The 218,941-nt window shown below is 65.5% G+C and carries 229 protein-coding genes, 2 tRNA genes and 7 pseudogenes (2 of these 238 only partly in view); 116 read left to right on the forward strand and 122 right to left on the reverse strand.

Annotated features, from left to right (window positions below; all coding sequences use genetic code 11):
• Together AC5FRZ_RS00910 and AC5FRZ_RS00915 are read left to right on the forward strand one after the other, a co-directional pair.
• On the forward strand, positions 1-30 hold the 3' end of the coding sequence (locus AC5FRZ_RS00910) for a 2Fe-2S iron-sulfur cluster-binding protein (RefSeq protein WP_153552046.1). It extends 282 nt beyond the left edge of the window; 30 of the gene's 312 nt are visible here — the last part of the coding sequence; the start codon falls outside the window, past its left edge; the stop codon is at positions 28-30.
• Between the two features lie 49 nt (positions 31-79).
• A complete protein-coding gene (locus tag AC5FRZ_RS00915) occupies positions 80-691 on the forward strand; it encodes an IMPACT family protein (protein ID WP_493563625.1) in 612 nt (203 codons plus the stop codon).
• Positions 692-842: 151 nt separating this feature from the next.
• Here AC5FRZ_RS00915 and upp read toward each other — a convergent pair whose 3' ends face one another.
• The 5 genes from upp to AC5FRZ_RS00940 form a co-directional block, all read right to left on the reverse strand.
• The gene (upp, locus tag AC5FRZ_RS00920) at positions 843-1,520 is read right to left on the reverse strand and encodes a uracil phosphoribosyltransferase (protein WP_493563626.1); all 678 of its coding nucleotides are present in this window, start codon (positions 1,518-1,520) and stop codon (positions 843-845) included.
• A 60-nt stretch (positions 1,521-1,580) separates the two neighbouring features.
• Positions 1,581-1,811 carry a copper-binding protein gene (locus AC5FRZ_RS00925; RefSeq protein WP_170092991.1) on the reverse strand — a complete coding sequence of 77 codons (231 nt, stop codon included), beginning with the start codon at positions 1,809-1,811 and terminating at the stop codon, positions 1,581-1,583.
• A 203-nt stretch (positions 1,812-2,014) separates the two neighbouring features.
• Positions 2,015-4,702, reverse strand: coding sequence for a TRAP transporter permease (locus AC5FRZ_RS00930; protein ID WP_493563627.1), 2,688 nt, complete (start codon positions 4,700-4,702; stop codon positions 2,015-2,017).
• Complete coding sequence (locus AC5FRZ_RS00935; protein ID WP_493563628.1) at positions 4,699-5,184, reverse strand: DUF1850 domain-containing protein; 486 nt, start codon at positions 5,182-5,184, stop codon at positions 4,699-4,701. Before AC5FRZ_RS00935 ends, AC5FRZ_RS00930 begins: the two co-directional genes overlap by 4 nt.
• Positions 5,185-5,188: 4 nt before the next feature.
• Positions 5,189-6,253: a TAXI family TRAP transporter solute-binding subunit gene (locus AC5FRZ_RS00940; RefSeq protein ID WP_493563629.1), complete on the reverse strand. Its 1,065-nt coding sequence runs from the start codon at positions 6,251-6,253 to the stop codon at positions 5,189-5,191.
• Positions 6,254-6,468: 215 nt separating this feature from the next.
• Here AC5FRZ_RS00940 and AC5FRZ_RS00945 point away from each other — a divergent pair, with 215 nt between their 5' ends.
• The 3 genes from AC5FRZ_RS00945 to AC5FRZ_RS00955 all read left to right on the forward strand — a co-directional run bounded on the left by AC5FRZ_RS00945 (position 6,469) and on the right by AC5FRZ_RS00955 (position 10,448).
• Positions 6,469-7,188, forward strand: coding sequence for a DUF5828 family protein (locus AC5FRZ_RS00945; protein WP_153552053.1), 720 nt, complete (start codon positions 6,469-6,471; stop codon positions 7,186-7,188).
• 554 nt (positions 7,189-7,742) lie between these two features.
• On the forward strand, positions 7,743-9,125 hold the full coding sequence (locus AC5FRZ_RS00950; RefSeq protein ID WP_493563630.1) for a PKD domain-containing protein: 1,383 nt from the start codon (positions 7,743-7,745) through the stop codon (positions 9,123-9,125).
• Positions 9,126-9,263: 138 nt separating this feature from the next.
• Entirely contained in the window at positions 9,264-10,448 is a 1,185-nt protein-coding gene (locus AC5FRZ_RS00955; RefSeq protein WP_170092996.1) for an inorganic phosphate transporter, read from the forward strand.
• 382 nt (positions 10,449-10,830) lie between these two features.
• Here AC5FRZ_RS00955 and AC5FRZ_RS00960 read toward each other — a convergent pair whose 3' ends face one another.
• Positions 10,831-12,243, reverse strand: coding sequence for a hemolysin family protein (locus AC5FRZ_RS00960; RefSeq protein ID WP_170092997.1), 1,413 nt, complete (start codon positions 12,241-12,243; stop codon positions 10,831-10,833).
• Between the two features lie 118 nt (positions 12,244-12,361).
• Between AC5FRZ_RS00960 and AC5FRZ_RS00965 the strand changes: the two genes are divergently transcribed.
• The 3 genes from AC5FRZ_RS00965 to AC5FRZ_RS00975 are packed head-to-tail and all read left to right on the forward strand — an operon-like array spanning position 12,362 to position 13,765.
• Positions 12,362-12,625 (forward strand): glutathione S-transferase N-terminal domain-containing protein, encoded by a 264-nt coding sequence (locus AC5FRZ_RS00965; protein WP_015761863.1) that lies wholly within the window; start codon positions 12,362-12,364, stop codon positions 12,623-12,625.
• Entirely contained in the window at positions 12,625-13,140 is a 516-nt protein-coding gene (locus AC5FRZ_RS00970) for a redoxin domain-containing protein (RefSeq protein ID WP_493563631.1), read from the forward strand. Before AC5FRZ_RS00965 ends, AC5FRZ_RS00970 begins: the two co-directional genes overlap by 1 nt.
• 43 nt (positions 13,141-13,183) lie before the next feature.
• Positions 13,184-13,765: an L-threonylcarbamoyladenylate synthase gene (locus AC5FRZ_RS00975; RefSeq protein ID WP_493563632.1), complete on the forward strand. Its 582-nt coding sequence runs from the start codon at positions 13,184-13,186 to the stop codon at positions 13,763-13,765.
• Positions 13,766-13,823: 58 nt separating this feature from the next.
• Here the strand turns inward: AC5FRZ_RS00975 and AC5FRZ_RS00980 are convergent, their stop codons facing one another.
• Positions 13,824-14,474 carry a hypothetical protein gene (locus tag AC5FRZ_RS00980; RefSeq protein WP_170093000.1) on the reverse strand — a complete coding sequence of 217 codons (651 nt, stop codon included), beginning with the start codon at positions 14,472-14,474 and terminating at the stop codon, positions 13,824-13,826.
• An 89-nt stretch (positions 14,475-14,563) separates the two neighbouring features.
• Here AC5FRZ_RS00980 and AC5FRZ_RS00985 point away from each other — a divergent pair, with 89 nt between their 5' ends.
• Complete coding sequence (locus tag AC5FRZ_RS00985; protein WP_493563633.1) at positions 14,564-15,421, forward strand: polysaccharide deacetylase family protein; 858 nt, start codon at positions 14,564-14,566, stop codon at positions 15,419-15,421.
• On the opposite strand, the gene hjc is transcribed toward AC5FRZ_RS00985, so the two are convergent.
• Positions 15,418-15,936 carry a Holliday junction resolvase Hjc gene (gene hjc, locus AC5FRZ_RS00990; RefSeq protein ID WP_153552089.1) on the reverse strand — a complete coding sequence of 173 codons (519 nt, stop codon included), beginning with the start codon at positions 15,934-15,936 and terminating at the stop codon, positions 15,418-15,420. The two genes, AC5FRZ_RS00985 and hjc, sit on opposite strands and share 4 nt — an antisense overlap.
• A 114-nt stretch (positions 15,937-16,050) precedes the next feature.
• Here hjc and AC5FRZ_RS00995 point away from each other — a divergent pair, with 114 nt between their 5' ends.
• Positions 16,051-16,671, forward strand: coding sequence for a TetR/AcrR family transcriptional regulator (locus tag AC5FRZ_RS00995; RefSeq protein WP_170093003.1), 621 nt, complete (start codon positions 16,051-16,053; stop codon positions 16,669-16,671).
• An 81-nt stretch (positions 16,672-16,752) separates the two neighbouring features.
• Here AC5FRZ_RS00995 and AC5FRZ_RS01000 read toward each other — a convergent pair whose 3' ends face one another.
• Complete coding sequence (locus AC5FRZ_RS01000; RefSeq protein WP_208627461.1) at positions 16,753-17,142, reverse strand: DUF2237 family protein; 390 nt, start codon at positions 17,140-17,142, stop codon at positions 16,753-16,755.
• A 24-nt stretch (positions 17,143-17,166) separates the two neighbouring features.
• Complete coding sequence (locus AC5FRZ_RS01005) at positions 17,167-17,592, reverse strand: class I SAM-dependent methyltransferase (RefSeq protein ID WP_493563634.1); 426 nt, start codon at positions 17,590-17,592, stop codon at positions 17,167-17,169.
• Positions 17,593-17,679: 87 nt separating this feature from the next.
• On the opposite strand from AC5FRZ_RS01005, the gene AC5FRZ_RS01010 reads away from it, so the two are divergent.
• Together AC5FRZ_RS01010 and AC5FRZ_RS01015 are read left to right on the forward strand one after the other, a co-directional pair.
• The gene (locus AC5FRZ_RS01010; RefSeq protein WP_153552085.1) at positions 17,680-17,973 is read left to right on the forward strand and encodes a WNWW family protein; all 294 of its coding nucleotides are present in this window, start codon (positions 17,680-17,682) and stop codon (positions 17,971-17,973) included.
• Positions 17,970-18,401 carry a GIY-YIG nuclease family protein gene (locus tag AC5FRZ_RS01015; RefSeq protein WP_493563635.1) on the forward strand — a complete coding sequence of 144 codons (432 nt, stop codon included), beginning with the start codon at positions 17,970-17,972 and terminating at the stop codon, positions 18,399-18,401. Before AC5FRZ_RS01010 ends, AC5FRZ_RS01015 begins: the two co-directional genes overlap by 4 nt.
• A 93-nt stretch (positions 18,402-18,494) precedes the next feature.
• Here AC5FRZ_RS01015 and AC5FRZ_RS01020 read toward each other — a convergent pair whose 3' ends face one another.
• The 3 genes from AC5FRZ_RS01020 to leuS form a co-directional block, all read right to left on the reverse strand.
• A complete protein-coding gene (locus AC5FRZ_RS01020) occupies positions 18,495-18,947 on the reverse strand; it encodes an acyl-CoA thioesterase (protein WP_153552083.1) in 453 nt (150 codons plus the stop codon).
• Between the two features lie 123 nt (positions 18,948-19,070).
• Positions 19,071-19,349 (reverse strand): hypothetical protein, encoded by a 279-nt coding sequence (locus tag AC5FRZ_RS01025; protein WP_493563636.1) that lies wholly within the window; start codon positions 19,347-19,349, stop codon positions 19,071-19,073.
• Positions 19,350-19,415: 66 nt separating this feature from the next.
• Positions 19,416-22,175 (reverse strand): leucine--tRNA ligase, encoded by a 2,760-nt coding sequence (gene leuS, locus AC5FRZ_RS01030; RefSeq protein ID WP_493563637.1) that lies wholly within the window; start codon positions 22,173-22,175, stop codon positions 19,416-19,418.
• Positions 22,176-22,378: 203 nt separating this feature from the next.
• Here leuS and AC5FRZ_RS01035 point away from each other — a divergent pair, with 203 nt between their 5' ends.
• Complete coding sequence (locus AC5FRZ_RS01035) at positions 22,379-23,434, forward strand: phytoene/squalene synthase family protein (protein ID WP_493563638.1); 1,056 nt, start codon at positions 22,379-22,381, stop codon at positions 23,432-23,434.
• A gap of 67 nt (positions 23,435-23,501) precedes the next feature.
• Positions 23,502-24,710, forward strand: coding sequence for an inorganic phosphate transporter (locus AC5FRZ_RS01040; protein WP_372479964.1), 1,209 nt, complete (start codon positions 23,502-23,504; stop codon positions 24,708-24,710).
• A 206-nt stretch (positions 24,711-24,916) separates the two neighbouring features.
• Here AC5FRZ_RS01040 and AC5FRZ_RS01045 read toward each other — a convergent pair whose 3' ends face one another.
• The 3 genes from AC5FRZ_RS01045 to AC5FRZ_RS01055 all read right to left on the reverse strand — a co-directional run bounded on the left by AC5FRZ_RS01045 (position 24,917) and on the right by AC5FRZ_RS01055 (position 26,386).
• Entirely contained in the window at positions 24,917-25,345 is a 429-nt protein-coding gene (locus tag AC5FRZ_RS01045) for a universal stress protein (RefSeq protein WP_493563639.1), read from the reverse strand.
• A 157-nt stretch (positions 25,346-25,502) separates the two neighbouring features.
• Positions 25,503-25,575, reverse strand: a tRNA-Gln gene (locus AC5FRZ_RS01050).
• A gap of 91 nt (positions 25,576-25,666) precedes the next feature.
• On the reverse strand, positions 25,667-26,386 hold the full coding sequence (locus tag AC5FRZ_RS01055) for a profilin-fold protein (RefSeq protein ID WP_208627470.1): 720 nt from the start codon (positions 26,384-26,386) through the stop codon (positions 25,667-25,669).
• A gap of 145 nt (positions 26,387-26,531) precedes the next feature.
• Here AC5FRZ_RS01055 and AC5FRZ_RS01060 point away from each other — a divergent pair, with 145 nt between their 5' ends.
• The 4 genes from AC5FRZ_RS01060 (at position 26,532) to AC5FRZ_RS01075 (ending at position 29,359) form a co-directional block, all read left to right on the forward strand.
• Complete coding sequence (locus AC5FRZ_RS01060) at positions 26,532-26,987, forward strand: hypothetical protein (protein ID WP_170093014.1); 456 nt, start codon at positions 26,532-26,534, stop codon at positions 26,985-26,987.
• 46 nt (positions 26,988-27,033) lie between these two features.
• Complete coding sequence (locus AC5FRZ_RS01065) at positions 27,034-27,636, forward strand: IMP cyclohydrolase (protein WP_208627472.1); 603 nt, start codon at positions 27,034-27,036, stop codon at positions 27,634-27,636.
• Positions 27,637-27,729: 93 nt separating this feature from the next.
• Positions 27,730-28,092, forward strand: coding sequence for a NifU family protein (locus tag AC5FRZ_RS01070; protein ID WP_493563640.1), 363 nt, complete (start codon positions 27,730-27,732; stop codon positions 28,090-28,092).
• Positions 28,093-28,552: 460 nt separating this feature from the next.
• The gene (locus tag AC5FRZ_RS01075) at positions 28,553-29,359 is read left to right on the forward strand and encodes a hypothetical protein (RefSeq protein ID WP_170093017.1); all 807 of its coding nucleotides are present in this window, start codon (positions 28,553-28,555) and stop codon (positions 29,357-29,359) included.
• A gap of 85 nt (positions 29,360-29,444) precedes the next feature.
• On the opposite strand, the gene prs is transcribed toward AC5FRZ_RS01075, so the two are convergent.
• Positions 29,445-30,293, reverse strand: coding sequence for a ribose-phosphate diphosphokinase (gene prs, locus AC5FRZ_RS01080; RefSeq protein WP_493563641.1), 849 nt, complete (start codon positions 30,291-30,293; stop codon positions 29,445-29,447).
• A gap of 63 nt (positions 30,294-30,356) precedes the next feature.
• A complete protein-coding gene (locus AC5FRZ_RS01085; RefSeq protein ID WP_493563642.1) occupies positions 30,357-31,163 on the reverse strand; it encodes an HVO_0234 family beta-propeller protein in 807 nt (268 codons plus the stop codon).
• Between the two features lie 191 nt (positions 31,164-31,354).
• On the opposite strand from AC5FRZ_RS01085, the gene AC5FRZ_RS01090 reads away from it, so the two are divergent.
• Entirely contained in the window at positions 31,355-32,344 is a 990-nt protein-coding gene (locus AC5FRZ_RS01090) for a DUF4349 domain-containing protein (protein ID WP_493563643.1), read from the forward strand.
• Here AC5FRZ_RS01090 and hemL read toward each other — a convergent pair whose 3' ends face one another.
• The 4 genes from hemL to moaC all read right to left on the reverse strand — a co-directional run bounded on the left by hemL (position 32,345) and on the right by moaC (position 35,507).
• Positions 32,345-33,685: a glutamate-1-semialdehyde 2,1-aminomutase gene (gene hemL / locus AC5FRZ_RS01095; RefSeq protein ID WP_372479954.1), complete on the reverse strand. Its 1,341-nt coding sequence runs from the start codon at positions 33,683-33,685 to the stop codon at positions 32,345-32,347. It abuts the gene before it with no gap.
• Between the two features lie 71 nt (positions 33,686-33,756).
• Positions 33,757-34,389: a DUF8130 domain-containing protein gene (locus tag AC5FRZ_RS01100; protein WP_493563644.1), complete on the reverse strand. Its 633-nt coding sequence runs from the start codon at positions 34,387-34,389 to the stop codon at positions 33,757-33,759.
• Positions 34,390-34,455: 66 nt separating this feature from the next.
• Positions 34,456-35,037, reverse strand: a complete 582-nt coding sequence (locus AC5FRZ_RS01105) for a MogA/MoaB family molybdenum cofactor biosynthesis protein (RefSeq protein WP_493563645.1) — start codon at positions 35,035-35,037, stop codon at positions 34,456-34,458.
• The gene (moaC, locus tag AC5FRZ_RS01110; RefSeq protein WP_170093023.1) at positions 35,034-35,507 is read right to left on the reverse strand and encodes a cyclic pyranopterin monophosphate synthase MoaC; all 474 of its coding nucleotides are present in this window, start codon (positions 35,505-35,507) and stop codon (positions 35,034-35,036) included. The genes AC5FRZ_RS01105 and moaC overlap by 4 nt, the downstream gene beginning before the upstream one ends.
• A 495-nt stretch (positions 35,508-36,002) precedes the next feature.
• On the opposite strand from moaC, the gene AC5FRZ_RS01115 reads away from it, so the two are divergent.
• On the forward strand, positions 36,003-36,827 hold the full coding sequence (locus tag AC5FRZ_RS01115; RefSeq protein ID WP_493563646.1) for a molybdopterin synthase: 825 nt from the start codon (positions 36,003-36,005) through the stop codon (positions 36,825-36,827).
• Between the two features lie 2 nt (positions 36,828-36,829).
• On the opposite strand, the gene AC5FRZ_RS01120 is transcribed toward AC5FRZ_RS01115, so the two are convergent.
• From AC5FRZ_RS01120 to hemB, 6 genes are all read right to left on the reverse strand, one after another.
• On the reverse strand, positions 36,830-37,465 hold the full coding sequence (locus tag AC5FRZ_RS01120) for a chemotaxis protein CheC (protein WP_153552064.1): 636 nt from the start codon (positions 37,463-37,465) through the stop codon (positions 36,830-36,832).
• Positions 37,466-37,592: 127 nt separating this feature from the next.
• Positions 37,593-38,048, reverse strand: coding sequence for a winged helix-turn-helix transcriptional regulator (locus AC5FRZ_RS01125; protein WP_493565068.1), 456 nt, complete (start codon positions 38,046-38,048; stop codon positions 37,593-37,595).
• 7 nt (positions 38,049-38,055) lie between these two features.
• Positions 38,056-38,406 (reverse strand): nitrogen regulatory protein GlnK1, encoded by a 351-nt coding sequence (gene glnK1 / locus AC5FRZ_RS01130; RefSeq protein ID WP_015761898.1) that lies wholly within the window; start codon positions 38,404-38,406, stop codon positions 38,056-38,058.
• Entirely contained in the window at positions 38,399-39,724 is a 1,326-nt protein-coding gene (locus tag AC5FRZ_RS01135) for an ammonium transporter (protein ID WP_170093026.1), read from the reverse strand. The genes glnK1 and AC5FRZ_RS01135 overlap by 8 nt, the downstream gene beginning before the upstream one ends.
• A 367-nt stretch (positions 39,725-40,091) precedes the next feature.
• Positions 40,092-41,366, reverse strand: coding sequence for a DUF6498-containing protein (locus tag AC5FRZ_RS01140; RefSeq protein WP_493563647.1), 1,275 nt, complete (start codon positions 41,364-41,366; stop codon positions 40,092-40,094).
• A gap of 123 nt (positions 41,367-41,489) precedes the next feature.
• A complete protein-coding gene (gene hemB, locus AC5FRZ_RS01145; RefSeq protein ID WP_493563648.1) occupies positions 41,490-42,470 on the reverse strand; it encodes a porphobilinogen synthase in 981 nt (326 codons plus the stop codon).
• Between the two features lie 112 nt (positions 42,471-42,582).
• Between hemB and AC5FRZ_RS01150 the strand changes: the two genes are divergently transcribed.
• The 3 genes and pseudogenes from AC5FRZ_RS01150 to AC5FRZ_RS01160 all read left to right on the forward strand — a co-directional run bounded on the left by AC5FRZ_RS01150 (position 42,583) and on the right by AC5FRZ_RS01160 (position 44,111).
• Entirely contained in the window at positions 42,583-42,885 is a 303-nt protein-coding gene (locus tag AC5FRZ_RS01150; protein WP_170093029.1) for a DUF3784 domain-containing protein, read from the forward strand.
• A gap of 39 nt (positions 42,886-42,924) precedes the next feature.
• Positions 42,925-43,572: a DedA family protein gene (locus AC5FRZ_RS01155; RefSeq protein WP_208627486.1), complete on the forward strand. Its 648-nt coding sequence runs from the start codon at positions 42,925-42,927 to the stop codon at positions 43,570-43,572.
• Positions 43,573-43,638: 66 nt separating this feature from the next.
• Positions 43,639-44,111 (forward strand): annotated as a pseudogene (locus AC5FRZ_RS01160) (Lrp/AsnC family transcriptional regulator).
• Here the strand turns inward: AC5FRZ_RS01160 and AC5FRZ_RS01165 are convergent.
• Positions 44,108-45,124 (reverse strand): amidohydrolase family protein, encoded by a 1,017-nt coding sequence (locus AC5FRZ_RS01165; protein ID WP_208627487.1) that lies wholly within the window; start codon positions 45,122-45,124, stop codon positions 44,108-44,110. The pseudogene AC5FRZ_RS01160 and the gene AC5FRZ_RS01165 sit on opposite strands and share 4 nt — an antisense overlap.
• Before the next feature lie 437 nt (positions 45,125-45,561).
• On the opposite strand from AC5FRZ_RS01165, the gene AC5FRZ_RS01170 reads away from it, so the two are divergent.
• Positions 45,562-47,049, forward strand: a complete 1,488-nt coding sequence (locus AC5FRZ_RS01170; protein WP_493563649.1) for a proton-conducting transporter transmembrane domain-containing protein — start codon at positions 45,562-45,564, stop codon at positions 47,047-47,049.
• The gene (locus AC5FRZ_RS01175; RefSeq protein WP_493563650.1) at positions 47,039-49,462 is read left to right on the forward strand and encodes a DUF2309 domain-containing protein; all 2,424 of its coding nucleotides are present in this window, start codon (positions 47,039-47,041) and stop codon (positions 49,460-49,462) included. Before AC5FRZ_RS01170 ends, AC5FRZ_RS01175 begins: the two co-directional genes overlap by 11 nt.
• Positions 49,463-49,478: 16 nt before the next feature.
• Here the strand turns inward: AC5FRZ_RS01175 and AC5FRZ_RS01180 are convergent, their stop codons facing one another.
• Both AC5FRZ_RS01180 and AC5FRZ_RS01185 read right to left on the reverse strand, forming a co-directional pair.
• On the reverse strand, positions 49,479-50,210 hold the full coding sequence (locus tag AC5FRZ_RS01180) for a competence/damage-inducible protein A (protein ID WP_493563651.1): 732 nt from the start codon (positions 50,208-50,210) through the stop codon (positions 49,479-49,481).
• 43 nt (positions 50,211-50,253) lie between these two features.
• Positions 50,254-52,338: pseudogene (locus AC5FRZ_RS01185) on the reverse strand ((Fe-S)-binding protein).
• 158 nt (positions 52,339-52,496) lie between these two features.
• Here AC5FRZ_RS01185 and AC5FRZ_RS01190 point away from each other — a divergent pair.
• Positions 52,497-53,099, forward strand: coding sequence for a conditioned medium-induced protein 4 (locus tag AC5FRZ_RS01190; protein ID WP_493563652.1), 603 nt, complete (start codon positions 52,497-52,499; stop codon positions 53,097-53,099).
• A gap of 51 nt (positions 53,100-53,150) precedes the next feature.
• Here the strand turns inward: AC5FRZ_RS01190 and ddfA are convergent, their stop codons facing one another.
• The 3 genes from ddfA to AC5FRZ_RS01205 all read right to left on the reverse strand — a co-directional run bounded on the left by ddfA (position 53,151) and on the right by AC5FRZ_RS01205 (position 54,796).
• On the reverse strand, positions 53,151-53,408 hold the full coding sequence (ddfA, locus tag AC5FRZ_RS01195; RefSeq protein WP_493563653.1) for a DdfA family disk-determining factor: 258 nt from the start codon (positions 53,406-53,408) through the stop codon (positions 53,151-53,153).
• A 119-nt stretch (positions 53,409-53,527) separates the two neighbouring features.
• The gene (locus AC5FRZ_RS01200; RefSeq protein WP_493565096.1) at positions 53,528-53,668 is read right to left on the reverse strand and encodes a hypothetical protein; all 141 of its coding nucleotides are present in this window, start codon (positions 53,666-53,668) and stop codon (positions 53,528-53,530) included.
• 96 nt (positions 53,669-53,764) lie between these two features.
• Positions 53,765-54,796 carry a radical SAM protein gene (locus tag AC5FRZ_RS01205; RefSeq protein WP_493563654.1) on the reverse strand — a complete coding sequence of 344 codons (1,032 nt, stop codon included), beginning with the start codon at positions 54,794-54,796 and terminating at the stop codon, positions 53,765-53,767.
• Between the two features lie 485 nt (positions 54,797-55,281).
• Here AC5FRZ_RS01205 and AC5FRZ_RS01210 point away from each other — a divergent pair, with 485 nt between their 5' ends.
• Positions 55,282-56,601: an MFS transporter gene (locus AC5FRZ_RS01210; RefSeq protein WP_493563655.1), complete on the forward strand. Its 1,320-nt coding sequence runs from the start codon at positions 55,282-55,284 to the stop codon at positions 56,599-56,601.
• Positions 56,602-56,880: 279 nt separating this feature from the next.
• Here the strand turns inward: AC5FRZ_RS01210 and AC5FRZ_RS01215 are convergent, their stop codons facing one another.
• The 8 genes and pseudogenes from AC5FRZ_RS01215 to AC5FRZ_RS01250 all read right to left on the reverse strand — a co-directional run bounded on the left by AC5FRZ_RS01215 (position 56,881) and on the right by AC5FRZ_RS01250 (position 64,598).
• On the reverse strand, positions 56,881-57,258 hold the full coding sequence (locus tag AC5FRZ_RS01215) for a Rid family detoxifying hydrolase (RefSeq protein WP_153552028.1): 378 nt from the start codon (positions 57,256-57,258) through the stop codon (positions 56,881-56,883).
• 31 nt (positions 57,259-57,289) lie between these two features.
• Positions 57,290-58,138: an SDR family NAD(P)-dependent oxidoreductase gene (locus AC5FRZ_RS01220; RefSeq protein WP_153552027.1), complete on the reverse strand. Its 849-nt coding sequence runs from the start codon at positions 58,136-58,138 to the stop codon at positions 57,290-57,292.
• A gap of 96 nt (positions 58,139-58,234) precedes the next feature.
• Positions 58,235-59,405: pseudogene (locus AC5FRZ_RS01225) on the reverse strand (mandelate racemase/muconate lactonizing enzyme family protein).
• A gap of 68 nt (positions 59,406-59,473) precedes the next feature.
• On the reverse strand, positions 59,474-60,316 hold the full coding sequence (locus AC5FRZ_RS01230) for a carbohydrate ABC transporter permease (protein ID WP_372479940.1): 843 nt from the start codon (positions 60,314-60,316) through the stop codon (positions 59,474-59,476).
• Positions 60,313-61,251, reverse strand: a complete 939-nt coding sequence (locus AC5FRZ_RS01235; protein WP_493563656.1) for a carbohydrate ABC transporter permease — start codon at positions 61,249-61,251, stop codon at positions 60,313-60,315. The genes AC5FRZ_RS01230 and AC5FRZ_RS01235 overlap by 4 nt, the downstream gene beginning before the upstream one ends.
• Positions 61,252-61,254: 3 nt before the next feature.
• A complete protein-coding gene (locus tag AC5FRZ_RS01240; RefSeq protein WP_493563657.1) occupies positions 61,255-62,556 on the reverse strand; it encodes an ABC transporter substrate-binding protein in 1,302 nt (433 codons plus the stop codon).
• A 135-nt stretch (positions 62,557-62,691) separates the two neighbouring features.
• Complete coding sequence (locus AC5FRZ_RS01245; RefSeq protein WP_170093044.1) at positions 62,692-63,495, reverse strand: creatininase family protein; 804 nt, start codon at positions 63,493-63,495, stop codon at positions 62,692-62,694.
• 2 nt (positions 63,496-63,497) lie between these two features.
• A complete protein-coding gene (locus AC5FRZ_RS01250) occupies positions 63,498-64,598 on the reverse strand; it encodes an ABC transporter ATP-binding protein (protein ID WP_493563658.1) in 1,101 nt (366 codons plus the stop codon).
• Between the two features lie 185 nt (positions 64,599-64,783).
• On the opposite strand from AC5FRZ_RS01250, the gene AC5FRZ_RS01255 reads away from it, so the two are divergent.
• The 4 genes from AC5FRZ_RS01255 (at position 64,784) to AC5FRZ_RS01270 (ending at position 67,793) form a co-directional block, all read left to right on the forward strand.
• Positions 64,784-65,560, forward strand: a complete 777-nt coding sequence (locus tag AC5FRZ_RS01255; RefSeq protein ID WP_170093046.1) for an IclR family transcriptional regulator — start codon at positions 64,784-64,786, stop codon at positions 65,558-65,560.
• A gap of 638 nt (positions 65,561-66,198) precedes the next feature.
• Positions 66,199-67,266, forward strand: coding sequence for a DUF373 family protein (locus tag AC5FRZ_RS01260; RefSeq protein ID WP_372479935.1), 1,068 nt, complete (start codon positions 66,199-66,201; stop codon positions 67,264-67,266).
• A gap of 29 nt (positions 67,267-67,295) precedes the next feature.
• Complete coding sequence (locus AC5FRZ_RS01265) at positions 67,296-67,589, forward strand: hypothetical protein (RefSeq protein ID WP_170093048.1); 294 nt, start codon at positions 67,296-67,298, stop codon at positions 67,587-67,589.
• Positions 67,590-67,689: 100 nt separating this feature from the next.
• A tRNA-Arg gene (locus AC5FRZ_RS01270) sits at positions 67,690-67,793 on the forward strand.
• A 537-nt stretch (positions 67,794-68,330) separates the two neighbouring features.
• Here the strand turns inward: AC5FRZ_RS01270 and AC5FRZ_RS01275 are convergent.
• Both AC5FRZ_RS01275 and AC5FRZ_RS01280 read right to left on the reverse strand, forming a co-directional pair.
• Positions 68,331-69,353 carry a DUF7961 domain-containing protein gene (locus tag AC5FRZ_RS01275; RefSeq protein WP_170093051.1) on the reverse strand — a complete coding sequence of 341 codons (1,023 nt, stop codon included), beginning with the start codon at positions 69,351-69,353 and terminating at the stop codon, positions 68,331-68,333.
• Between the two features lie 88 nt (positions 69,354-69,441).
• Positions 69,442-69,846: pseudogene (locus tag AC5FRZ_RS01280) on the reverse strand (ATP-binding cassette domain-containing protein); the annotation flags it as partial.
• Positions 69,847-70,053: 207 nt separating this feature from the next.
• Here AC5FRZ_RS01280 and AC5FRZ_RS01285 point away from each other — a divergent pair.
• Together AC5FRZ_RS01285 and sppA are read left to right on the forward strand one after the other, a co-directional pair.
• Entirely contained in the window at positions 70,054-70,242 is a 189-nt protein-coding gene (locus AC5FRZ_RS01285) for a hypothetical protein (protein WP_170093052.1), read from the forward strand.
• A gap of 52 nt (positions 70,243-70,294) precedes the next feature.
• On the forward strand, positions 70,295-71,287 hold the full coding sequence (sppA, locus tag AC5FRZ_RS01290) for a signal peptide peptidase SppA (protein WP_493563659.1): 993 nt from the start codon (positions 70,295-70,297) through the stop codon (positions 71,285-71,287).
• A gap of 185 nt (positions 71,288-71,472) precedes the next feature.
• On the opposite strand, the gene AC5FRZ_RS01295 is transcribed toward sppA, so the two are convergent.
• Together AC5FRZ_RS01295 and AC5FRZ_RS01300 are read right to left on the reverse strand one after the other, a co-directional pair.
• The gene (locus tag AC5FRZ_RS01295) at positions 71,473-72,567 is read right to left on the reverse strand and encodes an aminopeptidase (protein WP_493563660.1); all 1,095 of its coding nucleotides are present in this window, start codon (positions 72,565-72,567) and stop codon (positions 71,473-71,475) included.
• A gap of 38 nt (positions 72,568-72,605) precedes the next feature.
• The gene (locus tag AC5FRZ_RS01300; protein WP_015761806.1) at positions 72,606-72,731 is read right to left on the reverse strand and encodes a DUF7859 family protein; all 126 of its coding nucleotides are present in this window, start codon (positions 72,729-72,731) and stop codon (positions 72,606-72,608) included.
• Between the two features lie 139 nt (positions 72,732-72,870).
• Here AC5FRZ_RS01300 and AC5FRZ_RS01305 point away from each other — a divergent pair, with 139 nt between their 5' ends.
• On the forward strand, positions 72,871-73,545 hold the full coding sequence (locus AC5FRZ_RS01305; RefSeq protein WP_372479933.1) for an ArsR/SmtB family transcription factor: 675 nt from the start codon (positions 72,871-72,873) through the stop codon (positions 73,543-73,545).
• A gap of 152 nt (positions 73,546-73,697) precedes the next feature.
• Here AC5FRZ_RS01305 and AC5FRZ_RS01310 read toward each other — a convergent pair whose 3' ends face one another.
• The gene (locus AC5FRZ_RS01310; protein WP_170093056.1) at positions 73,698-74,201 is read right to left on the reverse strand and encodes a metallophosphoesterase; all 504 of its coding nucleotides are present in this window, start codon (positions 74,199-74,201) and stop codon (positions 73,698-73,700) included.
• 52 nt (positions 74,202-74,253) lie between these two features.
• On the opposite strand from AC5FRZ_RS01310, the gene AC5FRZ_RS01315 reads away from it, so the two are divergent.
• From AC5FRZ_RS01315 to AC5FRZ_RS01350, 8 genes are all read left to right on the forward strand, one after another.
• The gene (locus tag AC5FRZ_RS01315; RefSeq protein ID WP_493563661.1) at positions 74,254-75,225 is read left to right on the forward strand and encodes a cation diffusion facilitator family transporter; all 972 of its coding nucleotides are present in this window, start codon (positions 74,254-74,256) and stop codon (positions 75,223-75,225) included.
• Between the two features lie 198 nt (positions 75,226-75,423).
• Positions 75,424-75,759 (forward strand): hypothetical protein, encoded by a 336-nt coding sequence (locus AC5FRZ_RS01320; RefSeq protein ID WP_493563662.1) that lies wholly within the window; start codon positions 75,424-75,426, stop codon positions 75,757-75,759.
• Positions 75,760-75,908: 149 nt separating this feature from the next.
• Entirely contained in the window at positions 75,909-78,107 is a 2,199-nt protein-coding gene (locus AC5FRZ_RS01325) for an ATP-dependent DNA helicase (RefSeq protein ID WP_372479930.1), read from the forward strand.
• Between the two features lie 28 nt (positions 78,108-78,135).
• On the forward strand, positions 78,136-78,408 hold the full coding sequence (locus AC5FRZ_RS01330) for a DUF7557 family protein (protein WP_493563663.1): 273 nt from the start codon (positions 78,136-78,138) through the stop codon (positions 78,406-78,408).
• A gap of 143 nt (positions 78,409-78,551) precedes the next feature.
• On the forward strand, positions 78,552-79,184 hold the full coding sequence (locus AC5FRZ_RS01335) for an HD domain-containing protein (RefSeq protein ID WP_170093061.1): 633 nt from the start codon (positions 78,552-78,554) through the stop codon (positions 79,182-79,184).
• Positions 79,185-79,347: 163 nt separating this feature from the next.
• Positions 79,348-79,980, forward strand: coding sequence for a phosphoserine phosphatase SerB (gene serB / locus AC5FRZ_RS01340; protein WP_493563664.1), 633 nt, complete (start codon positions 79,348-79,350; stop codon positions 79,978-79,980).
• Between the two features lie 49 nt (positions 79,981-80,029).
• Entirely contained in the window at positions 80,030-80,452 is a 423-nt protein-coding gene (locus AC5FRZ_RS01345) for a hypothetical protein (protein WP_493563665.1), read from the forward strand.
• Positions 80,453-80,822: 370 nt separating this feature from the next.
• Positions 80,823-81,008: a hypothetical protein gene (locus AC5FRZ_RS01350; protein WP_493563666.1), complete on the forward strand. Its 186-nt coding sequence runs from the start codon at positions 80,823-80,825 to the stop codon at positions 81,006-81,008.
• A 238-nt stretch (positions 81,009-81,246) separates the two neighbouring features.
• On the opposite strand, the gene AC5FRZ_RS01355 is transcribed toward AC5FRZ_RS01350, so the two are convergent.
• Positions 81,247-82,542 carry an O-acetylhomoserine aminocarboxypropyltransferase/cysteine synthase family protein gene (locus AC5FRZ_RS01355; RefSeq protein WP_493563667.1) on the reverse strand — a complete coding sequence of 432 codons (1,296 nt, stop codon included), beginning with the start codon at positions 82,540-82,542 and terminating at the stop codon, positions 81,247-81,249.
• A gap of 306 nt (positions 82,543-82,848) precedes the next feature.
• On the opposite strand from AC5FRZ_RS01355, the gene AC5FRZ_RS01360 reads away from it, so the two are divergent.
• Entirely contained in the window at positions 82,849-83,820 is a 972-nt protein-coding gene (locus tag AC5FRZ_RS01360) for an ABC transporter ATP-binding protein (RefSeq protein WP_372479924.1), read from the forward strand.
• Entirely contained in the window at positions 83,817-84,620 is an 804-nt protein-coding gene (locus AC5FRZ_RS01365; RefSeq protein ID WP_493563668.1) for an ABC transporter permease subunit, read from the forward strand. Before AC5FRZ_RS01360 ends, AC5FRZ_RS01365 begins: the two co-directional genes overlap by 4 nt.
• 55 nt (positions 84,621-84,675) lie before the next feature.
• Here the strand turns inward: AC5FRZ_RS01365 and AC5FRZ_RS01370 are convergent, their stop codons facing one another.
• Entirely contained in the window at positions 84,676-86,250 is a 1,575-nt protein-coding gene (locus AC5FRZ_RS01370) for a DNA-directed DNA polymerase II small subunit (protein WP_493563669.1), read from the reverse strand.
• A gap of 84 nt (positions 86,251-86,334) precedes the next feature.
• Between AC5FRZ_RS01370 and AC5FRZ_RS01375 the strand changes: the two genes are divergently transcribed.
• Complete coding sequence (locus tag AC5FRZ_RS01375; protein WP_493563670.1) at positions 86,335-86,982, forward strand: S26 family signal peptidase; 648 nt, start codon at positions 86,335-86,337, stop codon at positions 86,980-86,982.
• Positions 86,983-87,097: 115 nt separating this feature from the next.
• Here AC5FRZ_RS01375 and AC5FRZ_RS01380 read toward each other — a convergent pair whose 3' ends face one another.
• A complete protein-coding gene (locus tag AC5FRZ_RS01380) occupies positions 87,098-88,648 on the reverse strand; it encodes a Cdc6/Cdc18 family protein (RefSeq protein ID WP_372479922.1) in 1,551 nt (516 codons plus the stop codon).
• A 1,059-nt stretch (positions 88,649-89,707) separates the two neighbouring features.
• Here AC5FRZ_RS01380 and AC5FRZ_RS01385 point away from each other — a divergent pair.
• The 9 genes from AC5FRZ_RS01385 (at position 89,708) to AC5FRZ_RS01425 (ending at position 95,161) form a co-directional block, all read left to right on the forward strand.
• Positions 89,708-90,349: an Era-like GTP-binding protein gene (locus AC5FRZ_RS01385; RefSeq protein ID WP_015761793.1), complete on the forward strand. Its 642-nt coding sequence runs from the start codon at positions 89,708-89,710 to the stop codon at positions 90,347-90,349.
• 6 nt (positions 90,350-90,355) lie between these two features.
• Positions 90,356-90,736 (forward strand): DUF2073 domain-containing protein, encoded by a 381-nt coding sequence (locus tag AC5FRZ_RS01390; protein ID WP_015761792.1) that lies wholly within the window; start codon positions 90,356-90,358, stop codon positions 90,734-90,736.
• Positions 90,736-91,455: an OapC/ArvC family zinc-ribbon domain-containing protein gene (locus AC5FRZ_RS01395; RefSeq protein WP_170093071.1), complete on the forward strand. Its 720-nt coding sequence runs from the start codon at positions 90,736-90,738 to the stop codon at positions 91,453-91,455. Before AC5FRZ_RS01390 ends, AC5FRZ_RS01395 begins: the two co-directional genes overlap by 1 nt.
• Positions 91,456-91,539: 84 nt before the next feature.
• Positions 91,540-91,941: a hypothetical protein gene (locus tag AC5FRZ_RS01400; RefSeq protein WP_372479920.1), complete on the forward strand. Its 402-nt coding sequence runs from the start codon at positions 91,540-91,542 to the stop codon at positions 91,939-91,941.
• 257 nt (positions 91,942-92,198) lie between these two features.
• Entirely contained in the window at positions 92,199-93,191 is a 993-nt protein-coding gene (locus AC5FRZ_RS01405; RefSeq protein WP_372479919.1) for a hypothetical protein, read from the forward strand.
• A 116-nt stretch (positions 93,192-93,307) separates the two neighbouring features.
• Positions 93,308-93,706, forward strand: a complete 399-nt coding sequence (locus tag AC5FRZ_RS01410; RefSeq protein ID WP_372479918.1) for a hypothetical protein — start codon at positions 93,308-93,310, stop codon at positions 93,704-93,706.
• A 16-nt stretch (positions 93,707-93,722) separates the two neighbouring features.
• Positions 93,723-94,130: a hypothetical protein gene (locus AC5FRZ_RS01415; protein ID WP_170093076.1), complete on the forward strand. Its 408-nt coding sequence runs from the start codon at positions 93,723-93,725 to the stop codon at positions 94,128-94,130.
• A 26-nt stretch (positions 94,131-94,156) separates the two neighbouring features.
• Positions 94,157-94,432, forward strand: a complete 276-nt coding sequence (locus AC5FRZ_RS01420) for a hypothetical protein (RefSeq protein ID WP_493563671.1) — start codon at positions 94,157-94,159, stop codon at positions 94,430-94,432.
• Between the two features lie 312 nt (positions 94,433-94,744).
• On the forward strand, positions 94,745-95,161 hold the full coding sequence (locus AC5FRZ_RS01425; RefSeq protein WP_493563672.1) for a hypothetical protein: 417 nt from the start codon (positions 94,745-94,747) through the stop codon (positions 95,159-95,161).
• Positions 95,162-95,258: 97 nt separating this feature from the next.
• Here AC5FRZ_RS01425 and mdh read toward each other — a convergent pair whose 3' ends face one another.
• Positions 95,259-96,173, reverse strand: a complete 915-nt coding sequence (gene mdh / locus AC5FRZ_RS01430) for a malate dehydrogenase (protein ID WP_208627532.1) — start codon at positions 96,171-96,173, stop codon at positions 95,259-95,261.
• A gap of 131 nt (positions 96,174-96,304) precedes the next feature.
• On the opposite strand from mdh, the gene AC5FRZ_RS01435 reads away from it, so the two are divergent.
• Positions 96,305-97,096, forward strand: a complete 792-nt coding sequence (locus AC5FRZ_RS01435) for an Sjogren's syndrome/scleroderma autoantigen 1 family protein (RefSeq protein WP_493563673.1) — start codon at positions 96,305-96,307, stop codon at positions 97,094-97,096.
• Positions 97,097-97,144: 48 nt separating this feature from the next.
• On the opposite strand, the gene AC5FRZ_RS01440 is transcribed toward AC5FRZ_RS01435, so the two are convergent.
• Positions 97,145-97,720: a redoxin domain-containing protein gene (locus AC5FRZ_RS01440; protein ID WP_493563674.1), complete on the reverse strand. Its 576-nt coding sequence runs from the start codon at positions 97,718-97,720 to the stop codon at positions 97,145-97,147.
• Positions 97,721-98,024: 304 nt separating this feature from the next.
• The gene (locus AC5FRZ_RS01445) at positions 98,025-100,580 is read right to left on the reverse strand and encodes a DEAD/DEAH box helicase (RefSeq protein WP_493563675.1); all 2,556 of its coding nucleotides are present in this window, start codon (positions 100,578-100,580) and stop codon (positions 98,025-98,027) included.
• Between the two features lie 303 nt (positions 100,581-100,883).
• Here AC5FRZ_RS01445 and AC5FRZ_RS01450 point away from each other — a divergent pair.
• The 4 genes and pseudogenes from AC5FRZ_RS01450 to AC5FRZ_RS01465 all read left to right on the forward strand — a co-directional run bounded on the left by AC5FRZ_RS01450 (position 100,884) and on the right by AC5FRZ_RS01465 (position 105,486).
• Positions 100,884-101,303: pseudogene (locus tag AC5FRZ_RS01450) on the forward strand (transposase).
• A gap of 141 nt (positions 101,304-101,444) precedes the next feature.
• On the forward strand, positions 101,445-102,590 hold the full coding sequence (locus AC5FRZ_RS01455; RefSeq protein WP_493563676.1) for a trypsin-like serine peptidase: 1,146 nt from the start codon (positions 101,445-101,447) through the stop codon (positions 102,588-102,590).
• Between the two features lie 1,204 nt (positions 102,591-103,794).
• Entirely contained in the window at positions 103,795-104,274 is a 480-nt protein-coding gene (locus AC5FRZ_RS01460; RefSeq protein ID WP_493563677.1) for a cation:proton antiporter regulatory subunit, read from the forward strand.
• Positions 104,275-105,486, forward strand: a complete 1,212-nt coding sequence (locus AC5FRZ_RS01465; protein WP_493563678.1) for a cation:proton antiporter — start codon at positions 104,275-104,277, stop codon at positions 105,484-105,486. It abuts the gene before it with no gap.
• 5 nt (positions 105,487-105,491) lie between these two features.
• Here the strand turns inward: AC5FRZ_RS01465 and AC5FRZ_RS01470 are convergent, their stop codons facing one another.
• From AC5FRZ_RS01470 to AC5FRZ_RS01480, 3 genes are read right to left on the reverse strand one after another with little or no spacing between them, the layout of a single operon-like run.
• Positions 105,492-106,064, reverse strand: coding sequence for a dolichol kinase (locus tag AC5FRZ_RS01470; protein ID WP_153554856.1), 573 nt, complete (start codon positions 106,062-106,064; stop codon positions 105,492-105,494).
• Positions 106,065-107,834, reverse strand: a complete 1,770-nt coding sequence (glyS, locus tag AC5FRZ_RS01475; RefSeq protein ID WP_493563679.1) for a glycine--tRNA ligase — start codon at positions 107,832-107,834, stop codon at positions 106,065-106,067.
• A complete protein-coding gene (locus AC5FRZ_RS01480) occupies positions 107,831-108,676 on the reverse strand; it encodes a CBS domain-containing protein (RefSeq protein ID WP_170093083.1) in 846 nt (281 codons plus the stop codon). Before AC5FRZ_RS01480 ends, glyS begins: the two co-directional genes overlap by 4 nt.
• 245 nt (positions 108,677-108,921) lie before the next feature.
• Here AC5FRZ_RS01480 and AC5FRZ_RS01485 point away from each other — a divergent pair, with 245 nt between their 5' ends.
• Positions 108,922-109,089, forward strand: coding sequence for a DUF7556 family protein (locus AC5FRZ_RS01485; RefSeq protein WP_015761773.1), 168 nt, complete (start codon positions 108,922-108,924; stop codon positions 109,087-109,089).
• A gap of 184 nt (positions 109,090-109,273) precedes the next feature.
• Positions 109,274-110,863, forward strand: a complete 1,590-nt coding sequence (gene serA / locus AC5FRZ_RS01490) for a phosphoglycerate dehydrogenase (RefSeq protein WP_493563680.1) — start codon at positions 109,274-109,276, stop codon at positions 110,861-110,863.
• Here serA and AC5FRZ_RS01495 read toward each other — a convergent pair.
• The 5 genes from AC5FRZ_RS01495 to AC5FRZ_RS01515 form a co-directional block, all read right to left on the reverse strand.
• Positions 110,860-111,099: a hypothetical protein gene (locus AC5FRZ_RS01495; protein ID WP_493563681.1), complete on the reverse strand. Its 240-nt coding sequence runs from the start codon at positions 111,097-111,099 to the stop codon at positions 110,860-110,862. The two genes, serA and AC5FRZ_RS01495, sit on opposite strands and share 4 nt — an antisense overlap.
• 102 nt (positions 111,100-111,201) lie before the next feature.
• The gene (gene thrC / locus AC5FRZ_RS01500) at positions 111,202-112,581 is read right to left on the reverse strand and encodes a threonine synthase (protein ID WP_493563682.1); all 1,380 of its coding nucleotides are present in this window, start codon (positions 112,579-112,581) and stop codon (positions 111,202-111,204) included.
• Positions 112,582-113,048: 467 nt separating this feature from the next.
• Positions 113,049-113,420: a helix-turn-helix domain-containing protein gene (locus AC5FRZ_RS01505; RefSeq protein WP_153554850.1), complete on the reverse strand. Its 372-nt coding sequence runs from the start codon at positions 113,418-113,420 to the stop codon at positions 113,049-113,051.
• A 48-nt stretch (positions 113,421-113,468) separates the two neighbouring features.
• Positions 113,469-113,705, reverse strand: coding sequence for a DUF8001 family protein (locus AC5FRZ_RS01510; protein ID WP_372479905.1), 237 nt, complete (start codon positions 113,703-113,705; stop codon positions 113,469-113,471).
• Between the two features lie 108 nt (positions 113,706-113,813).
• A complete protein-coding gene (locus AC5FRZ_RS01515) occupies positions 113,814-114,665 on the reverse strand; it encodes a fructosamine kinase family protein (protein ID WP_493563683.1) in 852 nt (283 codons plus the stop codon).
• Positions 114,666-114,911: 246 nt separating this feature from the next.
• On the opposite strand from AC5FRZ_RS01515, the gene AC5FRZ_RS01520 reads away from it, so the two are divergent.
• Entirely contained in the window at positions 114,912-115,088 is a 177-nt protein-coding gene (locus AC5FRZ_RS01520) for a hypothetical protein (RefSeq protein ID WP_493563684.1), read from the forward strand.
• 46 nt (positions 115,089-115,134) lie between these two features.
• Here AC5FRZ_RS01520 and argF read toward each other — a convergent pair whose 3' ends face one another.
• From argF to AC5FRZ_RS01580, 12 genes are all read right to left on the reverse strand, one after another.
• Entirely contained in the window at positions 115,135-116,025 is an 891-nt protein-coding gene (gene argF, locus AC5FRZ_RS01525; RefSeq protein WP_153554847.1) for an ornithine carbamoyltransferase, read from the reverse strand.
• A gap of 2 nt (positions 116,026-116,027) precedes the next feature.
• Positions 116,028-117,083: a [LysW]-lysine hydrolase gene (locus AC5FRZ_RS01530; RefSeq protein WP_493563685.1), complete on the reverse strand. Its 1,056-nt coding sequence runs from the start codon at positions 117,081-117,083 to the stop codon at positions 116,028-116,030.
• Positions 117,084-117,168: 85 nt separating this feature from the next.
• Positions 117,169-118,299, reverse strand: a complete 1,131-nt coding sequence (locus tag AC5FRZ_RS01535; RefSeq protein WP_493563686.1) for an aspartate aminotransferase family protein — start codon at positions 118,297-118,299, stop codon at positions 117,169-117,171.
• The gene (locus tag AC5FRZ_RS01540) at positions 118,296-119,216 is read right to left on the reverse strand and encodes an acetylglutamate/acetylaminoadipate kinase (protein WP_493563687.1); all 921 of its coding nucleotides are present in this window, start codon (positions 119,214-119,216) and stop codon (positions 118,296-118,298) included. The genes AC5FRZ_RS01535 and AC5FRZ_RS01540 overlap by 4 nt, the downstream gene beginning before the upstream one ends.
• A 15-nt stretch (positions 119,217-119,231) precedes the next feature.
• Entirely contained in the window at positions 119,232-120,269 is a 1,038-nt protein-coding gene (gene argC / locus AC5FRZ_RS01545; protein ID WP_170093093.1) for an N-acetyl-gamma-glutamyl-phosphate reductase, read from the reverse strand.
• On the reverse strand, positions 120,266-121,150 hold the full coding sequence (gene lysX / locus AC5FRZ_RS01550) for a lysine biosynthesis protein LysX (protein ID WP_170093094.1): 885 nt from the start codon (positions 121,148-121,150) through the stop codon (positions 120,266-120,268). The genes argC and lysX overlap by 4 nt, the downstream gene beginning before the upstream one ends.
• 33 nt (positions 121,151-121,183) lie before the next feature.
• The gene (gene lysW, locus AC5FRZ_RS01555) at positions 121,184-121,348 is read right to left on the reverse strand and encodes a lysine biosynthesis protein LysW (protein ID WP_015761750.1); all 165 of its coding nucleotides are present in this window, start codon (positions 121,346-121,348) and stop codon (positions 121,184-121,186) included.
• A gap of 259 nt (positions 121,349-121,607) precedes the next feature.
• Positions 121,608-123,101, reverse strand: a complete 1,494-nt coding sequence (gene argH, locus AC5FRZ_RS01560; RefSeq protein ID WP_493563688.1) for an argininosuccinate lyase — start codon at positions 123,099-123,101, stop codon at positions 121,608-121,610.
• A gap of 3 nt (positions 123,102-123,104) precedes the next feature.
• Positions 123,105-124,379, reverse strand: coding sequence for an argininosuccinate synthase (locus AC5FRZ_RS01565; RefSeq protein WP_170093096.1), 1,275 nt, complete (start codon positions 124,377-124,379; stop codon positions 123,105-123,107).
• Between the two features lie 364 nt (positions 124,380-124,743).
• The gene (locus tag AC5FRZ_RS01570; protein WP_493563689.1) at positions 124,744-125,436 is read right to left on the reverse strand and encodes a DUF7345 domain-containing protein; all 693 of its coding nucleotides are present in this window, start codon (positions 125,434-125,436) and stop codon (positions 124,744-124,746) included.
• Positions 125,437-125,439: 3 nt separating this feature from the next.
• On the reverse strand, positions 125,440-126,372 hold the full coding sequence (locus AC5FRZ_RS01575; protein ID WP_493563690.1) for a hypothetical protein: 933 nt from the start codon (positions 126,370-126,372) through the stop codon (positions 125,440-125,442).
• 167 nt (positions 126,373-126,539) lie between these two features.
• Positions 126,540-127,628: a helix-turn-helix transcriptional regulator gene (locus AC5FRZ_RS01580; protein ID WP_493563691.1), complete on the reverse strand. Its 1,089-nt coding sequence runs from the start codon at positions 127,626-127,628 to the stop codon at positions 126,540-126,542.
• 100 nt (positions 127,629-127,728) lie between these two features.
• On the opposite strand from AC5FRZ_RS01580, the gene AC5FRZ_RS01585 reads away from it, so the two are divergent.
• From AC5FRZ_RS01585 to AC5FRZ_RS01595, 3 genes are read left to right on the forward strand one after another with little or no spacing between them, the layout of a single operon-like run.
• Positions 127,729-128,232 carry a 2'-5' RNA ligase family protein gene (locus tag AC5FRZ_RS01585; RefSeq protein ID WP_372479890.1) on the forward strand — a complete coding sequence of 168 codons (504 nt, stop codon included), beginning with the start codon at positions 127,729-127,731 and terminating at the stop codon, positions 128,230-128,232.
• Positions 128,233-128,268: 36 nt separating this feature from the next.
• Positions 128,269-128,691, forward strand: coding sequence for a PPC domain-containing DNA-binding protein (locus AC5FRZ_RS01590; RefSeq protein WP_170093103.1), 423 nt, complete (start codon positions 128,269-128,271; stop codon positions 128,689-128,691).
• Complete coding sequence (locus AC5FRZ_RS01595; RefSeq protein WP_493563692.1) at positions 128,692-132,264, forward strand: DNA polymerase II large subunit; 3,573 nt, start codon at positions 128,692-128,694, stop codon at positions 132,262-132,264.
• Positions 132,265-132,284: 20 nt separating this feature from the next.
• Here AC5FRZ_RS01595 and AC5FRZ_RS01600 read toward each other — a convergent pair.
• A pseudogene (locus AC5FRZ_RS01600) lies at positions 132,285-132,356 on the reverse strand (IS6 family transposase); the annotation flags it as partial.
• A 439-nt stretch (positions 132,357-132,795) separates the two neighbouring features.
• On the opposite strand from AC5FRZ_RS01600, the gene AC5FRZ_RS01605 reads away from it, so the two are divergent.
• The 3 genes from AC5FRZ_RS01605 (at position 132,796) to AC5FRZ_RS01615 (ending at position 135,055) form a co-directional block, all read left to right on the forward strand.
• A complete protein-coding gene (locus AC5FRZ_RS01605; protein WP_170093105.1) occupies positions 132,796-132,996 on the forward strand; it encodes a hypothetical protein in 201 nt (66 codons plus the stop codon).
• Between the two features lie 152 nt (positions 132,997-133,148).
• The gene (locus AC5FRZ_RS01610) at positions 133,149-133,370 is read left to right on the forward strand and encodes a hypothetical protein (protein ID WP_372479887.1); all 222 of its coding nucleotides are present in this window, start codon (positions 133,149-133,151) and stop codon (positions 133,368-133,370) included.
• A gap of 368 nt (positions 133,371-133,738) precedes the next feature.
• Complete coding sequence (locus AC5FRZ_RS01615) at positions 133,739-135,055, forward strand: hemolysin family protein (protein WP_170093107.1); 1,317 nt, start codon at positions 133,739-133,741, stop codon at positions 135,053-135,055.
• A 26-nt stretch (positions 135,056-135,081) separates the two neighbouring features.
• Here the strand turns inward: AC5FRZ_RS01615 and AC5FRZ_RS01620 are convergent, their stop codons facing one another.
• Positions 135,082-135,498, reverse strand: coding sequence for a hypothetical protein (locus AC5FRZ_RS01620; RefSeq protein WP_153554830.1), 417 nt, complete (start codon positions 135,496-135,498; stop codon positions 135,082-135,084).
• Between the two features lie 118 nt (positions 135,499-135,616).
• Here AC5FRZ_RS01620 and AC5FRZ_RS01625 point away from each other — a divergent pair, with 118 nt between their 5' ends.
• Positions 135,617-136,795 (forward strand): aspartate kinase, encoded by a 1,179-nt coding sequence (locus AC5FRZ_RS01625; RefSeq protein WP_170093109.1) that lies wholly within the window; start codon positions 135,617-135,619, stop codon positions 136,793-136,795.
• A 28-nt stretch (positions 136,796-136,823) separates the two neighbouring features.
• Here the strand turns inward: AC5FRZ_RS01625 and AC5FRZ_RS01630 are convergent, their stop codons facing one another.
• The 4 genes from AC5FRZ_RS01630 to AC5FRZ_RS01645 all read right to left on the reverse strand — a co-directional run bounded on the left by AC5FRZ_RS01630 (position 136,824) and on the right by AC5FRZ_RS01645 (position 141,250).
• Positions 136,824-137,528 (reverse strand): metallophosphoesterase family protein, encoded by a 705-nt coding sequence (locus AC5FRZ_RS01630; RefSeq protein WP_208627560.1) that lies wholly within the window; start codon positions 137,526-137,528, stop codon positions 136,824-136,826.
• A 119-nt stretch (positions 137,529-137,647) separates the two neighbouring features.
• Complete coding sequence (locus AC5FRZ_RS01635) at positions 137,648-138,925, reverse strand: adenosylhomocysteinase (RefSeq protein WP_493563693.1); 1,278 nt, start codon at positions 138,923-138,925, stop codon at positions 137,648-137,650.
• Between the two features lie 45 nt (positions 138,926-138,970).
• Complete coding sequence (locus AC5FRZ_RS01640; protein WP_170093112.1) at positions 138,971-139,813, reverse strand: hypothetical protein; 843 nt, start codon at positions 139,811-139,813, stop codon at positions 138,971-138,973.
• A 138-nt stretch (positions 139,814-139,951) separates the two neighbouring features.
• Positions 139,952-141,250: an amidohydrolase gene (locus AC5FRZ_RS01645; protein WP_493563694.1), complete on the reverse strand. Its 1,299-nt coding sequence runs from the start codon at positions 141,248-141,250 to the stop codon at positions 139,952-139,954.
• A 162-nt stretch (positions 141,251-141,412) separates the two neighbouring features.
• On the opposite strand from AC5FRZ_RS01645, the gene hisG reads away from it, so the two are divergent.
• Complete coding sequence (gene hisG, locus AC5FRZ_RS01650; protein WP_493563695.1) at positions 141,413-142,261, forward strand: ATP phosphoribosyltransferase; 849 nt, start codon at positions 141,413-141,415, stop codon at positions 142,259-142,261.
• 147 nt (positions 142,262-142,408) lie between these two features.
• On the opposite strand, the gene AC5FRZ_RS01655 is transcribed toward hisG, so the two are convergent.
• The 4 genes from AC5FRZ_RS01655 to AC5FRZ_RS01670 all read right to left on the reverse strand — a co-directional run bounded on the left by AC5FRZ_RS01655 (position 142,409) and on the right by AC5FRZ_RS01670 (position 144,263).
• The gene (locus AC5FRZ_RS01655; RefSeq protein WP_493563696.1) at positions 142,409-142,723 is read right to left on the reverse strand and encodes a hypothetical protein; all 315 of its coding nucleotides are present in this window, start codon (positions 142,721-142,723) and stop codon (positions 142,409-142,411) included.
• Positions 142,696-143,577, reverse strand: a complete 882-nt coding sequence (locus AC5FRZ_RS01660; RefSeq protein ID WP_493563697.1) for a matrixin family metalloprotease — start codon at positions 143,575-143,577, stop codon at positions 142,696-142,698. The genes AC5FRZ_RS01655 and AC5FRZ_RS01660 overlap by 28 nt, the downstream gene beginning before the upstream one ends.
• Positions 143,578-143,694: 117 nt before the next feature.
• Positions 143,695-143,937, reverse strand: a complete 243-nt coding sequence (locus tag AC5FRZ_RS01665) for a hypothetical protein (RefSeq protein WP_372479880.1) — start codon at positions 143,935-143,937, stop codon at positions 143,695-143,697.
• Positions 143,938-143,939: 2 nt separating this feature from the next.
• A complete protein-coding gene (locus tag AC5FRZ_RS01670; protein ID WP_493563698.1) occupies positions 143,940-144,263 on the reverse strand; it encodes a hypothetical protein in 324 nt (107 codons plus the stop codon).
• A gap of 1,037 nt (positions 144,264-145,300) precedes the next feature.
• Between AC5FRZ_RS01670 and AC5FRZ_RS01675 the strand changes: the two genes are divergently transcribed.
• Positions 145,301-146,344, forward strand: a complete 1,044-nt coding sequence (locus tag AC5FRZ_RS01675) for an enolase-like domain-containing protein (protein WP_493563699.1) — start codon at positions 145,301-145,303, stop codon at positions 146,342-146,344.
• Positions 146,345-146,484: 140 nt separating this feature from the next.
• Here AC5FRZ_RS01675 and AC5FRZ_RS01680 read toward each other — a convergent pair whose 3' ends face one another.
• Positions 146,485-146,682 carry a hypothetical protein gene (locus AC5FRZ_RS01680; RefSeq protein WP_493563700.1) on the reverse strand — a complete coding sequence of 66 codons (198 nt, stop codon included), beginning with the start codon at positions 146,680-146,682 and terminating at the stop codon, positions 146,485-146,487.
• Between the two features lie 880 nt (positions 146,683-147,562).
• Between AC5FRZ_RS01680 and AC5FRZ_RS01685 the strand changes: the two genes are divergently transcribed.
• On the forward strand, positions 147,563-148,840 hold the full coding sequence (locus AC5FRZ_RS01685; protein WP_493563701.1) for an MFS transporter: 1,278 nt from the start codon (positions 147,563-147,565) through the stop codon (positions 148,838-148,840).
• Between the two features lie 79 nt (positions 148,841-148,919).
• Here the strand turns inward: AC5FRZ_RS01685 and AC5FRZ_RS01690 are convergent, their stop codons facing one another.
• The 4 genes and pseudogenes from AC5FRZ_RS01690 to AC5FRZ_RS01705 all read right to left on the reverse strand — a co-directional run bounded on the left by AC5FRZ_RS01690 (position 148,920) and on the right by AC5FRZ_RS01705 (position 153,573).
• Entirely contained in the window at positions 148,920-149,780 is an 861-nt protein-coding gene (locus AC5FRZ_RS01690) for an SAM-dependent methyltransferase (protein ID WP_372479875.1), read from the reverse strand.
• Positions 149,781-150,569: 789 nt separating this feature from the next.
• Positions 150,570-151,502 carry a polyprenyl synthetase family protein gene (locus tag AC5FRZ_RS01695; protein ID WP_493563702.1) on the reverse strand — a complete coding sequence of 311 codons (933 nt, stop codon included), beginning with the start codon at positions 151,500-151,502 and terminating at the stop codon, positions 150,570-150,572.
• Positions 151,503-151,609: 107 nt separating this feature from the next.
• Positions 151,610-152,187, reverse strand: a pseudogene (locus tag AC5FRZ_RS01700) (transposase domain-containing protein).
• 876 nt (positions 152,188-153,063) lie between these two features.
• The gene (locus tag AC5FRZ_RS01705; RefSeq protein WP_153554820.1) at positions 153,064-153,573 is read right to left on the reverse strand and encodes a DUF367 family protein; all 510 of its coding nucleotides are present in this window, start codon (positions 153,571-153,573) and stop codon (positions 153,064-153,066) included.
• Positions 153,574-153,662: 89 nt separating this feature from the next.
• Here AC5FRZ_RS01705 and AC5FRZ_RS01710 point away from each other — a divergent pair, with 89 nt between their 5' ends.
• Positions 153,663-155,207, forward strand: a complete 1,545-nt coding sequence (locus AC5FRZ_RS01710) for a redoxin domain-containing protein (RefSeq protein WP_493563703.1) — start codon at positions 153,663-153,665, stop codon at positions 155,205-155,207.
• Between the two features lie 128 nt (positions 155,208-155,335).
• Positions 155,336-155,668, forward strand: a complete 333-nt coding sequence (locus tag AC5FRZ_RS01715) for a nuclear transport factor 2 family protein (protein ID WP_493563704.1) — start codon at positions 155,336-155,338, stop codon at positions 155,666-155,668.
• A 3-nt stretch (positions 155,669-155,671) separates the two neighbouring features.
• Here the strand turns inward: AC5FRZ_RS01715 and AC5FRZ_RS01720 are convergent, their stop codons facing one another.
• The 3 genes from AC5FRZ_RS01720 to serS form a co-directional block, all read right to left on the reverse strand.
• On the reverse strand, positions 155,672-157,822 hold the full coding sequence (locus AC5FRZ_RS01720; RefSeq protein ID WP_493563705.1) for an amino acid permease: 2,151 nt from the start codon (positions 157,820-157,822) through the stop codon (positions 155,672-155,674).
• 298 nt (positions 157,823-158,120) lie between these two features.
• Entirely contained in the window at positions 158,121-158,597 is a 477-nt protein-coding gene (locus AC5FRZ_RS01725; RefSeq protein ID WP_170093122.1) for an Lrp/AsnC family transcriptional regulator, read from the reverse strand.
• 141 nt (positions 158,598-158,738) lie between these two features.
• Positions 158,739-160,124, reverse strand: coding sequence for a serine--tRNA ligase (gene serS / locus AC5FRZ_RS01730; RefSeq protein ID WP_493563706.1), 1,386 nt, complete (start codon positions 160,122-160,124; stop codon positions 158,739-158,741).
• A gap of 689 nt (positions 160,125-160,813) precedes the next feature.
• On the opposite strand from serS, the gene AC5FRZ_RS01735 reads away from it, so the two are divergent.
• Positions 160,814-161,662, forward strand: coding sequence for an alpha/beta fold hydrolase (locus AC5FRZ_RS01735; protein WP_493563707.1), 849 nt, complete (start codon positions 160,814-160,816; stop codon positions 161,660-161,662).
• Between the two features lie 25 nt (positions 161,663-161,687).
• Here the strand turns inward: AC5FRZ_RS01735 and AC5FRZ_RS01740 are convergent, their stop codons facing one another.
• From AC5FRZ_RS01740 to katG, 4 genes are all read right to left on the reverse strand, one after another.
• On the reverse strand, positions 161,688-161,828 hold the full coding sequence (locus tag AC5FRZ_RS01740) for a hypothetical protein (protein ID WP_170093125.1): 141 nt from the start codon (positions 161,826-161,828) through the stop codon (positions 161,688-161,690).
• Positions 161,829-161,853: 25 nt separating this feature from the next.
• The gene (locus AC5FRZ_RS01745) at positions 161,854-162,246 is read right to left on the reverse strand and encodes a type II toxin-antitoxin system death-on-curing family toxin (RefSeq protein ID WP_493563708.1); all 393 of its coding nucleotides are present in this window, start codon (positions 162,244-162,246) and stop codon (positions 161,854-161,856) included.
• Positions 162,247-162,458: 212 nt separating this feature from the next.
• Positions 162,459-162,734: a DUF7571 family protein gene (locus tag AC5FRZ_RS01750; RefSeq protein WP_015761721.1), complete on the reverse strand. Its 276-nt coding sequence runs from the start codon at positions 162,732-162,734 to the stop codon at positions 162,459-162,461.
• A 205-nt stretch (positions 162,735-162,939) separates the two neighbouring features.
• Positions 162,940-165,141 (reverse strand): catalase/peroxidase HPI, encoded by a 2,202-nt coding sequence (gene katG / locus AC5FRZ_RS01755; protein WP_493563709.1) that lies wholly within the window; start codon positions 165,139-165,141, stop codon positions 162,940-162,942.
• 95 nt (positions 165,142-165,236) lie between these two features.
• On the opposite strand from katG, the gene AC5FRZ_RS01760 reads away from it, so the two are divergent.
• The 3 genes from AC5FRZ_RS01760 (at position 165,237) to AC5FRZ_RS01770 (ending at position 169,459) form a co-directional block, all read left to right on the forward strand.
• Positions 165,237-166,187, forward strand: coding sequence for an MBL fold metallo-hydrolase (locus AC5FRZ_RS01760; protein WP_493563710.1), 951 nt, complete (start codon positions 165,237-165,239; stop codon positions 166,185-166,187).
• Positions 166,188-166,224: 37 nt separating this feature from the next.
• A complete protein-coding gene (locus AC5FRZ_RS01765) occupies positions 166,225-168,117 on the forward strand; it encodes a cation:proton antiporter domain-containing protein (RefSeq protein ID WP_170093129.1) in 1,893 nt (630 codons plus the stop codon).
• 91 nt (positions 168,118-168,208) lie between these two features.
• Positions 168,209-169,459 carry an ArsR/SmtB family transcription factor gene (locus AC5FRZ_RS01770; RefSeq protein ID WP_493563711.1) on the forward strand — a complete coding sequence of 417 codons (1,251 nt, stop codon included), beginning with the start codon at positions 168,209-168,211 and terminating at the stop codon, positions 169,457-169,459.
• Between the two features lie 53 nt (positions 169,460-169,512).
• Here AC5FRZ_RS01770 and AC5FRZ_RS01775 read toward each other — a convergent pair whose 3' ends face one another.
• Both AC5FRZ_RS01775 and AC5FRZ_RS01780 read right to left on the reverse strand, forming a co-directional pair.
• Complete coding sequence (locus tag AC5FRZ_RS01775; RefSeq protein WP_493563712.1) at positions 169,513-169,977, reverse strand: PaaI family thioesterase; 465 nt, start codon at positions 169,975-169,977, stop codon at positions 169,513-169,515.
• 361 nt (positions 169,978-170,338) lie between these two features.
• Positions 170,339-171,478 (reverse strand): thiolase family protein, encoded by a 1,140-nt coding sequence (locus tag AC5FRZ_RS01780; RefSeq protein WP_493563713.1) that lies wholly within the window; start codon positions 171,476-171,478, stop codon positions 170,339-170,341.
• 136 nt (positions 171,479-171,614) lie between these two features.
• Between AC5FRZ_RS01780 and AC5FRZ_RS01785 the strand changes: the two genes are divergently transcribed.
• The 3 genes from AC5FRZ_RS01785 to AC5FRZ_RS01795 are packed head-to-tail and all read left to right on the forward strand — an operon-like array spanning position 171,615 to position 175,057.
• On the forward strand, positions 171,615-172,982 hold the full coding sequence (locus AC5FRZ_RS01785) for an ATP-binding protein (protein WP_170093133.1): 1,368 nt from the start codon (positions 171,615-171,617) through the stop codon (positions 172,980-172,982).
• Between the two features lie 39 nt (positions 172,983-173,021).
• On the forward strand, positions 173,022-173,858 hold the full coding sequence (locus AC5FRZ_RS01790) for an MBL fold metallo-hydrolase (RefSeq protein ID WP_372479863.1): 837 nt from the start codon (positions 173,022-173,024) through the stop codon (positions 173,856-173,858).
• Positions 173,855-175,057, forward strand: a complete 1,203-nt coding sequence (locus AC5FRZ_RS01795; protein ID WP_493563714.1) for a DUF418 domain-containing protein — start codon at positions 173,855-173,857, stop codon at positions 175,055-175,057. Before AC5FRZ_RS01790 ends, AC5FRZ_RS01795 begins: the two co-directional genes overlap by 4 nt.
• Before the next feature lie 15 nt (positions 175,058-175,072).
• Here AC5FRZ_RS01795 and AC5FRZ_RS01800 read toward each other — a convergent pair whose 3' ends face one another.
• Positions 175,073-176,020, reverse strand: a complete 948-nt coding sequence (locus AC5FRZ_RS01800) for a DUF5787 family protein (protein WP_493563715.1) — start codon at positions 176,018-176,020, stop codon at positions 175,073-175,075.
• 94 nt (positions 176,021-176,114) lie between these two features.
• Here AC5FRZ_RS01800 and AC5FRZ_RS01805 point away from each other — a divergent pair, with 94 nt between their 5' ends.
• From AC5FRZ_RS01805 to AC5FRZ_RS01830, 6 genes are all read left to right on the forward strand, one after another.
• Complete coding sequence (locus AC5FRZ_RS01805) at positions 176,115-176,528, forward strand: response regulator (RefSeq protein WP_170093137.1); 414 nt, start codon at positions 176,115-176,117, stop codon at positions 176,526-176,528.
• 110 nt (positions 176,529-176,638) lie between these two features.
• Positions 176,639-177,871, forward strand: a complete 1,233-nt coding sequence (locus AC5FRZ_RS01810) for a translation initiation factor IF-2 subunit gamma (RefSeq protein ID WP_153554804.1) — start codon at positions 176,639-176,641, stop codon at positions 177,869-177,871.
• Positions 177,868-178,245 carry a PIN domain-containing protein gene (locus tag AC5FRZ_RS01815; RefSeq protein WP_153554803.1) on the forward strand — a complete coding sequence of 126 codons (378 nt, stop codon included), beginning with the start codon at positions 177,868-177,870 and terminating at the stop codon, positions 178,243-178,245. The genes AC5FRZ_RS01810 and AC5FRZ_RS01815 overlap by 4 nt, the downstream gene beginning before the upstream one ends.
• A 1-nt stretch (position 178,246) precedes the next feature.
• Positions 178,247-178,825, forward strand: coding sequence for a DNA-directed RNA polymerase (locus AC5FRZ_RS01820; protein ID WP_153554802.1), 579 nt, complete (start codon positions 178,247-178,249; stop codon positions 178,823-178,825).
• Positions 178,825-179,022, forward strand: a complete 198-nt coding sequence (spt4, locus tag AC5FRZ_RS01825) for a transcription elongation factor subunit Spt4 (RefSeq protein ID WP_206039116.1) — start codon at positions 178,825-178,827, stop codon at positions 179,020-179,022. Before AC5FRZ_RS01820 ends, spt4 begins: the two co-directional genes overlap by 1 nt.
• Position 179,023: 1 nt before the next feature.
• Positions 179,024-179,560 (forward strand): GTP-dependent dephospho-CoA kinase family protein, encoded by a 537-nt coding sequence (locus tag AC5FRZ_RS01830; RefSeq protein WP_493563716.1) that lies wholly within the window; start codon positions 179,024-179,026, stop codon positions 179,558-179,560.
• A 9-nt stretch (positions 179,561-179,569) separates the two neighbouring features.
• Here the strand turns inward: AC5FRZ_RS01830 and AC5FRZ_RS01835 are convergent, their stop codons facing one another.
• Together AC5FRZ_RS01835 and AC5FRZ_RS01840 are read right to left on the reverse strand one after the other, a co-directional pair.
• Positions 179,570-179,719, reverse strand: coding sequence for a rubrerythrin-like domain-containing protein (locus AC5FRZ_RS01835; RefSeq protein ID WP_153554800.1), 150 nt, complete (start codon positions 179,717-179,719; stop codon positions 179,570-179,572).
• A gap of 73 nt (positions 179,720-179,792) precedes the next feature.
• A complete protein-coding gene (locus tag AC5FRZ_RS01840; RefSeq protein ID WP_493565069.1) occupies positions 179,793-180,797 on the reverse strand; it encodes a methyltransferase domain-containing protein in 1,005 nt (334 codons plus the stop codon).
• Positions 180,798-180,948: 151 nt separating this feature from the next.
• Between AC5FRZ_RS01840 and AC5FRZ_RS01845 the strand changes: the two genes are divergently transcribed.
• From AC5FRZ_RS01845 to hisH, 6 genes are all read left to right on the forward strand, one after another.
• A complete protein-coding gene (locus tag AC5FRZ_RS01845) occupies positions 180,949-181,509 on the forward strand; it encodes a TATA-box-binding protein (protein WP_015761700.1) in 561 nt (186 codons plus the stop codon).
• 78 nt (positions 181,510-181,587) lie between these two features.
• The gene (locus AC5FRZ_RS01850) at positions 181,588-181,959 is read left to right on the forward strand and encodes a DUF7473 family protein (RefSeq protein WP_372479860.1); all 372 of its coding nucleotides are present in this window, start codon (positions 181,588-181,590) and stop codon (positions 181,957-181,959) included.
• 75 nt (positions 181,960-182,034) lie between these two features.
• Positions 182,035-182,184, forward strand: coding sequence for a 50S ribosomal protein L40e (locus tag AC5FRZ_RS01855; protein WP_015761698.1), 150 nt, complete (start codon positions 182,035-182,037; stop codon positions 182,182-182,184).
• A 63-nt stretch (positions 182,185-182,247) separates the two neighbouring features.
• Complete coding sequence (locus tag AC5FRZ_RS01860; protein ID WP_493563717.1) at positions 182,248-182,691, forward strand: DUF3592 domain-containing protein; 444 nt, start codon at positions 182,248-182,250, stop codon at positions 182,689-182,691.
• 120 nt (positions 182,692-182,811) lie between these two features.
• A complete protein-coding gene (locus AC5FRZ_RS01865; RefSeq protein ID WP_372479858.1) occupies positions 182,812-183,399 on the forward strand; it encodes a uracil-DNA glycosylase in 588 nt (195 codons plus the stop codon).
• Between the two features lie 484 nt (positions 183,400-183,883).
• On the forward strand, positions 183,884-184,528 hold the full coding sequence (gene hisH / locus AC5FRZ_RS01870) for an imidazole glycerol phosphate synthase subunit HisH (RefSeq protein WP_493563718.1): 645 nt from the start codon (positions 183,884-183,886) through the stop codon (positions 184,526-184,528).
• 47 nt (positions 184,529-184,575) lie between these two features.
• Here hisH and AC5FRZ_RS01875 read toward each other — a convergent pair whose 3' ends face one another.
• Together AC5FRZ_RS01875 and AC5FRZ_RS01880 are read right to left on the reverse strand one after the other, a co-directional pair.
• Complete coding sequence (locus AC5FRZ_RS01875; RefSeq protein ID WP_493563719.1) at positions 184,576-184,833, reverse strand: HalOD1 output domain-containing protein; 258 nt, start codon at positions 184,831-184,833, stop codon at positions 184,576-184,578.
• Positions 184,830-185,018, reverse strand: coding sequence for a hypothetical protein (locus tag AC5FRZ_RS01880; RefSeq protein WP_372479855.1), 189 nt, complete (start codon positions 185,016-185,018; stop codon positions 184,830-184,832). Before AC5FRZ_RS01880 ends, AC5FRZ_RS01875 begins: the two co-directional genes overlap by 4 nt.
• Positions 185,019-185,221: 203 nt before the next feature.
• Between AC5FRZ_RS01880 and AC5FRZ_RS01885 the strand changes: the two genes are divergently transcribed.
• Positions 185,222-185,878, forward strand: coding sequence for a helix-turn-helix domain-containing protein (locus AC5FRZ_RS01885; RefSeq protein ID WP_493563720.1), 657 nt, complete (start codon positions 185,222-185,224; stop codon positions 185,876-185,878).
• A gap of 13 nt (positions 185,879-185,891) precedes the next feature.
• Here AC5FRZ_RS01885 and AC5FRZ_RS01890 read toward each other — a convergent pair whose 3' ends face one another.
• From AC5FRZ_RS01890 to AC5FRZ_RS01900, 3 genes are all read right to left on the reverse strand, one after another.
• The gene (locus tag AC5FRZ_RS01890; protein WP_493563721.1) at positions 185,892-186,209 is read right to left on the reverse strand and encodes an ArsR family transcriptional regulator; all 318 of its coding nucleotides are present in this window, start codon (positions 186,207-186,209) and stop codon (positions 185,892-185,894) included.
• A gap of 98 nt (positions 186,210-186,307) precedes the next feature.
• Complete coding sequence (locus AC5FRZ_RS01895) at positions 186,308-188,095, reverse strand: histidine kinase N-terminal 7TM domain-containing protein (protein ID WP_493563722.1); 1,788 nt, start codon at positions 188,093-188,095, stop codon at positions 186,308-186,310.
• Between the two features lie 137 nt (positions 188,096-188,232).
• Positions 188,233-188,580, reverse strand: coding sequence for a hypothetical protein (locus AC5FRZ_RS01900; RefSeq protein ID WP_493563723.1), 348 nt, complete (start codon positions 188,578-188,580; stop codon positions 188,233-188,235).
• Positions 188,581-188,667: 87 nt separating this feature from the next.
• Between AC5FRZ_RS01900 and AC5FRZ_RS01905 the strand changes: the two genes are divergently transcribed.
• Positions 188,668-189,777 carry a tRNA (guanine(26)-N(2))-dimethyltransferase gene (locus AC5FRZ_RS01905; protein WP_372479851.1) on the forward strand — a complete coding sequence of 370 codons (1,110 nt, stop codon included), beginning with the start codon at positions 188,668-188,670 and terminating at the stop codon, positions 189,775-189,777.
• Here the strand turns inward: AC5FRZ_RS01905 and AC5FRZ_RS01910 are convergent.
• Positions 189,774-190,169 (reverse strand): hypothetical protein, encoded by a 396-nt coding sequence (locus tag AC5FRZ_RS01910; RefSeq protein ID WP_493563724.1) that lies wholly within the window; start codon positions 190,167-190,169, stop codon positions 189,774-189,776. The two genes, AC5FRZ_RS01905 and AC5FRZ_RS01910, sit on opposite strands and share 4 nt — an antisense overlap.
• Before the next feature lie 27 nt (positions 190,170-190,196).
• Here AC5FRZ_RS01910 and AC5FRZ_RS01915 point away from each other — a divergent pair, with 27 nt between their 5' ends.
• A complete protein-coding gene (locus AC5FRZ_RS01915) occupies positions 190,197-190,772 on the forward strand; it encodes a ribonuclease BN (RefSeq protein ID WP_170093146.1) in 576 nt (191 codons plus the stop codon).
• Positions 190,773-190,774: 2 nt separating this feature from the next.
• A complete protein-coding gene (locus AC5FRZ_RS01920; protein ID WP_493563725.1) occupies positions 190,775-191,674 on the forward strand; it encodes a phosphatase PAP2 family protein in 900 nt (299 codons plus the stop codon).
• Positions 191,675-191,836: 162 nt separating this feature from the next.
• On the opposite strand, the gene glnA is transcribed toward AC5FRZ_RS01920, so the two are convergent.
• On the reverse strand, positions 191,837-193,186 hold the full coding sequence (gene glnA, locus AC5FRZ_RS01925) for a type I glutamate--ammonia ligase (protein WP_153554785.1): 1,350 nt from the start codon (positions 193,184-193,186) through the stop codon (positions 191,837-191,839).
• A gap of 126 nt (positions 193,187-193,312) precedes the next feature.
• Between glnA and lrp the strand changes: the two genes are divergently transcribed.
• From lrp to AC5FRZ_RS01940, 3 genes are all read left to right on the forward strand, one after another.
• Positions 193,313-193,771, forward strand: coding sequence for an HTH-type transcriptional regulator Lrp (gene lrp / locus AC5FRZ_RS01930; protein ID WP_170093149.1), 459 nt, complete (start codon positions 193,313-193,315; stop codon positions 193,769-193,771).
• 154 nt (positions 193,772-193,925) lie between these two features.
• Positions 193,926-195,482, forward strand: coding sequence for an MATE family efflux transporter (locus AC5FRZ_RS01935; protein WP_493563726.1), 1,557 nt, complete (start codon positions 193,926-193,928; stop codon positions 195,480-195,482).
• A 109-nt stretch (positions 195,483-195,591) separates the two neighbouring features.
• Positions 195,592-197,568, forward strand: a complete 1,977-nt coding sequence (locus tag AC5FRZ_RS01940) for a DUF460 domain-containing protein (protein WP_372479847.1) — start codon at positions 195,592-195,594, stop codon at positions 197,566-197,568.
• Here the strand turns inward: AC5FRZ_RS01940 and AC5FRZ_RS01945 are convergent.
• The gene (locus AC5FRZ_RS01945) at positions 197,565-197,759 is read right to left on the reverse strand and encodes a DUF7470 family protein (protein ID WP_153554781.1); all 195 of its coding nucleotides are present in this window, start codon (positions 197,757-197,759) and stop codon (positions 197,565-197,567) included. The two genes, AC5FRZ_RS01940 and AC5FRZ_RS01945, sit on opposite strands and share 4 nt — an antisense overlap.
• 132 nt (positions 197,760-197,891) lie before the next feature.
• Complete coding sequence (locus tag AC5FRZ_RS01950) at positions 197,892-198,302, reverse strand: SCP2 sterol-binding domain-containing protein (protein WP_153554780.1); 411 nt, start codon at positions 198,300-198,302, stop codon at positions 197,892-197,894.
• 107 nt (positions 198,303-198,409) lie between these two features.
• Between AC5FRZ_RS01950 and eif1A the strand changes: the two genes are divergently transcribed.
• The 7 genes from eif1A (at position 198,410) to AC5FRZ_RS01985 (ending at position 203,510) form a co-directional block, all read left to right on the forward strand.
• On the forward strand, positions 198,410-198,697 hold the full coding sequence (gene eif1A / locus AC5FRZ_RS01955; RefSeq protein WP_015761681.1) for a translation initiation factor eIF-1A: 288 nt from the start codon (positions 198,410-198,412) through the stop codon (positions 198,695-198,697).
• A 45-nt stretch (positions 198,698-198,742) separates the two neighbouring features.
• Positions 198,743-199,663 (forward strand): serine/threonine-protein kinase Rio1, encoded by a 921-nt coding sequence (gene rio1 / locus AC5FRZ_RS01960; protein ID WP_153554779.1) that lies wholly within the window; start codon positions 198,743-198,745, stop codon positions 199,661-199,663.
• A gap of 55 nt (positions 199,664-199,718) precedes the next feature.
• Entirely contained in the window at positions 199,719-200,267 is a 549-nt protein-coding gene (locus tag AC5FRZ_RS01965; protein ID WP_153554778.1) for a KH domain-containing protein, read from the forward strand.
• 210 nt (positions 200,268-200,477) lie between these two features.
• Positions 200,478-202,154 carry a thermosome subunit alpha gene (gene thsA, locus AC5FRZ_RS01970; protein WP_170095316.1) on the forward strand — a complete coding sequence of 559 codons (1,677 nt, stop codon included), beginning with the start codon at positions 200,478-200,480 and terminating at the stop codon, positions 202,152-202,154.
• 267 nt (positions 202,155-202,421) lie between these two features.
• A complete protein-coding gene (locus AC5FRZ_RS01975) occupies positions 202,422-202,964 on the forward strand; it encodes a putative phosphothreonine lyase domain-containing protein (RefSeq protein WP_493563727.1) in 543 nt (180 codons plus the stop codon).
• Positions 202,965-202,974: 10 nt separating this feature from the next.
• A complete protein-coding gene (locus AC5FRZ_RS01980) occupies positions 202,975-203,100 on the forward strand; it encodes a hypothetical protein (protein ID WP_277347266.1) in 126 nt (41 codons plus the stop codon).
• Between the two features lie 200 nt (positions 203,101-203,300).
• A complete protein-coding gene (locus AC5FRZ_RS01985) occupies positions 203,301-203,510 on the forward strand; it encodes a DUF2061 domain-containing protein (RefSeq protein ID WP_170093154.1) in 210 nt (69 codons plus the stop codon).
• Between the two features lie 129 nt (positions 203,511-203,639).
• On the opposite strand, the gene AC5FRZ_RS01990 is transcribed toward AC5FRZ_RS01985, so the two are convergent.
• Both AC5FRZ_RS01990 and AC5FRZ_RS01995 read right to left on the reverse strand, forming a co-directional pair.
• Positions 203,640-204,134 carry a DUF8162 family protein gene (locus AC5FRZ_RS01990; protein ID WP_493563728.1) on the reverse strand — a complete coding sequence of 165 codons (495 nt, stop codon included), beginning with the start codon at positions 204,132-204,134 and terminating at the stop codon, positions 203,640-203,642.
• 131 nt (positions 204,135-204,265) lie between these two features.
• Entirely contained in the window at positions 204,266-204,787 is a 522-nt protein-coding gene (locus AC5FRZ_RS01995; protein WP_493563729.1) for a universal stress protein, read from the reverse strand.
• Positions 204,788-204,893: 106 nt separating this feature from the next.
• Between AC5FRZ_RS01995 and AC5FRZ_RS02000 the strand changes: the two genes are divergently transcribed.
• Positions 204,894-205,886, forward strand: coding sequence for an ornithine cyclodeaminase family protein (locus AC5FRZ_RS02000; protein WP_170093157.1), 993 nt, complete (start codon positions 204,894-204,896; stop codon positions 205,884-205,886).
• Here AC5FRZ_RS02000 and AC5FRZ_RS02005 read toward each other — a convergent pair.
• Positions 205,876-206,055 carry a DUF7535 family protein gene (locus AC5FRZ_RS02005; RefSeq protein WP_170093158.1) on the reverse strand — a complete coding sequence of 60 codons (180 nt, stop codon included), beginning with the start codon at positions 206,053-206,055 and terminating at the stop codon, positions 205,876-205,878. The two genes, AC5FRZ_RS02000 and AC5FRZ_RS02005, sit on opposite strands and share 11 nt — an antisense overlap.
• Before the next feature lie 115 nt (positions 206,056-206,170).
• Here AC5FRZ_RS02005 and AC5FRZ_RS02010 point away from each other — a divergent pair, with 115 nt between their 5' ends.
• Complete coding sequence (locus AC5FRZ_RS02010) at positions 206,171-206,746, forward strand: signal peptidase I (protein ID WP_493563730.1); 576 nt, start codon at positions 206,171-206,173, stop codon at positions 206,744-206,746.
• 3 nt (positions 206,747-206,749) lie between these two features.
• Here AC5FRZ_RS02010 and AC5FRZ_RS02015 read toward each other — a convergent pair whose 3' ends face one another.
• The 5 genes from AC5FRZ_RS02015 to lpdA form a co-directional block, all read right to left on the reverse strand.
• Positions 206,750-207,205: a peroxiredoxin gene (locus AC5FRZ_RS02015; protein WP_170093159.1), complete on the reverse strand. Its 456-nt coding sequence runs from the start codon at positions 207,203-207,205 to the stop codon at positions 206,750-206,752.
• 2 nt (positions 207,206-207,207) lie between these two features.
• Positions 207,208-207,609 carry an Hsp20/alpha crystallin family protein gene (locus AC5FRZ_RS02020; protein WP_170093160.1) on the reverse strand — a complete coding sequence of 134 codons (402 nt, stop codon included), beginning with the start codon at positions 207,607-207,609 and terminating at the stop codon, positions 207,208-207,210.
• A gap of 198 nt (positions 207,610-207,807) precedes the next feature.
• Positions 207,808-208,626 (reverse strand): prephenate dehydratase, encoded by an 819-nt coding sequence (gene pheA, locus AC5FRZ_RS02025; protein ID WP_170093161.1) that lies wholly within the window; start codon positions 208,624-208,626, stop codon positions 207,808-207,810.
• Positions 208,627-208,672: 46 nt separating this feature from the next.
• On the reverse strand, positions 208,673-209,287 hold the full coding sequence (locus AC5FRZ_RS02030) for a hypothetical protein (protein WP_493563731.1): 615 nt from the start codon (positions 209,285-209,287) through the stop codon (positions 208,673-208,675).
• A gap of 111 nt (positions 209,288-209,398) precedes the next feature.
• A complete protein-coding gene (lpdA, locus tag AC5FRZ_RS02035; protein WP_170093163.1) occupies positions 209,399-210,817 on the reverse strand; it encodes a dihydrolipoyl dehydrogenase in 1,419 nt (472 codons plus the stop codon).
• A gap of 141 nt (positions 210,818-210,958) precedes the next feature.
• Here lpdA and AC5FRZ_RS02040 point away from each other — a divergent pair, with 141 nt between their 5' ends.
• Complete coding sequence (locus AC5FRZ_RS02040; RefSeq protein ID WP_493563732.1) at positions 210,959-211,810, forward strand: alpha/beta fold hydrolase; 852 nt, start codon at positions 210,959-210,961, stop codon at positions 211,808-211,810.
• A gap of 66 nt (positions 211,811-211,876) precedes the next feature.
• Here AC5FRZ_RS02040 and AC5FRZ_RS02045 read toward each other — a convergent pair whose 3' ends face one another.
• On the reverse strand, positions 211,877-212,434 hold the full coding sequence (locus tag AC5FRZ_RS02045) for a MaoC family dehydratase (RefSeq protein ID WP_174259131.1): 558 nt from the start codon (positions 212,432-212,434) through the stop codon (positions 211,877-211,879).
• Positions 212,435-212,704: 270 nt separating this feature from the next.
• Here AC5FRZ_RS02045 and AC5FRZ_RS02050 point away from each other — a divergent pair, with 270 nt between their 5' ends.
• The 6 genes from AC5FRZ_RS02050 (at position 212,705) to priL (ending at position 217,501) form a co-directional block, all read left to right on the forward strand.
• Positions 212,705-213,007 (forward strand): AbrB/MazE/SpoVT family DNA-binding domain-containing protein, encoded by a 303-nt coding sequence (locus AC5FRZ_RS02050; RefSeq protein WP_153552203.1) that lies wholly within the window; start codon positions 212,705-212,707, stop codon positions 213,005-213,007.
• Between the two features lie 3 nt (positions 213,008-213,010).
• Positions 213,011-213,562, forward strand: a complete 552-nt coding sequence (locus AC5FRZ_RS02055) for a hypothetical protein (RefSeq protein ID WP_015761964.1) — start codon at positions 213,011-213,013, stop codon at positions 213,560-213,562.
• A gap of 39 nt (positions 213,563-213,601) precedes the next feature.
• Positions 213,602-214,147: a poly(R)-hydroxyalkanoic acid synthase subunit PhaE gene (locus AC5FRZ_RS02060; protein ID WP_170093168.1), complete on the forward strand. Its 546-nt coding sequence runs from the start codon at positions 213,602-213,604 to the stop codon at positions 214,145-214,147.
• A gap of 3 nt (positions 214,148-214,150) precedes the next feature.
• Positions 214,151-215,542: a class III poly(R)-hydroxyalkanoic acid synthase subunit PhaC gene (phaC, locus tag AC5FRZ_RS02065; RefSeq protein ID WP_493563733.1), complete on the forward strand. Its 1,392-nt coding sequence runs from the start codon at positions 214,151-214,153 to the stop codon at positions 215,540-215,542.
• 84 nt (positions 215,543-215,626) lie between these two features.
• Positions 215,627-216,367: a beta-ketoacyl-ACP reductase gene (locus AC5FRZ_RS02070; RefSeq protein WP_208627608.1), complete on the forward strand. Its 741-nt coding sequence runs from the start codon at positions 215,627-215,629 to the stop codon at positions 216,365-216,367.
• 54 nt (positions 216,368-216,421) lie between these two features.
• Complete coding sequence (gene priL, locus AC5FRZ_RS02075; RefSeq protein ID WP_493563734.1) at positions 216,422-217,501, forward strand: DNA primase regulatory subunit PriL; 1,080 nt, start codon at positions 216,422-216,424, stop codon at positions 217,499-217,501.
• Between the two features lie 25 nt (positions 217,502-217,526).
• On the opposite strand, the gene AC5FRZ_RS02080 is transcribed toward priL, so the two are convergent.
• From AC5FRZ_RS02080 to AC5FRZ_RS02095, 4 genes are all read right to left on the reverse strand, one after another.
• Positions 217,527-217,736, reverse strand: coding sequence for a DUF7472 family protein (locus tag AC5FRZ_RS02080; RefSeq protein ID WP_153552197.1), 210 nt, complete (start codon positions 217,734-217,736; stop codon positions 217,527-217,529).
• 55 nt (positions 217,737-217,791) lie between these two features.
• Positions 217,792-218,343 (reverse strand): maltose acetyltransferase domain-containing protein, encoded by a 552-nt coding sequence (locus AC5FRZ_RS02085; RefSeq protein WP_170093172.1) that lies wholly within the window; start codon positions 218,341-218,343, stop codon positions 217,792-217,794.
• Positions 218,343-218,519 (reverse strand): ribbon-helix-helix domain-containing protein, encoded by a 177-nt coding sequence (locus AC5FRZ_RS02090; protein WP_015761970.1) that lies wholly within the window; start codon positions 218,517-218,519, stop codon positions 218,343-218,345. Before AC5FRZ_RS02090 ends, AC5FRZ_RS02085 begins: the two co-directional genes overlap by 1 nt.
• A gap of 180 nt (positions 218,520-218,699) precedes the next feature.
• Positions 218,700-218,941: the end of a twin-arginine translocase subunit TatC gene (locus tag AC5FRZ_RS02095; protein WP_170093173.1), read on the reverse strand. Its footprint extends 1,921 nt past the window's final position; the window shows 242 of its 2,163 coding nt (coding positions 1,922-2,163); its start codon lies off the right edge, out of view; its stop codon occupies positions 218,700-218,702.

The following is a 218,941-nucleotide window of genomic DNA, read 5'->3' on the forward strand; positions in this document are numbered from 1 at the left end:
GAGAAGCGAGTGTGGGGCCGGCGAGAGTGAGCCTGCCCGGAAGGACAAACCGTATGCCCACACCGCCACAACGGCCGCTGTGACCGACGAGGCGTACGACACCGTCGCGGGCCGGGGAGAGGCGGCCTTCGAGGTGCAGGGCTCGGAGTTCGTCGGCCGGGTGCGCCCGGCCCGCACCGTCGACGAGGCGGAGGCGTTCGTCGACGCCGTGAGCCGAGAGTACGCCGACGCGACCCACAACGTCCCGGCCTACCGGGTGCGGGCCGACCCCCTGCGCGAGTATTCGAGCGACGACGGCGAGCCATCCGGCAGCGCCGGCAAGCCCGCGCTCAACGTCCTCCAGCAACGCGAGATCGAGAACGTCGCCGTCGTCGTCACCCGCTACTACGGCGGGACCAACCTCGGCGTGGGCGGCCTCGCCAGAGCGTACTCGCGGGCGGTCAAAGACGCGATCGACGACGCCGGCATCGCGACCGAGCGACCCCACGAGCGGCTGACGATCACGGTCGACTACGACGACTCGGGCACGGTGCGTGGCATCGTCGAGAGCACCGGCGTCGAGTTCGACGCGCGCTACGAGGCGACGGTGACGTTCGACCTGCGGGTGCCGGTCGCGGAGGTCGACACCCTCCGTGAGCGCATCGCCAGCGCGACCAGCGGTCGGGCACGAATCGGTTCGTCAGACGACTAGATTTCCGGGGCCGAGAACGGGTGCGATCGTTCGCTCGAAGTTCCACTGGAACTCGAATTGGGCCACTGTCTTGCGAATTTCCACCCGAAGAGAAGGGGTTCGTGGATCGTCGAACGGACCTGCGGTGTCCACCCGTCGACCGTCCGGGACCTTAATCAGTTCGGAAGGCCCTGTCACCGGCGTCGCCCAGGCCGGGGACGATGTAGCCGTCGTCGTCGAGTTCGTCGTCGATCGCGACCGTCAGCAGTTCCGCGCCGGGATCGGCCTCGTTCAGGCGGACCAGCCCCGGGGGCGCGGCCACCGCAGAGAGCACGAGGAGTTGCTCGGGATCGGGGCCCTGCGAGCGGATCTCCTCGAGAACCGCGGCCATCGTCGAGCCCGTCGCGAGCATCGGGTCGGCGACGATGACGGTGTCGGTCGCGCGGATCTCCGGCAGCTTCACGTAGTCGATCGAGATGGGGAACGAGCCGTCGTCTGCCATCCCGGCGCTCTCGTCTCGGCTGGCCGAGATGACGCCCTGCCGGGCCCGCGGGAACGCCTTGAGCAGTCCCTCGACGAACGGCGTGGCCGCCCGCAGAACGTTGACGATCACCACGTCGTCGAGCCCCTTGACGCGCTCGCCCATCGTATCCGTCAGAGGGGTCTGGATGGAGACGTACTCGGTCTCCATGCGACCGTCGATGATCTCGTAGCCACAGATCCGACCGAGACGGACCAGTCCCTTCCGGAACTCGACCTGTTCGGTCTCGACGTCACGGAGCCGCGACAGTTCGTCTCGTGCCAGTGCGTGGGTGATCACTTTCGCCTCGCCACGGTCCTCGATAGCCATGCGCGGAGGCACGGGCGGACGGCGCTTAACTGTTGATCGATCGCTCCGGAGCGGCGACCGCTACGCGTCGCCGGCCCGCGGCGAGAACGACATGTCGGCCTCCGTCTCCTCCTGTCCGCCCTCGGGCGTCTCCGTCTCGGCTTCGCCGTCGTCCGCGCCGTCGTCGTCCGCGCCGTCGTCCTCGTCGGTCCCGACGGCACCGCCACCGCCGCCGTCGCTACAGCCGGCCAGCAGGCCGATGCTCGTGAGTGCTGTCGCCCTGACGAAGTGTCGTCGAGTGCTGTCGTCCATGCACCCGGTGCTGGGCGTGGGACCCATTTCGTTATGCGATTCGAATCCGGAACAGTTCACACTTATCCGACGGTAAGGACGGGTGGCGGGCCGAGAGACGGTTCTACGCTGGACTTATACTGCCGGCTGTCCCTTCGTGACGAGCTTCGCCACCCGGGGTGGCGAAATTGGTCACAGATGTACAGCCGATAGTATTACCCCGGCTACGCGGCGTCGGCGGCCGCTCCGGAATCGCCGCGGGGGGCCGCCCGCCGGTTCTTCGCCAGCAGCGCGACCAGCATCGCGAGTCCGACGGCCCGGAGCAACAGGTCGGCGGTCAGCGAGACCGAACCGCCGCCGAGCCCCAGCAGCGCCGTCACGTCGTAGCCGGCCGACACCGGGAGTCCGGGGGCCATCAGCAGGAGAGAGCTGACCGCCAGTCCGGCCCGTTCCCAGCGGTCGAGGGGCGCGTAGACGAAGCCGATGACGGTGCCGGCCAGCGCGACGACGCCGAGGAAGACGCCGACGACGGGGACGAACACCTCCGGGAGCGACCAGCCAAGCTCTGCCAGGTCGGCCAGCGTGGCGACGCGAAACTTCTCGCCCAGCGGCAGCTCCGCCGCGTCGTCTTTCTCGCGCAGCAGGACGATGCCGGGGACCAGCACGAACGCGAAGGGAACGATCGCCTTGTTGAGCGACAGCGAGAACGCCTCGATGCCCGTCTGGAAGGGGTCCGACTTCGCGATGCCCGAGGCCGCGTAGGCGGCGACGGCCACCGGCGGCGTGATGTCGGCGATGACGCCGAAATAGAGGATGAACAGGTGCGCGGCGAGTTCGGGGATGCCGAAGGTCACGAGCGCGGGCCCCAGCATCGACACGAGGATGATGTAGGTGACCGTCGTCGGCATCCCCATCCCGAGGATGATCGACGCGATGGCGGTGATGACCAGCAGGAGGACCAGCGAGCCGCCGGCCAGCGAACGGATGAGCGCGACCAGGTTCGGCCCCAGCCCGGAGACGCTGATCACGCCGGGGATGATGCCGGCGGCCGCGACCGCGACGACGACCGGGACCGCCGTTCTGGCACCGCTGTCCATCGACTTGAGCACGAAGGTGCCGAGGCGGACGAGCCCGTTGTCACCCGCCGCCGGGCGACCGACGGCCGTCGAGATCTCGTCGGCAGCCTCGTCGACCGCTGGGTCGAGCGCGAGCCACGACGCGGTCAGGCGCGGCTTCGAGAGCAGTGTCAGCGCGCCCGCCGCGATCGACAGCCAGCCGACGGTGCCAAGCGTCGCCGAGACGGCCCCGCCGATCGACTGTCCGCCCGGACCGCCGCCACTCAGTGCGGCGACGAGCGACGCGCCGGTCAGCCACTGTGCGAGGAACTGCCCCGTACCGAGCACGAGGAGGATGGCGACGAGACGACCGCGCGTCTCGTCGCTGTAGGCCGCGACGAGCGTGATCAGGGCGACGATGGCCACGAGCGTGAACCACGCCGAGCGCGCGACCGAGAGCCGAGCGCCGATGAGGTAGTACAGCAGGAGGAAGATGGGAACGAGGTAGAACCACCCGGTCCGCAGGTGAGCGCGGATGTCGACGACGGAGTCGGGATCGAGCCCGCCGATACCCAGCCGCGAGGCCTCGAAGTGGACCATCACCCAGACGCCGAAGAAGAAGACGACGGCCGGGATCGCGGCGGCGACGATCACGTCTGCGAAGGGCGTCGCGGTGTACTGGACGATCAGGAAGGCCGCGGCACCCATCACCGGCGGGAGGATCTGGCCGCCAGAGGAGGCCGAAGACTCCACGCCACCGGCGAACTCCGGGGAGTAGCCAGACCGTTTCATCAGCGGGATGGTGAACGCGCCGGTCGTGACCGTGTTGGCGATCGACGAGCCGGAGATCGTCCCCATGAAACCACTTGCGAGGATCGACGCCTTCGCGGGCCCGCCCTTGCGCGTGCCCGTCGCCGCGTACGCGAGATCGATGAACCACTGGCCTGCACCGGACATCTCCAGGAACGCGCCAAAGAGGATGAAGATGTAGATGAACTGCACCGACACCGTCACCGGGATACCGAAGACGCCGTTCTCCGTGTTGTACCAGAGGTTCTGGACGATCGAGGGCCACGTCAGCTCCGGGATCGAGAGGACGCCGACGTAGGCCGCGTCCTGTGGGATCAACACGCCAAAGCGGGCGTAGACGATGAACGCGCCCACGATGACGACGAGATAGAGGCTGATCGCTCGCCGGGTCGCCTCCAGGACGAGCAGCACGCCGACGACCCCCAGGACGAACGCGTAGGACACGTCCGTCAGCGGGCCGAGCAGGCCGGCCACCGGATCGAGGAACGAGAACACCTCCTGGATCGGGCGGCCGGCGGGCAGCCCCAGCGCGCGCATGCGCTGGATCTCCTGGAAGTCGGTGACGAAGTACGCACTCGACAGCACCGTGACGGCGATCAGGAGGAGATCCGACGGCGTCACGCGGTCGAGGTCGGGATCGACGAGCAGCCAGGCCAGTCCGTCGCCGACCGCGTCCATCGCCGAGACCAGCGGGCTGTCGGGACCGAGCCGGGAGGCCGTCCGCGCTCGGAGCTGGCGACAGGCCCGCGATACTCGCCCGTCGCCCGTGGTGCCGGGGTACAACAGGAACGTCAGGACGAGCGCGAACCCGACGTGGACGGCGTTGATCTGCAACAGCTGCAGGGAGGCGAGTTCGACCTCGCCGAGGACGGGCACCTCGACGGCGAAGACGAACCCGCGGGCGGCGAACCACATCTGGTAGGCCGAAAAGAGGACGCCGACGATCGAGACGACGACGCTCGCCACCCGCCGCAGCGATCGCTTGCGTTCGATCTCCTGGAGGAGGTCGTCGGCCGCGACGTCGGTATCGGTGATGCGAGGAGTCATGCTGTGACGTGCTCGACTGCCGCCCAAACCACCGACCGGCGTTCGACGGTGATGCGAACGGCGCGTGCGTTCGAACGGTTCACCAGGTCGTAGCGCCGGTCACCGACGTGGAGGCGGTGGCCGGCGATGCGCCCCGGCTTGACCGTGATCGTCTCGAACGTCCCCGGCGGGTCGTAGACGAACGAGCCGTTCACCCGCGTGACGTTGGCGTCGGCCGGCAGCCCCCAGCCGTACGAGTCGAAGGCCATCCGGGTCATCTCTAAGTGGCCGTCGCGGACCCGGTACGTGTCGACGACGCGCGTGCGCTCGACGCTGTGGGTGTACGCCAGCGCGACGCGCGTGTCCTCCTCGACCGGCGTCTGGAGGAGTACGTCACCAGAGTCGACCGACGAGACGACCAGCGTCTGCTGGGCCGGCAGCGAGACGCCGACGGCCGCCGTCACGAGGACCGCAGCGACCAGTCCGGGACGGAGCCACCCCATCGGATCAGGCGTCGAAGTAGGCCGCCGCGCCGGGGTGGAGCTCGATCGACATCCCGTCCTGTGCCGAGTCGACGCCGATGAACTCCGTCTTGATCGTCAGCGCGTCGACGTTGTCGAAGATCGCCGCGGTCACCGTCTCGACCGTCGCTTCGGGCACGTCGGCGTTGGTCGCGATCATCGCCTGGACGGCGACGGTCTCTACGTCTTCGGAGACGCCCGAGTACGTTCCGCCCGGAATGGTGTCGTCGGCGAACCACGACGCCGCGTCCTTGACCGCCGTACGGTTGTCGCCGTCGATGGGGACGATCGCGATGTCGTTGGTCGTCGCCAGATCCTCGATCGCGCCGACCGGCCAGCCCCCGACGACGAAGGCGGCGTCGATGTCGCCGTTCCGGAGCTGGTCGGCCGCCTGCGAGAACGAGGCGTTTTGCTCCTCGAAGTCGGTGATGCCGACGGCTTCGAGGATCTGGTTGGCGTTGACCTGCGTGCCGCTGCCCAGATCGCCCGTGTTGATCGTCGCCCCCGAGAGGTCAGACAGCTGCGAGATGCCGGTGTCGGCGAGGGTCACGATGGTGATCGTCTCCGGATACAGCGTCGCGACGCCGCGCAGATTCTCGATGGCGTTGTCCTGGAACGCGTCGATACCGGTGCCGTTCTTCGCGAAGTACGCGATGTCGTTCTGGATCAGTGCGAAGTCGGCGTTCCCGTTGGCGAGGCTGCCGACGTTCTCGACGCTGGCCCCCGTCGACTGGACGTTCAGCGTGAAGTCGGTGTTGTCCTCGACGACTGTCTTGAACTCGTTCGAGAGCGGGAAGTAGGTGCCGCCGGTCCCACCGGCGTGCCACGAGAGGCGGGTGTCGACCTGGCCGTCGCCGCCGTCAGACGATTCGGTGTCGGTGGCCGTCTCGTCCATGTCACCCTCCGTCTCGTCGCCACCCTCGTCCATCCCCGTCTCGGTCGGCGAGTCTTCCGCACCGCCGCCGCCGTCGTCGCCGGCACAGCCGGCGAGTGCGGTGACGCCCACGAGTCCAGTCGCGCGAATGAATCGTCGTCTGGTGTGATCGCCCATAGACCAGTCGTACCGCCGACGGCATTTCGTTATGAGATCCGAAACGGCCGGTAAGCAGGTCCTACACTGGAACGAGAGAGTTCTGCGATCGTCGCGCGCGCGGCTGTCCGTGCCGATCGGTACCACGCGTCCGACGAAAGCTTATGGTGGTGTAGCGACAAAACTCGCCAGCACCAACGGATGGGCACCACGTCCACCAGCTGTTCTAACCGACCATGGAAAACATAGAAGAGAGCGTCTCAGGCTTCAAGCGCCGCGGTGGCTGGGTCGACGTCGTCGAACACGGCGAGCGGATCGTCCAGGCGCTGCGAGAGCTGGCGACCGACGAGCGCGTCGACCGGCCAGTCGACGGCGACGCCCTCGAAGAGTTCGACGAGTGGCGACCGAAGAGCCACGAGCGGCTCGACGAGGACGTCAACGAGAAGACCGCCGAACAGGCTCGCGTCGACGAGGGCAAGGGCGAACAGGCCGGGAAAGATCCGGACGACGACCTCCGGACGGCCGGCGAGAAGCTCGCGGACTCCTACGAGAACCTCGACGAGCCCGACGAGGCCGTCGAGTCGTGGGGCGAGAGCTTAGACTACGTCGCCCGCGCCGCCGACTCGGCCAGCCGCAAGGCCCTGCGGACGGTCGAAGACACCGTCTACAAGAACGTGATGACCCAGATCGCACCGTACTACTTCGACAACGCGCTCGTGAGTGCGAACCTCCAGCGGGTCAACGGCGACGACCGCCCAGAGTACATCTTCGAGATCAACGTCAACGACGACGACCTCAAGGAACGGGTCTCGAACCGCCTGGCGGACTTCGACAGCGACGTCGACCGGTGGCACGTCAACACCGAGAAAGAAATCGAGGCCGCCGCCACGGCGGAGGGCGTAGAGGTGAGCGAGGAAGAGACGGGCGACGAGGAGACGGATGCGAAGACGAACTAAACGCTGCTCTGTCAGCGTTTGATTTCGGGTTCGTATCCGGGAGACGCCAAACCGAACTGAGCGAGGGAAGCCGAGCGAAATTTCGGTTTGGCGTCGGGAAGACAGACGGACAGACGGACGAACTGACGCCGTGAGAAACGGGACCAAGCGGCGGAGAATTTTCGGAGAGAGAGCGACTGCGGATCCAGATTACGGCCACTATTTCTGGAAGAATCACGGTACCGAATCGCACACGCCAGAATTACTCACGGAGTTGTTTCCCTATAATGAAAATCCGGGTGCCCTGAGTGTCTCCTGTAAGTCGTTTTGTATCAGTAGATAAAATTCGTTAATTCGAAGCCGGACTCTGCGGTAACAGTTCCGTACTTCCCGAATAACTGTGTAAAATTATGAAGGACTTATGTGGGATTCTCACAACGTCTTCGACGGAGGTTCGGCCCTTCCCGGTTCGCGGCGGCGACCGTCGGGCTGTCGAGCGCCCGAGGTCGTCCGACACACCACTGGCATGGGACGCGTGGGGTTGGGGCCAACGACTGCCTCCGAGAGTGACAACTATGGACAATTCACGCAGAGAGTTCATTCGTGCGGTATCGAGTACGTTCGTCCTCGCGGCTGGCGCTGGCACAACCGTGGCCGCGACGGACTGTAGCAACGTCGCCGAGTGGGACCCAGACGCGACCTACAACGGCGGCGATCAGGTGACCTACGAGGGGTCCCTCTGGACCGCCGAGTGGTGGACGCGGGGCACCGCCCCCGCCGAAAGCGAGGCCGTCTGGACGCTCGAAGGGTCCTGTGACGGCGACGGTGGAACGGGCAACGAGGGGCCGACGGCGTCGGTCAGCGCGTCCTCGACGACCGTCGAACCCGGAACGACCGTCGACCTCGACGGGTCGGGATCGTCCGACGCCGACGGGTCGATCGCCAGCTACGAGTGGGAGCTGGGCGACGGGACGACGGCGACCGGAGCGACGACGAGTCACAGCTACGACGCGACCGGGGACTACACCGTCACACTCACCGTCACCGACGACGACGGGGCCACCGACAGTGCGACGACGGGAATCTCCGTCAGCTCCTCGTCGGGCAGCAGCGACGCGATCTTCACGCCGTACCTCGGAACGTGGGGCGACATTCTCGGAGACACACGGAACGCGAGCACCGACCGCGTCGTCCTCTCGTTCGTCGGCGACGGCACCGACGACGGGACGGTCACCCCCGCGTGGCTCACCGCGGACGGCGACCGGCCGCTCTCGGACCACGCCGACAAGATCAGCACGCTCCAGGACGAGGGCTACGACGTGTGGGTCGCGATGGGCGGCTGGGACGGCCGGATCGTCGCCCGCGACGCGAGCAGCGTCTCGGAGGTCAAAAGCGCCTACGAGACGGTCCTCGACACGCTCGGCGTGACGCACATCGACATCGACGACGAGAACTACGACGAGCCGGGCCGTGACGGCACCTACTACGAGATGCGAAACGAGGCGCTGGCACAGATCCAGTCCGAGCGGCCGGACGTGAAAGTCACGTACACGGTCGCCGCCAGACCGTCCGGGATCGTCAACGCCGATCACTGTCCCGGGAAAGACATGATCACCGACGCGCTGGACAAGGGCGTCGAACTGGAGTACATCAACATCATGACGATGGACTGGACGGACGTGGACACGACTCCCGAACGGGTCAAATCGGCCGTCGAAGGCACGGTCGACTGGATGAGCAACGTCTATCCAGACAAGAGCGAGGCACAGCGGCGTGCGAAGCTCGGGTTCCTCCCCAACGTGAACGAGTCCGAGTGGTCGGTCAGCGACTCCCAGAACGTCGCCGACTTCGCGAAACAGCAGGGGATCGGGAACGTCAGCATGTGGGCACTGCACCGAGACACCAGCGACTACGGCCACTCCGACGCCTTCTACCCAGTCGAGAGCGGGAGCAACTGATACTGCCGGCTGTACATCTGTGACCGATTTCGCCACCCCCGGGGTGGCGAAGATTTTCGCGAAGTTACAGCCGGTAGTATGAGGCTGTTTCCCACCAGTCGACAGCCTAATACGCTGGCCGGCGAAAACCGGTGACAGATGGTTGCTGGGAGCACGCTCGGAACGCTCGTGATCGCCGCCGCAGCGAGTCTGTTCATGGCCTGGGCGATCGGTGCGGGATCGTCCGGCTCGACGCCGTTCGCACCGGCGGTCGGGGCCAACGCCATTTCGGTGATGCGGGCAGGCTTTTTCGTCGGTATTCTGGGTCTGCTCGGAGCGGTGTTACAGGGGGCCAACGTCACAGAGACGGTCGGGAGCGGCCTCATACTCTTCCCCGACGGTGGGGGCCTCTCGGCGATCGCGGCGACGATCGCGCTGCTGACTGCGGCGGTGCTGGTCGCAATCGGCGTCTTCGCCGGCTACCCGATCGCGACGGCCTTTACCGTCACCGGCGCGGTCGTCGGCGTCGGGCTGGCGATGGGCGGCCAGCCAGCCTGGCCAAAGTACCAGCAGATCGCCTTGCTGTGGGTATTGACGCCGTTCGCCGGGAGCTTCGTCGGCTTCCTGACGGCGAAACTGCTGCGCGCAGACCGGATCGCGGAGCGGTTCTCGATCGCCGGGCTCGCGGGCCTGGTCGGCGTGTTACTGGCGAACGTCGAGTTCACGGGGCTCGGACCCGACGGCGGCCCGGGTGCCCTCTCGGTCGCCCTCGCGCGCACCTTCGAGGGCGGAACCGGCGGCCGGGCGCTGGTCTCGCTCGTGCTCGGGCTCCTGATCGCGGCGGCGGTGTGGTACGACATCCACGAACACGGCGAGCGAGCACAGCGGCGGTTCCTGCTGGTGATGGGCGGGCTCGTCGCCTTCTCGGCCGGCGGCAGTCAGGTCGGGCTGGCGATCGGGCCACTACTCCCGCTGCTCGATACGTTCACGGTGCCGATCACGGCCGTGTTGCTCGGCGGCGGGATCGGCCTGCTCGCTGGCTCCTGGACCGGCGCACCACGGATGATCAAGGCGCTCTCGCAGGACTACTCGTCGCTGGGACCACGCCGCTCGATCGCGGCGCTGATCCCCTCGTTTATGATCGCACAGACGGCCGTCTACGTCGGGCTCCCAGTGTCGTTCAACGAGATCATCGTCTTCTCGATCATCGGAAGCGGCGCGGCCGCTGGCGGCGGATCGGTCAGCGGCGAGAAGATGGGCAAGACGGTGCTGGCGTGGGTCGCCTCGCTGGCGCTGGCGCTCGGGCTCGGCTACGGCGTCTTCACGGCCGTGTCCATCCTGTAGTCGACGACGAAACGGCAGACTCGGCGCTGATCCGCCGACTATCTTGGCACCCGGGTGTGGGGAACGATCGGCGTCGCATCGCGCTCCGTCGCGCCAGCCGAGTCGTCCGAAGCACGGTCAGTGTCGCTCACACCGTCGTCTACCGCTCGCGTTCGCGTGCCGATCGGGACAGTATCGTCGTGCCGATCTGGGGAGTGAACCATCGTAACCGAACGTTCGTAAACCCAGTACATGATACTTCGGCCATACAGCAACATATTCCTTATTTCTACTAGAACAGGTCCAAATACGAGCCGCGGGACCGAAGATGTGGAAACTTTTCTGTCGACAGAGTGTGTCGGTGTCGTGTGACCGATCTGGTGAATGTCGACACCGTCGCGTATCACTCGGTCGCCGTTTGTGTGGACGTGTCGCCGTCACTCTCGGCCTCGCCGTCCTCGCCGTCCTCGGGATCGATCCGTAACAGCCGCGCCTTCATGATGCGGGTGTTCTCGACTCGCTCGACGACGATCGCGACGCTGTCGAACTCGATGCGCTCGCCCTCTTCGACGAGGCGGCCCGCGCGGTTGAAGATGAAGCCGGCGATCGTCTCGAACTCCTCGCCCTCGGGCAGTTCGAGGTCCATCGCCTCGTTGACCTCCTCGATGTTGACCTCGCCTTTGACGACGACTTCGCCGTCGCCGACGAACTCGATGGGTTCCTCCTCCTCGCCTTCGAGGATCTCGCCGACGATCTCTTCGGTGAGGTCTTCCATCGTCACCAGTCCCTCGGTGGTCCCGAACTCGTCGATGACGATGACCATGTGGAGTCGTTCGCGGCGCATCTCCGTCAGGAGGTCGTCGACGTTCTTGGACTCGGGGACGTGCAGCGTCGGTTCGATGAGGTCCGCGAGCTCGGTCTCGGCGTCGCTGTAGTCGCGGTCCCGAACCAGATCTCGTAGGTGTGCGATGCCGATGACGTTGTCGAGACTCCCCTCGTACACCGGCACGCGGGCGTGGCCGCTCTGGACACACTGCTGGATCGCCTCCTCGACGGTGGCGTCCTTCGAGATGGCTTCCATGTCCAGTCGCGGCGTCATCACTTCCTTGGCGATCGTGTTGTTGAACCGTAGCGTCCGCTGGAGCATCTCGCGTTCCTCCTCGTCGAGGACACCCTCGCGCTCGCCGGTCTCGATGATGTCCTGGATCTCCTCGCGGGTGACGTAGGACGTCTCGATGGCCGAGCGGCCGCCAGTGACCTTGTTGACGATCCGGGTGAGGTAGTCGAACAGGACGATCAGGGGCAAGAGGACACGCTCGGAGAACTTCAGTGGCTTGGCGATCCGCAGCGCCCACGACTCCGTGTTCTCGACGGCGTAGCTCTTGGGCGCGCTCTCGCCGAACAGCAGGACGATCGCGGTGATCCCGAACGTCGAGAGCGCGACCGCGAGTCCCTGCTGGCCGCTCCCGAGGACGTAGGTCAACAGCCCCGTCGCGATCGAAGACATCGCGATGTTGACGAGGTTGTTCCCCACCAGAATCGTCACCAGCAGCCGGTGTGGATCCTCTTTGAGGCCTTTGAGCGTCTTCGAGCCGGGGACGGCGTCCTCGACGAGGGCCTCGACGCGGTGGCTCGGTAGCGAGAACATGGCGATCTCCGACGAGGAGAAGAACGCCGAGAGCCCGATCAAGAGGAGAATGATCCCCGCACCGATCCCGAGAAACACGTTCTCGGGCAGCTGGACGGGACCGTAGATGTCGACCTGTAGTGGCAAGGCTACCAGTGAATCGACTCCGACAGGGGGGTCAAGAGCCATCAACGTCTGAGTTTGCAGAGGGTGTGAATTAAACGTTGCCATGGGGCACCCGTCTAACGCGACACGGAACGGACACACCCGACAGAATTACCGGTCGCTCGCTCCTACGGGGAGGTGTATGAGCGACACCGCCATCACACTCTACCGGCTCCAGGCCTGCCCGTTCTGTGAGCGGGTCGTCCGTCGGCTCCAGGAGTACGGCCTCGACTACGAATCCCGGTTCGTCGAACCGCTCCACTCGGAGCGCGACGCCGTCAAGCGCCTGTGTGGGAAGCGAACCGTTCCGGCGATCGTCGACGAGCAGACGGGCGTGACGATGGCAGAGAGTGCGAACATCGTCGACTACCTCGACCGAACCTACGGCGAGGGAGGGGACGACTGATGGAGCTCGATTTCGACGTGGTCGATCTCGGTCCCGCAGACCACCCCGAGGTCGGCGAGCGAGCGCCGGATTTCACCCGCCCGCTGGTCACCGACGAGTACTGGGCCGACGTGGCGCTGTCAGAGTTGGTCGCCGAGGACGACGACCCGACGGTGCTGGTCTTTCACTCCATGGACGGGGCCTTCCCGGCGACGTACGCCTGGAACGAGATCCGCGACCGCGAGTGGCACACCGACGCCACCGTCGTCGGCCTGTCGATCTCGACGCCGTACGCCCACAAACGCCTGCTCGACGAGCGAGCGCTGGGCGAGGCGTATCGGCTCTACTCCGACCCTGCCAACGGCGTCGCCGAGGCGTACGGCATCGTCAACGATCTCGACGGGATGAGCGGCGTGGCCGAGCCCCGGCCGGCCGTGTTCGTCCTCGATAGCGACCGGACGATCGAGTACGCCTGGGTCGCCACGGAGTGGCCCGACTTCCCGGACTACGACGCCGTCGAGGCGGTCATCCGATAGCGGTTCCAGCACGCTTTTTCGCGGCCCGGCCCACGCTCGGGTAATGAGTGATCTCGACCGCGCGGCCGACGCGATCGGCGAGGGCGACCTGGTGATCTACCCCACCGAGACAGTGTACGGACTGGCCGGCGACGCGCTCGACCCCGACGCCGTCCAGCGCGTGTTCGACGTGAAGGGGCGAGACCGTTCGAAACCCGTCTCGCTCGCGGTGCCAAGCGTCGACGCAGCGACCGACTACACCGAACCCAGCGAGCGCGAGCGGGCGTTCATGCGGGCCTTCCTCCCCGGCCCGGTGACGGTACTGGCCCAACGGCGGTCGTCGGTGCCCGACGTGCTGACCGCCGGGCGTGACCGCGTGGGCATTCGCGTGCCCGACCACGAGCTGGCGCTGGCGCTGCTGGAGCGAGTCGCGCCGATCACGTCGACCAGCGCCAACGTCAGCGGGGAACCGAGCGCCCGGACCGTCGAGGAGATCGGGGAGTCCGTCAGGGCGGATGCGGCAGTGGTCCTCGACGGCGGTCGGACGCCCGGCACGGAGTCGACGGTGGTCGACGTGGCCGCCGACGAGATCGTCCGGGAGGGGGCAGACTGCGAGGCGATCCGGGCGTGGCTGGCCGATCATTAAGTGCCACGCCGTCGTCGCTTTCCGCTCGACCGTCGTCGCGTCTGCCGACGCCCGACTCCTACGAGAGCATGCTCGCCAGCGAGCGGGTCGTCGTGCCACACGTCTCGCGGTACTCGCAGGGGGCACACTTCGCATCGCTGTCGACACGCGAGGGCGGGCCGTCGATCGTCTCCGCCGTCCTGACGGCCTTCCGGTAGGCCGCTTTCCGCCTGACCGTCAGGTCGATCTCGCGGACGACGCCGTAGGCCGGATACTCGGCGACGGCCCGTTCGACCGTCGTCTCGTGCTCCCAGGCGAGGGCCTTGGCCGCGGCCACGAGCCGGACGGTCTGGGGCTCCCAGACCCCCTCGTCGGGCGGCTCACCGGCGAAGACCAGCGACGGGACGAGCGGCGCTTCGAGCACCTTGTGGGCGATCCCACGACACTCTCGGCCGGTCAGGAGAGCGTCCCGTCGCGGCGGATCGACGAGGCCGTCCCAGTAGTCGAGCCGCCGCGCGAGCCGCCCGAGCCGCTCGCGGTAGGTGCCGGGCGAGACCTCGATGGGGGCGGCGAGCAGCGCCGCGTCGACCGACCGGAGTGTGTCGTAGTCGAAGGCCAGCTGTCGCACGTCCTCGACGCCGTCGGGGATCGTCGGCTCGCCGTCGCGCCGTCGGTAGTAGAGCTTTCGCGGACAGTACGCCGCCGTCGCCAGGTCACGGAAGGTGTGCACGGACGCCCCTGGCCCCGTCACGGGTCATAAACGTGTGGCGCTCTCGCTCGCGAGCAACACTTATCCCCGGTAGTTCGAAACGAAAGGGCATGCCAGACGGCCAGCTCGTTCTCGTCTTCGACGACGGCTACGCGACGGACTACGAACAGCTCTTGCCCGTGTTGCGCGCTCACGACGCGCCCGCGGCGGTGGCGGTCGTGCCCGAGTGGCTGGGCGACGACGACCACCTCACCACCGAACAGCTCGCCGCGCTGGCCGAGGCCGGCTGTGAGATCTGCTCGCACGGGAGCCGTCACCGCTACCTGCAGGCCCACCACCTCACGGCCGACGTGACCAGCGGCGACGAACGGCTCACCGTCGCCGCCGGGCACGTGTTCCCCGGCGAGGAACACGGCGTTCTCGCGGGCGATCGCTACGAGCTGACCGACGGCAACCGGACGACGACGGTGACGCTGGGAGAGTCACTCGCTGTCGGCGAGGCGGCGGTCACCCTCGGCGTCGAGGGCGAGATCGACGCCGCGTTCGACGGGGACGAGGCGGTGGTGCGCCCGACCGAAGCGACGCTCAGAGACGAGATCGTCGGCGTTCGCTCGGCGTTCGACCGGCTGGGGTACGATCCCGACGGCTTCGTGTTCCCCTACGACGCGGCCGACCCGCGAGCGTGGGCGCTGGCCGCCGAGACGTACGACGTGCTCCCCAACGCCGCCGTGCGGTCACTGCCGAACCGGCCGGGCACCCCGCCGACGAGCTACCAGCGGTGCTACCTCGAACGGAGTCACCTCCGGCGGGCCGAGATCGAGACGTACCTCGACAGCGTCGCGGCTCGGGGCGGGCTGGGCATCCTGGCGGGCCACACCGCCTGGGAGACGGTCCCGCCCGAGCGGGTCGCGTTCGTCATCGAGGCCGCACGCGAACGCGGGGTCGAGTTGACGACGTTCTCCAGTTAAAGCATCTCCGCCGCGTCTTCGACGCTTAGATCGCCCCGGTCGAGTGCCGCCAGAACGTCCAGCGTCGCCTGATCCGGGCCGTCGTCGTCGCCGATCTCGGCCAGCGTGACCTTCTCGCTGTGGCCCACGAACTCGTCGAAGTCGGTGCCCTCGGCCAGCGCCGTCTCCTTCTTGACGCGGTAGTTCCCGCCGTCGGTGACGTAGAGGTCGCCGGGGTGGAAGAAAAACCAGTCCTCGCGGTCGAATCGCACGCCGATCCGTGGCTTCGCGCCGAAGTTCCGGGCGAAAAAGAGCAGCGCCTCGACCTCCTCGCCGTCGAGGTAGATCGGGTCACCCGCGCTCGACTTCGCCTCGACGGCGTAGAACTGCTCGCCGTCGCCGGCCAGCACGTCCGGCAGTTCCCGTTCGGTCGCCGAGCCACTGGCCGGCGCGCGCATCACCGCGAAACCAGCCTCGTCCAAGGCGTTGACGAGTTCGCGCTCGCGGCGGTCCCCTTTGGCGTTCGAGCCTACCATTACTCGGTCGGTCGGTCTCGACGTATTTAAGCGCACGCCGACGGAGCAGCGGTTAATTTCACGCGGCTTCGGGAGCGACAGTTTCTTGCCCCCTGACTGGATAGTCAGTCAACAATGACCACCGACGACGACATCATGGAGGCCACGTTTGCGGCTCTCTGCAAGCACGGCTATGCGGATCTGACGATGCAGTCGATCGCCGACGAGTTCGAGAAGAGCAAGTCACTGCTGCACTACCACTACGACTCGAAGGAGGACCTGATCGTCTCGTTCATGGAGCACCTGCTGGAGAACTTCCTGCAGGAGTTCGACGAGGACAGCGAGGCCGACCCGATGGAACAGCTGTTGCGGATGACCGAGATCGTCGTCGAGGGAGACGACAGCGAGGGGCCCGACGACGTACACATGGCGCTGCTGGGGCTGCGCGCACAGGCCCCCTACGACGAGGCGCTGCGTGCCCAGCAGGTCCACAACGACCGACACATCCGCGATCTGATCGCCGACATCGTCCGGGAGGGCATCGAGCAGGGCCAGTTCCGCGACGACGTGGACCCCGAGCGGTTCGCCGCGGTGTTCCGGTCGGCCATCGAGGGAGCCCAGTCCCACGACGTGATCCTCGGCGAGGACGCGCCGACCGAGATCGCACTCGCGGGCATCGAAGAGTACCTCCTCGAACGGCTCCTGGTCGAGGGCGAGAGCCTCGTCGACGACGAGATGGCCGCGAGTGACGACTGAGGCTGCCGCCTGCGACTCTTTTCTCGCCGATAGGACTCTGTGTCACAGTCGGACGGCGGTGCGACGGGGCCACCACAGCGCTCACCGATCGTACGCGTGGGCTTCCAGCGTCTCCAGGTCGACCGTGTCCAGGACGGCCTCGTTGGTCGCGTCGAGCACCACCGGCGGCACCGTCGTCTCGGGCAGTTGCTCGCGGCGCGTCGCCTGGAGGGCCTCGACCCACCGGCCCAGACAGAGACACCAGCGGTCGCCCGGCTCCAGCCCGGGAAAGTTCAGTTGCGGGCGCGGCGTCACGAGGTCGTTGCCCTGCCGTTTGCTGAACTGTAGGAACTCGTCGGTCATCACCGCACACAGTTCGTGGCGGCCGCGGTCCTGCGGGTGCTCGCCACAGCAGCCGTCTCGCTCGAAGCCAGTCTCCGGGTCGGTGCTGCACGGTTCGAGTGGCTCGCCCAGCACGTTCGTCTCGCTCATACCGACAGATGGGCGAGCGACGGGTTAGGTCTGGCGAGAGGCGGACTCGTCTCGCACCGCGACGAAACGGCCGCCGGGAGCGAGCGCCGCGGCGACGCGTTCGGCGACGGCGTCCTGGTCGTCGATCCAGTGCAGCGCCGCGTTGGAGAACACTGCGTCGAACGCCCCATCTGCCTGGAAGGCCGTCGCGTCGACGCAGTCGAACCGCAGGTCGGGGTGGGCCGCGCGTGCCTCCGCGATCATCTCGCTCGACGCGTCGATCCCCAGTGTGTCGCCCTCGCTGCCGACCGCGTCGGCGACGGTCGCCGTGAGGTGGCCGGTCCCACAGCCCAGATCGAGGATGCGCTCGCCGGGTCGCGGGTCGAGCAGGTCGACGACGCTGTCGCCGTGGTCGGTCACGAAGTCGGCCGCGTCGTCGTATCGCGCCCCGTCCCACTCGTTGTCTGTCATGGATCCGATTCGATCGTCCCCGTACAAAAGTTGTCGGTGCGGGCCAGAAGCAGAACGCATACGGGGCCAGGCGGCCACCGTTCGGACATGAGCGAGTTTGCCGACGACGTGCAGGCAGTGTTCGAAGCGGCAGGAGCAGACGAAGCGACCGCGGCGACCGCCGCCGAGAAGCTCGCGGCCTTCCGCGAGGACTACGACGAGGAACTGACCGCCGACGCCGTCGAGCAGCAGTTCGCCGACGCGCCCGACGAGGCGTTCGTCCACGCCTACGACTGGCTGGTGGGCCACCTCGCGGCGGAGAACGACGACTGCACCGACTCCCGAGAGTACCGCCTCGAAGGGTTCGACAGCTTCGCGGCGGACCCAGCGATCGGGGCGTGACCGGCGAGCAAGAGACCGACGCGGGCGGCACCTACACTCTCCTGATCGAGCGGACCGAGGGCGGCCCCCTCGAAGTGGGCGCGCTCGGGTCGCTGTCGTTCCCGTCGGGGTGGTACGCCTACACCGGGAGCGCACTGGGCAGCGGCGGCTTCAGCCGCGTCGACCGTCACGAGCGCGTCGCGGCGGGCGAACACGACGTGCGTCACTGGCACGTCGACTACCTGCTGGGCGCGCCCGGGACCCAGCTCGATCACGTCGTCCGCTCGGCGGGCGTCGACATCGAGTGTGCGGTCGCCGACGCCGTCGCCGGCAGCCGCGTCCGCGAGTTCGGGAGTTCCGACTGCGACTGTGAGTCACACCTCGCCTTCCACCCCGACCGGACGACGCTTCTGGACGCAGTCGATCGAGCACACCGGGCGAACCGGTAACGCGGGGACCGGTCATACTGCCGGCTGTACGTCTGTAACGAACGTTGCGACCCCGTGGTCGCGAATATCTCGAAACAGTGACAGCCGGCAGTATCAGGAACCGTTCCCGTCGGTCTCGGCGTCGGCGAGCGCCGCGTCCCGCAGTTCGCGTTCGGCGTCGGTCTCGACCGTGAGTTCGGGGACGCCGGTCGGCTCGCCGTCGTCGAGCGCGACGAAGACGAAGTGACCTTCGGTCGTGACCTCCGTCTCGCCGGTCGTCGGATTCTCCCGTTCGGCGCGCACGCGGACGCGAACGCTCGTCCGCCCGGAGTCGTAGACGTACGCCTCCGTGAGCGCGGTGTCGCCGACGGGGATCGGGCGACGGAAGTTCAGGCCGTCCATCCTGGCGGTCACGCAGGGGTGGCCGGCAAAGCGCATCGCCGACATCGCGCCGATCTCGTCGAGCCACTTCATCACGATCCCACCGTGGGCGGTGTCGTAGTTGTTGGCGTGGTTGGGCTGGACGCGGTAGCGGTTCGTCAGATGGGTCGAAGCCAGCGTCGGCATGCGAGGCGCTTCGAGAGAAGCGGGGAAAAAGGCGCGGCTGTTCTCGGGCTGTCGGCTGTGTATCGACCGACAGTTCCGCCGCCCGTAGCGGCGAAGCACTCCGAGAGGTGACGGCCGGCAGTGTCAGACCGCGACGCGCTCGACGCCGGGCTCGATCTCCTCGGTCTCGTAGTCGGACTCGGCCTCGCTCCGGCGCTGGCGGAGCCAGCGGACCGCCAGCCCGACCGTCGCGACAGCGGCGACGAGCCCGAGAACGCGCAGCCAGAGATTGCCGCCCGTGTCCGCCGTCGCCGAGTCGGCGACCGGTTCGTCCGGCTCGCTCGCGGGTTCGGTGTCGGTCGGCTCGTCTCCCAGGGGGTCCGCGACGTTGATCTCGAACAGCGTGACGTTGTCGAAGGCCATACGAGAACCGTGGGGTGCCAGCGTCTTATAGCTACACCAACAGAAACGAGACCCACTGCGGACCGATCACGTGATGTGGATCGCGGGCTTGTTCGGCCGGGCTCTGTGGGCCTGCTCGCCGTCGGGGTCGGCCCGCCTGACGACCACGTCCGCGTCGAACTCCTCGGCGAACAGCCACGACGCCTGTTCCAGCACCGTCAGTTCCCGGTCTGGAGCCAGCACCGGCTCGAACCCGCCAGAACGGTCGGCCAGCTCGGCCGCGTAGTCGGCTGCCGCTTCGGTGCCGGGCACGGCGTCGGCGTCCATGATACGACCGACGACTGCCCCGTCTGCCGGCTGTCCCGCGGGTGTACTGCCGTCCCGAGAGCTGGGACCACCCTCGCTCGCGGTCGACTCTGGCTCCTGGCTCACCTCGCGAGCGATCTCGTAGGCGCGATAGCTCCAGTCGGGCGCGACGACGAGTTCGATCTCGTCGGGATCGGTGATCTCGACCACGTCGGTGATCTCGCGCACGTCCGCGAGCGTCGTCCGGACGAGTTCGCGCTCGGTGCGATAGTCGGGACTGTCGTGCAGCGGCGTGGGCCAGTCGGCACCGGCGATCAGCCCCTCGCCGTCCAGCGCGGACCACAGCTCCTCTGCCAGATAGGGAGCGAGCGGCGCGAGCAGTTTCGCCAGCACGCGCAGCCCCCGGCTGTACGCGAAGCGGTACGGCGTCTCGTACTCGCGATAGCGTCGCAGCAACTGGGCGAACTGCTGGAGTTCGGTGACGACCCGGTGGAAGCGAAAGCGGTCGTACTCGTCGGTGACGGCGGCGATTGTTCGGTCGATCTCCCGTTCGAGGTAGGCGTCGTGCGGTCTGCTCTCGGTCCGACCGCCGGCACCGTCGGTGAACGACAGCACCATCCGGTACACGTCCTGCTGGAACTCGTAGGCGTTGCTCACGTCCGTCGCCGTCCACTCGAAGTCCTGGCCGGGGTGTGCCGCCGAGAGGACGAACAGCCGCGTCGTCTCTGCGCCGTACTCGTGGGGGGCTACGTCGTTGCCCTTCGACTTGGACATCTTCTCGCCGCCGTGCAACACCGTCCCCTGGTTGACCAGCCGGTCGACGGGTTCGCGCCGATCGAGCAGGCCCAGATCCGCCAGCGCGCGGGTGAAAAAGCGAATGTACAGCAGGTGGAGCACCGCGTGCTCGTCGCCGCCGACGTACACGTCGACCGGGAGCCAGTCGTCGGCGACCTCGTTCTCGAAGGGGGCCGTCGAGAGGTCGGGGTTCAGGTACCGCAGGAAGTACCAGGAGGAGTCGACGAAGGTGTCCATGGTGTCGGTCTCGCGTTGGGCGGGGCCGCCACAGTCGGGACAGGTCGTCTGGACGAACTCGTCGCTCGCGGCCAGTGGGTTCCCCGTGGTCTGGACGAACTCGGGGAGTTCGACGGGGAGGTCTTCGTCGGGCACCGGCACCGCGCCACAGTCCTCGCAGTGGACCATCGGGATCGGCGTCCCCCAGTAGCGCTGCCGAGAGATGAGCCAGTCCCGGAGCCGGTAGGTCGTCGCCGCCGTCACGGCGTCGTGATCGAGCAATCGCTCGCGGGCGGCCGCACTCGCCAGCCCCTCGTAGGCCCCGTCGGCGACGATCATCCCCTCGTCGGTGTACGGGAGGTCGTCGCCGTTGCGCGCTCCGCGTTCGGCGTCGTTGGGCGCGACGACTCGCTCGACCGGGAGGTCGTGTGCCGTGGCGAAGGCGTGGTCGCGATCGTTGTGGGCCGGCACGCCCATCACCGCACCCGTCCCCACGTCAGAGAGGACGTAGCTGGCGACGTAGACGGGAATCGCCTCGCCGGTGACCGGGTTCGTCGCGGTGAGCCCGGTGTCGACGCCGGCCGTTCCCTCGGCCCGGCCGTCTGCGGCCCGGTCGTGGAAGTCGGCGACCGCATCGCTCGCTCCCGAGGACGCGTGCTGGGCGAGTTCGCGGGCGACCTCGTGGCCCGGCGCGAGCGCCAGATACGTCGCTCCGAAGACGGTGTCGGGCCGGGTCGTGAACACGTCGATCGGCTCGCCGTCGATCTCGAAGGTGATCTCGGCACCCTCGCGGCGGCCGATCCAGTTGCGCTGGATCTCGCGGACGCTGTCGGGCCACCCGTCGAGGTCGTCCAGGCCGTCCGCGAGTTCGTCCGCGTAGTCGGTGATCGTGAAGAACCACTGGTCGAGTTCGCGTGTCTCGACCGCGGTGCCACAGCGCCAGCAGACCCCCTCGCCGTCGGCGTGTCCCGGCGTGTCGTCGCGCACGTCGGCCGGACCGTCGCCCTCGTCGACCTGTGCGTCGGCCAGGACGGTCTCGCAGTCCGGGCACCAGTTGACCGCTGCGCCGGTGTACTCGACGAGGTCGTTCTCGTAGAAGCGGGTAAAGAGCCACTGGTTCCACCGGTAGTACTCCGGATCGCAGGTGGTGATCTCGCGAGACCAGTCGTAGCCAAACCCCATCCGTTCGAGTTCGTCGCGCATCTGCTCGATGCACGTTCGCGTCCACGACTCCGGGTCGGTGTCGCGCTCGTAGGCGGCGTTCTCCGCCGGGAGCCCGAAGGCGTCCCACCCCATCGGGTGGAGCACGTCCGCACCGTTCATCCGCCGGTAGCGGGCGACGGCGTCGGTGATCGCGTAGTTGCGGATGTGGCCCATGTGCAGCGAGCCCGACGTGTAGGGGAACATCCCCAGCACGTAGGTCCCCTCGCCGCGGTCGATCGCCGCGTCGTCGAGTTCGTACACGCCCTCGCGGTCCCAGACGTGTTGCCAGTACTCCTGGACGCGGGCGTGGTTGTAGCGGTTCGCCATCCTTGCCCGGAAGGTGGGAGGGTGGCACCATCACTGTTCTGCCAGCGAGGGCGTGACATCGAGGGGTGGGAATCGACGAACGATAACCCAGACTATCTTTCGTGATGAATAGGACAGCACAACGCCGTCGGTGACGGCGAACGCGAGGTTGGCTCCATCTGTTGGGCGGCCTTTTTTGTACACCGAGCCGGAGTATACTCACAATGACCGGAGTGCCGCAGCAGGCGACGCTGGCTGACGATCGGACCTGGGCGTTCGAGGCCGTCCAGTCGGTCTCCCGGACGTTCGCGCTGAGTGTCGAGTTGCTGGACGAGCCGATGACGGAGTGGGTCTGTACCGGCTATCTCCTCTGCCGGACCGCGGACACGATCGAGGACGAACCGACGATTCCGATGCAGCGCCGCGCCGAGCTCTTAGAGACCTTCGACGCGATGCTGGCCGAAGACGACGAGACGACCGTCGAGGACTTTTTGGCGGCCGTCGAGCCGGAGACGCCGGCCGACGGAGGCGACGACTGGGCCGTCCTCGGCCAGACCGACCGCATCGTCCGCCTCTGGCGGTCGTTTCCCGACCCGGTCCAGGACGGGATGCGCTCGATCACCCGCGAGATGGCAACCGGGATGGCGGACATCCTGCGCCGCCACGAAGACAGCGGCGGCCTCCGTCTGGAGACGCTGGACGAACTCGAAGAGTACTGCTGGTACGTCGCCGGCACCGTCGGCCAGCTGTTCATGAACCTCCAGGCCGCCCGAGCCGATCCCGACGACCCCACGCCAGACCCCGAAGACGCCCGCGCGTTCGCACTCCTGCTCCAGCTGGTCAACATCGCCAAGGACGTTCGCGCCGACTGGGACGAGGAGAACAACGTCTACCTCCCCGGCGAGTGGCTCGCCGAGGAAGACCTCGACCACGAGGCCGTCGCCGAACCCGAGCACTCGACCGCGGTCGCCCGCGTCGTCGGCCGCGTCGTCGACCAGGCCGCCGACTACGCACACGGTGCCCAACGATACCTCTCGACGGTCCCGGAAGGAGACAACGGCGGTCTCCTGGAAGCGACGGCGCTGCCCTACCTGCTGGCACTCGGGACGATCCGCGAACTCCGCGAACGGACCGTCGACGCCGTCGAACAGCCCGACGCGGTCAAGCTCGAACGCGAGGAGGTCGAGGCGCTGTTCGCCGAGGCCGAGGACGGCTTCACCCGCGACCAGGTCCGTGATCTCGCAGCCACGGTGCGAGCCGGTCCGTACCACGAGCAGTAGCGAGCGACGATCCCGGCGCGAACGCTTTTGAGAGTGCCCGTCGAACGGCCGGCATGGACCGGAATCGATGACCGGGATCGCGTTCTGGTCGCTGGTCGGACTCGCCTCGCTGACGAGCCTCGTGACCGCGTGGGCTCTCGGTGCGAACAGCAACTCGCCGCCGTTCGCGCCCGCGATCGGTGCGAACGCCATCTCGACGATGCGAGCGGCCTTCCTCATCGGCATCCTCGCCGCCCTCGGAGCGTTGACACAGGGTGGCGCGATCTCAGAGACCGTCGGTTCGGGGCTCATCGACGGCGTCGAGATCTCCTCGCTTGCGGCGACGGCGGGGCTACTCACTGCGAGTGCGTTCATGGCCTTCGGCGTCTACTCGGGCTATCCCGTCCCCGCCGCCTTCGCGACGACCGGCGCGATGGTCGGCGTCGGCCTCTCGCTTGAGGGTGACCCCGCGATGGCCACCTACCGACGGATCGGGACGTTCTGGCTCCTCGTACCGCCCGTCTCGGGCGGCCTGGCGTATCTCACGGCGACGATCCTGCGCCGTGACGACATCCCCGAGACGGTCGGGGTCCCGCTGCTCGCGGCCATCGTCGGCGGGATCGTCGCGAACGTCCAGCTCAGTATCGTCCCGACACCGCCCGGCGTCCAGCAGGGTTCCGTCGCCGGATTTCTGGCGCGACAGGTGCCCACGCCGATCGTCGGCGGTCTCGATCTCGGCGTCGTCGCGTTCACGCTGGTGGTGGCGGCGGCGAGCTTCCAGTGGATCCGCCGCCGCACCCAGGCCTCGGTCGACCGCGGGATCAAGACCTTCCTCGTCGTGCTTGGCAGCGTCGTCGCCTTCTCCAGTGGCGGCAGTCAGGTCGGACTGGCGACCGGGCCACTGGAGAACCTCTACGGCGTCGAACTCGGACTGCCGGGGATCCTCCTGCTGGGACTCGGAGCCGCCGGTATCCTCGGCGGGGCGTGGATGGGCGCGCCGCGGCTGCTACAGGCGACTTCGCGCGAGTACGCCCAGCTCGGTGTCCGCCGGTCGATCGCCGCGCTCGTCCCCGGTTTCATCATCGCACAGGCCGCCATCGCACTCGGCATTCCGATTTCCTTCAACAACATCATCATCTCCGGCGTGATCGGCGGGGGGCTGGCCGGCGGCTCGGCGGGCGTTTCCAGGCGAAAGATCGGCGTCACGCTGGCGTTCTGGGTGATCACGCTCGTCACGAGCATCGCCATCGGTTTCGGCCTCTATCGACTGCTCTCGACGGTGCTCGGGATCAGGTGAGGGAGTCCGCAGAGATGCGACCGACGGTATCAAGCCGAAGACGGTGAAATGGCGAGCGTCGTTCGATCCGTCCCGGGCGACGTAAGCACCAGGCCGAAGGCCAGGGCGCGAAGCGAGCCCCAGACGGTCGAACGATGCGAGGGCTTTCGATGATTCGCCTCTGTGTCTGAAGAAGCGTTACAGACTCACAAAGAGCCGACACCAGATCACCGAACGACAGTCACCGTCACCGGCGCTTCTCGAACGACCGCCGTGGCGACCGTCCCGAGCAGGCGCTGGGTCAGGTCGCTGGCGTCGCCGCCGTGACCGCCCATCACGACCTGGTCCACGTCGTGCTCGTCGGCGTAGTCGACGATGGTCTCGGCGGGGTCGCCCTCCTCGACGACGGTTTCGATGGGCTGGTCGTACTCGGTCGCGCGCTGCTGGGCTTCGTCAATTACCTCGTCGGCGTACTCGCGGGCCTCGGCCTCGCGGTCGTCTCGCTCGATGACGCCGCTCTCGCTCATCGACGCGTCGATCGGTGTCACCACGTTCAGGACCGTGATCGGACAGTCGAAGACGGAAAGCGCGTGGGCCAGCGCCGCCTCCGAGAGGGGCGACCCGTCGAGTGGCACGAGGACGTGGGTCGGTTGCATACGCGCAGCGTCGTCGGCCGGTGCCAAAGAGATGGGTGCTCGAAGCGACCAAGAGCCCGAAGCGGTGGCCGTGATCGCCGGCGCTGCGCGCGACTGACAGGGTTCGAATCCACTCCGTCGACGATTGCGCGGCTCGCGAATGTGCTCGCCGCAGGAATAGTCCATCCTGGATTCGAACCAGGGTCGAAGCCCCCAGAAGGCTTCAGGATTGGCCACTACCCCAATGGACTGTGTACCCCATCGTATCCGGCAGTCGCATATCAGTGTTACGGACGAGACGGCTCTGTGTGACCGTCTGCCATCCGATCGCGAGGGGTGCGACTACAGCGACACCGTTTCCAGTGACTCCGAGATTTCGCGGACGTGGTCGTTGAACGCCTCGACGAACCCCGGTACGTCGTCGGCGTGGGCTCGCAGGTCGCGAGCGTCAGGCGGCTGGTACTGCGAGAGGAGGTAGACGCCGCCCTCGCCGCCGACCCGGAGGTAGTCCGCCCGGCCTTCCTCCCAGTTGAGTTCCCAGCGCGAGCCGTCGATCCGGGTCGTGAAGGTGCCGTAGCTGTCGCCGCTGTAGCGGTAGAGCTGTTGAGCCATGGCGTCGGCGACCTCCCGGAGCTCCGAGAGGATCGCCTGGCGTGTGGCGACCACGTCGTCGACGGTGGCGACCTCGGGGAACTCGGTCGTCACGTCGTCGAGGACGCCGTCGAGCGATCGAACGTGCTCGTTGAACGCCGCGACGAACGCGTCGTAGTCCGACAGCGCCGTCGCCAGCGCGCCCGGAGCGGGCGGTTGCTGGGTCGAGACGACGTAGATCTCGCGACCACCTCGTTCGTAGCGGAGATACTGCACGTCGCCGGCCTCGTATTTCAGGGTCCAGGAGGCGGCGTCGGTCTCGAAGGTCGCCTGTCCGTAGTCGCCGCCCTGGAGGCGTGCGAGTTCGCGGGCGATCTCACTCGCGTGGTCGGTGACAGCGGCGACGATCTCGTCCCGTCGTGTCGCGGCCGCGTCGGTCCCGACCACGTCGGCGTCAAGCCCCTCGATCATCGTCCACAGCGAGGGGTTCGAACGGCATAACGGCGGTGACTCCGGACGGAGAAGGACGAGCGTACCGCCGTGGCGGAGCGAATACGCCCGGGTTATCGCGTGAACGATCGAGCCGTATAGGGGTGGCCACGGTCTGGTGACAGCCATGGCATCGGAGAGACCCAACCCGAGCGCCGCCCGCACCCGGACGCCGACCGTCTCGCCGACCTGGCTTCGCGGGCTGGCAGCCGGGCTGATCGGCGGTCTCGGCGCGGGCGTGTTTCTGACACTCACCGCGCCGACCGTGCTCTCCGAGACGTTCTCCGCGCTGCTCTGGGCCAGCGGGACGGCCGTGGGCTGGCTCGTGCTCGGAGCTGCCAGCGCCGCGGCCGGCATCCTCTTTAGCACGGCGGCCGGGCGACAGGCCCTCTCGACGACGGTCGTCCTCGGGATCGGATACAGCGTCGCGCTGTGGCTCGTCGCCGCGGTGGCGCTCCCGGCCTGGCTCGGAGCGGTCGGAGCCACGGCCCCGCCGTTCCCGTGGCTCGATCCGACGCTGCTGGCCGGACTGGCCCTCTACGGTATCGTCCTCGGAGTCGGCCACTGGCTGTTCGGCCGGTGACGGGCAAAATCGACACCTCCTTACTTCGACCGCCGAACTGACGCGTATGTACGTTGGACGGTTCGTCGTCGTCGGCCCGCAGGTCGGCGCGTACCGCGTCTCGTCGCGATCGTTCCCGAACAGGAGAGCACTCGACCGTGACGGCACGATCACGGTCGGCCCCACGGAGGACGCTCCCGAGACCGACAACCCCTACATCTCGTACAACGCCGTACGGGAGACCGACCGGGGTGTCGTCGTCGGCAACGGCTCTCACGTCGATCCGATCGCGGAGAAGCTGGCACTTGGCTACCCCGCGCGGGACGCCGTCGCCGAGTCGCTGCTGGCGCTTGACTTCGAGAAAGACGACTACGACACCCCGCGCATCGCCGGCATCGTCGGCGTCGATCCCGACGACCCCACGACGCGGGCCGAGGGCCACGGCGGCGTCATCGGGACGGTCCGCCGGGACGCGCTACTGGTCGAAGAGGTCACCGAGCCGACGCTGGTCGCGACCTACGAGAAGGACAGCCCGGAGGCGTTCGACCTGGCAGCGACCGACCCGGCGGGCATCGCCCGCGAGCTGTACGACCACGAGTTCGAACACGCCGTCTGTGCGGCCGGCGTCGCGGTCGACGACGGCGTCGAGACCGCGATCTACAACGGCTAGGGCGCTCCAGTCCGCTTTTGTAGGGCTCTCTGCCCGAGTCCGAACGGGTCAGTCCAAAGGTCTAAGCAGGCGGGGCACCCACGTGTAGACACTATGAGCACGGAGACCGAAAGCGGCGACGACCTCGAGGAGCGCATCACGAACTTCCTGCGCCGGAACTTCCCGCAGATCCAGATGCACGGCGGCTCGGCGGCGATCCAGAACATCGACCGCGAGGAAGGGACTGTCACGATCCAGCTCGGCGGTGCCTGTTCGGGCTGTGGGATCTCGCCGATGACGATCCAGGCGATCAAGACCCGCATGACGAAGGAGATCCCCGAGATCGACACGGTCCACGCCAACACGGGCATGGAAGGCAGTGAGGGCATGGCCGGCGGAGCCAGCCCGTCGATGCCCGGCGACTCGCGGGGCGGCGAGATCGGGGACGACGACGAAGGTCCCGAAGCGCCGTTCTAAGCTCCAAACTTCTCCGTTTTTTCTCGTCGGTGAGCGACGGCTCCGCCTCGTGGAGGCGGCGGTGTTCAGATAAGCGAGCCAAACTGGAGCGAACACACCGAAAGCCCTCGGCACGCTAAGCGGATCTGTGCCGGATATTCTCCCGCCGGTCGAATAGTGCCGGCGCAGATCCGCTTACCGCGCCTCGCCCTTTCATCCACCAGGCTCGTGGACAGTGCCACCAGCTACGTCCTGGCGGATGAAAGGGCGAGTGCTGCGTGACGGCTCCGCCGTCACGTTATAGCCGGCCGGCCTTTTCGGGAACCCCGACGACGCAAGCACGCGGAGCGCAACGAGTCGCGGGACCGCAACTGCGCGAGAGGGCTTTCGGTACCTGAACGCCACCACGCCGCGTCTCTTATCTGAACACGATCGTGGAGTCGGGCGGTGTGATTATGGACCTCGCTACCTAACTGTGGGTATGCGTCTGGGGCTGCTCGCGGTCGTCGCCGTCGCCTTCCTGGCCGGCTGTGGGGGGCTGGTCGGCACGTCCACGGAGACGACGGTGACGCCGGCACCGGTCCCCGAACCGCCCGCTACCGAGTCGACCGGCAGCGCGATCGCACCGGGAGTTGGGGGAGCCCGGATCGTCGACGCCGACCGGCTCGCCCGAGCCCACAGGGCGGCGATCCGGGAGCGCTCGTACGTCTGGCAGGAACACCAGCGCGCGAGTCCCGCCGGGACGAACGAATCCGAGCGCGTCGACACGCGGTTGTGGGTCGAACACGAACGTCGCTATCGGTACGAGCTGTCGACCTCGTGGCGGCCGGTCAACACCTCGGGGTACACCGAGGGCGAGACGCGCTACCGTCGGGACGTGAGTCGCGCCGGCTTCACCTACTCGACGGCGGTGGCGACGAACGCCACGGCACGCTACGGCCACCAGCCCGAAGTGGCGATCAGCCGCTATCTCGCGATCGGGTCGGCCACCGTCGCGGCGACCACGGTCGACGGGAAGCGGTACTACCGGATCACTGGGACGACCGACTCGCTCCCCGTGACCGGTGATATCAGCAACTACAGCGTCGAGGCGCTGGTGGCCCCCTCGGGGTTCGTCCGCTCGCTGTCGGTCAGCTACGAGGACGTGATCGGCAGCAACCGCGAGCGGATCGACTATCGCTACCGGTACAGCGCCGTCGGCGAGACGACGGTCCAGCCACCGGAGTGGGTCCGAGCCCGCTGGCCGGAGAACGTGACGACGGCGACAGCGACGCCGACGGCCGGTTGAGGCTGCCGGCTGTTCGAGGAGCGAAGAGCACACGGAGACGATCACGACGGCACGAGCGCCAGCCGACGAGGCGGCGTGGTGAGGACTACAGCCGCTCGGCGACGGCGCTCGCGGCGCTGACGTCGCTGACGGCCCGCTCGATCGTGTCGGTGCCGTACACTCGTTCGACGCCGGCACTCGCCAGCTTCGTCTGAGCGTTGGCCGCCAGCATGGGGTGGACACAGGAGACGAAGACCCGGCCGGCACCCCGGTCGTTCAACACGCCGACGGCCTCGCTCATCGTCGAGCCGGTGGCGATGATGTCGTCGGCAACGACCACGTCCCGGTCGGCGACCGCGGCGTCGCTGGGCGAGACGTCGACCGCGCCGGTGTCGTAGTTCCGATCCTTCTGGAAGTAGTCGACGGTCCCGCGCCCGTAGGCGTCTCGGACGGTCGTCGCGATGTCGACGGCTCCCTCGTCGGGCGAGAGAAAGAGCGGCTCGTCGAGGTCCGCGGGCAGCGGGTCGGCCAGGACGCCGGCAGCGTCGACCGGTTCGGCGGGCACGTCGAAGAACTCACAGACGGTGTCCTCGTGGGGGTTGACCGTCAGCACGCGGTCGGTGCCAGACGAGATGGCGCGCGCCATCGCACGCGAGGAGACGGGTTCGCCGGTCCGGAACGCCTCGTCCTGGCGGGCGTATCCCATGTACGGCAGGACGGTGAGGACCTCGTCGGCACCGGCTTCGCGGGCGGCGTCTTGCAGCTGGAGCAGTTCGACGTGTGCGTGATCGGAGACCGTCGAGGCGACGACGACCGCCCGGTCGATCTCGTCGGGGACGCGCACGACAGACTCGCCGTCTGCGAAGTCCTCGTACTCGACGCGCCCGAGTGACTCGCCGCTCGCGTCGGCCAGCGCCGCCGCGAACGCCTGCGATTCCGAACCGGGGATGATCATGTTCGCCCATCTACCGGCCGCGCTAAACCCCTTTTCGGTTCCCAGAGAGGCCGGTCCGGCGAGCTACGGCACGGCGACGCCGGTGACGCCGGCCAGCCCGAGCGCACGCGAGCGCCACTCCGGTGCGCCGTCTTTCGCGGTCACCGGGTCGATCGCGACGGTGCCGTCGTCGGTGACGGTCACCGTCGCAGCGGCGTAGGCGACGTCGACGATCCCGGACACGGTCGGGTCGACGGCCGTCCACTCGCCGCTGGCGCGTGCGAAGAAGTCGCCGTCGACGACTGCGTGTGCGCGGTCGCCGTCGCGCTCGGCCGAGACGACGGTCGCGTCGCCGGCCAGCTCGGTCGTCCAGCCGTCGGCGAGGCGGTCGACGCCGTCGGCGGTCCCGGCGTAGGGGCCAGCGGCGGCCACGTCTCGGACGGCGTCCCCGCCCAGCGCGACGAGGTCGTCGCCGTCGATCCGGAAGCAGCCGTCCGTGGCCGCCACGAGGTCGCCGTCGACGGCGTGAACCTCCTCGACAGCGCCCAGTGTCACCCACTCGTCCCCGTCGAGTCGGGCGAGCGTCCCATCCTCGCTGGCGGCGACGACGCGCTCGCCGACGCCGACCGCCGTCGCCGGGCCGAACTCCGTGCTCTCGAACCCCTCGTCGCTGCCGACCAGCACGTCCTCCGCGGTCGCGACCGCGAGACGGCCCCGATCGGCGGCGATGTCGCGGGCCGTACACTGGTGTTCGAGCCCGAACCGGCCGATCTGGTCGTCCGAGAGCGCCACCGTCGCCACGCCCATCTCGCAGGCGACGTAGGCGTGGGTCTCCTCGCGGCGCTCCTCGTAGATCCGCTTCTCGTCGAGGGCGATGTCGTCGTCGCTCATGAGCGGGGGTTGGTCGGGTCGGCTGGAAAGGCTACCGCCTCACCGATTCGGGACCGGCGGTGTGACGGACGGGCCTCGGACTCTCGAAGTACGCGGGCGTCGGTCGCGGGGAGACGCCGCGACGTGACTCAAAGCGGCCTTTCACCGTTCAGGGCCTTGATGCGACCGTCCGTCGTACGATCTGACGAACCATGCCAACAATACCCGTGACCAGACGACAGATCGCGCTGCTGGCCGTCGTCGTCCTCGTCGCCGTCGCCGGCTGTTCGGGTGCCCAAAACACCGCCGACGGCGGCGGCTCCGAGCTGGGGATGCAGTCGGCCGACGACGCCAGCGGCGGTGGCGGCGGTGGCGGCGTCGGCAGCTACTACGACGCCGACGGCGATCGCGTGATCGTCCGCGAGTCCCGGATGGACCTGCGGGTCGACAACTTCACGCGGGCGTTTCGCTCGACGCGCGAGATCGCCGCGGCCCACGGCGGCTACGTCGGCGACCGCTCGCAGAACTCCCGTGGCGACTGGGACGAGGGCCAGATCACGGTCCGGGTGCCCCCCGAGAACTTCTCCGAGGCCCGTGACGACCTCGCGGCGCTTGGCCACGTCGAGGACGAGTCGGTCTCGGTCCAGGACTTCACCGACCAGTACAACGACCGCGCGGCCCGCATCGATGATCTCCAGCAGGAAGAGCAGGCTCTCGAAAGCCTGCTGACCCGGGCCAACGACAGCGAGGAGGCCAGCGAGATCAGAACCGACCTCCGAGACGTGCGCGACGAGCTGCGAACCCTCCGCCAGCAACAGGCCTCCCTCGAGCGCCAGGAGGCCATGTCGACGATCCGGATCGACGCCCACGAGCCGGTGGGCGAGCAGCCACCCGAGAACTACCGGTCCTCGTTTGGCTTCGACGACGCGTTCATGGAGGCGTTCTACGGCGGCCTGACGGCGGTGAAGTACGTCGTCGTCTTCTTCGGCTACGCGATCCCGATCGGGCTCTCGCTGTTGCCCCTGGCGGCCTTCGGCCTCGTGCTCGTCGGCGGCGTCCGTCGGACTCGGCGGTTCGTCTCGGGAGCGATGAGTGCCGAGCCAGAGCGTCCAGACGACTCGCCAGCAGTCGTCGAGACGAGCGCTGACGAGAGCGGGACGACCGACGACGGCGAGCCCGGCAGCGGAGAGAGCGAGGAGTAGCTACAGAGCTTCCTTGTACGCTTCCAGCGCTTCGTCGATGTCCGCCTCCGTGTGGGCGTCACAGACGAACTGCGATTCGAACTGGTTGGCCGTGAGGAAGACGCCCCGCTCTTTCATCGCCGGCCAGAACAGGCGCTGCCAGCGCTCGGTCTCGGCGCGCTTGATGTCCGCCCCGGTCTTCGGGCAGGTGTCGAAGCGCTCACAGTCGGGATCCTGCCTACAGCCGGCGTCACAGGGGCCGCCGGCCTGCGTGCCGTCGGCGTCGCGGGTGAACACCACCTTGAACATCGAGTCGGTGCCGACGACGGTGTACTCGGGTGCCTGATCGGCGAGGATGTCCGTCAGGCCGGCGCGCAGCCGTTCGCCCAGGCCGTTCACGTGGTCGTACACGTCGTTCTCGGCGGCGTATCGTAGCGTCTCCAGGCCCGCGGCCATCGTCACGGGGTGACCCGAGAAGGTGCCCGACTGGAACACGTCGCCGGCAGGCGTGAACTGCTCGACGATCTCCGAGCGGCCGCCGATCGCGCCGACCGGGAACCCGCCCCCGACGATCTTGCCGAAGGTCGTCAGGTCGGGCGTGACGCCGAACTTCCCCTGGGCACACTGGAGGCCGCCGACCCGGAAGCCGGTGATGACCTCGTCGAAGATCAGGAGCGAGCCGTGGTCGTCACACAGCTCGCGCAGCGTCTCGTGGTAGCCCTCGACCGGGTGGACGATCCCGTAGTTGCCCAGGATCGGCTCGGTCAGGACCGCGGCGATGTCGTCGCCGTGCTCGGCGAACAGCTCCCGTGCGGCCTCGGCGTCGTTGAACGGCAGCGTCAGGGTGTGCTCGGCGAACTCCGGGGGGATGCCGGGACTGGAGGGGGCCGTGTGGTCGCCCTCGCCCTCGACCAGCGTCGACTCCTGTGCGCCGTGGTAGCCACCCTGCATGACGACGATCTTGTCCCGGCCGGTGTAGGCTCGCGCGAGCCGGACCGCCGACACCGTCGCCTCGGTGCCGCTGTTGACGAAGCGCGTCATCTCGACGCTGGGGACGTGCCGGCGGACGAACTCCGCCAGTTCGACCTCGACCTCCGTGGGCGCGCCGTACATCGGTCCCTCGGCGGCGCGTTGCTGGACGGCCGACTGGACCGGCTCGGGCAGGTCGTGGCCCAGCAAGAGCGGGCCGTAACCCAGCACGAAGTCGAGATAGCGGTTCCCGTCGGCGTCGATCACGTGGCCGCCGTCCCCGCGCTCGACGAAGAACGGGTAGGGCTGGGTCGCCCGCACGGAGGAGTTGACGCCGCCCGGCATCACCGACAGCGCCCGATCGTACAGCGCTCGCGACTGCTCGTGGTTCATGGCCGGAGCTTTGGACCGGGCCAGAAAGATACTGTCGGTCAGATGCTGTCGAGTGTGAGTGGTCGAACAGTTTACGGCGGCGAGACGCCGCCGGAGCGGAACCGGATCTGCTGGTCGTCGGTGACGCTCAACACGACCGAGAGAACGATCGGTCGATCTTCGGTCTCCAGATAGATCTGGTCCTCGAACCGATACTGACCCGATGGCAGGCACGTCCCGGAGACGCCCGGAGTGTACACCTCGTACGTTTCAGTTACGGGCTCGTCCGAGCCGAGCGGGACCGCATCGAGAGATGACTGGACGACCGGCACAGCCGTGTCTGGCACGCGCCAGCACTCACCTTCTCGGACCGGATCGGCGCTGAGTTCAGCGCCCCGCCCAGCCGGTTCGATCGCAATTGCGTCGGCCCATTCGAGCTGGGCAGAACTGTTGTCCGTAAACAGGAGTGTCGGACCCATGTGGACCGTGACAGCGCTGTCGCCTCGATTGGCAAGCGAGAGTGAGATTCGTGCAGGATGGTCGGTCGTCGATTGCGTCTCGACCGCCCCCGTCAACGACAGCGAAGAGAGCGACGGTGTCTCCGTTGCGGTCGTCGTCGGCGATTCCGACGTGTTCGACGCGTCGGGACGACCGAGACAACCAGAGACACCAATCAGGGCGCTCCCGGCGAGTGAGTGGAGCAGGCGACGGCGTTCGACGTTCACAGACTCGTTTCGACGCACAGCTGCTAAATATTTTTGCCGGTCAATTGCATCGAGCGTGGACGAAACTCATCGCCGTGCCAGCCCGACGACGTGGCCGACCTCGGGCAACAGAACGGACTCGACGCCCAGTGCGATCGCGTCGGGGCTCCCGGGGAACGCGTAGACGGCGGTCTCGCCGACGATCCCGGCCGTCGCGCGGGTCAGCATGGCGGCGGTTCCGACCTGCTCGTGGCTCAGCCGCCGGAAGTACTCGCCGACGCCGGGGATCTCGGGGTCCAACAGCGGGCGGATCGCCTCGATGGTCACGTCGTCGGGCGTCAACCCCGTCCCGCCGGTGGTGACGATCACGTCGACGGTCTCTCCGTCGGCACGCTCGCCCGCCAGCGTCTCGACGCGCTCGCGGATGGCCACCTCGTCGTCCGCGACCACGTCGGTGACGGCGACGCGGTGGCCGGCGTCCTCGATCGCCCTGCTCGCGACCGGGCCGCTCTCGTCCTCGTCGCTCGACCGAGAGGAAGAGATCGTCAGCACCGCGACGTCAAGGGTCTCGTCGGTACCGTGGTGATGGTGGTCGTGGTCGTCGTGGCTGTGATCGTGGTGGCCGTGCTCGCCGTGGCCGCCCGCAGCGTGCTCGCGGTGATCGCTCACGACTCCGCCCCCTTGACTTTCGCTTCCACGCGCACGTCCGAGATGCGCGTGTCGGGATACTGCCCGTCGTCGTCTTTCTCGGCCGACTTCACCATGTCCCAGACCGTCAACAGTGCGCGGGTGACGCCGTTGAGCGCCTCCATCTCGACGCCGGTCTGGCCGGTCGAGGACACCTCGACGCTGCTCTCGACGCCGTCCTCGCGGACCTCGAAGTCGACGGTGACGCCGTCGATCGACAGCGGGTGACACATCGGGATGTCGTCCCAGGTGCGCTTGACGGCCTGGATCGCGGCGACGCGGGCCGTCGCCAGCACGTTGCCCTTCACGACCGCACCGGTCTCGATCGACGCGGCCGTCGACGGTTCGAGGTCGATCCGGCCGCTCGCGACCGCCCGGCGGTCGACGACGGCCTTGTCGCCGACGTCGACCATCTGTGCCGCGTCGTCTTCGACGTGACTGAACTCGTCCATACCGCCCGCAACGCCCGGCCCGTACAAACCGCTTTGTGCTTCTGGGGCCCTGGTATGCAGGTGAGCTTGGACGCTTGCAGTGCGGAGACCGAAAGCCCTCGGCCGCTAGCCGGATCTGTGCCGGATATTCTCCCTGCGGTCGAATAGTGCCGTCGCAGATCCGGCTACCGTGCCTCGCCCTTTCATCCACCAGGACGTAGCTCGTGTCACTGTCCACGTGCCTGGCGGATGAAAGGGCGAGCGTCGTTCCGGGAACCCGGACCCAACAAGCACGCGAACACAGTGGGCGCGCGCAGTTCGGGTCCTGGGACTGGAACGACGCGAGGGCTTTCAGTGGTCGTCCGATCCAGCAATCGCACTGGCTCCGCCTGCTAGCGAGCGGGCCGGAGGCTTTCCGTGGTCGGTGGTCGTTCACGGGGTCACGTCTGCTAGCGATCGATCCCGAGCAGTGAGAGACTGGGCAACGTATAGGTAGCTCGGGCAGTCAGTTCCGGTATGCACGTTCTGGGAGTCGCCGGCCCGTCGGACGTGGGGAAGACGACCCTCGTCGAGCGGGTCTGCGAGCGGTTGGCCGAGCGGGGCCGCGTCGCGACGATCAAGCACTGCACGCACGCCCCCGACGTGGACACCGAGGGCAAGGACACCGCCCGCCACCGGGCGGCCGGCGCGGCGGTGAGCTACGGTCTCGCCGACGACGCGTGGTTCGCGACGGGCGAGGACCGGGGGCTCGACGAGACGCTCGACGAACTCGCGCGGTCGTACGACTACGCCGTCGTCGAGGGGTACTCCGGGGCGCGGATTCCGACGGTGGCGCTTGGCGGGCGCGACCACGCCGGGCGACGGCTCGCGGCGGGCGAGACCGCGAGCGACGTGGACGTGGCGGCGCTGGTTGAGGCGCTCCACGACTGCGAGCCCTACGAGACGCTTGGCTCGCTCGTGACACGGATCAAAGCGGCGAACGACAGCGACCGTGCCGGCGCGATCGCGACGTTTACCGGACGAGTCCGCGAGCGTGACGACCCCGACGACACGCCGACGGAGTACCTGGAGTTCGAGAAGTACGAGGACGTCGCCGACGAGAAGTTAGCGACCATCCGCGACGACCTCTGTGCGCGCGATGGCGTCTTCGAGGTCGCGCTGTACCACCGCACGGGCGTCGTCGAAGCCGGCGAGGACATCGTCTTCGTCGTCGTTCTTGCGGGCCACCGCCGCGAGGCGTTCCGAGCGGTGGAGGACGGGATCGACCGGCTCAAAGACGAGGTCCCGCTGTTCAAGAAAGAGGTCACCGTCGAAGACGCCGTCTGGGCGCACGAGCGGTAATACTACAGCAGATCGCTGGCCGTCGTATCTTCTGCCACGTCGGTGTCGAGGTCGATGTCCTGGATCATCGCTACGAGGTCTTCGAGCTGGGGGAAAGTGTACACCGTCATGTCGATGTCCGCCCCCTCGGCGACGATGTGTGAGTCGACGACGAAGACGAGGTCGGAGTCGGGCCACCCACCCATCGAGTCGATGATCGTCGCCGTGTCGTCGACCAGCAGGGTCGGCGTCGTCATGTCGATGGTCGCGTCGAGGACGTTCGCCCACCCGTCGATGAAGCCGCTGGTCATGATGTTGCCGATCTCCTGGAGCGCCGACTCCTCCATCTGGGAGAACCCCTCGTCGGCCCCCTGGATACCACCCATCATCTGTCCCGCCAGGCGCTTGCCGTGGTCGGGATCGAGGACGAACAGCACGTAGCCGCCGGGAGCCTCGGTCAACTCGACGTAGATGCCGATCCGCTCGTCGTTTCCGAGGTGGGTCTTGACGTCGCCGATGTCGAGAAAGTTGATCTGAGACGTTCGCACCGAGGCGTCGACACCGGTCAGTTGCGAGAGGTGATCGGCGACGGTGCCCGATCCCTCCTTGGCCATCTTGTTGAAGAGGTCGAGTTTCCGCACGTCGACTTGCAGGCTCATACGCTCGAATCGGGAGCCACTCGCTTAATCGCACCGCCGGGATTTCAGCGTCTGATACTCGGAGGCGGCCGTCGTCGCGATGACGGCTCGCCCGTCGACCGGCGCGAATTCGACTCGCCGACCGACGTTACTCGCTCTCGACGCGAAACTGCCCGTACTCCGTGACCGTGTTGAGCACGACCGACGTTTCGACGGCGGTGATGTCGTCGTCGGTCATCAGTTCCTTGATTCGTGCGTTCATCGCCGCGGTGTCCGTGAACTTCCCGATCGCGACCACGTCGTGGCTCCCAGTCACCTCGTAGACGCCGATCATCTGCTCGGCGTCGCCGAGTCGCTCCGGGACGCCGGGCAGTCCGTCGCCGTCGATCGTCAGCTGGAAGACGGCCGTCACGTCGTAGCCAAGCGACTCGTAGTCGATGCGGGGCTCGTACCCCTCGATGACGCCGTGGGTTTCGAGCTGGTCGATCCGTTGGGAGACGGTCGGTTCCGCGATCCCAGTCGCCCCGGAGATGTCGCGGGGACTGGCGCGGCCGTCCTCCAGGAGGGCGTTGACGATCCGGCGCTCGGTGTCGTCGACGTTCATCGAGCGATCAGACGGCGTCCGGTCCGCGTTCACCCGTCCGGACTTGCACTGCATCCTCCACGTCGATCACGAAGATCTTCCCGTCGCCGGGCTCGCCGGTGTGTGCCCCCTCCTGGATCGCATCGACCACGTCGTCGGCCGGGATGTCGGCGACGACACACTCGATTTTGACTTTCTGGTGGAGATCGACGACGTACTCCTCGCCGCGCCACTGGCCTTTCTTGGCCGGCTGTGAACCGCGGCCGGAGACGTTCGTCACCGTCAGCGACGGTGCGCCGACTTCCGCCAGCGACTCCTTGACGTCGCCGAGCTTGTCCGGCCGCACCATCGCGACGACCATCTTGATCTCGTCAGTCATCGTTGGTCACCTCCGTGAAGTTCGTCGTCCCACCGTCGGCGACGACGCCCTCGCCGCTGCCGAACTCGGGGTAGGTCTCGACGCCGTGCTCCGAAACGTCCAGGCCTTCCTGTTCGTGCTCGGGCGTGACGCGTGCCTGTCCGACCGCCTTGAGAGCGCCCCAGATGAGGCCGGTCGCGGCGACCGTCCAGACCGTGATGATCGCGACGCCGATCAGCTGCGTGACGAAGCCATCGATCATGAAGCCGACGTTGGCACCGCCGGCCCAGGCGTCGACCGCGACGAAGGAGTACAGCAGGGTCCCGAGGACGCCTGCGCTCCCGTGGACCGGGAAGACTGCACACACGTCGTCGATCTGGAGGCGTTTCTCGACGAACTCGAAGACGATCGGCAGCTGTGCACCGGCGAGCCCGCCGACCAGGAAGGCACCCCACCAGGTCGTCGTGTTGGGGATCGCGGTGATGCCGACCAGACCGGCGAGGAGACCGTTGGCGACGTACAGCGTATCGACTTTGCTGGTCTTGACCCAGGAGATCAGACCGGCACCGATGGCCCCGCTGGCCATGGCGATCGTCGTCGTCATCGCGACACGCCCGACGTACGAGAAGTCACCGAGCGCGATTGCGCCCTCTTCGATGCTGAAGACGGTGGCGGCGGTGCCGACGTTGAAGCCGTACCAGCCGAAAGCGAGGATCAGCGTCCCCAGCACGGCGAAGGTCATCGAGTGGCCGGGGATGACGTTGGCGCTGCCGTCCTCGTTGTACCGTCCCATGCGCGGCCCCAGCACGTAGGCCGCCGTCAGACCGGCGATACCGCCCATGCCGTGGACGACCATGCCGCCAGCGAAGTCGGCGAAGCCAAGGCCCGCGAGGAGCCCGCCGTCGTACCACGACATCCCGCTGACCACCGGGTAGATCACTGCGGCGATGAGGACCGTGTACGTGATGTACGCGCGGAGCTTCGCGCGACCGGCGACGGCCCCGGAGACGATCGTCGCCGCCGTCATCGCGAAGACGGCCCCGAACAGCCACGTCACCCAGCCCGACGAGCTACCGTTCATCTGCCAGGAGAGTCCGGCACCGCCGACCAGTCCCTCGACGGTCGCCCCGACGAGGAAGAACAGTGCGACGCCGACACTCCAGGTCAGGAGGTTCTTCGTCAGCTGGTTCGCGACGTTCTTCGAGCGCACCTGGCCCGCCTCCAGCATGGCGAAGCCCGCGTGCATGAAGAAGATCAGGAACGTTACCACCAGTACCCACAGGAGGTTGACTCCCTCGACAATCGTTTCTGGGCTCGACTGTAGTAGTTCGTACGTCATTGTTTTGGATCGTGTTTGAATTGCGTTTGAATGTCCAGCTTTATCTCCACAGCACCCGTCATCGTCAACTTGCTCACGGAAGTGGTCTTGCCGTAGCCCTACATAAGGATTTGCTTTACAATAACAGAGATAGGAGGGTGTTGCGTAGACGAGCGTCCAGATTAAGGTATGATATTATCGATATAAGGTTGTATTCCGTCCAGAAAACCGCCGCCTGTCCGCCCAGATTTCGAACGTTCGTCAACCGGGAGAACGGCCGATTCCGCTGCTTCGAGGGAATTTCGCTCGCGCGCACCCACCGACAGCAGTGTCGCCACGTCGGTCCCCGAGAGTCGTGACGTGGCGCGTCGGCGCTGCTCGTCCGGGCTCACGACTGGGGTCGATCGGGCTCGCGGTCGAAGACCGACAGGATCGGCGTCGTCGCGGGGAGATGCGGGAGCAGGTACTCGTCGTCGGGCAACTCGACGACGACCGTCTCGGTGCCGAGCAACCGATCGAGGAGCGTCCGTTCGATCCGAACGGCCGTCTCGTCCCAGGGCTCGACGCGCCACAGCGAGACGCCGAACAGCCGGTCGTACGCGACGAGGGCACGCTCGTCCTGGGCAACGCGGTACTCGAGTGCGCCGTATCGCAACAGGTGATCGACGGAGACGAGTGTCAGTGGAACCGCGACGGCCAGCGCGACCAGGAGTCCGACGACGGACCAGGCGCTGCCGAAGGCAAACAGCGCCGCGACGGCCAGCAGAAAGACACCGAGAAACGCGACCCCCGGGTGCTGTGGGAGGCGCAGCACGCCCCCGAGGACGCGACCCGCGAGCGTCGGTCGAACCCGGTCGGCCGCGTCGGCGGGCACACCCGCGACCGACTGGGGTTCCGACGGGGGCTGAGACCACCCGTACGTCTCGTCGTACGAGACGAAGTAGACGGCGAGTCGGTCGCTGTACACGCTCAGGAAGTCAGAGGCGAACTTCAGACCGATAATCGCGAGCAGCAGCGCCGGACCGACGGCAGTGGGGTCGAGCGATCCCAGCGTCGTGTCGGGTCCAGCGGTGACGAGACCGACCATCGTGAGCGTGAATATACCGGCAAAGAACACGGTAAAGATGCGAAAGACGACACCGCTGATGGCGGTCTGAGAGTTGTGGTTCCGGTACTCGCCACGCAGGAAGTAGGTCCGTATCGTCGACACACCGGTCGTACAGAGGATCGCGAGCGTGGCCAGGGTCACGCTGGCGATCGTGTCGTCGTCGAGCGCCGACGTGCCCAGTGGGCCGACGAGGAAGGCACCGGCGAACAGCCAGACCCCGGCGACGACCAGCACCGCGATCGGGAGGGTCAGCAGCGTCACGACGTGGATCTGGAGGGCGGTCCACGGAACGTCGAGCGTCGGCCGGCGCTGTGCCACCGCTCCGATCAACAGCCCGTCGGTGTCGATCTCGGGCGGGCGGGCGGCAAACAGCGCACGCACGAACGCCCACACCGCGTCGACGGCGAGTTCGAACCAGTAGAGCACGAGGAGGGCGGCGACGTTCCACTCGAAGGCGACGACGCCGACGACCGGCACGGCGTTGGTGAGGGTAATCTCTGCGAGTTCGAGCCGACGGCTGTCCGTCGACGGGACGATCCGGCGGAGGGCGACCATCTACGCGTCGGTAGCGACGCTCGGTAAATGAATGGCCCGGTAGCCCGCCGTCCGATCTGGACCCACGGCCGTGTCACGGAAAGGGAGAGCTGGCGAGTGCGGCGACCACACCGCCCGGCGACCTCAGAGCTGCTGGGCGATGTCCTCGGCGAAGTAGGTGAGGATGAGGTCCGCGCCGGCCCGCTTGATCGAGAGCAGCGACTCGTGGGCGACCGCGTCGAGGTCGAGCCACCCCTTCTCGCTGGCGGCGTGCAACATCGCGTACTCGCCGCTGACGTTGTAGGCGGCGACGGGGTGGTCGTAGGACTCGCGGATCTCCCGGACCACGTCGAGGTAGGGCAGCGCGGGCTTGACCATCAGCACGTCCGCGCCCTGCTCGACGTCGAGGGCGACCTCCCGCATGGCCTCGCGGCCGTTCGCGGGGTCCATCTGGTAGTGTCGCCGGTCGCCGAAGGCAGGTGCGCCGTCGGCGGCGTCGCGGAAGGGACCGTAGAACGCCGACTCATACTTGGCCGCGTAGCTCATGATCGGCACGTCCGAGAAGCCGTCGTCGTCGAGCGCCTCGCGGATCGCCCCGACCATCCCGTCGGTCATGCTGGAAGGCGCGACCATGTCTGCTCCCGCGCGAGCGTGCGAGACCGCCGTCTTCGAGAGCAGTTCCAGGGTCGGGTCGTTGCGGACCGTCAGCGTCGGGTCGTCGGCCGCGCCCGCCTCGACGATCCCGCAGTGGCCGTGACTGGTGTACTCACAGAGACACACGTCAGTGATGACGTAGGCGTCGGTCTCGTCGGTGATCGACCGGACCGCGCGCTGGACGACGCCGTCGGTCGCCCAGGCTCGCGAGCCGCGTTCGTCCTTTGTCTCGGGAACGCCGAAGACGATCACCGCCTCGACGCCGGTCGCCAGCACCTCCTCGACGCGGTCGACGGCCGCCTCGACCGGGACGCGTTCGTGCCCCGGCATCGTCTCGATGGGCACCCGCTCGTCGGCGGTGGCGTCGACGAAGATCGGCGCGATCAGGTCCGCTGGCGAGAGAGCGGTCTCGCTGACCAGCCCGCGGACGCCGTCGGTCCGGAGCCGGCGAGGTCGGCATGTCGGTTGCATACGAGGGTCTCGGTGGCTCGGCCCAATGAAGTCACCGCTCCGGGTGGCCGGCGGCGCTGGTCTGTCGATCCCGGGGCGAACGTTTTCGGTCGCGTCGCCCGAACGGCGAACTATGACCGCTGGCACCGTGACCGTCGCGGGCAGCGCGCTCCTGGTGGTTGCCCTCGGCGTCCTGATCAGGTTCGGTCGCGTGACGACTCTCATCGCGGGCGTCGGCCCCGACGACAGCCCAGAGCCGTCGGTGGTCGACGCCGTCGGCACGTACACGATCCTCGTCGGTCTCGGGACGGGCGCGATGGCCGTCCTGACCCACACCGGCGGCGCGACCGATCGGCTCTGGGCCGCCTACACCGCCGTGATCGTCGCGAGTGTCGTCGCACTGATCGTCTGGGTGAACCGCGCGGACGACGGGTAACAGAAAGCATTTGCACCGCAGGATCGTTGCCCCTGTCGAATGGCCTCTCTGGCGTTCCCCGCACGCTCGCGGCTCCGGACGTGGGCCGAGGAGTACGGCCTGCTCGCGATCGCGCTCTCGTTCGTCGTCCTGGCGGGAGCCGGTGTGGCGCTGTTCGTCGTCGGCGACGAGCAACTGGCCCGCGAGCTGATCCAGCGGTACGGGCTCGCGGCGCTGCTCGTGATCTTCGTCCTCGAAGGCGCGATGTTGCTGTACTTCGCCCCCAGCGAGGTGCTCGTCCCCGCCGCCATCGGCGCGCTGGCGACGACCGACGCAGGCTACGACTGGGGTGCGATCGTCGCCATCTTCGTGGTGGCCGTCGTCGGGGCGACGGCGGGCCAGACGGCCCTGTTCGTGCTCGCTCAGCGGGGCGGCCGCGAGTGGCTCCTGCAGAAGCCGTGGTTCCGCGTCAGCGAGTCGAAGCTCGACCGCTTCGACGGCTGGTTCGATCGCTGGGGTCACGCCGCCGTCCCCGTCAGCAACGCGCTCCTGTTCACCCGCGGCATGCTGACGGTGCCGGCGGGCGTCGCCGAGATGCGCGTCCGACGGTTCGCCGCGCTGTCGGCCGCCGGGACGCTGGTCTTCGAGACGTGGCTCGCGGTCTCGTTTTACTACCTCAACGAGGCCGGCTTCCTGTGGTTCCTGTGATAGACCGGGCGACGACGAACTGGTCGGCTAACAAAGGTAAAGTGTCTCTGCGCTGGAGGTACGGGTATGAGCAACACGGACCTCGACGACGTGGACAGGGCGATCCTGTACGCGCTGCAGGAAGACGCCCGCGACATGTCGTCGGGGGACATCGCAGAACGAACCGGCACCTCGGACAGCACGGTCCGCAAGCGCATCCAGCGCCTCGAAGGCGACGAGATCATCAAAGGGTACAGCGCCGAGGTGGACTACCAGGAGTCGGGCTATCCGCTCCGCATGCTGCTTTTCTGTACCGCGTCGATCCCGGAGCGGGGCGAGATCGTCCCGGAGATCCTGTCGATCGACGGCGTCGTCTCCGTCCAGGAGCTCGGTCACCGGCGAGGAGAACCTCCCTCGTGACGGTCGTCGGCGAGTCCGACAGCGACATCACGCCGGTCGCACAGGAGCTGCTCGACATGGGCGTGACGGTCGCCGACGAGGTGCTCGTTCGGAGCCACGAGACGACGCCCTTCGGCGAGTTCGACCCGGAAGACAGTTAACAGATCACGCGCTCGACGTCCAGCGCGGTCGCGCGCCGGACGACGCTCTCGACGGGATGGCGTGAGCCGGCCAGATTGTCCGAGTCGCCGTCGAGGACGGTCAGGGCCGCCCGCTTGCCGGGCGCGACGACGCCACAGTCGAGGCCCGCGATCTCGGCCCCGGCCGTCGTCGCCATCCGCAGTACCTCGCGGGCGCTCACGTCGAACTGCCTGACCGTGTACGCCATCTCTCGGAACATCGACGGCGGATTCAGCATGACGTTGTCCGTCCCGAGCGCGACGGTCGTGTGATCGAGCAGGTCTCGAATCGGCGGTCGGCCGACGCCGAGGACCGTGTTGGCGCGCGGACACACCGCCACCGGAACGGACTGCTCGGCGACGCGTTCGAGGTGCTCCCCTGCGGCGTGGACCATGTGGACGAGCAGGTCCGGCTCCAGATCGAGCGCGGGGTGGATGTCCGTCTGATCCGGTTCTCCGGCGTGAATGGCGAAGGGGACGCCCCGGTCGGCCGCTGCATCGCGCTGTGGCCCGAAGTCGTCGTCGTTGGCACCGCTGGCTCCGAAGCCGTCGGCCACGTCGAGGACCGATGCGTCCCCGCTCCCGAAGACGAACGGATCGATCGACAGCGGCTCGGCGGCCTCACGGAGCGTCCGCGCGCCCTCGATGCCGAACTCCCGGAAGTCCAGCGTCGAGACGGTCCCGGTCCGCTGCATGAATCGAAGCGTCCGGCGCATCGCGGTGACGAGCTCGGTCCGGTCGGCTTCGGCCAGTCGACGGTGTTTCAGGCTGTCGGGCGGTGCGACCGCCGCTTCGAGCGAGAGCCCGACGGCGGCGTCTTTCGCGACCGCGTCCCCGAGGTGGGTGTGCGCGTTGACGAACGCCGGCAGGATGATGTCCGTCGACGCGGTGTCGGTCTCTTCGATCGCCTCGATCCGGCCGTCTTCGACGACGACACGACCGGTGACGGGTTCGAACGACTCACCGACGAGAACGGTTCCCTCTAACGCAGGCATACCCGTGGTGATGGACAGAGAACGATATGGTTTTCTATACGCGATATTCGAACGATCCGGTAGCGTTATGGGCCGGCGTGGGCAAGCCGACGGCAACGCGGCGGAAAACGAGAGCGGTCTCCGCGACGGTGACAGTGTGTGAGAAAACCGTCGGTACCGTGCTCGAAGCGCTCGAAGAACGGCGATTTGGGGCCGATCCGGGCGAGGGATCTGGCGGGCGACTGGCCCTCGTCGTCTCGTGTTCGATGGCCCGCGGTGGCGTTCAGGTGACTCTCAGAGGGGGAGACCATCACGTTCTATAATCTACTTCTTCCAGAACGATCTGGTAGTATAGATAGTTTTAATAGACAGTCTGTTCGTACATCTGGGTGAAGATGACCGATCGCTGTGATCGCGTGTGCCACGCGGGGGGTGATCGGTCGGAGACGGACCAAACGATGACCGGACAAACGCAGACGACGACCGTAGGACAGCTACCGACGCCAGACGGCGAGGACTCGCGCGTCGCGGCGACACTGACGCGACTCGTGTGGGTCCTCTGTGTCGCGAGTATCGGCGTGTTGGCGCTTCGGCTCCGGGGCGGCGGACCCTGGGAACTCGACGGTCTCGTCGCGGTCGACGGCCTGACCGCCGTGATGTGGGTGACGGTCACCTTCGTCAGCGGGATCGTCCACAGCTACTCGCGCCGCTACATGGCCGGCAACCGGACGATCGATCGCTTCTTCGGGCGCGTGTTCGCGTTCACGCTGATCGTGATGGTCCTGGTTGCCGCCGACGCCCTCGCGCTGTTCGTGGCCGCGTGGCTGGCGATGGGGCTGGTGATGGCCGACCTGATCGGCCACGTCGACGAGTGGCCACAGGCACGGGCCGCCGCCGCGCTCTCGCGCCGGTACTTCCTGGCCAGCACCGCCGCGCTCGCGGTCGCGCTCGGAACGCTGTGGTGGCACACCGGCGCGACGACGGTCTCCGGCGTCGCGTCGGCGCTGGGCGAGGCCTCTGGGACGGTCGTGCTGTTTGTGGCGACCGCGCTCGTGCTGGCGGCGATGATCCAGTCCGCGCTCGTCCCGTTCCACACCTGGCTCGTCTCGTCGATGACCGCACCGACGCCAGCCTCCGCACTGATGCACGCCGGCTTCGTCAACGCCGGTGGCGTCCTGCTGGTTCGCTTCGCGCCGGTGATCACCGTCGACAGCGCGTTCATGCTGGCCGTCGCCGTCGTCGGTGCGACCAGCGCGCTGTCGGGAAAGCTCCTGAAGACCGTCCGCACGGACGTGAAAGGGAAGCTCGGCTGTTCGACGGTCGGCCAGATGGGGTTCATGATCATGCAGGCCGGCTTCGGGTTCTTCGGGGCCGCCGTCACGCACCTCATCCTGCACGGGTTCTACAAGGGCTACCAGTTCCTGAGCTCGGGGAGTCAGGTGGCCCACGAGAGCCCGAAGTCGACGACGGCGACCAGTTCGGCGGGACCCCTCGGCGCGGTCGTGGTCGCCGCCACCGCACTGGCCGGCGGCGTCCTGTTCGCCGCGCTCACCGGGAAAGGGACGAAGCTGGACAGCGGGCTGGTGCTCACGCTGCTGGTCGTGCTGACGGTGCTTCACGCCGCGCGCGATCTCGTCACGCGGTCGGCGCTGCCCGCGTCGGTCCGGTACGGAGCCGTCCCGCTGGTAGCGTTGCCGGCGATCGGGATCTACGCCGCCGTCTACGGGACGATCGAGGGACTGCTCGGCGGACTTCCGGGGGTCGGAGCGACCGCGGAGCTGACGGTGGCCCACGGACTCATCGCCGCCGCGTTCGTCGCCACCTACCTCGCGATCGAGCGCGGTGCCTACAAGCACAGCCAGCGCCTCTACGTGGTGCTTTTGAACGCCACACAGCCACCGTCCGAGACGCAACTGACCGCGACGGAGGAGTACAATGAGTACTGACGACGCGATCCACGAGAGTATCGAGACGGCAGCACAGACGGTCGGCTCCCGCTGGCCGTTGCACTCGTTCGTGACGGCCAACCCCCTCTCTGGCTTCGAGGACCAGCCCTTCCACGAGGCCGTCGCGGCCGCAGCAGACACGCTGGGGAGCGACGGCTACCCCGACGCCGACGTGTTCCGCCGCGCCTGGGAGGACGGACGGATCGACCCCGACGTTCTCCGTGATACGTTGCGCGAACACGGGTACGAGAGCGAGCCCGAGGCGACGCTCGACCGCATGGCAACGGCGGAGCGGGCCGAGGCGACCGAGACGGCGACCGCAACCGACCGGGTCGACGCGGTGCTGACCAAGTGGCTGTCGGCGTTCCTCGATCAGGGACAGGCCAAGTGGCCGATGCCGGAACGCGAGGACGGCTTCTACGACGCGTTCCGCGCCGTCGCTCGCCACGACGGGGAAATCCCAGACGCCGAAGCGATCGCCGAGCTTCCGGACCGTCCGCTGGACGCCATCCGAGAGCAGCTCGTGAACGATCCCGTCGGAGAGTGGCCGGAGATCTTCGAGTTCCACCTGGCCGCGCTGCCGGGCTGGACCGGCCTGCTCAAGCAGCGGGCCGACGACGGGGACGCCTGGCAGTCCGCGTACCCGATCACGCTGGCCGGCTACCTGGCGGTTCGCCTGACGCTGGTCGACCTGTTCGACGCCCCGCGCACGCCCGAAGAGGCAGACGGAGACGACGCCACGGCCGACGGAGCCGTCCCGCTCCCCGAGGTCTGGCTGACCGCCTGGGAAGCGACCTACCGCTCGGCGCTCGTCGCGGAGCTCACCGACGCCAGCGAGTCGGTCGCAGCGACCGACGAGGGGGACAGACCGGACGCACAGCTCGTCTTCTGTATCGACACGCGCTCGGAGATCATCCGCCGCCACGTCGAGGCCGCTGGCGACTACGAGACCCACGGCTACGCCGGCTTCTTCGGCGTCCCGATGCGCTACGAGGGCCACGACGCAGCGGTGACCGTCGACGCCTGCCCGCCGATCCTCGACCCACAGCACCGCATCGCGGATCGCCCCACGGACGGCGAGGGGTCGCGCCACGCCGAACACGACCGCTGGACGGCGATGCGCGAAGCCGCCGAGAGCGTGATCGGGCGGCTCCGCTCCAACGCCGCGACGGCGTTCAGCTACGTCGAGAGCACCGGCGCGGGGTACGGAGCCGCACTCGCGGCCCGGACGCTGGTCCCCGGACGCGTCCACGACCTGGTTGACGCCGTCGACGATCGCACGCCCGACGACCACGCTGTCTGGGAGCCGGCCGTCGATCACGATCCCGACCACGCCCACGAACTCCCGGCGGGGCTGACAGTCGAGGAGAAGACCGAGTACGCCGCGACGGCCTTCGAGTTGATGGGGTGGGAGCAGTTCGCCCGTCTCGTCGTGTTCACCGGCCACGCGAGCCAGACGGCGAACAACCCCTTCGACGCCAGCCTCGACTGCGGTGCCTGCGCCGGCAATCCCGGCGGCCCCAGCGCCCGCGTCCTCGCCGCTCTCTGCAACGACGAGGCCGTCAGGGAACGCCTGCGTGACCGTGGCATCGACGTGCCCGAGGACACCTACTTCCTGGCGGGCGAGCACAACACGACCACCGACGAGATCGAGCTGTACGCGGACGCCGTCCCCGAGACACACGCCGAGGACGTACGACAGCTCCGTGCGGACCTCGAAACCGCGCGGGCCGGCGCGGCCGCCGAGCGCGCCGACGACATGGGTGCAGACGGCGACGCAGGCCGTGAGACGCACCGCCGCGCGGCCGACTGGGCAGAGACGCGCCCGGAGTGGGGTCTGGCGGGCAACGCTGGCTTCGTCGTCGGCCCGCGGGAACTCACCGACGGGCTCGATCTGGACGCCCGCGCGTTCCTCCACTCCTACGACTGGACGACCGACGACGAGGGCGACGCGCTCGAAGGCATTCTGACCGGGCCGATGGTCGTCACCCAGTGGATCAACGCCCAGTACTACTTCTCGACGGTCGACAACGCCGTCTTCGGCAGCGGCTCGAAGGTGACCCACAACCCCGTCGGCAACGTCGGCGTCTACCAGGGCAACGGCGGCGACCTGCTGACCGGCCTCCCGCTGCAATCGCTGATGGCTGCCGACGACGAACCGTACCACCAGCCGCTCCGCCTCTCGACGGTCGTCCACGCGCCCGTCGAGCGCGTCACCGACGTGCTCGCCGACAACCCGGCGGTGACGGAGCTACTGGACAACGACTGGCTCCACCTCACCGTCGTCGACCCCGAGCAAGAGCACAGCCCGTTCCACTACACCGAGGACCTGGAGTGGACGCCAGTCGACGAGCAGGCACCGACGACCCCGGAACAGACAGCCACGGCAACGCCCTCGACGGCCGACGACTGATCTCCCGTCCGAGCAGCTACTCGGGGCTGTCGACTCGCTCGGCGACCCACTCGGCGGCGGCCTCGACCGCTTCCGGGTCGGTCCCCGACACCTTCACCCGCCCGTCTGCCTCCCCGTGTGCCGGATAGCTGCCGACCGCCACGTCGAACCGCTCGCGAACGCCCGCGAGCACGTCCTTCAGCGCGCCCTCGGGCGTGGCCGTCGGGACGGACTCGGCGACCGCGTCGCCGCCGAAGTCGTCGGCGACGCTGTCGAACATCGTTCGTAGCTCCTCGGGGAAGCCGGGGAAGACGTAGACGTTCTCGACCACGCAGCCGGGGTTGAAGCTGGCCGCCGTCTGGAGCGGGCGGGCGTCTGCGGGAAGCGCGGCCGTCTCCGCGAAGTCCAGATCGAAGTCGTGTTCCTCGTAGCGTTCTGGGTTCTGCTCGCGGTACTGACGAGCCTTCTCCTCGACGCGCTCGCGCACGTCGGGCTGGACGGTCATCTCGCGGTCGAAGGCGTCGGCGACCGCTTCGAGAGTCACGTCGTCGGGCGTGTCGCCCAGGCCGCCCGTGACGATCACGGCGTCGAAGGCGTCGGCCCACTCCCGGACGTGGCGGGCGATCAGCGCCCGGTCGTCGGGGATCGTGAGCATCCGCGTGACCGTGGCCCCGCGCTCGGTCAGCTGGCGGGCCAGCCACCCGGCGTTCGTGTTCTCCGTGTCCCCCGAGAGGATCTCGTCGCCGACGGTGATGAGCGCGACCTGCATCGGGCCGTCGTAAGATCCTCGGGGAGGTAAGTGTTGGCGACGGTTACGCCGCGCTCTCGGCGGCGATGGCTTCGGCCAGCAACTCGGTGAGGCCGACGATCTCGATGTCGTCCTCGTAGTCGCCGGTCTTGCGGCCGTCCTCGTACATCGTCATGCACATCGGGCAGGCGACGACGAAGCGGTCCACGGCCGAACCCGCTTCGGTGTCCTCCAGGGCCTCGCGCAGGCGCTCCTCGCTGGGTTTCTCCTCTTCTTCGAGGTCCATCCAGAGGCCGCCACCGCCCCCGCCACAGCAGAAGGAGTCGTCGCGGTTGCGGGGCATCTCCACGCGGTCGACGCCGGTGGCGTCGATCAGCTCCCGCGGGGCCTCGAACTCGCCGTTGTACCGCCCGAGGTGGCAGGGGTCGTGGTAGGTGACGGTGTCTGTGAGCGTCGCGGGCACGGCCAGTCGCCCGGTCTCGACGAGGTCGGCGACGACCTGCGTGTAGTGGGCCACGTCCGCGCCGTCCCACTCGCAGGCCTCGAACTCGGGGTACTCGTGTTTGAACGTGTTGAACGAGTGTGGGTCCGTACAGACGATCCGGTCGAACTCGCAGTCCTGGATGGCGGCGGCGTTGTCCTCGACGAGCATCTCGTAGAGCCCCTCCTCGCCGACGCGGCGCACGTCGTTGCCGTCGGTCTGCTCGTCCTCGTAGAGGATGCCGTAGGAGGCGTCGCTGGCTTCGAACACGCGGGCCAGCGCCGTCGCGATCTCCTGGTTGCGGTCGTCGTAGCTGGGGTAGTCCCCGACGTACCAGAGGTAGTCGACGGGCTCGTCGCGGGCGTCGGGCACGTCGAACTCGAGGTCGTCGGTCCAGTCGGGCCGCTTGCGCTCGGGTTCGCCGAAGGTGTTGCCCTGCTGGAAGACGTTCATCATCGCGTCCTGGACGTGTTCGTCCATCTGACCCGACTCCGTCAGCCGGCGGTTCATCTCGGTGAAGTGGGTGAGGTGTTCGATCTCGACCGGACAGGCGTCCATGCAGGCCATACAGGCCATACAGGACTCCATCGTCGCGCTGTCGATGACTGACGTGCCTCCATCAGCGATAATGTCGACGGCCTCGCCGCCGTCGTCCCGATCCTCGCGGTACTGTTTCAGGTCGAGGATCACGTCGCGGGGATCGAGCGGGCGGCCCGACTCCTTGGCCGGACACGCCGACGAGCAGCGGCCACACTTCGTGCAGGCGTCCTGGTCGAGCAGCTGTTTCCAGGAGAAGTCGTCGATCTCGCTGGGGCCGATCTCCTCGGGGCTGGCGTCGGCGGGGACGCCGGGGAGTCGCTTGCCGGCCTTCTCGTCGCGAGTGACGACGTTGGCGAACGACGACAGCATGTGGAAGGGCTTGGCGTAGGGGACCCAGGCGACGAACGCGAGCGCCAGCAGCGAGTGGCTCCACCAGATCACGGGGTAGGCAGCGGTCGCCATCTCGGGGGTGACACCGGCGGCGGCGAGCCACTCCTTGCCCGCCCAGCCGACGAAACTCCACGTCTCGAAGCTCACGTCACGGACCGCACTCGTCCCGAGGATGCGGACGGCCTCGGTGACGTACCCGCCGACGCCGAGCAGGAAGAGGACGCCGAGGAAGTAGTCGTCTTCCCGAGAGGTGTGGCGGCCGTGGAGTCGGTCCGTCCGGCGGCCGTACCGCCGCCACATCGCGACGCCGACGCCGACGACGAACAACAGCCCCATCGCGTCCATCACGAAGGAGTACGAGAGATAGAAGTCGCCGACGAAAAGGACTCGCCGGTCAGGGGCCGGTAGAGGTCCATGTCGATGCCAAGGATAGTCGTCCCGATCAACAGCGTCAGAAAGCCCCAGAAGACAAGCGTGTGCATCACGCCCGCGACGAGGTCGCGGTCGAACTGCTGGCGTTTGTCAGCGCGAGGCGCGCGCCCGAGAGATCCGCGAGGGGAGCGCGTCCAGACGCGGGAACGGCTCGTCGCTCCCGCGCGTGTAGCGGGTGATACGCTCGTACACGCCGAAGGCGAACACGAGCAACGCCAGCGCCGCGAGGTAGTAGAACACCGCCTTTCCGACCGGTCCGATCTGCCAGAAGGTCGGTCTGGTGGTGGTCTGGAGTGGAACTGTCATGTGCTACCACGAACCGGGAGCCGCTTAAATTTTGCTCCGAACCCGCGCCGTCTTGCGGGAATGATACAACTGTTTTGAGTTGTCTGCCTCGTCGGCGATCGCGGTCTTGCCACGTCGTCGACAGGTATAAACGGTAGAAGGCACAGACGTACGGTCCGATGGACGAGAAAACCGAGGAACTCCGTGACATCTTCGTCGACGTAGCGGGCGAGGACACCGTCACCGAGCGCCAGGAGGACGGCCACGGCTCGCTACTCTCCGACGAGGGGGGCGTCGAAGAGCGCCTGCTGACAGTGATCGACCGCCTGCGCGAGCGCTTCGAGGTGGACACGCCGCTGTCGGACGAGGCACTCGTCACGGTCGTCCGTCGCTACTACGAGGGCGACGACGACGCGGCCATCGCCGACGCCGTCGACGCCGACACCGACGTGGTCACCCGTGCCCGGATCGACCTCCACCTGCTCCGAGACGAGGACACCGACGCACCGTTCGACCTGGCGCGACTGCGCGAGGGCGACACCGCCGAGACCGTCCGCGAGGCGTTCGATCTCACGGAAGCCGAACTGGCACGCTACCGGCGCGTCGTCACCGCCCAGACCCGCGCCCGGCAAGTCAGCGGCCGCTTCCAGAGCGAGTACGAAGACGTGCTCCACGACGCCGGGATCGGGACGGTCCTGACCGACGGCGTCCGTGACGACGGCCTCGGCGAAGCGACCGAAGACATCGGCTCGCTGGAGGAAGACGCCGACGTGGACTTCTAGTGCCGTCTGTGACGATCCCCACCGATCGCGAGCGACGTGTCGCCAGCCGAATCAGCCGTGAGCGACCACGTCGACCGTCTGATCGGTACGAACCGTCACGTCGTAGCCGGCGTACGCGAACGTGAGCACGCCGAGCGTCTGGCGACCGCTGAACAGCGCGTCCAGCGCGTCCGGGTCGACGGCTTCGTACAGCGGTGGGAGTTCCATCACCGGCTGTCCAGTGTGTGAACTGACCGCGCGGACGATCGCGGTGCTTGGCTCCCACTCGTCGTCGATTTCGACGCCGTTCCCACGTTCGGTCGCTGCCATGTTTCATAAAAGTCAACACTAATTAATAAAAGTTCGTCAGACATTTCAACAGATTGTACAGACGGGTCGGTGTCCAGACACCCGGGCAGAAGTGTCAGGCTGAGAGTCAATCGGCAGTATCAGTCGCTCGCTGCGGACTGACCGCTGTCGGCGTCGGTCCCCGACGACAGCGGCGTCCGTTCGACGACGGTGCCGTCGTAGGTCGGGTGTTGCCGCGAGTACCTTTTTCCGCCTCGGGTTTCCTCGTTCGCTTCGCTCACTGCGGTGAACCGCTCGGCGCAAAAATCTACGCTAAAAAGGCTGCAGCCTCGTTACACTCGGCTGCAAGGAACCGGCGACTCCGTCGCCGGACAGACTCAGTCTCCAGCCGCCGACTGCCCGCTTCCCGACTGCCCCGACGACAGCGGCGTCCGTTCGACGACGGTGCCGTCGTAGGTCGGGTGCTGTTCGACGATCTCGCCGTTGGGCACGTCGCCGTCCTCGACCATCTCCTCGAGGAGCCACCAGGCGAGTTCGACGTGCTCCGATTTCACGGCGTAGAACTCCTTGGGCACGCCCAGTTCCTGCAGGCGGTCCTCGCCGACCCAGGTCTTGCCGTAGACGAGCGTGCCGTCGTCGGTGATCTCGTCGAACTCGCGGCCGATGTTGCGGGCCATGCGCTTCATCCGAGAGCGGTGCTGGGCGGCGTCTTTGAACACGGAGGTACAGAAGTAGACCTTCTCGTGGTCGCCCATCGTCTCCAGGATCTCGTGGCTGCCTTCGACGGCGCTCATGTGGCCTTCCTTGCGCTCGAAGCCCTCCTCTTGCATCCGGCGGAAGTTTCCGTCGGACATCTCGAACTCGTTGATGTTGCAGAACTCCGCCGCACCCTCGTCGAGAAAGTCGAGGAACTCCGTTTCGGCGCGGATGCCGGGGATCTCGAAGGCCGGCGTGAGACCCTCCTCGCGTGCGATGTAGAGGATCTCCTCCCACTCGGTGCCATGCAAATCGCCCCACTGTTCGAGGGGCGGGTGAAAGCGGATCTCGTCGAGGCCGGCCTCGCTGAGGCGGCGCATGTTCTCGCGCCCGCCCGTGATCCCCGTGTAGAGGTGCGTGTGGTGGTCCTCGCCGAACTCGTCTTTCAGCAGTTCGAGGTAGTGACAGGTTCGGTCCAGCGCCTCCTGGGGCTCGCCACCCGTGATGGAGGTCCCCAGCGCGTCCATCAGTTTCGCCTCGGCGATCACGTCCTCGTCGGACTCGACGGGGCGCTCGTTTGCGTACACCTGGTCGACGTTCTTGCGGTTCTCGCCCAGCGGACAGTAGAAGCAATCGCGCTGGTCACAGTAGCCGTAGACGAACATGACCATCTTCCCGCCCTCGGCACACTGTTCACAGCCCTTGGAGATCATTCAGTGTCCGGTCTTGTTCGTCCAGCGGCAAAAAGCGTCCGAAACGCGATCGCAGCGCCTCGGTCCCGCAGTGTTCAGATAAGCAACCTCAGTCTCAGACTTACAGACACCGAAAGCCCTCGCGTCGTTGCGGTCCCGCGACTCGCTGCGCGCGCTTCGCGTGCTTGCGTCGTCGGGGTTCCCGCAAAGGCCGGCCGGTTGCACCGGCCGGCTATAACGTGACGGCGGAGCCGTCACGCAGCGCTCGCCCTTTCATCCACCAGGGTATAGACGGCTGAACAGCCGACTCCTGGCGGATGAAAGGGCGAGGCGCGGTAGGCGGATCTGCGGCGGCACTATTCGACCGCAGAGAGAATATCCGCCGCAGATCCGCCTAGCGTGCCGAGGGCTTTCGGTGGCTTGTTGCGACCACTCCTGGTCTCTTATCTGAACACTACCCTCGGTCCCGTGCCCACTCGTAAGTACCAGCCGTCCGTACGGAGCGTATGGCCACCCGCTCGCGGCGTGGGCTCGCGATCGTCTTCGCCGTCGTCTTTCTCGACCTGCTGGGATTCGGGATCATCATCCCGATCCTGCCCTACTACACGCGAACGTTCCCCGGCGGCACGGAGTTCGTCATCGGACTGCTGGCGGCCTCGTACTCGCTCATGCAATTCGTCTTCGCCCCACTGCTGGGCTCGCTCTCGGACCGGATCGGCCGCCGCCCCGTCATCGTGGTGTCGCTCGGCGGATCGGTGATCGCCTGGACCGTCTTCGGGCTGGCCGACGCGCTGTGGCTGTTGTTCGTCTCGCGCATGCTCGCAGGTGCGATGGGCGGGAACCTCTCGACGGCACAGGCCTACGTCGCAGACGTGACCCCGCGGGAGGAGCGAGCGAAGTCACTGGGCCTGCTCGGGGCCGCGTTCGGACTGGGCTTTATCTTCGGTCCCGGAATCGGCGCAGTGTTGAGCTTCGACGGCGTCGTCGCCGCCGTCGACAGCCTCGTCCCGATCGTGGCTATCACCCGCTTCTCGCTGCCGAGTTTCGCCGCCGCCGCGGCGAGTCTCTGCGGCGTCGTCGTCACGGTGTTTTTCCTGCCGGAGTCGCTGCCGGCCCCCGCCCGCGGCGACGAGACCACACGGCGGCCGTCCCAGATCGCACAGTTGCTGACGGCCGTACAGACGACCGGGTTGCGAGAACTGCTCGCCGCGTTCTTCCTCGTCTCTTTTGCCTTCTCGGGGGTACAGATCATGTTCATCCCGTTCGTGGCCGACGTGTACGGCTACACCGCGAGTCAGAGCGCGCTCTTGCTCACGTACATCGGAGTGCTGTCGGTCGTCGTCCAGGGCGTGTTGATCGGGCGGTTGACGGCGCGATACGCCGCGGTGTCGCTGACAGTCGGTGGGACCGCGGTACTCGCAGTGGGCGTCGGGCTCTTGCCGTTCACGAACTGGCTGGGAGCCGGCGTCTTCGATCTGACCGGCGTCGCACCGTTTCTCACCGGGGAGCTGCTGGCACTGCTGGCGGTGCTGACGCTGCTGCCCCTTGGCAACGGCGTGTTGTCGGTGACGCTGACGACGATCGTCTCCCAGCGGGCCTCCGCCGCGACCCAGGGGAGCGCGTTCGGGCTGACACAGGGAGCCGGCAGCCTCGCGCGGACGGTCGGGCCGATCGTGATGGGCGGACTCTACACCGTGGTGGGCTACTGGTCGCCGTTCGTCGTCGGCGCAGTCTTGCTCGTCCCCGTCGGAGTGTTGGTCCTCCGTCTCGGGAACGCTCCGGAGCCGCCCGAGCCGCGGCCGGTCGATCCGGGACACGTCCGCTGAGACCGCCGGCTGTCACCGCTGTCTGACAGAGCCACGGTCGAAAACGCAGCACAGTACCGTTCGATAGATCGATACCTGGGCGTATACCCCAGACATGTCCAGATATCGACTTATTTGTAGCCGAACTTTGGTAGTTTGATGACAGAATGATTGTTTACACGTAGAAGAAATTACTTCCAAATGCAGAAGGGCAGATACGACAACATCGAGAGAATTTTCAGGTTCCTCTACCGCGAGTGTCGCAGAGAACGGTCGAGTGTGGCGGCGTCGCGGGCCGCGTTACTCGCTACGAGCGACGAGTTCGATCTCGACGCCGATGTCGATTGGGAGGCGGGACACTTCCATGGCCGCGCGGGCCGGGTACGGCTCGGACATGTACTCGGCGTACACTTCGTTGACCGCGTCGTAGTTGTCCATGTTGGTGACGTAGACGTTCGTCTTCAGCACGTCGTCGAGCGACGCGTCGGCGGCCTCCAGGATCGTCTCCAGATTTTCGAGGGTCTGTGCGGTCTGCTCTTTGATGTCCTCGGAGACGACCTCGCCGCTCTCGGGATCGACCGGCCCCTGGCCGGAGACGTAGATGCGGTCGCCGTCCTGCATCGCCTGGGAGAACGGTCCGATCGCGCTCGGTGCGTCGTCCGTATGGATTTCTCGCATACCAGAAGCCAGTCACAACGCGACATTGAATCTATCGATCTCGTCCGGTCGGGGGCTCGTCGGCCTGGTATATCTCGTTCTCGAAGGACATCGGCAGGCCGCTCGTGAGCCCGCCGTCGACGACGATGTTCTCGCCGGTGATGAAGCCGGACCGCTCCGAGGCCAGGAAGAGCGCGGTGTCGGCGACCTCGTCGGGACGACCGAACCGACCCAGCGGGTACTGGTCGAGCCAGCGATCTCGGGCGCTCGTCTCCGCGGCCCGCTCGTCGGTGTTTTCCATCTCCTTCTCGCGGCTCTCGGTCTCGATCGTGCCCGCCGAGAGGACGTTCGATCGGACGCCGTACTGGCCGTAGTGGGTCGCGATGTTGCGCGAGAGCGCCAACAGTCCGCTCTTGGCCTCGGAGTAGCCCGAGAGCCCGATGCCGAACAGCCCGTTGACCGAGCCGACGTGGACCATCGAGCCGCCGCCGGCCGCAGTCATCGCCGGCAGCGCCTCCCGAGCCAGCAGATAGGGGCCCTTCAGGTTGAGTTCGAGCATCCACTCGAAGGTCTCCTCGTCACAGCGGTGGAGCAGATCCGCCGACTCGGCGGCACCCCCGGCGTTGTTGACGAGCACGCGCAGATCGCCGAACTCCTCGATCGCGACGTCGACGAGATCCCGCACCGCGTCGGGGTCGGTAACGTCACACTCGACGGGGACGACCCGACCGTCGTGGTCTGCCGTGAGCTGTTCGGCGACCGGAGCCACGTCTTCGTAGGATCGCGAGCAGATCGCGACGTCGCCGCCGGCCTCGGCGAAGGTCGCGGCGATCTGTCGCCCGATGCCTCGTGACGCGCCGGTCACTATCGCTGGTCGGTCCGCGAGGGACAACTCGATCATATCGATCCGATACACGGTCGCGGGTCCCAAGAAGGTTCCCCCCGGCGGCGGGCCCCGACGGGAGCAGAGCGAACGACGATCTGTCGACGACGACAGCTATCGGACGCGGTACTCCTCGACGGTGTCGAGATCGACGTCGATCCCGAGGCCGGGGTCGTCCGGCACGGTCATCCGGCCCTCCCTCGACGGTGAAGGGGTCCGCGATGACGTCGTCTTCCCAGCCGTAGTAGGTCGTGTCCGGCGGGAGGGAGAATCCGGGGATCCCGTGGACCGCGTGCAAGATCGCGGCCGTCCGGATCCCGAGGTCGAACGCGCAGTGGTGCGTGTAGGGGACACCGGCGTCCTCGACGATGGCCGCCTGCTGGCGCAGTCCCGCGATGCCGCCCGCCGGAGTCAGATCGAGGACCGCCACGTCCATCGCGCCGGCCTCGACGAGCGAGCGGAGATTGTTGGGGATGTACGTGTCCTCGTTGGGAGCGATCGGCTGGCGCAGACGCTGGCGCAGCGCCGCCAGCGAGTCGTGGGCGTTGACGCGGATGGGCTGTTCCATGTACTGCAGGAAGATGCCGGACTCTTCGAGTGCGGCCCCGACGCGGACCGCCTGATCGAGCGACCAGCCCTGATTGGGGTCGAGACGGAACTCCAGTTGCCCGTCGACCTCGTCGTGCATCGCCTGGATGCGGGCCACGTCCTGTTGCCAGTCACGGCCGGCCTTGGTCTTGAGGACGGAGAAGCCGGCGTCGAGGGCCTCCTGGGCCTTCACGCGGGACTCTTCGGGCGAGAGGATACCCAGACAGAAGGCGAACTCGACGGCGCGGTCGTCGGCGGCGTCGGCACCACCAGCGGCGGCGTTCATCGCGGTCGTCTGGTACGGTGCGGTCGCCCCGCCGAGCAGTTCGAAGACCGGCTTGTCGAGTGCCTTGCCGGCGATGTCCCAGCAGGCCGTCTCGACGGCGGCGAAGAACAGTTCGATGTTGGTGTACTCGATGAACACCTGTCGGCGGAGCCGTTCGACCTCGAACGGCGACTGGCCTTCGATCAGCGGACCGATTCCGTCTTCGATGATCGACTCCGTGGCCGCCGGTGAGAGGAAGGTCCGCATCTCGCCCCAGCCGGCGATGCCCTCGTCGGTGTCCACGCGGACGAGGACACGTTCCATCGATTCGACGCGGCCGTGGTTGGTCACGTACGGACCGATCCCGAGACGTTCCTCGAGGTCCACCAGCGGTACGTCGACAGTCGTCGCTGTCACGTCGGTGATCTCCATGCTCACGTGTGCCAGCGGAGCCACAATGAACGTATCGGCTCTGGCCGAGGAGAGAAAGGGTGGGGACGTTACTCCTTGACCGCGCCCGCAGTCATGCCCGCGACGATGTACTCCTCGAGGAAGGCAAACAGGACCAACAGCGGCAGGATGCCGATCACGGAGACCGTCAGCATCATCCGCCAGTCGGTCTGGAGTGCCCCGACCATCGAGAACACCCCGCGTGGGATGTTGTACTTCCCCGCGTCGGTGAGGAAGGTGAGCACGAACAGCAGTCGGTTCCACGCGTAGAGGAACGTGTAGGTGATGCTCGCGACCAGCGCGGGCTTGGTCAGCGGGAGCACGATCTTGGTGAGGATCTGTCGCTGGCTGGCCCCGTCGATCCGGGCCGACTCCTCCAGTGACTCCGGTATCGTCTGGAAGTACCCGTACAGCATCCAGACGTTGAACGGCAGCGTGAACGCGGCCGCCGGGATGATCACCGCGAGGTACGTGTTGTAGATCCCGAACTGGGTGATGACGTCGAACAGGCCGACGATCAGCACCACCGGCGCGAACATCTGCACGACGAGGACCGCCAGCAGGAACGATCGCTTGCCGACGAAGTCGTTGCGCGCACAGGAGTACGCCGCCGGGATCGCCAGCAACAGCGTCAGCGCGACGGTCCCCAGCGAGATGAGGAAGCTGTTACCGACCCACAGCAACACGTCGGTCTGGCCCCAGACGGCCAGATACGACTGGAAAGACGGGTCCGCGGGGAACAGCGTCGCCGGACTGGAGAAGATCTCCGACTCCTGTTTGAGCGTACTGGAGAACATCGCGTAGAAGGGGAACATCATGATCCCCAGCAGCGCGATCAACACGCCGTAGAGGCGGACTTTGCGGAGCTGGCTGCGCTCCTGGCCGGCCATCATAGTTCGTCACCTCCGCTGGTGTAGATCCGCAGGTAGATCACGGCAAACACCAGCAGGAACAGGAACCCGACGACGCTGTAGGCCGCGCCACGGCCGAGGTTCCCGTTTTGCAGCCCGACCTGGTAGATCCAGATCACGAGCGTGGACGTGGTGTTGATCGGCCCGCCGCCGGTCATCGTCCAGATGGTGTCGAAGCTGACGAACGTCCAGATCGTCGACAGCAGCGTCGCGATCAGGATGACGCTCTTGAGCTGTGGGATCGTGATGTAGCGGAACTGCTCCCACTTCTCCGCGCCGTCGATGGCTGCGGCTTCGTACAGCTCCTCGGGGATCGACTGGAGCCCCGCGAGGAAGATGATCGCCATGAACGGCGTCCCGATCCAGATGTCGGCCACGACGACGCCGAGCCAGGCGATCTCCGGGTTCCCGAGGATACCGATCCCCTGATCGATCACGCCCAGCTTGATCAGGATCGCGTTGAGGTAGCCGTACTGGGGGTGCTCGATCCAGCGGAAGACGACCGCCGAGATCGCGTAGGGAATCCCCCACGGGATGAGAAACGCCGTCCGGAAGAACTTCCGGCCCTTGATGTCACCCTTGAGGTGAACTGCGATCAGCAGGCCCAGCAGCGCCTTGCCGGCGACGCCGACCAGCACCCAGCGGCCGGTCTGCCAGAGCAACTGATAGAAGATGTCGCTCTGGAAGATCTCCACGTAGTGCTGGAAGCCGACGTACGTCTCGATCGTCGAGTCGGCCGGTGACTCGTAAAAAGACAGCCGGAACGTCTCCAGGATCGGCCACCCGACGACGCTCAGCAGGAAGATCGCGGCCGGCGCGATCAGGAGATACGCCTGTCTGTGTTTCCACAGGTACTGCAGTCCCCGTTCGAAACGGGAGTCGGCCGGCGACTCCGTGTACTCTTCTGCGACGCCCATCTGTTATTGCATCATCTCTTCGAGGTCCGCCTGTGCGTCGTCCAGGGCCTGCTGGGGGGACTTCTGGTCGCCCAGCGCTTCCTGGATCGCCTGGACCATGCGGTTGTTGAACTCGTTGAAGTTCGAGAGCTTCGGCCGAGCACGAGCGTACTGACCGGCCTCGATGAACGGTGCCCAGTTCTCCGAGTCCTGGAAGTAGTCACGCTCGCCGACCGCCTCGACCGTCGGCATGAACCCCTTGCTGCTTGCGTACTCGAAGTGGCGGTCCTCGTCGAAGTAGAACCGCAGCAGATCTCGCGCGAGGTCCTCGACTTCCGTCTGGGCGAAGATCGAGATGCCGTCGATGGTGTTCAGGCTGTAGCGGCCAGCGGGTCCCTCGGGCACCTGTGCGATGCCGTAGTCGAAGTCGGCGTCGCTGTCGTCGATGTTGATTCCCGTATAGACGTGAGCAATGACCATGCCCAGCGAGCCCGACTCGAACAGCTGGCGGATGTCCTGGCGCGTCGAAGACAGCGGCGAGGACTGGGTGACGCCGTGTTCGAGGTGCAGGTCCGAGTAGAAGCTCAGCGCCTCGACGCCCTCGTCGGAGTTGACGACCGGCTGGCCCTCGTCGTCGATCAGGTCCGCGCCGTGAGACCAGTGGTAGTGGTAGTACTGCGAGCCGGTCTCGATGGCGTCGGCACCGGCCAGTCCCAGTGCGGGGGTGTCGGTCTCCTCGGTGATCGTCTGGGCCGCCGAGAGCATGTCGTCCCAGGTGTCGAGCTGGGGGTCCTCCGGGTCGAGGCCCGCCGCCTCGAACACGTCCTTGTTGTAGTAGAAGCACTTGTTCGAGGCAGCCCACGGAGCGGCGTAGTACTCGCCCTGGTACGTACAGCCGTCTGCCATGCCCTGGTAGAACTGGTCGCCGAACTCGCCTTCCATCATGTCGGTGATGGGGACGAGCGCTTCCTTGCCGACGAGCTGGGGGATCCAGCGGGCCGGCCAGCGAGCCACGTCGGGTGCCTCGCCGCCGTCGACGCGGTTGTTGACCGTCTGCTGAGCGTTGTCCCAGGTGACGCTCGTGAAGTCCATCGTGACGCCGTACTCCTCTTCGAAGGCCGCGTTGTTCTTCTCGAAGAACTCGGCGATGTTGTCGCCGACCCCCATCGTCAGGAACTGGATGGTCTGCTGGTCGCCGCCGTCTCCGCCGTCGCTTCCACCGTCGCCGCCGTCTCCGCCGTCGCCGCCATCGCCGCCGTCACCGCCGCCGTCGCCCATACAGCCGGAGATGGCGATGAGGCCGCCGGCACCGATGGCTTCGAGCATTCGTCGTCGGTCGATACGTCCGTCGGAAAGTGAGTCTGGTTGTTCGCTCGGCATCTGACAGCATTGTTCACTCGATAGTATATAAATCCGCCGATTTATCAGGGTCGATTATTAAAAACAACGGCCAACAATCGGTCACGCGTTGTGTTCGTGGATCGCGACCAGCAAGGCGGCGAGTTCGCTCGTGACGGCGTCGTAGATTCGAGCCCCCTTCTCGGCGCTGGCGAGTTCCGGCGCGCCGATGGCACCCGACTCGGAGTACTCGTCGAAGGACCGATACACCGAGACTGGACCGCCATCCAGGAGGTCGCCGCCGCTCCACTCGTAGTGTTCGTCCCAGAGAGTGCCCTCGCGCTTCGCGGCGTCGGCGACGAGGTCGGGCCGCAAGTGGAGCATCAACGAAGTCTCGTACTCGCCGCCGTGGGCCATCCCGCCGTCCTCGCTGTCTCGCAGCGCTCCCACCTCGTCGGTGGCCAGCGTGAAGTACGTCGTCCCGAGGACCTCGGCGTCGGTCTCGGTGCCGACGGTGCTGACGACGGCGTCGACGAGCGCCGCGTTGCCGCCGTGGCCGTTGACGAAACAGACGGCGTCGAAGCCGTTCTGGATGCCAGTCAGCGCTACGTCTTCGAGCACCGCACGGAGGTGGTCGAGTTCAAGCGACAGCGTCCCACCGAACGAGAGGTGGTGGGGCGAGAAACCCGTCCAGACCGTCGGGGTCACGAGGACGGGAACGTCAGCGCCCGTCTGTTCGGTGCCACCGTGGACGACCGCGTCGACGAGGATGGTGTCCGTCGCGACCGGGAGGTGGTGGCCGTGCTGTTCGATGCTCCCCACCGGGACGACGAGGACCGAGCCGTCGCTGTCGGCGACCTCGCGAATCTCGGCGTACGGCTTGCCGGCCCACTCGCTGTCGGTCGCGCCGATTGAATCGTAGAGCATGCTCAGGCTGTCGGGATCGCTTCGGGTTCGTCGTCGATCGGGACGCGATCACCCGTCTCGTCGAAGAAGTGGATGTCTTCGATGTCGAAGCCCAGCGAAACCGTCTCACCGGGATCGGGGTGGTACTCGCTGTCGACGCGGGCGATGATCTCGCCGTCGCCCTCGGGCGGGTGCAGATAGAGGAAGTTGTCCGAGCCCATCGGCTCGACGACGTCGACGACGGCTTCGAGGTGGCCCTCGTCGGTGCCGACGGTCAGGTCCTCGGGGCGGACGCCGAGAGTGTAGGCACCGGCGTCGAGAGACACCCCGAGCGTCGTCTCGAACCCGTTGCCCGAGAGGTGGACGCCGTCGCCGCTTTCGGTCACGTCGACCTCGAAGAAGTTCATGCTCGGCGAGCCGATGAAGCCCGCGACGAACTTGTTGTTCGGGCGGTCGTAACACACCTCCGGCTCGGCGATCTGCTGGAGTTCGCCGTCGTTGAGGATGGCGATGCGGTCGCCCATCGTCATCGCTTCGGTCTGGTCGTGGGTGACGTAGATCGTCGTCACGCCAAGTTCCTCCTGGATGCGCTGGAGTTCGGTGCGCATCTGGGTCCGGAGCTTGGCGTCGAGATTCGAGAGCGGCTCGTCCATCAGGAACACGTCGGGGTCTCGGACGATGGAGCGTCCCAGCGCCACGCGCTGCTGCTGGCCGCCAGAGAGTTGCTTGGGGAGCTCGATCGAGCAGCCCGGAATTTCGAGGAGATCGGCGGCGTCGTTCACCCGCTCGTCGATCTCGGCGTCCTCGTACTCATCGGAGAGACGCAGCCCGAAGGACATGTTTTCCCGAACGCTCATGTGGGGATACAGCGCGTAGTTCTGGAACACCATCGCGATGTTGCGGTCCTGTGGCCGGACATCGTTGACGACCTGGTTGCCGATCTCGATCTCGCCCGAGGTGATCGTTTCGAGCCCCGCGATCATCCGGAGCGTCGTGGACTTCCCACAGCCGGACGGACCGACCATCACGAGGAATTCCCCGTCCCGGACGGTGAAATCGATCTCCTTGACCGCTAGAAGATCGTCGTACACCTTTGTGACATCAGAGAGACGTACCTTGCTCATGGCGACGTACACCACCCTGCGTTACTATGGTTAAAAAATCTATCGGCGGGTTCCGGTGAGCGGCCGCGTACGTGCCAGCACGCGGCGAAACGGGAGGAAAGCCGCCTGTCGCCGCATGAGATCTACCGACAAACACATATTTGACAATGACAAACTTTACAACCGGTGAAGTGGTACAGAGTGACATGACGAACGACCGGACGCCACGACGAATCCAGTCGGTGGAACTGGCGTTCGACATCCTCGAAGTGTTACGCGATTCGGGAGGCGCGACGGTGACGGAAGTCGCCGACCGGATCGGTCGCTCACCGGGCACGACCCACACCTACCTCGCGACGATGGCAGACCGGGGATACATCCAAAGCAGGGACGGAGAGTATCACGTCGGACTGTTCGCAGTGCCACTCGGTGAGTACGTCAGAAGCCAGTCCCGGCTCTACCGGGTCGGCAAGTCGGAGGTCGACGAATTGGCGCAGGAGACCGGTGAGGCCAGCCACCTCGTGGTCGAGAGCCACGGCCGCGAAATCCCGCTGTACGAGCGGTTCGGTTCAGATGCCGTCGGGGAGACGCTGTACGAAGAAAACAAGGGCCACCCCCGGAGGAACCTCCACTGCTCTGCCGCCGGCAAAGCGATCCTGGCCCACACACCGCCAGAGCGGCGCGACGAGATTCTCACGAACTACGAGTTCGCCGAGCGGACGCCACAGACGACGACCGACGAGGCGTCACTGCGCGAAGAGTTCGAAGCCGTCCGACAGCAGGGATTCGCACAGAACGACGAAGAGCAGATGTCGGGGTTGCGCGCCGTCGGTGCGCCGATCCGATACGAGGGTCAGATTCGCGGAGCGATCAGTCTCTCGGCACCGACGAGCAGGCTGCAGGGCCAACAGTTCGAGGCCGAGATTCCGGAGCGCGTCGTGCAGGCCGCAAACGTCGTCGAGATTAACCTCCAGTCCGCATGAGTGACCACTATCCACCAATGGTAAACGGCCGTGTTGACAATGAGATATAATTAACAGTAGTACCGTCGTTAGATGAATTATTTATCGTCGTATTCATTTCGGAGAGCGATATCGAACTGTATTTGGTGTGAAATAAACACGGCACTTTTTTGACGATGTCAAAGGAGAGGCCACGGAACGACGACACCATCTTGCGTTGGCGAGCAAACAGCCACATGTCGCCACAGTGCCCTGAGAGCGGTCCTGGTTCCGCCGAGGAGTCAGTTCAGCGTTACACTGTCGGCCCAGCCACGCCTGCCACTATACCACCGGAATCGTGTTCATAATTTACGCATCTCTAATCGGATTGGCCCTATTTTGCTTTTTGCTCTCATATCTTCATTTATGCCCCCAGATTCTGGTTTTTCATCAGCCGATAGTCGTTCTTTCGCTACAAGCCTGGTCGCTCTTTCGTGTGATAGCCACACCAGCCACTGTTTGGCGCTTGTACCGACGAAACCGACACCCATGCTTGCAGAATCAGCCTCGCAACAGAGTCCGGGACAGTGTATGCGTCCGTCACCGGAGACGATAACGGCGGGGTGACTGTCGACGGCCGACAAAAGTGATTATACGGATCCCCCTCGTACTCCCGCTCGATGCTGCTGATACTGTGTGTCGACCTCGACGACGACCTCGGCCGCAAGACGGATTGTGAGACGCCCGTCGTCGGCCGCGACGCCGTCGAGTCGGCCGCAGTCGAACTGGCGACTGCCGACCCCGAAGACTCCGACGTGAACGTGCTGTTCGAGGGCGTCCACCTCTACGACTCCATCGACGACGAGGCCGTCGAGGTGGCAGCCGTCACCGGCGTCGACGGGAGCGACGTGGCAGCCAACCGCGCCGTCGGCGAGGAGGTCGACACGGTACTCGCATCGCTGACCGCCAGCGAAGACGTGCGCGCACTGCTCGTGACCGACGGTGCCCAGGACGAGTCGGTGGTGCCCGTGATCCGCTCGCGAATCCACATCGACGGCGTCCACCGCGTGGTCGTCCGCCAGGCACAGGACCTCGAATCGATGTACTACACGATCAAGCAGGTGCTCGACGACCCGGAGACCCGCGGGACGATCCTCGTGCCGCTGGGCATCTTGCTCTTGATCTATCCGCTGGCGATCCTCGCGAACTTCCTCGAACTGCCGGGATCGGCCATCGGGATCATCTCCGGTCTGCTTGGCCTGTACGTCCTCGCGCGCGGTCTCGGTGCCGAGGAGACGCTGGATCGGACCGTCGACCGCATCCGCTCGGGACTGTACACCGGGCGCGTGACGGTGATCACCTACGTCGTCGCGGCGGCACTGATGATCATCGGCGGCGTCAGAGGCGTCCAGACCATCGAGTCGATGGCCATCGAATCGGTCGCCGAAGCCATCGCCGGCCTCGTCTTCGGCTCCGTCCGGTGGTTCGCCGCCGCCGGCATCACCAGTAGCTTCGGCCGCGTCACCGACAAGTACCTCTCGGACAGCTTCGAGTGGCGCTACCTCAACGCCCCCTTCTACGTGCTGTCGATCGCGGCCGTCCTCTACGGCGTCAGCGCCTACTTCCTCGGCAAGGCCACGATCGAGGAACTGGCCGTGGCACTGACCGCCGGCACGCTGCTCGGCCTGGGCAGCACGCTCGCGTTCGCCATCGCCGAGACCCGCTGGCAAGGAGCCGATCCGGTGTAGTCAAGCGCCTGGCGTGCCAGGCTGCCGGCATGTACGTCTCCAGAGCCGTCCGGTCGATCCGGGACGACCCCATCGACGGGGAATCCGTCGGGCTGGTCCTCGAACCCGACGACGAGACCGATCCCGACGCCGTCGCCGCGGCCGCCCGGGCCGCCGACGCGACCGTCGAGCGCCGCCTCCAGTTCGGCGAACTCGAAGTGCGCGTCCCACACCAGCAGGTCGACGACGTCTGTGCCATCGACGGACTGGCCGCCGTCGAGACCACCAACGCGATCGGGATCCACCCCGACGAAGCCGAAGAAGACATCGACCAAGAGGAGTGAGACGCCCGACTGCCCGTCGCTGGGCACCGCCCCGGACGACGCGACGACCGCCAGTCCGAGTCGTACCGCTTTTGACCGCCCGGGGAGTACGCGGCGACGAGGGCACGTAGCTCAGTCCGGATAGAGCGTCGGACTTCTAACGCCGTCACGCCCGTGACGGTGGAAGCGATCCGACGGTCGTGGGTTCGAATCCCACCGTGCCCGTCGACGTTTTTCTGCGTCGGGTGCGCTCCGCGCACCACTCCTTGAAAAACGTCGATGAAAAAGACTCTCCGAGTCGCGCCTGCGGCGCGCTCGGAGCGAACCGCCTCGCTTCGCTCGGCGGATACTCACACTACGTCGGGATTCGAGAACTGGAGACGACAGAATTGTGCCGACCATCGTGTGAAGGAATAGTGCCGTATTACTCGAAGCGTGGTCAACCGAAACAATTCTGATCAACAAGAGTTCGACACTCGGACGAGCCGGCGCGAAGTAGCCTTTCACCCATCCATATCCGATGTCCCTGAACGAATGGCTACGTTGCCCCGCTGGGTGTGATGCGACGATCGAGGTGGTCACCCTTCCCGGGAGTCGGACCGGACGCCGGGAGACGGACATCGCCGTCTCCCGAGCACGACCTCACTCCGTTCGGTCGAACTCCAGTGTGTGGCGTGTGGTCGCAAAATCGAAGAACCAGTCGAGCAGGTCGAAGAGAACTATCGGACCCTACAGCGCTGAGCCATTCTGCTGTCCGCCGATCTATCGGTCGAGGTGCTGATCGAGCGTCGTAAACTCCAGTTCGTCGGGAGCGTACTGGTACTGTTTCAGGTCTTCGTCGTCACAGTGCTGCGAAAGGTTCGCCGGAGAAACGTCCTCTCCGATGGGTCCCTCGAAAACGACGCTGACTTCATCGTCGTCGACGCTCACCACGACGGCGTAGTTCGGATCGTCGTGGGAGGACTTGACGACGTAATCCCCGACGGTGAACGGACGCTCGGCGAAGGCCAGGTTCTCGTGCTTGTACGTGTAGAGGCTGATGTCCTGATCGTCGCAGTACGACGACAGCAGCGCCGGGTCGATATCCCGCCAGTCTCCCGGTCCCTCGTCGAGCGAGCTGGGGAAGGCGACTCGGACACCTTCGCCGTCGAGTTCCTGCCCGTACAGCTCGATTTGCGTCTCCGGCGGCAGTACCTCGACGACGACCCCGACCGACGAGTCTTCGTCCGCTCGCTTTTCGACGCGATCGCCCGGCTGGAATGGGTTCTCCGGCGTCTGGTTCATGTTCGCCGTGTTCGGCCCGAGGTCCTGGAGGTCGTTCATCGGGCGAGCAGCGAGGTGTTCGAGCTTCGCTGGCGAATCACCGGAGAACCGCCGTTCCGTCTCGACTTTCGATTTGAGGGTGTCGACGTGCTCCCACCCCAGCATGATCAAACTATCCTCGTTGTCCCGGTGCCAGACCATTACGATAATGTCGTCGTCTGCGTCGTTTTCGATCAGGTTCTCCGGGTGGAAGGCCGACACGTCGCGGGAGGTCTTCACGTCAATCTCGTATCCAAACACCTCGAAATCGTGGCCTGCGAAGCTCTCGGGATTACATCGCCTGAGCGCGTCTTCGTTCATCCACTCCCACATTTCCGCCGGGAGGAACTCTCGACAGAACTGCTCGAACGCGATCTCCCCGAGGTTCCCGATTCGCTTCGCGTCGATATCCTCTGCGTCCTGTATTACCGCTTGGTGATTGGCCCGACTGCTGTCGATGTCGTCAGGGCTGAACTCGTACACGCTATGTCCAGTTCGTCGTGACAATATGAGTGTTTGTATTCCAGAAACAATATTCGAACCTGAATCAATCCACCACCTACCGGTGGGTGTCTGGCACGATGTGCGTCGACAGGATGACGACTCGATCGGCAGCGAGTTCCGAGAGGACGTTCCGGAATCGAACCCGTTCTTCGGGATCGAGACCTCGAATCGCGGCCATGTACTCGAGAAATTCTTCTAGCGTCAAGTTCGGATACACGCCGGGATTCTGCGGAAGATACCCGAGAACCGACCGGACAGTCCCCGGCGACTCGACGATATCGGTGTCGTTCCAGTAAACCGTCCCCTCTGTCGGTTTCATCACGGTCGTCAACACCTGCATCAACGTCGACTTACCGGCACCGTTCGGGCCGAGAAGCCCGTGAACGCCGGTGCCGACTTCGAGATCCACGTTTTTTACACCCCACTTATCCGAACCGTATTGTTTTCCTACGCCGTCTATTACAAGGTTCATTCTGTTCACAGTTAGCTACGACCCCCGCGTTTAAATTCATTCGGTTTGTCAGGAAATATTAGGTGGCCGGACACCGCAGCGGACTGCCACCGGTGGTCAGTGCCGAGTGGTGTCACGGCACGGAACAGAAAGCGACGACAGGCGAGTAAATTATTTAGTTATTTATGGAGATAGTTTTATATGATATCGCAGACAACATTTCTTCCAATGGCAGACATCGTGAACCTGAAGACGGGACTGATCGCCGCAATAATCTCGGTGGTCGGGTTGGTAGCGAATCCTACCCGTAACCAGCTGTCGGGAAGCAAACTGTATCTGTGGATCGTAGCGACTATCGCGTTTTCTATCGTTCTTGCCGGTGGAATTCAGTACTTCTGGACGCAGACACGTCGGTAGACGACTATCTTCCAGGAAAGATTTTTGCACAGTAATGGCATAGATGTAACTGATGAATGTAATACAATCAGTCAAAAGAAGGATGGTATTTTTGACTGGACTGGCCATCATTCTGGGTGGAAGCTACTTCCTGTTCGTGTATTATCCCACGACTTCACTGGAGTTGATGGGCACTGTTCTCCTGCTCGTCTCGGTGGCCGTCGGAGGAGTGGGAATGAAGAAACTGGCGTCGTCGGTCGTCCCCGAGTACAACGTTGGGCAGATAACGATCGACGGAACCATCGCCCAAACGGAGAGTTCGGACCTCTCCCCGGTCGGCGGTAATACGACCGGGGCAGAGAGCATCGTCGAGCAAGTGAACGCCGCCGATGAAAACTCGAACGTGAAGGCGCTACTGGTCAAAATAAACACCGGCGGCGGCGGCATCGTACCGAGCGAGGACATCCGCCGTGCGCTCGAAGAGTTCGATGGACCGACGGTCGCGTACGCTACCGAGGTCTGTGCGAGCGGTGGATACTGGGTTGCCAGTGGTTGTGACGAGATATGGGCTCACAAAGGGAGTATGGTCGGAAGTATCGGTGTCAAGTTCTCACAGGTCCGCTTTGCCGATCTCGCCGAGAAGGTCGGCGTCTCTTACGAGAGTATCACATCAGGAGAGTACAAGGAGATAATGACGAAGTTCAAGGAACTCGAACCTCACGAACGCGAACAACTCCAGGGGATCACTGATTCGTTCTATGACATCTTCGTCGAGCAACTGGACGAGAGCCTGGAACTGGAACGAGAGACCATCGAAGCGACGGAGGCGAAAGTCTACGTCGGGCCAGAAGCGCGTGAAAACGGCATGGTCGACAACATTGGATACGAATCGGAAGTCAAAGACCGTCTGGCAAACAGACTGGGCGAGGAAGTCGTCGTAACCGAGTTCGGAGACAGCGGTGTCGTGTCCCAGCTAGCTGGCGGCGCACATTCACTCGCGTACTCGTTTGGGGCCGGACTCGGGACCGGTATCGGGAGCATGGGTGGCTCCAAATTCGAGTTCTGAGGGACCCGAGACAGGATCACCAGCAACCACTGTTCTCACGGCAAGGTTTCCGCTCGACGGCAGCAAGATCACGACTCTGTGGCGGCGGTCGTTGATGAATCGTAGCGCGGTTTCGAGGACGCTACGCGACTCGCCCCGAGTCGTCTGTACGGAGCGTTCGCTATCCGATCCCGGAGACCGCTGGGTTACGCCTCGAAGCCGTCCTCGAAGACGAACGTCCCATCCTCCTGGACGCGCTCACCGTCCACCTCGATGTACGAGTCTTCCGACATATCCACGATCATGTCGACGTGGACGGCGCTCTGGTTCTGTTCGTTGTCTTCGCCGACGGTGTCGTCGTAGGCGCGGCCGACGGCCATGTGTACGGTATCGCCCATCTTCTCGTCGAACAGCATGTTGTAGGTGAACTGGTCGATGTCGCGGTTCATCCCGATACCGAGTTCGCCCAGTCGGCGTGCGCCCTCGTCGGTGTCGAGGACCTCGGTCAGCACGCTCTCGTTTTTCGACGCGCTGTGGTCGACGACGCGGCCGTCCTCGAATTCGAGGAAGGCGTCCGTCACTTCCCGGCCCTGGTGGTACAGGGGCTTGTCGAACAGGACTTCGCCCTCGACGCTGTCGGCGACGGGGGCGGTAAAGACCTCGCCGCCGGGGAGGTTTCGCTCGCCGTAGTCGTTGATCGTCGGGTTGCCGGCGACGCTCATCGTCACGTCGGTGGTGTCGCCCGAGACGATCCGGACCTCGTCGGCGGGGTCGAGGATCTCGACCATCTGGGACTGGTGTTCGCGGACGGCGTCCCAGTCTTTGTTGACTGCGTCCCAGACGAAGTTCTCGTAGCCCGCCGTGCTGAGCTGGGCCAGCTGGGCGTTGGTCTGGGCGGGGTACTGGGTGAGACACCAGCGCTTCGAGAGGCGTTCGTCGAGCAGCGGTTGCTGGGCCTGCTGGTAGGCGGCGGTCGTCTCGGGGTCGACGTCGCTGGTCTCGGTGGCGTTGCCGCCGCCGCGGATGGCGATGTACACGTCCATCTCGTCGTACAGCGCCTGGACGTGTGCCGGCGTCTCGAAGTCGCCGTCGTGGTTGCGGAGGTACGCGCGTCGGAAGCGGGCACCGAGGCGGTCCTGGACGGTGAGTGGGTTCGCGCCGCGGTCGGCGATCACCTCGTGGAGCGCCGTCACGAGGTCCGCCGCGTCGGGGTGGGCGTCGATGACGACGTCGTCACCGGCCTGCAGCTCGACGGAGTGGTCTGCGACGATCTCTGCGTGTTCGCGGACACGTGGGTCCATGTCGACAGCCACCGAGTGCGTGAACTAACAACTTTCGTCTACTTGCGCTGGCTCTCTTTGATCCCCTCTTTGAACCCCGTCACCGTTCGACGAACCATCAGGTAGAGGAAAAAGACCAACAGGAGCAGGACCGCCAGTATCGCGTACACTTCCCAACCGGGCATGGCCGGCCGTTGTAGCCGGCCGACCAAAGTCGTTTCGGCACGTCCGGAAATCGGGCCGCTCGACCGGTTTTCGCGTCTGTAAAATAGCTCTTTGATGTATGGTAAAGACTCATACGGTCGTAGTACGTACCCAGAATGCATGTCACTGCTCCCCTCGAAAGACCCCGCAGTCACCGACGCGGACCCTCGGGTGATCTCGGTCGACAGTGATGACGCCGACGACGTGCTCTCGGCGTTGTCGGCGGCGACCGCCCGGAAGTTGCTCGCGGAGCTACACCAGGAGCCGGCCCCGCCTGGCGAACTCGCCGACCGCGTCGACACCTCCCTCCAGAACGCCCAGTACCACCTGGAGAAGCTCGAAACGGCCGGTGCAGTGGAGGTCGCCGACACGGCCTACTCCGAGAAGGGACGAGAGATGGACGTGTACGCGCCCGCAGACCAGCCGCTGGTCATCTGTGCGGGCGACGAACAGGAGACCTCGGGACTGCGCAGCGCCGTGACGAGTCTGCTCGGCGGGGTCGCCGTCGTGGGGGTCCTCAGCCTGTTCGTCCAGGAGCTGCTGGGTCGATCGCTGCTGGGAAGCGGTGTCCAGGAGGGGAGTGCCGGCACGGGACAGCCGGGGAGCAGCTATCTGCCGTCTGGTTCTGCCGGGAGCGTGACAGAGAGCGCGGGACAGGTCGCAGCCGACGGCGGCACCGTCGCACAGAGTGGTGCGCAGGCGGCTGTGAACGCCGTTCCACCCGGGGCAGCGTTTTTCGCGGGCGGCTGTGTCGTCCTCGCCGCAGTGTTCGCAGTCTGGTACGTTGATCGGTAAAACGATCGCTTGACCCACCTGCGTGGATCTGTCAAACGGCTCTTTGTCTTACCGTCGTCTCTTTTTACCCCTGGTGTGTACTAACGTGTGCGTCGACCCATCGGACGGACCACGACCAGACTGGCACACGATTCCGTCGACGCTGGCCCCCGTCACTGGCACACCTCCGTTATCACTGTTCCGTCGGGCTCGTACAACGTCGCTCGCAACGCTCCACCAGTGTCCACGAGTTCGGCGTGTGCGGGCCGATACCGGCGGGGATCGGCGTAGCTTCCCGGATTGACGAGCAGCCATTCAGACGTATCCGACAGTTCTGGCCGGTGTGAGTGGCCGACCACTACCACGTCGGCAGCCTCCTGCCGAGCGAGCAGCGACAGCGCAGTCGCCGAGTGTTCGTGCCCGTGGACGACGACGAAGCGAAGCCCGTGCCACTCGACGGTCGCGGTACTGGGGAGTCGGTCCCGAAGCGCTGGCTCCTCGTTGTTGCCCGCGACGGCGACCAGTTCGGTCGCCTGGGCTGTGATGGCGTCGTACACCGCTTCGGTCGTGAAATCGCCCGCGTGGATTACGGTGTCGGCCTCGCGGACGGCCGTAAGCGTCCGGCCGCCGAGTCGGTGGTCGTCGGTGCCGTGCGTGTCCGAGATGATCGCGAGCATACCGCAGTTCCGTTCCAGAAACACTTAGTTGGGGCCAGATGAGTCCCAAGCAATGGCTGGAAGCAAGTCGGTCGTCCTTGCCGCGTTGATCGCGAACGGTGCGATCGCGATTCTGAAATTCTTCGGGTTCCTCCTGACTGGGAGCGCGGCGATGCTGTCGGAAACGTACCACAGTATCTCCGATACCGGGAACCAGGTGTTTCTACTGATCGGGATCCGCTTTAGCGAGCGCAGTCGGGATCGACAGCACCCGTTCGGCTACGGCAAGTCACAGTTCTTCTACAGCTTCCTCGTCTCGGTGTTGCTCTTCGGGATCGCCGGCTGGGAGAGTGCAAAGCACGGCTGGAAGCAGCTCACGGGCGGCAGCCACGGTGGTGGCGGCCACGCCGGTGAGGCAGTCGACCTGCTCTTTTTCACCTACACGCCGCCGGCGTGGCTCGAACCGGTCTGGGTCAACTACACGGTCCTGATCGGGGCATTCGTCTTCGAGACGTGGGCGCTGTACAAAGCCCGTGCGGAGATGCAGCGCCAGATGCAGGCCAACGACTGGACGAGTTACAGAGAAGCGTTCCGCAAGACCAGTGACGTGACGACGCTGACGGCCCTGACCGAAGACACCATCGCACTGGCTGGCATCGTCATCGCACTGGTCGGGATCACGCTCGAACAGGCGACCGGCAACGCCGTGTTCGACCAGATTTCCGCACTCCTGATCGGGATCATGCTGATGGGCTTCGCGCTGGCGCTGGCCTGGGAGAACAAGCGGCTCCTGCTGGGCGAGAGCCTCCAGCCCGACGAGGAAGCGGCGTTGCGCTCGGTCATCACCGACCACGCAAGCGTCGAAGAGATCAGGGACTTCCGGACCGTCTACTTCGGTCCCCGGAACGTGCTGCTGACCGCTGACGTGGCGTTCGAGGACGGCCTATCGACCGACGAGATCCACGAGCATATCACCACGCTACAGGAAGATCTCAGAGCGGTCGACGAGGGGATCCAGCGGATCTACATCGAACCGGAGAGTTGATACTACCGGCTGTAAATCTGTGAATGATTTCGCCACCCCGGGGTGGCGGAGATATTCACGAAGTAACAGCCGGCAGTATGAGATAAGAGTGTACTGTTTGGAGGCGCGACTTCATGCCTCGGTGAGAAGGCCTCGAAAGTGGATTGCTCGGTCGCTTATCTGAACAGCACTTTGTCTATTGCCGCAAGATTGAGGTACGTGAGCATTCATGTAAACAATATGGATATTCGAGAAACAGAACCGCTAGACGTGATTGGAGCAGGAGTAGCTGCAGTCGTCTTTGGATACCTTCTAATCATTGAGGGGAACCTCGTACGGGGCTTCGTACTTGCAGCCTGGATCCTCTCAATGTCGGTTTCGCTTCGGAACAGTAACTACGAGCATACTGTTGTTTTGTTGGTACTCGGCTCACTCATTACCGGTGCAATGATCAGTGGACAGTTCACCTACCTGCTCCTTTCCGTTGTTGTTGCGGGATTTGGCTATACTCTGTGGACAATCAAACGATCATCCAGAGACACTGCTGCATTGTAGCGACTAGCGAAGATGAGCGAGCGGTAAATACTTTCAACCACCAACTGCTGATCTGTCACGGCCTTCGCCAGCGAGCACACTGCGTCAAACGAAGCACGATCCGTTACTAGGGCCGAACCCTTTTGCCCGATAGCGGCCAAGAGTGTGACGTGGCGACGACCGACGACGACTACCTGCGATTTTTCCCCTACGACGAGCCCTACGACCACCAGCACGAGGCGATGGGCGGCATCTACGACGCGCTGACCGATGGTCGTGACGTGCTCTTCGAGGGGGCCTGCGGGACCGGCAAGACGCTGGCCTCGCTGGTGCCGGCACTGGAGTACGCCCGGCAGGCAGACAAGACCGTCGTCATCACGACCAACGTCCACCAGCAGATGCGTCAGTTCGTCGCAGACGCCCGCGCGATCACCGCCCAGGAGTCGATCCGCGCGGTCGTCTTCCGGGGCAAGGGGTCGATGTGTCACATCGACGTCGACTACGAGGAGTGTCAGGCGCTGCGGGACACCACACGAGACCTGGTCGACAAAGAACAGGAGCGAGCCGAGCTGGAACGCCAGGAGAGCGAGCTACTCGACCAGGCTACTGCCGACGGCGACGCTCTGGGCGACGACAGTCAGGAGAACGCGCTGGAGGCCCGCAACGCCGTCATGGACGAGCTCCAGGCGGTCGAGGACGAACTCGAAGAGCTACAGACCGACGCGACGATCTGCGATCACTACTACCGGAACCTCACCGTCGACACGACCGAGTTCTACGCCTGGCTGTACGAGGACGTTCGCACGCCCGACGACGTGTACGAGTACGCCCACGACCGCGGGCTCTGTGGCTACGAACTGCTCAAGGAGGGCATCGAAGGCGTCGATCTGGTCGTCTGTAACTACCACCACCTGCTCGATCCGATGATCCGCGAGCAGTTCTTTCGGTGGCTCGGTCGGGACCCGGAAGACGTGGTCGCCGTCTTCGACGAGGCCCACAACGTCGAGAACGCCGCCCGCGACCACGCTCGTCGGACCCTCACCGAGACGACCGTCGAGAGCGCGATCGACGAACTGGCCGAGAGCGACGATAGCCGGAGCGAGAACGCCCACAACGTGCTCTCGACGTTCCTGCGGGCGCTGCGGACGACCTACGACGACGCCTTCGGCTTCGGCGAGCGCGAGCAGGTCGAGGACCACTGGTACGACCTCTCGATCGCCAACGACGACCGTCGGGACGACCTCACGCTGGCCTTCCTCCAGGAGTACAGCGGTCCGGGGTTCCACGAGGAACTGGATCAGGCGCTCGATCTTGGGCGCGAACTCGACCAGCAGTACGAGGAGGCGTTCAAGCAGGGCGACCTCGATACGCGCAAGGAGTGCCAGACCCTGCAGGCGGCCCAGTTCCTCTCGGCGTGGCTCGAAGAGAGCGACGACCTCGGACAGTACCCCGTGGTGAGTGTCCGACGCCGGGAAGAGAGCGGCGACATCTACGGCCGGGCAGAGCTGTACACCTGCATCCCCTCGAACGTGACCGGGGACCTCTTCTCGGATCTGCACGCGTCGGTGCTGATGAGCGCGACGTTGCGACCCTTCGACGTGACCCAGGACGTGCTCGGGCTGACCGACCCGGAGACGATGGCTTACGGCGAGCAGTTCCCCGAGGAGCGCCGACGGACCTACGCCGTCGACGGCCCCGCGCTGTTCGCCAGCGAGCGCGACGACCCCGCGACCCAGGACGCCGTCGCGGGCGTGCTGGAAGACGCCGCCCAGATGACGCCCGGGAACACGCTGGCCTTCTTCCCGAGCTACGCCGAGGCCGAACGGTACCACGAGCGAGTCGACGTCGACGGGCAGCAGTACCTCGACGAACCGGGGACACAGGCACGAGACCTCCGAGAGTCGTTCGTCGACCGCGACGACGCGCTCCTGTGTACGTCGCTGTGGGGAACGCTGGGCGAGGGCGTGAGCTACGACGGCGACGACGCCCGCACCGTCGTCGTGGTCGGCGTCCCCTACCCCCACCTCGACGACCGGATGGACGCCGTCCAGAACGCCTACGCGACGAGTTTCGGCGGCGACGAGGAGGCCGGGTGGCGCTACGCCGTCGAGATCCCGACGATCCGCAAGACCCGACAGGCGCTTGGCCGCGTCGTTCGCTCGCCCGACGACTTCGGCGTCCGAATCTTGCTCGATCGACGCTACACGGAGGCCGCCGAGATGGAGATGCACGACTACGCGGTGCGGGGGACCTTCCCGCCCGAGGAACGGGCCGAGATGATCGACATCGACCCCGAGAAGCTCAAGTTCGCGATGCTGAACTTCTACCAGGACGTAGACGGCTACGACGGCCCACCGCCGACGCCCTGAGCGACTATCGAGGGGGCTGAATGACCGAGTGTCCGAACAGAGCGACAGCGTTTTTGTATACATATACGCATACATAGGCGGGACGACAATTCGTCTCTCCGAGGAGGCCAAAGAACGGCTCGCACTCCTGAAACGAGAGGACGAGAGCTTCGAGGACGTGATCATGCGACTGACGGAAGACGACAAGTGGGCCGGGTTCGGGGCGCTGTCTGATTCACCCTCCGACACGAGAGACGGCATGAAGCGCCTCCGCTCACAGATGCGAGACGGCATCGACGACGATATCGGCGAGGATTCGTGATGCTCGTCCTCGACAACAACCTCTGAGCTGATCCCCGCGCTGGCGCGTGAGGCGGACTGATTCTCACTGGTGCGTTGCTCCGTGTGAAACAACCACGTGGTCGAGACGGTGTACTTTTGCAGTGAGGTCCGGTAGCGGAGACGATGGCAGACGACTCCCTCCGTACCGTCGCGCGGTCGTACTTCGAGGACTCGATGAGCCCCGCACACGACTGGCATCACGTCCAGCGCGTCGAGGCGCTCGCGAATCGCCTCGTCGCCGAGTACGCCGTCGACGAGCGTGCCGTCGAACTCGCGGTACTGTTGCACGATATCGGTCGCGCGATGGAGGACGCCGGTGAGATCGAGGACCACGCGGTCTGGGGTGCCCGAAAAGCCCGCCAGATCCTGAGGGATCGAAACGTCCCCGCCCAACGCGTCGAGACGGTGAGCCAGGCCATCCGCGCACACCGGTATTCGAACGACATCGAACCGGCGACCCGCGAGGCCGAGGTGCTCTGTGACGCCGACAACCTTGACGCACTGGGTGCCGTCGGCCTCGCCCGGTGTTTCACCTACGGCGGCGAGTTGGGTGAGGCGATCCACGATCCCGACGTGCCGCCCAGCGAGGATTCGACGGCCGTCGGACGGACCCAGTACAACCACCTGCACAAGAAGATCCTCTCGCTCCCCGAGCGAATGTACACCGACGCCGGAACGGCACTCGCCGAGGATCGGGCGGCCTTCGTCGAGCGGTTCGTCGACCGGTTCGACGCCGAGGTGGCCGGCGAGCGGTGACTCCCGCCGAAATCCGGGGACGGCACTCGACGTGAAACAGTGGGCGAGCGGGCCCCGATCCGCCCGCTTAACCAACACTGGCGTTCTCCGACCGATCCTGTTGGTTAACCCCTGCGACCGGAAACCAGACCCTTTGAAACCCCTCGCACAGAACAACGGAGCAATGCTAGTCGCCTTCGACTTCGACGGCACACTCTCCGATTCGGAGATGACGGTCCTGCTTGGCAACCAGAACGACACGGCCGAGGACATGGCCGAGATCACCGAGCGGGCGATGAACAACGAGATCGAGTACGCCGAAAGCCTCTACCAGCGGTGTGCGCTGCTGGAGGGGCTCAGCGAGCGACAGGCCGACGACGCCTTCGGGCAGGTGCAACTCCGTCCGGGCGCGGCCGACGTGATCGAGGCCCTGCGGGAGGCCGGCGTCTACGTCTGCATCCTCACGGGCGGATTCGAGCGCGGCGTCGAAGCTGCACTCGAAGCCGAGGGGGTCGAGGTCGACGCCATCGTCGCCAACCGCCTGCCGATCGTCGACGGCGAACTCACCGGCGCGGTCGAGGGGCCACTCATCGAGGGGACCAAGGACGACGCCCTAGACATCGTGACGACCATCGTCGGCGAGGATCGAGCAGACACCATCGCCGTCGGCGACGGAGCAAACGACCTCCCGATGCTGGAAGTGGCGGGACTGGCCGTCGGCTTCGACCCGAAACCGGCCGTCGCGCCCTCGTGTGATACGATCGTCGAGACGATGGACGAACTGGCCGATCTGCTGGAAGGCGAAGGCGTGCTGTAAGGCCTCGTTTGGTATCGGTTCAAAGGCGCTGGCGGCCCCGAGGAGAGATATGACGACCATTTCGTCGGTGTCGCTGGGTGTCCCGCTGTTGATCGCGTTCGGTGTCGTCGCCGGGATCGTCGCCACCCGCGTCATGGACGTGGTGATGGCGCGCCTGCCGGAGGGCGAGACGCCGCCCCTCGTCGCGTCCGGGGTCCTGACCGAGCGAGACCCCGACGCCGCGCCGAAACGGCTCGCCGCCGTGGTCCACCACGCCGCCGGGTGGCTCACCGGGGCGCTGTACGTGACGCTGTTGTTGCTCGCCGGGAGTGTTTTGGGCAATAGTGTGATGACCTACGTCCTGACCGCAGTCGTTCTGCTTCTTCTGATGGTTGGCTTTTTCGCGGTCGTCGTCCTGCCGCGGCCCGAAATAGCCCACCAGCGCGTGCGGACGATAACCCGGGACTGGGCCGTCTCGGCGGCGGCGGTGTAGCTGCTCGTGCTCGTGCCGCTGGTGGCGGGCGCGGCGAGCGTGCTGGGCGGGCTCTAGATGGTTGATTAGACAATTGATTCAGCTTCACGAAACGAACACTCCTGACTGATGACCATCCGGAAAATTGTTCTGGAAGCCGGCCAGCGCATACTGCAGCGTGACTTATTCAACATCCATTGTAGCGTGATTACGTTTCTAAATAATCCAAAGCCACCTCAGCAGAGATTGATTCGATGCGCACCACAATAAATAAACACCCCGTCTAGTATTTTTATAATATGGCAGCAACAATAGGCATCCCACCGATAGCAATCTTCATGATGATAGTGATTATCGTAATAGTTTGGATTTTTATATATTTAATCAGTGAATGAGTATTTACGAGCTTGAATTCACAGAAGAATTTTGTAGAGATGGTGTGGAGATAACGGAGGGTTCTATAAGTAATGCCGAGCAAAATGCATATGCAAGAAACATCTCTGGAATGGTCTCATATAGCCCTGCAGTTCTGCTGACGGGGATCTGGATATCAGCGGAGGGAATCATGAATACTTAGAGGCCAGGTACCAAGATCAATTCGACACAGAACCGGTATTTGGTGTTCCGTTAGCTAACTCAAACCCATGGGTAGAGACTCAGTTATTATGCTGGACAAGGGGGTCCTTGCATTCGGTCTAATTTAGGAGATCGGGGAATCTGTTAAGTATAGAAGGCTATCAGAAATTATCGTTATATAATATTATTTAAGTTCTTATAGAGGGTGTTTTTAGGTTCGGCCCACAAGCTTCTAATGTCTATGGAGTCGCCTGCTCGATGGCCTGATCGAGGTCGGCGACGATGTCCTCGGTCGACTCCAGCCCGACCGAGAGGCGAACGAGGTCGTTGGTGACGCCCGCGGCCTGCTTTTCCTCGTCGGTGAGTTGCTGGTGGGTCGTGCTGGCGGGGTGGATGATCAGCGTCTTCGCGTCGCCGACGTTGGCCAGCAGCGAGGCGATCTCCGTCGACTCGACCGTGCCGCGTGCGGCGTCGTAGCCACCTTCCAGTCCGAAGGTGATCATCCCGCCGTAGCCGCCATCGAGGTACTCGCTGGCGTTGTCGTGGGTCTCGTGATCGTCGAGTCCGGGGTAGGTGACCCACGAGACTTCCGGGTGGTCCTGGAGGTGTTCGGCGACGGCCATCGCGTTCTCGCAGTGGCGTTCCATCCGAACCGGGAGGGTTTCGAGGCCCTGGATGGTGTTCCAGGCGTCGAAGGGGGACTGCTGGTTGCCCATGTCCCGGAGCCCGCGAGCGATGGCGGCGTAGGTGAGCCCCGCCGGGCCGAACGTCTCGTCGAAGTTGATCCCGTGGTAGGCGGGGTTGTCCTGGGCGATCTCGGGATACTTCTGGGCGTGCTCGCTCCACGGGAAGCTCCCGCCGTCGACGAGGACGCCGCCGACGGTGGTGCCGTGGCCGTGGATCCACTTCGTCGTGGAGTTCCAGACGATGTCGGCCCCGTGCTCGATCGGGTTCGAGAGGTACGGCGTCGCGAAGGTGTTGTCGACGAACAGCGGGACGCCGTTGTCGTGAGCGATCTCGGCCAGTCGCTCGAAGTCCGGGGTCACGAGCGCGGGGTTGCCGATGGTCTCGCAGTGGACGTAGGCCGTGTCCTCGTCGATGGCCTCCTCGTAGGCCTCGTAGTCAAGCGTGTCGACGAAGCGGGCCTCGACGCCGTTGCGCGGTGCGGTGTGAGTGAAGTAGGTGTACGTGCCGCCGTACAGCGAGGACGCCGTGACGATGTTGTCACCGGCGTCGGCAAGCAGGAACGTCGCGAGGTTCAGCGCCGCCATCCCGGAGGAGGTCGCGACCGCACCGACCCCGCCTTCGAGTGCAGCGATGCGTTCCTGCAACATGCCCGTGGTCGGGTTCATCAGCCGCGAGTAGATGTGGCCGGGCTTTTCGAGGGCGAACTGGGCCGCCGCGTCCTCGGCGTCGTCGAAGACGTAGCTGGTCGTCTGGTAGATCGGGGGTGCGCGAGCGTTCGCGTGAGATTCTGGCGTCTCCTGTCCCACGTGCAGTGCGTCGGTCTCGAATCCGCGGTCGTCGTCGCTCATACCTACTCGTCTTTGTTTCGGGGGGATTGTATAACCACTCCCAGCCGTGTGTATTCGCCGAGATGCGCGACGGTCGGCAACACTATCCGCATATCGTGCGGTCGACAACGAGCTTCACCGCTGAACGTCGACACCTCGACATCGTTCGAGAGAGGGACGAGTCGTCGCCCGACTGGAGTCTGATTCGGAGACAATGGAGGAGAAAACCGTCGAACGGGTACGACTCGACGGGCATCACGGGGAGAGTTTCCGACCCAGAAGCTCTGCTGACTATTTTATGCAGGTACCGTGGGACGGTGCTCACGTATGCCCGCAATCGAGGTCTCCGCATTGACGAAACGCTTCGGTGAGGTTCGAGCCGTCGAAGACCTCTCCTTCACTGTGGAAGAAGGAGAGGTCTTTGGCTTTCTCGGCCCGAACGGTGCCGGCAAGTCGACGGCGATCAACGTCCTCCTTGGCTACATGTCCCCGACGAGTGGAGGAGCGAAAGTCCTCGGCCACGACGTGGTCGAGGCGTCTCGCGCTATCCGAGAACGGACCGGCGTGCTTCCGGAGAACGTCTCCGTCTACGACCGTCTGACTGGTCGCGAGCACGTCGAGTCCGCTATACGCATGAAAGGCGTCGACGACGACCCACAAGCGCTGCTAGAGCGGGTCGGAATCGCCGACGCCGCCGACCGACGGGCTGGAGGGTACTCCACGGGGATGGCCCAGCGACTGGCGCTGGCGACCGCCCTCGTCGGGGAGCCTGACCTCCTGGTACTCGACGAGCCACAGAGCGGGCTCGACCCGACCGGAATGCAAGACGTGCGCGAGATCGTCCGCGAGGAAGTCCGGAACGACACGACGGTGTTTTTCTCCTCACACATCCTCCCGGAAGTCGAGGCCGTCTCCGACCGCGTCGGGATGATGCGGCGCGGAGAGATGGCCGCCGTCGACACCGTCGGCAGCCTTCGCGACCGACTGAGTGCCGGAACGGTGCTGACGGCGACGATGGCCGATCCACTTCCCGATACACGAACGATTGACGCCATCGACGGCGTCAGAGCCGTCTCGACCGACGGGGCCACCGTCACAGTCACCTGCCGGACGGACCGCTCGAAAGTCGATGTCATCAACGCCCTCGAACGCGTGGGACGGATTACCGACTTCACGATCGAGGAGACGTCACTCGAAGAGCTGTTCAATATCGTCACCGGTGAGCAGACGGAGGAAACTGCGGATGCGACCGACGAGACAGTCCAGCCCGCCACAGCTGACGGGGGTGTGGCTCGATGAACCTCTCGCGCGTGCGTGCAGTCGCCGCACAAGACTTTCTCGACGTTCGCCGAGCCCGGCTCGTACAGGGCGTCGCGTCGATGTACGTGCTGTTCGTGACCGCTGTGTTCGCGGGGCTCACACTCACGTCAGAGCCCAGTGTCCCCACCGGAGTCGAGATAGCGCGGGCGATCGCAATCCTGTTTGTGCCACTGGTTGCCCTGATCGCGGGCTACCTCGCCGTCGCCGGTGAGCGAGAATCCGGCACGATCCGCTTCCTGCTTGGTTATCCCGTCACCCGGAGTGAGGTCGTCGTCGGGAAGATTCTCTCGCGGATGGGGATCGTCCTCCTCTCGATACTTGTCGGGTTCGTCCTCGCAACTGTCGCGGTGCTTGTCGAGTATCCGGAGCCGAACCTCGGGATGCTGTGGGGCTTTGCCGCACTGACTTGCCTGTTCGCGCTGTCCTACGTCGGTGTCGCCATCGGTATCTCGGCGGCCACCGCTACGCGGTCACGGGCGATGACCGCCGTCATCTCGGTGTATTTCGTCTTCACCGTTATGTGGAACGCAGTTCCGCCGCTCGTCCAGTTCGTCGCCAACTACCTCTTTGACGTGACGCTCGACGGGACACTGTGGATGCTGTTTTCCAGTCTCGCACCACCCCGGGCGTTCGGCCTCTCACTGTCGGCACTACCGGGTGACGCCGTCCAGGCCCCGCCAGTACTCGGCTGGGAGACGGGTGTCATTTTGCTGGTGCTGTGGGCCGTTGGCCCTATTGTGCTCGGCTACTGGTGGTTCTCCCGGAGCGACGTAGAATAGCTGTGGCCGTCGCGTACTCGCGACCGTCGTTACGAGCGATCTGCGCGGTGAGTCGTTAGACGAACTTCCGCACCGTCATATCGAGCGTGTCCAGGTCCAGAATCGGCGCGAACCCGGCGTCTGGGTCGATGTTGACGCTCTTCTGGAAGTCCGTCTGTGCCTGCCAGCACCCGGAGTTGATCGCCAGCACGTTGTGGTACTTCCCCCACCCGAGCTTGTGGACGTGGCCGGTGTGGAACACGTCGGGGACCTCCTCCATGACGAGGTAGTCCCGGTCTTCCGGTGCGAGGCGAGTGTGGCCGCCGTACTGGGGGGCGACGTGGCGCTTCTTCAGGAGCTGGTACATCGCCTTGTGGGGTTCGTCGTAGCTGGCCTTCTCGTCGGGCAACTCCGCGATCACTTCGTCCAGCGAGACGCCGTGGTACATCAGGACCGTGACGCCCTCGACCGTGACGAGCGAGGGGTTCGAGTGGACCTGCGCGTCGTGGGCAGTCATGATCGATCGCAGTTCCTCGTCGAAAGCCGGCTGGGGCTCGGCGAGGCGGACGGCGTCGTGGTTGCCGGGGATCATCCGGATCTCGATGTCGCCGGGGATCTCCTTGAGGTACTCGCTGAAGCGTTCGTACTGCTCGTAGATGTCGACCACGTCGAGTTCCTCGTCCTGGTCGGGGTAGACGCCGACGCCCTCGACCATGTCGCCGGCCAGCAGCAGGTACTCGACCTTGGCGGCTTCTTCGGTGTGGAGCCAGTCGGCAAAGCGGTGCCAGGCGTCGGCCATGAACTCCTGGCTGCCGACGTGGACGTCCGAGATCAGCGCCGCCTGAACCGGCCGGTCGGCCGTCGAGGGATCGTGAGTCCGTGGGATGTCGGGGAAGTGCAGCGAGTCGACGAAGAGGATTCCACCGTCGTCGGCCAGCGTCCCGTCGACGGCGATCACCTCGTCGTACAGCAGTTCCTGCACGAGGTCGGCGATGGCGCGGTCTTTCATCACCAGACACGGGAACGTGCCGTTGGTGTCTTCGAGTTCGATCAGCCAGTGACCGCTGGCCGTCGAGCGGATGTCCGAGACCATCCCGACGATGGCCGCCTCCTCGCCGCCGCTCATCCGTTCGAGCGCGTTCGTCGGACGGTGGTTCACGCGCCCGCGCAGTTGCTTCGAGAGCTTCTCGTAGCGGTCCCGGAAGACGGAGACGAAATCCGAGTACTCGCCGGTCCCGGTCGACTGACCGGTCATGTCGTTGTGGACCTCGATCGATCGCTGGTCGGGATCGGACGAGCGGACCGTCGAAGACCCCTCCGTTTCGACTGGAGTCGACCCGCCGGAATCGGACGACGAGGTGGGGTCCGTTCCAGTCGAAACGGAGGGGTCCGTATCTGGCGAGTTCGTCGTGTCGGCCCTGCTCGTCTCGTTCCCGGATCGGCCACCGTCAGCGTCGTGCTCGCTCTCCAGGGCCGTTCGAACGTGATCGGCCGAGAGAACGAGCGTGTCCTCGGGAATCGTTTCCAGTGCACGGTCGAGCGCCACGTCCGGATCGGCGGCGTCGGCAAGTAGCGTCACCGCCTCGCGTTCGGCGTTGTAGCCACGGCTGGCGAGTTCGCTCACGAGTCGGGCCGGCGTCTCCAGGGGCACACAGACAGCTAGGCACCAGTCGAGAAAAGGCTAGCGAACTCCGAGACAGAAGGTTGATACGTCGTTTCCACGCACTCTACGACGATGAGCGAGCCACGCGGTCCGAACCCGCCCGAAGACGACCAACCGGGCGGGCTCGTCTACCTGTTCGATCTCGTCAGCAGTGCCGGCGCAGTCGTCGCGGTCGGCCTGTTGCTGTTCGCGATCAGCGGCGTGTGGCCGCCGCTGGTCGCGATCGAGTCCGGTAGCATGGAACCACACATCGACACCGGCGACCTCGTCTTCGTCATGGACGAAGACCGCTTCGCCGGTGAGGGAGCCTACGCCGATACCGGCGTCGTGCCCGCGAACCGCGGCGCTGACACCGGCTACACCTCGTTCCAGAACGACGGCGACGTGATCGTCTTCCAGCCCGACGGCGACGGAGCGACCACACCAGTGATCCACCGAGCGATGTTCTGGGTCAACGAGAGCGAGAACTGGTACGACAAGGCAGATCCCGCCTACATCAACGCCGACAGCTGTGAGGAACTGCGCAACTGCCCGGCTGACTCGGCCGGCTTCGTGACGAAAGGCGACAACAACAGCGGCTACGACCAGGTCAACGGGCTGCCCAGCTGTGGCCCCGGTGCCTGCGATCCGGTCCGAAAGTCCTGGGTCGTCGGGACCGCCGAGACGAGAGTGCCACTCCTGGGTAACATCCGGCTCCAGCTCCAGCGAGCGCTGGCCTGATCGTCGGCGGACGGGCGAGTCGGCGGCGTTCTCGCGTCTGTGGCGAGAGGAGTGAACGAGCGTGTCGAGCGGGGCGATACCCCTTCGTTTCGGGTCGAGCGAGCCTGCCGATCGGTCAGTTGTCGAACCGGGCCTGGACGAACGGTTGCACGTCCTCGATGTCGCCCAGCCGGGAATCGGACAGCAACACGGCCTCGGTCTCGTCGATGGGGACCGAGAGGCTGATCTCTTTGGTCCGGCCGTAGCGCCCTTTCGAAACGACGACGGCGTTGACGATCCCGAGCATGTCGAGCTCGCTGATGAGATCGGTGACCCGTCGCTGGGTCAACACGTCGGCGTCGATCTCCTCGCAGAGACGCTTGTAGATGTTGTACACCTCGCCGGTGTTGATGTTGTGGACGCCGTTTTTCTCCAGGAGGATGATCGCGAAGAGGACGATCTTGCTCTGGGTCGGCAGCGTCCGCACCACCTCGACGACCCGGTCGAGTTCGATCTTCTCCTGGGCCTGTCGGACGTGGTCTTCCTCGACGCAGTCGGTCTGGTCCCGTTCCGCGAGTTCGCCGGCCGTCCGGAGCAGGTCCAGCGCCCGCCGAGCGTCGCCGTGTTCCTGGGCCGCGAAGGCGGCACAGAGCGGAATCACGTCGTCGGTCAGTGCGTCGGCTTTGAACGCCACGTCGGAGCGGTGATCGAGGATATCCCGGAGCTGCGTGGCGTCGTAGGGCGGGAAGACGATCTCTTCCTCGCCGAGGCTGGACTTGACGCGTGGATCGAGGAAGTCGGTGAACTTCAGGTCGTTCGAGATGCCCATGATCGACACCCGCGAGCGTTCGAGCTCGGAGTTCATCCGGGAGAGGTTGTACAGCGTGTCGTCGCCCGACTTCTCGACGAGCTTGTCGATCTCGTCGAGCATGATGACGACGACGCGTTCGTGGTAGTCGACGGCGTCGAAAAACGAGCTGTACACCCGATCGGTCGGCCACCCGGTCATCGGCACTTCCTCGAACTCCGCGCGATCGGATTCGAGTCGTTCGACTTCGGCGTCGATCTCGTCGACGGTCGCGAAGTCGGTCTCGGCGAGTGGGTCCCCGTCCGGGTTCGAGGTCACGCGTTCGCGGAGCGTCTCGAGTTCCTCGATGCGATCGCCGATGTACGTCCGGTTCTGCTCGATGAACTTGTTCGCGAGCTGTGCGAGGACGCGGTACTGCGTGTCGGTCACCTCGCAGTTGATGTACTCGACCATACAGGGGACCTCGTACTTCTGTGAGGTCGTCTCCAACTCCTCGCTGACGAACTTGGCGCTGGCAGTCTTTCCGGTCCCCGTCTTCCCGTAGATGAGGATGTTCGAGGGCGTGTCTCCACGGAGAGCGGAGACGAGGATCGTCGCGATGTTGTTGATCTGTTCCTCCCGGTGTGGGAGCTTGTGTGGCGTGTACGAGGGACGGAGCACTTCCTTGTTCTCGAAGATCGGCTCGCCGCTGAGGAGGTCGTCGAAGAGACCACGGGATGCCTCGTCGGTGGCCTCGTCCTCGCCCGTGTCGATGTCGTCAAGCACCACGTCGTCGAGATCCGTCCCGAAGTTGTCCCGGTCGGGCTGGTCGTCGTCAGTCTCCTCGGAGGACTCTCGATTCGGCGTGTTCGGGTCGGCGTCGTTTCCTGTCTCGTCCATAGTCGTGGTGACAACCCCCTCGTTTCAGGTGGAAAGACCGGTGCGCAGTGTGGAATCGCGACCGAGACCGCTCGGAAAGACGTTGTACGCGGATTTCGCCGAGCGACGCGAGTCCAGTTGAACCACAAGAACCCGTGGGTGACTCGATATTAAACATTTCGGTCGGAACGGATACTCGCGTCAATCCAGCTCTCCGTCGTCTCTCCGATTCGTGTCTCTGCCGGTACTGACCGTAGCTTCACCGTACCTTCGTACCGTACCCTCCTGATGTTGATGGCTGTCCCGTTCCGAGAGATTGTCGTCCGAGGCGGCGACGTTCGTGACGAATTCACACTCGACAGTGAGTCGACAGTGAGCGGGGCGTCGACAGTGAGAACGGTCGGTGAGTGAGGGCGGCCGGACCAGAAACGGGCGGGGGTCTGTGCTGTCAGGTGTGTTCGAGAGTCTGCGTGAGAGAGTCTCCCGCAAGGAATGAACGGCTTCGAGTGGAATTTCGGGAGTGAGTACGGGAACCCCCCCACCCCTTCGTTTCGGGTGGAACGTGTTGAAGAGGGTGGTGGGGGGTACGGCGGTCTGTCGAAGACTCACTAGATGAGGGAAGACTTATGTACGATACGAGTAAACCAAAGCCGCACTAGAAACAGAGAGCAGTTATCAGTCGTATCTAGTATTCTAGACGGTGTTATACACGTTCTCGCGTCTCTCTAGTCGCGTTCCAGACGAAACCTCCCGCGCGAACCACTCGTGTCTTTCCCGCGCGAGTCCCGTCTCTCCCGCTCGTCCCCACGGGGGGTCGTGGTGTTCCACTCGAAACGAAGGGGTGGGGGTGTTGTATCGCTCTCTCGAATTGGTACCATTCGACACATCCACGCCAGCACTGACCCAACTCCTCACGTCTCAGCTGTTCCGTCCCCGTCGCGTTTTCTCGACAGGTTTCTTCGCTGTATCTTTCGACGTACTATCAATTCGGGTATGGTTGTCTGACGTAGCCTTAAGTGAATTCGACTTTCTACTACGCTCAAGCCCCCGAATACGGACGTTCGGGCGGGAGGAACGAGGATGGGACTGCTCACAGATCTCAAAGACAGTATTTCACGCGCGGCATCGACGCTGTTCTCGGAAGAGAACCCCAAGCGTATCGGTATCTACGGCCCGCCGAACGCTGGGAAGACGACCCTGGCCAACCGAATCGCCCGTGACTGGACCGGTGACGCCGTCGGCCCGGAGAGTCACATTCCGCACGAAACGAGGCGCGCGCGCCGGAAAGAGGACATCGAGATCGAGCGCAACGGCGCGACGGTCAACATCGACATCGTCGACACGCCGGGTGTGACGACGAAAGTCGACTACGAGGAGTTCCTCGATCACGACATGGAGAAAGACGACGCCGTGCGCCGCTCACGCGAGGCGACCGAGGGGGTCGCGGAGGCGATGCACTGGCTCCGCGAGGACGTCGACGGCGTCATCTACGTGCTCGACTCCTCGACGGATCCGTTCACGCAGGTCAACACCATGCTGATCGGGATCATCGAGAGTCAGGACCTGCCGGTCCTGATTCTGGCGAACAAGACGGACCTCGAAGAGTCGTCGGTCCAGCGGATCCGCAACGCGTTCCCACAACACGAGACGATTCCGCTGTCGGCTCTGGAAGGAGACAACATGGACGAAGTGTACGACAAGATCGCGGAGTACTTCGGGTGATCGTGGATGGCTGAAGCAAAACCACAGGACGGCGTGCAGATCGACCTGATCAGCGGCGAACAGATGGACGGACTGACCTCCATGGAGAAGATCAGGAACATCCTCGACGGCGTCCGCGACGGCAAGATCGTCGTTCTCGAAGAGGGGCTGTCCCCCGACGAGGAATCGCGGCTGATCGAAGTGACGATGACCGAGATCAGCCCCGACGAGTTCAACGGCATCGAGATCGAGACCTACCCGCGCTCGGAGACGTCCGACACGAGCTTCCTCGACCGACTCATGGGCACCCAGTCGACGAAGAAACTCACCGTGATCGGGCCGGCCAACCAGATCGAGACGCTTCACAAGGACGAAAACGTCATCAGTGCCCTCGTCACCCGGAAATAATGCCACACCAGTGTACGAACTGCGACCGCACGTTCGACGACGGCTCCAAGGAGATGCTGTCGGGCTGTCCGAACTGTGGGGGCAACAAGTTCCAGTTCAAACCCGCCGGTGAGGAGTCGGTCGACACCGCGGCGGAACCGCCCGATCCACCGGAACCGTCCGGCGGATCCTCGGTGGCACAGACCGTCGGCAAGACTGCCGCGACGGTCAAAGACCTGATGGGCAGCGCCACCTCCGAGCCAGAAGCACAGTCGACTCCCAGCGGGAGGACCGACGCAGACCGGTTCGACGATCCCGACGCCACTGCCCGGCCCGCGCCCGAGGACACCGCCCAGGCCAGCGCCAGAACCGATGTCGTCTCCGTCGACGAACTCCCGTCCGAACCCTCCGGCGACGGTGACCACCACTTCCAGCCCGTCCAGACGGACGAAGGGTCGTCCGTTACTCCGGACACGGCGGACGGTGCCGACCCGGCCTCGACCGATCGTGTCTCGGCCGACGACAGCGAGACCGAGCAGGCAGCCGACGCCCGTGCTGATCGTCCGGGACTCGAAGAACTGCGCGAGGAACTCAACGATCAGTTCGAGAGCATCAAAGTGCTCGAACCCGGCCAGTACGAACTCAACCTGATGGAGCTGTACGACCGCGAGGAGTACATCGTCGCGTTGCAGGAAGACGGCCGCTACAGCATCCAGGTCCCCGAGAACTTCCGGGACTAGTCTCCACGCGAGCGCGGCGACGACGGACTTTCGGATACACGTACTTTCAAATGTTTTAAAATCACTCAATCAGTTGAATGTTTTGTGAAAGGGTGGGTGAACAAATACACCCTCCCGAGCGCCGTACTGGGCATCGTCAACGTCGCCGTTCTCCTCTTGGCACACTGGAACATCGACTCGCAGATGTTCTCGGACGGCGGAATAGTACTCGTCCTCACGGCACCGATCGTTTTTCTCGGCCCGTTTCTTCTGGGGGCAGTCCCCGGATATCTGCTGGTCCGCTATCGAATCGTGTCACCGCTACCGATCAGCGGATTCCTGACGTGGTTCGCGTTCGTCGACCGCGGAAGCATGGAGCCGTTCATCGCACTGTACTCGAACCCCATCGTCCACGCGTACATCCTCGGCGCGCTCGTCGTCGTCGGCTTCGGTGAATTCCTCGTCCGCGACGTGGCTCCGTACGTCTCTCACGACCCGCTCCTGTAGGACGAACCGGCCGTGCGACGGCGGTGTGTCGTCGTGCTCCAACCCGGCCAGTACGAACTCTCCCTGATAGAGCTGTACGGCCGCGAGGAATACAGAAACGCCTTTCGGATACTCGTTTCCGTATCTCTACACCTCGTTCCAGACGTTCTCTGAGCTGTGCTAGGACACCCTGTATTATTGATTAAATAACCTTACTAAAAATCAAATAGAAACAAAACTTTTTTTTTGAGATACTATTGAAGAACAACCTGCCTACAATGACGAAACGAAGAAAATTCCTCAAAGGAATTGCCTCCACATCGCTATTCGGTGCGGTACAGGGTGTAACTGCTGAAAGCTCGTCAGACAACACAGTGCAACCGCTTGGCACTGGCGGAGCAGGTAACGACGAAAAATTACCTGTCTATGCCGACGGGAGACTTGTCTCTCACTATCGGCCTGACACGAGTCACGAAGATCGATACATTCTGGAACGGAAATTCGAGAGCGCGGATCTCGCAGAGCGCTACGGAGATCCGATCTTCAGGTACAAGGATCAGATCCTCCCGAAGGAGCGTGTTCCCGAGGCAGTACAAGAGCGACGGAAAACGACCTACACATTCCAGACCAAGAAGATAATCGGAACTGAGGTGGAAAACCGGAACGCAGAGGAACACATCAGACAGCAACAGAGTGGAGAGTTTGAGCTGCAGGATCAGGCTGACATTGATGGAAACGTCCCGCTGTACCATTACGATCCCGACGCTGATAACGAGGCACAAAGCCGTAGCTCCCCGCTAAGTCTCGCGTGGGAAGCACAGGATTCGGAAAACATCAAACAGAACATGGAAAATGATGATATCGGCAGTGCCTGGCAGCCTCATGCACTTACAAGACTTGATGAGGCACGTGTTGACAAGGTAGTTAACCTCCCAAACGGTGGAACGAAAGAAACTGACGCACACGTAATGAAGTGGATTGCTGATCCCATCTGTGCTATTCACACGAAACAGTGGCACATCAGACTTTACGATGTGCCCACGGACGGTATTACCGCTGTCGGACAACCCCACCGAGATCCCTGTGACCATGGTAAACTAAGTGATAACGAAAACATCGACTGGAAGATAGCCGAAGCGAGAGATCAGGTAGCTGATTTCTGGTCGGATGTGTCTGGAATCTCGGTTGAAAGTGTCAGTGTCGGCAACACTGAAACATCCACAGAATTCGAATCTCATGATGGCGAGTGGACCTACTTTGACGATGATTAAATAAATATAATATTCATCATAATATCAATCATCAAAAACACTCATGATCTGAGCCATACACCCTGACAATTCATACCCGAAATTAATACACAAACAAAATCCACAGTTCCAGACGGATGGCAAAAATAAAACTGAAAGTAAATACACAACGTATTGTAGCTGCGGCGGTGGGCATCGCCAATGTCATTATTCTCCTCCTGGCTCGGTGGGCAATCGATCCACTCGAGTACGCTGATCTGAGCCTGTTTACGCCGATTGTGAGGCTTGGACACTTCACGTTAGGTGCCGTTCCTGCATATCTGCTGGTTCGCTATCGGATTGTGTCACCGCTGGTGATCAGTGGGTTTCTGACTTGGGCCGCGTACGTCGATCGTGGGAGTATGGAGCCATTTATCGGTCTGTACTCCATTCCGATCCTCCACGGCTACGTTCTCGCTGTACTCGGCGTCTTCGGTTTGGGTGAGTTCCTCGTCCGTGATAATCTCTCGTTCCTCTCCAACGACCCATTAGTGTAGAGTGAACAATTCGACCATGAGACAGAGAATACGTATCGATCGGTACGCCGTCCTGAGCGCCGTACTGGGCATCGCAAACGTCGCCGTTCTCCTCTTTGCCAGATGGGAGATCGATCCCCTGGAGTACTCAGACGGAGGAATGTTACTCATTCTCACGACTCCGCTGGTGTTGCTCGGACACTTCCTGTTGGGCGCTTTTCCCGCGTACCTGCTTGTCCGCTACCGAGTCCTCTCCCCGCTGGTGATCAGTGGTTTCCTGTCTTGGGCTGCGTTCGTCGACCGTGGGAGCATGGAACCGTTTATCGGCTTGTACTTCAGTCCGGTTCTACATCTATTCGTCCTCGCCACACTGGCAGTCGTCGGCTTCGGTGAGTTCCTCGTCCGCGACGTGGCTCCGTACGTCTCTCACGATCCGCTCCTGTAGGACGAACCGGCCGTGCGACGGGGGGTGTGTCGTCGCCCTTCGAAGAGGCCGCCGCCGACGCACGTCACAGGGGACCGTCGGAGGTCACTGCGCCGACGCTTTCCCAGTTCTCGACGACCGGCACAATCATTATATATTCCGACAGAGTTGTACCCGCTGAGACCATGCTCCAGCCTGATCGCTCACACCTCGAGGAGTGGGCGTCACTCCTCGGCGAGGACGTTTCGGAAGAACTGCTCGATGACGAATCGGGCACGTGGCTCCCGTCGGAGTCGAAGTACCGCGGTGATCACGCGGAGTGATCTTCACTGCCGTTCAGGACGGCCCTCGTCTCGCTGGCGACGACTACGAACGACGACTGCTTCCGAGTGGTGTTGTCTTACCGAAGGCTGTTCGTAGGGACGCATATTTTCGACGCAACGTACGGCCATGGCTCCGATAGCGACTGACTCGTACCGATAGTGAGAGCGTCGGCGTCGTTGCACTGGCGTTTTCCGTGTGGTCCCGCTCTCTGTTGCTCGGTGCCAACATTCGAACGGACGACCAACACTGCCAGCCTCGATTCTTCACGTCTAGAGATATATTTTTGTCCTACAGGGTGAAATACACCAGCCGTGACCATCTCTCTCTCCAGGCTGGATTCCAGTCAGACGAGATCGGCGCTCCGTTTCGGTCTCCCGTACGGGATCGTCGGGGGCATCGTGATGACGGCCCAGGCGACACGAGACCCGGTTGCGGCGTTCGTTGCATCACCACTCGGAATGAGTGTACTGTCTCTGCTACATATCATCTTCCTCATCGAAATTGCGACTCTCGTCGGCTATCTGTGGACGAAGTATTCTCTCGTGGCACCTGTCGTCGTCATCGCGCTTCTCTCGTTCAGCATCGTCCAACCCGACCGGCTGTCTCTCGGCGTCTCGTACGTGCGGAATCTATTCAGTCTGTTGTACGCACTCGGATTGATGACCGCTCTCGGTGTCGCCGAATACGTCGTCCGGTCTGTGACGGGGTCACCGATGGCTGGCCAGTGACCTATCACCACCGCGTTCGATCACTCGGCCGACGGCGACGACTCGGCGACTGTTCACAGAACGGGATACCGACCGCCGAGACGACCGGGCGACGCCGTTATCCGATCTTGTCGTACTGCTCGGCCAGTTTCTCGCTCGCCTCGTCCATCAGTTCCCGCTCGTAGTCGTCCAGGTCCCACTCGACGACCTCCTCGACGCCGTCGGAGCCGAGCTTGACCGGGACGCCGAAAGCGGTGCCCTCGTGGCCGAACTCGCCGTCGAGGACCACCGAACCGGGGAGTACTTCGCCCGTGTCGCGCAGGACGGCCTCGACCATGTGGCCGACGCCCGTCGCCGGCCCCCACTCGGTCGCGCCTTTGCGCTCGATGACGTCCATGGCGCTCTCCTGGAGTTCGTTCAGGATCTCCTCTTTCTCGTCGTCGGAAAAGTCCGGGTCCTCGCCGTCGATGCGGACCTTCGAGAAGACCGGTACCTGTGCGTCGCCGTGTTCGCCCAGAATCGTCGCCTCGACGTTCTGGACCTCCGTGTCGAAGCGTTCGGCGAGCACGTAGCGAAAGCGTGCGGAGTCGAGCCGACCGCCGAAGCCGATCACCGTCTCGCGGGCGCGATCGCCCGTCTCGTAGAGGTGACGGTTGAGCAGGTCCACCGGGTTCGAGGTGGTGATCGTCACGAAGTCGTCGTTGTGCTCGGCCAGCGACGAGCCGATGTCGTCCATGATCGGCGCGTTGTCCCCGGCGAGATCGATCCGGGTCTGACCGGGCTGGCGTGGAATCCCCGCCGTGATGACGACCACGTCGGAGCCGGCGGTGTCCTCGTAGGTGCCCTGTCGAATCGTCGTGTTCGAGTCGTAGGCGACCCCGTGGTTGGTGTCGGCGGCCTGTCCGATCGTCACGTCTTCCTGGTCCGGGATGTCGACGTAGACGAGTTCGTCTGCGATGTCGCGCAACGCGATGTTGTACCCTGCTGCAGCACCGACCGTTCCGGCTGCGCCGACCACGCTTACCTTTGTCATGACACCTAGTACCACCGGATGGCTGGACGAAAAGCGTGTCGGACACGCGTCGACCATTCATCGCTGTGGTCGATCGGTCGCGCCGAGTGGCTCCCACAAGCCCTTTTCTCCTCGGTGGCCTCCCTACGGGTATGAGCGACTTCGACAAAGAGGCCGAACGGGAGAAACTCCGCGAGAAGTACGGCGACGCACAGTCCGATCGCGAGGCCACCGAGCAGATGAGCGACCTCCTGCTGAAAGGCGCGACGATGACCAACGCCCACTGCAACAACTGCGGAGACCCCATCTTCCGGTACGACGGGCAGGAGTTCTGTCCCACCTGCCAGCAGCCGGTCGACCGCGGCGACGACGCGGGTGACGACACCGGCGACAACATCGAGGTGACGACGCCGAGCGACGACGCGACGGTCCAGTTCGGCGATCCCGACGACCAGCAGCCAGCGTCCGAAGCGAGCAGCCGGCAGCCAGCCGCTGGCAGCGCCGGCCAACAGTCGGGAGCGTCGGAAGCGGGCAGCCAGCAGCCACCACGTGCGTCCGAAGCCGACAGCCAGCAACCGACTGACAGTCGGCCTTCGAGCGCCGGGGCCGGCGAGAGCCAGCGCGACACCGCCACCGTCGACGGTCGACACCACGCCACCGCGCCGGCATCCGAAGAGTCCGCCGACCCGCGGCGCGCACCGTCGGTCGATCCGGCCGCGACGAGCACGCAGCCAGCTGGTCGCTCCGGCGGAGCCGCCGACGAGCCTCGTGCGGCGGCTCCCGACTCGCTCGACGAGCAACTGCACAACGCACGCGGACTCCTCGTCCAGACCGTCGAACAGTACGCCCAGCGCGCTCGCGACGCCGACAGTCCGCGACAGGCCCGCGAGTACCTCGAAGCCGCTCGCGAGGCGGCCGAGACCCTCGATGCGACCCGGTACTGATTACCGGAGTCACACGTCGACGACGCCGTCGGTGTGTCAGACGGATCGTTAGTCCGTATCTGTGAGGGCGTAGGTGTCTGCTCGCGGCCCGGCCCGCTGTCTGGTCTCTCCCCGGTCGTGGGACTCGATCTCGCTCAGTAGCGCCTCGACCTCCGGGAACGACTGTCGACCGTCGCTGCCGACGGTCTCGATCAGTCTGAGTTCGTCGCCGTCGGTACGGAACAGCGCACCGCCGGGGAGCGACTGCAGATAGCGAGCGTAGGGCTCGAACGTTCCGAACGACGGGGAACTCGACGCTGCTTCGTCGTCGTCCCCCGACTCGCCGGGATCGGCCAGGACGGAAAACGGCAACTCGTAGCGTCGCTGCCACACCGCCCCCCGCTCGACGGTGTCGGGCAACACCGCCACGACGGCCGTCGACCGGGACGCGAAGGCTCCGTACTCGTCCCGGAGTGACTGGACGATCTCGCGACTCAGTGGACAGTAGTGACTTCGCAACAGGACGACGAGGACCCGCTCCTGTTCGCGTGCCAACGTCTCGGAACGACACTCCTCTCCCCCGACGCTCGCATCAGGTAGTGTAAACGCGATCGATTCGTTTCGTCCGACGCGACGCTTGTTCACGCTCTCGTGACCCCCGCGTCCAACTCCAGACCAGACGACAATAAGCCTAACTTACGTATAGCTCAGCCGAAACGTCTCGGTGATCCGACCCCCCGTTCGTCGTACTACTCGCAAATGAACGCGCTCGCCGGGCGAATCACTGCTCTCTCGCAGTGATCCGCTACTCGCAAATGAACGCACTCGCCGGGCGAATCACTGCTCTCTCGCAGTGATCCGCTGCTCGCAAATGAACGCGCTCGCCGGGCGAATCACTGCTCGCTCACGATGATTCCCTATCCGCCGACGGAGCGGCAGATCGTGCGAATCATCCCTCGAACTCGCTCCCCACTACGTCCCGGAATCGCTGGGCCGTGACGTCGCCGACGCCGTCGACTTGTTTGAGGGCGTCTTCGTCGGCGGTCATGACGGCCTCGACGCTCCCGAAGTGTTCCAGCATCGCCCGCGCAGTCACTGGCCCCACTTCCGCCACCGAGGCGACGACGTACTCCTGTTGCTCGCCCAGCGTCTTGGCCTGTTTCTCGCCGTGGACGCTGACCTCGCGGTCGGACTCTTCTTGCTCGCGGCGAGCGACGGTCTCCAGCAGGTCTGCGGTCTCGTCCTCGTCGCTCGTCCGGAGGACACTCGCCCCGAAGTCGACGGCCAGCGAGGCCAGTGCCCCCTGGATCGCCTTGTGGTGGACGTTGCGCTCGCCGTAGAGGTCGCCGCCTTCGACGACGACGACTGGCCGGGCGTAGTGACGGGTGGCGTCGCCGACCTGTTCGAACATCGAGCGGTCGCCGCCGGTCAGCGTGTCGAGGAAGTCCTCGACGGTCTTGCGCTCGACGACGACCCGATCCGAGAGCACGTAGTCCCCGACCGCCAGCGTCTCCAGTTCCGTCTGGACGCCCTCGCGTGTCGAGAGGTCGCGTGCGATCGTCGAGTCGAGTTCGCGCTGGTCGGCGACGATCGCGACGGTCTCGTCGCCGTCGGCGTGTGGCTCCGGCGTCGACCCCTTCGTTTCGTCTGGAACGTCGACTGTCTCATCTTCGTCCTCTCCGGTCGCGCCGTCGTCGGCGAAGGCGTCGAGACCGGCCTGTCCGTCACCGTCGGCGGTCTGGTCGTCGGCTTCGGATCGCCCGCCCGTGGCCGACGTTTCCGAGGGCTGGCGCTGAGCGTCGGACGGACCGGCACTGTTTCCACTCGAAGCGGTGCCGTCGTCCCCGTCGACACCGTCCCTTCCGGGTTCTCCACCCCGCTGGTCGGCGGTCTGCCCGTCGTCGTACTCGTCGACACCGGTCTGCTCACCCCCCAGTTTCGACTCTAGCTGGCCGGCGACGCTCTTCAGTGTGCGGAGTTCGTCTTCCATGCGCTGTTCGTCCTGTCGGGACTTCCAGAAGTACGCTTCGTCGCGGGTGTCCTCGGCCAGCAGGACGACGACGCGGCCCTCGGTCTGGCGGCCGGTCCGTCCTTTGCGCTGGATGGACCTGATCGCCGTCGGCACGGGCTCGTAGAACAACACCAGATCGACCTCCGGCACGTCCAGGCCCTCCTCGGCGACGCTGGTCGAGACCAGCACCTCGAACTCCCCGGCGCGGAACCGGTCGAGGGTCTCCTGTTGCTGGGTCTGGGTCATCCCCTCGCTGCCCTCGGTGTCGCTCTGGCCGACGAACTTCTCGGTCTCGAAGTGATCGGAGAGGAAGTCGGTCAGCGTTTCGGCGGTGTCTCGGGACTCGGTGAAGACGATGACGCGCTCGCCGTTCTCGATGCCCAGCGTCTCGGCCAGCAACATCCGGGTCCGGCGGAACTTCGGGTGGAGATCGGTGAAGTTCTCGGCTTTCCGCATGGCCTCCATCACCGTCGGGTCCGAGACGAGTCGCTGGTCGGCTTTCGAGGCTCCAGACGAGCGGGCGGCCTCCTTCTGGCGCTCGAAGTACCGACGCAGCGCCTCGACGCTCTGGGTCTCGGCGTAGGTGACGGCCGTCCGGAGCTTTCGGACCTCGGCCAGCAGGCTCATCCCGCTGTACCCCTCGCTCTGGTCGTTGTCCATCAGCTCGGAGAGTTTCCCCTGGATCTTCTGGATCTCGCGCTCGGAGACGTCTGGCTGGGTGGTCGACGTGACGCCCAGCTCTTTGAGCTGTGCGAGCCGGTCGCTGACGACCTCGTTGATCGCGTCCCGGATCTCCAGGACGGTCTCGGGCAACTCGATGCGCTTCCACTCCAGTTCCGTGTCGTGGGTGTGTTCGGCCACGTCGGCGTCGTCCTCGGTCATCACTGCCACCTCCCGCAGGCCGAGGTTCTCACACACCGTCAGAATCTCCTCCTCGTCGCCGCCCGGCGAGGCCGACATGGCCGTCACCAGCGGATCCGATGCGTCCTCGTGGTAGCGCTCGGCGATGTAGTTGTACGCGTAGTCGCCGGTCGCCCGGTGACACTCGTCGAAGGTGCAGTGGGTGACGTTCGCCAGCGAGATGCGATTGCCGACGAGGTCGTTCTCGACGACCTGTGGAGTCGCGATGACGACGCGGGCGTCCGCCCAGAGGTCCGATCGCTTGGCTGGCCGGACCTCGCCGGTGAACACGACGATCTCGTCGTCGGGCACCTGGAGGGCTTCCCGGTAGAACTCGGCGTGTTGCTGGACCAGCGGCTTCGTCGGCGCGAGCAAGAGGGACTTCCACTGCGCGTCCTGTATCCGTTCGGCGGTCACGAGCAAGGAGACCGTCGTCTTGCCCAGGCCGGTCGGGAGACAGACCAGCGTGTGATCGTCGAGGGCCTGGTCGGCCAACTCGCGCTGGTAGCGCCGCTGTTCGAGTAGTCCCGGCGTCACCAGCGGGTGGTCGACGTGGCCGTCGGTGCTCCCCGCGTCGGCGTCGGACTGGGCCATCTGTCCGGGTTTTGGCCGGGAATCTGTTTAAGCGTTCGCGTACCGCGGTGAAAGTGGTGCGGGTACTGTAAAGAATATACAGCGAAAAAGGCACATTAGGAACGGAAACCTTCCGCCTAATAAATAATTCCGCTCTTGGGTAGGAGATTGTTGGTCAAGTCTTAGCTGTAGCTATAGTAGCCATCGAAAATCAATGCACACCCGATCGCACGACAGCAGTGCGATCGGTGTGTCAATCGTTTCAATTGTTATGATAGAAGTCGTAGCGGGCAAGGGTGGCGCGAACGCGCCATCCGATGAAGCATGATTCCACTCAAGACGTTCGTCTCGGAGCGACGGGCCGCGAATCTGCTGGCACAGATTCGCTGGCGCGACGGCGTCTACTGCCCGCGCTGCCGTACCGAATCACAGATTCGGTACGGCAGCTATCGGGTGTTTCAGCGATACCTGTGTAAGAATTGCGACCGCACGAACCCCTCGACGAGGACGACGCATTCGACCGCGAATACGTCGTCCACGGCGACGGAGAATACGCTGATGGAGATGTTCACGTGAATACCTGCGAGAGCCACGGATCGCGCCAGCGATCCGTGGCTCTCGCCCCATCGAGGCATCTCCAAGGATAAACTGACGCCGTATCTCAGAGCGTTCCAACTTCGTTGTCGTGTCTATCGAAAACCGAGGAAGGAAGCGCTCAGAACCATCCTCAAAACTGCTCTCTAACTCACCAACAATCTCGCCACAAGAGCGAATAATTCATATAGAAATAAAGGACTTATAGATAAATTATCTAAGAAAAACATTTAATACAATATAGACAAAATAAATAACTGAGTATGGCGAGAGATATAATGAACGAATCGTATGAGTCGTCGACGATTTATTAAAACACTCACCGGAATGGGTGTCTCAACTTTGACCATTCAGTCACTCACCCAGGGTGGATTAGCGCAAGTTACGGAGAATCCGAGAAGGGAGGTACCCTATTTAAAAACCGTAAAATATTCGGATTCTTGGGACAAAAATTTTTCCCAACAGCCCAAATATAACCGAGAATTTGACACCATTCCTCGGTCTAGATGGGTCCAAATTGAAGCGGTAGAAAATGCCGCTAGTCAGTTACGATCAAGATTTAAAGATTCTAATATTGAAATTGCGGTTCGGAACCTTTCACTCGGAAGCACCGAGCCTGAGCTGGCCGTTGACGTAAAATACGTCACTCAGGAAAAACAAAATAACCAACAAAGCACTCCAGATATGAGCTTCAAATCTCTTGAAAGAGCTGTACCTGGTCAAATGTCTGGAGAAGTTACTACAGATAACAATAGTTGGCAAATTACGAACATTCCTGTGAATACCCGGAGAGTACGTGAGACACTTGATGGTTACTTCAATGATAGCTATCGGCCCGTCCCAGGTGGTGTGAAATTAAATTCTGATGGTGGATCTGGGACTGCTTGTTATCATTTCTGGAGTCCTGATCGGCAGCAGAGAGAAATTTTAACAAATCATCATGTGCCACAAATTGAAGATACTGATGAGGTTGCTGACACGATTGAACAACCAGACTCAGCCACGATTGCATACCTGAGAGATTCACAACGAGGTGACCATGTAGACGCTGCTGTGTATGAACCCGCAGATGATATTGACCTTGAGTTTACTCTAGGTGCTCTTGATGGTGATTATCAAGACCGACCAGTTAATGGATATAGAACTTGGGAATTCATAAAAAATGATGGATACGGGGAGACAATATTTAAGCAAGGAAAAGCAACTGGTTACAATAGTGGGTCAATTGTAAACTATAACTCCGACCGCAAAACCTTTGAGAATACGGCGAACTCAGATAGTGGTGATTCCGGTGGACCTCATTATCATTATAAAAATGATAGTATCTATCTGGTTGGGCTACATACATGGGGGAATTATGATGAGAATGGTAATCTGACAAATAGTGGTGCCCAAGCTATAGAGCGCGTACAAAACGAGCTGGACATAGGAGTATAACTCAATATTTAAACATTCATTGTTCTACCATAGTTAAACAGTTCAATTGTATGTCTCCCAGTAGAAGGAATGTGCTTACGTCCGTGGGTATGGCTCTGACGGGTTTGTTTTCCGGATGTAATGGCGACTCTCGACAAACCCGGGAGCGCCATAGCCAAACAGAATCTGAAACAAGCATGGAATATGACCCGACGATAATGGACTTTTCAGCCGAGGTAGTCAGTCAATCAACAAGCGATTCTCCTGTTAGTATCGAAGCGACGCTGACGAATACGGCATCTGAATCCGTTGAAGTGATATTTGGTCCCGCCCTGCTGTATACGCCGGAGTCTGACCCATCACGTTTCGAGTGGTCTAATCAGCTTATCTTGGATCCGAGAACGTCTATTGGTCCGTGGGCCACTCCGGTCGAAACCGATGACGGATGTCACCGCTTCCCGAGAAACGGGGATCGGTACGTTCGTTCTGAGACCTGGGGACGGACACTTGCTTCGGGAGAATCTGTCGAAGAGGTGTACGATGTGTTTACTCACGGTGGTGACCTGCCTTGTCTCCCTGCTGGCAGCCATCGGTATCAAGACGAAATCTACGTTGGCGACCGATCAAATTCGGGGGTCATCACTCTCGGTCTGAGAGCCGCAGAAAACGGAACGATTACGATAGAAGAGTCGTCTGTCGAAGACGCATAAGGGACAGCATTCCGCTTGATCATCGCAATGTGGCTTTGGCATGCCCAGCGCGACTTGGACCGCGATCATGATTGTCGAGGCCCAGTAGAGGGGTTCCTCACGAGCGTGGGAGAGATTGCTAATGGGATACCGCGCGACGAGTCGCGGTCCGGCGTGTTTGCTGGAAGCTACCCATCCGCGCGATTCTGTTGAGACTGTCGGACGATAACGTGGGCTCTGAACATGATCTGGGTATTTAACGGGGTCTTACGTCTCCCTCGGAGTTCCCTGTCCAGCTGTGATGTTCGTCTCGGTCGACGGTTCTCGCATGACGACTATGCGAGCGGTAACGGGTGTCGCCCAGTAGTTCGAACTCGGATTTGACGGTATATAGGCGTCTCGTCGGAAATCCGCTGTCAGCGTCGGACTGGGCCATCTGCCCGCGTCTTGGCGCCGTACCCGTTTAAGAATTCGCGTAGCAGGGTGAAAGTGAAGCCGCCACACAGAATTAAGCCCTCAACGGTGCAACGACCGCCATGACCATCTACGAGGCCGAGGTGCCGGGAGTCGGCCACAGGTTCGAGCTCGAACTGGAGGGTGACGAGCGCCTCGTGGTGATTATCCACCACGACGGCAAGCGCGACGTGTACCGTCGGCCCGATCCAGACGCCGACAGCGAGCAACTGTTCTCGCTGTCGGACAAGCAGGCCCGGCAGTTCGGCTCGATCCTCGAAGGGGCACACTTCCAGCCAGTCGACCTCGACGAGGTCCAGGTTCCGCTGGGCGATTCGCTGATCAAGTGGTACGACATCGACGAGTCGGCCCCCATCGTGGGCGAGACGCTCGCGGAGTCGAATCTCCGGGAGGAAATCGGTATCTCGGTTGTGGCGATCCAGCGCGGGGAAGCGACCATCGCCAACCCCGAAGCGACCGAGACGGTGCGAGCGGGCGACACGCTCGTCGTCCTCGGCACCCGCGAGCAACAGCACGAGTTCGAGAAACTGCTGGACGCATAGATGGCGGCACTGCTCGTCGAACTCGGCGTCGCACTCGTCGCACTCGCGCTTGCCGGTATCGCTGCCAACCGACTTTCGCTGTCGGTGATCCCCGCGTACATCCTCGTCGGCATTCTCGTCGGTCCGAACCCGCCGACAGAGGTGGCCGGGCTCTCACTCCAGATCGTCGGCTACGGAGAGTTCGTCGAACTGGCCGCCGAGCTAGGGATCGTCGTGTTGCTCTTTTTTCTCGGGCTGGAGTTCAGCGTCGGTCAGTTGCTCGATGACCGCCGCCGGATCGCCAGTGCCGGAGCCGTCGATTTCCTGCTGAACTTCGGGATCGGTGTCGCCATCGGGCTGGCGTTCGGTCGGACGCCACTGGAGACGCTCCTGCTCGCGGGAATCGTCTACATCTCTTCGAGTGCGATCGTCACCAAGACCCTGATCGAGCAGGGGTGGATCGCGAACCCCGAAGCCGATCCGGTGCTGGGGACGCTCGTCTTCGAAGACATCCTGATCGCGGTGTATCTGGCGGTCGTCGCTGCGCTCGTCACCGGGACCGGCGGGCTCTCCGGGGCCGTCGTCGACGTGGGCGTCGCCTTCGCTTTCCTGGGGGGGCTCGCCCTCGTGGCGTGGTACGCGACCCGATTCGTCGAGTCGACGTTTGATCTCCCCTCCGACGAGCTGTTCCTCCTGTCGGTGCTGGGGACCGCGACGCTGATCGCCGGCGTGGCGCTCTCGATCGGCGTGAGCGAGGCCGTCGCCGCCTTCTTCGTCGGGACGGCGTTCAGTCAGACGAGCCATACCGAGCGCATCGAACACGTGATCGCACCCGCTCGGGACCTCTTTGCGGCGTTTTTCTTCTTCTCGATCGGGTTACAGACGGACGTGACGCTGCTTGCTAGCGTCGCGGGACTGCTGGCCGTCGCCGTGGTCGCGACGACGGTGACGAAACTCACAAGCGGCGCGATCTCGGGGCGCATCTACGGGCTCTCGCCGACCCGGTCGCTGCGGACCGGGCTGGCGCTGATCTCCCGCGGCGAGTTCTCGCTGATCATCGCGGCGCTGGTGGTCAGCGCGGCCGGTTCGGGGAACGACGCCCTCGCCGATTTCGCACCGGTCGTCACGGCCTTCGCCGTGGGCTACGTGCTCGTCATGAGCGTCCTCGGGACGGTACTGGTCCAGTACGCCGACGTCATCACCGGCCGGCTCGTTCCGTTGCTGGATCGGTAGGCCGACTACAGCGAGAGCGTCGCCACGAGTTCGATCCCGGCGACCATCGCCACGGCGGCCGCGGGCGGGATGGTGAGGTTGTCGTCGAGGACGTACCCCGCGACGACTGGCTTGAGGCCGTCGGCGGCCGTCGCGGCCAGGCCGCCAAGCACCGCGGGCACCCAGTGGACGAAAAACGAGGCGATTCCGGTACAGACGCCGAACATCGCCAGCAGGACGTAGGTCTCTTTGGTCAGGCTCCCCGAGCCCAGCAGTCCGCTGATGGGATCTCCGATCGTCAGCATCAAGATTGCGGGGATCGCGACGTGTTCGGGTGCGAGCAGGCCGACGGCGGCGGCGCTGACGAGATAGAGCGCGTAGCCGGCGAGGTTGTCCTGTTCGTACTCGCGAGTGAGTCGGTCGTAGATGGCCCAGTCGAGGCCGACCACCAGGCGGATCACCTCCAGTGCGAGCGCGACCGCCGCGCCCACCACCAGCAGGTACTGGACGGTCCGCCAGTCCGTCAGTCCCAGCAGGTGCAGTGCCGGCAGCCCGGTCCCGCTCGCGTGGACGAGCCGTCTGGCGATCTCGTCGGCCATCTACAGCTCGTCGAAGGTGCGTTCGCCGTCCCGGAGCGCCGTCAGCGTCTCGGGGAGATCGGCGACGGGAACGCGTTTCTGAGCCGTCGTGTCTCGCTCGCGGACCGTGACGGTGTCTGGCGCTGCCGGCTCGCCCTCGTCGTCGCGGGCCTCACCGAGCGTCGCGTAGTCGACGGTGACACAGAACGGCGTGCCGACCTCGTCCTGGCGGCGGTAGCGTCGGCCGATCGCGCCCGAATCGTCGTAGGTCACGGCCAGGCCCGCCCCGCGCAGTTCGTCGACGACCTCGCGGGCGTACTCGCCCATGCCGTCTCGGTCCATCAGCGGGAAGACGCCGACGGTCGTCGGCGCGACCGCCGCCGGTAAGGCCAGGTAAGAGCGGTGCTCGCCGTCGACCTCGTCCTCGCGGTAGGAGTGATCCAGCGCCGTGTACAGCGCCCGGTCGATGCCCAGCGAGGGCTCGACGACGTGGGGCGTGATGTGCTCGCCCGACTCGGTGACTTCCTCGACGCCGAAGTTTGTCTTCTCGACGGGGACCGCGTGTGACTCGCCGTCGACCTCGACGACGACCTCAGATCCGTCGAAGGCGTCGGGATCGCGCTCGGCGAGTGCTTCGAGGGCGTCGGCGACCGCGCCGGCCGAGCCGCCAAACTCCGGCCCGAGGTAGCTCATGTCCGGGTCGACCGTCGCTCGCTCGACGGTGATCGGCTCGTCGTACTGCTTGAAGACCGTGAACTCCTCGTCGGAGTAGCTGTCGTGTTTCGAGAGGTCGTAGTCCGAGCGGTAGGCGAACCCGCCCAGCTCGATCCAGTCGCCGTCGACCTCCGCTTCGGCGTCCCAGCAGTCCGCGGCGTAGTGGGCCCGCTCGCCCGAGAGGTGCTGGCGGAAGCGAAAGCGGTCCATGTCGACGCCGATCGACTCGTACCACTGCTTGGCGACGCCGAGGTAGTAGGCGATCCATGGCTTCCCGACGACGCCCTCGTCGACGACCTCGCGGATCGTGGCCTCGTAGGGCTGGCCCTCGTCGGCCTCCTGATCGGCGGCGGGGTAGAAGGGGGCGGTCACGTCCGCGACCGCTTCGAGTGCCGGCTCGTCTTCCTCTGGATCGACGAACAGTTCGAGTTCGGCCTGGGTGAACTCCCGGACGCGCAGCAGGGACTTGCGCGGGCTGATCTCGTTGCGGTAGGCGCGCCCGATCTGTGTGACGCCGAAGGGGAGCTGGTTGCGGGCGTACTCTGCCAGCTGTGGGAACTCGATGAAGATGCCCTGGGCGGTCTCGGGGCGCAGATAGCCCGGATCGGCGGAGCCGGGGCCGATGTTCGTCTCGAACATGAGGTTGAAGTCCTCGATGGCCTGGCCGGCCAGTCCGGTGCCACAGGTCGGACAGACGAGTTCGTACTCGGCGATCAGCTCCTCGACCTCGGCGACCGGGATCGACTCGGCCTCCTCGATGTCGGTGTTGTCCTCGACGATGTGGTCGGCCCGGTGACTCTCGCCACAGTCCGGACACTCCACGAGCATGTCGTCGAAACCGTCGAGGTGGCCCGAGGCCTCGAAGACGGGCTCTGGCATCACGGTCGGGGCGTCGACCTCCATGTTGCCTTCCTGGATCGTAAAGCGGTCGCGCCAGGTGTCCTCGATGTTCTGCTTGAGTGCGGCCCCGGAGGGACCGAAGGTGTAGAATCCCGAGACGCCGCCGTACGCGCCGGCCGACTGCAGGAAAAAGCCCCTGCGCTTGGCCAACTCGACGAGGTCGCCGCCGTCGCTCATAGGCCCTCCAGCAGATCCATGTCGCGGACGATGCCCACGAGGTCGTCGCCCGAGACCAGCGGGATCTGCTCGATCTCCGCGTCGATCATCAGCTGTGCGGCGTCTTTGGCCGTCTCGCGCTTGCTGACCGTCAGCACGTCTTCGGTCATGAACTCTCGAACGGGCTCGTGTGGGATCTCGACGTTGCGGGTGGGCATGTAGCGGCTCCCGACGGCCTTGACGCTCTCCCACTTCCAGTCGTCGTCGTCACTGGCCATGTTCTCGCCCGTCTCGGCCTCGCCTTCGACCACGCGGGCCACGTCGATGATGTCGACCTCGGTGAGCATGCCACACATCTCTCCCTCGTCGCCCAGCACGACGCCGTAGGGGACCTTCGCGTAGTCGAGTTCGCGTTCGGCGACCGTCAGCGGCGTCCCGGCGTAGACGCAGTTCACGTCTCGGCGGGCCAGCTCGTCGACGTTCCTCGCGCCGTCGACGTCGCCGGTGGCGATGGCGCGGATCACGTCCGTGACGGTGATGATCCCTTCGAGGCGACCGTCGACGACGGGGATGCGGCGGGCTCGCTCTTCGACCATCAGAGCCGCGACCGCCTGGATACTGGTGTCGGCGGTGACGGTGGGAACCTCTTCGGTCAGGAGCGCGAGCTGGTCCTCGTCGGGCTGGTTGATGAGGGCGTCACGGGAGACGATTCCACGGAACGTCTCGCCGTCGTCGGTCTGCTTGATGACCGGTACGGAGGAGAAAGAGCGTTCCTGGAGGTACTCGAGCACGTCGTCACGAGTGCCCGGAATCTCGACGGTGACGACGTCCGAGCGCGGCGTCATGGCGTCTGCGACGTTCATACTATCCCTTGTCCCGTCCCACGTACTAAGTCCTGCCCTTCGGCTTCTCCCGGACGCGGGTCCCACCGACCGCTGGCGCGCACACGTAGAGAGTCCATAATGCGACCACTCACTACGACCGTCGGCCCCTCCCAGGTCTAGAAGCGGACACTATCTCCGCTTTTGTTGTTCGCTTACTAACCATATTCCCGGCTTCGTCCGTCGGTTTCGGCACGTTTATATGTGGTTGTTACATATTATCATGCATGGAGCCGGACACGGTCGCCAAAGCGGAGGTGGCAGCGGACGCAGAAGTCATGGGTTCCGTCGAACACGGCCAGACGGACACGTACATCATCGCGGACGTAACGACCGACGACGCCTACCTCACGCTCGACCTCGAAGACGCCGCCTCGCTGCCTGCCTGGCGGTAGACGACGACGCAGTTCGCGGTGCCGACGGTTTTTCTCTCGCTTCGCTCACCAGTCCCTCTTTTCCTGTGAGTGGTCCGCGAGCGTAGCGAGCGAATTCGAGGGAGAGACGGTGGTGTGTCTATTGTGTCATCCGCGTCGCAGTGAGAAAACAAACGTTATCCCCGACGGCGCGAATCGAGAGGGTATGAAGGTACTCGTGACAGACCCCATCGCAGATGCGGGTCTCGAACGGCTCCGCGAGGCGGGTCACGAAGTCGAGACGGCCTACGACGTCGAGGGCGACGCGCTGCTTGACGCCGTCGCCGACGCCAACGCACTGATCGTCCGATCCGGCACCGAAGTGACCGACGAGGTGCTGTCGGCGGCACCGGATCTGGTCATCGTCGGCCGGGCCGGTATCGGCGTCGACAACATCGACATCGACGCCGCGACCGAACACGGCGTCATCGTCGCCAACGCCCCGGAAGGCAACGTCCGGGCGGCGGCCGAACACTCCGTGGCGATGGCCTTCGCGACGGCGCGTTCGATCCCACAGGCCCACGAACGGCTCACCGGCGGCGAGTGGGCGAAAGGCGACTACCTCGGCACCGAGGTCAACCACAAGACGCTGGGCGTCGTCGGCTTCGGCCGCGTCGGCCAGGAGGTCGCCAAGCGCCTGGGCAGTCTCGGGATGGACATCGTCACCTTCGATCCCTACATCAGCCAGGAGCGAGCCGACCAGTTCGGCGCGGAACTTGTCGACAACCTCGACGAGTGTCTCGCCGCCGCCGACTTCCTCACGGTCCACACGCCGCTGACCCCCGAGACCGAGAACATGATCGGCGAGGAAGAGCTCGCACAACTGGAAGACGGCTACGTCGTCAACTGCGCCCGCGGCGGGATCATCGACGAGCCGGCACTCGCCGAGGCCGTCGAGGACGGCATCCTCAAGGGGGCCGCCGTCGACGTGTTCGCCGAGGAGCCGCTGCCGGCCGACAGTCCGCTGCTGGACGTCGAAGACATCATCGTCACGCCTCACCTCGGGGCCTCCACCGAGGCCGCACAGGAGAACGTCGCCACCTCGACGGCCGATCAGATCGTCGCCGCGTTCAACGACGAGCCGGTGATCAACGCGCTGAACGCGCCGTCGATCGACGAGAGCATCTTCCCGCAGATCCGCCCCTACATCGAGCTGGCCGACACGGCCGGCAAGATCGCCGTCCAGCTGTTCGACGGACAGATGGGCAGCGTCGAAGTCACCTACGCCGGTGACATCGCAGACCAGGACGTCGAACTGGTCACCGCCAGCGCGCTGAAAGGCGTGTTCGCACCGTCGGAGCTCCAGGTCAACGCGGTCAACGCCCCCCAGATCGCGGAGAACCGCGGTATCGACGTGACCGAGTCCAAGACCCGCCAGTCCGAGGACTTCCAGAGCCTCGTGACGGTGACCGTCGGCGACGGCGAGGACAGCGTCAGCGTCTGTGGGACCCAGTTTGCCGGCGAAGATCCCCGCATCGTCCGGATCGACGACCACCGCGTCGACGCCGTCCCCCACGGTCACATGCTGGTCGCTCGCAACCGCGACGAACCGGGGACGATCGGCTTCATCGGGACCGTGCTGGGCGAGGCCGACATCAACATCGCCGGGATGTTCAACGGCCGCGAAGTCATCGGCGGCGAAGCCCTGTCGGTGTACAACCTCGACGAACCGCCGACGAGCGACGTGCTCGACCGACTCAACCGCGACGACCGGATCATCGAGACCAAGTACATCTCGCTGGACAACGGCGACTAGAACAGCCCGTCAAGCAGCCCCGCCTCCGATTCGATCGCTGCCTCTTTCTCGCGTAGCAGTCGCTCGTACTGTTCGACGATCTGTTGACGCTGTCTCCGTTCGTGTGCGAGTTCCCGCTCCAGCTGGTCGATGCGGTCACGGAGAGCCTGTCGTTCGATCGCGTAGCGAACCATCTTGCTCCGGGGTCGCTCGACCGTGACCGGAGAGCCACCGCCGGGAGTCGGATCCGATTCCATGACTGTGTGTGCCATCCCCACACCGAAAAATCCCCGTCGGACGAGCGTCAGCCACCGCGTGCTCCGGTGGTCAGTGTCTGATGCGCACCGCCTGCTGGCCGGTCACTCCTCCGATCGGAGCTTGCGGTAGAGATACGCGACGCCGAGCCCACCGGCGACCAGCGCCGGGACCAGCGGCGAGTCGGCGGCTTTCGACACCTGCTGTCGAACCGTCTGTGCGACGGACGACCCCTCGTCGATGTGCTCCAGGATCGCGTCGGTGTCGTTGGGCACCGGCTCGGGGTCGGCCCCTGCCTCGGCGGCGGCGTCGGGGTCTTTCAGCAGGTGGCCCGTCGTCAGGCAGACGACCTGCTCGTCGCTGCCGATCTCGCCCTGGGCTCGGAGCTTCCGGAGGCCGGCGACGCTGGCCGCGGAGGCCGGCTCGACGCCGACGCCCTCGCCGGCCAGCGAGCGCTGGGCGTCGGTGATCTCCTCGTCGCTGACTGCGACGGCGGTCCCGCCGGTCTCGCGGATGCCCGGCAGCGCCTTGGGCGCGTTGACGGGATTGCCGATGCGGATGGCCGTCGCGATGGTCTCGACCTCGTCCCAGCGTCGCACTTCGTCGTTGCCTTCTTCGATGGCCTCGACCATCGGCGCGGACCCTTCGGCCTGGACGCCGGTGATCTTCGGCACGTCCGACTCCTCGATCGCGCCGGCCTCGACGAGTTCGCGGAAGCACTTGTACAGCGCCGCGGTGTTGCCGGCGTTACCGACCGGCAGCACGATCCGGTCGGGGTAGTCGTCGTAGTCGGCGGCAAACTGCTCCATGATCTCCAGCCCGATGGTCTTCTGGCCCTCCAGGCGGAAGGGGTTCAGCGAGTTCAGGAGGTACGCCTCGCCACGGCCCGCGAGTTCCTGGACGATGTCCAGACAGCTGTCGAAGTTGCCGTCGACTTCGAGGATCCGTGCGCCGTGGAGCGAGGCCTGTGCGACTTTCCCGGCGGCGACCTTCCCGGCCGGCAGGAGGACGAGCGTCTCCAGGTCCGCGCGAGCGCCGTAGGCCGCGAGCGCCGCGGAGGTGTTGCCCGTCGAGGCACAGGCGAGTCGGTCCACCCCGACGGCCTGGGCCACGCGGACGCCGACGGTCATCCCGCGGTCCTTGAACGACCCCGTGGGGTTCATCCCCTCGTGTTTGATCCGCAGGGCGTCGACACCGACCTCGTCTTCCAGGCGAGGCACTCGGTGCAGCGGCGTGTGACCCTCGGGGAGGGTGACGCCCTCCTCGAACGGCAGTGCGTCGCTGTAGCGCCAGACGCCCTCGCCGTCGAAGTCGTCGAACGTCGGCAGATCCTCGTAGCGAACTTCGAGCAGTCCGTCACACTCGTCGCAGGTGTACCGGACCGCTGCGAACGGCGCGAACGTCTCCCCACACTCGATGCACGTCAGCCAGACGCCGTCGTCGGCGACCCCCGGCGTCTCGTCGGTCAGCTGTAGATCGGCCATTGTCGGGGGCGAAGTCCCCTATCGGCAAAAGTGGGGCGGTTGTCGGTTCGTCGTTCGGAGGGCCACGCTGCTCTCGATACTCATGCCCTGCCGCTCGCGTTGTCGAGGGCCGTCGCTCGCTTCGCTCGCCCGATGGAGGATCACCGCCGCTCGCGTGTCGCTTGCGCTCCCGCTCGCGTTGCCGAGGGCCGTCGCTCGCTTCGCTCGCAGGATCGATACTCATGCCCCGCCGCTCGCGTGTCGCTTGCGCTCCCGCTCGCGTTGTCGAGGGCCGTCGCTCGCTTCGCTCGCCCGATGGAGGATCACCGCCGCTCGCGTGTCGCTTGCGCTCCCGCTCGCGTTGTCGAGGGCCGTCGCTCGCTTCGCTCGCAGGATCGAGGATCACCGCCGCTCGCGTGTCGCTTGCGCTCCCGCTCGCGTTGTCGAGGGCCGTCGCTCGCTTCGCTCGCGACGCCCCTCGCTACTCGCTAGAACTCCTCGATCCGATCGTGGACGTAGTCGGCCCACTCCTCCAGAGTCTCGTGCATCAGCTCGGCGGCCTCCTCGCGGGGTGTGGGCGTGTACTGGTAGACGTGGCCGCCGCTGTCCAGCAGTCGGCGGCGACGGGAGGCCAGCCCCTTCTCGCGCAGCGTCGACAGCGAGCGGTTCACGTTCGATCGGTCCCGGTCGAGCTGGTCGGCCAGCTCCTCGACGGTGCTCTCGGGGTAGTCGAGCAGCGTCTCGTAGGTGCGGACCTCGTGGGCCTGGATGCCGAAGACGCAGGCCATCACCTCGTCGAGGGACGGTTCGTCGTCGAGGAGCAGTTCTCTGAACCGGTTGGGCGAGGGGTCGGCGGCCATACCCGACGTTGCCGGCCATCGCGGATAAATTGCCGCGTTACCTACAACTCACTGGCTCGCGTAGCCCTGGTTCTCCAGACAGGTCCGCATCGCCTCGCGGCTCTCGTGGCGGTGGAGTCGCGTGGGCGTGTCACAGTAGAACGTCGAGCCGTCGTAGCGCAGCGTCACCTCGTGTTCCGAGCCCAGAAACTCCGTGCAGACGACGACGCGTTCACCGGCTTCCAGCCGGTCGAGCAGTTCCTCGACGGCCAGCTCGCCGGCCGAGACGGTCCGTGGCTCGCTCATCGTCGAGTCCTTCTCCCGGCACCATCTTGATACTGCCGGCTGTCCGTCTGTAAAGAATGTCGCGACCTCGTGGTCGTAAATATCCCGCAACAGTGACAGCCGGCAGTATCAGTAGCCGAGGCGGCCCAGCGTCTCTGCGAGTTCCGCGCGGTACTGGCCGCCGAACAGGTGGACGTGGACGAGCAACGGATACAGTCGGTAGACGAACCGGCGGCGGTCGAAGAAGCCGGCCAGCTCGACGCCGTGTTCGCGCCGGTAGCGCTCGAAGAAGGCGTCGCCGAACGTCTCCGTCCAGTCGACGTAGGCCAGCTCGATCTCCGGGTGGCCGTAGTAACAGGCGGGATCGAGAAACGCCGTCACTCGCTGGCCGTCGGTCAGGAGGTTCGTCCGCCACGCGTCGCCGTGCAACAGCGCGGGGGCCTCGGGCTCGGTCAGCAGCGACTCGAAGTCGGCACACGCCCGCTCGACGCGGGCCGCGAGTTCGTCCGACAGCGTTCCCGCCCGACTGGCCCGGTCACAGATCGACTGCACCCGCTGGTCGCGGTAGAACGGAATCCAGCGCTCGGTCCACGGGTTCGGCTGGGGGACCGGCCCGGTGAGCGTGTCGAACGGGAAGCCGAAGGCCCGCCCCTCGACGCGGTGCAGATCGGCCAACTGCCTCGCCGCGTCGCGTTCGACTGCCGGGGTGATCGTCGACTCGCCCTCGACGTACTCGATGCAGAGCAGGTCGGCGTCGCTGTGGTACACCTCGGGCACCGGCAGGTCAGACTCCGCAGCGAGGGACGACAGCATCCGCCCCTCCGTCGAGAGGTCGTGCTCGCCGGTCTTCGCGACCGTGACACGCCCGTCGGCGAGTTCGACGCGAAACACGTCCCCGACCATCCCGCCGTCCAGGCGCTCGACCGTCTCTACGGACCCGCCGAGTGTCGCTTCGACCGCCGCCGTGGGTGCCGAGGTCATCGTCGACCGTAGCCCTGGCGCGACGGAAAACGTTGCTGTTGCTCGCCGCCGGTGACGAAAGGGTACCGTTTCGGGTGGAGACCGCCGGACGGGACGCCACCTGCTTGCCGATCCGACGGGTCGGCCACGGCGACCCGATGCCAAACATACTCACGGGGACCACAAAGGGCACCGTTTCGACTGGAGACCGCTGGACTGCGATCGACTGTACACAACGCTGTTCGGCTCTCCGGTCCTCTGGTCGGCATGGACAACATCGTCGGCGCTGCACTGCTGATCGAGGTGTTCAGTGGGTTCCTGTTTCCGGCCAGTGACGGCGACATCGCGTCCGTCTGGTTCGCGATCCTGTTCTTCGGGCTCGTTGCCGGGCTCTACGGTGTCGTTTCCAGCCGTCTCCGACAGCTCGAAGCCGACCGACGCTGACGATCGACGTGTCGAGTGGGGGCGAGACTCGCCCCGTTCGTCGCCGTCAGTCCTGTTCGGCCAGCCACGCCAGCAGCCCGTTTTGAGCGTGCAGGCGGTTCTCGGCCTGGTCCCAGACGATGGCGTTGTCGCTCTCGATGGCGGCGTCGGTGACCTCCTCGCCGCGGTGGGCGGGCAGGCAGTGCATCAGGCTCCGGTCGCCAAGCACGTCGGGCGTGATCTGGAAGCCCTCGAAGGCCCGGAGCTTCTCGTCGCGTTCGTCCTCCTGGCCCATGCTGACCCACACGTCGGTGTAGACCACGTCGGCGTCGGCCATCGCGGCCTCGGGGTCGGTGGTCGTCGCGGGCACGCTCCCGAGCTCGGCGGCGCGGTCCAGCACGCTCTCGTCGACGCCGTACCCCTCGGGGGTCGCGACCGTCAGGTCGAGATCCGTCATCGCCGCACCCAGCACGAACGACTGACAGACGTTGTTGCCGTCGCCGACCCACGCCACGGCGGCGTCCTCGAAGCTGCCGAACCGCTCGCGGATCGTCAGCAGGTCCGCGAGCGTCTGGCAGGGGTGGGCGTCGTCGGTCAGCCCGTTGACGACGGGGACGCTGGCGTACTCGGCCAGCTCCTCTACGTCGCCGTGGTCGAACATCCGGGCCATCAGGAAGTCGACGTACCGCGAGACGGCGCGTGCGGTGTCTTTGATCGGCTCGCCGTGGCCCAGCTGGATGTCCTCGGGGCCGAGGAAGATCGCGTGGCCACCGAGGTCGGTCATCCCGGTCTCGAAGGAGATCCGGGTTCGGGTCGAGGGCTTCTCGAAGAGCATCCCGAGGGTGTGCCCGTCCAGGAGGTCGGGCGCGCCGTCGGCTTTGATCTCGGCCGCGCGGTCGAGCACGGTCGTCAGTTCGTCGGTCGTCAGGTCGTCGACGTCGAGCAGGTGCGTGGGCATTGTTACAGGAGACGTTCGGTCACGTCTTCGAGGACGGTGACGGAGCGGTCGTACTCCGCTAGCTGGATGTGTTCGTTCGGCGCGTGATCCAGGTCCGAGTCGCCGGGGCCGTAGGTGACCATCGGGCAGTCCCAGGACTGTGCGAAGACGTTCATGTCGCTGGTCCCGGTCTTGCGCAACAGGGTGGGCTCGCCGCCGGCCGACCGGATCGCGGTCCGGAACGCCCGAGCGACCGGGGTCCGGGGGCTCTGCATCACCGGTTCGACCTTGTCGTCCCAGTGGACGGTGCCGTTGACCAGGTGGCCGTCGGCGATCTCGCGGATCTCGTCGGTCGTGTACTCCGGGGGAACCCGAAGCTGTACGTCCATCGTCGTCTCGACGGAGAGCCCGTCCTCGGAGATCCCGCCGTCGATGTCGACGGGCTTGCAGGTGACCCGTTCGAAGACGGGCTCCCACTCGTCTTTCTCGAACTCGCCTTCGACGGCGGCCCACCAGTCCAGCGCGTCCTGGATCGCGTTGTTGTCCGGCCGCGAGGAGTGGCCCGACTCGCTGGTGGCGACGTACGTGCCGGCCAGCAGACCGCGATAGCCGAGCGTGATCCCCTCCCAGCCGGAGGGTTCGCCGTTGACGACGGCGTCGGGCGTCCCCTCGCGGTCCTCGATCACGTAGCGGCTGCCACGCGAATCCACTTCTTCGCCGACGACGCCGAGGAAGCTCGCGCCGGTGCGGACGGCGACGACCGCCATCGCACAGAGCGGTCCCTTGGCGTCGACGGAGCCACGGCCCCACAGCTCGAGCTCGCCGTCGTCGTTCTCCTCGATCCGGACCGGGATGTCGCCCGGCACCGTGTCGATGTGGGAGGTCAGCAACACGCCGTCGTCGGCCGGCGCGCGGACGTTGCCGATCTCGTCGATCCAGGCCTCGCGGCCGTGGGCCTCGAAGAACTCGACCAGTCGCTTCGCGGCCTGGTCTTCTTCGGGCGTGACCGACGGGATGCGGACGATCGCTTCGAGCAGGTCGCGGGCCTCCTGGTCGGGGGTCTGGACGGTCTGGCTCATGCGCTCACCTCCAGTGAGCCCATTCCCCTGCCGCTCGCGGGCGGTCTCGCCCGCTCGCCGTTCCGAGACGCGTGGCGTCTCGCGCTCATTCCAGGATCACCGATTCCAGCGCGTCGACGACGTGGTCGGCGTCCGCCTCGGTGAGGGTCAGCGGCGGGAGCAGCCGCACCACCGTTCGGCCGGCCGGCAGCGCCAGCACGCCCTCGCTCATCGCCAGCTGCTTGAGGTGTCCCATCGCGCCGCGGCCGACCTCGATGCCGATCATCAGGCCCTCGCCGCGGATGTCGCGGACCTCGTCGCCCAGCGTGGCCGCCAGTTCGGTCTGGAGGTAGTCCCCGACCGTGGCGGCGTTGCTCGGCACGTCCTCCTCGACGATCGTCGAGACGGTCGCGTCGGCCGCCGCCGAGATGACCGGCCCGCCCGAGAACGTCGAGGCGTGTGAGCCGTACTCGTCGGCGATCCACTCGCGACACAGCGTCGCACCGATTGGGTAGCCGTTGCCCAGCCCCTTCGCCGCGGTGATCATGTCCGGGACGACGCCGGACTCCTGGGCGGCCCACAGCGATCCGGTCCGTCCCATCCCGGTCTGGACCTCGTCGAAGATCAGCGCCGCGCCCGCGTCTTCGGTCGCCTCGCGGGTCGCTTCGAGGAACTCGGTCGAGGCGGGGTTGATGCCGCCCTCTCCCTGGATGGGTTCGACGATGACGCCCGCGGTCTCCTCGTCGACGGCTTCCCGCATGGCCTCGGGGTCGTCGTAGGGGACGAACTCTACGTCGCCGGCAAGGGGCTCGTAGGGCTTCTTGTACTTGCTCTTCCAGGTCGTCGCCAGCGACCCCATCGTCCGGCCGTGAAAGCCCTGCATCGTCGCGACGAGCTTCGACTCGCCCGTCGCGGCCCGAGCGAACTTCAGTGCGGCCTCGTTGGCCTCGGTGCCGGAGTTACAGAGCCACACCTTGTCGATCGGATCGGGTGCAGTGTCGGCCAGCGTCTCGTAGAGGCGAGTCCGCGCGGCGTTGGGGTAGGACGCTTGCACGTAGGTGAGCCTGTCTATCTGGCTCTTTGCAGCCTGGTCGACCGCCGGGTGGCGATGACCAAGTGGGACGCAGGCATACGAAGCCCCCATGTCGAGGAACTCGTTGCCCGCGTCGTCGGACAGCCACACGCCGTCTCCCTCTTCGATCTGTATCGGTTTCTCGTTGAAGACGAATCCACTCATAGCTCTTCGATGGCCTCCTGAAACATGTGTGTGCCGCCGCCACTGACGGCGTCTGTGACCGGTGTGTCGGCGTTGGCGTCGGCGACGACCACCTCGGGTGCGCCACCGTCCAGGGCCTCCTCGGCGGCCATGATCTTGCGGCTCATGAACCCTTCCGCGGCCGCTTCGAGGGCCTGCCACTCCTCGCCGGTCTCGACGGTCTCGATCAGCGTCTCGGGATCGTCGGGGTCCTCGTAGACGCCCGCCACGTCGGTCAGCAAGACGAGCCGCGCGTCCAGCGCGGCCGCGATCGCCGCGGCCGTGCGGTCGGCGTCCGTGTTGACGGGGACGATCCGCTCTCGTGGCTCCTCGTCGTCGCCGCTCGAGTCTTCCGAGGTGCTTCGCGCCTCGCTACCGGCCATCGGCGGCGCAGCGACGGGCACGTAGCCGCCGTCCAGCAACGAATCGAGCAGGTCCGTGTTGACTTCCTTGATCGTCCCGCTGTGGTCGCCCCGCTTGATCTTCTTCTTCCCGTCCTCGACGACGCGGACGGCGGACTTTCGCGGCCCGTACAGGAGCTTCCCGTCCACGCCGTTCAGTCCGACTGCGTCGACGCCCTGACTCTGGAGGCCGGCGACGAGCTGGGTGTTGAGGTGGCCAAAGACCATCTCGAACACCTCCATGGTCTCCGCGTCGGTAAAGCGGCCGACGACGCCACTGGGCGTCTCGACGTACTCGGGCTCGATGCCCAGTCGTTCGAGGGTGTCGTCGACGGCCGTCGAGCCGCCGTGGACCAGCACCACGTCTTCTCGCGGGCCGTGCCCGCTCGACTGTTCAGAGGGCTCGCTCTGCTCGCCCTCTACAAGCGTTGCAACGTCCGAGAGGGCACCCGCGGGATCGACCGCGCGAGCGCCGCCGACTTTGATAACTGTTGTCATGAAACCACTCCGAAATCAGGGTGCCCCGACGGGGTGGAACCCGGTCAGTTCGAGGCCGGCGGTCTCTTCGAGACCCAGCGCGACGTTGGCGGCGTGGACCGCCTGGCCGGCCGACCCTTTCATCATGTTGTCGATCGCCGAGAACACGACGAGTCGCCCGTTCGCGGGGTCGACCTCGAAGCCGACCTCCGCGAAGTTCGTCCCGGCGACGGCCTTGGGCTCCGGGTAGCGGTAGACGCCCCCGCCGCCCGCGGCCATCCGGACGAACGGCTCGTCTTCGTAGGACTCGCGGTAGGCACTCCAGAGGTCGCCCTTCGAGACCGGCCCGTCCGGGAAGACGTGGCAGGTCGCGCTCGCGCCGCGGGTCATCTCCACCGCGTGGACGGTGAAGGACACGTCGACGCCGAGGAACTGCTGGATCTCGGCCTCGTGGCGGTGGCCCGTGGGCGCGTACGGCCGGACGACCCCCGAGCGCTCGGGGTGACTGGAGGCCTCGCCGCCGCCAGCGCCCCCCTCCGAGGAGCCGACCTTCACGTCGACGACGATCTGCTCGTCGCCAGACAGGATGTCGGCCTCGAACAGCGGGAGCAGCCCCATGATCGTCGCCGTGGCGTTACAGCCACCGGAGGCGATCAGATCCGCGCCCGCGAGGTTCTCGCGGTTCAGCTCGGGCAGTGCGTACTCCGATTCGGCGAGCAGTTCCGGACGCGCGTGGCCGTCGTACCACTCGTCGTACTGGTCTGCCGAGTCGAGCCGGAAGTCCGCCGAGAGGTCGACGACGGTGTCGGCGGCGTCCTGGAAGGCGTCGATCTGCTCCATCGAGACGCCGTGGGGCGTCGCCGCGAACAGCACGTCGACGGATTCCAGCTCCGACGGGCTGGAAAACCGCAGGTCCTTGTGTCGGAGGTTCGGGTGGGCGTGGCCCACCGTCTTGTTCTCCTTCGATCGGCTCGTGGCCTGAACAGTTCGAAACTCGGGGTGGCCGTCCAGCAGGCGAAGCAGTTCCCCGCCGGTAAAGCCCGAGCCGCCGACGACGCTCGCGGAGTAGGTCATGCGCTCACCTCCTGTTGGGCCTTCGCTTCGAGCCAGTCGACGACCTGTGCGGGCACGTCCACGTCGCTCACTTCGTCGAGCGCCTTGAACTCGACGGTGTGGTTGACCTCGTGGACGGTGTAATCGTCGGGTTCCCCAGTGTCGTCGTCTACTCCGACTTCCATCAGGTCGATCCCGAGCAGACCGCCGCCGACGGCGTCGCTGGCCTGCTCGACGAGTGCCAGCGCGCGGTCGTCGAGTTCGAAGGTGTCGGTCTCCGCGCCTTTTGCGGCGTTCGTGAGCCAGTGGTCCGAGGAGCGGACCATCGCGGCGACGGGCTCGCCGTCGGTCGCCAGCACGCGGATGTCCCGTCCCGGCTTGTCGACGAACTCCTGGACGTAGAACACCTTGTGCTCGTAGTGGCCCAGCGTCTCCTTGTGTTCGAGGATGGCCTCGGCGGCCGAGCGCGAGTCGATCTTGGCCATCAGGCGACCCCACGAGCCCACGACGGGCTTGAGGACACAGGGGTAGCCAAACTCCTCGATAGACTCCATCGCGGCGTCCTTGGTGAAGGCCACGTCCGTGTTCGGCGTCGGCACGTCGGCGTCGACCAGGGCGAGGCTGTTCTTGACCTTGTCCGAACAGATCTCTGCGGTCCCCGGCGTGTTGACCACCGGCACGTCGTAGGCTTCGACGAACTTGGTGGCGTACACGGACCGGCTCGTCGCCAGACACCGATCGACGACGACGTCGACGCCGTCGAAGGCGGCCGGCGGCTCGCTCATGTTGAACCGCTGTTTCCGGACGTCGATCTTTGTGACCTCGTGGTCACGATCGCGCAGCTCCTCCAGCAGGAGCTTCTCGTCCCGACGAATCCGCGAGTAGAGTATTCCTACATTCATTGTTGTATCACCGCGCTCGGCCGCCCGCCGTCGTTACTCGCCCCAGTCTTCTTCGAGCTCGGGGGCCGAGTCGAGCTCGACGGGATCGGCCGAGAGCACTTCGAGCTCGGCACCACAGGTCGCACAGTCGACGATCTCTCCAGCTTCGAGGTTGTCGTGCAGCGAGACTTCCGCCCCGCATTCGACGCATTCTGCCATTGTACCTCTCACTCGCGCCCCATTGCACTTAAACTCTTCGAACCTATCAGAATTAATTTAATAGCTATACTCGGCTCTAAAGGCGCGATGGTCCGAAAAACCGGGACTGTACTGATATCTGTATCAGTTTTGTGGTAGTATTTCCCCTCGCGGGGATCGTCGGTCGATCGGCCGCCGATCACGCTCCGGGCTCCCCGTCCGTGAGCCACGTCGCCACGCCGCGGTGACGACGCCACTCTGACGGCGACGGCCGGTCGTATCAGACATAGCGATCGACCTCCGCGGCCAGCTGTTCGGCGGCCGATTCGACACGTTCCCGACGTGTCGTGAGCGCGTTCCGGTCCGCCGCCAGTGTCTCCTCGGCCGCCGACAACTGGGCACTGACGGCTTCAGGTGCAGGGCCACCAGCGGAGTCACGCATCGCGACGCTCTCGGCCGGCTCCAGGGCCGCCTCTACGTCCTCGCGGTCGACGTAGGCCGACAGTGACTCGCCGAGTAGTTCCTGGGCGACCGCGTCGATGGTCTCGTAGTCTGGTGGGTCGCCGCCCTCGACATCGCCTGCCGCCTCGGCCACCAGCTCGTGGGCGGTCCGGAAGGGCAGGCCCGCCATCGCCAGCAGGTCCGCGACGCCGGTCGCCGTCGAGAAACCGTCGCCGGCCGCGGCCGCCAGCGTCTCGGCGGGCCAGTCGGCGGTCGCGACCGCGCCGGTCGCGACGGCGACGCTCTCGGTGACGCTGTCGACCGCGTCCCAGGCGTGGCGACCCGCGCGCTGGAGGTCGCGGTTGTACGCGCGGGGCTGGCCCTTCAGGTTCGTCAACAGGCCGTTCAGCCCGGCGGTCGCGTCGCCGGTGCGACCGCGCACGAGCTCCAGCGTGTCGGGATTTTTCTTCTGTGGCATGATCGAGGAGGTCGACGAGTAGTCGTCGGCCAGCTCGACGTGGCCCTTGCTCGCCATGACGATCACGTCCTCGGCCAGCCCCGACAGCGTCGTCGCGAGCGCCGCGACCGCGCTCGTCGTCTCCACGAGGAAATCGCGCGTCGCAGAGGCGTCCATCGAGTTTGCCAGCACCGAGTCGAAGCCCAGCAGCGTCGCGGTGCGCTCGCGGTCGACGTCGAAGGGCGTCCCGGCGAACGCGGCCGCCCCGAGCGGGTTCTGGTTGACCCGATCGTAGGCGTCCAGCAGGCGCGCAGTGTCGCGTTGCAGGGCCTGCTCGTAGGAGGCGATCCAGTGGGCGACCGTCGTCGGCTGTGCCGGCTGGAGGTGCGTGTAGCCGGGCATCACCGTCTCGGTGTGATCTCCCGCCACCGCCAGCAGTCGCTCGCGGGCCTCGACGACCGTCTCGATCAGCGCGAGCAGGTCTGCTCGCAGGCGATAGCGGATACAGGCCGCCACCTCGTCGTTGCGCGAGCGAGCGGTGTGCATCTTCCCGCCCTCGGCTCCCACGCGGTCGATGACCGCCGACTCGATGGCTTCGTGGACGTCTTCGCCCTCGGGGAGCGCCCCGTGGCCGGCCGCCTCCACGTCTGCGAGCGCCGACAGGATCTCGCCGACGGTGTCGTCGTCGACGACGTCCTGCTCTGCGAGCATCACGACGTGAGCGCGGTCGACCGCCAGGTCCGCCGCGAAGATGCGCTCGTCGTCGTCGAGCGAGGAGAGGAACGAGCGGGCGGGGCCACCCGAGAAGCGGTCCCGGCGGACGACGCTCTCGTCGGCGGCCTCGCCCGCGCCGTCGTCGTGCTCTCCGTCGCTCATCGTCTATTCCTCGCTCTCGCCGTTCGCGCTGTCTGTGGCTTCACTGCCACCGTCGGCGACGGCTTCGCCCTTCTTCGCGTCGGCGAGGATCTTGTTGGCCAGGCGCGACTGGAAGCCGTGGTACTTCGCGACGCCGGTCGCGTCCGCCTGGGTGATGCCGCCGGTCACGTCCTCCTCGTCGAACGACGCCGCGGACTCGCTGTAGACGGCGTACTTCGACTCGCGCGAGACCGGGCGGCAGTGGCCCCCTTCCAGCTTGACGGTGACGGTGCCGGTGACGCGCTCGTTCGTGTCGTCGACGAACGCTTCGAGCGCGCTCACGAGCGGGGCGTCGACGAGCCCCTCGTAGGCCTTCTGGGACCACTCCTGATCGACCTGGGCCTTGAACGCACGCTCTTCCTGCGTGAGGACCAGCCCTTCGAGGGCCTCGTGGGCGGTCAGCAGCACCGTCGCGGCGGGGTGCTCGTAGTTCTCGCGGACCTTCAGCCCGAGCATGCGGTCTTCCATCATGTCGGTGCGACCGATCCCGTGGGCTCCGGCCTGGGCATTGAGCTGTTCGATCAGCTCGACCTTGCCGAGGTCGTCGCCGTCGACGGCGACGGCCTCGCCCTCCTCGAACGTGATCTCGACCAGTTCTGCGTCCTTGCCCGAGGGATTCTCGGTCCACTTGTAGATGTCGTCCTCCGGGATCGTGCTGGGGTCTTCGAGCTCGGAGCCCTCGATCGAGCGGCTCCAGAGGTTCGTGTCGATGGAGTAGCGGCCGCCGTCGCCGCCCTCGACTGGCAGGCCCTTCTCCTGGGCGTACTCGTTCTCCCACTCGCGGGTCAGTCCGAGTTCGCGGACGGGTGCGATCACGTCCAGTTCGGAGTCGCGCCAGACGGACTCGAAGCGAAGCTGGTCGTTGCCCTTGCCCGTACAGCCGTGTGCGACGGCCGAACAGCCCTCCTCTTGGGCGACTTCGAGGATGGCCTTGGCGATGACCGGGCGCGCGAGCGCGGTCCCGAGCGGGTACCCCTGGTAGTCGGCGTTGGCCTTGACGGCTTTCAGACAGAGGTCCGCGAAGTCCTCTTTCGCGTCGACGACGTACTGTTCGACGCCAAGGGCCTCGGCGGTCTCTTCGGCCTCCTCGAACTCGTAGTCGGGCTGGCCCACGTCGACGGTGACGCCGACGACCTCGTCGTAGCCGTACTCCTCTTTCAGCAGCGATACGCAGACTGTCGTGTCGAGCCCGCCCGAGAAGGCGAGTGCGACGGTTCCGGATGCGTTTTCTGGTGTCATGGGTTTCGTGTCTGGGTGGTGTCTGTCGACGGTCGTCGTCTGCGTCGCCGCACCCATCACACGAGCGTGCGAACGGCGAGACGACGCGGCGACCAACAGACGGTGGTCGGTGGTCGATGGTCGAACGAATCGGAAATCAGAGATGTGAGTATTGTGGGCCTAGAAACGGCCCCGTCGTCGCCGAAGCGCACGCCGGTCTGGCTGCTCGTCGGAGCGGGTCCGACGGCGACCAGCGGTGAAAAGAGTGCCAGACCCGTTGCTGGGAGAGCGGCGTCCGCCAGCACTCTCGGTCTGACTCATGTACTCGCCACTATCCGGGGTTCGGTACTAATAGTTTCCGAGTCACACGCGGTGTGTGATTATTTCACGTCCCCGAGCGCCGTCGTAAGGCGAGGAGGCTCGTGGCCGCCAGTGCCGCGACCGCGCCGCCGACGCCGAAGCCGGGGCCGTCGGCGTCCGTCGCCGCGTCGGTGTCGGCGGAGGGTTCCGCCGTCGCGACGACCTCGAAGTCGTCGAGTGCCGTCCCGCCGGCCCACTCCAGTCGCCCGTCACCGCTCTCTGCGGGCGAGGGCGTGACCGCCGTCGCCTCGTAGCCGTCTGGGAGGACGACGACGAACGCACGGTCGGGCTCGAAACCACTGGCGAACGGCTCGTCGAGGACCAGTCCGTCCTCGGTCGTCGCTGCCAGCCCGTTCCACTGGACCGACACCTCGACGACCCCGGTCCGGTCTTCTCGCGTGAGTTCGACCGCCGCCGATTCGATTCCCATCTGTCGCCCGGTCTGGTTCTCGCTCGCGTTCGCGACGCGCTCGAACCGATCGTGAACGCGGTCCTCGAACGCGGCGGTCGCCGTCTCGTTGCGCTGTAGCTCCGCGAAAGCCGCTTGCTCGGCGTCGTCGCCCAGGTCGTAGGTGTACGTGATCGTCACCGCCGCGTCGCCGCGGTCGTCGAGTTCGACGACGAACGTCGGCTGCTGGGCGGCCGCCGCGGGTCCGGCGCTCCCGACTAACAGGAGCGTGGCGACGACGCCGACCGCCGCGATTCGGTTCGCGTCCATCGGCTATCGGCCCTGACCGCCGTCCGAGCGATCGTCGTCTCCCGGCCGTTCGCCGTCGCTCTCGGTCGCGTCCTCTGACTGCTCGTCGGTGGCAGTTTGCTCTCCGTCGGCCGACTGCTCGCCGGTGTTCGCCGATCCCGCGTCGGTCTGCTGCTCGCTACCGCGGTCCGCTCCGTCGGCGGTCGTCTCGTTTTCTCCTCCTCCGGGGCCGCGCTCTCCCGCGCGGTCGCCGTCGGGGCGGTCCCCGCGTTCGGTTGCGTTGCGTGCGTCGCCACCGCGCTCTCCTGCGCGCTCGGGACCGAAGCCGTCACTCGCGTTGGCACCGGCGATCGAGCGGGCGATCGCGGCCACTTCCGGCCCGCTCAGCTGGTCGGCGCGGTCGCGCAGCGCCTGGATCGCGGTCGCGTTGACGCCGTTGGCTTCGAGGGTCTCGGTGGGGAGCGACTGTGCGGTCTCGTTGCTCTGGTTCGCGAGCCGCTCGGCCGTGCGAGTCTCGGCGGCCAGTCGCGCCATCCGGGCGCGGTACTGGCCCTCGCTCATCGAGCCGTTCTCACGGGCCGCCTCCAGCGTCTCTCGGCGCTGTTCGAGTTCGTCGAGTCGCTGCTCGACGTCGGCCACTTGCTGCCCGACGACGGCGGCCTTCGAGTCGTTGCTCTCGGACTGGGCGACGCGGATGCCGTACGCACGCGTCTCGACTTCACCGTCGATCTCGGCTCCCTGTACGCCCACGACGCCAGCGAGTTGCTCGCCGGGAGCTGTCGCGTTGGCGTCGGTCGCGTTCGTGTCGGTCGCGTTGGCGTCGGTCGCGTTCGTCTCGGTCGTGTTCGTCTCGGTCGGCGTCTCGGTCGTCTGGGCAGCCAGTCCGGCCATCGGGACGGCCGCGAGGCTCCCGACGACCAGCACGACTGCGACCAGTACGGTGGTGGTGTCTCGCATCTGTAGGCCATCCTTGTGCTGGCAACTGCATATAAAGGGGCGGCCGTCACCCCGAATTGCCGACGATCAAGCCGAATTAAGCGCGATCGAAACCGCACGACTGCGGAGTCCCGATCCTGTATCGACCGTCTCCCCCGCTCGAAACGTCGATGGGTTTATATACCAGTCTAAGACTCGTCGTCCTCACCCACGTCACTCGCCAGGTCGACGCCGGGGAGCGTGACGACGTTCTCTCGGCCGATTCGGAACGTCTCCAGTTCGTCTTCCCCACGCAGGTCGCCGATCACCTGACTGGTCTTTGCGGCGGTCCAGTCGAGTCGCTCGGCGATAGCCTGCTGTTTCAGCCGGCCACCGCTGTCGTCGAGCAACTGGAGCACCCGCTCCTCGTTGCTCAGCAGTTCCGGCGGCGGCGACGGGTCATCGCCAGCGTCCTCGGCGGTCGCTTCGCCAGTGGCTCCGTCGGGCGTCTCCGATCCGTCGTCGGCCGCCGCTCCACCGGCGATACCGTACCGGCGATTGGCCCACAGCAGCGCGACGACGCCGCCGGCCGCGAGCAGTGTCGCGACCACGAGCAGCCAGGCGTCGCCTCCCCCGTCGCCCGCGCCGGTCGTCGTCTCGCCGGCTGTTGCGGATTCGCTCACGACGAGCCGCGGCTCGTCACTCTCGAAGTCGAGGCGGCCGTCCCAGGCGACCGTCTGCTCGTCGCTGCGGGTCGGCGACGGATCGACGCTCGTGCGCTCGTAGCCGGCGGGCCAGTCGATCCGCAGCGTGCTCTCCTCGTCGAGATACAGCCCCGACAGCGCGTCGCCCGCCCGGAGCTGGTCGCCCTCGACGGCGGCGAAGTTCGTCCACTCGAACCGGTAGGTGACCACGCCGTACTCCTGGGGCAGCGTCTCGGTCTCGGTCGCCACCGTGAGGTTCCGCAGCGCCATCTCTCGGCCGGTCGCGTTCTCGGCGGTCGCGATCGTCCGGTTCATGCGGTCGCCGAAGTCGGCCGTGTACGCGGTCGGATCGGCGCTCACGTCCGCTTGCAGGCTCTCGAAGGCGGCCGTCGTGTTGTCGTCGTCCAGCCGCGTCCGGTAGTGGACGGCCCACGACGCGTCGCCGTCTGCCTGCAACTCGACCTGTAGCACGACGGTGTCTGGATCGACCTGTTCCTGTGCCAGTCCGCCGAGCTGTCCGCCCGCGACCGGGACGACCAGCAGGGCGACGACGAGAGCCAGCACGGTGGCGCGCCTCCGGCGAGCTGTCGACATCTCACTCGGTGTTGGCCGCCTCGCGGTATATGGCTTTAGGCCGCGTGTACAACCGGTCGAAATCGGGTCGCTTTTCGCCGTCGCCGTCGTCGGTCCGGACGTGTTCAGCCTGAACGTCCCCGTTCCGGGCGAGGTCGCGCGGCTGGCGAGCGACCTGGCTCGCGAGTGGCCCAGCGCGAGCCCGCGCCCCCGCGGCGAGCACTCGATGGTCGCCAAGCGGCTCGCGACCGACGACCACCCCGCCAGCGTCGTCGAGGCTCGCGCCAGGGAGGTCCTCGCCGACCAGCCCGCCGTCGCGGTCCGCATCACGGGCGTCGACTGGTTCGCCGAGCCGACCTCCGGGACGGCCCCGGTCGTCTACCTCGCCGTCGAGAGTCCGGGGTTGCACGACCTCCACCGCACTCTCTGTGACGCGTTCCACACCGTCCCGCGGGTCGAGGGCGAGGAGTACACGCCACACGTCACCGTCGCACGTGGCGGCGACCGGGCCAGCGGGCGTCGGCTGCTCGACCGCGACATCGAACCTATCGAGTGGGTCGTCGACGAACTGGCCTTCTACGACGCGGCCCACGCGGTGGAGTCCGGCCGGGTTTCCCTCGGGTGACAACCCTTTTGCCCTGCCCTGCCCTCTCACTCCAGTATGGATTACCGCGAAGTCGAGACCACCCGAGAGTACGTCTGTCGGCTCGAAACCGGGCGTGACTGGCGCGCCCAGATCGAGGACTTCGCCGACGAGCAGGGGATCGACGCGGCCTTCTTCCAGGGGCTCGGTGCCGTCGAGGACGCCGAGATCTACTTCTACGACCAGGAACGCCAGGAGTACGACGCCGTGACCTTCCCGGAACCGCTGGAGGTGGCGGCCTGCGTCGGCAACGTCTCGCTGCTCGACGGGGAGCCGTTCGCCCACACCCACGCCGTCCTCTCGCGACCCGACGGGTCGGCGCTTGCGGGCCACCTCAACAGCGCGACCGTCTTCGCCGGAGAACTCCACGTTCGCGCCTTCGACGCCGAGCTCGTGCGCGAGCACGACGAGACGACGGAGCTGGACCTCTGGGGGCTGTAGATGCGCGAGGTCGACGAACGCTACTTCGACCGCCTGGAATCCCAGCTCGACGACGCCTTCGAGGTGGCCCAGGCGGCCAAGCGACGCGGCGGCGATCCCGTCCCCGAGGTCGAGATCCCGACGGCCCGCGACATGGCCGACCGCGTCGAGAACATCCTCGGGATCGACGGCGTCGCCGAGCGGGTGCGCGAACTCGAAGGCGAGATGAGCAGAGAGGAGGCCGCACTGGAGCTGGTCTCTGACTTCGTGGAGGGCGAGGTCGGGAACTACGACTCCAAGGCCGGCAAGGTCGAGGGAGCCGTTCGAACGGCCGTCGCCCTGCTGACCGAGGGGGTCGTCGCCGCACCGATCGAGGGGATCGACCGCGTCGAGATCCTCGAAAACGACGACGGCACCGAGTTCGTCAACGTCTACTACGCCGGCCCGATCCGCTCGGCCGGCGGGACCGCACAGGCACTCTCGGTCCTCGTGGCCGACTACGCCCGCGCGCTGCTGGGCATCGAGGAGTACAACGCACGCGACGAGGAGGTCAACCGCTACGCCGAGGAGATCGAACTCTACGACAAGGAGACGGGCCTCCAGTACTCGCCAAAGGAGAAAGAGTCGAAGTTCATCGCCGAGCACATGCCGATCATGCTGGACGGCGAGGCGACCGGCGACGAGGAGGTCTCGGGCTTTCGGGACCTCGAACGGGTCGACACCAACTCCGCCCGCGGTGGGATGTGTCTCGTCGCCGCGGAGGGCATCGCGCTGAAGGCTCCGAAGATCCAGCGCTACACCCGCAACCTGGACGAGGTCGACTGGCCGTGGCTACAGGACCTCATCGACGGAACGATCGGCAAAGACGGCGGGGACGACGGCGAGGACGAGGAGGTCGACGACGGGGACGAAGAGAGCGACGGCGAGGACGAGGAGAGCGACGGGGACGACGACGGCCCGCCGCGTGCCGATCCCAGTACGAAGTTCCTCCGTGACCTCATCGCCGGCCGACCCGTCTTCTCACACCCGAGCGAACCCGGCGGCTTTCGCCTCCGCTACGGCCGGGCACGCAACCACGGCAACGCGACTGCCGGCGTCCACCCCGCGACGATGCACCTGGTCGACGACTTCCTCGCGACCGGTACCCAGATCAAGACCGAACGGCCCGGCAAGGCCGCTGGCGTGGTCCCGGTCGACACCATCGAGGGGCCGACGGTCAAGCTCGCCAACGGGGACGTGCGCCGGATCGACGACCCGGCCGACGCCATCGAGGTCCGCAACGGCGTCGAGAAGGTGCTGGATCTGGGCGAGTACCTCGTCAACTACGGCGAGTTCGTCGAGAACAACCACCCGCTCGTGCCGGCCTCCTACACCGTCGAGTGGTGGCGACAGGAGTTCGACGACGCCGGTGGCGACCTCCGGGCCCTGCAAGACGACGTTCACGTCGACCTGGCCGATCCGACCGCCGAGGAGGCGCTGCGGTGGGCCGAGGCGTACGACGCTCCCCTGCACCCGAAGTACACCTACTGCTGGCACGACGTGACCGTCGACGCCGTCGGCGCGCTGGCGGCCGCCGTCGAAGACGCCGAGAGGGCCGAGACGGACGGCGCAGCCGTAGCAACGCCGTCGCCGGACCGTGATACCGACGGCGACCTCGTTCTCCCGAACCGCGAGCCCGTCGCCCAGACGCTCGAACACCTGCTGGTCGAGCACACCCAGCGCGAGGACACCATCGTCGTCCCCGACTGGGAGCCCCTGGTCCGGACGCTTGGCTTCGACGCCGCTCTCGAACGCGAGTGGTCGCTCGACGACCTCTCGGAGCACGCCCGCACGTACGCCGACGGCGACAACGCCATCGAGGCGATCAACGAGATCGCCCCCTTCCGGCTCCGCGAGCGCGCCCCGACCCGGATCGGCAACCGGATGGGCCGCCCCGAGAAATCAGAGGAGCGAGAGCTGTCGCCGGCCGTCCACACGCTGTTCCCCATCGACGAGGCCGGCGGCGCTCAGCGCTCGGTCGCCGACGCCACCAAACACGCCGAGGAGATGAACGACCAGCAGGGCCTCGTCGAGGTCGAGGTCGGTCGCCGCCGCTGTCGGGACTGTGGCACCGAGAGCTTCCGGGGCCGCTGTCCGGACTGCAACGGCGTCACCGACGCCGTCTACGTCTGTCCCGACTGCGACTCCGAGGTCGAGCCCGACGAGTCGGGACGAGCCGAGTGTGCCCACTGCGAGACGATGGCCTACCCCACCCAGTACGAGGCCATCGACCTCGGCGAGGAGTTCCGCGACGCACTCGCTGCCGTCGGCGAACGCGAGACGGCCTTCGACATCGTCAAAGGCGTCGAGGGGCTGACCTCCAAGGAGAAGATCCCCGAACCGATGGAGAAGGGGATCCTCCGGGCGAAACACGACGTGTCGGCGTTCAAAGACGGCACCGTCCGCTACGACATGACGGACCTGCCGGTCACCGCGGTCCGGGCGTCGGAGCTCGACGTGAGCGTCGACCAGCTCCGCGGGCTGGGCTACGAGGAAGACATCCACGGCGATCCGCTGCGCCACGAGGACCAGCTCGTCGAGCTCAGAGTTCAGGACGTGGTGCTCTCGGATGGCGCGGCCGAGCACATGCTCAAGACCGCCGCGTTCGTCGACGACCTCCTAGAGCAGTACTACGGGCTCGACAGGTTCTACGAACTCGACGACCGCGAGGAGCTCGTCGGCGAACTCGTCTTCGGGATGGCTCCCCACACCAGCGCCGCGACGGTCGGGCGCGTCGTCGGCTTCACCTCCGCGGCGGTCGGGTACGCGCATCCGTACTTCCACGCCGCCAAGCGGCGCAACTGCGACGGCGACGAGGACTGCGTGATGTTGCTGATGGACGGCCTGCTCAACTTCTCGAAGACGTTCCTGCCGAACCAGCGCGGCGGCCGGATGGACGCCCCGCTCGTGATGTCCTCGCGGATCGACCCCAGCGAGATCGACGACGAGGCCCACAACATCGACATCATGCGGGAGTACCCTCGCGAGTTCTACGAGGCCACCCGCGAGATGGCCGACCCCGGCGAGGTCGAGGAGATCATGACCATCGCCGAGGAGACGCTGGGCACCGACCACGAGTACACCGGCTTCGACCACACCCACGACACGACCGACATCGCGCTCGGCCCGGACCTGTCGGCGTACAAGACCCTGGGGTCGATGACCGACAAGATGGACGCCCAGCTGGATCTCTCGCGGACGCTGCGGGCCGTCGACGAGACCGACGTGGCAGAGCGGATCATCGAGTACCACTTCCTGCCGGACCTGATCGGCAACCTCCGGGCCTTCTCCCGCCAGGAAGTCCGCTGTCTCGACTGCGGCGAGAAGTACCGCCGGATGCCCCTCACCGGCGACTGCCGGGAGTGTGGTGGCCGCGTCAACCTCACGGTCCACGAGGGGTCGGTCAACAAGTACATCGACACGGCGACGATGGTCGCCGAGGAGTTCGACTGCCGGGAGTACACCAAACAGCGCCTCGAAATCCTCGACAAGTCGATCAAGCGCGTGTTCGAGAACGACAAGAACAAACAGTCAGGTATTGCCGACTTCATGTGAGACCACCTTTTTACGCGGCGGGTGCGCTCGTTCTCCCAAACGTCTTGATCGTCCGTTTCTAACGTTTCTCTGAGCAGGTCTGCGAGTTCCATGATCAGTTCTCGCCACGGCCTGCTCGTTCCTCAATCCCTCAACTAGACAGTGCCGATTCTTTCGTTGCATCACTCAGCCGACAGCAGGACGCTCTCACGTGGGCGACACCTGTTCAGACACGAGATCCCTGACCGACGGCTTGATTGAGGTGACTGGGTGGATTCCGAAGCGACCGCTGACACGGACAATTCATGTAGGTCCGACGACGATCCTTCTGGGGAGTATCAGAAAGACAGTTGGTTCAGCCAACTGAAAACCGAACAGTGATCAGATTGGCCAGAGCCAGTCGTACGCTGGTGCAACCTGCCTGAGTTACGCTATCGCCGTTACGCAATCCGATCTTGAGCAGCGGTACGGTGGCGAATGACACCAATCGGAAGCACTCGCCGGTTCGATAATAATGACAACTAATACATGTTTCGGGCGGTTCCGCAGAGTATGAGCGACAGTGACGGGAAAGCGATGTGGTTATTCACGCTTGCGCTCGGCGGCGCGCTCAGCGTGGCGGTTACCGATCAGTTCGTATTGGGTCGGTTCGGCGAGATGGCAGTCGCTGCAGCGACGATGTTAGTGGTCTATTACGTCGTGCTGTTCGTGTATCGCCAGGTGGAGGAGCTTAACAGCGATGAGACAGCGTGATGCCCATCCAGGCTACCGCGTCTTTCAACAGCAGTCGACCTAAGCCACAAGTAGAGAGTATCATAGAAGAGTTCGTAGGGATTGCTAAACCAGCTCAAACAAATCCAAACCGTCGTACACTTGTCGCACGCTGTTCTAAGATTGCTGTAGCTATGGCGGAAGAGAAGTTCGGCGTCGCTGTTGACGAGGAAATCGTACGAGGAGTGGACGAATGGGTGGCTGAGTGTGACAATCTCGGAGCTAGCCGCTCCGAGACCGTCGAAACCATCCTCACAGCGTTCGTTCAATCCGAGACGAACCACGTCGAACGGGTGAGAAAACTCATTATTCGAAAACAGAAAAGTTCTTTCGCGGTCAATTCGCACACCTACTGAACGGTTGTTTCTGGCCATAAAAAATCGAAAGAACAGCGATTCAACAGCACAGCTCTCGTCACCTCCTCGTCACCTCCTCCTCAGCTCTCACGTCTCCTTCGAGAACACCGGCACGTAGCTGTGCGGAGCCGAAGGTGCCGGCGGGGCCGTCGGTCGTGTGGCTGCGGTCCTCGCCGGAGGTCGGTGGACCGACGCACGAGCCGCTGGGCTAGGGCCGGTGACATCCGGCCGTCCGAGTCGATGGCCGCCGGAAGCTCACGGTCGTGTTCGTCGGTGCACCGCCAGACCGTCTCCGTGGGCGGGGCGCGGAGTGAGCTTCCTGTCTCGACCCCACCGTTTAACCCCGAGACGCTGGAAGGACTGGCCACATGACCGACATCGCACTCTCGCTGGGGGGCATCGCGCTCGCGCTCTTTCTGGTCCTGCTGAACGGCTTCTTCGTCGCCTCGGAGTTCGCCTTCGTCCGGATCAGGGCGACCTCCGTCGAACAGCTCGTCGAAGAGGGGGCCGCCGGTGCCGGCGTGCTGGACGACGTGATGGACCACCTCGACGACTACCTCGCGACGACGCAACTGGGGATTACGGTCGCCTCGCTGGGACTGGGGTGGGTCGGTGAGCCCGCCATCGCCGACCTGCTCGAACCGGTGCTGGCTCCGATTCTGCCACCGAGCCTGCTCCACGCCGTCGCCTTCGCCGTCGGATTCACTGTCATCACCTTCCTCCACGTGGTCTTTGGCGAACTGGCACCGAAGACGCTGGCCATCGCTGACGCGGAGAAGATTTCGCTGCTCGTGGCCGCGCCGATGAAGTTCTTCTTCTATCTCTTCTATCCGGGCATCGTCGTGTTCAACGGGACGGCGAACTACTTCACGCAGCTGATCGGCGTCGAACCGGCCTCCGAGAGCGAGGAGACGCTCGAAGAGGAGGAGATCCTGCGGGTGTTGAACCGGTCGGGGCAGGCCGGCCACGTCGACGCGAGCGAAGTCGAGATGATCCAGCGCGTCTTCGAGTTCGACGACCGGTCCGTTCGCGAGGTGATGGTCCCGCGGCCGGACGTGATCAGCGTCCCCGCCGCCATGCCGGTCGCCGAACTCCGGTCGGTCGTCCTCGACGCGGGCCACACGCGCTACCCCGTCGTGGACGAGGACGACGATGTCGTCGGCTTCGTCGACGCCAAGGACGTGTTGCGGGTCATCGAGACCGGCGACGAGTCCTCGGCGACGGCGGGCGACATCGCACGGGACCTCCCGCTCGTCCCCGAGTCGACCCGGATCGACGAGCTCCTCGGGGAGTTCCAGGACCAGCAGCGCCAGATGGCCGTCGTCATCGACGAGTGGGGCGCGTTCGAGGGCATCGCGACGGTCGAAGACGTACTGGAAACGCTCGTCGGGGACATTCAGGACAACTTCGACACCGACGAGCGCGAACTCTCGATCGAGCACCGCGACGACGGCTCCTACCGCGTCGGCGGCTCGGTCCCCCTCTCGGCAGTCAACCAGGAGCTTGACAGCGACTTCCAGAGCGACGCCTTCGAGACGATCGGCGGGCTCGTCCTGGACCGCCTCGGTCGCGCACCGGAGGCCGACGACGAGATCGAGGCCGACGGCTACCGGATCTCCGTCCTGCGTGTCGACGGGGCACGGATCGCTGCCGTCGAGCTGTGGCCGTCTCAGTCGGCCGAGTAGCGCCCCACGTTCGGCCAGACGGACCCCTACTGGTGGGCGCGACCGGCGTCGAGTCGATACCGGGTCGTCTGCTGGCCCTCGAACTGGGGGCCGGCCCCCTCGTTCTCGAAGCCGGCGTCTTCGATGGCGGTGCGTGCCGCGTCCTCGTCGGCCGGGAGGAGGACCTCGACGCCCATCTCCTCGCGCCGGGCGAAGCTGACCGGCTCCTCGATCAGTCGCGCACACGCGCTCTCGCTTCCGCCGATCTGTGTCACGTGAACGGTGCTGTCCCGGGCGTCGAAGCTGACGAACCCGGCGACTGTCGTCTCCTCGTCCCCGTCGGCCGGTGTCTCCGCGACCCGTACCGTCCGGTCGTGGACGAGGTTCCGCATCACGTCCGGCGGGCTCCCCGATAGTTCGGCCATGCGCTCGGCGTCGGCCTCGACGGCGTCCCGGATCTCCATACCGGAGTGTCGGCGCGAACGCAAATAAACGGTGTGCCGCGCCAGATGAACACAGTTATCCCCGACCATGGGCTACGGGTCGGGTAATGAGTCACGTACGCACGATCAGGGTGGTAGCATGCGCGTAGTCGCCAAGTTCGGTGGGACGAGCCTTGGCAACGGCGAGCGGATCAACCGGGCCGCAGACTCGATCGCGTCGGCCATCGAGAACGGTCACGAGGTCGCCGTCGTCGCCAGCGCGATGGGGAACACGACCGACGAACTCCTCGAAGAGATCGAGTACGACGCCGAGCCCGAGGACCGCGCACAGATCGTCAGCATGGGCGAGCGCACCTCCGTCCGGATGCTCAAGGGCGCGCTCGCGGCCCGCGGCGTCGACGCGATGTTCCTCGAACCGGGGAGCGAGCACTGGCCGATCATCACCGACGAGTACGGCGAGGTCGACGTCGAGGAGACGACCAAGCGGGCTCACGCGCTGGCCGGCCAGCTGGAGGACGTGGTGCCGGTCGTCACGGGCTTTCTCGCACAGGATCTCGCGGGCAACGTCACCACGCTGGGGCGGGGCGGCTCGGACACCTCCGCGGTGATGCTGGGCAAGTACATGGACGCCGACGAGGTCGTCATCGTCACCGACGTGGAAGGCGTCATGACGGGCGACCCCCGCGTCGTCGAGGGGGCGCGCAACGTCGGCGAGATCTCCGTCGACGAACTGCGCTCGCTCTCCTTTCGCGGGGCCGAAGTCGTCGCGCCCTCGGCGCTGTCGTACAAGGACCGCGACCTGGGCGTCCGGGTCGTCCACTACCAGCACGGCGACCTGCTGACCGGCGGCACCTCGATCGAAGGCGAGTTCCAGAACCTCATCGACCTCCAGGAAGAGCGTCTCTGCTGTGTCACCGTCGCCGGTCGCGCGATCCGAAACAGTCCGGGCATTCTCGGCGAGCTCTCGACGGCGCTGGGCGACGAGGGGATCAACATCGACGGCGTCTCCTCCGGGATGGACTCGATCACCTTCTACGTCGACACCGACCACGCCGACGACGCGGAGGCACTCTTGCACGATCACGTCGTCGACGACGACACCCTCTCCAGTGTCACCGTCGAGGACGACATCGCCGTCGTCCGGGTCACGGGCGGTGAGTTGCCCAACCAGCCGGGCATCGTCAAGCGCGTCATCGACCCGCTCTCGGACGCCCACATCAACCTCTACGACGTGATCACCTCGGCCACCTCGGTGTCCGTGTTCGTCCCGTGGTCGGACCGGGAACAGGCCCTCTCGCTCGTTCAGGACGTGTTCTGACGCCGTCAGCTGTCTCTGGATCTTCGACTTATCGCCCCTGTGTCAGCCGGAACCCGATCTGTCGCGGGAGCCCGGCGTCCTCGACTGCCTGGATGACCGCGTCCGTGTCGTAGTCGACGCGTCGCTCCTCGACGGTCCCCTCGGCCACGTCGAGGACGGCGTAGGCCGCCGTCGGGTCGTCGTCCCGTGGCTGGCCGACGCTCCCGGGGTTCAGGACGATCCCCTCGTCGTACCGTTCGTGGTGTTGCACGTGAGTGTGGCCCATGATCAGCGCGTCCTCGTCTCCCAGCAGGTCCGGTCCGAACTCTCCTGGCCGGGTGTAGTGGTCGGGGTCGTCCGGGTGGCCGTGGACGATCTTCACTCGCCCGTCGAGCACGTGGCGCTCCGTCGGCAAGTCGTCGAGCCACGCCAGCTGGTCGTCGGTCAGCTGGTCGCGGGCGTGGTCGACGGCGGCCGCCGCCATGTGGTTGAAGTGTGGGGCGTGGTCCGTCGCGACGGCCCGGTCGTGGTTGCCCTGCACCGTCGGGACCGTTCCGTCGAGCAACGCGGCGTCGCTGTCCGCGATCGGCCCGCTCTCTGGCGCTGCGATCGCGTCGACACACGCCGCGTGCCACGGATTGTACCCCACCACGTCCCCGGCACACACCAGTCCGTCGACGCCGGGCATGTCCGCGAGGACGGCCCGTAACGCGACCTCGTTTCCGTGAACGTCTGACAGAACGCCGAGCTTCATTGCCACTCTCTACGACGGTCAGAACTTAGTTCCCACTGACTTGTTTCACGAGCTGGACGTGCGGAACCCTCGTTTGCCTGTCGCTCGCCGGGGTCATCCAGACTGTGCGCGAGACCGGCCTACGTCCCGTGCTGCCAGGAGTCCATGTACTCGGCCTGGCTCTCGGTCAGCGAGTCGAACTCGACGCCTTCCGCGTCGAGTTTGATCTCCGCGACCTCCTCGTCCAGTTCGTCGGGTACGTCGTGGACGCCGGCCGCGTACTCTTCGCCGCGCTCGACGAGTTCCCGGACACAGACGGCCTGGATGCCGAACGACTGGTCCATCACTTCGACGGGGTGGCCCAGCGCGATCGGGGTCGCGAGGTTGACGAGTCGCCCCTCTGCGAGGACGTTCAGTCGGCGACCGTCGGCCATCTCGTAGGCCCGGACGCCGTCGCGGGCCTCGTACGTGTCGACGGCAAGCTCCGAGAGCGCGTCGAGGTCGACTTCCACGTCGAAGTGGCCGGCGTTGGCCAGCAGGACGCCGTCCTGCATCGCTTCGAAGTGTTCTTCGACGATCACGTCGCGGTTGCCCGTCGTCGTGATGAACACGTCGCCCGCTTCGGCGGCGTCGGCCATCGGCATCACGTCGTAGCCTTCCATGTGGGCCTCTAGTGCGCGGCGGGGCTCGACTTCCGTGACGATCACGTCCGCGTTCTGGCCGCTTGCCTTCTTCGCGACGCCTTTCCCGCAGTTCCCGTAGCCGGCGACGACGACGGTCTTGCCGGCCCACGAGAGGTTCGTCGTCATGGCGATCGAGGCCAGCGAGGACTCGCCGGTGCCGTGGACGTTGTCGAACAGTCGTTTCATCGGCGTGTCGTTGACGGCGAAGACCGGGTACTCAAGCGCGCCGTCGTCGTCCATGGCTCGCAGGCGGTGGACGCCGGTCGTCGTCTCCTCTGCGCCGCCGACGATCGTGTCGATCAGCTCCGGATAGTCCTCGTGGATCGCCGCCACGAGGTCCATCCCGTCGTCGACGGTGATCGTCGGCTCGTGGTCGATGACGGCCTCGATGGCGGCGTAGTACTCCTCGTCGTCGACGCCGCGCTCGGCGTAGCAGGTGACACCGTCGACGGCGTCCAGCGCGGCGGAGACGTCGTCGTGGGTCGACAGCGGGTTACAGCCGGTCATCGCGACCTCGGCCCCACCGGCGGCCAGCACTTCGGCCAGGACGGCGGTCTTGGCTTCGACGTGCATCGCCATGCCGATGCGCTCGCCCGCGAAGGGCTGGTCGGCCTCGAAGGACTCCCGGAGCGACGCCATGATCGGCATGTGCTGGACGGCCCAGTCCATCTTGCGGCGGCCCTCCTCGCGGGCCGTGGCCGGGTCGTCGAGTCGCGCGGTAATGGGATCAGTCATACCCCAGATAAAGAGCAGGCCGCTGAAAACGCTACCGAACCCGGATCAGTTGCCGCCCGCGTTGGCGTGGTCGGGCGGACCGCCGTCGTCGGTCTCCGTCTCGTCTTCTGGCGCTTCGTCGGTCTCTCGTTCCTCGTCTTCGCTCTCGGCTTCTCCTCCGTCGTCCTCGTCTTCTGGCGCTTCGGTTTCCGTTTCGTCGTCCGCTTCGTCGTCTTTGTCGGGACCAGCGTGTTCGGGCGGACCGCGCTCGTCGTCGGTCTCGTTCTCGCTGTCGGGGCCGGCGTGTGCGGGCGGGCCACGCTCGTCTTCGTCGGTTTCGTTCTCGAATGCCGTCTCGTTCTCGTCTTCGGTCTCGTTCTCACGGTCGGGGCCGGCGTGTGCGGGCGGACCCGCGTGGGCTGGTGCGTTCCCAGGATTGTTCGCCTGGACGAAGGCGGCGACCTGCGGGCCGATGTGGCGTCGGTCACCGTCCAGCAGCGACTGGACGTAGGCAGACACCTGCTGGCCGAAGGCGCTCGTCTGATTCTCGCCGAGGTACTCCTCGCCGAGCAGGTCGGCCGTCGTCGTGGCCGTCCGGTTGTCCGCGGTCGCGGTGACCGAGATGGTCTCGTTGACCTCGGGCGAGTCCAGCTCGACCTCGCCGTCGTCGTCGGTCGTGTACGACCCGATCCCTTCGTAGGAACTCCCGTCTTCGCCACCCACGTCGACGGTGGCGTTCTCGACGGCGCTGTCGTTTTCCGTGACGCTGATCGTCACGTCGTCGTCCTGTGCGACGCTGACCGACAGCGCCGCGTTCCCGGCCCCGTCGTCGGCCGCCGCGACGCCGGGACCGACTGCGGCCCCGACCAGCGTGACGGCCATCACCAGTGCGAATAGTTCGGTGCGCATCGTACCAGAGACGTGCCCCAACACCGGCATAAACCCCGAATCCGGTTCAGTCAGTTCGGCGACGTTCGAGACTAACTCAGATGGCGCGAGAACGTTTAGAAACGTCTCTCGTCGTTTAACCCCGCCCGGCGGACGCCGCTACTCCGTCGCGCGCTCGACCAGTGCCGTCGCGTGCTCGCTCGCCCGCTGGACGACGGCCGCCTCGTCGAACGGTTCCACGTCCCGATCGCGCATGAGGACCGTCCCGTCACAGACGGTGTGGCGCACGTCGCTCGCGCTGGCAGCGTAGACGAGGTGGCTCACGAGGTCGTGGGCCGGCGTCAGGTGGGGTTGGTCGAGGTCGACCACGGCGAGGTCGGCGTTCGCGCCCGCTTCGATCCGCCCGCTGTCGAACCCGAGCAGTTCGGCCCCGCCGGCCGTGGCGATCTCGACGACGCTCGCCGCCGCCATCGCGCTCGCGTCCTCGGCGGCGAGCTTGCCGATCATCGCGGCGTCGCGCATCTCGTCGAACATCGAGAGGTCGTTGTTCGAGGCCGCCCCGTCCGTCCCCAGGCCGACGGTGACGCCGGCATCGAGCAGGTCCTGGACGGGTGCCATCCCGCTCGCGAGCTTCATGTTCGAGGCCGGGCAGTGGGCGACGCCGGTGTCGGTGTCGGCCAGCAACTCGATCTCTCGCTCGTCGACGTGGACGCCGTGGGCGATCCAGGTGTCCGGGCCCAGCACCCCGAGGTCGTCGGCGTACTCCAGTGGCCGCTTGCCGTGCTCGTCGACGATCGGGCCGACCTCGTCGCTCGTCTCGTTGGCGTGCAGGTGGATCGGACGGTCGGCGTCGTTCGCCGCGGGGACGAACTCCCGGAGGAACTCCTCCCCGACGGTCGTCAGCGAGTGGGGCTGGAACGTCGTCCGGATGCGCCCGTCGGCCGCGCCGTCGAGGCGCTCGGCCACGTCGAGGCTCTGCTGTGTGTCTTCGCGTGCGGCCTCCTCGTCCTTGCCGACGGTGACCGCAGTGTGGCCCAGCACCGCCCGCAGGCCGGACTGCTCGACGGCCCCGGCGATCTCGTCGACGTGGAAGTACATGTCCGAGAGCGCCGTCGTTCCGGACTTGATCATCTCGACCAGGCCGAGCTCGGCACCGGCCCGCACGTCGTCGGCCGTCAGTTCGGCCTCGACGGGCCAGATGTCCTCCTGGAGCCACGCATCGAGGGGCTTGTCGTCGGCGTACCCCCGCAACAGCGTCATCGCCACGTGCGTGTGTGCGTTGACCAGCCCCGGCACGACGAGCCCGCCGCTTGCGTCCAGTTCGTCGTCGCCGGCGAGCGCGCCGGGCTCGTCGACGGCCGCGATGTCGCCACTCGACTGATCGATCAGTACGTCCGCGCGTTCGACGGTCAGGTCCGGTCGGAGGACCCGTCCGCCGGAGACGAGGAGTTCGCTCACGCCCGACGGTTCTGTCCGGGGGTGCCTGAATCCACCGCCTTCCTCGTACTGCTGTCTCTGCGGACAGTCCCCACGGCCGGGGTGCGAATTCCGGCGGACAGCGACGGCCGCTCACGACTCGGGAAGGGAAAAGCAATTGCGGCGGGCCGTCGAGGTGTCGGTATGCGCATCGCCGTCCCCAACAAGGGCCGCCTGCACGATCCGTCGGTCGACCTGCTGGAACGGGCGGGGCTCCACGTCGTCGACGGAGCCGACCGCCAGCTGTACGCCGAGACGGTCGATCCCGACGTGACGATCCTCTACGCCCGCGCCGCAGACATCCCGGAGTACGTCGCCGACGGCGCGGCCGACGTGGGAATCACCGGACTCGACCAGGTCCGGGAGGCCGGTCCCGGCAACCTCACCGAACTGCTCGATCTGGACTTCGGCTCGTGTCGGCTGGTGCTGGCCGCGCCCGAAGACGACGCCGTCGAGACGGTCTACGACTTCGAGGGCGGCCGCGTCGCCACGGAGTTCCCCAACGTCACGCGCCGGTACTTCGAGGAGATGGACGTGGACGTTTCGATCACCGAGGTCTCGGGTGCGACCGAGCTCACGCCCCACGTCGACATCGCGGACGGCATCGTCGACATCACCTCGACGGGGACGACCCTGCGGATGAACCGCCTGGCGGTCGTCGACGAGGTGCTCGACTCCTCGGTCCGCCTGTTCGCCCGCGAGGAGGTCGTCGGCGACGAGAAGGTCGGGCAGGTCGCGACCGCGCTGGAGTCGGTCATCTCAGCGGAGGGCAAGCGCTACCTCATGATGAACGCGCCCGAGGACGCGCTGGACGACGTGAAGGACGTCCTGCCCGGCATGGGCGGCCCGACGGTGATGGACATCGCCGGCAGCGACGACGTGGCCGTCCACGCCGTCGTCGACGACGCCGACGTGTTCGAGACGATCACCGCGCTCAAGGACGTGGGTGCCAGCGACGTGCTGGTCACCGAGATCGAACGGCTCGTCGAGTAATCTCGTCTCGGTGGTCGCTGGCGAGGGGGCGTGATTGCGACCGACGCGAGGGCTTTCGGTGTCCTGACGAACGAAGTGAGGGCGTGAAAGACGAGTGCAACGAGTCTTTCAGTGTCTGTCCCTGGTCGGCTGTTGCTCCTCAGAACCCTACTCCCACCACTCGCTCCTGCGCTCGCCGTAGTCGGCGTCCTGGAACACCGCGGCGCGTTCGCCACTTTCCAGCCCGAACGCCGACCCCAGCCAGTAGCCGGTGTGCCAGCCGACGGCGTCCTCGCCGACGGGGCCGATACAGACGACCATCCGGGTGTACAGCTCCGCGCGCTCGTCGGTGTCGAGGTTCCGGACCGAGCGGAGAGCGCCCGATCCGTCGGTGACCGTACAGCCCCGCTCGCTGTCGTTGGTGACGACGACCTCGGCGAACTCCGGTTCGTCGCTCACGACGACGCTGACGTTCTCCGGCACGGTGCCGTCGGCCCCGGCGTCGTAGTACTCGACCGCGTGGCGGACCTGCTCGCGGACCACCGCCGGGTCCCCGTCGATCGTGTCTGGCTCGACCGCGACGTGGAGGGTGTCGCCGTACCACGGGAACGGTCGGTGGCGTCGCGGATGTCGCCCTCGTAGCGCTGTGCCATCAGGTCCAGGGGCTCGTCGCTGTGGTTCAGGCCGACGAGGTGGCCGAACTCGTGGCGCGTCGTCGCCAGGACCCCCGCGTTCGAGCCCTGGCTCTCGACGGCGGCGACTTCGAGGTCTCTGGCTCTCGTCTCCTCGTGGAGGTACGCCGCACAGCCCGCGACGTTGGTCTCCTGCTCGTCACAGCGATCGACCGACTCTCTGAACTGGACCTCGACGCGGGCGTCGTCGGGGTCCTCGGCCAGCACGAAGCGGTACTCGAAGTCGGTGTAGCGCTCGATGTTGGCGTTCCAGTAGTCGATCGTCCGGAGCGTGAGCGCGGTGGTGTTGCGCCCGTCGTCGGCGCTGTCGTTGATCCGGACCGGGACGATCTCCTGGCCCCACGGGTTGTCCGACGAGAGCGTGTCGTCCGGCGTTTGCGTGGCCGTCTCTGTCGGTGATGGAGCGGGCGTCGGCGTGGGTGTCTCGGTTGCGGTCGGCGTCGGCGTGGCCGTCTCTGTCGCGGTCGGTGTGGCCGTCGGCGTCGCGGTCTGGGACTCGACGGCCGTCGGCGTGGCCGTCTCGCTCACCGTCGGTGTGGCGTCCTCTGAGACCAGCAGCCCGCTACAGCCTGCGAGGGTGACGAGGACGACGAGACCGAGTAGCGTCCCGTTCCGGGGAGCTACCGACCAGCGTGAGCGAGACATCTACCCACTCTTCGGTGGTTCGACGTGTTAAGTCATGGGGCACTCGTACGGTCGTGGACTGGCGGCCATCAGTTTCCGGCGACGTTCGCGTCGGGGTGATGCCGCGTTCGAATGCCCCTAGCGCTCCGCTTCGGTTCGATAGTACTGGTAGGAGAGGTACACGAACAACGTTCCCAGGCCTGCGAGCGCCCCGGCGATGCCTGCAATCTGGCCGGTCGTTCCGGTCGTGTACCGGCCGAAGCCAACGGCCGAGAGACCGAACAGGACGACGGCCGCGCCGACGATAGCCGACAAGAGCAGCGAAACCGCCAACACCACGCGGTTCGCGAGCAGGAGGGTGCGTTCGGTTGTTTCGGACATGATCAATCGAGTGACTCGATCCGGATCGGTTCGTTGAGGACGACGCGTCGTTTGCTGAGGTCGATTACCGTGGTGAGGTAATCGGCGTAGAAGTACGCGGCGGCGATCGTATCGACGCTCGTCTTGATCTCGATTCCGATGTCGTGCTGGACTCCTGCGGGCAGCACGAACTGCTCTGAACGAATCGTATCTCCGGTGACGAATCCGGGATTCTCGACAGTTCGGAAGACGGCCGTCGAAGCCGGGCGTGCTGTCTCTCGGACGAAGAACCGAACCCTCGCGTTCCCTCCGACGGCACCGCCTTGACGGTAATACTTCGCCGTCATCCGGACGGCACCACCGATCGACGAACTCGGTGTGAGACGACCGTACAACCGCGCGTACCCTGTTGCACCGCCGATCCCGGCAACGCGCGCATTCGCCTGAACGCGGTTGCTGCTGACGTTGAATGCTCGATCTGCGGCTCCGACACCCCACGAGTTCCCTCCCTTCTGCCCTCGTGTCGCCGTGACTCTCGTGGTTGCCCCGACGGCGGCGGTGGTGCCCTCGGAACTGGAACTCGAATCCGGGGTCGTTGCGGTCTCGGGCCCGCTCTGTTTCTCGCCTGTCGTCAACGCACGGCGTTCTCGAATGTCGGTAGAGACTCGTGGCGTCTGTGGATGTGCGAGAATCTCGTCTGTTGCCGCCCTGAACGCGGCCTCTGTATCGAGAGAGCCGGTGTTCGACCGACGCCGATACTTCGTCGCGATCCCCTGAATGATGGCCGCCTCTTTGCGTCCGTACTCCGCCACCAGGAACGCCCGTCGATCTCGTCGGGAGGGTTCTGTCTCGGTGCCTCCCGGTATGTCCGGATCGTCCGCGAGCGGAGCGTCTCCGTCGGCCTGTCCACGCACGACTTCACTCGACGCGACTGTGCTTCCGAGGATGCCGACCGAGAGTTTCCCGAGGAGCGATCGACGGTCCAGCACACTGTCGGCTCTCTTCGACGGTCTGCTCTCTCGCGAAGCCATCTCTCTTCGACCGTCGGAACTCGCATCGGCGTCGGATCGCCGCCGGTTCTGGTCGGTATCTCTCTCCTTCATGCCGCCTCACTCTGATCCGGTCTTTCGCGACTCACACGACATCTATTGACAACGAGAAACAAAAAACTTATGACTGCTGAGACAAATTGAAAACCTCTCTTTCTGATACTATCACCGGTGCCGGCCCGAAACACGTTCCAGACTCACGTCGCGGTCCTCGTGATCCCGCGAACTGCCCGTCGGTGACGCATTTCGCCGTCCCGTGCGGTGCGTCCGGTCACGAAGCGACGGCCGTGGTCTCACTGCCGGCCATTTATTTCGCCCCGCGACCAAGGAGTGGTATGTACGAGCGGGTCGCCGACCTGAAGCTGACCGTCGACGAGTACGAGCTTGCCGATCGTCGCCGTGACACCTCCAGTGGGTTCACGCGCCGAACGACGACGGTCGCGCTCCACGGCGACGGCGAGATCGGGCGCGGGGAGGACGTGACCTACGAGCCCGAGGATCACGATTCGATGCACGCGCTCACGGCCGATCTGGCCGGCGAGTACACGCTGGATTCGTTCTCCGACCGACTCGACGACATCGACCTGTGGCCGGAGCCCCCGACGCAGGACCCGGCCCGTCACTACCGGCGCTGGGCCTTCGAGAGCGCGGCACTGGACCTGGCGCTGAAACAGGCCGGCCGGACGCTCGGGGACGCACTCGATCGGACGTACGATCCCGTCCGGTTCGTGGTCTCGACGCGGCTGAGCGAGGACGGCGACGGGCGGCCGACGACCGACCGCGTCGAGGCGTGGCTCGACATCGACCCCGGCATCGAGTTCAAGCTCGACCCCACGCCCGACTGGGACGCCGAGCTGATCGCGGCCCTCGCGGCGACCGACGCGGTCCGCGTCGTCGACCTGAAGGCCTACTACGAGGGGACCGACGTGGACACGCCGATCGACGCCGAGTTCTATCGGCACGTCTCCGAGGGGCTGCCCGACGCCGTCGTCGAGGACGCGGCGATCACCGACGAGACGCGATCGGTGTTCGAGGGGCGCGAGGAGCGGCTGAGCTGGGACTACCCGATCACGGGCATCGCCAGCATCGAGGCACTGCCCGTCGAACCGTCGTGGCTCAACTGCAAGCCCTCCCGGTTTGGCACCGTCGAGTCGCTGCTGGAGTCGATCGCCTACTGCGAGCAACGCGGCATCCAGCTGTACGGCGGCGGGCAGTTCGAACTCGGCGTCGGCCGCGGGCAGATCCAGGCGCTGGCGTCGCTGTGCTATCCCGACGCACCCAACGACGTGGCACCGGGCGAGTACAACGCGCCCGAGCCACAGGCGGGGCTCCCGTCGAGCCCGCTCGAACCGACGGCGCGTCGCGGCTTCGGCTGGTAATCCCGGCGACGAGCGGGACACGCCTGCTCGGACCGCCATCCACCGGCGGGCGATCACGAACGCCGCCACGTCGCCACTGGCCGCAACGTAGCCGTCGACGACCTCTTCCAGGATCGCCGTCCCCGTCCGATCCATCGCGGTCACGCTGCTGTCGTCCGCGACCGCGAGCCCGTCGATCTCGCGGGCCAGCCCGACCGCCTGCTCGTTGCCGAGTCGACGAGGTCGCCGACCGCGGGCACGATGTCGCCCGGTCCCTCGCCGTCGTCGGCGGCGAAGACGGTGTTCACGAGGCGGAGGTACGACTGCCAGTGCGGACCGCTCCGCGCTCCGCCCGTCATCGTCAGTGGCCTGTCCCTGCCCTCACAGATCCCATTAGCGTGCTGTTGCGGACTCCAGTACAAAGATACTGGTGCTGGTCTGGGGGTGGTGTTCAGATAAGGATGAAAAGTGAGGCGGTGTCTTTCTTGAGTGGTTCATATCCGAGGACACACGCCTCGGCGGAAACTCGGTGAGACCGACTTTCTGTTTGTTGAACGAGAGGCGACACGACGATTCTCGATGAAGCTTAGAACGGTACTATATACTGCTAAAATATACGCTTCAAATACTATTCTTGTTCTTGTCATATCTGGTGTCAGACGGGCTCGATTCACAGTGTATGATTCGGTTTACAAGGCGAACTACAGACAGCGTCTTATCGATCTCCAGGTCAGATTACGGTCGACGAAACGGTGTTCTGAATCGACGACGGGTAGTATTGGCTGTACGCTACCGTCGATCTCAAATCGAACAGATTGCTCTGTAAAGCTTGAGATAGCAAGAATATGGGGATTTGAGGCGTGTTCTTTGTCGGGTCACGCAAGCAACACGAAGTCGGTGGCGCTCTGGTGCTCGTCGACAGTGTGACTCCATGGCAAGATATCTGTCCACGCCGTGGGATCGATCTCAGATGTCAGGATCATTGGAGCTGGAATTGAGCATATCACATCATATAGGTGATAAAAAGACAAATATGTCGGATTTCAATTGTTTATGTGGGGCAGGCACAGACACAGTTGAAAACTAGTCCAGATCATTTATCATCGAGTGTTGTCAGCGTGACAACTTTTACCCCACGTACTCGGTGACAGTGAAGAGCTGATCGGGGCAGCGTCGGATATCTCTTCGATTGCACTCAAATTTGACAAGAGTTATGTATTGGGATATTTTCTTCCAAATGTGAACGAAAGCAGAGCACAGGTATTCGTCCTCGCAGGCGCCAGACTGGCGGACACGACGGGCAATGGCTTCCTCATAGTTCTTCTTCCTGCGTACCTGAGCAGTTCGCTATTCTCCCCGTCGCTCTCAGCTGGACCGATATTTCTGGCCAGTGGGACGATGATCGGAATCGCTGTCTCGGCTTATAGTTACGTGAGCGCAGGCCTGCAGCCGTATACGGGTCGACTGTCTGACTGGGTAGGAGTGCGTCGTCCGTTCGTCCTCCTCGGCCTCGGCATCGTCGGCGTCGGAAACCTCCTCTACCCGTTAGCTGAAACGTACGGCTACGTCGTTGCAGTTCATGCCATTCAGGGACTCGGTGCTGCTCTTGCACTCCCAGCATCGATGGCTATCATCAACGACATCACACGCCGGTCCAACCGAGGCGGAAACATGGGGATTTTCAACAGTATTCGCCTCCTTGGCTACGTGATCGGGCCGGTCCTCGCTGGATTCCTCATCACCAACGGACCGTATACGCTCTCATTTGGGGGCTTCTCGAGTCAGATTTCGGGATTCCAAATCGCGTTCTGGGGGGCCGGGTGCTTCGCTTTCATCGGAATGGCACTCGTGGTCGCGTTCGTCACCGAACCTGCGGTGCAACCCACGACGGAAGAGAATAAAACGTCGCTTACAATTCTCGGACACAATCAACTCTTCCATCCGGTCTTTGCGCTCGCAATTGCCACGTTCCTCATGTCGGTCACTGTCGACTTGATCGTCGCGCTACAATCCGATATAAACTCACATCTCGGTCAGACGGCCTCGGAGTTCGGGCTTCAGTACTCCGCATTGATCATGGCTGTCGTTCTGCTGATAATTCCGTTTGGTATCGCGAGCGACCGCTTCGGGCGGCGGCCGTTCTTATTGGGCGGTGTGGTACTGCTTATTCCCGCGATCGCCGTCCAGGGATTCATTCAGTCGGAACTGCTCATGGTCGCAGCGCGCTTCACGCAGGGTATCGCGATGGCGATGGCCTTCGCCCCGTCGCTCGCGTTCGCAGGCGACTTTGCAAGCTCAGGTCAGTCCGGCCAGTGGATGGCGGTGATCACCTCTGCCTACGGATTCGGCCGCGCAAGTGGCCCAGCTATCGGTGGGTTCCTCGGCAGCTTTGGATACGTGATTCCGTTTCTGGCGGGTGGGCTGATTTCGGTGATCGCCATGTTACTTATCGTCACGCAGGTGGGCTATAGCGATCGGTTTCAGCCAGTGCCCGGTGGTGTGACCTCGGATTCGTGACGATAATCAACTGGGGCTAGCCGTCTCCTGGTGTTGAAAGACGGATCGGTTGGTTACGGCGGGCGGCCTATCGACGCTACTACTCGGGGATCTCACCATAGGCTGTCTGGTGGGACCAAAGTCCTTTTCGGAGAGCCCGGTACTGGTAGTGACAGCCGACGATGTGATCGACTTCGGTCTGGCTCACTTCACCCCGTAACTGTCCAAGCTTCGCCTTCGCATACCGCGGGAAACTCCGCAGGAACGTCCCTCGGGAGAACGGCATGACGTTCTCGTCATTGCAGTGCATCTCGACGTTGCTGAAACCGTACTCGTGGAGCCCCTCCTCGAATTCGTCAACATGTGCGAGATTCGGAACCTTCCAGCCATCAAGCCACTTCCGCATTAGTGTCTTCTCTCGGACGGAGAGGTGATCCCTGACCATGTAGCCGTCTGCGACGACGAGCCGGCCACCGTCGCGAAGCACACGCCGTGCCTGTTCGATGAAGTCCCGTTTGTCTTCCGCGTAACAGACCGCTTCAAGTCCCCAGACGACGTCGATGGAGTCGTCCTCGATCGTCTCCATCTCGGTGTGGTCGTCGTATCGGAAGTCAGCCTGGTCCGTCACTCCTCGCTTTTCCGCGAGGTGTTCGGCCTTGCTCAGTTGCATCTCATTGATGTTGATCCCGACGACGTCGGCTCCCCGATTTTTTGCGAGCCACGTCGCGGGTCCGCCGATTCCACATCCACAGTGGAGGACTCGATCATCTTTGTCGATGTCCGCGATGTTTGCCAGCACACGGTTCATATTTTGAACGGCTGTCTCGCGGCTCGTGTGCTCCCTGTCGAAATATCCGTAGTGAATCGACGCGTGATCGTTTGTATCCATCGACTCCTGATAGAGATCGTGTGTATCTGTGTAATACTGTTCGACACTGTTGGTAATCACGTCCTGCACCATAATAGTCGGGACATAGGAACAGAAATTAAGTCTTACTGTATTGAATTCTGCTCTTGGGAAGGACATTGTCGATACTTCTGATCGGTAGCTGTGGAGTCGAAGTGGACGGGGGCACTGCGTCAGCGGTGGCCGTTGTTGGCCCGGCCGGGATCGACGAAGCGCAGGTCTTTGCTGGGAAGAACAGCCCCAAGCGCGATTGAGCGGTACGCTCGGCGCAGCGCATCGATATCCAGATTCGACCACTCGCCTGCTATTATAAATTATATTCTATTTACTACTATTGTATTTAGGCTAATACTTACTCTATATATACATATTGTATAATAAGTACACAATTGAAAGATAGGCGAATTTGGTAGCTTCTGAGCCTGCTATTCGCAATCTCTAATTTTTATGTTTGGAAATATAACACGACGTATAACAAGCGTACGATTGAAAGATTAGTCAATTTGGTAGCTTCCTGGGAAGACGCCGAGAGGCCCATTGTGAGGCTGTCGAGAGGCATCCGTTCGATGCGAGGTCAGTCGATGTTCACGAACAGGTCACCAAAACGCGTCCCGAACTGCAGTATGGTGGTTTCGACCGCGCTTCTCGAAGACAGTGTGTGATCCATTGTCGTTGATAGCTACCACCACGACTGGTCGTCGGATGGGTACACCGGGACCCAGAGACGCTCAAAGTCTTCATGGTGTCGGAAAGAAGCATCAGGCCGGCAACGCGTACTTGCGACCGACACGTGCGAGCTCCTGAAGAACCGCGAGGAGTGGTGTGCTCGCTTGTGCCGTGGCGTTACAGTTCGAAGTCCAGTTGGGCTAGGACCTGGAGCTTCGTTCGCTCTGGTGATTCGGGAAGGTTCTGCAAGGACGCCTTCGCGTCGTCCTGAAGTTGTTCCATGTAGTTACGCGCATACGTGATGCTACCGTTTTCTTGGTAGCGGTCTATGACCTCCTGTACGTCTGCCTGCGTTGTTTCTTCTGGTGGCTTGTCTAGTATATCGTACACCTCGTCGCTGTTAGTGTGGATCGTCATCAATGTTCGCTTCCCCGAGCAAATGTCTCCGCCGGGTTTGGATTTACCTTTACCGTGCTTGCAGTCCTGAATGTCGTCGTAAATTTGGAAAGCCGGCCAGAGACTCGAGTACCCATCGACATCCAGATCCGTGTCGCTCACCGCCTGTGGAAGTTCCAGACACAGGTCAAACAGCGAACCAGTCTTTTTCTGAACCATCTCGAGATACTCCTCGGAGGTCACGTCACGGCGTCGATCGAAATCCAGGTCCATCTGTTGCCCGGCCGTCATCTCGTGGACCGTCTCTATCGCGAGGTGTTCTTGGTCGTCCGGAACTGTCTTGAGGCCACGTGTGAGCATCATATCGCCGATATTGATAGCATCGTCGTGGCCGAATTCGACCCAGAAGGCGGGTTCGCCGCGCCGATATCGGTCGTCGTCCACGAGATCATCGTGCAACAGCGAGTAGGTGTGGATCATCTCGACGGCAGCGGCGATATCGAGGATATCGGCCGCTTCAAGCCCGCAAAGGGTTCCACTGAGCATGGCCAGTCCGGGGCGAAGTCGTTTTCCGCCACTCCGAATCTGGTAAGTCAGTCGGTCGGCGAACTGACTCTCACCAAGTATCGCCTCGAGGTGGTTGTCGACTGACGGTGTCACATCCCGTTGCAGCCATTCCAGAACGTCTCTCGTGGACGGAGCTTTATCACTCATTGCAATTCTCTCGAAAGAAACTCTCGGTTCAGAACATATATTACTTCTGGGTATCTCATAGGTAGTACTCAGACACGCTGATTCAATGCGAAACTGCCTGATTTGAGTCATTCGTCAGGTGCGTCTAGTTCGACGTTGCTGAAATAGTTTGAGAACGAAGAGGTTCACCTTCTCACTTCTCGAAGGACACGTTCAACGCTCTTCCGATTTCCCTGTTGTTAGTATCTGAAATCGAGTCCGTGACGTGAACACGCGTCTTTCAATGGTGTCGCACCATCGATGAGAAACGTGGTGTCATCGACGTCGTGTTTTTCGCGCAACTCGCCAAAGAATGTGTGAGCGATAGCTCCGCTCTCTCCGGCTCAAGCTTTGTATATGGTAATTCGCTCCAATCAGGAGCAACGGCAGCGTACAGCCAATACTGTTCGTCGTCGATTCAAACACCGTTTTCGTCAACTGCAACCTGATCCGGAGCTCGACCGGCTTCTGGCTGTAGTTTGCTCTTGTGGTTCAAATTATGCACTGTAGATCAAGCACGCTCGACACCAAAAACCTCAAAAAGCAAAACAGTATTCGAAATCGACACTCTAGCAAGATGCAGTTGGAGACTGAACTTCCTCAAGAATCGACGTGTCGATTCTCGCTCAACAAACTCAAAGTCGACCTCGTCCAAACTTCGACTGATACTACCGGCTGTAAGTCTGTGAATGATTTCGCCACCCCGGGGTGGCGAAGATCTTCACGAAGCTACAGCCGGCAGTATGAGGTGGGCGTTTTCGAGTATATCTCACTTCGAAAACGTACCGACTTACTCTTCATCCGTATCTGAACACCGCCGACGAGATCGAGTCATAGTAGCAATTGAAAGTCAATGCACGCCCGATCGCACGACAACAGTCCGATCGGTGTGTAAATCGTTTCAATTGTTACTATAGCGTTTATTGAACGAGAGACGAGAGCCTGTTTCTCGATGAACTCCAATATTCAGTTGTATTCGCAGAAATACATCTTCCATATACAATCATTCTTTTTATGACTTTGCCGCTGTAGCGCTTCAATTGACTGTCTTCAATTCGGTTCTCGAAGCCGACGTTTAGGCAGTGTCCGGTCGATCTTCGGAGCGGGTCGCAGCTTGGGAAACCTTGACTCGAATCGGCGACGCTGACGCTGCCGTCGATCCAGTGCCGAATAAATTTCTCCGTACAAAGTCTGAGGTGGAGAGATAGGCGCAGTCTCCGTATTCTTTGCCGAGTTTACCGGGAAATACGCTGCCGGTGCCGCCGTGGTTTGGAAGCTGCGTATCTGAGCACTACTGTCCGCCGACCCGCGGTCCGGTCACTACAGTACCATTGAAAGTCAATGCATGCCCGAGCGCACGACAGCAGTGCGATCGGTGTGTAAATCGTTACTATAGCGCCGGAGCGGATCGTTCGTTTCGCCAAGAATTATACGGGACTCGTGTGCCACCCTTGTATCAGGACGAGTCGCCACCTGCAGCCCGAGGGTCGCGCGCCGTGGGAGTCGTCCGCGCCACTGAGACATGTTCACCGACGTCGAGTAATCACTCTTCGGCCAGATAGTCGTCCTGGACGGCGACGACCTCGCTCGAATCCGCACACGCCGCGTACCGCTCCAGTGGCTCCTCGTTGAGTTCGAGGAAGGTGTGGCCCCAGCTGAAGTGTTCGAGCAACCGCTCGGCGTGGTCGCGCTCGCCGAGGATACAGAGCGCCCCGGCGAAGGCCTCGACCGTGTTGAGCTGGAAGGCGGTGCCGTAGTTGACGGGGTTGCCGGCAACGAGGAAGGGCAGCGACCGGTGGAGCCCTTCGAGGTCGAACGCCTCCCGCTCGGCGGTCTCCCACGAGCAGTCCAGTGCCACCACTCGGTCGGTGCGGGACCCGGAGCCCGCCCGGTCCGCCGGTGAGAGGGCCTGGTCGGCGAAGGGGTTCAGCACGATCCCCGGCGGCGTCGACCGGGTCGCGCGGTGCAACTCGGCCTCGTCGAACTGCGCGAGCCGCCGGGCGCTGCACTTGTCGGGATCGTCGTCGCCCTCGTACCGGACGTGTAGTTCCACGGCCGCTCGTAGGTCGCCAGCCGGTATAAGGGCCACGAGCTTCGATTTTGGACATACAGTTAAGTGGCCGAACGAGAAACTCTCTCGCAGTGATTTCCGAGGGCGACGAAGCGCCGCGGTTCGAGCTGCCGGCCGTCGTCGACGGCGAGCACCGGCGGGTGGCGCTGGACGAGTACCTCGGCGAGGACGTGGTCATCCTCGCGTTCTATCCCGGCGACTTCAACCCGGCCTGTGACGAGGAGTCGGACCTGGACGAACTCGACCTGTTCACGATGCAAAAAGACGTGAGCGTGCTGGGGATCAGCGCGGACACCCTGTACAGCCACGCCGCCTTCGCCGAGGCGTACGACCTGCACGTCCCGCTGCTCTCGGACACGCGTCGCGAGGTCGCCCGAGAGTACGGCGTCACCTTCGAGGACGCCGTCGGGCAGGCCCTGATCGAACGGGCGGTGTTCGTCGTCGACCACGACGGGATCGTCCAGTACGCCTGGTCGACACAGAGCCCGCTGGCCCTGCCCGACGTGGACGCCATCAAGGACACGATCGGCGACACCGGCGGCGACGACACCGCCTTCGCCCGCTATCGGGTCGGCCACGCCCACTACACCGAAGGGCGGCGGGCGTTCACGAGCGCCATGGGATCCTACCAGGACTCGGAGTGGATGCTCGCTCAGTCTGACTTCGGGCGGGCACAGGCGGCCTTCGAAGAGGCCGCCGACCACTTCGACAGCGCCGTCCGGTTCGTCGACGACGCCGACCTGACGACGTACTACGAGCGCGCCGAGGAGAAGGCGACCGCGCTCTGGCAGGCCGCCGAGTGGCTCTCGGAGTCGGCCAGCGAGTATTCGAGCGGTGCCGGCGCGGCGGGACAGCGCCTCCGGGACGACGCCGAGCGTCCGCTGGAGACCGCCCGCGACATCGGCGAACCGATCGATCCAGACGCGTGGCCGCCGGACTTAGACGCCGACGACGCCCAGAGCATCCTCCCGCAGGACGACGACGCGGAGGTCGAACTGGCGATCGACATCGACGAGGCCGCGACCGGCGGTGCGGAGGCCGACGCGCCGTCGCTCGACGAGACGCCGGCAGGCGAGGGGTCGGGAGACGAGACCGGCGGCGAGGAGGAGATCGACGACGCGGAACTCCAGGAGATCGAGGCGGAACTGACCGCCAACCAGCCCGACGACCCGACCGGTGGGGACCTAGAGGAGACGCCGACGAGCATGGTCGACGCACCGCCGGACGCCGACGACGGTGACACCGGGGGCGACGATCTGGCCGAACTCGAAGCGGACCTGGAAGCGAGCCAGTCGACGTCGGAGCCCTCACCGGCGGACGAGGAGCGTCCGGACTCCACGCCCGACACGCCCTCGCTCGAACCGGACGACGCGGACGTTCCCCCGCCGGGATCTGGCTCGCTGGAACCCGGCACGGGATCGGGTGACGGCGGAGCCGCGTTCGACGATGGCGACGGCGCAGCGTCGCCCGACGACGGTCCGGACGAACGGGACCACCTCGACGAGACGGACGAACTCGACGAACCGGACGGAGCCAGCGACGAGGACATGGCCGCGATCCCGACCGAGGCGGAACTCGCCGCGGACGACGAGGACGACGACCGCGAGCGGTACTGACACCGCCGATCGTCGTTCGCTCTCGGCTCGATCGACACCGTCGTGCGATCGACCGAGCCGTCGCCTCCAACCGTCCGTCTGGCTACCGGACCACCACTTTCTCGTCGCTGCCGGGCGAGGGACCAGTCATGGATCGGGTGGCGACGGCACGCGCGTACTACCGGGCACTGGACGAGCACGACTACGACCTGCTTTCGGACGTACTCGCCCCCGACTTCGTCCACGAGCGACCGGATCGGACCTTCGAGGGGCGCGACCGCTTCGTCCAGTTCATGCGCGAGGAGCGCCCACAGACGGAGACGAGCCATCCCATCGACGCTGTCTACACCGGGGCGTCGACCGTCGCGGTCGAGGGACGACTGCTGGCCAGTGACGACGCCGAGATCACGCGGTTCGTCGACGTGTTCGCGTTCGAAGACGGGGTGATCGACCGTCTCAGGACTCACACGCCGGAGTCCTGAGGGTCAGAACACGATGCGCTCGAACAGCCGCCGGAGCAGCCCTGGCTGTTCGGACTCGTGTGCGTGGACGGTGATCTCGGTGCTGTCGGCCGGGCCGTCGGGCCGCCGGTCGAGCAGCGAGCCCCGGAGTCGGTGATCGGCTCCCCGGCGGATCCGAATGTCCGGTCTGGTCTGTGCGGTCTCCGTGCCGGTGGCCGAGACCGGGACCGACAGCAGGTCCGCCAGCTGTTCTCGGTACGTCACTCCGGGGCCGTTCTCGTCTTTGTCCCCCGGGCTGAAGACGACGCGACCGCCGTTCTCGGCGGCCAGCGTGTCCGTGATCGCGACGGTGTTGGGGTGGAACGGGCCGCCGTCGTCCTCGACCGCGATGCGCTTCGGTCGGTCGTACCCCCTGTTGTCCACCAACAACACGTCACACGGGGCGTGGTCGACGATCCAGTCGACCGGATCGCCGAACAGCCGCGACCGGAGCCGTCGGTGTTCATGTTCAGCGACGATTGCGTCGACGCCGCGGTGGCGCGCGAAGTTGACGATCGCGTGTTTCGTGTCGTGGCTGACGATCTCGCCCGCGTCGACGGCGACGTTCAGGTCGTCTGCGAGGTCGTCGGTCTGTTCTTCGAACTGAACGTCTGCCGGTGACTGCGTCTCGGAGGCCGTTTCGAGGTCCATCTGGTCTGGCACCTCCTCGAACCAGACGGCGACGACGCGGCCGTCGTGTGGCCGCACGAGATCGGCGGCGATCCGCAGCAGTGCGGCCTCGCGCTCGCGATCCATCTCTCGGGTGATCGCGACCAGCACCTCGTAGGGCTTGTTCTCCATCGCCGAGGCGGTCTCGTCGATGAGCGCGTCGCCGATCCCCTGTCCGACCGCGTCGGCCGCGGCACCCTGTCGCTCGACGTTGGGCCGGGCGTAGAGGAGGTACCAGAGCACGCTCCCGACGGTGATGACGACGGCCCCGACGATCGCGACCGGTCCCATCTGGGTGAGCAACACGACGCCGCTGAGCACCCCGCCGACCTGCAGCCAGGGATACAGCGGGGCCTCGAAGCTTGGCTCGTAGTCTCCCTCACCCTCGCGGAAGGCCACGATCGCGACGTTGATCAGGACGAACACGAGGATCTGGAACGCACTGGCGAGTTTCGCGATGTCGAGGATCGGGACGAACGCGATCAGAGCCAGCAGGACGATCCCGGTCAGCGAGATCGACAGCGACGGCGTGCCAAAGCGCTCGCTGACCTCTGCCAGCGACGTGGGCACGAGGCCGTCACGGGCCATCGCGAAGGGGTACCGAGACGACGAGAGGATGCCGGCGTTGGCCGTCGAGATCAGCGCGAGGATCGCCGCCAGCACCACGGCCCAGACCCCCCACTCGCCCAGCGTCGCTGCCGCGGCCTCGGCGACCGGGGTGGCGGAGCCGGCGACCACGCCCGCGTCGGTGACGCCGACGATGATCGCCACGATCAGGACGTACAGCAGCGTCGTGAACGCCAGCGAGCCAAGGATGCCCAGCGGGATGTTCCGGTCCGGGTTCTCGACTTCCTCGGCGACGCTGGCGACCTTCGTGACGCCAGCGTAGGAGACGAACACCAGCCCCGTCGCGGCCAGCAGGCCGGACAGTCCGTCGGCGTAGAACGGCTGGAAGTTGGCCTGCTGGACGCTCGCTCCGCTGCCGACGACGAACCACGCCAGCGCCGCAAGCATCACCACGACGATCACGACCTGCAGGCGACCAGTCTGTTTCGCTCCGACGAGATTCACCAGAATCAGGACGCCCGCGAGTCCCAGCGCGACGGGCTTGACCGGGAGGTCGAACAGGATCAGGAGATATGGGACGCCACCGACCAGTGCGAGCCCGCCCTTGAACGCCAGGGAGAACCACGTGCCGACGCCCGCAACTGTCCCGAACAGCGGCCCCATTCCGCGCTCGATGTAGAGGTAAGTCCCGCCGGCCTCGGGCATCGCCGTCGCCATCTCGGACTTCGACAGCGCCGCCGGCACGACGAGGAGGCCGGCCAGCAGGTAGGCGAGCACGACCGAGGGACCGGCCGTCTTGAGCGCCAGTGCCGGGAGAATGAAGATCCCGCTGCCGATCATCGCGCCGACGCTGATCGCCATGACCGTCGGGAGCCCGAGGTCTCGCTCTAGCTGTTTCATCTGTCTCGTCGTGTCCCGCTACTGTGCGCTCGCTCGGACTCCGCGATGTCGGCCCTCCGGACGCCCGGCGGGGGATCGGTCGCCTCCGCCCGCGCGACCAGTGATCGCCCATCGACGAGAGCCGTCCGTTCGTCTGGGAGTGCTGTGCGAGTGTGACCGGGTAGTGACTGTCGGATCATGTGTCGCTGTGTCGACACCGCTTCGGTTCGGTGTCTATGTTACCCGGCTGTTACAGACGGACGGCAATAAGCTAGCCGATGTAATTGACGATCCGGTAGATTATAGGGTACGATATTCTCTATTCGTCCGCACACTCGACGTCGAACCCGTCGAACGCGTCCACGTGCTCGCTTCGGATGAGGTCCTCGTCGGCGACTTCCAGCCCGAGTTCGTCGAGGTCCCGGCCGATGCGGCTGAGGTCGTCGCCGTCCGCCCCGACGACGCTGACGTGGACGTTCTCCTCGCCGGTCATGACCTCCGTCACGCGAACGACGCCCGGAACTTCCAGCGCCGCTTCGGCCAGCTCCTCTCGCCGGGGGACCGGCGCGGTACAGATGATCAGCGTGTACAGCTGGTAGCCGGCGCTCTCGTACTCCACGTCGGCGTGGTACCCGCTGATGAGCCCCTGTTGTTCCAGTCGCTGGATCCTGTTTCGGACCGTACTGGCCGAGACGTCGGCCGCGTCGGCGATCGTTCCAGAAGACGTGTGGCGCGCGTCGGTCTGCAGTTCGTGGATGATCTTCTTGTCTAGCTCGTCGAGTCCTTCGAGCGTCATGCGTTTCGGTCACGCACCGGATACAAATAGGCATTCCCCGTCACAGCGGCGTCAGCTTTCGATCCCGAGTGCCACTCGACGCCGCCCAGTGGGCTCGCTCGTCGCTGGCGGTCCCCTCGGACGCTCGGACGACCGATCGCCTCAGGCGTCGCCGTCGCCCTCGCCGACGGCGCTCTCGCCGACCGGGTCGTGGCCCTCGATGCGTTCCTGGCCGCCCATGTAGGGGCGCAGCGGTTCGGGGACGGTGATCGTGCCGTCGTCGTTCTGGTAGTACTCCATGATCGCGACCATCACGCGCGGGACGGCGACGCCGCTGCCGTTGAGCGTGTGGAGGTACTCCGCGGACTCGTGGCGTTCGGGCCGGTAGTGGATGCCCGCCCGACGGGCCTGGAAGTCCTCGAAGTTCGAGACCGAGGACACCTCAAGCCAGCGCCCGCCCTCTTCGGGGCCGTCGTCCATGTCGTCGCCGGGTGCCCACACCTCGATGTCGTACTTCTTGGCCTGGGTGAACCCCATGTCGCCGGTACACATGTCCAGCACGCGGTAGGGCAGGTCCAGGCGGTCGAGCACTTCCTCGGCCTCGGCGAGCAGCCCTTCGAGGCGCTCGTAGCTGTTCTCCGGCCGGACGAAGTTGACCAGCTCGACCTTGTTGAACTGGTGGACGCGGACGTACCCGCGGGTCTCGGTCCCGTGCTCGCCGGCCTCGCGGCGGAAGTTCGGCGAGAACGCCTGGTGTTTGATCGGGAGGTCGTCGTCCAGCAGGATCTCGTCGCGGTACATGTTGGTCACCGGCACCTCCGCGGTCGGGAGCAGCCAGAGGTTGTCGTCGTCGTGGTCGTCGTCCTGCCGGGCTCCGATACGGTAGGCGTCCTCGGCAAACTTCGGCAGCTGGCCGGTCCCACGCATCGACTCGCTGTTGACTGGCAGCGGCGGGAACACGTCGACGTAGTCCTGCTCGCGGTGTACGTCGAGCATGAACTGGATCAGCGCGTACTCCAGCCGTGCGCCCTCGCCCTTGACGAACTGGAACCCGCCGCCGGAGACCTTCGCGCCGCGCTCGAAGTCCAGAATGTCGAGTTCCTCGCCCAGCTCGTAGTGAGGGATCACGTCCTCGGGCAGGGTCCGCAGGTCGTCGAACCCCTCGCGGTAGCGCTCGACGTTGTCGCTCTCGTCGTCGCCGACCGGCACCGACTCGTGGGGGACGTTGGGGATCTCCAGCAAGCGAGCCTCCAGCTTCGCTTCGAGTTCGTCGGCCCGGTCCTCGACGCGCTGGAGCTCCGCTTTCAGCTCGCTGGAGCGCTCGATGGCTTCCTGGGCCTTCTCCTCCTCGCCCTCGCGCTTGTACTCGCCGATCTCGCTGGAGACCTCGTTGCGCTGGTGGCGCAGATTGTCGCCCTCCGCCTTCAGCTCGCGCCACTCCGCGTCGATCCGCAGGATCTCGTCGAGGTCGACGCCCGTGACGCCCTTCTGCTCGATGGCCTCCCGGACCATCTCGGCGTTCTCACGGACGAACTGTCTGCTCAACATGGACGGCGGTTGTCCACGCCCGGCCCTAATCATTCCGATCCACCTTTTTTCAGCGGGGGTGCGCCGTCGGCGCACCCCGCTTGCAAACGTCCTCAGAGATCGAAGATCTCTGATGGGCTCGCAAGAGCTGTGCTCTTGCGAACGTGGGCGAAAAAGGCTCGCCCTCACTACGCTCGATCGAGTGAATCGCGCGAACTGCCGGGTCCTTCGGACCGCTCGTTCGCGCGAATGCTCTCAGTAACGATGTGGCGCGCGCTGTCGCGCCTCTGTGGCGCGACCAACACTGTGCGAGGGACGACAGAGCGACCACAGGGAGCGATGGAGTCGGCTGGGGAGGCCCGTGGTGCGGTGCTGCAATGCAGTCCTGGTGGATCGAAAGGGCGAGACGCGGTCGCGGGTTCTGCGCGGGCACTATCCGAACAAAGTGAGGATATCCCGCACAGAACCCGCGAGCGGGGCGAGGGCTTTCAGCTGTCGTTAGTAGTGTTACTCACCGTAACTGCTAGCGAGCGGGGCGAGGGCTTTCAGTACTTGTTACCGGCGGTCGTTACTGAAACTCCTAGCGAGCGGGGTGAGGGCTTTCGGTACTCGTTGGCTCCCTCGATCACTGTCTCGTCGACCCCTAGCGACACCAAGTACTACTGCTAGGACCGCCCGCCTATAAGACCGACCGGCAAGAACAGCCGCCAATGACCGAGCCGGAGACGGTCGTCGTCGGCGACGGGCGGCGACTGGCCTACGAGGAGTACGGCCGCACCGACGGGCGGCCGGTGGTGTGTCTCCACGGCAACCCCGGTTCCCGGCTGCTGTGGTCGCTGTTCGACGAGACGGCCCAGCACCACGACGCCCGCCTGATCGCGCCGGATCGGCCGGGGTTCGGCGCGTCCGACTTCCGGCCCGACCGGGACCTGCTGGACTGGGCCGACGACGTGCGGACGCTGGCCAAGATGCTCGATCTCGACACCTTCTCCGTCGTCGGTTTCTCGGCTGGTGGACCCCACGCGGCGGCCTGCGCCCACGAACTCGACCGCGTCGAGCGGGCCGTCCTCGTCAGCAGTCCCGGTCCGCCGGAGACCCGGCAGTACGCCACGGCGTCGAACCGTCGGCTGACGGCCGCCACCCGGTCGGTGCCGGGGCTCTCGCGGGGGCTGTTCGGCCTGACGGGCTGGCTGGCCCGCCACTGGCTCGCGCGGTTTCGCGAGACCATCGAGAGTGGCGCGTCCGACGCCGACCGCGAGCTGTTTGCCGCCCCCGACGGCACCGTCGTCGTCGCCGACGCCGCCGAGGCGTTCGCTCAGGGCGGGCGCGGGCCGGCCCACGAGTTCCCGATGCTGGGCGAGCCCTGGGGGTTCGACCCCGCCGACTGTGCCCGCAAGCTGTCGCTGTGGCACGGCCGCCAGGACGAGCGAGTCCCGCTCCGGGTCGCGCAGGCCGTCGCCAGCCGACTGCCCGACACCGACGTGACCGTCGTCGACGCGGGCCACTACTCGACGCTGGTCGAGCAGTTCGAGTCGATCTTACTGGATGCGAGAAGATAGTGTTCTCGAACTGGCCGATTTCGGCCTACTCGTGTTCGAGCGCGTCGTAGATGTCCCGGTGTTCGTCCCGGTCTGCCGTGGCAACGCGCCGAACCAACTCGCGACGGATGTCCGCCATCACGTCGTCGAGCGGCGAATCTGCCTCGGACGATTCGTCTGTCGCCATAGTTGAATCTGTCTCCCGAGAGCCGTTAATCGTTCGGATTCGATCGGTCGGTCGTCAACTCGCCGACCCCGTACCGAACGAGTTCCTCGCGCCACTGACTGATTTCACCTGCCAGATCGATCGGTGCGGTGTTCGTTCGAAGATACTCGGTGACCGCGTCCTCGTCGACTGTCTCAGCGTCGGTCCCGAAATCTCGCAAGATCGTTCTGATCTCGTCGTCGTACGCGAACCGGTAACCGTTCAGGAAGTAGAACACGACGGTCGTGTTGAGGGCAGTCCGTTTGTTGCCGTCCACGAACGGGTGGTTGGCGACCAGGAGTCGAGTGAGATGATACGCTTTCGCGTGGAGTGTCTCCGGAACCGTCCCGAAGTTGCCGTGTTCGACGTAGTCGAGCGCGAACTCGATGTCTCTTGGCATCGGCAGGCACCGTTCGTTCCGCAACTCCGCGCAGTGTGACCGTCGTCGACGCGGGCCACTACTCGACGCTGGTCGAGCAGTTCGAGTCGATCTTACTGGACGCGGTCGAGTGAGACCGCCGGCTGTCGTCTGTGACCGGTCTCGCCGCTCCGGGATCGACGGGACGGCCGCAGTACGGCGGTCGATTCGACGGCAAAACGGGTCGCTCGGCCCTAGACGCGTTTCGACTGGGCGTCGACCGTCCAGCCGGGATCTTCGCCGGTCTCGGCGATGTGCTCGGACCGACACGCCGGACAGTAGTCCGGCACCGTGGACTCGCTTCTCGGAACGTAGACCGCGCCGCCACACTCCACGCACGCGTCCTCGACCACTGTCGTACAGTCGACACAGAGGTTGAAGTCGTCGACCGTCAGCTCGCGCAGGGGTTCGAGGTGTTTGTCCAAGAGGTACTCGTCGATAGCCGCCTGGCAGTTGTGGCACGGTTGCATAGCGATCCACTGCACTCCATGTGATACCGACACATAGTCCTACCGCCTGCAGTGATACTGCCGGTAGTATGAGTTCTGCCAGCGACCTGTCGTGAAACGAACTCCGTGTGTCGCTCCAGCGTTCCCGGCGACTGCAAAAAGCGGGCGTCGTCTGCCCGGTCGTGCTCCGGCCCGCGCCTTTCAGCGGGCAGGCACAGACGGGACGCTATTCGAGGTCGAAGCGGTCGGCCCGCATGACCTTCGTCCACGCGTCGACGAAGTCCTCGACGAGCTGTTCCTCGCCGTCGTCGGCCGCGTACACTTCCGCGATCGCCCGGAGCCGGGACTGGGACCCGAAGATCAGATCTGCGCGGGTGCCCGTCCACTTGTGCTCGCCCGTGTCGCGGTCGTACCCCTCGTAGATCTGGGTGCCCTCGCTGGCTGCTTCCCACTCGGTGTCCATGCTGAGCAGGTTCGCGAAGAAGTCGTTGTCCAGCGTCCCCGGTTCGTCGGTGAAGACGCCCAGATCGGAGCCGTCGTAGGTCGCGCCGAGCGTGCGCATGCCGCCGACGAGCGCGGTCATCTCGTCGGGACCCAGGTTCAGGAGATCCGCCTTGTCGACCAGCAGCGTCTCGGCCGGCTGTTCGAGGCCGTCCTGAATGTAGTTGCGGAAGCCGTCGACCTTCGGCTTCAGCGCCTCGAAGGAGTCGGCGTCCGTCTGTTCGGCGGTGGCGTCGGTCCGGCCGGGCTCGAACGGCACGTCGACCTCGTAGCCGGCCGCGGCCGCGGCTTCCTCGACGGCCGCGTTGCCACCGAGGACGATCAGGTCGGCCAGCGAGACGCGCACGTCGTCGGATCGGCCCTCGTTGAACTCGGTCTGGATCTCTTCGTAGGTTTCGAGGATCGTTTCGAGTTCCTCGGGCTGGTTGACCGCCCAGCTACGCTGGGGTTCGAGACGGAGTCGGGCACCGTTCGCGCCGCCGCGCTTGTCGCTGTCGCGGTAGGTCGAGGCCGACGCCCAGGCGGTCTTGACCAGCTGGGCGGTCGAGAGGTCCGAGTCGAGGATCTCTCCCTTGAGGTCGGCGATCTCGGCGTCCCCGATCAGCTCGTGATCGACCTCCGGGATCGGGTCCTGCCAGATCATCGTCTCGTCGGGCACTTCCGGACCGAGGAGCCGCTCGGGCGGACCCATGTCGCGGTGGGTCAGCTTGTACCAGGCCTTCGCGAAGGCCATCCCGAACTCCATGGGGCTCTCCTGGAACTCCTCCATGATCTCCCGGTAGTCGGGGTCGCGCTTGAGCGCGATGTCGGTCGTCAGCATCATGGGGGTCTGGGTCTCGTCCGGGTCGTGTGCGTCGGGCACGGTGTCTTCGAGCTCCTCGTTCTTCGGTGCCCACTGCCACGCGCCGCCGGGACCGCGCTCCGGTTCCCACTCGTAGTCCAGCAGGTTGTCGACGTAGCCCATGTCCCACCAGGTCGGGTCCTGGGTCCAGGGGCCTTCGATACCGCTGGTGATCATTTCGCCGCCCTTGGTGCCGTTCTCGTTCTTCCAGCCGAGGCCCTGCTGTTCGATGGGGGCCGCCTCCGGCTCTGGACCGAGGTTCTCGTCGGGGTCGTCCGCGCCGTGGACCTTCCCGAACGTGTGTCCGCCAGCGATGAGTGCCGCGGTCTGCTTGTCGGTCATCGCCATCCGCGAGAACGTCTGGCGGATGTTCTTGGCCGACGCCTCGGGGTCGGGGTTGCCGTCTGGGCCTTCCGGATTCACGTAGATGAGCCCCATGACGGAGGCACCGAGTCCCTCCTGAATCTCGCCGGGCTCCTCGAAGCGTTCCTGGGTGTCCATCTCCTCCTCGGGACCCCAGTTGACCGCCTTGTCGGTGTCGAAGGCGTCCTCGCGGCCGCCGCCGAAGCCGAAGGTCTTGAAGCCCATCGACTCGATGGCGACGTTGCCCGCCAGGACGATCAGGTCGGACCACGAGAGGCGCTTGCCGTACTTCTGCTTGACGGGCCACAGCAGGCGTCGGGCCTTGTCGAGGTTGGCGTTGTCGGGCCAGCTGTTGATCGGGGCGAACCGCTGGCGGCCACCGGCAGCGCCGCCGCGGCCGTCGTAGGCGCGATAGGTCCCGGCGCTGTGCCAGGCCATCCGAATCATGAACGGTCCGTAGTGGCCGTAGTCGGCCGGCCACCAGTCTTTCGAGTCCGTGAGTACGTCCTCGATGTCCGCTTTCACTGCTTCGAGATCGAGCTTCTGGAACTCCTCGGCGTAGTCGAACTCTTCGCCAAGCGGGTCCGCGTCGCGGACGTTCTGGTCGAGAATCTCCAGGCTCAGCCGCTCGGGCCACCACTCGTCGTTCGACGTTCGCTCGGGCCAGGCGGTCGATCCGCTCGTACTCAGTTCTGTTCCGGATGTCGGACTGTTGTCTGCCATCTACTAGTCTCGTGCAGACCCTCCTCAAAAACAGTTGTTTTGGCATATGCCAAAGTGGCGGTGGCTTTAACGCGTCGCCGCTCCCCACTCGTAGTATGGCAATCGGCGACGTCGTTCGAGCACGAGCGGTCCACGACGACTGCTGGTACGTCGACACCGGCATGTACGATGTCGAGGAGTACGGCTCCGTCTACCTCGTCGACGGCGACCGGCCGGCGCTGGTGGACACGGGTCTGGGCACCAACGTCGAGCGGGTCCTCGATCTCCTCGACGCGGCCGACCTCGCACCGGAGGCACTCGACGTGATCGCGCTCACGCACGTCCACCTCGATCACGCTGGCGGCGCGGGTCCCCTCGTGGAGGCATGTCCGAACGCGACCGTGTTCGTCCACGAGTCGGGAGCGCGCCACCTCGTCGATCCCGCTCGCCTCTGGGCCGGCACGAAACAGGCCGTCGGCGACCAGATCGAGTACTACACCGAGCCGACGCCGATCCCCGAACCCCGTATCGAGACACTGACCGACGGCGACGCGATCGACCTCGGCGACTACCGCCTCCGCGCCCGTCACGCGCCCGGCCACGCACCCCACCAGGTCGTCTTCGACGCGCCCGAACTGGACGCCGTCTTCACCGCCGACGCGGCCGGGATCTACACGCCCTCGACCGACGAGGTCCACGTGACGAGTCCGCCGCCGAACTTCGATCTCGACGGTGCCCTCGACGACGTGGCGATGCTCGCCGACCTCGATCGGACGTGGCTCTGCTACGCACACTACGGCCCGGCTCGGACCGACGACCGTCTCGACGAGTACGCCACGACCCTCGAAACGTGGGTCGAGGCCGTCGAGACCGCACGCGCTGACGCCGACGACGAGGCGGTCGTCGACCACTTCGTCGAGACCGTCGAGACGCCCGCCGTCTGGAGCGACCACAAGGCACGGGCCGAAGTCGCGATGAACGTCCGTGGCGTCCTGACGTATCTGGACCGCCGCGAGGAGAGTGCGGAATCGACCGACAGTGGCCGAGGTGATACTGCCGACGAGTGAGTGCGTTTATACGCACCGACTCCGTGCGTTCCTGTAGATGGCGGCTACTGAACTGATACTCCTCGTCGCGGGGATCACTGCGATCGGCGTCCTCGCTCAGTTGCTCGCCGACCGACTCCAGATCCCGACTATCATCTTCTACATCGGTGCCGGGCTCTTGCTCGGACCGATCTCGGGGTATCTCTCCGGCCACCTCCCGTTCCTCGGTGGTCGGATCATCGATCCGGCGTCGTTCGGTGACGCGCTGCCGGCGATCGTCGGTCTCTCGGTCGCGATCATCGTCTTCGAGGGGGCGTTTCACCTCAGGGTCGGCCGCATCCGCGAAGCCCCGGCGGCGGCGCTGCGCGTCGTCACGATCGGTGCGCTCATCGCGCTGCTGGGTACCGCTATCGCGGTCCACTTCGCACTGGGAGCCTCCTGGGCGCTGTCGCTGACTATCGGCGCACTGCTGACCGCTACCGGCCCGACCGTCGTCACGCCGATCCTCGACATCGTGCCGGTGCGCGACCGGGTCGCGGCCACGCTGGAGACCGAGGGGATCGTCAACGACGTGAGCGCCGCCATTCTGGCCGTCGTCTTCTTCGAGATCGTCAACCCCGCAGACAGCTTCGAGGGACTCCTGCAAGGGTTCGCGGGACGACTCGGGATCGGCCTCTTTTTCGGGGTCGTCGTCGCCGGTGTGCTGTACTACCTCGTCCGGTACGTGGATCTCGCGCCCGGCGACGCACCGCGCAACGCCCGACTGCTCGTCCTCGCGGGGGCGCTGGTCGCCTACGCCTCGGCGAACTCACTCGCCAGCGAGGCCGGCGTCGCCGCCGTCGCGACGGCCGGCTTCCTGCTTGGCAACGCCGACATCCCCTACGAGGAAGACATCGAGGACTTCAAGGGCGACATCACGCTCATCGTCCTCTCGTTCGTCTTCATCACGCTCGCGGCCCTGCTCGAATTTTCCACGCTCCAGACGGTCGGTCTCGCGGGCGTCGCCGTCGTCGTGATCATCGCGCTCGTCTTGCGCCCGCTCCTGATCTTCATCTCGACCGTCGGCGACCGCTTCACGCTACAGGAGCGGACGTTCATGAGTCTCGTCGGTCCCCGCGGGATCATTCCCGCGTCGGTCGCGACGCTGTTTGCCGTGCAACTCCGATCCGAAGGGCTCCCAGAGGAGGCCAGTCTCCTGCTGGGGGTCGTCTTCCTCGCGATCCTGCTGACGGCCATCTTCGAAGGTGGCCTCGCGCGCTACATCGCAGAATACCTGGACGTGATACCAATGCGAGTCATCATCGTTGGAGGCGGTAAGGTGGGCCGGTCGCTCGCCGAACGCCTCGAAGACCGCGGCGAGAACATCGTCATCATCGAGAAGAATCAAGCAGTCGTCGAATCGGCGCGAAACGCCGGCTACACCGTCGAGTACGGCGACGGAGCCGACACGGACACGTTACGTGCCGCCGGGGCCGACAACGCCAAGATCGTCGCCGCCGCCACCGGTGACGACGACGTGAACCTGCTCGTGTCACAGCTGGCGTCCTCGAAGTTCGACGTGGAGAACGTCATCGCACGGGCCAACAACCCCGACAACGTCGAGGCGTTCGAGGATCTGGGCGTTCGGACCATCTCCTCGTCGATGGCGACGGCCTGGGCGATGGACAACCAGATCGAACGCCCGGCGATCGCCAACTGGATGACCGACATCGGCCACGAGGGCGACGTCCAGGAAGTCGAGGTCTGTGGCGGGGAGTTCGTCGGGACACCGATCAATGAGGTCGGCTCCATGCTGCCCGAGGCCTGCCTGATCGCGCTGGTCACCCGCGACGGCGAGACGAAGGTGCCCACGGCCGACTTCGTCATCGAGAAAGGCGACATGATCACGCTGCTCGGCCGTCGCGAATCCGTTCGTGAGGGGATGCAGATGGTCGATTCGAAGACCGCTTGACGACGCTTTCTGCCGTCGTCCTGTGTTCAATCGCCGTTGAACACAGAGACACCACTAAATGCTTGGTGGCTCTCTGCTTCAGACGACCAGTATGTCGCTGTTGCCCTCCTCGCGCTCGGAGACCGAGTCGTCCCAGGACGGATCGCTGCAGTTGCTCGACGTCGACGACGAGGAAGCCGACGCGGTCTTCGACGCGCTCTCCTCGCAGACGACGCGGACGGTGCTCGCGGAGATCCACCGCACGCCGGGCACCCCTGGGGAACTCGCAGAGCGAGCGGACACGACGATCCAGAACGTCATGTATCACATCGAGAAGCTCGAAGCGGTGGATCTCGTCCGGGTCACCGAGACTCGGTACTCCGCCCGGGGCAAAGAGATGGCAGTGTACGGCCCGTGTGAGAACCCGGCCGTCGTGTTCCTCGGCACCGACGACCGCAAACAGAGTCTCATCGCGAAGCTCAAACGATTCCTCGGTGGCTTCCTCGTCTTCGGGCTCCTGTACGCACTGTTCGAGACAGCGACGGAACTGGTCAGCGGTATCGAGCAGCCGGCCGTGTCGGGGGCCTCGAACCCGAAGACGATACTCGTTCCGGCGACGGGGGCCGTCACGACCCTCATCGTGACGTACGTCTCCGCCGACGGCCAACGGACCGTCCCGTTCGACCCCCGCCGGCTCTCTGAGCTCAACACGATGCAACGACGAACACTCCTCGCGTCGTGCATACTCCTCGTCGGCGTGTGCACGACACCGGTCGCCCTGGCGTACAGCCCTGCGGTTTCGGACGACTACTTCCACCACGCGCCGTCGGCGTCGATCTCCGCGACGCCGGCCGACGCCGGTGTCCCGGACCTCCCGAACCAGACCGTCCACCTCGTCGTCACCGGCGACAACGACGCGCTGGAAGCCCCACTCACCGAGCGACTCTCCGCGACGCTCCGCGATCGGGGTGCCACCGTCCGACACCGCGACGAGGTCGGAGACGTCTCCGGCAGCCTCCTGGTCGTGCGCTTCGAGACGACCACGTTCGATGCCGGCGGTCTCACGCGGGACGCCAACGTCACGACGCAGTTCGCCTACGTCGAATCGGGCGACGGGGCAGCGGCCGAACGGATCGTCGCCAGCAAGCAGCGCTCGTTCCGTGGTGGGGCCGACTTCCCGTCGAACACGACCGGGCAGGCCGCTGGCGGTGCGTTCGTCTTCGAACGGGCCGGCGGCACGGGGTCGCCGCTGACCACGATCAAGCGCACGAACAGTAGCGCCGAGGCGTTCACCAACGAGACCGCCGCGCTCGTCGGTGACCGAACCGTGTCATACGCGTTCGGACAGGACATCTGGAACTGACGCCGCTGGCTGTCTCCGTCGTCGACTCTTTCCCGTCCCGGCGGCGACGTGTGTCACTCCTCGGACTGCTGTCCCGCGCCGCCGTTGGCGGGTTCGACGTCGGTGCCGTCGGTCCAGGGGGTCGCCTCGCCCTGTCCACCGGTCTTGTAGACGCCGCGAGCGCTGGCCACGTGGTGGTCGTCGGCGTCGTACACCTCGATGTCGACGGTCGCCACGCTCGCTCCCGACCGGACCACGTCGGCGACAGCCCGCAAGTCCGCGGTCGCCGGCGCGAGGTAGTCGATTCGCATGTCGATCGTCGGCGAGACGGACTCGGACTTCGAGACGACGGCCGCGCCGCCGACGGTGTCGGCCAGCGAGAACGTGACGCCGCCGTGGGCGATCTGTCCGCCGGGGTTCGAGGAGTGCTCTTCGCGCAGCGGCAGGCGGCCCTCAGCGTGACCGTCCGCCACCTCGTCGAATTCGATACCCAGCTCCGCGGCGAACGGGATCTGTTCGAACATCGCTCCGATTTCCATACCACCCCCAGCGTCGCCGAACGGATAAACCTGCGAGAACGCCCCGAAACTGGCGTTCTGTGGTCTGTCACGGACCGGCTCGCTTCGCTCGCGCACCACTCCTCGAAAAACGTGGGCGAAAAAACCGACCCTCGCTGCGCTCGGTTCGGCGAACCGGCTCGCTTCGCTCGCCGGACGCTGGTGTTACTGAGGCAGGCGGAACTCGATGGCCTGGCCTTGCACCACCATCTTTTTCCGCTGCGGGTTTCCTCGTTCGTTTCACTCACTGCGGAACCACTTGCGCAAAAACCTGGGCAAAAAAACCGACCCTCGCTGCGCTCGGTTCGGCGAACCGGCTCGCTGCGCTCGCCGGACGCTGGGGCTACTGGGGTAGGTGGAACTCGATAGCCTGGCCTTGCCCGAAGCCGACACACTCGGTCGCCAGCCCGAGTTCGGCGTCGCGTTTGTTCATCTCGTGGATCAGCGTCACGGGCAGGCGTGCGCCGCTGGCTCCCAGTGGGTGGCCGATCGCGATGGCCCCGCCGTTGACGTTGAAGATGTCGTCGTCGAAGCCCAGTTCGCGCTGGCAGTACAGCGTCTGGCTGGCGAAGGCCTCGTTGAGTTCGACCAGATCGTACTCTTCGGGGTCGCGACCGGTCCGCTCACACAGCGACTCGACGGCCGGAACGGGACCGATGCCCATGACCGTCGGGTCGACGCCGGCCACCGAGTGGTCGCCGACTTCCGCCAGCACGTCGAGCCCGTGTTCCTCGGCGAAGGCCTCCGAAGTGATCATGAGGCCGGCAGCGCCGTCCGAGACCTGCGAGGCGTTGCCGGGCGTGATGGAGCCGTCGGACTTGAAGACGGTCGGGAGTTCGCCCAGCTTCTCCAGCGTGGTGTCGGGGCGAATGCCCTCGTCGGCGTCGACGGGGCCGTCGTCGGTCTCGATCGGGACGATCTCGTCGCCGAACCGCCCGGACTCGGTTGCCTCGGCGGCGCGTTGCTGGCTCCGCAGGGCGTACTCGTCCTGTTCCTGGCGGGCGACGTCGTACTCGTCGGCGACTTTCTCGGCGGTCATCCCCATCTGTAGCTCGCCGATGTTGTACAGCTCGGCGAGCTTCGGGTGGACGTTGTGCGTGTTCTCGCCCATCTTGACCCGAGACATCGACTCGACGCCTCCGGCGATCACACACTCGCGCTGTCCGGCGGCGATGGCGTCTGCGGCGGTCGTGATCGCCTGTGCCGAGGAGGCACACCAGCGGTTGACCGTCGTCCCCGGCACCGACTCGCCGAGGTCCGAGAGCAGCGCGATCACGCGGGCGAGGTTGTTGCCCTGTTCGTCGCGCTGCTGGGCACAGCCCCACACGAGGTCGTCGACCTGCGCGGACTCGACGCCCGTGCTCGCGAGCATCTGGTTGATCAGCGGGACCGAGAGGTCCTCGCTTCGCGTGTCGGCGTACACGCCGTCTTCTTTGCCCTGGGGCGTTCGTACCGCGTCGACGACGACTGGTGTCCGTGTCATACACCCACCGTAGAGCGCAGCCGTGTTAAAATCTCACAAACTCGGAGGCCGGTGTCGTCCGTTTACCCCGCGACCTCCTCCCACGGACGCCCCGGTTCGATTCACTTATCCCCGTGCCCGGCGTACGTGGCTGGGAATGAGTGATCCGGAGCTAGATATCGTCGAGTTCTTGCTGACGACGAAGATCTACACCGAACAGCGTGATCTGGAACCCGACGATCTCCCGCCGGGGTACCGGGCCGCGTTCTGGACCGACGGGGAGATCGAGCGGCCGCTGACGCCGACGAGCAGCGCGGCCACGACCGCCACCGGCATCGAACGGCCCTGGGAGGCCGTCTCGGGACTGATGTTTACCGACCGCGACGAGTTCTCCGGCGCGATCTCCTTTACCGACCGGGAGATGGCCGAGGAGTGGTACGAGAAGCGCACCGACGCCCAGCGCCTCCAGCGCAACCCCGTCATGGCCGCGGCCTTCGAGGACCGCGTCGACGGCGTCGACTACGAGAGCGCGCGCCAGCAGAACCGCCCCGCCCGCGCCGACCGGGCGCTGATCGACGCCTTGCTGGACGAGGCCTTCGACGAGGAGGAAGAAGAGGAGGGAATGCTCGATCTCGTCGAGGTCCGGGCACCCGAGGAAGTCGACATGACGATGGACCAGCTCGTCCTCACGCCCGATCAGGAGGCCGAGATCCACAAGATCGTCAAGGCCATCGAGCACCGCGACTACCTGGCCCAGATCGGGCTGCGCGAGATCGGGAAGCTCCTCTTTGTCGGACCACCGGGCACGGGCAAGACCAGCGTCGCCCGCGCGCTCGCACAGGATCTGGACCTCCCCTTCGTCGAGGTGAAGCTGTCGATGATCACCTCCCAGTATCTCGGCGAGACGGCCAAGAACGTCGAGAAGACCTTCGAGGTGGCAAAGCGACTCTCGCCGTGTATCCTCTTTATGGACGAGTTCGACTTCGTCGCCAAGACCCGCTCCTCGGACGAGCACGCGGCGATCAAGCGCGCGGTCAACACGCTGCTGAAGTCCATCGACGAGGTCAGCCTCATCCAGGACGACGTGCTCCTGATCGGCGCGACCAACCACCCCGACCAGCTCGACGCCGCGGCCTGGCGGCGCTTCGACGAGATCGTCAACTTCCCCAAGCCCGACCGCGACATGCGCTCGGACATCCTCCGGGTGGTCACCCAGGAGATGGAGATCGTCGACTTCGAGCCCGACGAGCTGGCCGAGATCACCGAGGGCCTGACCGGCAGTGACCTCCGGCTCGTCCTCCGCGAGGCGGTACTGGAAGCACTGACCGAGGAACGGACGACGCTCACCCAGCAGGACCTCCGGGACGCCGTCACCGACTTCGAGGAACGGGACAACCTCAAGAACATGGACATGATCGAGGGCGACCACGACGCGCTGGTCGCTGGCGGCGACATCTCGGGGACCGACGAGGACTCCGAAGCGGCGTCTGACGGCGGCCACGACCACCACGATCACGACCACTGACCGCCACGCCTTTGTCCGCGAGGGACCCATCCGGAGACGATGCAGGTCACGCTGCTGGGAACGGGGGACACGACGGGGACGCCGACGGTCGGGTGTGACTGTGCCACCTGCGAGCGCGCTCGCGACCGCGGCGTCGAACGGACTCGCTTTTCCGTCCACGTCGAAGGTGCGAGCGGCGAATCGCTCCTGATCGACTTCAGTCCCGACTTCCGCCAGCAGTTCCTCCGCGAGTCGGTCCCGCTGCCGGACGCGGCGGTGGTCACGCACGTCCACTTCGATCACCTCGACGGGCTGGGCAACGTCTACCGGCTGGTCGACTCGCTGCCGGTGTACGCCGCCGACGAGACGGACCCCCAGACCGGCACGAGCGTCGCCGGGACGATCCGGGACCGCTATCACTACCTCGACCGGATCTCCGTCCACGGACGGACGCCCTTCCAGCGCTTCGAGGCGGCGGGCTTCGAGGTGACGCTGGTGCCGGTCGTCCACCCGCCGCTCGTCTCGTACGGCCTCCGCGTCGACGATCCCGACAGCGGCGCGAGCCTCGCGATCTCGGGGGACACGAGCTACGCGATCGACGAGGACGCCCGCGACGTGTTGCGTGGCGCGGATCTCGCGCTCGTCGAGGGGATCGTCCACGACGACCTCTGCTCGCACCACCCGGCCGGCGGCGATCACTACGACGACGCCGGCCGACCACGGACGTTCGGGACCAAACACATGACCCTGACCGGTGCCCGCGCGCTGGCGGAGGACCTCGCCGCCGACCGGTATCGGATCGTCCACACCGCCCACTTCGTTCCGCCCGAACAGGCCTTTCGCGACGACGTCGCGGTCGACGGCCAGCGGTTCGACCTCGCGGGGGCGAAGCGATGAGCGACGCCGCCACGCCCACGCCGCCATCGGACCGGATCGTGAGCCTCGACGCCATCCGCGGGCTGGCGGTGCTGGGCATCCTCCTCATCAACGTCTGGGTGTTCGCGATGCCCGAGTCGGTGTTGCTCAACCCCCAGACGTACGGCGACCTCACCGGCGCGAACTACTGGGCGTGGCTGGCCGCCCACGTCTTCGCGAAGTCGAAGTTCATCACGCTGTTCTCGGCGCTGTTCGGCGCGGGCATCCTGCTGTTTACCGACAGCAAGCGCCGGGACGGCGAGGCAGCGATGGGGCTGTACTACCGGCGGATCGGCTGGCTCCTCCTCGCCGGGCTCGGCCACGCCTACCTCCTGTGGTACGGCGACGTGCTCGTCGCCTACGCCCTCTGTGGGCTCTTGCTCGTCTCCTTTCGCAACCGCGAGCCGGCGGTGCTCGCCCGCCTCGGCGTGCTCTTCTTGCTGGCACCGTTCGCCACCGAGCTGTTCGCCGCTATCGCTCAGGGGCCGTCCGTGATCGCCCAGCAGTGGCAGCCCCCGGCGGCGACTCTCCAGCAGGAGGTCGCGACCTACCGCTCGGGGTGGCTCGCCCAGATGGACCACCGCGTCCCGACGGCGTTTCGGCGACAGACCTCTGGCTTCGTCGGGTCGACGCTGTGGCGTGCCGGCGGCTCGATGTTCCTGGGGATGGCCCTCTATCGCTGGGGCGTGCTGACCGGCGAGCGCTCGACGCAGTTTTACCGCCGGCTCGTCGCCGTCGGCGTCGTCGGCCTCCTGGTCGTGCTGGCCGGCGTCTGGTACATCGAGGCCAACGACTGGTCGGCCGACGCCGCGATGTACTGGCGGCAGTTCAACCACTGGGGGAGCCTGCTCGTGGCCGGTGGCTACGTCGGTGCGGTGACGCTGTACACGCGTTGGCGACCGACGGGCATCGTCACCCGGACGCTGGCGGCCGTCGGGCGCACCGCCTTCACGAACTACCTGTTCCAGACGGTCCTCGCCACGTCGATCTTCTACGGCCACGGGCTGGGGCTGTTCGGGCGGCTCGACCGCGTCGAACTGCTGGGCGTGGTCGTCGTGATCTGGGTCGTCCAGATCCTGCTGTCGGTCGTGTGGCTCCGATTCTTCCGCTTCGGTCCGGTCGAGTGGTGCTGGCGGACTCTGACCTACGGCGAGCGCCAGCCCGTGTGGCGCGGCGAGTGAGCGACCGCCGGAGTCTCACAGGAACCGGTCGAGTCCCGACTGTCGACGCGCTCGCCCCTCCGGCTCGGGGTCCCAGGGCGTCCGCTCGGCCCGTAGTCGGTCGGCGTCGACCTCGGGGGGCTCGGCGGGCTCGAACCCGCCACAGTCGCTGTCGCACTCGCTGTTGGCGTGGACCGGTCGCTCTTTCCACTCGCAGTAGGGCAGGCCGTCGTCGTCGGGCGAACAGCGCGCACACGGCGGCAGGTCGTAGGACCGCCATCCCTTCCCGTAGGCCCGCTCGGCGATGCGACGGCGCAGTCGCGCTTTCTCGGCGGCGCTGACGATCCGGATCTCCGTCCGTCCGGGCTCCTGGGCGACGAGTTCGACGCCGGGCTCGTCGACCGGGAGCTGGGCGGGCTCGCGGCGCACCTCGCGGTCGCCGGTCTCGGGATCGAACCGCCAGACGCCGACTTCCGCTGGCAGTCGGTTGAGGTGGGCGCGGGTGACGTGGGAGGCCGTCGCGAGGACGACCGCGTCGACGGCCGCCAGCGACACGTCGGTTCGCAACTGGCGCTCAAGGTCGCCCGGCCGATCGAGGTCGGGCTTGTTCTCGACGGCGACGAGACGGTCGAACCAGTCGGGATAGCGCGTCGTCTGGCGGACGTACGTGCGACCGTTGCGTCGCTCGCGCTCGAAGAAGCCTCGCTCGCTCGCCAGTTCGAGGGCGCGCTCGGCCCGCTCGGGATGGCAGTCGAAGGCGTCTTTCCAGTAGCGGGCCCGGCCCGGCCCCACGTCGGCCTCGACGGCCGCGCTCGGGAGGCGTTCGGGCGTGATCGCCACGCGCTCTTCGAACGCCGGACCGGGCTCGACCTGGACGACATCGAGCACGCGGCGGCCGTGGACGCTCGCCCCGAGCTGGCGGGCCACGATCCCGTCGCGCTCGATCGCCCGACAGAGCCCGACCTCGAAAGCAAACTCGCGCACACCGTCGTCCAGGGCGGCGACGGTCAAAAACGGCGCGGCGACCGCTCCACGCAGCATGGTATTTTATACCGTGGCGGAGAATAGATGGGGGGAGATGGCACCCGTGGGTGACGGCGGTGGGAACGCGAGCGCGATCGACGTACTGGTGGTCGACGACGAGCCACAGATGGCAGAGCTGGTCGGGACCTATCTCGAACGGACCGGCGACGACCTCGACGTAGCGACGGCGACCAGCGTCGGCCAGGGGCTCGACGCGCTGGACGACCGCTTCGACTGCGTGGTCAGTGACTACCACATGCCACAGATGGACGGGCTGACCTTCCTCGAACGCGTCCGCGAGCGGCTCCCCGACGCCGTTCGCATCCTCTATACGAGCGACGGCGACGCCGAGTTGATGATCGAGGCACGCGACGCGGACGTCGACTACGTCCACAAGCAGTTCTCGACCAAACAGTACGCGGCGATGGCGACACACATCCGTCGGCGCACGGCCACCGACTCCGTCTGACAGCCACGTCCGGTCGAATCGTGCGTCGTGCTCCCAAGCGACCGTTGTGTGGCCGAAACAGTAGGTTTATCACTCGCAGGGGGCGAACCACTACCAAGATTACTCCCGAGATGACATCGCACAACCAACCGGAGGTGAACATCGGACTCGTCGGCCACGTCGACCACGGAAAGACGACGCTGGTCCAGGCTCTCTCAGGCGAATGGACGGACCAGCACTCCGAGGAGATGAAACGTGGTATCTCTATCCGTCTGGGCTACGCAGACGCCACGTTCCGTCGCTGTCCCGATGCCGACGAACCCGACGCGTTCACCGCGGCCGAGCACTGTGAAGAACACGACGTCGACACCGAACCGTTGCGAACGGTCTCGTTCGTCGACGCGCCGGGTCACGAGACGCTGATGGCGACGATGCTGTCGGGTGCCGCCATCATGGACGGTGCCGTCCTCGTCGTCTCCGCGACCGAGGACGTGCCACAGGCACAGACCGAAGAGCACCTGATGGCACTGGACATCATCGGCATCGACAACATCGTCATCGCTCAGAACAAGGTCGACCTGGTCGACCGCGAGCGTGCCCAGGACAACTACGAGCAGATCAAGGAGTTCGTCTCCGGCACCGTCGCCGAAGACGCACCGATCGTCCCGATCAGCGCGGGCCAGGAAGTGAACCTCGACCTGCTCATCGACGCGATCGAACGCGAGATCCCGACGCCGGAGCGTGACCCTGACGCCGACGCACGGATGCTCGTCGCACGGAGCTTCGACATCAACCGTCCGGGAACGACCTGGGAGAACCTCAAGGGCGGCGTCCTCGGTGGTTCGCTGGTCGACGGCCAGCTCGAAGCCGACGACGAGATCGAACTCCGTCCCGGCCGCGAGGTCGAGGAAGGCGGCCAGAGCGAGTGGCAGCCGGTGACGACCGACGTGCGATCGCTCCAGGCCGGCGGCGAGTCGGTCGACGCCGCCACCCCCGGCGGACTGCTGGGTGTCGGCACCGGACTCGATCCGTCGATCACGAAAGGTGACGCGCTGGCCGGTCGCGTGGCCGGACCGCCCGGCACGCTCCCGCCGACCCACGAGCGCTTCGAGATGGATGTCGATCTGCTCGAACGCATCGTCGGCGAGGACGGCGGCGAGGTCGAAGCGATCTCGACCGGCGAACCGCTCATGTTGACGATCGGGACCGCGACGACGGTCGGCTCGGTCACGAGTGCTCGCGGCGGCGAGTGCGAAGTCGCACTCAAGCGGCCGGTCTGTGCCGAGGCCGGCGCGAAGATCGCGATCAACCGACGTGTCGGTGCCCGATGGCGGCTCATCGGCGTCGGCACGCTCCGGGAATGATCCTCCTGGACACGAACGCACTCATGATGCCGGTCGAATGCAACGTCCGTCTGTTCGCGGAACTCGATCGCCTCGGATTCGACGAGACCGACTGTCTCGTCCCTCGGTCCGTCCTCGCCGAACTCGACAAACTCTCGGTGGGCGCGGGGGCGGAAGCGACCGCGGCCAGCGTGGGCCGGGATCTCGCGGACCGCTGTTCGGTCCGGGAGGCGGCGGCCGACTACGCGGACGACGCGATGGTCGAACTGGCCGGCGACGACGACGTGACACACGCCGTGACGAACGACGCACCCCTCAAACGACGGTTGCTGGACCGTGGCGTTCCAGTAATTAGTTTAAGGGGCCGGAACAAACTCGCCATTACTCAACCATAACATGTACAAACGGGTTCGACTCCGCGACACGGTCGAAGTGCCTCCGCGGCACCTCGCAGACGTGTCTCCGGATCTGGTCAAGAAGCTCCTGCAGGACAAGCTCGAAGGACGAATGGACGAAGACGTGGGTTCGGTCGTCTCCGTCATCGACGTCAAGGACATCGGCGAGGGCGCGGTCCTCCCGAACAAGCCCGGCGTCTACTACGAGGCCGAGTTCGACGCGCTCACCTTCGACCCACAGATGCAGGAAGTCGTCGACGGCGAGGTCGTCGAAGTGGTCAACTTCGGTGCCTTCGTCGGCATCGGGCCGGTCGACGGCCTGCTCCACGTCTCCCAGATCAGCGACGAGTATCTGGCCTACGACGAGGAGGGACAGGCACTCGCCTCCCGCGAGTCCAACCGGACCCTGGGGACCGGCGACGCCGTCCGCGCACGCATCGTGACCAAGAGCATCGACGAGCGCAACCCCCGCGACTCCAAGATCGGCCTCACGGCCAAGCAGGTCGGTCTGGGCAAGCACGGCTGGCTCCAGGAGGAACGGGAGAAACGCGCCGCCGAGGCGGAAGCCGGTGATAGCTGATGGCTGATCGCCTCGTCTGTCGTGACTGTCACCGCGTCCAGCCTTCGGAAGCCGAAGAGTCCTGCGAGATCTGTGGCTCGACGTCGCTGACCGAAGACTGGGCCGGCTACGTCGTCATCGCCCACCCCGAGACCTCCGAGATCGCCGCGGAGATGGAAGTAACCGAGCCCGGCCAGTACGCACTGAAAGTCCGCTAACGTGTCTTCGCTCCGCCTCGACCTCCCGTCGTCGCTTCGCCACGAACTCAAAGAGCCGCTGGGTCCGATCTACACCGACGCCGACGAACTGCTGACGGCCGCCGCCGAGCCGATCGTCGCCGTCGGCGACATCGTCACCTACCACCTGCTGGAGGCCGGCTACACGCCAGCGGTCGCGTTCGTCGACGATCGCACCAAGCGCGCCGCGGTCGATCCGGAAGTTCGAGACGCCGTCGGCGGGTTCGACCACTGCCGGACCGTCGACAACCCGGCGGGGACGATCACCGGCTCCCTGATCGGCGCGCTCAGCAGGGGGCTCGGCGAGGACGGGACGACGCTGATCCGGGTCGACGGCGAGGAGGACCTGGCGGCGCTGCCGGCCGTGCTCGCGGTCCCGGAAGGCGCGACCGTCGTCTACGGCCAGCCAGACGAGGGGATGGTGCTGGTGACCGCCGACGCGGCCGCTCGCGAGCGCTGCCGGGACCTCATCGGACGGATGGACGGGCCGGCCGACGAACTGCTCGCGGCGCTGTCCTGACTGCCGTCGCTATTCTGCGTTCGCCGCGTGGACGGCCCGCATCGCCCCGCCACACGCCTCGCACTCCTGGGGTGCGTGTTCCGTCTGGACGCGCCGATCACAGCGGCGACACTCGTAGACGTGGTCGCCGTCGTCGTGTGGTGTCGACCAGAGTGGCATGTGTGATAGTCTGTAACACGCGAACGCAGAAGGATCTGACGGTCGCCTCACTATTTTCGGCCGCCGGACCGAATCAGACCAGCACGTGGACGTGGCGAACGAGCGAGCGATGCACTCGACGCTCGAAGCGGTCCTCGACGGTCCAGCCGGCCGCCTCGGCGGCGTCTTCCCACGAGCGGTCCGCGACCAGCACGGCCCGCGGGGCGATCCGCTTGGCCTCCGTGAGCGCACCCGAAACGACGGCGTCCAGTTCGCCCTCGATCTTGGACTGGCGGCCGTAGGGGGCGTCGAAGACGACGGCGTCGGCGGCGTCGTCCCGGAGCGGGAGGGCGGTGGCGTCGGCACGGGCGACGGCGAAGTCGTCGAGGAAGGCGTCGAGGTTCTCGCGCGCGCCCCGGACCATCTTTTCCTGTGCGTCGGTCCCGACCACGTCGGCACCCGTCAGGCCGGCCTCGATGAGGATGCCGCCGGTGCCACACATCGGGTCGACGACGCGCCGGCCCGCCCGCGCACCGGCGATGTTGACGATTGCGCGGGCTTCCATCGGATCCATACTGCCGGGCTGGGTGAAGGGGCGATCCATCGGCGCGCGCTCGCCGTAGTCCCGGACTGAGGCGCTCTCCAGCCACGCGAGCGCACAGACGCCGTCGGCGTCGGCGGCGACTTCGCTGGCGTCGGTGGCCTGCTGGTGGCCCGCCGAGAAGAGCGCCCGGAGCTCGTGGTCCGGATCGTCGAGGTCGACGGTAAAGCCCCGTTCGACCAGTCGTTGTCCGAGCTCGCGCTCGGCGCGCTCGGTGTCGATCCCGGTCGTCGATCGCACGTCGACCGCGCGGACGGCGACGCTGCCGGTGCGGTCGACGTTCGCGGCGTCGAGGGTCACGCTGGCGCTGTCGACGGTCGGCTCGCAGGTGGCGAGCAGTTCGCTGGCCCGCCGGGTGAACGCCAGGGTGCGCACGCGGTCGGTGATCCCCCGTGCGGTCGCCAGTCCGGGCGCGCGGAGGCTCACGTCGGTCGCCGCGCTGGCCGCTTCCCTGGCTGCGAAGCGATCGTCCTGGCCGGCGAGTTCGAGGACGTACACGCCCGACGGTGGGTGCCAGTGGGGTTTCAGGGTGCCGATCCGTTCGCTCTCGGAGCGACGACGAGACGGCCGTGTGCTCGCTCCAGTGTGAGATCTGTCAGTCCATGCCATCAACCTTTATAAGTCTTAAATACGTGTTTTAAGTCGAGACATGGTTGACCCCAAGGAAACCATCAATATCGAAAACGTCGTCGCCTCGACTGGCATTGGGCAAGAACTCGACCTCCAGAGCGTGGCGATGGACCTGGAAGGGGCGGACTACGATCCCGAGCAGTTCCCGGGGCTGGTCTATCGGACCCAGGACCCCAAGTCGGCAGCGCTGATCTTCCGATCGGGGAAGATCGTCTGTACCGGTGCGAAAAGCACCGACGACGTCCACCAGAGTCTGCGCATCGTCTTCGACAAGCTCCGCGATCTGAACATCCAGGTCGACGACGACCCGGAGATCGTCGTCCAGAACATCGTCACGTCGGCCGACCTCGGTCGGACGCTGAACCTCAACGCGATCGCGATCGGGCTGGGGCTGGAGAACATCGAGTACGAGCCCGAGCAGTTCCCCGGCCTCGTCTATCGGCTCGACGATCCCGACGTGGTCGCCCTGCTCTTCGGTTCGGGGAAACTCGTCATCACGGGTGGGAAAGAGCCCGACGACGCCAAGGAGGCCGTCGACAAGATCGTCTCCCGACTCGAAGACCTCGGCCTGCTGGAATAGCGCGACGACGCCTCTCGTCTTCTCTCTGGCCGGCACGCCTTCGATGCATCCTTTAGCGGGCCAGCCGTACCGTCGGCTATGTTCGGCCTCCTGCAGACGGGTATCGCTGGCGGCGGGCTGGTAGCGATCGCCGTGACGCTGCTCGTGACCTGGCTGTTCTACGGCGTGACCCTCCACCTGGCGGCCGTGTTCTTCATCGGCGACGTCCCGAGCCAGCGGGCCGCCTACGCGGCGATCGCACCGGCGGTCGTCTCCCTGCTCCTCCAGCAGTACACCGGCACGGGCCTGCTCGTCCTGGTGACCGTCGCCGCCACGCTCGCGACCGATCTGTTCTCGATCAGCTACGTCTACCGCCTCAAGTGGCGCTCTGCCATGCCCCTCGTTGCTCTCCACTTCGCCTTCGCTGGAGTGCTCGGGTTCGCGTTCAACAACATCTTCGGGCTGGTCTGATACGCGCGGCCGTCGTCGAGACCGAAAGCGAGCCGATTCGGAAACGCTTAACCGCGCCGACGGGAATGGACGCGTATGGCTAAGTTCGAAGAAGCGTCCGAGCGGCTCCTCAACAAGCAGATCTGCATGCGGTGTAACGCTCGCAACCCGGCCCGAACAGAGAAGTGCCGCAAGTGTGGCTACAAGAAGCTCCGACCGAAGGCCAGCGAACCCCGCTCGGCCTGATCGGCTCTTCTCTCCGCGTTCACCGACCGGTAGTCATACGACCATCCCGGTTGAGACGATCGTATGGTCTCGCTCCCGTTGCTGGCGGCCTTTACGACTGGCCTGGCCGTCGCTGGCTACGGACTGGCCCGATACTTTCGACGGGCGCGACGCGATCCCTACGACGCGACGACGACCGGCACGGTCGTCGAGTCGGACCTCGACGCCGAGACGAGCGCCCGGCGTGGGGACTACACGCCCGCGGTCAGCTACGAGTACGTGGTCGACGGCGTGACCTACCGACACGACCGCGTGCGGGCCAACACCGACCCGCTCTCGCGCCGCGGCGCCACCGTGTTGCTCGGCGAGTTCCACGAGGACGCCGAGGTGACCGTCCACTACGACGCCGACGACCCCGAGCGGGCGGTCCTCGTCCCGCCCGAGGGCGGTCAGTCCTGGCTCGTGCTCGTCGTGGCCGGCTTCCTCGTGGCCATCGCCGCCGCCGCGCTCGCTGTGGCGGGCGTCTGATACGACCGGCTGTACATCTGTGAACGATTTCGCCACCCCGGGGTGGCGAAGATCGTCACGAAGGTACAGCCAGCAGTATGAACGACGAGCGCTTTTGTCCGTCCCGCCACAGGGCCGAGTATGGAGCAGATGGACGGGCTGCAGGTGATCGACTGTGAGCGCTGTGGCGACCTCGTCGACTCCCGGTCTCGGATCGTCGACGGGACCGGACCGCCGGAGGCAGACCTCCTGTTCGTCGGCGAGGCCCCCGGCGCGCAGGAAGACGCCGACGGGGAGCCGTTCGTCGGTCGCAGCGGCGACGTACTGGACGACGCCCTGCGCGAGGCGGGACTCGATCGGGGCGACGTACGCATCACCAACTGCGTGCGCTGTCGCCCGCCCGACAACCGCGACCCCCGGCAGGCGGAGCTGGCCAACTGCCGCCCCTATCTCGAACGCGAGATCGAACTGGTCGACCCGGAGCTGATCGTGACCCTGGGGAAGGTGCCGGCCGAGCACCTGCTGGAACGGGACGTGGCCGTCACGAGCGAGGCCGGCGACGTGTTCGACCCCGAGATCGGCGGCCAGCGCCGCGAACTGCTGGTCTCGGTCCATCCAGCGGCGACGCTGTACGACCGGAGTCAGGCAGACACCTTCACCGACGCCATCGCGACGGCCGCCGACTACACGGACGAGGACAGTGGGCAACGGCGGCTCGGTGATTTCTAGCGAGGGGCAGCCCGAACGAAGTGAGGGCTGGCCCTCGATATGCGAGCGGTGACGAGCGGAACCGCGAGCAGCGGCGTCGAACGAAGTGAGGGCTGGCCCTCGATATGCGAGCGGTGACGAGCGGAACCGCGAGCAGCGGTGTCGAACGAAGTGAGACGGACAGTTGTAGCCGTCTGCCAGTGATCGCCAACGCGGCTGGCGATCACTGGCGAGCACGTACGACTGTTCGTCTGTGGCTGGCCCTCGATATGCGAGCGGTGACGAGCGGAACCGCGAGCAGCGGTGTCGAACGAAGTGAGACGGACAGTTGTAGCCGTCTGCCAGTGATCGCCAACGCGGCTGGCGATCACTGGCGAGCACGTACGACTGTTCGTCTGTGGCTGGCCCTCGATATGCGAGCGGTGACGAGCGGAACCGCGAGTAGTGGAGGCGCAAGGTTCGACGGAACAGGAAGCGACTTAGGAGCGTCTCGCGAAGGCTACGTATGGCCACGAAACAGACCGCCGCCGAGGTGGTCGTCGTCGACTACGGGCTGGGGAACCTCCGGAGTGTCACCCGCGGGCTCGAACGGGCCGGTGCGGACGTGACTCTCTCGGCGGACCCCGCCGAGTTCGCCGCGGCCGACGGTATCGTTCTGCCGGGCGTCGGCGCGTTCAGCGAAGGGATGGACAACGCCGGTCCGTTCCGCGAGGCACTGGTCGAGGAGGCCGAGGCCGGGACGCCGCTCTTTGGCATCTGTCTCGGGATGCAGATGCTCCTGACGACGAGCGAAGAGGCCGACCACGAGGGCCAGGGCGACGCCGAGGGGCTCGATCTGGTGCCGGGAAAGAACGTCCGCTTTCGGACCGACCAGACCGTCCCGCATATGGGCTGGAACGAGCTCAACGTCCAGCGCGATCACCCGCTCGTGGACGGTGTGGATGGCGAGTACGCATACTTCGTACACTCGTACTACGCCGAACCGGACGACGACGACGCCGTCGTCGCGACGACCGACTACGGGACCGACTTCGCCAGCATCGTCGCCAACGAGGCCGGTAACGTCTTCGGCACTCAGTTCCACCCCGAAAAGTCGGGAGAGACGGGACTCCGGATCTTGCGCAACTACGTGGACATCTGCGCAGAGTAGCGTCGCCGCGTCCGGCCGCGCCGTCGGCGTGGCCGTTCACCAAGTGGTCAGGCCGATTCTCCGTCGACCGTGATGAACCGGTCGTGGTCGACGGTGACCGTGTGGCCGTCGACTGTGATCGTGAGCTGCCACTCGCCGTCGTGGCGACCAAGCTGGTCCAGCGCTTCGGTGTGTATCTCGTCGTACAGGACGAACTCCAGATCGAGGGCCGAGACGCCGCGATAGCGGGCGATCGCCTCCAGCACGACAGTCGAGAGCGGCTGCCCGCCGGTGCTGGGCGACCCAGCCAGTGCGTGGTCGGTCACCCGGGGGCCCCGTCGAGTTCGACGATCGTCGCTTCCCAGTCTGGCCCGCTGTCACTGGTTCGACAGAGCCACGGTCGCCCGACAGTGAGATCGTTGTCGTGGGCTCGCTGCAGCAGTGCTGTGAGTGCGGCCTGAAACTCCGCGTCGGTCGTAACGTCTCCTTGATATGGATTGTCTCGTGTCATAATAATCCTCGGACTGTCTGCAGATACGATCCAACTGATTCGGGACTCCCGAATCGTGGGATCTGCACACGGTTGTCCGTACAGGGTCAAGCCGTGCCAGCTTTAAAAACCCCCGAGAACACCATGGTATGCCATGCATGTAATTCCGACATGACATTCAATCCAGCCTACAACTCTTTGCGCGTCCCCGTGTCACTCCAATAATGAGCGTCATTGCTGATCTGCGGGTTCCCGCGACGAAGTTCGAGCTCGGGCGCATTCTCGCGATGGAACAGCCGGTCTCGGTCGTGCTCGAGACGATGGTGCCGATGGGCCAACAGACGGTCCCGTTCTTCTGGGTCCACGACCACGACCGCGATGTCTTCGAGGAGGCGGTCCGGGAACACCACGCCGTCGAGCGTCTGCGCGAGGTCGAGGTCCACGAGCACCGCGTCCTCTACGCGTTTCGCTGGCGAACTGACAGCGACGAGCTCTTCGCCGCTTTTGCCGAGGCCGACGCCCAACTGCTGGAGGCGACGGGCCACACCGACATCTGGGAGTTCGAACTGCGCTTTCCGGACCACGAGCACCTCTCGACGTTCAAAGAGCACTGTGACGACGCCGATATCGACCTCGACGTTCGTCGCATCTACAACCCGACCAAACCCGAGAGCGGCCCCTACTACGGGCTCTCTCACGCCCAGCGTGAGGCTCTGTCGACGGCAGTCTCGGAAGGGTACTACTCGATTCCACGGCGCATCTCGACGAAAGAGCTTGGCGGCCGGCTGGGCATCTCCGACCAGGCGACGACCGAGCGACTCCGCCGGGCGATCATCACGCTGACCGAACACACGCTACTGACCGAGGACGACGGCGAGTAGACGACCGGCGCTGTCAGTCGACGGTCACCGAATCGGTCGGTGCTGTCTCGCGATCGCTCCACGCCTCGACCTCGTCGCCGTGGAACTCGACCAGCGGTTGGATCGTCTCGAACTGCGGTCCCCGAGAGACGCGCTCCGCATCTTTGTTCCACTCTGCGTATCCCATCTGCTCTAGCAGGGGGAGATGCTGGTGGTGGAGACTGATCTGTCTCAGTGGCTCGGCTCGGTCGCCGATCAGTACGTCGATGTCGACCGTCGGTTCGTCGAGGAGTGCCAGGAGGACCCCTCGTCGCTGCTCGTCGGCCAACGCCAGGTACGCCTCATCGTCCATACCGTCATTCGCTCTGCCAGCCGGATCACCATTCGCCATGGTGAATCATGTCCCGCAAAAGTTGGGGGACAGATCGTCGCCGAGAACCTGCCAGTAGCTCAGGCCGCCGACTGCTCGCCGTCTTCCTCGACCGGGACCCACAGCCGCGCCGTCGTGCCGTCGTCGACCTCGAAGTCGAGGTCCCCGCCGAGCCGGCGGGTCGCCCACGAGGCCAGCCACAGCCCCAGTCCCGTCGAGTGTTCGAGATCCGTCTCCTCGCCCGCCGCCAGCACGTCGCGTTCGTGTTCCGGGAGTCCCGGACCGTCGTCCGCGATGGCGATCTCGACGCCGCCGTCTCGGACCGTCGCGGTGACCCGGACTGGTGTTCTCTCGTCGCTCGTCTCGTCCGGCTGGGCGGTGGCGGCGTCCCGACGAGTATGGGAGTCGGGGCTCGTGGAGCCATGTTCCGCGGCGTCCTGGCGACTGTGGGAGTCGGGGCTCGTGGAGCCATGCTCCACGGCGTTTTCCACGAGCGCGACACACAGCACCCGGAGCGTGTCGGCGTCGACCGTCACGGTCACGTCGGGCACGTCCGTGGCGATGGGCACGTCGGCGTCCACGTCGTCGACGGCGTCGGAAAGCAGCGCGGCGAGTTCGACGGTGGTCGCTCGCCGATCGGCACCGAGGATTCCTTCGATGGCACGGGCCTTCTCGCCCAGATCGACGAGGTCGTCGGCCTTCCCCTCCACGGTGTCGAGCAGCTCCGAGACTTCGGTGTCGTCGGTCGCCTCGTTCGCGGCCTCGGCGAACCCGCGGACGACCGTCATGTCGTTGCGGAGGTTGTGCCGGACGACGCGGTTGAGCACCTGGAGTCGCTGCTCGCGCTGGATCTCCTCGGTGATGTCCTGCAGAACGACCGTCGAGCCGAGCCGGTCACCGCTGGCGGTCAGGGGCGTCGTCGCGAGGCTGTAGGTTCGTCGCCGACCGTCCGTGTCGACGGTCACGCGGTCCGTCTCGTCGGGGCCTGCGAACCTCTCGTCTGTCAGAAACGCGGCCAGTGGCTCCGTCAGCGCCTGCGCTTTCTCGACGCCAAGCACCGACTCGGCCGCGGCGTTGAGCGTCACGATCCGGTCGTGTTCGTCGACGACGACGACGGGGTTCCCGAGGTCTTCGATGGCCGCCCGTTCGCCCTCTCGGCGGGTCGCGGGGTGGAACTCGAACATGTCGCTGCGGACGAACGCGTAGGCGTCGAGCGCGATGTGGGGCAAGAAAAGCACCGTCGCGAAGTTCAACTCGGGGACCGGGCCGATCTCGTAGAGCCAGACGACGACCGCCGACAGGGGCGGCACCGTGCTCACGCCGACGGCGATCGCCTCTCGGCGGTAGAGTCGCCCGTAGCTGGCGACGGTGTCGAACAACACCAGACTCCCGAGCAGCGCGATCAGGACGCCGCCGGTGGCGACCACCACCGCCCACAGCCGCAGTTCGTAGGCCGTTCCCGCCAGTCCGGCTACCGCGACGACGGAGAACTCGTCCCAGACGAGCCCGTGCCAGGGGTTGGTGCCGAGCAAGACGACGGCGACGGCCGGCAGCGTCAACAGGGCGCGGTACCACGGCGTCTCCACGAGGTGGCCCCGTCCGGTGTAGGCCAGCGCGAACGCGAGAAAGTACACCGCGATCCCGGCCAGCAGCGCCCAGCCAAGCACCTCCAGGGCCAGCCGCACAGTCTCGTCGAACACCAGCAGGGAGACGGCGTAGCTGACGCTCCACAGCGCCTGGCAGGCCAGCGACAGCAGGAACCACTTCGCGCCCGGCTTCTCGCGGTAGCGCCAGAGTCGGCCCAGCAGGGTCAGGGTCCCGACCCCCGAGGCCAGCGACGCGACGACGATCCAGCTGCCGGCGATCATCTACAGATAGGAGGACAGCGAGTCACTTACCGGTGCTGGTCGTTCGGCTCTCGGTTCGTACGGAAAGCTGTCGTCGCGTACCGGTGCGCGTCGCCACGGGGTAGACGCTCACCGGCACATCGCTACAACCGTCCGTCTCAGAGGAAATCGCGCACGTCGGAGTACCACATGTCGTGGTCGTCGGTGGCCTCGATGGCCTCGGCGATCCGGACCGCGATCGCGTGCCAGCACAGCTGCTCGGGGTCGGTGGCGTCGAGGTTGTACTCGCTGTCGGCGCAGGTACAGCCGCCGCCTTCGACGACGTACTCGTCGTCGTGGCCGACGACGATCGTGAAGTCCCGGTAGGCCTTGACCCGCTGCTCGCCGACGGCTTCGATGGCCTGCTGGCCGCGGTCACCGTGGACCGAGACGATGCGGTCGACGGCGTCGGGGGTCAGCTCTCCCGCGGCTTCGAGCATCGACACCCACTCTTCGACCGCGCTCATTGGCCCCACTTGCGTGAGACGGGTGAAAACACCGTCGGTGAGCGCCCGATGCGTGGCGCTTTTCGCTCCCCGCCTTCCAGTAGCGGTATGCGCGTCACAGAGGGGCAGGTCACCGTCGAGGTACCGGAGCAGGCCGACGCCGGCAAGGGCGAGAACGTCTTTTTCAACCCCGTTCAGGAGCTGAACCGCGACCTGACGATCGCCACGCTGCGGGCCTTCCGCGAGCGCGAGCCCCGCGCCGAGCACTATCTCGACGCGACGGCGGCCAGTGGCGTCCGCGGCGTCCGGGCCGCCGCCGACGGCTGGGAGGCGACGTTGTGTGACGTGGATCCCGACGCCGTTGCCCTCTGTGAACGGAACCTCGACCGCAACGACCTCTCGGGGACGGTCCGCCACGAGGACGCCAACGTCGCGATGCACAGCGATCCCTGGGACGTGGTCGACATCGACCCCTTCGGGACGCCGATTCCCTTCGCCGACGCCGCCTTTCAGGGGACCCGCGATCTCGTCTGCGTGACCGCGACCGACACCGCACCGCTCTGTGGCGCACACTTCGAGAGCGGCGTCAGGAGCTACAGCGCCGTTCCCCGAAACACGGAGTACCACGCCGAGATGGGGATGCGGATCCTGCTCGGTGCGATGGTCCGGACCGCCGCCCGCTACGACGTGGCCGCTCGCCCGATCCTCAGCCACGCGACCAAGCACTACGCCCGGACGTACCTCGAACTGGACCACGGCGCGACCGTGGCCAACCGCGCCCTCGACGAGATCGGCCACGTCTACCACTGCCAGCAGTGTCTCTACCGGACCCACGAGGCGGGGCTCCACGCCGACGCGCCCGACGCCTGCCCGAACTGCGGCCAGCACCTCCAGACCGCCGGCCCGCTCTGGCTGGGTGGGACCTGCGAGCCCGACTTCGCCGCGGCCGTGAGCGAGTACCTCACCGAGGACATGGGGACGGCCGAGCAGGCCGCCGAGCTGCTGGCGACGCTCGCTGCGGAACTCCCGACGCCGACTCACTACGACCAGCACCGCCTGTGCAAGCGCTGGGGCGTCGGCGCGCCCGCGATGGACGACTTTCTGGACGCGCTGCGGGCGGCCGGACACGACGCCTCTCGGACCCACTACGGCGGCACGACGTTCAAGACCGCCGCCGACGTGACCGAAATCAGGGACGCCACGGTCGACTCCTTCTAGGCCAGCGTCTCGACGAATCGCATCACGAGCGAGTAGCCGGCGTGGTACACCGGCCGGAGGAAGTAGTTGACCATGCCGACGAACCCGAGCAGGCCGCCGACCGTCTGGATCTCCGCGGGCGTCGCCCCGAAGACGAACGCGCTCGCGGCCGCTGCCAGTGCCGGCCCGATCCAGAGGTCTCGAACGTAGCGGTCGAGGTCCTGGCCGAGTCGCCGGCCGGGCCGGGGGAGGCGCTCTCTGCCCGCGGCGAGCGTGACAGCGATCAGCGTCAGTACCGCCACCAGTGGGACGCCACCGCCGATGCCGGCGAGGCTGGCTCCGATCAGGAGCACGCTGGCGACGAGCAAGAGCGCGGTCGCCTCCATCGCTCGCTCGTCGAACACGCGTTGCATGTCCGGCCGAAGGAGGGCCCCCACAATATGGGTTCCGCCTCCCGGGCCGGCGGCCACGAGAATCTGGACCGGCAGCTACAACAGGCCGCCGCCCACATCGGTCCAACGATGACAGCCGACGACGGGGAGACGCCCCCACCGGACGCGGGTGACGGGGACGACGCCGACAGCACGCCGTCGAGCGAGCGCCACGCGGCTGGCAGCGGCGGCGAGACGCCCCCGCCCGACGATCCCGCGCGGCGGGACAATCCGACACAGGAAGAACTCGACGAACTGCGCGCCGAACTGGAGTCGTTCCGCGAGGACGTCGAGGACCGGACGCTCCATCGCGACGAGGTCAAAGACGACCTCCGCCGGTACGTTCGCCGCGAACTCCGGCGGGGCCACGCCCGTGGCTGGGGGCCGTATCTCGTCTTGCTGTACGGCACCGCCATGACCCTCGGTGCCTTCTACTACCTCCAAGACCAGGGTCTGTGGGCCGTGCTGGCGATGATCGTGATCTGGCTCTCGACGCTCGGGCTCTACGTCGTGATGCTCGTCACCGGTCTGGGGATCGGTGCCGCGGGCATCCCGCGACGCCTGCTCGATCGGCTGCGGGGCTGACCGTGCGCGCCATCGGCGTCACCGAGTGGCTCGGCGAGGCCCTCGGTCCCGCGGTCGTTCCCTTCGCCGTGGTGACCCAGCTCGGTGACCTCTGGTTTCTCACAGTCGTCGTGGGGCTGCTCTACTGGTTCGGTCGGTCCACGCCACAGGTCGGCGCGGGCGTCGACCGCGAGCGGGCGGCGACGGTCGTGGCGCTCCTGTTCGGGACCGTCGCGTTGCTCACGACGCTCAAGCCGCTGTTCGGCCTGGCCCGGCCGCCGGACGCGGGCGTGGCTCCCCAGGCCGCGCTCGTCCCGGCGGCCCTGGAGGGGGTGTACGCGTGGCTGGCGACCGGCGACGGCTTCGGCTTCCCCAGCGGCCACGCGCTGGGGACGACAGTCGTCTTCGGCGGGCTCGCGTGGGCCGTCCGCGTGGGTCCCCTCCGGCGACGCGCCGCGCTCGCCGCCGGCCTCGTCGCGCTCGTCTCCCTCTCTCGGCTCGCGCTCGGCGTCCACTACCTCGTCGACGTACTCGCCGGGGCGGGGCTGGGTCTCGCGTATCTCCTCGTCGTGGTCGGTGTCCTGGGGACGCCTCGGCGGGCCTTCGGTCTCGCGACGGCAGTGGCGCTGCTCGGCCTCACGGTCGTGGGTCTCCATCCGGAACTGGTCGCCACTGTCGGGTTGTGTGTCGGCGGGACGGCGGCCTGGCTGATCGCTGGCGATCGCCTCCTGGCGCTTTCGGATACCCGTCGTGGCGGTGTCCTCGCCACGCTCCTCGGCCTCGCGGTCGCGGGGCCGGCGCTCGCGGTGACCGGCCTGCTGGCCCCGTCGGTCCCGCTCGCGCTGGCGGGTGGACTGGTCGGCGGCGTCGTCACCGTGGCGGCACCGCTGGTCGGTCACGGCGTCGATAAAAAAGGCGCGTAGTCGGCGGTCGTCGCGGGCCTGTGCTTGCTCTCGCCGGCCCGTCCGAAGCGACGGTCGACGAGACGACTGGGTGCCGTGGCCTCATACTGCCGGCTGTACCTTCGTGACGATCTTCGCCACCCCGAGGTGGCGAAATCGTTCACAGATGTACAGTCGGTCGTATCAGAACTTCTCGAGGTAGCGGTCGAGCTCCCAGTCGGAGACGTCGACGCGGAACTCGTCGTACTCCTGGGTCTTGGCGTCGACGAAGTTCTCGTAGACGTGCTGGCCCAGCGCGTCCTGGACGACCTCGTCGTCTTCGAGTGCGTCGATGGCCTCGCCGAGGTTCGACGGCAGCGTGGTGATGCCGTACTCCTCGCGCTTTGCCTCGTCGAACTCGTAGATGTTCTCGCGGACGGGGTCGTCACAGTCCAGTTCCTTCTCGATGCCGTCCAGCCCGGCGTGGATGAGCGCCGCGAAGGCGAGATACGGGTTACAGGACGGGTCGGGGAAGCGGGCCTCGATCCGGCTGGCCGCGGGCGTGCGGGCCGCGGGCTTGCGGATCAGCGCCGAGCGGTTGCGGTCGGACCAGGCGACGTAGACGGGTGCCTCGTAGCCCGGGACGAGTCGCTTGTAGGAGTTGACCGTCGGGTTCGACACCGCGGCGATGGCCTCGGCGTGTTCGAGGATGCCGGCGGTGAACTGCTTTGCCGTCTCCGAGAGGTCGAACTCGTCGTCTTCGTCGTGGAACGCGTTCTCGCCGTCTTCGAACAGCGAGAAGTGCGTGTGCATCCCCGAGCCGTTGATCTTCGGGATCGGCTTGGGCATGAACGTCGCGTGCAGGTCGTGTTCGGCCGCGATGGCGCGGACGACCGCACGGAACGTGGCGACGTTGTCGGCCGTGCTCAGCGCGTCGTCGTAGGTGAAGTTGATCTCGTGCTGGCCCTCGGCGACCTCGTGGTGGGAGGCTTCGATGTCGAAGCCCATCTCTTCGAGGCCGAAGATGATGTCACGGCGCACGTCGGACGCGAGGTCCTTGGGCGCGAGGTCGAAGTAGCCACCGGCGTCGTTGGTCTTGGTCGTCGCACGTCCCTCTTCGTCTTCCTCGAACAGGAAGAACTCCGGCTCGGGGGCCGCGTTGACCGTGTACCCCATCTCCTCGGCGCGCTGGATGGCGCGCTTGAGGACGCCACGCGGGTCGCCAGCGAAGGGCTCGCCAGTCGAGGTGTCGATGACGTCACAGATGAGGCGCGCCGCGGCACTCTCGTCGTCGTTGCGCCACGGGAGCACGGAGAACGTCTCCGGGTCAGGGTCCAGGCGCATGTCCGACTCCTGGATGCGGACGAAGCCGTTGATCGAGGAGCCGTCGAAGTAGATGCCCTCGGTGAAGGCCTTCTCTGCCTGATCGGCCGGCACGGAGACGTTCTTGATCGTCCCCAGAATGTCTGTAAACTGCAGGCGCAGGAAGTCGACGTTCTTCTCTTCGATCTCTTCCAGTACGTCTTGTGCTTCCGCCGAGAGTTCGCTTGTCATTTTTGGACACCCGAGAGGAACACTGCTATCACTAAAATCCTGCTGCTTTGCGCAAAGCTTCCGGGCCTACGGGAAGGAATTGTATATTCGTAAAATTCTAATCCCTGGGGATCGTTCCACGATGTAATGACGTACGAAAATTTGGACCGGAAGCTAGTGAATGAACTTCTGGGCGACGGGCGGGCCAGCCTGCGGAGCCTCGCCGAGGACCTCGACGTCTCGGTCACCACCGTCTCCAACCACCTCTCAGATCTGGAAGACCAGGGCATCATCCAGGGGTACACGCCGAAAGTCGACTACGACGAACTGGGCTACGACGTGACCGCCATCGTCCAGCTCAAGGTCGAGGGCTCCTCGCTGCCCGAGGTCACGGAGTCGCTCCGAGAACACAAACAGATGATCTCCGTCTACGAGGTCACCGGCGACTACGACATCATCGCGGTCGGGAAGTTCTCCGACACCGACGGCATGAACGCCCAGATCAAGGAGCTGCTGACCGACCCCGAGATCAAGGAGTCCAACACCAGCGTCGTGCTCAACGCCGCCAGCGAACACGAGCAGTTCGACCTCGAACTCGAGGAGTAAGCGGCCGTCGCCGTCGCGGTTCGGCCCTCGCGAAATCGATATCCAAACATTCTTGACTGAATGGTCAGTTAATAGCTGTAATGACAGTTACCGCCCAGCCCCCGGTCCCTCCCTCGCAGTCCCCATCGTCGCCCAGACGGGGAGTGATCGGGACGTGACGCTACTCGACGAACTGCGGCGTGCCTTCTCCGTGGTCTTTCGGGGCCCGGAAGAGTTGGAGCTGACCAGCGGCTCGATCGGGACGCCGCTCTTTTTCCTCTCCTTGCCGATCATCATCACGAACCTCCTGCAGGTCGCGTACAACCTCGCCGACACCTTCTGGCTCGGCCAGTACAGCACCGAGGCGCTGGCGGCGATCTCCTTTGCCTTCCCGATGGTCTTTTTCCTCATCTCGCTGGCCATGGGGATCTCCGTGGCCGGCAGCGTCCTCGTGGCCCAGTACACGGGCGCGGACGAACCCGAGAAGGCCCAGTACGCGGCCTCCCAGACGGTGACCTTCGCCGTGCTGGCGTCCGTCTTCTTCGGCGTCACCGGCTACTTCTTCATCGAGGACTTCCTGCGGTTCGTCGGGGCCTCGGAGTCGGTGCTGCCCGGCGCGACGGCGTACCTGCAGGTGATGGCACTGGGACTGGCCTTCCTCTTTGGCTTCCTCGTGTTCATCTCGCTGATGCGGGGCGCTGGCGACACCGTGACGCCGATGCTCGTGATGTTCGGGACGGTCGTGCTCAACGTCGTGTTGGACCCGTTCCTCATCTTCGGGTGGACGCTTGTCGAGTCCGCGCCGGTGGTCGGTACGATCGCCTTCCCGGAGCTTGGCGTACAGGGAGCGGCGATCGCGACGATCTTCTCCCGTGGGGTGGCGATGGCCGTCGGCCTCGCCATCATGCTCTCGGGGACCCGCGGCGTCAAGATCTCCCCCAGCGAGATGGTCCCAGACCCCGCCTACGTCCGCAAGCTGTTGCGCATCGGCGTGCCCGCCTCCGTCGAGGGGACCGGCCGCTCGATCTCGGTCAACCTGATGCTGATCGTCGTCGGCACGTTCTCGACGCCGGTCGTCGCCGCCTTCGGCGTCGGTACCCGGATCTTCTCGCTGATCTTCATGCCCGCCATCGCCGTCGACCGCGGCGTCGAGACGATGACCGGCCAGAACATCGGCGCAGACAAGCCCGAACGGGCAAACACCGCCAACCACTTCGCCGCGAAGGCCTCCTTCCTCATCCTCGCCGCGGTCGGCGTCGTCGTCTTCTTCACCGCCCCGACGATCGTCAACGTGTTCAGCCCCGACCAGGAGGTCGTCCGCATCGGGGCGGAGTTCCTCCGCTGGGTCGCCCCGACCTTCGGCTTCATCGGCGTCGTCAGGGCCTACTCCGGGGGCTTCCGTGGCTCGGGCAAGACGCTCACCGCCGCCGCGCTGGCGATCCTGATGCTCGGGTTCATCCGCCTGCCGGTGTCGTGGGTCGCGTCCCGCGTCGTCGACGTTTCGACTCTCTCGCTTTCGGTGCCCGGATTCGGCACCTTCACGACCGACATCCTCGCGGGGACGCTGGTGGCCGACGCCTTCGCGTACTCGCTTGGCTCTCGGGGGATCTGGCTCGGCTTCGCCGTTTCGAACCTCCTCGCGGCGGTCCTCGCGTGGGCGTGGTTCTCGCGGGGCACCTGGCGCGAGGCCGACCTCACCGACGAGCCGACGGCCGCCGTGGCCGACGACTGACAGCGACTGACAGCCACTGCCCGCTCTGTACTCGTGTGGGCAGCGACCGCCAGCGACCGATGATGCTCCCGGCGTGGGGATTATAGTCACAGATCACTAACCCACGGCCGTGAACACGCGTACCGGGGCGCTCGACGCGGTTGTCTTCGGTGTCGACATCCAGAGTGGCGACGTGCGCGGGGACGCACCCTCCTACGCGCTGGTCGTGTTCGACGGCGAGGCAATCGAGCGCGACGTGGTGAGTCTCCGCAAGCTCCGGCGGCTGATCGACGACGTGGAGCCGTCGATCGTCGCGACGGACAACATGTACGAACTGGCCGAGGACAAGGACGCGCTCGTCCACTTCCTCGGGACCCTCCCCGACGAGACCACGCTCGTTCAGGTGACCGGTGCCGAGCAGCCCGAACCCCTCTCTCGGGTGGCGTCTCGCCACGGGGTCCCCTACGGGAAGGAGCCGATGAAAGAGGCGGAAGCGGCCGCACGGCTCGCCGCGGCCAACGTCGGCCAAGAGGTGTCGGCTTTCACCGACACGACCGAGGTGAAGGTCGCCCGCGGTCGCTCGACGGGCGGCGGTGGCGGCTGGTCCGAGGACCGCTACACTCGCCGGATCCACGGCTCGGTCAAGCAGCGCGCTCGCGCGGTCGAGTCGGAACTGGACGACGCCGGCCTCGACTACGAGCGCGAGGTCACCGAGAAGTACGGCGGCTTCTCGCAGGCGCTCTTTACCGTCTCGGCCCGCCCCCAGGACATCCCCGTCTCGCGGATGCGCTCGGGCGACGTGCGCGTCGAGATCGAACGCGAGCGCCGTGACGGGATCGAGTTCCGGCCACTGGCCAAGCGGCGCGACCACGTCGTCGTCGGCGTCGATCCCGGGACGACGACGGCCGTCGCGGTCGTGGGACTCGACGGCGAGGTCCTGGACGTGTACTCCTCGCGGACCGTCGACGCCGCTGGCGTCACCGAGTGGATCGTCGAGCGGGGCCGGCCCATCGTCGTCGCGGCGGACGTGACGCCGATGCCAGAGACCGTCGAAAAGCTGCGTCGCTCGTTCAGCGCCGCGGGGTGGACGCCCGACAGCGACCTCGCGATCGACGTGAAACAACACCGCACTCGCGAGGAGGGGTACGACAACGACCACGAGCGCGACGCGATGGCGGCGGCGCTGGGGGCCTACGACGACCACGCCGACCAGTTCGAGCGCATCGCCGAGAAGGTGCCGCCCCGCGAGGACGTGGGCGAGGTGACCGCGCGGGTCGTCGCCGGGGGCGAGTCCGTCGAGAGCGTCCTCGACGATCTGGCCGACGACGGCGGCGACGGCGACGAACAGACCGAACACACGCCCCGCGAACTCACCGAGGAGGAGAAAGAGATCAAACGGCTCCGGGCCCGCGTCGAGCGCCTGGAAGGCCACGTCGACGATCTGGAGGCGACGATCCAGCAGAAAGACGACCAGCTCGCGGAGAAAGAGCGGGAACTCTCACAGGCCCGCAGCGAGGAACGTCGCGAGGTGCGCAAGGACCGCGAGGTCACGCGCCTCCAGCGGGAAAACGAGCGCCTCGAACGCGAACTCGAAGCCGAACGCGAGGACCGCGAGGCCCTCGAATCGAAGCTCGAACGGCTCAAGGGGCTGTGGAAGCTCGACCACTCGAACTTCGCGGACGTGTCGGAGAAACAGGAGGGGCTGGTGTCGGTGAAAGTGATCGAGCAGTTCACCAGCGACGCGATCGCGACCGCCGACGAGGCCGTCGGCCTCGTCGAGGACGACGTGATCTTGCTGCGGGACGCCTCGGGCGCGGGCCGGTCGACCGCCCAGCGGCTGGCAGCGGTGAACCCGCGGATCGTCCTGCGCAACGGCGGGCTCTCGGACGTGGCCGACGAGATCCTCTTCGAGCACGACGTTCCCGTCGCGCCCGCGGAGATGGTGACCGTCCAGGAGGTCGACGAACTCGCGGTGGCTCGCGAACACGAGGTCGAGGCCGCCATCGAGGACTGGGAGGAGCGTGCCGAAGCACGGAAACGGGAGCAAAACGCCGAGCTGGTCGACCAGATCATCAGCGAACACCGCGCGGATCGACCGGAGAGCTAGGGGAGCCCGCCCGCACCGAGGCCGAAGGCAGTCATGAGATTCTTGACCATCCCGTAGACGATCAGTCCGAGACCGGCGACGACGAAGGCGATGCCGGCGGCGACGATGGGTGCCACCCACGCGACCAGCGCGATCCCGCCGAGCATCACGACCACGCCGAGGATCCCGGCGATGCCGAGTTTGTCGAGCATACTCCGACTGGTGCGAGGGAGGGAGGTAAGGGCTGTGGTCCGACTCGACGTTCACACTGCCGACTGTAACTGCTTCAAGAGATTCGCGACCCCGTGGTCGCGACATTCTTCACGGACTTACAGCCGGCAGTATCAGTACGCGAAGGTCGTCTCCACGTCTCGGGCCGCCTGGACCAGCGCTGCGACGGCCGCCTGGCGCTGGAGCAACTCGATCGTGTTCCCCTCGACGGTGAAGGGGCCGTCCATGACGGCCTCGGCTGCGTCGAGTTCGCCCCGCAACATTGCTTTCCAGGCCTCGTAGGGGCCACGAAGCGCGAAGTCGTAGTCGAACTCCGTCGCGAGTTCCGCGACGGGACACGCTCCGTCGTCGACGACCAGTCGGACGACGATCGGATCGCCGTCGTACGCCTCGTCCGGCGTGATCTCGAAGCGGAAGGTCGCGGCGAAGTCGGCGGCCGCCTCGGCGAAGGCCGGTCGGTCGGCCAGCGCACCGTGCCACTCGGTGACCCACTCGTCGGCGTCCTCGGGCAGCGTCGTACTCATCGCCCGGTCGTAGGCCCAAGGGGAACTTGGGCGTTGCCACTCGCTGGACCGGTCGATTCGGTCAAAACCGTACAAGCCTTAAACCGTTCGCCATCAAAAGGTGGCGTATGAGCGACAACGAAGGCCGCAAGAACCTCCGGATGCCCGAAGACGACGAGGTGTTCGCCATCGTCACGAACATGCTCGGAGCCAACCGCGTGAAAGTACGCTGTATGGACGGCGTCGAACGCACCGCGCGCATCCCCGGGAAGATGCAAAAGCGCATCTGGATCCGGGAAGACGACGTTGTCCTCGTCGAACCGTGGGACTGGCAAGACGAGAAGGCCGACATCACCTGGCGCTACGACAAGCAGGAGGCCGACCAGCTCAAAGAAGAGGGGCACATCCAGGAGTAACGATGGCCACGCACACATGACGCCGCCACCGTTCGGGGGCGACCGATGAGCGACGACGGCGACTTCGGGCTCGTCGACACCGAGGAGGCCGACGGCGTCGGTGACGAGTGGGAGTCGATCGACGTTTCTGACACCGAGGCAGACGAGATCGCGCGGACGCGCGACCGCGAGTTCAGTGAGTTTCGCAAGCGGATCAAGAACACCGAGCAGTTCAAAGTGACGGCGTCGGTGTTCGACGACGCCACGTACGGCGCGCTGTACAAACTGGTCCAGGACGGACACATCGACGCCTTCGGCGGCCCCATCTCGACGGGCAAGGAGGCGAACGTCTACACCGCACTGGCCGGCGACAGCGAGGCACGCAGCGCCTCGGGACAGTCGGGCGGCGACGGGGCACCACGGGACGAGGAGGTCGCGGTCAAGATCTACCGGATCAACGCCTCGGACTTCCGCGACATGCGGGGGTATCTCGACGGCGACCCGCGCTTCGAGGGGATCGGCTCGGACAAGAAGAAGGTCGTCACCGCGTGGGTCCGCAAGGAGTTCGCGAACCTCCAGCGGGCACGTAAGGCCGGCGTCCGCGTGCCCGAACCGATCGCTGTCCAGCGCAACGTACTGGTGATGGAGTACATCGCGACCGAGGACGGCCGTGCCAAGCGGCTCAACGAAGTCCACATCGAGAACCCCGAGACGGCCTTCGAGGTCGTCAGGGAGTACATGCGCCGTCTCTACGACGCGGGGCTCGTCCACGGCGACCTCTCCGAGTACAACATCGTGTTCCACGAGGGTCAGCTCGTCGTCATCGATCTGGGTCAGGCGGTAACGGTCCACCACGGCAACGCGCGGGACTACCTCGAACGGGACTGTGAGAACGTCGCGAACTTCTTCGCACGACAGGGCGTGGACGTGACCGCCGAGGACCTGCTCGCCACGGTCACGCGGGCCGACGAGGCGGCCGACGGGTAGCTGACGGCCACAGACGAACGCTTAACTGTCCGGATACAGTAGCTCGCAACATATTATGCAACACGTGAAGATTCCGCAGGACCGCATCGGCGCACTCATCGGCGAAGGGGGTGAGACCATGCGCGAGATCGAGGACCGAGCCGAAGTTCGCCTCGATATCGACTCCGAATCCGGCTCGGTGGAAGTCGAGTCCGTCGGCGACCCGATCACGGGACTGAAAGGCCCCGACATCGTGAAGGCGATCGGTCGCGGCTTCAACCCGGAGGACGCGCTCGCCCTGCTCGACGACGAGATGATGATGTTCGACGTGGTCGACATCGACGCCGCCTCCCGCAACCAGAACGACTTCACCCGACAGAAGGGACGCCTCATCGGTGAGGGCGGTCGGACCCGGGAGCTCATGGAGGAACTCACCGGCGCGTCTGTCGTGATCTACGGCTCGACGCTGGGGATCATCGGTGGCCCGGAACAGGTCGACGCCGTCCGTGAGGCCGCCGAGATGCTGCTCGAAGGCGCACCACACGGCTCGGTCTACTCGTTCCTCGAACGCAAGCACAACGAGATGAAACAGAAGGGACTGAACTACCACCAGTTCCACGGCTGACTCCCGCGCCGTTTCTACCGGTCTCGACTGTGCCCAGCCACAGCGCCGCCACGAGGCGCGCTCGTGGCCGCTCGCGATATCGTATTTAAAACCACCGTGACAACCCTTGTCAAATACAGGCTGGGCTGTCTCTCCGGCGGTCTGGCTTCCGGGTCCACAATCTTTATATAGAAGCACATTCAATCAATCGGACGTATGAGTCAGCGCCAGATGCAGGGTCAGCCCATGATCGTGCTGGGAGAGGACTCCCAGCGAACCTCCGGAAAGGACGCACAGTCGATGAACATCACGGCCGCACAGGCCGTCGCGGAGGCCGTACGGACGACACTCGGCCCGAAGGGCATGGACAAGATGCTCGTCGACGACTCCGGCGGCGTCGTCGTCACCAACGACGGTGTCACCATCCTCGACGAGATGGACATCGAGCACCCCGCGGCCAACATGATCGTCGAAGTCGCCCAGACCCAGGAAGACGAGGTCGGCGACGGCACGACGACCGCGGTCGTCATCTCCGGTGAACTCCTCTCGGAAGCCGAGGACCTCATCGACCAGGACATCCACGCCTCCATCCTGGCACAGGGGTACCGCCAGGCCGCCGAGAAGGCAAAGGAGATCCTCGAAGAGCAGGCCATCGAGGTCGGCCCCGAGGACACCGAGATGCTCGAGAAGGTCGCCGCGACGGCGATGACCGGCAAGGGCGCAGAGTCCTCCAAGGACGTCCTCGCCGATCTCGTCGTTCGCGCCGCACAGTCCGTCGCAGACGACGGCGAGGTCGACACCGACAACATCCAGCTCGAGGTCGTCGTCGGTGGCTCCACCGACGAGTCCGAGCTCGTCGAGGGCGTCATCATCGACAAGGAGCGCGTCCACGACAACATGCCCTACGCCGTCGAGGACGCCGACATCGCGCTGCTCGACACCGCGATCGAGGTCCCCGAGACCGAACTCGACACCGAAGTCAACGTCACCGACCCGGACCAGCTCCAGCAGTTCCTCGACCAGGAAGAGGAACAGCTCAAGGAGATGGTCGACGACCTCAAAGCGGCCGGTGCCGACGTCGTCGTCGCCCAGAAGGGCATCGACGACATGGCCCAGCACTACCTCGCACAGGAGGGCATCCTCGGCGTCCGCCGTGCGAAGAAGTCCACGATCAAGGCCCTCTCGCGCTCGACCGGCGCTCGGATCGTCTCGAACATCGCCGACGTGACCGAGGACGACCTCGGCTTCGCGGGCTCGGTCGCACAGAAGGACGTGGCCGGCGACGAGCGCATCTTCGTCGAGGACGTCGACGAGGCCAAGTCCGTCACGATGATCCTCCGCGGTGGCACCGAACACGTCGCCGACGAGGTCGAGCGCGCCATCGAGGACTCGCTCGGCGTCGTCGCCGCCACGCTGGAGGACGGCAAGGTCCTGCCCGGCGGCGGTGCCCCCGAGACACAGCTCGCACTCGGTCTGCGTGACCACGCCGACTCCGTCGGTGGCCGCGAGCAGCTGGCCGTCGAGGCCTTCGCCGACGCCATCGACGTCGTCCCGCGCACGCTCGCCGAGAACGCCGGTCTCGACCCGATCGACTCGCTGGTCGACCTGCGCAGCAAGCACGACGGCGGCGCGACCACGTCCGGTCTCGACGCCTACACTGGCGAAGTCGTCGACATGACCGAGGACGGCGTCGTCGAGCCCCTCCGCGTCAAGACCCAGGCCATCGAGTCCGCCACCGAGGCGGCCGTGATGATCCTGCGCATCGACGACGTGATCGCTGCCGGCGACCTCAAGGGTGGCGGCAGCGACGACGACGAGGACGACGCACCCGGCGGCCCCGGCGGCGCGCCCGGCGGAATGGGCGGCGGCATGGGCGGCATGGGCGGTGGCATGGGCGGCATGATGTAAAACGACCGTTTTCCGCTTCGCACGCGCCTTCGGCGCACCACTCGCGCAAAAACGTCCTCAGAAGTCGAAGACTTCTGATGGGCTGCGATAGAGCTCCGCTCTATCGAACGTCGATGAAAAAGGCCGAGCGCTTCGCGCTCGGTGAATCGCTCGAACGAGCGGGTCCTTCGGACCGCTCGTTCGCGCGAATGCTCGCGGTATGCTTACTTTCACTTTCACCCCGGCAGGACTATGTATTTATACAGTCGTTCTGAAGACAATCTTTGTATGCAATCGCCACTCGAAATCACGGCCGAGGAACAGTACTGGCTCCGCAGCCGGGACGTGAGCGACTCGCCGACGGTCGCTGGCGACGCCTACTTCTCGGAGTACAGTATCGCCCGCGCTGACGAGACGACCGTCGAAGACCTCCCGCCAGCAGACAGCGACACTGTTCGGGAGATCGACCGCGAGGCACTCGATCAGGAATTGCTCACCGGCAAGTGGCAGATCACGGGGTCGCCAGAGCGGATCGAAGACCTGTTTCCGAAGCTCGTCGCCGACGCCGAGGACGGGATCGTCTGGGCGGTCAAGGCCATGACGACGTTCGGCTTCGAGAACCTCTCTATGTACGACGAGTACCTCCTGACTGTCTACACGCCGAATTACTTCGACCGTGCTGACGTTCACCGCGTCAGGGACTACCTCCGCAGGGAGTACGGTGAGAACGGGGTGCTGTACTACAAGCCCGACATCTACACGAAGAAGGGAATCGACGCGACCACGGTCGCGGAGTTCGGGCTCTCGGCTCCCGCACGATACGTCGAGTGAGAGCGATTCGATGACTACCGACTACGAGATCCGACCGGCCACACCGTCCGACGCCGAGGCGATGCTCGTCGTCCACGTCGCGGCCATCTTCGAACGTGGTTCCGACGCGTACGCCGACCGGCCGGTTTCGGTGTAGCTGCCCAAACGGAGTGGGTGGGTGTGTCGAGGCAATCGAGACGGCGAAGTGTCGATCGTCTGGATGGCACCCCTCTAATTACATTTAATTAGACTTTAGTGTCGGCGGTCCAAACGGTTTTCCCGTGATTCGTTTTCAGTGCCTACTGTCGGCGACGGACCGGTTGCGATCACGCTCCGTGATCTGGGAGGTGTGACACCGTGGAGACCCACCGTCGATCGATCGTGAAGGCTGCCTCTTATCGCCTGTTCGCCACGAGCGTGGTCTTCGCGGTCGCCTTCCTCTTTACCGGCGAGTTCGGAGCCTCGGCGAAGATCGGGCTCTCGGCGGCGGTCGCGAAGACGGTGCTGTACTACGTCTGGGAACGACTGTGGAGCAACATCGAGTGGGGGCTGGCCGAACCGGAGTGACCGGTGTCGAAAGGCGAACCGACCCTCGGCCCGTGGCGAGACATCCGGGAGCAAGACGGGGATGAAGCGACCAAACGTCGCCGACGGTCGGACCGTCGGACTCCCGCTCGACAGTGGCGCTCTTTTCTGTCAGGTGGGGAGTGCGAAGACGACGCCGAGCAACACGAGCGGAACGGCGAACACCAGCGCGTACCAGACGCCGCCAACCGCCAGCAACAGCCACGTCGACGCCGCGTAGCCGGTGGGGTCCCAGTCCAGGCCCGCTCGTGGGAGCCCGAGCGCGGCGACGACCGGGAGGCCAACGGCGTAGCCGACCGTTCCGACGATCGCGACGTCGATCAGACTGTTGCTCAACTGTGCACCCGTCTGGGGGTCGTTCGACGCACCGCTCGCGAACACGGCGAGGAGTCCGCCGACGAACGGCAGCGACCCACAGAGGCCGGCGAGGACGTACGACGGGAGCAGCGACTCCGTGGGCGGGAGCGTCCAGAACAGCGAGCGAACGCGCTTTGCGACGAGAAAGGGCGTCCAGAGAACGGTCGCGACGACGCCCGGTGCCAACAGCGTGGCGATCAGGCCGAGCCAGTCGGTGATCTGTGCGGACAGCGATTGGAGGGGGACCATACCGGGGTGTGTGTGACGGCGAATAACTATTTTCCTTTCTCGTGGCCCGGATGCGTCGGGCCGGCCGTCGCCCGGTTCGCTCTCACTCGGCCACACCGCGGTGAGACGTCGGCGCGCCCGATCGATTCCGGCTACGCGTCGACGGCTTCGACCTTCGAACCGCCACAACTGCGACACGTCGTGATCTCGGTCCCGGGGTCGTCGTAGTACTCTTCGCCACAGGACGGACACTGATGGGACGGTTGCGCTCGCTCGTCGAGCCCGCCGGTGATCGTCACCGGGATCGCGGCATCGAGCATGACTGCCTGACTGACGCTCCCGAAGATCAGCGAGCCCAGCGGCGATCGCTTCCGACCGCCGAGGACGATCTGGTCGGCCCCGATCCGACTGGCCGCATCGAGGATTTCGCTCGACGGGTCGCCGCTGGTGCTCGCCGTCTCGACGGTGATCCCACGGTCGCGGAACCACTCCTGGACGTTGCGACCGGCCGTGATCTGCGTCGGCGACGTGTTCTCGGCGACGTTCTCGTCGTCGAAGACGTGCAACAGCGTCACCGTGATCTGGTCGCGGGCGGCCGGCAACTCGCTGACAGCCCGGGCTTGCCCCATCGCACGCCCCTCGTCGCTGTCGATCGGCATGAGGACATTGTACATTGCTATCGAACCTCACGAAAACTCCCGGCGGGCGAGCGTATAGTAAGTCGTTCCGTACCGCCAGATTCGCCCAGTGACTAAGTGAGAGGGGGACACAGGCACACGTATGCAGACCTTACTACTCGGTCCGGATACCGTCGACGAACACACACCGCTCGCAGACGTGATCGCCGCCGTTTCCGACGCGTTCGGTGCGTACGCACGCGGCGACGTCGTCATGCCGTCCAAGTCCTACGTCGATCTCCCACAGTACGACGGTGACTTTCGGTCCATGCCGGCCTACGTCGCCGCCGACGAGTGGGACGCCGCGGCGCTCAAGTGGGTCAACGTCCACCCGAACAATCCCGACTCGTACGACCTCCCGACAGTACTGGGGACGCTGATCTACTCCGATCCCCGCAACGGCTTCCCGCTGGCCGTGATGGACGGGACACTCCTCACCCAGAAGCGGACCGGCGCGGCGTCGGCGGTCGCGACCGACCACCTCGCGGTCCCCGACGCCTCGTCGATGGGACTTGTCGGTGCGGGCGTGCAGGCCTACACCCAGCTCGAAGCCATCGCCGAGGTCCGTGACATCCAGACGGTCGTCGTCGCCGATCAGGACGAGGCGGCGGTGCAGGCGTTCGTCGATCACTTCGCGGACCGCTTCGACGTGCGCGGCGGGACGATCGAGGAGGCCGCCGCTTGCGACGTGCTCTCGACGGTGACGCCCGTCTCGGAGCCGATCATCCACGCCGTCGGCGACCGGACTCACGTCAACGCGATGGGGGCCGACGCCGCCGGGAAACACGAGATCGCCGACGAGGTGTTGCTCGACGCGACCATCGTGATCGACGACTACGAGCAGTGTACCCACTCGGGCGAGATCAACGTCCCCTGGAGCGAGGGGCGACTGGACGACGACGACATCCACGCCGAACTCGGAGATCTCGTCGTCGGCGACCGACCCGGCCGAGACGGGATCGACGGCGTGACCGTCTTCGACTCGACCGGGCTGGCGATTCAGGACGTGGCCTGTGCCCACGTCGCCTACGAGAACGCCAGCGACGGGGGGTCGGGGACCGACTTCGAACTCGTCGGGACCGACCTCAGTTCGTGAGCTTGTCGACCAGCCAGATCAGTGCGAGGATCGGCAACACCGGGAGCATGACCACGAGCATGCCGGCGAAGATGAGCCAGCCGATCGCGTTCATCTGACTGTCGTCGCTCTCGTCGGCCAGTGGCGTGACCGTCCGGAGTCCAGAGCCGCCGTCGGTTTCTGCTGCCATGTCTCGACGTTCGACGCCTGCGTTGATAATGCTCTCGGGTTCTATCGACGACACGCCGCCAGTCTGTGGTAGTCACTCACAAACAATTATGTAGTTTCGACCACATGTGTACGGTGTGAGTGATCGACATCCGAGCCACGGTCGCGGTCCCGCGCGCCCTCCCGAGTCCCAGTCGCCGGTCCCCGGCTCGCGGGTGGTCTGGCGGACGGTCGCGCTCTTGCTCGCCGCGTTCGTCCTCGTGAGCGTGTTCGGACAGATCGCCCCGATCAGCTACGTCAACAGCGGGAGCATGGACCCGGCGCTGTCGACCGGTGACGGGTTCGTCGCGGTGCCGGCGGCCGTCGCCGACGATCCCGAGCCCGGCGACGTGATCGTCTATCGCTCCCAGGAGATCGAGGCCGGCGGACTGGTCACCCACCGGATCGTCGCCCGGACCGACGAGGGGTTCGTGACGAAAGGCGACGCGAACCCCGTCACCGACCAGCAGGCCGGCGAACCGCCGGTCTCGCGTGACCGCATCGTCGCGCAGGTGTTCGCGGTCGACGGGCGCGTGGTCTCACTGTCGGGGCTCGGGACCGTCTCGATGACGATTCGCAGCACCGTCCGGACGAGTCCCGTCGGCCTCCCGCCAGCGTCGATGGAGTTGCTGGTCCTGGCCGCCGGTGCGGTGTTGTTCTGGCGCGGGCGGTGAGCGTCACTCGGCGGGATCGACGAGGCCGAGTTCGGCCAGATCCCGGAGCACGTCCCGAGCGTGGCCGTCCGGTCGGACGCCCTCGTAGAGGCCGACGACGCGCCCCGCGGCGATGACGAACGTCGTCCGGACCGCGCGCCCGTCGTCGAGGGGCACGTCGAAGGCGTCGGCGATCTCGCCGTCGGGATCGGCCAGCAGGTCGAACGCGAGGTCGTGGTCCTCGGCGAACGCGCGATGGCTGTCCACGTCGTCGGTCGAGACGCCGTAGACGGGAATGCCGGCGTCGCGATAGGTGTCGTAGTGGTCGTCGAACTGGCGAGCCTGAGTCGTACAGCCGTCGGTATCGTCTCGCGGATAGAAGTAGAGCACCGTCGCACCGCCGAAGTCGGGTTCGACGCGCTCGCCCCGCTGGTTCCGGGCGCTGATCGCCGGGGCGTCCGAGCCCGTGTCGAGCACCATCGTCACTCCACCGTGATCGACGTGCCGCCGTCCGTGGACTGCTTGCCCAACTCGACGGTCAAGACGCCGTCGTCGTAGCTGGCGGTCGTCGCCTCGGGAGCGACGGCCTCCGGGAGGCGCACCGTCCGACGGGCGGCCTGCCGGGGTCGTTCCCGCTTCACGTAGCGACCGTCCCGGTCGGGCTCGTCGTCGGCCGCGCTGATCGTCAGCAGCGTGTCGTCTTCGAGAGTCACGTCGATGGCGTCGCTCGACCGGCCCGGGAGGTCGGCGCGGACGACGATCTCGTCGCCCGTATCGAGCACGTCGACGGGGACGCCCGTACGCTTGGTGCCGAACTGCTCGCTCACGAGGTCGAAGGCCCGTTCCAGCTCTTCGAATGGGTCTGTCGGTTTCGAGTCGTCCATGTGTCACCGTAGGTCGGGTGCCGGGATAAAAGCGGTCGCCGGCCGTCCTCACAGAGTGTCGTAGACTTTCACCAGACCAACCCCACGCCACGGGGAGACTCGCTCCGTCGTCTCCCGGGCCGTCCACACAGCGTCGGCCGGACGCCGTGGTCGACCGGGCAAACGGCGACGGCGATCCGTCTCGTACTGCCGGCAGTATCAGTTCAGGACGGTCTCGGAGTCGTACGAACCCAGCCGCTTCACCCATCCCTTCTCGGCGATGGCTTCGATGTCTGCCAGTGCCTTCTGGGTCCGTTCCTCGTAGAGGCCGGCCTCCACGTCGACGTGGAAGACGTAGTCGCCCAGTCGCTCGCCGCTGGGGCGAGACTCCACCCGAGTGAGGTTGATGTTGCGGTCGGCGAACGGTTCCAGCATCTCCAGCAACAGTCCGGGGTAGTCGACGTTGGGGTAGACGATCAGCGAGGACTTCGAGCCGGCGTCGGACCGCTCGGCAAGCGGCGCGACGACCACGAAGCGCGTGGCGTTCGAGGACTGGTCCTGGATGTCTTCGGCAAGCACCTGCAGGTCGGTGCCCTCGCCGCCGTTGTCCGGGTGGCCGATACCGGCGACCGACGGGTCGTCGCGGGCGCGCTCGACGCCGCGAGCGGTGGAGGCGACGGCCTCCAGTTCGGCGTCGGGGTAGTTGGCGTCCAGGTAGGACCGACACTGAGCCAGCGCCTGGGCGTGGCTGGCGACCAGTTCGAAGTCGTCGCGCTGGGCCAGCAGCGCGTGACGGATCGGCGTGATGATCTCCTTGACGACGGCGACCTCGTAGCCCGCGAAGGCGTCGAGGCTCTCCGTGACCGATCCCTCGATGCTGTTCTCGACGGCGACGACGCCGCGATCCGCCTCGCCGTCTGCGACCGCTTGGACGATGGCTGTCGGCGACTCTCGGAACTCGATCTCGTCGTCGTCGGCGACCGAGCGGGCTGCCCGGTGGGAGTAGGTTCCGGCCGGCCCCAGCGTGAGCATCTTCATACCAGCCGGTACAGCGCTCGACGTGAAAAGAATCGTGGTCGCGTGGCTACAGTCGGCGGAAGCGACGGTCGACGTACCAGTGTGCCACGAGGACGACGGCGCTGGCAGACAGCGCCCCGATGCCGACGGAGCCAAGCGACAGCCCGTACACCGAGCCAGCGAGGGGATTCTGTCCCATGGTCGCCACGTAGGACCCGACGGCGTCGCCGCCGAACACTCCCATGGCGATCGAGCCGGTCGTGATCGCGATCGCGAACCCGCCCATCGCGAGGCTGACTCCACCGGCGAAGTCCTCGACGGTGAGGACCTGGTAGGCCTGCTGTTCGGTCAGGGGCGCGTGTTCGACGCGGTACAGCGCCGCCCCGACGAGCAAGACGGCCGAGAAAAGCACCATCGTCCCGCCGAACGCGCCGAGCAGCGCGACCCTCGGCGTCGCGGTCATCGGGTCGGTCGTCGTCAGATAGCTGGCGACGCTGTCGGGATAGAGCCAGTAGAGCGGCACCGTCGCGGCAAGCACCGCGAGCAAGAGTCCCTGGACACGCAACTTCCAGGGGATCGGCTGTGCGAAAAGCGAGTCCCGCAGGACGCGCACCCGCTCGTAGGCCGAATCCGAGAGGACGGCGTCGGTGATTCCGTCGCTGCGCTGTTGTTCCGGTGACATCTTTCGTCTCGTTAGGCATGCCTTTCTTAATCTCAGACTTAACGCTTTCCCTTCAATATTCGCCGGTTGTTGCCGAAAGAATACGGGTACAGGCCAGTTCAAGTGGCTTCGTCACCGCGTGTGGATGGCTTCGCCGCGGGCCGCCAGCGCGGCCTCGTGGACGGCCTCCGAGAGCGTCGGGTGGGTGTGGATCGTGCCGGCGATGTCTTCGAGCGTCGCGCCCATCTCGATTGCCAGGCCGACCTCGGCGATGGACTCGGAGGCCTCCGGGCCGACGATCTGTGCGCCCAGGACGAAGCCGGTCTCGTCGTCGGCAACGATCCGGGCGAACCCCTCTTTCTCGTCGATCGTCAGCGCGCGACCGTTCGCCCGCATCGGCATCTGGCCGACGACGGGGTCGAACCCGGCGTCGGCGGCTTCCGCTTCGGTCATGCCGACGGTCCCGATCTCCGGTTCGGTAAAGACCGCGGCCGGGACCGCCTGGTGGTCCAGTGCGGCCGGCTCGCCCGCGGCGACCTCCGCGGCGACCTCGCCCTCGGCCATCGCCTTGTGGGCCAGCATCGGCTCGCCGGCCACGTCGCCGACGGCGAAGACGTGCTCGGCGTCGGTCCGGGCCTGCTCGTCCGTCGCCAGGAACCCGTCCTCGTCGGGTTCGATACCCAGCTCGTCCAGTCCCAGCCCGTCCGTGACCGACTGGCGACCGACCGCGACGAGTGCCTTCTCGGCGTCGAACCGCGTCAGATCGCCGTCTTCGTCTTCCGTGTGGACGACGATCTCCTCGCCCGCCTGCTCCCAGCTGTCGGCCGCCTCGCCGAAGTAGAAGTCGACGCCGATCTCCTCGGCCCGTTCCCGGACCAGCGTGGCGATGTCGTCCTCGAAGCCCGGCAGCGCCTCGTCCAGCATCTCGACGACGGTCACCTCGCTGCCGAGCTTCTGGAACACCGTCGACAGCTCCATACCGATGTAGCCCGCGCCGACGACCAGCAGCCGCTCGGGCAGCGACTCCAGTGCGAGTGCCTCCTTCGAGGAGAGGATCGGCTCGGCGTCGAACTCGAAGCCGGGGACCTGGATCGGGCGGCTCCCCGTGGCGACGACCGCGTACTCGAACTCGACGGACTCCGACCCCTGCCCGTCGCCGCCGTGGGCGATCCGGGCGGTGTGTTCGCCAGTGAAGGTCGCCTCGCCCTCGATCAGCTCGACGCCGGCCGACTTCGCCAGCGACTCGACGCCCCGCGTCAGCCGGGTGACGACGCCGTCTTTCCACTCGACCATCCCGGCCAGGTCGACCGCGGGATCGGCGTAGACGCCCATCTCCTCGGCCTGGCCGGCCCGGTGGGCCACGTCTGCCCCCGAGATCAGCGCCTTCGAGGGGATACAGCCGTGGTTGAGGCAGGTCCCACCGTAGGCGTCTCGCTCGACGAGTGTGGTGTCGACGCCGAGCTGAGCGGCCCGGATGGCGGCCACGTACCCGCCCGGCCCGCCGCCGACGACCAGCAGTTCCGTTCCTGTCGTTACGTCTCCGACGACCATACCGACGCCTCGCACGGCCGCCTGAAAAAGACGACTGTCCCCGGCCAGCCCTCGCCCGACACCGCTTGCGGTCGACGGCCGGCGCTGTCGCCCTGTCAGCAGTCCGAAGGCTCATGTCTCTCAGACCCCGACTTCGAGGCGATGAACGAGTCGATCGAGTCGAACGCTACGACGCTGTCGGTTGACGGCGACGACGTCACCGTCCGATATCTCACCGCCGGTGACGGACCGCCACTGCTCTTCTTGCACGGGATCGGCCTCGACGCGGCGGCGGTGTCCGGTCGGTACGCGCTCCCCGCACTGGCCGAGGAGTACACCGTCTACGCGCTCGACTTCCCGGGCCACGGCGAGAGCGAGAAACCCCGCCGAACGTATACGACGGACTACTACGTAGACACACTGTCGGCGTTCGTCGACGAACTCGCCATCTCCGGCGCGAGCGTCGTCGGCGTGTCGATGGGCGGTGCGGTCGCGCTCGGCCACGCGCTCGACGGCGGTCGCCCGGAGCGGCTGGTGCTCGTCGACAGCTACGGCCTCGGTGCCGACGCCTACTGGCGGACCGGTGCCAGTCTCGCCCTCCGGGTCCCGTTCGCGGACAGCCTGCTCTGGGGGAGCATGGGCTCGCGCGCGGCGGTCCGGACCAGTCTCCAGACGATGTCCGGGGCGACGCTGCCGGACGAACTGGTCGACGACGTGTACGAGACGATCTCACCGGCGACCATGCGGACGCTCCGGAGCTGGCAGCGCCACGAGTTCCAGGCCGACGGCCTCCGTACCGACTACACGGCACGGCTCTCGGAGCTCGACGTTCCGACGCTGCTCGTCCACGGCTCGGAAGACCCGCTGCTCCCGGTGTCGTGGTCGGAACGAGCGAGTGAGCTGTTGCCAGACGGGCAGTTCCTGGCGGCGAAGGGGTGTGGGCACTGGCCCCACAGGGAACGACCCGAGCGGTTCAATCGGGCGGTAACGGCGTTTCTCAATAGTAACAATTGAAACGATTGACACACCGATCGCACTGCTGTCGTGCGATCGGGTGTGCATTGACTTTCAATTGCTACTCTAGCTTTCGTCGGGCATCTCGTCGATGAGGACGACGGCCTCGCCGTCGATGACCACGTCGCCGTCGTCGACGACGCGGGTCGTCAGGCGGTACTGGTCGTCGCCCAGATCCTCGACGATCTCGATTTCGGCCGTCAGGCGGTCGTCGATGCGGACCGGGTTGTGAAACTCCAGATCCTGCGAGAGATAGATCGTCAGCCCCGGCAGCCGCGCGAGGGCGGCGCTGATGAGTCCGCCGACGAGCGTGCCGTGCGCGATCCGGCCGCGGAACCGGGTCTGCTCGGCGAAGTCGTCGTCGAGGTGGAGGGGGTTCGTGTCGCCGCTGGCGGCGGCGAACTGCTTGACGTCGTTGTCGGAGATCCGTTTCGTGAACTCGACGCGATCACCGACTCCGAGCCGGTCGGGGTTGTCGGCGCTCAGTTCGACGTGCCACTCGGGGAGGTCCTCGTCGGCCTCGATGCGTTCTGCCGGGAGTGGCTTGCCGTCCCCGTCGTCGTCCGGCCGGACGCCGAACGCCGCGAACGCCGCCCGATTGGCCGCCACCACGCTGTTGAACATGTGTGAGGACGTTTCCGTCCACGTGTCCAGCAGCGGGTTGTCGTGAGATTCAGAACTCATTGCTGGAAAAGCATTGGTTCCACCGATATTAAAGGGTGGTGGTAGCCGCTGTTCGTCGTTCAGACACCTCCTACCGCCCGACAACGGCGCATTTCCGCCCGCGAATTCCGTCTCGCTGCCAGATCGGCTGCCAGCTGATGGCATCTGATGGTATCTGTTGGTGATGAGCGGAAGCTTTATGTCGTTGAAAGGAATAGAGTGTAGTACCCGATGACCGACGAGAACGATGTCACGATGTGGCCCCCGATGTTCAAGGGGATGCAGGAAGCGAGCGAGCAGGCTATCGAATCCCAGCAGGAGATGCTCCAGCAGATGATGTCTGCCGGCAGCGGCATGCCCGGTTTCGACATGAACCAGCTCGGTGCGATGAGCCAGATGGCGACGTTCAAGACCCGCGTCCAGAGCGGCGGACGCATCTCCATTCCCGACGCCGAGCGAGAGGCCCTCGACATCGAGGAAGGCGACATCGTCCAGACAGTCGTTCTCCCGGTCAAGCGGAACCGCACGGAGTAACCCATGAGCCAATACACAACCCCAGTCACCACGGCGTTCGAGATGCAGCGCGCGACGATCGAGCAGAGCCAGAAGGCGCTCAAACAGAGCATCGAGTTCCAGAAGAACATGAACGAGGCCATGCTCGGCAGCCTCGACAGCCAGGAGTCCGCACAGCGACGCGGCGTCGAACTCGCACAGACGGCCGTCCACAACTACCTCGACACCGTCGAGTCGACGGTTCCCGGCGTCGCGCCTACCGTCGAGGAGATCCGAACGACCGTCGACGAGCAGTACGAGTTCCTGCTGGAGAACCACGCCGAAGTCTTCGAGAACGTCGAGGCGGAGTTCCACGAAGGCGCGGAGACCTACGACGAGATGACCGGCGACGTCGTCGCGGCGCTCGACGAGCAGATCGACCTGCTCGTCGAGGCCCACGAGGACCTCGAAGACCAGTCCGTCGAGGCCGTCGAGCAGTGGGGCGACCAGCTCGAAGACCTCCAGGACCAGGTCGAAGAGGTCCAAGAGCAGGTCCGCGAAGTCCAGGAACAGGCCGCCGACGCCGTCGAGGCGTAAATCGCCGCACCTTTTCGTTCTGAATACTAACAACTTACCATGAGTGATACGAACCAGATGCAAGACGAGTGGACGGAGATGGTCGAACAGATGAACGAGGCCGTCTCCGAGTCGGTCGAACAGAACATGAAGGCACAGGCCGCCTTCGTCGAGTCGTGGGCCGACGCGGTCGAAGACTCGATCCCCGAGGAGGAAAACGTCACCGAGGGCATCCAGGGGTACAACCAGGCCTACGAGGAGTGGATGAACGCCGCCGAGAAGATGCTCGAACGCACCGGCGACGCCGCCCAGGGCGAAGACGTGGACCCGACGGAGTTTCGCGACATCTGGCTCCAGTCGGCAAACGAGGCGTTCAAGCACGTGATGGGTACCTCCGCCTTCGCCGCCGCCAACGGCCAGCTCGTCGAGACCATGATGGAGATGCGCCAGCAGGCCGACGACATCGGGCAGGACTCGATCGCCCAGATGGGCTTCTCGACGCGTGAGGACGTCGAAGAAGTCGGCGAACGGCTCGTCGAGCTGGAGCGTCGCCAGCACGAGGTCGAACAGAAACTCGATCAGATCCTCGACCACCTCGAGGAATAACCCATGACGCCCGCAAATCCCTTCACGGCAGCACTCGACTGGCAGCGCCAGTCCCTGGAGGCGATGACGGAGGCCACCGACCAGGCCAGCGTCGCGCCCGAACGCATCGAGACGATGCAGTCCGTCGAGGTCGGCGAGACGCCAAGCGACGTGGTCTACGAGGAGAACAAACTCCAACTGCTCCACTACGACGCCGAGGCCGCCGGGATCGACGTTCCCGAGGAGGACAAAGAAGAGATTCCGATCCTCATCATCTACGCGCTGATCAACCGCCCGTACATCCTCGACCTCCAGAAGGAACGCTCCGTCGTGCGCCGCCTGCTGGAGGCGGGCCACGACGTGTACCTCATCGACTGGAACGAGCCCTCCCGGCTCGACCAGCACCTCACGCTCGACGACTACGTCAACCGTTACATCGAGAACTGCGTCGACGAGGTCTGTGAGCGCTCGGGCCAGGACGCCATCAATATCCTGGGGTACTGCATGGGCGGAACGATGTCGGTCATCTACACGGCGCTGAACCCCGAGAAGGTCAACGCGCTGGGGCTGATGGCCGCCGGACTCTGCTTCGACCAGACCGGCGGCGTCCTCGAAGAGTGGGGCTCCGACGAGTACTACGACCCCGAGGACGTGACCGAGACGTTCGGCAACGTCCCCTCCGAGATGCTCGACGTGGGCTTTGCCCTGATGGACCCCGTCGACAACTACGTCTCGAAGTACATCCGCCTGGCCGAGAACATCGAGAACGAGGGGTTCGTCCGGAACTTCGGACGGATGGAGCAGTGGCTCTCCGACGGGGTCGACGTGGCCGGCGAGGCCTACGTCGAGTTCCTGGAGAAGATCTACCAGGACAACGACCTCTACAACGACCGACTGGAGATCGGCGGCGAACACGTCGACCTCGACGAAATCGACATGCCGATGCTTCAGTTGATGGGCGAGTACGACCACCTCATCCCGCCGGAAGCCTCCAAGCCGTTCAACGAGGTCGTCGGCTCTGACGACGTGACCACGATGGAGTTCTCGACGGGCCACATCGGTCTCTCGGTCTCGTCGAGCACCCACGAGAACCTCTGGCCCGACGTGTGTGACTGGTACAAGGAACGCAACCGACAGGCCGAAGCGGCGGACGACGAGAGCGAGGACGCCGTCCCGATCGACGTGGAGTCGCCGGCAGACGACGCCGCCGAGAGCGACGACGAGGCGGCGGCCGATGAGAGCGAGGACGCTCCCGACGTGGCGTCTGTCGACGGCATCGGTCCGACCTACGCCGACCGCCTGCGCGAGGCCGGCATCGAGACCGTCGACGACCTCGCAACGCACGACGCGGCCGAGCTGGCCGAGATCGCCGAAACGACGGAGTCTCGGGTCCAGGACTGGCTCGACCAGCTGTAGCCGGACGCGTCGCTCGAAACCATCTTTCCTTCGTCGGCACGGTCCGGCGGACCGCTTTTCACGACTGGGTGTGAACTGGCTGATATGCTCGACGGACAGACCTGTCTGGTGACCGGCTCCTCTCGCGGGATCGGACGCGGGATCGCCACGGACGTGGCGGCCCACGGAGCGACCGTGGTCGTCAACTACCGTTCCTCCGAACAGGCCGCCGAGGCGGTCGTCGACGAGATCGAGGCCGCTGGCGGCGAGGCGGTGGCCGTCCAGGGCGACGTGTCGGCGTACGACGCCGTCGAACGGATGCGGACGACGATCCACGACGCCGTCGGCCCGGTCGACGTGGTCGTCAACAACGCCGGGATCACGGTCGACCGGACCTTCGGGGAGATGACCCGCGAGGACTGGGAGGCCGTCATCGACGTGAACCTCGGGGGCGTGTTCAACGTCAGCCACTGCTTCTACGACGACATCCGCGAGGCCGAGGACGGCCGCCTGATCAACGTCTCCTCGGTCGTCGGCCAGCAGGGCAACTACGGGCAGGCCAACTACGCGGCCGCAAAGTCCGGCCTGTTCGGGTTCACTCGGACGCTGGCCCTGGAGATGGCAGCCACCGGCTCGACGGCCAACTGCGTCGCGCCGGGGTTCGTCGCGACGGACATGCTCGACGAGGTCCCCCAGCGCGTCCAGGAGCGAATCCTCCAGCGGATCCCGCTGGATCGGTTCGCCACGATCGAGGACATCGCCCCCGTCGTGCGCTTCCTCGCCAGCCCCGAGTCGCGGTACATGACCGGGCAGGTGATCGGGGTCAACGGCGGGATGGACTGGTAGCGTGGCGGGGTGTGACCACCGAATTTATTCGCCCCCGCGTGATAGGGTCGGGCGATGCAACCGCTCCACGCGCGCTATCCGTTCTTGCAGTCGGCCCGCGACGCGGTCGAGGAAGCGGCGGTCGATCTGGGCGAGGTCGTCGCCACCGACGAGGTCGTCGTCGAGCGCGCCCGCGAGCGCGTCGAGTGGGCGATCACCGACGGAAGCGTCGGCGACCCCCACCGGCGCACGCGCGTGGAACTGCTGTCGTACCCGGTCGCGCGGGTGCTCGTCTCGCTTGTGGACACGCCGGTCTGTACGCGCAAGTACGCACAGGCCGAGGCCGAGGCCGCACGCGAGCGGTTCGTCGGCGAGTTCACCGCCGGGGAGTCGTTCAGCTACGGCGACACCGAGTCGCTGTCTCTGCAGGCCCTGCTCGCGGAGTTCGACCTCACCGCCGCCGTCCACGAGACCGCGGACGGCTACCGGATCGACGTGGGGACGTACCTCGAACTGGCGGCCGATCAGTGGGGCGACGAGTGGCGACTGGTCAACCGCGCGCTGACCGACGGCGAGGTGCCGGTGACGACGGAGGAACTCCACACGCTGCTCAAGCAGGCGATTCGCCACCGGATCGACGACGGCCTGCCCTTCGACGTGCCGGACGCCATCGCGGACGAACTCGACGCGGAAGTCGAGTCTATCCAGACGACGCTGTCGGAGATGGATCTGACCCGCGAGATCGACACGGTCGTTCCGGACCTGTTCCCGCCCTGCATGCAGCATCTCCTCGACGCAGTTCAGAAGGGCGAGCACCTGGAGCACCACTCGCGGTTCGCGCTGGCGGCCTTCCTGACCTCGATCGGGATGACGACCGACGAGATCGTCGAACTGTTCCAGGTCAATCCGGGGTTCGGCGAGGAGGCCACCCGCTACCAGGTCGACCACATCCGGGGTGACACGAGTCCCACGGAGTACTCGACGCCCTCGTGTGCGACGATGCAGTCCTACGGCGACTGCAAGGGGAAAGACGACATCTGCGAGGACGAGATCAACGAGTCACATCCGCTGAACTACTACGAACACCGACTCGACGAGACCGACGACGAGGAGATCGAAGACTGGCGCGAGAACGGCGAGGAAAGCGAGGCCTGACGGCGCGGCCGACGGCGATCGGCGTTCAGAACTCCCGGCGCTCCAGGAAGAGACCGGCCGCAAGCATGACGACGACGAACGCCGCGATGGCTGCCACGAGTGCGATGCCACCCTCCTGCGTGAGGTCGCCGTTCGCTCCGTAGTTCGTACTCACGACGACCGTACCGGCGATGAACAGCAAGACGGCGACGGCCGACAGCGCGATCTGCGTGACCGTCTCCCGATCGAGGGACATGCTCGTCCGTATCCCCGGGGCCGGCAAAAGCGCTTCGAAGCCCGCGCCGCCCGGCTCACAGTTCTTTGACGACCGTCGCCGGATTGCCGGCCACGACCACGTCCGACGGCACGTCGTCGGTGACGACGGCTCCGGCGGCCACGACCGCACGGTCCCCGACAGTTACCCCCGGCGTCAGGACGGCCTGGCCGCCGATCCAGACGTGATCGCCGACGGTCACGGGCTCTCCCATCTCCAGTCCGTCGGCGCGCTCCGCGGCGTCGAGCGGGTGCGTCGCCGTGTACACGTGGACTGCGGGTCCGAGCAGACAGTGCTCGCCGAACGTGATCTCACACACGTCCAGCAAGACGCAGTCGAAGTTCGCGTAGAAGCCGTCGTCGACGTGGACGTTGAAGCCGTAGTCACACCGGATGGGGGGTTCGACCGTCGCCTCGCCGACCGTCCCGAACAGCTCATCGAGCAGTTCCTGGCGGCGCTTCCCGGCGTCGGGCGGCGTCTCGTTGTACGCCCGCGTCAGTTCGCTGGCCCGGTTTCGGCCGGCCACCAGCTCGGGATCGCTGGGGTCGTAGGCCTCTCCGGCGAGCATCTTCTCTAGCTCCGACGTCATCAGTACTCGTCGTCCAGTCGCCCCTCTCGCTCGTCGATCTCGTCTAAGATGTCCAGCGTCTTGCGAACGGACGCTCGGATCGCCTCGCTGCGGTTGACGAACTTCCCCTCGTCGCCGACGTGCTTGTCCAGATCGTCCAGTAGCTCCGCGGGCACTTCCACGCTGATCTTGGGCATAGCTAGGGTAGGGACGCCGCCGCACATAAAAACAGGTTTCCGGCCCGGCTCGCTGCGGCGTCGGGTGACGTGTTCGCCGACGCGTCTCCTGTCGTCGGTCTTATACTACCGACTGTACATCTGTGAACGATTTCGCCACCCAGAGTGGCGAAGCTCTTCGCGAAGTGACAGCCGGCAGTATCAGTCCGCCGGCTCGGCACCCTCGGGTGCCCGTCTGCCACCGAGGGTGTAGAGCCACAGCACCCCGAGACCGACGAGGAAGGCGATCGTCACCGGGATCGAGACGAGGAACATCGTGAAGATGCCCTTCGGCGAGAACAGGGCTCCGGCGACGAACACCCCGAGCGTGACGGTCCGCCAGCGGTCCTGGACCGACTGGAAGGTGATGATGTTCCCGCGGTGGAACAGCAACATCGTCACCG

The organism is Halomicrobium sp. HArcht1-1 (assembly GCF_058933285.1).

Bases quoted from the DNA above. Each gene is read 5' to 3' on its own strand.
- upp (WP_493563626.1), bottom strand. From the start codon at position 1,520: ATGGCTATCGAGGACCGTGGCGAGGCGAAAGTGATCACCCACGCACTG.
- AC5FRZ_RS00925 (WP_170092991.1), bottom strand. From the start codon at position 1,811: ATGGACGACAGCACTCGACGACACTTCGTCAGGGCGACAGCACTCACG.
- AC5FRZ_RS00930 (WP_493563627.1), bottom strand. From the start codon at position 4,702: ATGACTCCTCGCATCACCGATACCGACGTCGCGGCCGACGACCTCCTC.
- AC5FRZ_RS00935 (WP_493563628.1), bottom strand. From the start codon at position 5,184: ATGGGGTGGCTCCGTCCCGGACTGGTCGCTGCGGTCCTCGTGACGGCG.
- AC5FRZ_RS00940 (WP_493563629.1), bottom strand. From the start codon at position 6,253: ATGGGCGATCACACCAGACGACGATTCATTCGCGCGACTGGACTCGTG.
- AC5FRZ_RS00945 (WP_153552053.1), top strand. From the start codon at position 6,469: ATGGAAAACATAGAAGAGAGCGTCTCAGGCTTCAAGCGCCGCGGTGGC.
- AC5FRZ_RS00950 (WP_493563630.1), top strand. From the start codon at position 7,743: ATGGACAATTCACGCAGAGAGTTCATTCGTGCGGTATCGAGTACGTTC.
- AC5FRZ_RS00955 (WP_170092996.1), top strand. From the start codon at position 9,264: ATGGTTGCTGGGAGCACGCTCGGAACGCTCGTGATCGCCGCCGCAGCG.
- AC5FRZ_RS00960 (WP_170092997.1), bottom strand. From the start codon at position 12,243: ATGGCTCTTGACCCCCCTGTCGGAGTCGATTCACTGGTAGCCTTGCCA.
- AC5FRZ_RS00965 (WP_015761863.1), top strand. From the start codon at position 12,362: ATGAGCGACACCGCCATCACACTCTACCGGCTCCAGGCCTGCCCGTTC.
- AC5FRZ_RS00970 (WP_493563631.1), top strand. From the start codon at position 12,625: ATGGAGCTCGATTTCGACGTGGTCGATCTCGGTCCCGCAGACCACCCC.
- AC5FRZ_RS00975 (WP_493563632.1), top strand. From the start codon at position 13,184: ATGAGTGATCTCGACCGCGCGGCCGACGCGATCGGCGAGGGCGACCTG.
- AC5FRZ_RS00985 (WP_493563633.1), top strand. From the start codon at position 14,564: ATGCCAGACGGCCAGCTCGTTCTCGTCTTCGACGACGGCTACGCGACG.
- hjc (WP_153552089.1), bottom strand. From the start codon at position 15,936: ATGGTAGGCTCGAACGCCAAAGGGGACCGCCGCGAGCGCGAACTCGTC.
- AC5FRZ_RS00995 (WP_170093003.1), top strand. From the start codon at position 16,051: ATGACCACCGACGACGACATCATGGAGGCCACGTTTGCGGCTCTCTGC.
- AC5FRZ_RS01000 (WP_208627461.1), bottom strand. From the start codon at position 17,142: ATGAGCGAGACGAACGTGCTGGGCGAGCCACTCGAACCGTGCAGCACC.
- AC5FRZ_RS01005 (WP_493563634.1), bottom strand. From the start codon at position 17,592: ATGACAGACAACGAGTGGGACGGGGCGCGATACGACGACGCGGCCGAC.
- AC5FRZ_RS01010 (WP_153552085.1), top strand. From the start codon at position 17,680: ATGAGCGAGTTTGCCGACGACGTGCAGGCAGTGTTCGAAGCGGCAGGA.
- AC5FRZ_RS01020 (WP_153552083.1), bottom strand. From the start codon at position 18,947: ATGCCGACGCTGGCTTCGACCCATCTGACGAACCGCTACCGCGTCCAG.
- AC5FRZ_RS01025 (WP_493563636.1), bottom strand. From the start codon at position 19,349: ATGGCCTTCGACAACGTCACGCTGTTCGAGATCAACGTCGCGGACCCC.
- leuS (WP_493563637.1), bottom strand. From the start codon at position 22,175: ATGGCGAACCGCTACAACCACGCCCGCGTCCAGGAGTACTGGCAACAC.
- AC5FRZ_RS01035 (WP_493563638.1), top strand. From the start codon at position 22,379: ATGACCGGAGTGCCGCAGCAGGCGACGCTGGCTGACGATCGGACCTGG.
- AC5FRZ_RS01040 (WP_372479964.1), top strand. From the start codon at position 23,502: ATGACCGGGATCGCGTTCTGGTCGCTGGTCGGACTCGCCTCGCTGACG.
- AC5FRZ_RS01045 (WP_493563639.1), bottom strand. From the start codon at position 25,345: ATGCAACCGACCCACGTCCTCGTGCCACTCGACGGGTCGCCCCTCTCG.
- AC5FRZ_RS01055 (WP_208627470.1), bottom strand. From the start codon at position 26,386: ATGATCGAGGGGCTTGACGCCGACGTGGTCGGGACCGACGCGGCCGCG.
- AC5FRZ_RS01060 (WP_170093014.1), top strand. From the start codon at position 26,532: ATGGCATCGGAGAGACCCAACCCGAGCGCCGCCCGCACCCGGACGCCG.
- AC5FRZ_RS01065 (WP_208627472.1), top strand. From the start codon at position 27,034: ATGTACGTTGGACGGTTCGTCGTCGTCGGCCCGCAGGTCGGCGCGTAC.
- AC5FRZ_RS01070 (WP_493563640.1), top strand. From the start codon at position 27,730: ATGAGCACGGAGACCGAAAGCGGCGACGACCTCGAGGAGCGCATCACG.
- AC5FRZ_RS01075 (WP_170093017.1), top strand. From the start codon at position 28,553: ATGCGTCTGGGGCTGCTCGCGGTCGTCGCCGTCGCCTTCCTGGCCGGC.
- prs (WP_493563641.1), bottom strand. From the start codon at position 30,293: ATGATCATCCCCGGTTCGGAATCGCAGGCGTTCGCGGCGGCGCTGGCC.
- AC5FRZ_RS01085 (WP_493563642.1), bottom strand. From the start codon at position 31,163: ATGAGCGACGACGACATCGCCCTCGACGAGAAGCGGATCTACGAGGAG.
- AC5FRZ_RS01090 (WP_493563643.1), top strand. From the start codon at position 31,355: ATGCCAACAATACCCGTGACCAGACGACAGATCGCGCTGCTGGCCGTC.
- hemL (WP_372479954.1), bottom strand. From the start codon at position 33,685: ATGAACCACGAGCAGTCGCGAGCGCTGTACGATCGGGCGCTGTCGGTG.
- moaC (WP_170093023.1), bottom strand. From the start codon at position 35,507: ATGGACGAGTTCAGTCACGTCGAAGACGACGCGGCACAGATGGTCGAC.
- AC5FRZ_RS01115 (WP_493563646.1), top strand. From the start codon at position 36,003: ATGCACGTTCTGGGAGTCGCCGGCCCGTCGGACGTGGGGAAGACGACC.
- AC5FRZ_RS01120 (WP_153552064.1), bottom strand. From the start codon at position 37,465: ATGAGCCTGCAAGTCGACGTGCGGAAACTCGACCTCTTCAACAAGATG.
- AC5FRZ_RS01125 (WP_493565068.1), bottom strand. From the start codon at position 38,048: ATGAACGTCGACGACACCGAGCGCCGGATCGTCAACGCCCTCCTGGAG.
- glnK1 (WP_015761898.1), bottom strand. From the start codon at position 38,406: ATGACTGACGAGATCAAGATGGTCGTCGCGATGGTGCGGCCGGACAAG.
- AC5FRZ_RS01135 (WP_170093026.1), bottom strand. From the start codon at position 39,724: ATGACGTACGAACTACTACAGTCGAGCCCAGAAACGATTGTCGAGGGA.
- AC5FRZ_RS01140 (WP_493563647.1), bottom strand. From the start codon at position 41,366: ATGGTCGCCCTCCGCCGGATCGTCCCGTCGACGGACAGCCGTCGGCTC.
- hemB (WP_493563648.1), bottom strand. From the start codon at position 42,470: ATGCAACCGACATGCCGACCTCGCCGGCTCCGGACCGACGGCGTCCGC.
- AC5FRZ_RS01150 (WP_170093029.1), top strand. From the start codon at position 42,583: ATGACCGCTGGCACCGTGACCGTCGCGGGCAGCGCGCTCCTGGTGGTT.
- AC5FRZ_RS01155 (WP_208627486.1), top strand. From the start codon at position 42,925: ATGGCCTCTCTGGCGTTCCCCGCACGCTCGCGGCTCCGGACGTGGGCC.
- AC5FRZ_RS01165 (WP_208627487.1), bottom strand. From the start codon at position 45,124: ATGCCTGCGTTAGAGGGAACCGTTCTCGTCGGTGAGTCGTTCGAACCC.
- AC5FRZ_RS01170 (WP_493563649.1), top strand. From the start codon at position 45,562: ATGACCGGACAAACGCAGACGACGACCGTAGGACAGCTACCGACGCCA.
- AC5FRZ_RS01175 (WP_493563650.1), top strand. From the start codon at position 47,039: ATGAGTACTGACGACGCGATCCACGAGAGTATCGAGACGGCAGCACAG.
- AC5FRZ_RS01180 (WP_493563651.1), bottom strand. From the start codon at position 50,210: ATGCAGGTCGCGCTCATCACCGTCGGCGACGAGATCCTCTCGGGGGAC.
- AC5FRZ_RS01190 (WP_493563652.1), top strand. From the start codon at position 52,497: ATGGACGAGAAAACCGAGGAACTCCGTGACATCTTCGTCGACGTAGCG.
- ddfA (WP_493563653.1), bottom strand. From the start codon at position 53,408: ATGGCAGCGACCGAACGTGGGAACGGCGTCGAAATCGACGACGAGTGG.
- AC5FRZ_RS01205 (WP_493563654.1), bottom strand. From the start codon at position 54,796: ATGATCTCCAAGGGCTGTGAACAGTGTGCCGAGGGCGGGAAGATGGTC.
- AC5FRZ_RS01210 (WP_493563655.1), top strand. From the start codon at position 55,282: ATGGCCACCCGCTCGCGGCGTGGGCTCGCGATCGTCTTCGCCGTCGTC.
- AC5FRZ_RS01215 (WP_153552028.1), bottom strand. From the start codon at position 57,258: ATGCGAGAAATCCATACGGACGACGCACCGAGCGCGATCGGACCGTTC.
- AC5FRZ_RS01220 (WP_153552027.1), bottom strand. From the start codon at position 58,138: ATGATCGAGTTGTCCCTCGCGGACCGACCAGCGATAGTGACCGGCGCG.
- AC5FRZ_RS01230 (WP_372479940.1), bottom strand. From the start codon at position 60,316: ATGATGGCCGGCCAGGAGCGCAGCCAGCTCCGCAAAGTCCGCCTCTAC.
- AC5FRZ_RS01235 (WP_493563656.1), bottom strand. From the start codon at position 61,251: ATGGGCGTCGCAGAAGAGTACACGGAGTCGCCGGCCGACTCCCGTTTC.
- AC5FRZ_RS01240 (WP_493563657.1), bottom strand. From the start codon at position 62,556: ATGCTCGAAGCCATCGGTGCCGGCGGCCTCATCGCCATCTCCGGCTGT.
- AC5FRZ_RS01245 (WP_170093044.1), bottom strand. From the start codon at position 63,495: ATGCTCTACGATTCAATCGGCGCGACCGACAGCGAGTGGGCCGGCAAG.
- AC5FRZ_RS01250 (WP_493563658.1), bottom strand. From the start codon at position 64,598: ATGAGCAAGGTACGTCTCTCTGATGTCACAAAGGTGTACGACGATCTT.
- AC5FRZ_RS01255 (WP_170093046.1), top strand. From the start codon at position 64,784: ATGACGAACGACCGGACGCCACGACGAATCCAGTCGGTGGAACTGGCG.
- AC5FRZ_RS01260 (WP_372479935.1), top strand. From the start codon at position 66,199: ATGCTGCTGATACTGTGTGTCGACCTCGACGACGACCTCGGCCGCAAG.
- AC5FRZ_RS01265 (WP_170093048.1), top strand. From the start codon at position 67,296: ATGTACGTCTCCAGAGCCGTCCGGTCGATCCGGGACGACCCCATCGAC.
- AC5FRZ_RS01285 (WP_170093052.1), top strand. From the start codon at position 70,054: ATGGCAGACATCGTGAACCTGAAGACGGGACTGATCGCCGCAATAATC.
- sppA (WP_493563659.1), top strand. From the start codon at position 70,295: ATGAATGTAATACAATCAGTCAAAAGAAGGATGGTATTTTTGACTGGA.
- AC5FRZ_RS01295 (WP_493563660.1), bottom strand. From the start codon at position 72,567: ATGGACCCACGTGTCCGCGAACACGCAGAGATCGTCGCAGACCACTCC.
- AC5FRZ_RS01300 (WP_015761806.1), bottom strand. From the start codon at position 72,731: ATGCCCGGTTGGGAAGTGTACGCGATACTGGCGGTCCTGCTCCTGTTG.
- AC5FRZ_RS01305 (WP_372479933.1), top strand. From the start codon at position 72,871: ATGTCACTGCTCCCCTCGAAAGACCCCGCAGTCACCGACGCGGACCCT.
- AC5FRZ_RS01310 (WP_170093056.1), bottom strand. From the start codon at position 74,201: ATGCTCGCGATCATCTCGGACACGCACGGCACCGACGACCACCGACTC.
- AC5FRZ_RS01315 (WP_493563661.1), top strand. From the start codon at position 74,254: ATGGCTGGAAGCAAGTCGGTCGTCCTTGCCGCGTTGATCGCGAACGGT.
- AC5FRZ_RS01335 (WP_170093061.1), top strand. From the start codon at position 78,552: ATGGCAGACGACTCCCTCCGTACCGTCGCGCGGTCGTACTTCGAGGAC.
- serB (WP_493563664.1), top strand. From the start codon at position 79,348: ATGCTAGTCGCCTTCGACTTCGACGGCACACTCTCCGATTCGGAGATG.
- AC5FRZ_RS01345 (WP_493563665.1), top strand. From the start codon at position 80,030: ATGACGACCATTTCGTCGGTGTCGCTGGGTGTCCCGCTGTTGATCGCG.
- AC5FRZ_RS01350 (WP_493563666.1), top strand. From the start codon at position 80,823: ATGAGTATTTACGAGCTTGAATTCACAGAAGAATTTTGTAGAGATGGT.
- AC5FRZ_RS01355 (WP_493563667.1), bottom strand. From the start codon at position 82,542: ATGAGCGACGACGACCGCGGATTCGAGACCGACGCACTGCACGTGGGA.
- AC5FRZ_RS01360 (WP_372479924.1), top strand. From the start codon at position 82,849: ATGCCCGCAATCGAGGTCTCCGCATTGACGAAACGCTTCGGTGAGGTT.
- AC5FRZ_RS01365 (WP_493563668.1), top strand. From the start codon at position 83,817: ATGAACCTCTCGCGCGTGCGTGCAGTCGCCGCACAAGACTTTCTCGAC.
- AC5FRZ_RS01375 (WP_493563670.1), top strand. From the start codon at position 86,335: ATGAGCGAGCCACGCGGTCCGAACCCGCCCGAAGACGACCAACCGGGC.
- AC5FRZ_RS01380 (WP_372479922.1), bottom strand. From the start codon at position 88,648: ATGGACGAGACAGGAAACGACGCCGACCCGAACACGCCGAATCGAGAG.
- AC5FRZ_RS01385 (WP_015761793.1), top strand. From the start codon at position 89,708: ATGGGACTGCTCACAGATCTCAAAGACAGTATTTCACGCGCGGCATCG.
- AC5FRZ_RS01390 (WP_015761792.1), top strand. From the start codon at position 90,356: ATGGCTGAAGCAAAACCACAGGACGGCGTGCAGATCGACCTGATCAGC.
- AC5FRZ_RS01395 (WP_170093071.1), top strand. From the start codon at position 90,736: ATGCCACACCAGTGTACGAACTGCGACCGCACGTTCGACGACGGCTCC.
- AC5FRZ_RS01405 (WP_372479919.1), top strand. From the start codon at position 92,199: ATGACGAAACGAAGAAAATTCCTCAAAGGAATTGCCTCCACATCGCTA.
- AC5FRZ_RS01410 (WP_372479918.1), top strand. From the start codon at position 93,308: ATGGCAAAAATAAAACTGAAAGTAAATACACAACGTATTGTAGCTGCG.
- AC5FRZ_RS01415 (WP_170093076.1), top strand. From the start codon at position 93,723: ATGAGACAGAGAATACGTATCGATCGGTACGCCGTCCTGAGCGCCGTA.
- mdh (WP_208627532.1), bottom strand. From the start codon at position 96,173: ATGACAAAGGTAAGCGTGGTCGGCGCAGCCGGAACGGTCGGTGCTGCA.
- AC5FRZ_RS01435 (WP_493563673.1), top strand. From the start codon at position 96,305: ATGAGCGACTTCGACAAAGAGGCCGAACGGGAGAAACTCCGCGAGAAG.
- AC5FRZ_RS01445 (WP_493563675.1), bottom strand. From the start codon at position 100,580: ATGGCCCAGTCCGACGCCGACGCGGGGAGCACCGACGGCCACGTCGAC.
- AC5FRZ_RS01455 (WP_493563676.1), top strand. From the start codon at position 101,445: ATGAGTCGTCGACGATTTATTAAAACACTCACCGGAATGGGTGTCTCA.
- AC5FRZ_RS01460 (WP_493563677.1), top strand. From the start codon at position 103,795: ATGACCATCTACGAGGCCGAGGTGCCGGGAGTCGGCCACAGGTTCGAG.
- AC5FRZ_RS01465 (WP_493563678.1), top strand. From the start codon at position 104,275: ATGGCGGCACTGCTCGTCGAACTCGGCGTCGCACTCGTCGCACTCGCG.
- AC5FRZ_RS01470 (WP_153554856.1), bottom strand. From the start codon at position 106,064: ATGGCCGACGAGATCGCCAGACGGCTCGTCCACGCGAGCGGGACCGGG.
- glyS (WP_493563679.1), bottom strand. From the start codon at position 107,834: ATGAGCGACGGCGGCGACCTCGTCGAGTTGGCCAAGCGCAGGGGCTTT.
- AC5FRZ_RS01480 (WP_170093083.1), bottom strand. From the start codon at position 108,676: ATGAACGTCGCAGACGCCATGACGCCGCGCTCGGACGTCGTCACCGTC.
- AC5FRZ_RS01485 (WP_015761773.1), top strand. From the start codon at position 108,922: ATGGAGCCGGACACGGTCGCCAAAGCGGAGGTGGCAGCGGACGCAGAA.
- serA (WP_493563680.1), top strand. From the start codon at position 109,274: ATGAAGGTACTCGTGACAGACCCCATCGCAGATGCGGGTCTCGAACGG.
- AC5FRZ_RS01495 (WP_493563681.1), bottom strand. From the start codon at position 111,099: ATGGAATCGGATCCGACTCCCGGCGGTGGCTCTCCGGTCACGGTCGAG.
- thrC (WP_493563682.1), bottom strand. From the start codon at position 112,581: ATGGCCGATCTACAGCTGACCGACGAGACGCCGGGGGTCGCCGACGAC.
- AC5FRZ_RS01505 (WP_153554850.1), bottom strand. From the start codon at position 113,420: ATGGCCGCCGACCCCTCGCCCAACCGGTTCAGAGAACTGCTCCTCGAC.
- AC5FRZ_RS01510 (WP_372479905.1), bottom strand. From the start codon at position 113,705: ATGAGCGAGCCACGGACCGTCTCGGCCGGCGAGCTGGCCGTCGAGGAA.
- AC5FRZ_RS01515 (WP_493563683.1), bottom strand. From the start codon at position 114,665: ATGACCTCGGCACCCACGGCGGCGGTCGAAGCGACACTCGGCGGGTCC.
- AC5FRZ_RS01520 (WP_493563684.1), top strand. From the start codon at position 114,912: ATGGACAACATCGTCGGCGCTGCACTGCTGATCGAGGTGTTCAGTGGG.
- argF (WP_153554847.1), bottom strand. From the start codon at position 116,025: ATGCCCACGCACCTGCTCGACGTCGACGACCTGACGACCGACGAACTG.
- AC5FRZ_RS01530 (WP_493563685.1), bottom strand. From the start codon at position 117,083: ATGAGCCAGACCGTCCAGACCCCCGACCAGGAGGCCCGCGACCTGCTC.
- AC5FRZ_RS01535 (WP_493563686.1), bottom strand. From the start codon at position 118,299: ATGAGTGGATTCGTCTTCAACGAGAAACCGATACAGATCGAAGAGGGA.
- AC5FRZ_RS01540 (WP_493563687.1), bottom strand. From the start codon at position 119,216: ATGACAACAGTTATCAAAGTCGGCGGCGCTCGCGCGGTCGATCCCGCG.
- argC (WP_170093093.1), bottom strand. From the start codon at position 120,269: ATGACCTACTCCGCGAGCGTCGTCGGCGGCTCGGGCTTTACCGGCGGG.
- lysX (WP_170093094.1), bottom strand. From the start codon at position 121,150: ATGAATGTAGGAATACTCTACTCGCGGATTCGTCGGGACGAGAAGCTC.
- lysW (WP_015761750.1), bottom strand. From the start codon at position 121,348: ATGGCAGAATGCGTCGAATGCGGGGCGGAAGTCTCGCTGCACGACAAC.
- argH (WP_493563688.1), bottom strand. From the start codon at position 123,101: ATGAGCGACGGAGAGCACGACGACGGCGCGGGCGAGGCCGCCGACGAG.
- AC5FRZ_RS01565 (WP_170093096.1), bottom strand. From the start codon at position 124,379: ATGACACCAGAAAACGCATCCGGAACCGTCGCACTCGCCTTCTCGGGC.
- AC5FRZ_RS01570 (WP_493563689.1), bottom strand. From the start codon at position 125,436: ATGGACGCGAACCGAATCGCGGCGGTCGGCGTCGTCGCCACGCTCCTG.
- AC5FRZ_RS01575 (WP_493563690.1), bottom strand. From the start codon at position 126,372: ATGCGAGACACCACCACCGTACTGGTCGCAGTCGTGCTGGTCGTCGGG.
- AC5FRZ_RS01580 (WP_493563691.1), bottom strand. From the start codon at position 127,628: ATGTCGACAGCTCGCCGGAGGCGCGCCACCGTGCTGGCTCTCGTCGTC.
- AC5FRZ_RS01590 (WP_170093103.1), top strand. From the start codon at position 128,269: ATGGATTACCGCGAAGTCGAGACCACCCGAGAGTACGTCTGTCGGCTC.
- AC5FRZ_RS01595 (WP_493563692.1), top strand. From the start codon at position 128,692: ATGCGCGAGGTCGACGAACGCTACTTCGACCGCCTGGAATCCCAGCTC.
- AC5FRZ_RS01605 (WP_170093105.1), top strand. From the start codon at position 132,796: ATGAGCGACAGTGACGGGAAAGCGATGTGGTTATTCACGCTTGCGCTC.
- AC5FRZ_RS01610 (WP_372479887.1), top strand. From the start codon at position 133,149: ATGGCGGAAGAGAAGTTCGGCGTCGCTGTTGACGAGGAAATCGTACGA.
- AC5FRZ_RS01615 (WP_170093107.1), top strand. From the start codon at position 133,739: ATGACCGACATCGCACTCTCGCTGGGGGGCATCGCGCTCGCGCTCTTT.
- AC5FRZ_RS01620 (WP_153554830.1), bottom strand. From the start codon at position 135,498: ATGGAGATCCGGGACGCCGTCGAGGCCGACGCCGAGCGCATGGCCGAA.
- AC5FRZ_RS01625 (WP_170093109.1), top strand. From the start codon at position 135,617: ATGCGCGTAGTCGCCAAGTTCGGTGGGACGAGCCTTGGCAACGGCGAG.
- AC5FRZ_RS01630 (WP_208627560.1), bottom strand. From the start codon at position 137,528: ATGAAGCTCGGCGTTCTGTCAGACGTTCACGGAAACGAGGTCGCGTTA.
- AC5FRZ_RS01635 (WP_493563693.1), bottom strand. From the start codon at position 138,925: ATGACTGATCCCATTACCGCGCGACTCGACGACCCGGCCACGGCCCGC.
- AC5FRZ_RS01640 (WP_170093112.1), bottom strand. From the start codon at position 139,813: ATGCGCACCGAACTATTCGCACTGGTGATGGCCGTCACGCTGGTCGGG.
- hisG (WP_493563695.1), top strand. From the start codon at position 141,413: ATGCGCATCGCCGTCCCCAACAAGGGCCGCCTGCACGATCCGTCGGTC.
- AC5FRZ_RS01660 (WP_493563697.1), bottom strand. From the start codon at position 143,577: ATGTCTCGCTCACGCTGGTCGGTAGCTCCCCGGAACGGGACGCTACTC.
- AC5FRZ_RS01665 (WP_372479880.1), bottom strand. From the start codon at position 143,937: ATGTCCGAAACAACCGAACGCACCCTCCTGCTCGCGAACCGCGTGGTG.
- AC5FRZ_RS01670 (WP_493563698.1), bottom strand. From the start codon at position 144,263: ATGACGGCGAAGTATTACCGTCAAGGCGGTGCCGTCGGAGGGAACGCG.
- AC5FRZ_RS01675 (WP_493563699.1), top strand. From the start codon at position 145,301: ATGTACGAGCGGGTCGCCGACCTGAAGCTGACCGTCGACGAGTACGAG.
- AC5FRZ_RS01680 (WP_493563700.1), bottom strand. From the start codon at position 146,682: ATGACGGGCGGAGCGCGGAGCGGTCCGCACTGGCAGTCGTACCTCCGC.
- AC5FRZ_RS01690 (WP_372479875.1), bottom strand. From the start codon at position 149,780: ATGGTGCAGGACGTGATTACCAACAGTGTCGAACAGTATTACACAGAT.
- AC5FRZ_RS01695 (WP_493563702.1), bottom strand. From the start codon at position 151,502: ATGAGTGATAAAGCTCCGTCCACGAGAGACGTTCTGGAATGGCTGCAA.
- AC5FRZ_RS01715 (WP_493563704.1), top strand. From the start codon at position 155,336: ATGGATCGGGTGGCGACGGCACGCGCGTACTACCGGGCACTGGACGAG.
- AC5FRZ_RS01720 (WP_493563705.1), bottom strand. From the start codon at position 157,822: ATGAAACAGCTAGAGCGAGACCTCGGGCTCCCGACGGTCATGGCGATC.
- AC5FRZ_RS01725 (WP_170093122.1), bottom strand. From the start codon at position 158,597: ATGACGCTCGAAGGACTCGACGAGCTAGACAAGAAGATCATCCACGAA.
- serS (WP_493563706.1), bottom strand. From the start codon at position 160,124: ATGTTGAGCAGACAGTTCGTCCGTGAGAACGCCGAGATGGTCCGGGAG.
- AC5FRZ_RS01735 (WP_493563707.1), top strand. From the start codon at position 160,814: ATGACCGAGCCGGAGACGGTCGTCGTCGGCGACGGGCGGCGACTGGCC.
- AC5FRZ_RS01740 (WP_170093125.1), bottom strand. From the start codon at position 161,828: ATGGCGACAGACGAATCGTCCGAGGCAGATTCGCCGCTCGACGACGTG.
- AC5FRZ_RS01745 (WP_493563708.1), bottom strand. From the start codon at position 162,246: ATGCCAAGAGACATCGAGTTCGCGCTCGACTACGTCGAACACGGCAAC.
- AC5FRZ_RS01750 (WP_015761721.1), bottom strand. From the start codon at position 162,734: ATGCAACCGTGCCACAACTGCCAGGCGGCTATCGACGAGTACCTCTTG.
- katG (WP_493563709.1), bottom strand. From the start codon at position 165,141: ATGGCAGACAACAGTCCGACATCCGGAACAGAACTGAGTACGAGCGGA.
- AC5FRZ_RS01760 (WP_493563710.1), top strand. From the start codon at position 165,237: ATGGCAATCGGCGACGTCGTTCGAGCACGAGCGGTCCACGACGACTGC.
- AC5FRZ_RS01765 (WP_170093129.1), top strand. From the start codon at position 166,225: ATGGCGGCTACTGAACTGATACTCCTCGTCGCGGGGATCACTGCGATC.
- AC5FRZ_RS01770 (WP_493563711.1), top strand. From the start codon at position 168,209: ATGTCGCTGTTGCCCTCCTCGCGCTCGGAGACCGAGTCGTCCCAGGAC.
- AC5FRZ_RS01775 (WP_493563712.1), bottom strand. From the start codon at position 169,977: ATGGAAATCGGAGCGATGTTCGAACAGATCCCGTTCGCCGCGGAGCTG.
- AC5FRZ_RS01780 (WP_493563713.1), bottom strand. From the start codon at position 171,478: ATGACACGGACACCAGTCGTCGTCGACGCGGTACGAACGCCCCAGGGC.
- AC5FRZ_RS01785 (WP_170093133.1), top strand. From the start codon at position 171,615: ATGAGTGATCCGGAGCTAGATATCGTCGAGTTCTTGCTGACGACGAAG.
- AC5FRZ_RS01790 (WP_372479863.1), top strand. From the start codon at position 173,022: ATGCAGGTCACGCTGCTGGGAACGGGGGACACGACGGGGACGCCGACG.
- AC5FRZ_RS01795 (WP_493563714.1), top strand. From the start codon at position 173,855: ATGAGCGACGCCGCCACGCCCACGCCGCCATCGGACCGGATCGTGAGC.
- AC5FRZ_RS01805 (WP_170093137.1), top strand. From the start codon at position 176,115: ATGGCACCCGTGGGTGACGGCGGTGGGAACGCGAGCGCGATCGACGTA.
- AC5FRZ_RS01810 (WP_153554804.1), top strand. From the start codon at position 176,639: ATGACATCGCACAACCAACCGGAGGTGAACATCGGACTCGTCGGCCAC.
- AC5FRZ_RS01815 (WP_153554803.1), top strand. From the start codon at position 177,868: ATGATCCTCCTGGACACGAACGCACTCATGATGCCGGTCGAATGCAAC.
- AC5FRZ_RS01820 (WP_153554802.1), top strand. From the start codon at position 178,247: ATGTACAAACGGGTTCGACTCCGCGACACGGTCGAAGTGCCTCCGCGG.
- spt4 (WP_206039116.1), top strand. From the start codon at position 178,825: ATGGCTGATCGCCTCGTCTGTCGTGACTGTCACCGCGTCCAGCCTTCG.
- AC5FRZ_RS01835 (WP_153554800.1), bottom strand. From the start codon at position 179,719: ATGCCACTCTGGTCGACACCACACGACGACGGCGACCACGTCTACGAG.
- AC5FRZ_RS01845 (WP_015761700.1), top strand. From the start codon at position 180,949: ATGGTTGACCCCAAGGAAACCATCAATATCGAAAACGTCGTCGCCTCG.
- AC5FRZ_RS01850 (WP_372479860.1), top strand. From the start codon at position 181,588: ATGTTCGGCCTCCTGCAGACGGGTATCGCTGGCGGCGGGCTGGTAGCG.
- AC5FRZ_RS01855 (WP_015761698.1), top strand. From the start codon at position 182,035: ATGGCTAAGTTCGAAGAAGCGTCCGAGCGGCTCCTCAACAAGCAGATC.
- AC5FRZ_RS01860 (WP_493563717.1), top strand. From the start codon at position 182,248: ATGGTCTCGCTCCCGTTGCTGGCGGCCTTTACGACTGGCCTGGCCGTC.
- AC5FRZ_RS01865 (WP_372479858.1), top strand. From the start codon at position 182,812: ATGGAGCAGATGGACGGGCTGCAGGTGATCGACTGTGAGCGCTGTGGC.
- hisH (WP_493563718.1), top strand. From the start codon at position 183,884: ATGGCCACGAAACAGACCGCCGCCGAGGTGGTCGTCGTCGACTACGGG.
- AC5FRZ_RS01880 (WP_372479855.1), bottom strand. From the start codon at position 185,018: ATGACACGAGACAATCCATATCAAGGAGACGTTACGACCGACGCGGAG.
- AC5FRZ_RS01885 (WP_493563720.1), top strand. From the start codon at position 185,222: ATGAGCGTCATTGCTGATCTGCGGGTTCCCGCGACGAAGTTCGAGCTC.
- AC5FRZ_RS01890 (WP_493563721.1), bottom strand. From the start codon at position 186,209: ATGGACGATGAGGCGTACCTGGCGTTGGCCGACGAGCAGCGACGAGGG.
- AC5FRZ_RS01895 (WP_493563722.1), bottom strand. From the start codon at position 188,095: ATGATCGCCGGCAGCTGGATCGTCGTCGCGTCGCTGGCCTCGGGGGTC.
- AC5FRZ_RS01900 (WP_493563723.1), bottom strand. From the start codon at position 188,580: ATGAGCGCGGTCGAAGAGTGGGTGTCGATGCTCGAAGCCGCGGGAGAG.
- AC5FRZ_RS01905 (WP_372479851.1), top strand. From the start codon at position 188,668: ATGCGCGTCACAGAGGGGCAGGTCACCGTCGAGGTACCGGAGCAGGCC.
- AC5FRZ_RS01910 (WP_493563724.1), bottom strand. From the start codon at position 190,169: ATGCAACGCGTGTTCGACGAGCGAGCGATGGAGGCGACCGCGCTCTTG.
- AC5FRZ_RS01915 (WP_170093146.1), top strand. From the start codon at position 190,197: ATGGGTTCCGCCTCCCGGGCCGGCGGCCACGAGAATCTGGACCGGCAG.
- glnA (WP_153554785.1), bottom strand. From the start codon at position 193,186: ATGACAAGCGAACTCTCGGCGGAAGCACAAGACGTACTGGAAGAGATC.
- lrp (WP_170093149.1), top strand. From the start codon at position 193,313: ATGACGTACGAAAATTTGGACCGGAAGCTAGTGAATGAACTTCTGGGC.
- AC5FRZ_RS01945 (WP_153554781.1), bottom strand. From the start codon at position 197,759: ATGCTCGACAAACTCGGCATCGCCGGGATCCTCGGCGTGGTCGTGATG.
- AC5FRZ_RS01950 (WP_153554780.1), bottom strand. From the start codon at position 198,302: ATGAGTACGACGCTGCCCGAGGACGCCGACGAGTGGGTCACCGAGTGG.
- eif1A (WP_015761681.1), top strand. From the start codon at position 198,410: ATGAGCGACAACGAAGGCCGCAAGAACCTCCGGATGCCCGAAGACGAC.
- rio1 (WP_153554779.1), top strand. From the start codon at position 198,743: ATGAGCGACGACGGCGACTTCGGGCTCGTCGACACCGAGGAGGCCGAC.
- AC5FRZ_RS01965 (WP_153554778.1), top strand. From the start codon at position 199,719: ATGCAACACGTGAAGATTCCGCAGGACCGCATCGGCGCACTCATCGGC.
- thsA (WP_170095316.1), top strand. From the start codon at position 200,478: ATGCAGGGTCAGCCCATGATCGTGCTGGGAGAGGACTCCCAGCGAACC.
- AC5FRZ_RS01975 (WP_493563727.1), top strand. From the start codon at position 202,422: ATGCAATCGCCACTCGAAATCACGGCCGAGGAACAGTACTGGCTCCGC.
- AC5FRZ_RS01980 (WP_277347266.1), top strand. From the start codon at position 202,975: ATGACTACCGACTACGAGATCCGACCGGCCACACCGTCCGACGCCGAG.
- AC5FRZ_RS01990 (WP_493563728.1), bottom strand. From the start codon at position 204,134: ATGGTCCCCCTCCAATCGCTGTCCGCACAGATCACCGACTGGCTCGGC.
- AC5FRZ_RS01995 (WP_493563729.1), bottom strand. From the start codon at position 204,787: ATGTACAATGTCCTCATGCCGATCGACAGCGACGAGGGGCGTGCGATG.
- AC5FRZ_RS02000 (WP_170093157.1), top strand. From the start codon at position 204,894: ATGCAGACCTTACTACTCGGTCCGGATACCGTCGACGAACACACACCG.
- AC5FRZ_RS02005 (WP_170093158.1), bottom strand. From the start codon at position 206,055: ATGGCAGCAGAAACCGACGGCGGCTCTGGACTCCGGACGGTCACGCCA.
- AC5FRZ_RS02015 (WP_170093159.1), bottom strand. From the start codon at position 207,205: ATGGTGCTCGACACGGGCTCGGACGCCCCGGCGATCAGCGCCCGGAAC.
- AC5FRZ_RS02020 (WP_170093160.1), bottom strand. From the start codon at position 207,609: ATGGACGACTCGAAACCGACAGACCCATTCGAAGAGCTGGAACGGGCC.
- pheA (WP_170093161.1), bottom strand. From the start codon at position 208,626: ATGAAGATGCTCACGCTGGGGCCGGCCGGAACCTACTCCCACCGGGCA.
- AC5FRZ_RS02030 (WP_493563731.1), bottom strand. From the start codon at position 209,287: ATGTCACCGGAACAACAGCGCAGCGACGGAATCACCGACGCCGTCCTC.
- lpdA (WP_170093163.1), bottom strand. From the start codon at position 210,817: ATGGTCGTCGGAGACGTAACGACAGGAACGGAACTGCTGGTCGTCGGC.
- AC5FRZ_RS02040 (WP_493563732.1), top strand. From the start codon at position 210,959: ATGAACGAGTCGATCGAGTCGAACGCTACGACGCTGTCGGTTGACGGC.
- AC5FRZ_RS02045 (WP_174259131.1), bottom strand. From the start codon at position 212,434: ATGTTCAACAGCGTGGTGGCGGCCAATCGGGCGGCGTTCGCGGCGTTC.
- AC5FRZ_RS02050 (WP_153552203.1), top strand. From the start codon at position 212,705: ATGACCGACGAGAACGATGTCACGATGTGGCCCCCGATGTTCAAGGGG.
- AC5FRZ_RS02055 (WP_015761964.1), top strand. From the start codon at position 213,011: ATGAGCCAATACACAACCCCAGTCACCACGGCGTTCGAGATGCAGCGC.
- AC5FRZ_RS02060 (WP_170093168.1), top strand. From the start codon at position 213,602: ATGAGTGATACGAACCAGATGCAAGACGAGTGGACGGAGATGGTCGAA.
- phaC (WP_493563733.1), top strand. From the start codon at position 214,151: ATGACGCCCGCAAATCCCTTCACGGCAGCACTCGACTGGCAGCGCCAG.
- AC5FRZ_RS02070 (WP_208627608.1), top strand. From the start codon at position 215,627: ATGCTCGACGGACAGACCTGTCTGGTGACCGGCTCCTCTCGCGGGATC.
- priL (WP_493563734.1), top strand. From the start codon at position 216,422: ATGCAACCGCTCCACGCGCGCTATCCGTTCTTGCAGTCGGCCCGCGAC.
- AC5FRZ_RS02080 (WP_153552197.1), bottom strand. From the start codon at position 217,736: ATGTCCCTCGATCGGGAGACGGTCACGCAGATCGCGCTGTCGGCCGTC.
- AC5FRZ_RS02085 (WP_170093172.1), bottom strand. From the start codon at position 218,343: ATGACGTCGGAGCTAGAGAAGATGCTCGCCGGAGAGGCCTACGACCCC.
- AC5FRZ_RS02090 (WP_015761970.1), bottom strand. From the start codon at position 218,519: ATGCCCAAGATCAGCGTGGAAGTGCCCGCGGAGCTACTGGACGATCTG.